Consider the following 193,129-nt stretch of genomic DNA (forward strand, 5'->3'; position numbering starts at 1 on the left):
CGGGGATGACGGCTTCCACCGCTGCCACCATCACCTCTGTGCCCGCACCGCCCTCAACGGCCCAGTCCAGGCCGGGCCGCAGGGGCGCGAAGTCCTGGAACGCCTTGGGGTCGGAGAACCACACGACCGCATCCCGGCGCGAGACGATCTCCGTCAGGAGGTTCAGCGCGGCATCGCCCTTGCCGGACCCGGTGCCGCCCGCGATCAGCGTGTGTGTGGAGTTGCGGCCCGCCTCCGGGTCGCCGGGCAGCCACATCACCAGCGCGGAGCCGTCGTCGTACCGGCCGATCACCAGCGGCTCAGCGATCGAACCCCCGAGGCTGGAAGGCCCGTGCCACTCCACCACCTCGGACAGCATGTCTTCGGGAACGATCACCAGGTCGCCGCGGCGGTGGGAGTCGGGGTCGGGGGTGTAGCGGATGGCGGAGGTCGGCAGGTCCAGGGCGGAGGCGATGTTGCCGAGCGCCTTGGCCATGTCGTCGTTGGTCTGCGCCCCCGCATCCAGCGCCACGGGGGCAGTGACCCGGTTGGGCTCCACCTTCGCCGCACCGATCTGCGCCCGGGCAAGCCCGATCTTCTCCAGCAGACCCCCGTCCGAACTCCCCGCCGGCCCTTCGAGGTTGTGGCGCAGGACGGTGCGGATGTTCCAGGACAAGGCCAGCGCCGGGCCGCCCATCAGGTACAGGTCGTCGACCGGCCCGGCGGTCGGCCCGGCCAGGCAGGCCGCGGTCAGCCACGCGGAGCCTGCGGCCACGGTGACAGCGGAGTGCAGGCGCCGTTGGTGGCTGGTGGACTTGCCCGCCCACCAGGTAGTCCCGGTCAGCGCCACCGAGGCGAGAGTGAGCCCCACCCCGGCGGCGGCGCTCTCGCCCCACTGCCAGTGCCCCAGCGCCCCAACCAGGCCGGTACCGGCCCAGCCGAGCCACGGCGGAAGGTGTGGCTTGGCCCGGTGCAGCAGATAGGCCCGGATGGTGCCGCCGCCGGGCTCACCCAGGAGACCGGGAGCGCCGTTGATGACCATGGCGTTGTCGGGGAAGTCGGCGTGCCGCACATGGCGGCCGTTGCTGTTCCTTGCCATGAGGCAGCCTCCTTACTGCTGAGCCCAGTTCATGACGGGCTGGACGGGCTTGCGGGCACGGTGACGGACGCGGTTGATCTCTTCCTCGAACTCCTGCTGGAACGTGGCGTAGCAGGCGGCGGCGTTCTTCGCGGCATCGCGCAGCGCGTCCGCGGAGCGCTGCATCTTGCGGGACACCTTCCGCGCCCGCACCCGCGAGCCGAACGCACGGCCCTCCGGGTCCGGCACCGCGGCCAGGACGCCTTTGATGATCTCGGCGCCCATGGCCACCTCGATGGACAGCGTCACCGCCGCCGCCCGCAGCGTGTTGCAGTAGTTCCGCACCTGTGCCGGAGAGGTGAACTCCGGTGAGGGCAGCACGGATTCGGCGTGTGAGCGGCCACCGCCGCTCCCGCCCCCGCGGGCGGCGTGCTTGGTGTTGTTCACGGTGACGTTGATCGGTGGGACGAACGAGCCGCCCAACGACCCGAGGAACCCTCCGGCGGCGGCGCCCGCGTTGGCGAACTTGTTGGACTTGTGGTCGGAGGCGGTGCGCCGTTGGTTGGTGAACGGCTGGCTCGCCTGCCGACGAGCGAAGTCGTCGACCTGCCCCGCCATGGAATTGCGTGCCATCTGGCTTCCCCTCTCGGATCAGTGCGTACGGCGGACGATGAGCCACGCGGACTGCGCCGCGATCAGAGTGATCAGCCACACCAGCGCCAGCGGACCGGCCAGCGGACCGAACCACGCAGCCAGCGCCACCCACGTGCCAGCGAGCGTGGCCAGCACGGCTAACGCGATACGCCAGACCAGCGCGGAGCGACGGGCGGGGTGGCGGGACTGGACGATGGCGAACCAGACGACCGGGCCCGCCGCGAGTGGCACGAGCACCGCCCCGGACCACCAGCCCAGAAGGTGCAGGAGCGCGGTCACCACCAGTGCCAGCACCGCGAACCCGGTCGGGGCGAGCGCGCCACGAAAGCGCCACAGCAGACGCCCAAGGAAGCCGAACGCCTCACGGGCCAGAGACGGGGCTTCGGGAACGACGATCACGAACGGCTGAGCCGAGCGGCGCCCGCGCCTAGGCGGGATATGCACGGCGTGGACACCCGCGGCACCACGGGTACGAGTACGACTGGACACAGCGAAACTCCCAGGTCGAAGGGTCAGGCGACGCGCTGTTCCTCGTGGTGGACACACAGCCCGCACACGCCATGCGAGCGTGGGATGCGGTAACCGGCATCGCGGCGGCAGGACGGACACCAGCGCTGCGCGGCGTTCGCCTTGGCCAGCGCCGCCCAGCGGGCCGCAGTCATAGGCCGGACGGGCTTGGCCCGGTCGATGCGGTACAGGTAGGCGACCAGCGGGCCGCGGTGGCGGCGCGGGCGTTCCATCTGTGCTGCGACGCCTTGCCCGCCGGGCCTCAGGCCCCGGGCGCGCAGTTGCCGGTAGGTGGCGTAGCCGTCCGGGGCCAGGTTCCAGTGGTAGACGGGCAGGGCGGCCATCACCGGCTCACGATCGCCAGGTCAGCACGGTCGGCGCGGTCGGGGTCGCGGTGTTCGGCGTAGCGGGTCGAGACCCAGCCGACCGACCAGCCGCACAGCTCCGCCGCCTGCCGCACCGACAGCCCAACCGCGTACGCCTCCGCCACGATCTCGCGGGCTTGCGGCTCGGACAGCTTGGACGCGGCAGGGCCACGCTCCAGCAGGGCGGCACGCTCCCGCTCGCTGCGCTCAGCGTGTTCACGGCGTTCACGCTCGGCCGCCGCAGCGCGCTCGCGCTCCTCGACTTTGGCCCGCTCCCTAGCCTGCTGTTCACGGCGCAGCCGCTCGTGCTCACGCTGTTCAAGCTCGCGTTCACGGCGTTCACGGATCTCCCGCTCGACTGCCGCCGCCCGCTCGCGCTCCTCGCGCTCCTCGCGGCGCTGACGCTCCTCGCGCTCGCCCTGCTCGCGGGCCAGGCGGGCTTCGTGTTCACGCTGTTCACGCGCCAACAACGCGGCGTGCTCGCGTTCCTCCCGCGCCTGTGCCCGGGCGTACTCAGCACGCTCACGGGCCGCCTGCTCCGCCCTCTCCCGGTCCGCCGCCCGCCGGGCTTCCACGGCGGCTTGGGCGGCGGTAAGGGCACGCCGGTAGGCGAGGCTGGTCTCCGCCGTGACGATCAAAAGCAGCGGCGCCACCGCGTGGACGGCCACCCCGACCAGGTCTTTCTTTAGCGCTGAGTCGGCCGTGTTCAGAGCCAGCGTCATCAGACCGGTCATCCACCGCAGGGTGATCGGCCAGCACCCGCCGCGCCCGCCCAACCGGGCCAGCACGTCATCAAGCCGGACCACGATGACCACCGCCGCATCCACCACCAACGGCAGAACCGGAGCCGTCCACGCCCACGCAGGCACCGTGTGGGCCGCCATCAGCGGGGTCACCGTGAGGATGGAGTAGAGCACCGCCCCACTCACGATCAGCCACGTCCCCACCGACAGCGCACGTTCCGCTGAACGGATATGAACGGTGTTCACGTGCCCACCGCCATGGGTGCTCGGGCGGGGTCGGCCGCGGGAATTGAGGAGTAGCCGACCAGCTCCACACGTGCCCCCGCGTACACGGTCGCGGCCTTCAGGACGGCGGTACGGCCACCGCTCTGAACGCGGTGAACGACCGCCTCCGGGGCGATGTTCAGCGCGTCCCGCCACGCCTCGAACGCGGCGAAGTCGTCGTACACGGACAGCGCCAGCACGTCCGGGAAGACCGTGCTCACCGAAGGACACGGCGCGGGCAAACGCGGGAAGTCGGCCGCCAGCAGCCGCAGTGCCTGAAGCGGCCTGGTCAGGTCCGACAGCGTCAGTACCGTCATGCCGCACCGCCAAGACCATCGGCGCGGTTGCCCAGGTCGCGGCGCGCGTTGAGGACGCGCCGCCTCGCCCGCCGGATACGGCGGGCGTCCAGCTCGTTCGGGGTGCGGTCGAGCGTGACGATCAGCGCGTCCAGCAGCTCAACCTCCGCCAGGATCAGCGGCAGCTCGTTCTCGATCGCGTTCAGCTCAGCCGTCGTCGGCTCGATGTACGAAGGAAGGGCGGTAACACCAGCCTGAAGTGCAATGATGTGCTTCATGAGTCGTGGTCTCCCTAGCAGGTGAGACGGCTCGAACAGCGGCCCCGGGTCTAGCCACCCGGGGCCGCACGCCGTTGAAGTCGGTAGATCCGGCTCCCCTCAACCCCGCCCGTACGACCGCCCCGCAGGGCGCCCGGACGGGCGGAGGAGGCAACCGGCCGCAGCACACGAAGCGCCGCGAAACGGATTGAAGATCTTTCGGCTCACTGTTGAGTTCTCAAGGAACTGACGCTTCCTTCAGTCCGTTTCACGGGACCTCCGGGCGCTGCGTTGCGCTCCGCGAATCGGAGGTGCTCCGATCTGGTGCGCACCAGCAGGTAAGCATCTGGTGCGCACCAGAGTCAAGAGGCTTCGCTGAGTCGAGCTGCGATTTCCCTTCGCGGTGCATCTCCAGAAGACCTGACTGGCGGGTGAGTCGGTAGCCAACAGGGCTTAACTCGCGGCCTGTTAACCCCTGTTGACCTGCGGCGACGTGAGGCATGCTGGGAGGGTCAGCGAGTGGACCTATCGCCGGGCGGTGGTCATGAGCACAGGACTTCGGGGCGCGCGAACAGCGCGAAGCTGGTCTCAGGAGCGACTGGTTCGTGAGATCGAGCAGTACGCCCGACGGCACGTCGCTGATGTCGCGTCGACCGCGAGTTTGCGGGTGTACGTATCCGAGTGGGAGAACGGTAAGCGCACCATCTCGGACCGCTACGCGACGATCCTGCGGCAGCTTCTCGGCGTCACGGACGCGGAGCTGCGAAACGTCCCGATCGCGCTCGCTCTGCCGACTGCCGACGGGTATGACGACCTACTGGCCAGGATCGACGCGGCAAGCAGCGTCAGCGTGTCCATGGTCGAGACGTTCAACAGTCAGACCGAACTACTTCGCACCATGGACCGGCAGATGGGTGCATCTAGTCTCGTCGACCAGATGTCTGGCCATTTGGCGGCCCTTGAAGACGCTCTGAACTTCGCGGTGCTCCCCGGTGCGCGCCAACCCGTAGCCCTCGCACTCGCAGGAGCGTCGACCCTCGCCGCATGGCAAGCAATTGACTCGGGTGCTGTTGAACGGGCATGGCGCCATTATGAGTTGGCGAAGCGGGCGGCGCGCGATGCCGAATCTCCTATGTACCTCGCCCACGCGATGGGGGAGCAAGCATACGTACTCTGCGAGGCTGGTCGGCCGTCGCTCGGCGTCGAATTGGTGCGTGATGCCCAACGCACTCTCGGCCAGGCGGGATCACCACGGCTTTGGGCATGGCTGCATTCAGCCGAAGCGGAGTTGTGTGCCCATGCCGGAATGCCTGACGACTGTGAACGTGCGCTTGATGCGGCCAGGGCCAGTATTCCGCCGGGTTCCGAAGTGCGCGACCCGGACATGGTGAGCATCTTCCTCAACAGCTCCCACCTTGCCCGATGGCGCGGCAACGTTCTTGCCCTGCTCGGGGATGACGATGCAGTGAGCAGCCTTTACGACGCTCTGAAGGTGGCCGACCCGTCCTTCGTGCGTGCGCGGGCAGGACTTCACGCTGACCTCGTGCAGGCTCATTTGGCACGAGCCGAATACGACGACGCGAATACCCACCTACGCGAGGCGCGGTTGCTGGCGAGCCGCACTGGTTCGGTGCGGCAACGCCGCCGTGTCGACCTGCTCAGTTCCCGGCTGTGAGTCCCTGCCGATTACGGCTCGCCAAGATGTGGAGCAGGGCCACGAGGGTGCCAGAGCCCATCAGCTCACCCCGTGCCATCAGCCCCGGAATGTCGGCCAGAGGTACCCACTCGATATGGCCTGCCTCTTCCAGATCCGTAGGCGAACCAACCTGTTCGGCTCCGTGACCCACGAAGATTTCGTGAGGCGAATCGACCATGCCGATCATGGGTTGATACGTGACGATGTGCTCAACGGACTTCGGTCGCCAACCCGTCTCTTCCACGACTTCCCGGAGTGCCGTGTCCGCAGCATCCTCGCCCTCGTCCACGATGCCGCCCGGAAGCTCCCATCCGAATTGCTGCGGGACAAAGCGATACCGCCACATCATTAGTACACGGTCCTCGTCGTCCACAACGGCCGTAATGGCGACGCGCTGGAGCTTCACCACGTGATGCTCGAAACGCTCCACGCCCGGCGGCTCCACGTCCCAAAGTTGGAGCTTGACCCACTGATTGTCGTAGACGTTGCGCTCGCCGTGGATTCGCCACGGCTCAAGCCCTTCGGGCGTCTGAATGCTCACGCCGCCCGGCACTCGGTACGAGCTTCGGCCGCGAACCTCCAAGGCTCCTTCGGATACGAGCCGGGCCAGCACTTGCCGCAGCGCGGTGCGACCGATTCCGAGTTCTTCCACGAGCGCGCGCTCTGAAGGCATCTTGTCGCCGGGGGCGTACTCGCCGGAAGCGAGCCGGGCACGAATCGTCTCGTAGACCTTCGCTGTCTTCGGTCCCATTCGCGGGGCACTCTCCATCCTGAAGTGGTGCGTACCAGCGTACTGGGCGTGAGACTTGCTCCCGTTGGTCACGCTTCAGACATGCTCCGATCTCGGTGCGCCAAACCGGCCCTCGATCGCTCCTGGCCCCGGACGCAGTGGGCCGTCTGTGGGCCGTCCAAGGGCGGCCCACGACGACCGGCAAGGACCAACAACGACCACGGTGGCCCCGGAGCGCAGACGCTCCGAGGCCACGGTTTTTCCAGCTAGACCCAGGTATCCAACCACATCCGGTTCCGCCAGGAATCGAGCGGAATCGACGTGCCGGTGTACAGCGGCCAGAAGTAGATGAAGTTCCAGACGATCAGCAGCACGAGCACGCCCGCGCCGATCGCGCCGATGGCCCGGCGCCGCTCGTCCGAGCCCGGTGGCCCGAGGATCGCGCCGATCATCATCGCCACCGCCAGGCACAGGAACGGCACGAAGACGACCGCGTAGAAGTAGAAGATCGTGCGGTCCTGGTAGAGCAGCCACGGCAGCCAGCCCGCCGCGATGCCGCAGACGATCGCGCCCGCCCGCCAGTCGCGCCGGAACACCCAGCGCCACAGCACGTACAGGATCGCGAAGCAGGCCGCCCACCACAGCAGCGGGGTGCCGAGCGCCAGCACCTCGCGGGCGCACTTGCCGCTGGTGTCCGAGGGGCAGCCGTCGGTGCCGGGCGAGGGGCTCTCGTAGAAGTACGAGACCGGGCGGCCAAGGACGATCCAGCTCCACGGGTTGGACTGGTAGGTGTGCTTGTCGTGCAGGTTGACGTGGAAGCTGTAGACCTCGGCCTCGTAGTGCCACAGGCTGCGCAGTGACTCCGGCATCCAGCTCATGTCGAACTGCGGCAGGCTCACCTTGCCCAGCAGCGGCAGCTTCACGTGGTCGGGGGAGAGACCGTCGCGGCCGTGCGCCCAGTCCCGGAAGTAGCCCTTGTCGGTGTAGAACCAGCCGGCCCAGGAGGCCAGATACGTGGCCAGGGCCACCGGGACCGTGGAGACGAACGCCGGGAGCACGTCCTTCCTGAGCACCGCGCGGTACGGGCGCACCGCGCCCGCCGTCCTGCGGGCGCCCGCGTCCCACAGCACCGCCATCACACAGAAGAAGACCAGGACGTACAGGCCGTTCCACTTGGTGCCGGCGGCCAGGCCCAGCATCACCCCGGCCGCGATCCGCCAGGGGCGCCGGCCCAGGCGCAGGCCCTCCGCGACGGCCGCGTCCGGGCGCAGGTCGCCGTCCTCGTTCTCGGGGAGCGCCGCCGCGAGCCGGGCCCGTGCCCGGTCCCGGTCGATCAGCAGGCAGCCGAAGGCCGCCAGCACGAAGAACATGACCACGAGGTCGAGCAGCGCCATCCGGCTCATCACGAAGTGCAGCCCGTCCACCGCGAGCAGCGCGCCCGCCAGACAGCCCAGGAACGTGGAGCGGAACAGCCGCCGCCCGATCCGGCAGAGCATCAGCACCGAGAGCGTGCCGAGCACCGCCATCACGAAGCGCCAGCCGAACGGGGTGAAGTCGAACCACTTCTCGCCGAGGCCGATCAGGTACTTGCCGACCGGCGGGTGCACCACGTACCCCGGGTCGGTGGGGATCGGCACCGACGACGGGTCCTTGATGATCGACTTGTCGACGTCCTTGGGCCAGGCGCCCTCGTAGCCGCGGTTGATCAGCGCCCAGGCGTCCTTGGCGTAGTACGTCTCGTCGAATATCACCGCGTCCGGGCTGCCCAGCTTCCAGAACCGCAGCACCCCCGCGACCAGCGTGACCAGCAGCGGCCCGCCCCACGCCGACCAGCGCACCAGGCGCTCGGCCGCCGGCGGGGAGACCTTCAGCACCGCCCAGAGCTGCCCGGACGGCCGGGTGTAGGGCGGCACCAGCCGGTCGCGCAGGCCGATTCTCGGCCGGGCGGCGTAGCCGAAGCGGCGCAGCCGGTCCTGCCAGCCGGGCGGCGGATCTCCGGCGTCATGGCCCTCTAGGGGGTGTGGCGCAGTACTGGTCACCGCGCCATCGTAGGGAAAGCGCCTGTGCGAGTCCCGTGGCCGGGCCAGAACCCGCCCGGGCGACCGGGAGGTCCCGGGGCTGGGAGGATGGCACGGTGACCGGAACACTCGTACTCGCAGGGACCCCCATCGGCGACATCGCGGACGCGCCGCCGCGGCTCGCCGCCGAGCTGGAGCGGGCCGACGTCGTCGCCGCCGAGGACACCAGGCGGCTGCGCGGCCTGACCCGGGCGCTCGGCATCCACACCTCGGGGCGGGTGGTCTCCTACTTCGAGGGCAACGAGTCCGCCCGGACGCCCGAGCTGGTCGAGGCGCTGGAGGGCGGCGCGCGCGTGCTGCTCGTGACCGACGCCGGGATGCCGTCGGTCTCCGACCCCGGCTACCGGCTCGTGGCGGCCGCCGTCGAGAAGGACATCAAGGTCACGGCCGTGCCCGGGCCCTCGGCGGTGCTCACCGCGCTCGCCCTGTCCGGGCTGCCCGTCGACCGCTTCTGCTTCGAGGGCTTCCTGCCGCGCAAGGCCGGCGAGCGCCTGGGACGGCTGCGCGAGGTCGCCGAGGAGCGCCGCACCCTCGTCTACTTCGAGGCCCCGCACCGCCTCGACGACACGCTGGCCGCGATGGCCGAGGTGTTCGGCGCCGAGCGCCGCGCCGCCGTCTGCCGCGAGCTGACCAAGACGTACGAGGAGGTCAAGCGCGGCAGCCTCAAGGACCTCGCCGAGTGGGCCGCCGACGGGGTGCGCGGCGAGATCACCGTGGTGGTGGAGGGCGCGGCCGAGAGCGGGCCCGCCGAGCTGGACGCCGAGGAGCTGGTGCGCCGGGTGCAGGTGCGCGAGGAGGCGGGGGAGCGGCGCAAGGAGGCGATCGCCGCCGTGGCCCTCGACGCGGGTCTGCCCAAACGCGAGGTGTTCGACGCGGTCGTGGCGGCAAAGAACGCGGCACGACAGGCACCCGAAGACGGCAAAGGACTATCGTAAAAAGTAAAGCGCAGGCCGCGCACCGGGGCTTTTTCCTAGGAAAGGCCAAATCGCCACCAACACTCGACAGCCCCTGATGCGTTTTGGCGGCGAAAGGCGTCCCATGGATCGGGGGACGCTTTCGCCCCCGCTCGCAAGGAGAGCGCTCGCAAGAGCTTGTCCAGCGGACAAGAGGAGCCGGCACATGAGTGAGATCGCTGAGACCACGGCGCACGAGGCATACGCCTTCGCGTGCATGAGGTGTGGGTATGGCTGGGAGCAGGCGTACGACATAGAGCACTACGTGGACGGCAAGGGGGAGCCGTTCGTGGTCTACAAGGCGAACGGGGAACGGGTGCCCTCACCGCTCTCCCACCCCACCTGTCTGAACTGCGGCGGGCACGTCGTGCGCACCCTGCGCGCCGGCCGGGTCTCCAGCGTGCAGCAGTTGCTGGCGCACCACTCGACCCACCAGGCGCCCGCCGGGCCCGTCGGGTCCGGGGGCGACCCGGAGCCGGAGCCCCCGGCGGCCGAGGCCGGAGCAGAGCCCCAGGCGGAGCACCACTGGCACCTGTCGGACCTCCTGCACCCCTTCCAGCACCACCACAAGAAGTGACGGGCCGGGGCCTTTCATAGGATCGGCCCCATGAGTGCCGCCAAGGATGCCCCGCCGCCGCTGCCCGAACCGCTCGGTGTGGCGGTGGCCGACTCCCACACCCACCTGGACATGCAGTCCACCACCGTGGAGGAGGCCCTGCTGAGGGCCGCGTCCGTCGGGGTGACGACGGTGGTCCAGGTGGGCTGCGACCTGAAGGGTTCGCAGTGGGCGGCGGACACGGCCGAGGCGCACGAGAACGTGCACGCCGCCGTCGCCCTGCACCCCAACGAGGCGCCCAGGATCGTCCTGGGCGACCCCGACGGCTGGTCGCGCCAGGGCGCGCGGCGGCCCGGCGGCGACGCCGCCCTCGACGACGCGCTCGCCGAGATCGACCGGCTCGCCGCACTGCCGCACGTCAAGGCCGTCGGCGAGACCGGCCTCGACTACTTCCGGACCGGGGCCGACGGCATGGCCGCCCAGGAACGCTCGTTCCGGGCGCACATCGAGATCGCCAAACGGCACGGCAAAGCGCTCGTCATCCACGATCGCGAGGCGCACGCGGATGTGCTGCGCATTCTGCGGGAAGAGGGCGCCCCGGACCGCACGGTCTTCCACTGCTATTCCGGTGACGCGGAAATGGCGGAACTCTGCGCGAAATCCGGGTACTTCATGTCCTTCGCCGGGAACATGACCTTCAAGAACGCCCAGCCGCTGCGCGACGCGCTCGCCGTCGCCCCGCTCGAACTGGTCCTGGTGGAGACGGACGCGCCCTTCCTCACCCCGGCGCCGTACCGCGGACGGCCCAATGCGCCGTATCTCATTCCGATCACGGTACGGGCCATGGCGGCGGTGAAGTCGATTCACGAGGACGTGCTGGCCGCGGCCATCGCGGAGAACACTGCGCGCGCTTTCGATTACTGACGGATAACGGCCGCGGTGCTCCGACTGGGCGAGTGCAGGGTAGCGTGACGACGCTCCGTAGTCGAATCGCTTTGGACGGTGACCGGCTCTCCGCTAATGTCCCGGCCTCGACGGGACGACCGGCCGGAACTCTGGAGCGCCGTGAGCAATACGCAGGGCAGTCACCGTGCCGCACGCGGCGGCCGCCGCGCGGCGACCAGAACCGCCGAGCCGCCGTACGCCGAGGGCGCGCCGCCCTCGTACGACACGTACGAGACGCAGCCCGCCGAGGTGCCGCGACCGAGGCAGGGCGCGGGCCAGGACGACGGCTCGCGGGCCGGGGCGCGGCGGGCCGCGCGGCGGCGCAGGAGCGGCGGGGCGCTGTTCGGGGCCGGGCCCGACGCCCTGCGCAAGATCATCCCGCAGGCGCTGGTGGTCGCCTTCCTCGCGGGCGGGACCACCGCGTTCCTCGCCAACGACAAGGCGGTGCGGCTCACCGTCGACGGGGCGCCGCGCACCCTGCACACCTTCGCGGACGACGTCGACGAGCTCCTCGCCGACCAGCACGTCAGCGTCGGCGACCACGACATCGTCGCGCCCGGCCGGCACGAGCGGCTGGCCGGCGGCGACGAGGTCGTCGTCCGCTACGGCCGCCCCGTCGCGCTCACCCTCGACGGCCAGCGCCGCCAGGTGTGGACCACCGCCCAGACGGTCGACGGGGCCCTGCGCCAGCTCGGGGTGCGGGCCGAGGGCGCGTATCTGTCGGCCTCCCGCTCCTCCGAGATCGGCCGCGCCGGGATGGGCCTGGACGTGCGCACCGAGCGCCAGGTCACCTTCCTCGCCGACGGCCGCGAGCGCACGATCCGCACCAACGCGGCCACCGTCGCCGAGGCCATCGAGGAGGCCGGGATCTCGCTGCGGGGCCAGGACACCACCTCGGTGCCGACCTCGGCCTTCCCCCGCGACGGCCAGACGATCACCGTCATGCGGATCACCGGCACCCGCGAGGTTCGCGAGGAGCCCATCCCGTACGAGGTGGAGAAGACCAAGGACGACTCGCTGTTCGCCGGGACCGAGGTCGTCGACCGGCCCGGGCAGCGGGGCTTCCGCAAGGTCACCTACGCGCTGCGGACCGTCAACGGCGTCAAGCAGAAGCCGAAGAAGGTGGCCGAGCACGTGGTGCGCCCGCCCGTCACCCAGACCGTCCGGGTCGGCACCAAGCCGCTGCCCACCTCCGTCGGCGGCGCCGACCACCTCGACTGGAACGGGCTCGCCCACTGCGAGTCCGGCGGGCGCCCCGGGGCGGTCGACCCGACCGGCAACTACGGCGGGCTCTACCAGTTCGACGGCCGGACCTGGCACGCGCTCGGCGGCAGCGGCCTGCCGCAGCACGCCAGCGCCTCCGAGCAGACGTTCCGGGCGAAGAAGCTCTACGTACAGCGGGGGTCGAGTCCGTGGCCGCACTGCGGCCGTAGGCTGTATCGGTGAGCACCACTGAGCCCGATGCCCTCCTCGGCCCCGCCGACATCCGTGAACTGGCCGCAGCGCTGGGCGTACGCCCCACCAAGCAGCGCGGTCAGAACTTCGTCATCGACGCCAATACGGTCCGCCGGATCGTACGGACGGCGGGGGTGCGGCCCGACGACGTCGTGGTGGAGGTCGGGCCCGGGCTCGGCTCCCTGACCCTGGCGCTGCTCGAAGCGGCGGACCGGGTGACGGCCGTCGAGATCGACGACGTGCTCGCGGGCGCGCTGCCCGCCACGATCGCGGCCCGGCTGCCCGCGAAGAAGGACCGCTTCGCGCTGGTCCACTCCGACGCGATGCTGGTCCAGGAGCTGCCCGGCCCGGCCCCGACCGCGCTGGTCGCGAACCTTCCGTACAACGTGGCCGTGCCCGTCCTCCTCCACATGCTGGACCGCTTCCCGACGATCGAGCGCACCCTGGTCATGGTCCAGGCGGAGGTCGCGGACCGGCTCGCGGCGAAGCCCGGCAACAAGGTGTACGGCGTGCCGTCGGTGAAGGCCAACTGGTACGCGGAGGTCAAGCGCGCCGGGTCCATCGGCCGCAACGTCTTCTGGCCCGCCCCGAACGTCGACTCCGGCCTGGTCTCGCTGGTGCGGCGCACCGAGCCGGTGAAGACCACCGCCACCAAGGCGGAGGTCTTCGCTGTGGTGGACGCGGCCTTCGCCCAGCGCCGCAAGACCCTGCGGGCCGCGCTCGCCGGCTGGGCCGGTTCGGCCGCGCTCGCCGAGGAGGCGCTGGTCGCGGCCGGGATCTCGCCGCAGGCGCGGGGCGAGGCGCTGACGGTGGAGGAGTTCGCGCGGATCGCGGAGGCGAAGAAGTGACGGCCGTTGCGGTCCGTGTCCCCGCCAAGGTCAACGTCCAGCTCGCGGTGGGCCCGGCCCGCCCCGACGGCTTCCACGACCTGGCCAACGTCTTCCTCGCGGTCGGCCTGTACGACGAGGTCACGGCGACGCGCGCCGACTCGTTGCGGATCACCTGCTCCGGCCCGGACGCGGACAAGGTCCCCCTGGACCGTACGAACCTGGCGGCGAGGGCGGCCGAGCTGCTCGCCGCGCGGTACGGCCTTGTCCCCGATGTCCACCTCCACATCGCCAAGGACATCCCGGTCGCGGGCGGTATGGCGGGCGGCAGCGCGGACGGCGCGGCGGCGCTGGTCGCGTGCGACGCGCTGTGGGGTACGGGGGCGTCGCGTGCGGAGCTGCTCGACATCTGCGCGGAGCTGGGCAGCGATGTTCCCTTCAGCCTGGTGGGGGGTGCGGCGCTCGGCACCGGCCGGGGAGAGAAGCTGACTCCGCTGGAGGTCGGCGGGACCTTCCACTGGGTCTTCGCGGCGGCCGACGGCGGTCTGTCGACCCCGGCGGTCTACCGCGAGTTCGACCGCCTCACGCGGGGGGCGGCGGCGCCGTCTGCATCCCCGGCGCTGCTGGCCGCGCTGCGCTCGGGCGACCCGTTCGAACTGGCCCCGGTCCTGACGAACGACCTCCAGGGGGCGGCGCTGTCCCTGCGGCCGTCGCTGACGGAGACGCTCGCCGTGGGCACGGCGGGGGGTGCGCTGGCGTCCCTGGTCTCGGGCTCGGGCCCCACCACGGCGTTCCTGGCGGAGGACGAGGCGTCGGCCCGGAAGCTCGCGGACGCGTTGACTGCGTCGGGCACGTGCCGCACGGCGAGGGTGGCGACGTCACCGGCACCCGGCGCAACGATCGTCACTGGCTAGGCCGCACCTACCCAGGGGCGCGGGGCTGTGACATTTGCGGCTCCGCCGCGTGGGCGCGCTCAGCCATGCACGGTCTGCACCTGAAAGATGTCGTTCTTCGACTGCGGCCCGTCGGGGGCTGGTCGCGCAGTTCCCCGCGCCCCTGGGGGCAAGGCACCACGTACCCTGGGGGACGATCCAAGCCCCCTGCTCAGGAGTGAAATGGCCGTCAACCTGGTCAATGTCGAGGCAGTCAGCAAGGTATACGGCACCCGTGCCCTGCTCGACGGCGTCTCCCTCGGCGTCTCCGAAGGGGACCGGATCGGTGTGGTCGGCCGTAACGGAGACGGCAAGACCACCCTCATCCGGATGCTCGCGCAGCTGGAGGAGGCGGACACCGGCCGCGTCACGCACGTGGGCGGGCTCCGGCTCGGCGTGCTCACGCAGCACGACTCGCTGGACCCGAAGGCGACCGTCCGCCACGAGGTGATCGGCGACCTCGCCGACCACGAGTGGGCGGGCAACGCCAAGATCCGTGACGTGCTCACGGGCCTCTTCGGCGGTCTCGACCTGCCCGGCTTCGAGAGCGGGCTCGACACCGTCATCGGCCCCCTCTCCGGCGGCGAGCGCCGCCGTATCGCCCTCGCCAAGATCCTCATCTCCGACCCGGACCTGATCATCCTGGACGAGCCCACCAACCACCTGGACGTGGAGGGCATCGCCTGGCTGGCCGCCCACCTCCAGGCCCGCCGCTCGGCGCTGGTGTGCGTCACCCACGACCGGTGGTTCCTGGACCAGGTCTGCACCCGGATGTGGGACGTCCAGCGGGGCAGCGTCTACGAGTACGAGGGCGGCTACTCGGACTACGTGTTCGCCCGCGCCGAGCGCGAGCGCATCGCCGCGACCGAGGAGGCCAAGCGGCAGAACCTGATGCGCAAGGAGCTGGCCTGGCTGCGGCGCGGCGCCCCCGCCCGCACCTCCAAGCCGCGCTACCGCATCGAGGCCGCCAACGAGCTCATCGCCGACGTGCCGCCGCCGCGCGACACCTCCGAGCTGATGAAGTTCGCCAACGCGCGGCTCGGCAAGACCGTCTTCGACCTGGAGGACGTGACCGTTCAGGCCGGGCCCAAGGTGCTGCTCAAGCACCTGACCTGGCAGCTCGGCCCGGGCGACCGGATCGGCCTGGTGGGCGTGAACGGCGCGGGCAAGACCTCGCTGCTGCGCGCCCTGGCCGAGGCGTCCCGTACCGACGGCGAGGCGCAGCCCGCGGGCGGGCAGATCAAGGTCGGCAAGACCGTGCGGCTCGCCTACCTCTCGCAGGACGTCACCGAACTCCCCGCCGAGCTGCGGGTGCTGGAGGCCGTCCAGCAGATCCGGGACCGGGTCGACCTCGGCAAGGGCCGGGAGATGACGGCCGGGCAGCTGTGCGAGCAGTTCGGGTTCGGCAAGGAGAAGCAGTGGACGCCGGTCGGCGACCTCTCCGGTGGTGAGCGGCGGCGGCTCCAGCTGCTGCGGCTGCTGATGGACGAGCCGAACGTGCTGTTCCTCGACGAGCCCACCAACGACCTCGACATCGAGACGCTGACCCAGCTGGAGGACCTGCTCGACGGCTGGCCCGGCTCGATGGTCGTCATCTCGCACGACCGGTTCTTCATCGAGCGCACCACCGACCGGGTGTGGGCGCTGCTCGGCGACGCGGCCCTGCGGATGCTGCCGCGCGGCATCGACGAGTACCTGGAGCGGCGCAAGCGGATGATCGAGGAGGCCGCCCCCGCCCCGGCGCAGGCCGCCGCCCGCCCGGCCGGCACGGCCTCGTCCGCCGACAGCCGCGCCGCCAAGAAGGAACTCCAGCGCATCGAGCGGCAGCTGAACAAGATCTCCGACCGGGAGACCAGCCTGCACGCACAAATCGCCGACAACGCGACCGACTTCGAGAAGGTCGCCAAGCTCGACGCGGAGCTGCGCGGCCTGATCGGCGAGCGCGACGAACTGGAGATGCGCTGGCTGGAACTGGCCGAGGAGGCCCAGTAACGGCTGGGACGCGTGGGACTGTCGAGGTCGCGTGACGAGTCGTAAAGAGCACGTGCAAACTCCATAACAGGCACATCACAGGCCGGTCCGCCCTTGGGAACAGGGGCGGACCGGCCCCCTGTTCGAGGGGTTGCGGGTGATAGAAAGAAGCCCCGCTCGACTGACGCAAACTGTGCGGGACCATGTCCGATTCCGCTCCGGAAACGCGGGGGAGTCCGTTCGGACAGCGGTCCGCACGAAGGGGGAAACACGCTGTGACCCAGCCGCCCAGCCAGCAGCCGCCGCAGGGGGGCTTCGGGGCACCCACGGACCCGCCCGCCGGAGCACCCACTCCGCCCGCCCAGCCGCCGCAGATGCCGCCGCCGCCCGCGGGCCCGCCGCCCGCGATGCCGCCCGCCCCGCCGCAGAGCGCGCCCGCGTACGGCTATCCGCAGGCCCCCGGCGCCCAGCCGGGCTACGGCTACCCGCAGGCCCCCGGCCAGCCGGGCCCGTACGCCCAGCAGCCCGGCCCCTACGGCCAGCAGGGTCCGTACGGCGGCTACCCGACGCAGCCCCAGTACCCGGGCGCCCCGATGCCGGAGCAGCCGGGCGGCGGGCGCAACCCCTTCAAGGGCAAGCCCGCGGTGATCGTGGCGGCGGCCGTGGCCGGTCTGCTGGTGATCGGCGGCGGTGTGTACTTCGCGACCAAGGGCGGCGACGACGACAAGAAGCCCGAGGCGAGCAAGAGCCAGAGCGCCCAGCCCACCGGCTCCGCGTCGACGGACACCGGCGACGGCAAGGGCGACGGCCGGGGCGGGTCGGACGACCTCAACGCGGGCCGCAAGGACGGCGAGGCGAAGGTCTGGCTCCAGGAGAACGCCACCCAGCTGACCCAGAACGGCGCCGAGCAGTCCGGCCCCTGGGTGATCGGCGACACCGTCGTCAAGGCGATGTACAAGGAGGTCACCGGCTATTCGGTGGCCGACGGCAAGCAGAAGTGGAGCGTGCCGCTGAGCGCTCCGCTGTGCGGCGCGCCGCACCAGACCACCGCCGACGGCAAGATCGTCCTCGGTGTGCAGGAGAACAACACCAAGAACGCCAAGTGCAACCAGCTCCAGCAGGTCGACCTCGCGGCCGGCAAGGCGGGCTGGAAGGTGGCGGTCCCGTCGGAGAACGCCTTCGACATCATGACCAGCTTCGACATGGCGATCAGCGGCAACACCGTGGCGGTGGCCCGGATGGGCGGCGTCAGCGGCTTCTCCGTGCTCGACGGCAAGAAGATCTTCGGCCAGGAGCGCAGCGGCAACTGCCGCGCGGACGCCTTCGCGGGCGGCCCCCGCCTGGTCGCGGCGGGCAGCTGCACGGTCGGCGGTGACACGCTCGGGATCGACCAGATCCAGGAGCTGGACGCGACGACCGGCAAGCCCAAGTGGACCAAGCAGTTCCCCAAGGGCTGGAAGGTCTCCCGGGTCTTCTCCGCCGACCCGCTGGTGGTCTATCTGACCAACAAGGAGAAGAAGCAGTACAACATCTCGACGTTCAAGCCGGACGGCTCGCTCCGCTCCGAGCTGAGCAGCAAGGACAGCTTCCAGCCTGAGTGCGGCTGGGCGATCATGGACCGCGACCTCCAGGGCTGCCTGGGCACCGCCGCCGACGCCAACACGCTCTACCTGCCGACCGAGCCCAAGCGCAGCACCGGCGAGAGCTACGGCCGCACCAACGAGGTCGTGGCGTTCGACCTCAACACCGGCAAGGAGAAGTGGCGTTCGAGCGCGGGCGGCGACCGCACGATGCTGCCGCTGAGCTCCGAGAACGGCAAGGTCCTCGCCTACATCGCGCCCACCACCGAGAAGGGCGGCGCGGTCGCGGAGATCGCGGCGGCCGGCGGCCAGCCGAAGGTCGTGCTGCAGAACCCGGCGTCCACCGCCTCCATCGAGAACGGCTTCTTCTCCAAGCACGTGGCCTACCGCGACGGCCGCCTCTTCATCCTCAACGGCCGGGTGTCCAGCCCCAAGGGCGACACCAAGGAGAAGGCCCTGATGGGGTTCGGCAACTGATGAACGCGCCCGCTCCCGCCCACTTCCCTTCCGCAGAGGTACGTACGCCATGAGCCAGCCCCCCCAGCCGCCCCAGCAGCCGCCGGGCGGGCCGACGCCGCCCCCGGCGGGTGGTTTCGGCGCCCCGCAGGAGCCCCCGGCCGGTGGTTTCGGCGCGCCCACCCCGCCCCCGGCGGGCGGCTTCGGCGCCCCGACGCCGCCGCCCCCGGCGATGCCGCCGACGCCTCCGGCCCAGCCGCCGACGGCCCCGACGGCCCCGGCGACCCCAGCGGCCCCGGCCTACGGCTACCCGCAGGCCACGCCGCCCGGGTACGGCTACCCGCAGACCCCAGCTCCCGGCCAGCCGGGCTACGGCTACCCGGGCCAGCCGCAGCAGGGCTACGGCTACCCCGGCCAGCCCGCCACCCAGCCCATGGCGCCGCAGGGCGCCCCGGGCGGCCCCGGCGGCGGCAAGAAGCTCAACACCCAGATGACGATCATCGTCTCGGCGGTCGTCGCGGTCGCGCTGATCGTCGGCGGCGGCATCTGGTACGCCAAGGGCAAGGACGGCGACAAGAAGGACGAGTCCAAGTCCGGCTCCACGCAGGGCGCCGACGGCGGCAAGCAGGGCGGTTCGACCGGGGGCGGCGGCAAGGAGCAGGCGCCCGCGAACACCGCCTCCAAGGTGCTCTTCCAGGTGCCGCAGCCCAAGGTCACCGACCTGGTCCACGTCGACGGCTCCTGGCTGACCGACAAGGTGTACGCCAAGTCGGGCGTCAACGAGGTCGTCGGCTACGACCCCGCCAAGGGCACCCAGCTGTGGAAGACCCCGCTGCCCGGCGCGGTCTGCGCGGCCACCCGGCACATCACCTCCGACAGCAAGACGGCGATCGTCTACGAGGGCGCCAAGGCCTCCGGCGAGAAGTACGCGCGCTGCACCGAGGTCGCCGTGCTCGACCTGACCACCGGCAAGCTGGCCTGGACGAACTCCGTCAAGGAGGGCGACCGCAAGACGATGTACGAGGAGGTGACCATCGGCGCCGGCACGGTCGCCACCGGTGGCACCTCCGGCGGCTCCGCCTGGGACCTGGCCACCGGCAAGCTGCTCTGGCAGCCGAAGATCACCACCGACCAGTGCAAGGACGCCGGCTACGGTGGCGGCGAGGCGCTGGTGGCGGTCCGCAAGTGCGGTGACTACGACAACCCCACGGTCACCGTGCAGCCGCTGAACCCGAAGACGGGCGCGCCGATCTCCTCGTACAAGATGCCGCCCGGCGTCCAGTACGCGCACATCGTCTCGACCAAGCCGCTGGTGGTGGCCGCGGACGTCGGTGACACCGCGGGCGACGGCAGCGGGATCTCGGACTTCTTCTCCCTCGACGACAAGACCGGCAAGCTGCTGGCCCGCATCCCGGCGCCGGGCGACAAGTACGCCGCCGACTGCGACTCCACCGACGTGGAGAAGTGCACCTCGGTCGCGGCGGGCGGCGGCAAGCTGTACGTGCCGACGGAGCAGCACGCGGGCAGCACCGGCGACGGCGGCCGCACCAACGAGATCATGGCGTTCGACCTGGCCACCGGGCAGCCCGTGCCCGGCAAGGCCGACGCGGGCGACGGCTCCTCGCTGTACCCGCTGCGGATGGACGGCAACAACGTCATCGCGTTCAAGAAGCCCCCGTACGACAAGGGCAGCCAGGTCGTGAGCGTCGACGGCGGCAGCTTCAAGCAGACGGTCCTGCTGCAGAACCCGGCGGACACCGCGGTGCGCGACGCGCTCTCGCAGTTCGGTCCGGAGTACGGCGAGATCCGCTACAACCAGGGCAAGCTCTTCATGTCGTCGACCTCGGTGATGAAGCCGAGCACGGTGACCAGCGAGACGAAGTACCTGCTGATCGGCCTCGGCACCGGCTGACGACGGCGGCGCCGTTCGTACGGCGTCAACTTCTCCCCACGGCGGCCCCGGTCGCGGAGCACCCCTCCGCGGCCGGGGCCCCCGCGTTCACCTGGGCGGACACGCTTGTTCGCCAAGTAGTCCTGAATGACGGGGATTTCGGCAATCCGGGCGTCTTCTCACCGGTAGGGGGCGCGCGACGTCGAACAAGCGTGTAGCTTGCCGGGTCAGGGAGGGCCGGGCCAGGGGAGTTGGCAACGTGCCCCGGGGGATGGGGGGTTGCTTCGATGGGCGTGCGGCTCATGGTGGTCGACGACCACCGCCTGCTCGCGGAGGCGCTCGCCTCGGCACTCAAGCTCCGCGGGCACCGGGTGCTCGCCGCGGCCGCGCCGGTCGCCGGGGCCGCCGAGCTGGTGGTGTCACGGGCGCCGGAGGTGTGTCTGCTCGGCACGGCCACGCCCGCCGAGCCGGGGGTGTTCGACCCGATCGTCAAGATCAAGCGCGAGCGGCCGCAGGTGGCCGTGGTGGTGCTCGGGCCGGTGCCCAGCCCGCGCGGGATCGCCGCCGCCTTCGCCGCGGGCGCGTCCGGTTACGTACGGCACGACGAGCGCATCGAGGGCGTGGAGCGCGCCATGGTCAAGGCGCGGTCCGGGGAGGCGGCGGTGGCGCCGCAGCTGCTCCAGGGCGCCTTCGCGGAGCTGCTCAACCCGGCCGCGCAGCCGGACGACGAGGGGCAGCGGCTACTCCAGATGCTGACCCCGCGCGAGGTCGAGGTGCTGGTCCGGGTCGCGGACGGCGAGGACACCCGGCTGATCGCCGCGGGCATGGGCATCGCCCCCTCCACCGCGCGCACCCACGTCCAGCGCGTCCTGATGAAGCTGGGCGTCGGCTCCCGCCTGGAGGCGGCGGCGCTGGCCGCCCGCACGGGCCTCCTGGACCGGGCGGTCCCCCCGGCGGGCTGAGCCGGACCCCTCCTCATGTGGTGCTGTGGGCGCGACCGCGTGGCGGTCGCGCCCACTCGTATGTCCGGCCGTCCTCCGCCGTGGTCTTCGTCGCGCCCATTGACTGATGGTGTTGGCTCGTGGTTCTTTATGTTCGGTTCTGTTTGATGGAGGTGCAGGTGAAGAAGACGTCGACCCGGCTCGCCGACGGCCGTGAGCTGCTCTACTACGACTCGCGGGACGACGTCGTACGGGACGAGGCGGACACCCGGCCGCTCGACCCCGTCTCCACCGCCTCGGAGATCCGCCGCGACCCCCTGCTCGGCGACTCGGTGGCCATCGCCTCCCACCGCCAGGGCCGCACCTATCACCCGCCCGCCGACGCGTGCCCCCTGTGCCCCTCGCGCGACGGACGGCAGAGCGAGATCCCGGCCGCCGACTACGACGTGGCCGTCTTCGAGAACCGCTTCCCCTCCCTCGCCGGGGACTCCGGCCGCTGCGAGGTCGTCTGCTTCACCCCCGACCACGACGCCTCCTTCGCCGACCTCACCGAGGAGCAGGCCGCCCTCGTCCTGGAGGCCTGGACCGACCGGACCGCGGAACTGGCCGAACTCCCGCAGGTGGAGCAGGTGTTCTGCTTCGAGAACCGCGGCGCCGAGATCGGCGTCACCCTCGGCCACCCGCACGGTCAGATCTACGGCTACCCCTTCACCACCCCCCGCACCGCCCTGATGCTCCGCTCGCTGGCCGAGCACCGCGAGCGCACCGGCGGCCGCAACCTCTTCGACGACGTGGTCGCGCGCGAGCTCGCCGAGCGCGTCCGGGTCGTCCTGGAGGGCGAGCACTGGGTCGCCTTCGTGCCGTACGCCGCGCACTGGCCGTACGAGGTGCACCTCCACCCGCGCCGCCGCGTCCCGGACCTGCGGGCCCTGGACGAGGCGGCGCGCACAGAGTTCCCACAGGTCTATCTGGAACTCTTGAGGCGCTTCGACCGGATCTTCGGGGACGCCGAACCGCCCACGCCGTACATCTCGGCCTGGCACCAGGCGCCGTTCTCCGGCGGTGCGGACCGGGACGAATTCGCGCTCCACCTAGAGCTTTTCACCATTCGCCGCACTTCCGGCAAGCTGAAGTTCCTCGCGGGTTCCGAATCCGGCATGAGTGTGTTCATCAACGACGTGCCGCCGGAGGCCGCGGCCCGGCGACTGCGAGAGGTAGCGAGTTCATGAGCGGGAAGTACCTGGTCACCGGCGGCGCCGGCTACGTCGGCAGCGTGGTCGCGCGCCACCTCCTGGAGGCGGGCCACACGGTGACCGTCCTCGACGACCTCTCCACGGGCTTCCGGGAGGCCGTCCCGGCGGGCGCCTACTTCATCGAGGGCCGCGTCCAGGACGCCGCCCGCTGGCTCGACGGCTCGTATGACGCCGTGCTGCACTTCGCCGCGTTCTCGCAGGTCGGCGAGTCGGTGGCGCGTCCCGAGAAGTACTGGTCGAACAACGTCGGCGGCACCATGGCGCTCCTTGACGCGATGCGCACGGCGGGCGTGCGCACGCTGGTGTTCTCCTCCACCGCCGCGACCTACGGCGAACCGGCCTCCGCGCTGCTCACCGAGGCCGACCCCACCGCCCCCACCAGCCCCTACGGCACCTCCAAGCTCGCCGTCGACCACATGATCACCGGCGAGGCCGCCGCCCACGGCCTGGCGGCCGTCTCGCTGCGGTACTTCAACGTGGCCGGGGCGTACGGCAGTTGCGGCGAGCGCCACGACCCCGAGTCGCACCTGATCCCGCTGCTGCTCCAGGTCGCCCTCGGCGAGCGGGAGTCGATCTCGGTGTTCGGGGACGACTACCCGACCCCGGACGGCACCTGCGTACGCGACTACATCCACGTGGCCGACCTCGCCGAGGCGCATCTGCTCGCCCTGGACGCGGCCACCGCGGGCGAGCACCTGATCTGCAACCTCGGCAACGGCAACGGCTTCTCCGTCCGCGAGGTCATCGAGACCGTACGGAAGGTCACCGGGCATCCGGTCCCCGAGGTCACCGCCGGGCGGCGGCCGGGCGACCCGGCGGTCCTGGTGGCCTCCGCCGCCCGCGCGCACGAGCGGCTCGGCTGGACGCCGTCGCGCGCGGACCTCGCGGGGATCGTCGCGGACGCCTGGGAGTTCGCCCGGCGGGAGCGCGCGGATGGCTGACGGCGCCCACCCCACCGATGCCGCCACTGTCGCGGCCGAGTTCCAGGAGCTGTACGGCAGGGCCTCCGAGGGGGTCTGGGAGGCGCCCGGGCGGGTCAACCTCATCGGGGAGTACACCGACTTCAACGACGGCTTCGTGATGCCGCTGGCGCTGCCGCGCACGGCGGTCGCGGCGGTCGCGCGGCGCACCGACGGGGTGCTGAGGCTGCACTCGGCGGACATGGACGGCGGGGTGGTCCGGCTCGACGCGGACGCCCTGGAGCCCCTCTCCGGCGGCGGCTGGGCGGCGTACCCGGCGGGCGTGGTCTGGGCGCTGCGGGCGGCCGGGCACCCGGTCACGGGCGCGGACATCCACCTGTCGTCGTCGGTGCCGACCGGCGCCGGGCTCTCCTCCTCGGCGGCCCTGGAGGTCGTGACCGCGCTCGCCCTGAACGACCTGTACGAACTCGGGGTCACCCGGCCCGAGTTGGCCCGCCTCGCCCAGCGCGCCGAGAACGCCTTCGTGGGCGTGCCCTGCGGCATCATGGACCAGACCGCGTCCGCCTGCTGCGCCGAGGGCCATGTCCTCCACCTGGACACCCGGGACCTCTCGCTGCGCCAGGTCCCCTTCGACCTCGCCGCGCACGGACTCGCGCTCCTCGTCGTGGACACCCGGGTGAAGCACGCGCTGGGAGACGGCGCGTACGCCGAGCGGCGCGCCGCCTGCGAGGCGGGTGCGCGGGCGCTCGGAGTGCGGACCCTGCGCGAGGTTCCGTACGCGCGCCTTGCGGACGCACTGGCCAGGCTCGACTCCGAAACCGTTCGCCGGTGCGTACGCCACGTGGTGAGCGACAACGAGCGGGTGGAGCGGGTCGCGGCGCACCTCGCGGCGGGCGATCCGCGCGCGGTAGGCCCGGTCCTGACCGAGGGACACGCCTCGCTCCGCGACGATCTGCGGGTCTCCTGCGCCGAGTTGGACCTGGTGGTGGCCGCGTCGGTGGCGGCCGGGGCGCTCGGTGCGCGGATGACCGGCGGCGGCTTCGGCGGGTCCGCGATCGTCCTGGTGGAGGCGGCGCTGGCGGACACGGTCACCAAGTCGGTCGAGGAGGCGTTCGCGGCGGCCGGGTACACCGCGCCCAGGACCTTCCCGGCGCTCCCGTCGGCGGGCGCGCGCCGCAGGAGCTGAGCGGCGGACCTGCGCGCGCCCCCGCTCACAGCCGCTTGGTCAGGATGAACTCCGTTACGCCCGGCGGGTACTCGGGCACCTCGCCCACCACCTCGTACCCCTGCTTGCGGTAGAAGCCGGGGGCCTGGAAGTCCCAGGTCTCCAGGCGCGACCAGGCGCAGGCGTGCTCGGTGCGGGCCGACTCCTCGGCGCGGGCGAGGAGTTCGCCACCCACGCCCGCGCCACGGTGGGCCGCGTCCACCCACAGCAGGTCCACATGGAGCCAGCTCGCCCAGACGCGCCCGGCCAGACCGCCCGCCAGTTCGCCCTTCGCGTCCAGCGCCCAGACGTGCAGCGGCACTTCCTTCTCGCCGGGACTGCCGCGCAGGGTGCGGAGCGCCGAAGAGCGTTCCGTATTGGTGTCCTTGAGCCGCTGGTGCAGCAGAATCCGTCGCGCCTTGTCCACTTCAGTCTCAAAACGAAACATGGGTCACACCCTAAACAGCCCGGCCAATCAGTTCTGCAAATTACCTTCCGCTTGCGGCCCACGGCCCTACTCTGAAGCACAGCACCGGTGGGGGCCGGTGTTGATCAGGGGGCGAGACAGTCGGGTACGACGCCCGGGGTGGGGTACCAGTCAGTCCACGGCGGCGGCCGCGCGACTGCCGTGCTCCCTCTTCCGGGCGCCGTGCCCTGACCGGTCCGTTCCCCGACGCATGGGGGTGTCTGTGGTTCGTATCCGGGTTCTCGTGGTGGATGACCACCGAATCTTCGCCGAGTCGCTGGCCGCCGCGCTGGCGGCCGAGCCCGATGTCGACGTCGCGGCGGCCGGCAGCGGCCCCGCCGCGCTGCGCTGTCTGGAGCGGGGGGCCGCCGAGGGGCGCCGCTTCGACGTGATGCTCGTCGACGCCGACCTCGGCGCGCTCGCCGGGGCGCCGGTGGCCCGCGCCGTGCCGGACGGCGGTGGTGCCGACGGCCTGGTGGACGGCATCTCGCTGGTCGCCGGGGTCCGTTCGGGCCAGCCCGCCGTGCGTACGGTGGTGCTCGCCGAGAAGGACGACCCGCGCCGCGCCGCGCTCGCCCTCCAGGCGGGGGCGTCCGGCTGGGTCGCCAAGGACTGCTCGCTGCAGCGGCTGCTCGCGGTGATCAGAGGGGTGCTGCGGGACGAGACGCATCTGCCGCCCGCGCTGCTCACCGGGGTGCTGCGCGAGCTCACGGCCGCCCGCAAGCACCGCACCGAGAGCGAGCGCCTGGTGGAGTCGCTGACCCCGCGCGAGCGCGAGGTGCTGCGGTGCATGGTCGCCGGGCTCGGCCGCAAGGCCGTCGCCGAGCGCCTCTTCCTCTCCCCGCACACGGTCCGCACCCATATGCAGAACGTGCTGGGCAAGCTCGGCGTGCACTCCACGCTGGCCGCCGTCGCGCTCGCGCGCCGGGCCGGGGTGGGGCCGGTCGACCTAGCCGGGGATGTTGTCGAACGGGGCGGTCAACTGGCGTAGCAGCCCGGCCAGTTCACCCCGCTGGGTGCGCGACAGCTGGGCCAGGATGGCCCGCTCCTGCTCCAGGAGCCCGGCCAGCGCCTGGTCCGCCCGGTCGCGCCCCTCGGGGGTGAGGCGGACCAGCACCCCGCGCCGGTCGCTGGGGTCGGGGAGCCGCTCGACCAGGCCCTTCTTGGCGAGCCGGTCGATCCTGTTGGTCATGGTGCCGGAGGTGACCAGCGTCTGGGTGAGCAGCTGCCCGGGAGAGAGCTGGTAGGGCGCGCCCGCGCGCCGCAGCGACGTCAGGACGTCGAACTCCCAGGGTTCCAGCTGGTGCTCGGAGAAGGCGAGTCTGCGCGCCCGGTCGAGGTGGCGCGCCAGCCTGCTGACGCGGCTGAGCACCTCCAGCGGCTCCACGTCGAGGTCCGGGCGCTCGCGGCGCCATGCTGAGACCAGTCGGTCGACCTCGTCCTCCATGACGATCAGTGTAGAGGGTCTGTCGACGTGAAGTCTCTTGACGTCAAGATATATAAACCCCCACCATTGGGCATGGAGGGGCCGGGACCTTGTTCCGCTTCGCCTGCCCGTACCTGCAAGGGGGCTCGAACATGCATTCCGATTTCGTCCCGGAGTCCGTCGAGACGGCGCCCCGGGAGTCCACCGACACGTCCGATCCGACGTCCGCCCCGCTGCCCGCTCCCCTCTGGGATCCGCAGCAGTACCTGCACCATTCCGGCCACCGCACCCGGCCGTTCCTCGATCTGCTGGCGAGGATCCCGGCCCTGCCGGGCCCCTCCGGCGCGGCCGCCGCCGACACGGCCGCCACCGGGGGAGCGCACGGCGCCCGGGGCGTGGGCGCCCCGCGCACCCCGGCCGTCCCGCCCGGGCCCGGGACCCGCCCGCCCGCCCGGATCGCGGACCTCGGCTGCGGTCCGGGGAACGTCACCACGCTGCTCGCCGACCGCTGGCCCGACGCCCGCGTCACCGGCTTCGACCTCTCGCCCGAGATGCTCGCCCAGGCCGACAAGGACCACGCGGGCACCACCCCGGGCGGCGGCTGGCTGGACTTCCGGCCCGCCGATCTCGCCCACTGGACGCCCGACGAGCCGTACGACCTGATCGTCTCCAACGCGGCCCTCCAGTGGGTTCCCAACCACCCGGAGTCGTTCGCCTGCTGGATCGACGGCCTCACCCCCGGCGGCACCCTCGCCTTCCAGGTCCCCGGCAACTTCACCTCGCCCAGCCACGCCCTGCTCGGCGAGCTCTGCGAGTCGCCGCGCTGGCGCGCCCGGCTGCGCGACCACGGGCGCCGCTACGTCCACATCCTCGAACCCGCCGACTACCTGCTGCGGCTGACCGACCTCGGCTGCGAGGCGGACGTCTGGGAGACGACGTACTCCCAGCTGCTGCACGGCGAGGACCCGGTCCTGGACTGGGTCAAGGGCACCGCCCTGCGCCCGGCCCTGACCGCGCTCGCCGACGACGAGGAGGCGACGGACGCCTTCCTCGCCGAATACCGCGACCTGCTGCGCCGCGCGTACCCGCCAGGTCCGCACGGCACGGTCTTCCCGTTCCGCCGGATCTTCGCGGTGGCGCGCAGGAAGGACCGCTGACGACGGTGCCCCGCACCCCAAAAGGGGCGCGGGGCACTGTCACGTCACGGCCTCGCTGTTCTTAGAACAGGTCGCGGTACGTGTTCCAGCCGTCGCCCAGCTTCACGCGGGACTTGAAGCCGCCGTAGCCGTTCGACTCGTAACGGAACGCCTCGCCGCGGGAGTTGGTGGCGATCAGGTCCGCCCGGCCGTCGCCGTTCAGGTCGCCGGGGGCCGCGATGCTCTTGAACTGCTGCCAGCCCGGGCCCACGTAGACGCGTGAGGTGAACGGCGAGGTGGAGACGCCGGTGCCCTGGTACAGGTACAGCTTGCCGTCGCCGGTGCGCGCGACGATGTCGGTCAGCCCGTCCCCGGTGAGGTCACCGGCGCCGACGATCCTGTCGTACGCGTTCCAGCCGCCGCCGATCTTGATGCGGGAGGAGAACTGGTAGCCGTTGCCGTAGCCCCGGTACAGGTAGAGCGTGCCGGAGCCGTCCCGGGCCAGCAGGTCGTTCTTGCCGTCGTTGTTCAGGTCGCCCGCGCCGACGAGGGTGTTGAAGCCGCCCCAGCCGCCGCCCGCGTCACTGAGGTTGACGCCGATGTAGAGGTGCCCGTCGTCCCACTGGAGCAGGTCGCCGTAGAGCCCGCCGCTGATCGAGGCCGCGAAGGCGAGGTGGCGGGAGTTGGCGAAGACGCCGTCGTCGCTGGCCCGGAAGCGCTGCGAGAGCTGGCCGTTGTACTCGGAGTAGTAGTGCCAGAGCGTGCCCCGGGTGTCGCGGCCGATGATGCCGTTCTTCACCGGGGTCGCGTTGGCGCCCGAGCCGCTGAACGCCTGGGTGTACTCCCAGCCGGTGCCCATCTTGGCGGGGCTCTGGAAGTTGCCCTTGCCGTCGGAGGCGTAGAAGTACAGCGTGCCGCCGGTGCTGCGGGCCGCGAGGTCGGCGTAGCCGTCGCCGTTGCCGTCGTCGACCGACAGGATCTGGTTGTACGCGTTCCAGCCGCCGCCGATCCGGACCCGCGACTTCAGCGGGGCGGCCGCGTCGCCGGTGCCCGCGTAGAAGTACAGGTCGCCGCCGGGGGTGCGGGCCACGACGTCGCCGAAGCCGTCGCCGTTCATGTCGTTGGCGCCGACCAGCTGGTCGTAGCCCTGCCAGCCGCCGCCGACCTTGATGCGCCCGGCGAACGGGTCACCGGAGGAGACGCCCTTGCCCGGGTACAGGTACAGGTCGCCGCCGGGCGTACGGGCCAGCACGTCGCCCTTGCCGTCGCCGGTCAGGTCGGCCGCGCCGACGACCTTGTTGTACGCGTTCCAGCCGCCGCCCGACCAGGTCGGGTAGGTGGAGCCGCTGCTCGTCACGTCGGCGTAGAGCGAGAGCGTGCCGTCCGGCTGCACGGTCAGCAGCTCGGGGGTGCCGTTCCCGTCCAGGTCGCCCGGCGTGATCAGGTCCTTGTAGGCGCCGAAGGAGTTCGCGTAGGCCGGGTTCTCCTTCTCGGTCCAGGTCTCCAGGTACGTCTGGTTGTCGACGCCCCGGTAGAGCAGGTCCGTGGAGCCGTCCTTGTTGAGGTCCAGGCGCGGCTTGGCGGCGGTGGCGGCCGCGACGGCCGACGAGCGGTGGACCCGCTGCGGGAGCGCGCCCGAGGGCTGGCCGGCGGACGGCTTGGCGGCCTCGACGGTCGCCTTCGGCGCCGCGGGCGCCTCGTCGGCCGACGCCGTGCCCGCGAGCAGCATGCCGGCCGAGAGCGCGAGGGCGGTGCAGGCCGCGAGGCGGCCGGGGCGCGAGGTGCGCACAGAAGACAAAATTCCCCCCAGGGAATATGCGGGTGGAACCGGGTCGAATTCATCGCGGCTCACGGATGCGCGGAGCACGCGGGCACATTCCTCGCGGGGCCCACGCGCAGCGCGTCGAAACAGACGTTGAGGCACGCGTGGCCGCTCACGAAGGAATGCCTAAATCCCCCCCGGGAATGTGCGTGAAGCCTACAGCTGATGCACGGGTGGTTGAAGTGGAAAATGGGCCACGAGGGAAACTCGCGACCCATTCGAGATCATTCGGGACCCACCACCGCGGCTCAGTTCTTGCGGTGCCCTATCAGCCGCGGTTTCTGCTCCAGGCCGTCGAGTCCGTGCCACGCCAGGTTCACCAGGTGCGCGGCCACTTCCGCCTTCTTGGGCTTGCGCACGTCCAGCCACCACTGGCCGGTCAGCGCGACCATCCCGACCAGCGCCTGCGCGTACAGCGGGGCGAGCTTGGGGTCGAAGCCGCGGGCCTTGAACTCCAGGCCGAGGATGTCCTCGACCTGGGTGGCGATGTCGGAGATCAGCGAGGCGAAGGTGCCCGTCGACTGGGCGACCGGCGAGTCCCGCACCAGGATGCGGAAGCCGTCCGTGTACTTCTCGATGTAGTCGAGCAGCGCGAACGCGGCCTGCTCCAGGAGCTCGCGCGGGTGCCCCGCCGTCAGGGCGCCCGTCACGCCGTCCAGGAGCGAGCGCATCTCGCGGTCGACCACCACCGCGTACAGCCCCTCCTTGCCGCCGAAGTGCTCGTAGACGACGGGCTTGGAGACGCCGGCCTTCGCCGCGATCTCCTCCACCGAGGTGCCCTCGAAGCCCTTCTCGGCGAAGAGCGTGCGGCCGATGTCCAGCAACTGCTCCCGGCGCTCCGCGCCCGTCATCCGGGTGCGTCGGGTCCGCCGGGGTCGTTCGGTGCCCGCAGAGCCGTTGCTGCTGGTCGTGCGGGTGGTGCTGGAGTCGGTCGCCACGTCCTCCATCATGCCGCCTCTGCGGCCTTCTCCTTACGGGCGCTCTCCTCGGCGGCCTTCTCGGCCCGCCGGGAGGGGGCGCCGGGCTCGCTGCGCTTGGCGTCCAGACGGGCCTCGGTGGGCCAGCGCACGTCGTACGCCCAGCCCAGCTGCTCGCACCAGCGGATGATCCGGGCGCTGGAGTCGATCTGGCCGCGCATCACGCCGTGCCGGGCCGAGGTCGGGTCGGCGTGGTGCAGGTTGTGCCAGGACTCGCCGCACGACAGGACCGCCAGCCACCACACGTTGCCGGAGCGGTCGCGGGACTTGAAGGGGCGCTTGCCGACCGCGTGGCAGATCGAGTTGATCGACCAGGTCACGTGGTGCAGCAGCGCGACCCGCACCAGCGAGCCCCAGAAGAACGCGGTGAACGCGCCCCACCAGGACATCGTCACCAGACCGCCCACGATCGGCGGGATGGCGAGGGAGAGGATCGTCCAGAAGACGAAGTCGCGCGAGATCCGGCGGATCGCCGGGTCCTTGATCAGGTCCGGCGCGTACTTCTCCTGCGAGGTCTGCTCCTCGTTGAACATCCACGCGATGTGGGCCCACCACAGGCCCTTCATCAGCGCGGGCAGCGTCTCGCCGAACCGCCACGGAGAGTGCGGGTCGCCGTCCGCGTCGGAGAACTTGTGGTGCTTGCGGTGGTCCGCCACCCAGCGCACCAGCGGGCCCTCCACGGCCATCGACCCGGCCACCGCCAGCGCGATCCGCAGCGGGCGCTTGGCCTTGAAGGAGCCGTGCGTGAAGTAGCGGTGGAAGCCGATGGTGACGCCGTGGCAGCCCAGGTAGTACATGAACACCATCAGGCCGAGGTCCAGCCAGCTCACGCCCCAGCCCCAGGCCAGCGGCACCGCGGCGAGCAGCGCCACGAACGGCACGACGATGAAGAGCAGCAGCGCGATCTGTTCGACGGACCGTTTGCTCTCGCCCCCGCGCGTCGCGGAGGAACCCGGCGGCTCGGTGGCCGGGTCGATGAGGTCGGGGCTTGTGGTCATGGGGTATCCCCCTGCGGGGTGAGAGAGGAAGACGAGAGGCCAGGCTACGCATCCGTAACCTACGGCGACGTAAGTATGGCAGTGCCGCGCCTCCGTACAAGAGGGCAGTGGACTGCGACGCGCGTACGGACACCTATCCTGGGTCTCGTCGGACAGCGCGGTCCGCAAGCCTCCAGTACCCCTCCAGACGTGCTCAAACACTGCAAGGAGCCGCACCTGTGAGCAGTGCCGACCAGACCCCCGCCGCCAGCCCCGAGCTGCGCGCCGACATCCGCCGACTGGGTGACCTCCTGGGCGAGGCGCTCGTCCGCCAGGAAGGGCCCGAGCTCCTGGAGCTCGTCGAGCGCGTGCGCGCCCTCACCCGTACGGACGGCGAGGCCGCCGCCGAGCTGCTCGGCGGCACCGAGGTGGAGACCGCCGCCAAGCTCGTACGGGCCTTCTCCATCTACTTCCACCTCGCCAACGTCACCGAGCAGGTGCACCGCGGCCGCGAGCTGCGCGCCCACCGGGCCGCCGAGGGCGGGCTGCTCGCCCGCACCGCCGACATGCTCAAGGACGCCGACCCCGAGCACCTGCGCGAGACGGTCAAGAACCTGAATGTGCGCCCGGTCTTCACCGCGCACCCCACCGAGGCGGCGCGCCGCTCGGTCCTCAACAAGCTGCGCCGGATCGCGGCCCTCCTGGAGACCCCGGTCACCGAGGCCGACCGGCGCCGCCACGACCTGCGGCTCGCCGAGAACATCGACCTCATCTGGCAGACCGACGAGCTGCGCGTGGTCCGCCCCGAGCCCGCCGACGAGGCGCGCAACGCCATCTACTACCTGGACGAGCTGCACGCCAACGCCGTCGGCGACGTCCTGGAGGACCTGGCGGCCGAGCTGGAGCGGGTCGGCGTCGAGCTGCCCGCCGGCACCCGCCCGCTCACCTTCGGCACCTGGATCGGCGGCGACCGCGACGGCAACCCCAACGTGACCCCGCAGGTCACCTGGGACGTGCTGATCCTCCAGCACGAGCACGGCATCAACGACGCGCTCGAAGTGATCGACTTCCTGCGCGGGCTGCTCTCCAACTCGATCCGGTACGCCGGGGCCACCGAGGAGCTCCTCGCCTCCCTCCAGGCCGACCTGGAGGCGCTGCCCGAGATCAGCCCCCGCTACAAGCGGCTCAACGCCGAGGAGCCCTACCGGCTCAAGGCGACCTGCGTCCGGCAGAAGCTCGTCAACACCAAGGAGCGGCTCGCCAAGGGCACCCCGCACCAGAGCGGCCGCGACTACCTCGGCACCTCCGAGCTGCTCGCCGACCTCACCCTGATCCAGACGTCGCTGCGCGCCCACCGCGGCGCGCTCTTCGCCGACGGCCGGATGGACCGGACGATCCGCACGCTGGCCGCCTTCGGCCTCCAGCTGGCCACCATGGACGTGCGCGAGCACGCGGACGCCCACCACCACGCGCTCGGCCAGCTCTTCGACCGGCTGGGCGAGGAGTCCTGGCGGTACGCGGACATGCCGCGCGAGTACCGGCAGAAGCTGCTCGCCAAGGAGCTCCGCTCGCGCCGCCCGCTGGCCCCCACGCCCGCGCCGCTGGACGAGGCCGGGCAGAAGACCCTGGGCGTCTTCGGCACGATCAAGGAGGCCTTCGAGCGGTTCGGCCCCGAGGTGATCGAGTCGTACATCATCTCGATGTGCCAGGGCGCCGACGACGTCTTCGCGGCGGCCGTGCTGGCCCGCGAGGCCGGGCTCGTCGACCTGCACGCGGGCTGGGCGAAGATCGGCATCGTGCCGCTCCTGGAGACCACCGACGAGCTGCGCGCCGCCGACGTCATCCTGGACGAGATGCTGGCCGACCCCTCGTACCGCCGGCTGGTGTCGCTGCGCGGCGACGTCCAGGAGGTCATGCTCGGCTACTCCGACTCCTCCAAGTTCGGCGGCATCACCACCAGCCAGTGGGAGATCCACCGCGCCCAGCGCAGGCTGCGCGACGTGGCCCACCGCTACGGCGTGCGGCTGCGGCTCTTCCACGGCCGCGGGGGCACCGTCGGCCGCGGCGGCGGCCCCTCGCACGACGCGATCCTGGCGCAGCCGTGGGGCACCCTCGAGGGCGAGATCAAGGTGACCGAGCAGGGTGAGGTCATCTCCGACAAGTACCTCATCCCGTCGCTGGCCAGGGAGAACCTGGAGCTGACGGTGGCGGCCACCCTCCAGGCGTCCGCCCTGCACACCGCCCCGCGCCAGTCCGACGAGGCGCTGGCGCGCTGGGACGCGGCGATGGACACGGTCTCCGACGCGGCCCACGCGGCCTACCGCAGGCTGGTGGAGGACCCGGACCTGCCCGCGTACTTCTTCGCCTCCACGCCCGTCGACCAGCTCGCCGAGCTGCACCTGGGCTCGCGCCCCTCGCGCCGCCCGGACTCCGGCGCGGGCCTGGACGGCCTGCGGGCCATCCCGTGGGTGTTCGGCTGGACGCAGTCGCGGCAGATCGTGCCCGGCTGGTTCGGCGTCGGCTCCGGCCTGAAGGCGCTGCGCGAGGCCGGTCTGGACACCGTCCTGGACGAGATGCACGAGCAGTGGCACTTCTTCCGGAACTTCATCTCGAACGTGGAGATGACGCTGGCCAAGACCGATCTGCGGATCGCCCGCCACTACGTCGACACGCTGGTGCCGGACGACCTCAAGCACGTCTTCGCCGACATCGAGGCGGAGCACGCGCTCACGGTGAGCGAGGTGCTGCGCATCACCGGCGGCGAGGAGCTGCTCGGCTCGCACCCGGTGCTCCAGCAGACCTTCGCGATCCGGGACGCCTACCTGGACCCGATCTCCTACCTCCAGGTGGCCCTGCTCGCCCGTCAGCGGGCCGAGGCGGAGCGCGGCGAGAGCCCCGACCCGCTGCTGGCCCGGGCGCTGCTGCTGACCGTCAACGGTGTCGCGGCGGGCCTGCGCAACACCGGCTGACCCCCCGCGCGGGACATGGCGAAGCCCCGGTGGCCGATCGGCCGCCGGGGCTTTCCCGTACGTCTGCGCGCTAGGAGTTGTACGTCGACTGCGCGCGCTCAAGACCCTCGATGACCAGCGCTTCGACGGCGTCGGCCGCGCGGTCCACGAAGTAGTCGAGCTCCTTGCGCTCGGTCGACGAGAAGTCCTTGAGGACGAAGTCCGCGACCTGCATCCGGCCGGGCGGGCGGCCGATGCCGAAGCGGACGCGGTGGTAGTCCGGGCCGAACGACTTGGTCATCGACTTGAGGCCGTTGTGGCCGTTGTCGCCGCCGCCGAGCTTCAGGCGGAGCACTCCGTAGTCGATGTCCAGCTCGTCGTGGACGGCGACGATGTTCTCCACCGGCACCTTGTAGAAGTCGCGCAGCTGGGTGACCGGGCCGCCCGACAGGTTCATGTACGACAGCGGCTTGGCCAGGATCACGCGGCGGTTCAGCGGTCCGGCCGGGCCGATGCGGCCCTCGACGACCTGGGCCCGCGCCTTGTGCGCCTTGAACTTGGCGCCCATGCGCTCCGCGAGCAGGTCCGCGACCATGAACCCGATGTTGTGCCGGTTGGCGGCGTACTCGGGGCCGGGGTTGCCGAGCCCCACGACCAGCCAGGGGGCGTTCGCTTCCGTGGTCATCTGTGCTGCGTCTCCTCGCGCGCCGACAGGAAAAAACGGGGTGGCGGGCCGCAGTGGCCCGCCACCCCGTCAGGCAGAGCGTACGGCTCAGGCCTCGGCGGAGGCGTCGCCCTCGGCGGCCTCGGCTGCCGGCTCCTCGGCCTGGGCGGCCAGGATCTGGATGACGACGGCCTCGGGGTCGGTGGCCAGCGTGGTGCCCTTGGGCAGCGCGACGTCCTTGGCGTGGATGGAGGCGCCGGCCTCCAGGCCCTCGATGGAGACGGTCACGGAGGTCGGGATGTGGGTGGCCTCGGCCTCGACGGAGAGCGTGTTCAGCACGTTCTCGACCAGGAAGCTGCCCGGGGCCAGGTCGCCCTCGGTCTCGACGGCGACCTCGACCGTGACCTTCTCGCCGCGGCGGACGAGCAGCAGGTCGACGTGGACCAGGTAGCCCTTGATGGCGTCGCGCTGGACGGCCTTCGGGATGGCCAGCTCGTTCTTGCCGTCGATGTCCAGGGAGAGCAGGACGTTCGGGGTACGCAGGGCGAGCAGCAGCTCGTGGCCCGGCAGGGTGACGTGGACCGGCTCGGTGCCGTGGCCGTAGACGACGGCCGGAACCTTGTTCTCACGGCGGATGCTGCGGGCGGCGCCCTTGCCGAAGCTGTTACGGACCTCGGCGGCAAGCTTGATCTCGGACATGCGCACTCCTCGTATAAGCAGATGGATAGCTGTGGCGGTCACCCGGCCACGACTGGCCTGCTACGAAGAGCGCGTCGATAACGGACCGCCGTACCTACGGGTACGGCCTCCCTCGCCGAGCAACTCGATGAGTCTACCCGGCGGGGAGGCCGTACCCAAAAGGATCTTCCGGAGCGGTGCTGCCTACTGCTCCTCGAAGAGGCTGGTGACCGAGCCGTCCTCGAAGACCTCGCGGACCGCGCGGGCGATCGACGGGGCGATGGAGAGGACGGTGACCTTGTCGAGCTCCAGGTCGGCCGGGTCGGGCAGGGTGTTCGTGAAGACGAACTCGCTGACCTTGGAGTTCTTCAGGCGGTCGGCGGCGGGGCCGGACAGGATGCCGTGCGTGGCCGTCACGATGACGTCCTCGGCGCCGTGCGCGAACAGGGCGTCGGCGGCGGCGCAGATGGTGCCACCGGTGTCGATCATGTCGTCGACCAGGACGCAGACGCGGCCCTTGACGTCACCGACGACCTCGTGGACGGTCACCTGGTTGGCGACGTCCTTGTCGCGGCGCTTGTGGACGATCGCCAGGGGAGCGTCCAGGCGGTCGCACCAGCGGTCGGCGACGCGCACGCGGCCGGCGTCCGGGGAGACGATCGTCAGCTTGGAGCGGTCGACCTTGGCGCCCACGTAGTCCGCGAGGACCGGCAGGGCGGTGAGGTGGTCGACCGGGCCGTCGAAGAAGCCCTGGATCTGGTCGGTGTGCAGGTCGACCGTGAGGATCCGGTCGGCGCCCGCGGTCTTCAGCAGGTCGGCGACCAGACGGGCCGAGATCGGCTCGCGGCCCTTGTGCTTCTTGTCCTGGCGGGCGTACCCGTAGGACGGCACGATGACCGTGATGGAGCGGGCCGACGCGCGCTTCAGCGCGTCGATCATGATCAGCTGCTCCATGATCCACTTGTTGATCGGAGCCGTGTGGCTCTGGATCAGGAAGCAGTCGGCGCCGCGCGCCGACTCCTGGAAGCGGACGTAGATCTCACCGTTGGCGAAGTCGAAGGCCTTCGTCGGCACGAGGCCGACACCCAGCTGGTGCGCGACCTCCTCGGCCAGCTCGGGGTGGGCGCGGCCGGAGAAGAGCATCAGCTTCTTCTCGCCGGTCGTCTTGATCCCGGTCACAGCACTGTCTCCTCAGAGGTGTCTTCTGCTGCTGAGCCCGCGCGGTCCCTTGGCGACGAGCCAGCCGAATCGTGTGCGTCTATCACGGTACGCCGTGACAGGCGCAGATGTTTCCGGTCAGTTTTCGCCAACGGCCTCTTCGGAGGCGGCCGCAGCCGCCTGCGCGGCGGCGCTGCCCGGCCGCTTGCGGGCCACCCAGCCCTCGATATTCCGCTGCTGGCCACGGGCGACGGCCAGCGAGCCGGCGGGCACGTCCTTGGTGATGACGGACCCGGCCGCGGTGTAGGCGCCGTCCCCCACTGTGACAGGAGCAACAAACATGTTGTCCGAGCCCGTCTTGCAGTGCGAGCCGATCGTGGTGTGGTGCTTGGCCTCGCCGTCGTAGTTCACGAAGACGCTCGCGGCGCCGATGTTCGAGTACTCGCCGATGGTCGCGTCGCCCACGTACGACAGGTGCGGGACCTTGGTGCCCTCGCCGATCGTCGCGTTCTTGGTCTCGACGTACGTGCCGATCTTGGCCTTCACGCCGAGGCGGGTGCCCGGGCGCAGATAGGCGTACGGGCCCACCGACGCGCCCTCGCCGACCTCGGAGTCGTACGCCACGGTGTTGTCCACGCGCGCGTCCGGGCCCACCTGGGTGTCGGTCAGCCGGGAGTTGGGGCCGACCTCGGCGCCGCGGCCCAGGTGCGTGCTGCCGAGCAGCTGGGTGCCGGGGTGCACCAGCGCGTCCTGCTCGAAGGTGACGGTGACGTCGACGAAGGTGGTGGCCGGGTCGACGACGGTGACGCCCGCGAGCATCGCGTGCTCGAGCAGGCGGTCGTTGAGCAGGCGGCGGGCCTCGGCGAGCTGGACGCGGTTGTTGATGCCGAGGATCTCGCGGTGGTCGCCGCCGACCGAGGCGCCGACGCGGTGCCCGGCCTCGCGCAGGATGCCGAGGACGTCGGTGAGGTACTCCTCGCCCTGGCTGTTGTCCGTGCGGACCTTGCCGAGCGCGTCCGCGAGCAGGGCGCCGTCGAAGGCGAAGACGCCGGAGTTGATCTCCTTGATGGCGCGCTGGGCCTCGGTGGCGTCCTTGTGCTCGACGATCGCGGTGACCGCGCCGGACTCGCCGTCGCGCACGATCCGGCCGTAGCCGGTGGAGTCGGGGACCTCGGCGGTGAGCACGGTCACGGCGTTGCCGTCCGCCTCGTGCGTACGGGTCAGCTCCGCCAGCGTGGCGCCGGTGAGCAGCGGGGTGTCGCCGCAGACCACCACGACGGTGCCCTCGATGGACTGGCCGAGCTCCTCCAGCGCCATCCGCACCGCGTGGCCGGTGCCGTTCTGCTCGTACTGGACGGCGGTGCGCACCGAGGCGTCGATCGCGCCGAGGTGCGCGGCGACCTGCTCACGGGCGTGGCCGACGACCACGACGAGGTGCTCGGGGTCGAGCTCGCGGGCGGCCGCGACGACGTGGCCGACGAGCGAGCGCCCGCAGATCTCGTGCAGGACCTTGGGGGTGGCCGACTTCATGCGGGTGCCCTCACCCGCGGCGAGGACGACGACGGCTGCCGGGCGATTGGCGCTCACGGGAATGCCCTTCGGCTTTGTGTGGTGGACATCCGCAGGATACCGGGGGGTCTGGGGGCCGAAATGCCAGGAGGGTCGGCGGCCGCGGAAGAGCTGCGGAAGAGAGAGGGGGAGCGGCGGGGAAAAACAACCGGGTCCCGACCTTTGTGGTCAGGACCCGAACTGCGCTGGCTCCCCCGCCAGGACTCGAACCCGGACATAAGGCACCAAAAGCCTCAGTGCTGCCAATTACACCACGGGGGATGGAAACCGGTTCGACCGGACATTGCGTCAGGTCACCGGATCGGCACCCCACACTATGCCGTACCGAGCCCCTTCCGTGCGACGGTGCCGATCACCGTGATCGCCGCGAGGTCGGCCGAAGTCGCCGGAAAATCGCTGGCGGGCGCCCGTAGGCTGGATGGCATGACCGCAACGGGGGCAGACCACGACTCCGCGGGGGCGACCTCCCGCGGCTGGTGGTGGTGGGAACGGCGGCGCAGTGCCGTCCTGGACATCGGACTGGGGCTGGCGTCCGCGTTCGAGTGCGCATTGGAAGGTGTGAAGTTCGCCGGGGACGCGGGGGTCCCCGTGCCGGCCGGGGTGCTGTTCGGCCTGGTGGCCGGGGCGATGCTGACCACGCGGCGGCGCTGGCCGGTCGCGGTCGTGCTGGTCTCGATCGCCGTGACCCCCGCCAACATGGGCTTCCTGCTCGGCATCGTCGGGCTCTACACGCTGGCCGCCTCCGAGGTGCCGCGCCGCATCACGGCCGCGCTGGCCGGAATGTGTCTGGCGGGCACGTTCATCGTCACGTTCGTACGGATGAACCAGAGCGTCGACGACGGCGCGTTCAGCGGCGGCCGGTCGCTGGTCCTGCTCTTCTCCGTCGTGATGTCGCTGGGCCTGACCGCCCCGCCGCTGCTCCTGGGGCTCTATATAGGGGCCCGGCGGCGGCTGATGGAGTCGCTGCGCGAGCGCGCCGACTCCCTGGAGCGGGAGCTCTCGCTGCTCGCGGACCACGCGGAGGAGCGCGCGGAGTGGGCGCGAACGGAGGAGCGCACCCGGATCGCCCGCGAGATGCACGACGTGGTCGCGCACCGGGTGTCCCTGATGGTGGTGCACGCCGCCGCGCTCCAGGCGGTGGCCCGCAAGGACCCCGAGAAGGCCGTCAAGAACGCGGTGCTCGTCGGGGACATGGGCCGCCAGGCGCTGACCGAGCTGCGCGAGATGCTGGGCGTGCTGCGCAGCGGGGAGGCGGTGCGGGCCGACGCCTCGGCTCTGGCGCCGGTCCCGCTGGCCGCCGTGGGCGCGGCCGCCGCGGCCGCCGCTGCCGCCGCGGAGGAGGGGCCGTGCCTGGCCGACATCGAGGCGCTGGTCGGCCAGTCCCGGGAGGCCGGGATGGTGGTCGAGCTGGCGGTCCACGGGGCGGTGCGGGCGTACGACGCGCTGGTGGAGCAGACCGCGTACCGGGTGGTGCAGGAGGCCCTCACGAACGTGCACAAGCACGCGGCGGGGGCGAAGGTGATGGTCCGCCTCGCGCACCGGGACGAGGAGGTCGCGATGCAGGTGGAAAACGGCCCGGCGGACGTCGCGAGCCCCGACGCGGGCCTTCCCAGCGGCGGCAACGGCCTGGTCGGGATGCGCGAGCGCGTCCTCGCCCTGGGCGGTGTGTTCGTTTCCGGCGTCACGGACGCGGGGGGATGGCGGGTGTCGGCGGTACTGCCGGATAGGGCGGGGTGAGGTTCGTGGGGGCTGAGGTCCGTTTCCGACTGCGGGCCGTCGCGGGCTGAGCGCGCAGTTCCCCGCGCCCCTTATCTGCCCGGTCTTCGTCTGCGGGTGGTGGTGGGTTGCTCGCGCAGTTCCCCGCGCCCCTGAGATGCGCCCCTTCGGGCCGCCCCAGGGGATTGCCGCGGAGCGGCATCTTCAGGGGCGCGGGGAACTGCGCGACCAGCCACCGACGGCCCGCAGGTGAAGCACTCCCAGACGCTCAGCGCGGCGACGTCAGGCGGATCGGCTGGGCGCCCGTCACCAGCGTGTGGAGGGCCACGTCCAGGTCGGAGCCCAGGTACCAGTCCCCCGTGTGGTCGACGCTGTACACCCGCCCCTCCGCGTCGATCGCGAGGACGGCCTGCTGATCGCCCTCCTCGCCCAGCGGCGAAAGCTCCGTCTCCAGCGCGCGGCCGAGGTCCGCGAACGTACGGGCCAGGTGCAGCCCCGCCACCGGGTCGAAGCGGACGACGGCGGGAGCGTTGTGGCGGCCGGGCCCCGGCGCCGTAAGACGCAGGCCGCCGAACTCGGCCCACGCCTCCACCGCCGCCGGGAACACGGTGTGCCGGTGCCCGGCGGGCGAGGTGTGCGAGCGCAGCACGTCGGCCCAGGCCTCGGCCTGCCTGATGTCCCAGCGACCGGGGTGCCACCCGGCGGCGCGCAGCGCGGCGTCGACGGGGACGGGGAAGCGGGTGGTGGACACGTCCGGCATCGCGTTCGGTTCAGCCCTTCTCGGCGGCGGGGTCGACCGCGCGCACGCCGAAATGGGCGAGCAGGGCGGTACAGGAACGGCAGGGCGGGGCGTAGCTGCCGTGCAGCGGGTCGCCGTCCTCGCGGATGCGGCGGGCCGTCACCTTGGCGTGCTTGAGCGCGCGCCGGGCCTCGCCCTGGGTCAGCGGCTTGCGGCCGCCCCGGCGCGACTTGCCCGCCCGGGCCGACTCCAGGGACGCGAGCTGGCGCGACAGCAGGATCGCCTCCGGGCAGCGCCCGGTGAACCGCTCGCGCTGCCCGCTGGTGAGGGTGTCGTGGAAGTCCTGTACCAGCGGGTGGAGCACCGGCGGCTGGTCGCCCTTGCCCGCCGTGCAGGTCAGCGTCTCGCCCCGGACCGAGAGCGCGGCGGCCACGGCAGGCAGGATCCCGTCGCGGCGGTGGCGCAGTACGGGCGCGGAGGCGACCGTGGTGCTCCACGTCAGACGCGGGTCCCCGGTGCGCGGGTCCCCCGTCCCCGCGGCCCCGGACCGGGGGTCCCCCGTCCGGGAGGCGTCCGCCGCCGTACCCGATATGTCGGTCGTTCCGTGCATGGTGCTCGCTGTCCCTCCCGTTGCCGGCACTGTGCGCAAGCCGGTGTCAACGCCCCCGTTAACGCCCCGTTGCGGGAACAGACTGCCAAATGTGCCCAGTGGTACGGAAGCTGGGGCTCTGATGTCACTACGTCCGTGTCGTCACCATCGCCGCACGGTGACCCGGTTGTGACACCTGGTCACGGTGGTACGGGGCCGGGTCCGGGGCAGGGACCCGGTATTGCCCCACCGCATAGTCTGGTCCTCACCAGCCAGACGCAGCAGCTCGCACGCAGGGGGCATCCGCCATGACGACAGGTCGGCTCGGGCACGCCGCGCCACCGAACGCGGCCTATGCCGGACAGGTCGTGAACTTCCCGGACCCGGTCCGCGCCTCCCGCCACCCCAGAGGGGTGCGGGTGGACGGCGACGGGCACCCGGACTTCTCCGCGTACGCGCGCGCCGCCGCCGAGATCGCGGAGCCGCCGGAGGGCTTCGGCGTGGACGAGCTGCGGCTGACCGACTACGTGTCGGCCAACGCGGCGCTCGCCGCCGACGGCCACGAGCTGTGGGACACCGTCCCCGCCGTCGCCACCCCGCACGGCTGGACCTGGCACCACGTGCCCGGCACCCGCCGCCTGGAGCTGGTCCCGGTCGAGGTGAAGGCGCTGCTGCGCCACCACGGCGGGCTGGCGACGGCCGGGGTCGACCAGGACAAGCGCGGCACCCGCCCGCTCCAGGAGACCCGCCCGGCGCACTTCGGCGTGCCCAAGCACCTGGTCTCGGTCTCCGAGGCCCAACTCCTGGGCGTGGAGGAGGACTTGGGGTACCGGCTGCCGGGTGCGTACCGGACGTTCCTGAAGGCGGCGGGCGGCTGCGCGCCGGTGGGCGCGGCGCTCGACGCGGAGCTGGGGCTCCTGGTGGACCAGCCGTTCTTCACGGTGCGCGACCAGGCGGCGGTCAACGACCTCGTCTACATCAACAAGTGCCTGCGCGACCACCTCACCAAGGACTACCTGGGCGTCGGCTTCGTCCAGGGCGGCATCCTCGCGGTGAAGGTGAAGGGCCAGGCCGTCGGCTCGGTCTGGTTCTGCGCGTACGACGACGCGCGCGACCAGGACGGCTGGAGCGTGCAGGAGCGCGTGGAGCGGCTGCTGCTGCCCTGCGGCGCCGACTTCGACGACTTCCTCCAGCGCCTGGCGGGCAACCCGCCGGAGCTGGAGACCGTGGCGAACCTGATGGTGGACGGCGGCTTCGCGCGCGCCGTGCCGGTGGGGGAGTGAGTGTGATGGTGACCTTCGCCCAGGCGCAGGAGCGCGCGGAAGAGTGGATCAACGGGGACGTGCCCGCGTACCAGCACCGCGAGGTGCGGGTGCGGGAGTTCGAGCTGGGCTTCGTGGTGTGGGCCGAGGACCGCGCCGAGGGCCCGTCCTCGGACGGCGGCCGCCAGCGGCTCGTCATCGCCCGGGACAGCGGAGAGGCCACGCTGTGGCCCGGTCTGCCGGTGGGTGAGGTCATCCGCCGGTACGAGGAGGAGTACGGCGTGCCGGACGAGCCCGAGGACGCGGTCCCCGCGCCCCCGCCCGAACGCATCGACCTCAACCAGACGTCGTTCCTGCTGACCCCACCGGAGTGGCTCCAGGAGGCGGCGGACCGGATGGGCATCCCGGACCGGCGACCGGGAGACACGGGTGCGGGGGCGCCTTCGGCGCCGGGTGCGGGTTCCGGGTCGGGCTCGGTGGGTGCCGGTTCCGTGCCGGGCCCGGCGGGTGCCGGGGTTGCCGCGGCGTCCGTGCCCGCGCAGTCCGGTCCGGCGTGGCCGGGTGCGCAGTCCGGGCCGGATGCGGTGGCGGCGGCTGCGTCCGGTCCTGCTTGGCCGGGTGCGTCCGGGTCGGACTCGGCAGCGGCTGCTCCGGCCGACTCGGCGCCCGAGGCCGGTCCCGCGTGGCCCGGCGCGACGCCTCCGCCCGCGCAGTCCGGTGGTGTCGCGTGGCCGACGCCGACCGCCGACGTGCCGTCGGGGGCGACCCCGTGGGCCGGTACGGACACGAACGCCGGGTCGGACGAAGGCTCCGTACCGCTGCCCGCGACGGTGTTCGCCCCGCCGCTGTCCGGCTCGGACGCCGACGACACCCCGCCGCCGAGGGCCCTGCCCGAGGCGAAGACGGCCCTGCTCCACGGCGGCAGCCAGCTTCCCCCGACGGCGATCGCCCCGGCGATCGACCCGCAGGCTCCGGCGCCGGGTGGTCCCGGCGCGCCGGTGGGCCCGGGTGGTCCTGGTGCCGCTGGTGGTCCGGGCTTGGCCGGGACCCCGGCGGGTCCGGGCGGTCCTGGTGTACCTGGCGCTCCGGCGGGCTCGGGTGGCCCGGGTCTGGCCGGAACTCCGTCCGGTCCCGGTGCACCGGTCGGTGCTGGCGGTCCCGGTGTACCGGGTGCTCCGGCGGGCTCCGGTGGACCTGGCGTGCCCGGCGCCCCGGGTGGTCCCGGTCTGGCCGGTGGTCCTGGCGTGCCCCCCGGTCCTGGTGCACCTGGCATTCCGGGTGCTCCGGTCGGCCCGAGTGCTCCCGGTGCTGCTGGTGGTCCCGGTCTGGCCGGAACCCCGGCGGGTCCCGGCGGTCTTGGCGTACCCCCCGGCCCCGGTGCACCCGGCGGTCCCGCCCAGCCCGGCACCCCTGGCGCGGCCCCCGGCCCCGCCGCACCCGTCACCCCGGGCGCGCCCGTCGGCCCCGCTGGTCCCGGCGCCCCCGGCGCTGCGGCCGACATCGCCGATGCCGCCACCAGTAAGGCCGCTCCGCCGCGTGCGGCCCGAGGGGGTACTCCGCCTCCGCCCGGGGAGCCCGGGGTTCCCGGGGCCCGGCCGGGTGGGGCGCCCGCTTACGTACCCACGCAGTTGGTTTCGCAGCTCGGGCCCGACGGGCCGCAGCCCGCGGGGCCGCCCACGCCGCCGCCTCCGGCCGGGGGCGGGGTGCACCACGCCGCGACGATGCTGGCCGACCCGAGTCAGCTCGGTGGGCCGCAGCCGCCCGCGCCTCCCGGTCCGCCCGGCGCCCCGGGTGCCGGGCGCGCGCCGCAGCCGCCCGGGCCTCCCGGTGCGCCCGGTGCGCCGCAGCCCCCCGGCCCGCCCGGCGCTCCGGGCGGGAGCAGCGGTGGTGGTGCGCACTACGCCGCCACCATGCTCGCCGACCCGAGCCAGCTCGGTCCCGGCGGTCGGCCCGGTGCGCCCCAGCCGCCCGGTCCGCCCGGCGCCCCGGGGCAGCCCGGTATGCCCGCCGCACCCGGGGCCCCCGGCCAGCCCGGCGCCCCCGGCGGTGGCGTGCACCACGCCGCCACCATGCTTGCCGGGCCCGCCCAGATGGGGCCCGGCGCGCCCCAGCCGCCGCAGCCGCCCGCGTACGGCTACCCGCAGCAGCCCACCGGTCTGCCGACCGTCGGACCGGGGTACCAGGCCGTGCTGCGGTACCGCGCCGCCGACGGGTCCGAGCAGCAGCTCATCCGGCGGTCCGCGCCCGGCATCCCGCACCCCGAGTGGCAGATCTTCCACGAGCTGCGCGGCATGAACGTGCCGCCGGACCACGTCCTGGAGCTGCACACCGAGCTGGCCTCGTGCGAGCTGCCCGGCGGCTACTGCGCCCGGATGATCCGGGAGACCTGGCCGCAGGTGCGGATCACCTCCGTCGCCCCGTACGGCACGGACCACGCCTCCCGCCGCCAGGGCGTCCAGCACCTGCTCACCCACCAGGGCGAGCTGGCGCAGGTCGCGGACGGCCCCGCCCGGCCGCAGCCGGTGCGCGCGCCGCTGCCGCAGGTGCAGCCCGCGCCGCCGCTCCCCCCGGAGGGCGTCGCGCACGAGCTCGCCGGCGCGTTCGGCCCGCAGGGCGTCTTCCGCTTCGACCAGCGGGCGGTGTCCCGCCAGGGCGTGCCCGAGGCCGTCGCGGTCACGCTGGTGTGGGCGGGGCTCCCGGCCGACTTCGGGCCGTTCTTCTGGGCCCAGGCGGTCCCCGGCCAGCCGGTCCCGACGCTCGCCGAACTCGCCGCCCAGCGGCAGGTGCAGCCCGCCCCGGACGCGGGTTCGTACCTGGTCATGGGCTCGGACTTCGGCCGTGCGATCTGCGTCCAGTACGGCACGGCGAACATCGTCGCGGTGCCGGTGGAGGCGGGCCCGGGCGGCCAGTCCGTACCGCCGCAGTTCGTGAACACCGGACTCCCCGAGTTCGTACGGTGCATGGCGCTGCTCGGCCGTATGTGGCGGCTGCGCTACGGGCTCAACCCCGAGCAGGCGGGCCGCTGGACGGTCGACTTCCAGGCCCAGCTCGCCGCGCTCGACCCGGCGGCGCTGGCGTCACCGGAGAGCTGGTGGTCGGTGCTGCTCGAACAGTTCTGGGACGGCCTCCTCTGAGAGCCGTACGTAAGTAGGTTGATACGACGAGGCGTTCGCCGCACCCATGCGGCGGGCGCCTCGTCGTCTTTTCGGTTCTGACGGAAGTTGACGCATCCTTGGCCGTTACGGATGGGCGGAGTGTCGCGTTATGACCACTTCGCTTCGATCCAGCAGGATGTGCCCGGACAAGCCGGAGAGGTCGGAGGACGTCAACGATGAGTGCAGCGCCCGAACCACCGCAGTCACCCCAGGGCTTCGCCGTCGTCCGCGGGGGCCGGGGCTACCGCCCGGACCAGGTCGACCGCCAGCTCTCCGTCCTCGGCGAGGAGCGCGACGCCGCGTGGGAGCGCGCGGCGCGGCTCACCGTCCTCGCCAAGCGGATGGAGGCGGAGGCGGCCAAGCTGCGCGACCGGGTCGCGGCGCTCGGCCCGCAGTCGTACGAGTCGCTCGGCCGCCGGGCCCAGGCGCTGCACGCCCTCGCGGTCGAGGAGGCCGACGCGGTACGGGCGGCCGCCCATGAGGAGGCGGCGGGCCTGCGCGACGCGGCGGACGCGGCGGGGCGCGCGGCGCGCGAAAGCGCCCGTGAGTACGGGGAGTCGGTCCGGGCGGAGGCCGACGCGCGGGCGCAGCAGCTGCTGCTGGCCGCGCGCGCGACGGCCGACGAGCATCTGAACGAGGCCCGTGCCGAGGCGGACGAGCGGCGGGCCGAGGCCTCGGACGCGCTGCGCGAGGTGCGCGAGCGGGCCGCCGCGACGCTGGCCGACCAGGCCCGCGAGCACGCCGAGCGCGTCGAGGCCCTCGACCGCGAGTTTGTCGCCCGCGAGGCCGCCTCGGCCGCCCACCACGCCGAGTCGACGGCCTCCGCCGAGTCCGCCCTGGCCGAGGCGGGCCGCGCCTGGACCGCCACCCAGGAATCCGCCCGCCACGACCAGGAGAACGCGGAGGCCCGCGCCGCCGAGGCCCTGGCGGCGGCGACCGTCCGGGCCGAGCGGATCGGGCGGGACACGGAGCGGGTGCTGCGGGAACATGCGGAGGCTCGGGAGGAGGTCGTTTCGCATATGGCGCATGTGCGGAGTGGTTTGGCGGGGTTGACGGGGAGGGCTGCGGCGGAGGGGTGAGGGGTGCGGCTGGGCTGCGGGGCTGTGACGTTTCCGGCTCCGCCGCGTGGGCGCGACCGGCTACGCGGCTGAGGCGTGTGTTGGCCCGCAGGGCCATTTGAGGGGCGCGGGTGACTGCGCGAGCAACCACGCACGGTCCGCAGACAAAGACCGGGCCCGATAAGGGGCGCGGGGAACTGCGCGACCAGCCACCCACGGTCCGCAGACGGGCGCGGCTCCGGCGGGAGCGGGGGGCAAGGCGGGTTGCGCAGCCCGGCGGAACGGGGGGTGCCGTGTGCCCACCCTCCCCCAAGCTCTTAAGGAGCAGGGGGGACCCCCAGCCCTTAGCGGCACGATTGCCCACAGCGGCGCGGGGGAGGAGCGGTGCGCGGGCCCGCAGCGGTGCGGGGAGGGGCGGCGCGCGGGCCCGCAGCGGTGGCGGCGCAGCTCAGTGGCGGGCGCCCGCCAAGATCCAGGCTTCCACCGCCTCGTAGCGGCGTCGCTGCCCATACACGTCCCGCCGGCTCAGCGCCGTCCCCAGCCAGCCCGCCGCGAAGCCGAAGGGGATGGAGACGATGCCTGTCGTGGTGAACGGGAACCAGTTGAAGTCGTACGTGGGGAAGACGGACTGGGGCGAGCCCGACACCAGCTTCGTGCCCGTCATCACCACCGCCGTGAACACCGTCCCCCCGATCAGCGTGCACAGCAGCCCCGCCCGGGTGTAGCGCCGCCAGAACAGACTCAGGATCAGGGCCGGGGCGAGCGCGGACGCGCCCAGGCAGAACGAGAGCGTGACCAGCGGCTGGAGGTTGTGGTTCTGGGCCGCCGCGGCCAGCGCGATCGCCGGGATCCCGACGGCGAGCGCGGCCACCCGCGCCGTGTTCGTCTCGGTGGCGTCCCGCACCCCCGCCCGCCCGCGCAGCCCGTGCGCGACCAGGTCGTGGGCGAGCGAGTTGGCGCACGCCAGCGTCATCCCGGAGATCGAGGCGAGCAGGGTCATGAAGATGGCCGTGGCGACCGCCGTGAAGAGCAGCGTGCCGAGCGTCGACGCGTGCGTACCGACGATCGCCTGGCTGGTCAGCAGCAAGGACGTCTTGCCCTGCGGATCCGCCTCGGTGATGGCCCGGCGGCCCACCACCGCCGCCGCGCCGAACCCGATCACGATCAGCGCGAGGGCGATCACCACGACCGCCGACACCGCCCAGGAGAGCGAGCGCCGCACCGCGCGGGCGCTGCGCGCGCTGTACATCCGCATGGTGATGTGCGGCAGACAGGCCGCGCCGATCACCACCGTCAGCTGCGAGCTGATCATGTCCAGCGAGTCGCCGCCGAACTGGAGCCCGGAGGAGAGGTACGCCGGGCCCGCGCCGCTGCCCTTTGCCGCCTCGCCGAGCAGCCGCCCGGGGTTCCACCCGTACCGGTGCAGGATCAGGGCCGCGACGGCGAGCGAGGAGACGGCGAGGACGACGGTCTTGACCGCCTGGATGAAGGCGGTGCCCTTCATGCCGCCGATCGCCGCGTAGCCGATCATCAGCAGACCGAGCATCACGATGCAGCCGGTCTTGAACTCGGCGGCGCCGAAGCCCAGCACGAACGCGATGAGATCGCCCGCGCCGGCCAGCTGCACCACCATCAGCGGCAGCAGCGCGGCCAGCGTGACCAGGCACGCGGTGACCCGGACGGCCGGGCCGGGTGCCCGCCGGGCGAACGCGTCGCCCATGGTGAACTTCCCCGCGTTGCGCAGGGGTTCGGCCAGCAGGAACATCAGCAGGACGAGCGAGAGCGCGGTACTCAGGGTGAGGACGAGACCGTCGTACCCGGTCAGCGCGATGACCCCGACCGTACTGAGCACGGTGGCGGCCGAGACGTAGTCCCCGGCGATGGCCAGGCCGTTGCGCAGCGGGGAGAGCGAGCGGTAGCCGGTGTAGAACTCGCCGAGGTCGTCGCGGTCGGGCGCGGTCATCACACAGAGCAGCAGGGTCACGCTGATCACCGCGATGAACGCGATCAGGGACATGGCGCGGGCGTCGGAGGCGAATCCGGTCATCGGCCGTCTCCGTCCGTGTACCGGCGGGAGTTCGCCGGGCGTTGTGCGGCCTGGTGGCGGATGGCGGCGGCGAGCGGGTCGACGGTCCGCTGGGCGGTCCACTCGTACACGCCTATCGCGGCCAGCGTCACCGGCAACTGGCAGAGCCCGAGCAGCAGTCCGGCGGTGAGCCCACCGGAGACGTGCCGGGCGAGCAGACCCGGGGCGTAGCCGGAGAGGACGAGGAAGAGGACGAAGTACCCGAGGGCGGTGAGGGTGGAGACGCGCCGCAACAGACGGTAGGCGGTGCGGAGTTGGGGGATGCCGGGGGATTGGCGGTGGTGCGGCATCGGCTGCTCCTTGCAGGGGGGACGGGGGAGCCGGAAGCGCTGGTGGGTGGCGGCGAACTTACCGGTCGGTATGCGGTGTGGGGAGCCCTTGGGGTGAAGTTTTCGGTACGGGACGATTGTTACCCTGGGTAACGAGCCCGAGGTTCGTCTGCGGGCCGGTGACGGGCTGGTCGCGCAGTTCCCCGCGCCCCTAAAAATGCCGCTGCGCGGCATCCCCTGGGCGCCTCGCATGGGCGCATCTCGCGCGACGATCCCCCTGGGCGTCCCGAAGGGGCGCATTTAGGGGCGCGGGGAACTGCGCGACCAGCCACCCACGGTCCGCAGCCCGGATGCCACGGATCCACCCACTTCAGCCCGTGTCCGCTTCATGCTCCCGCACGGGAAACCGGCGAGGTGCCAAGGCAAGCAGCACCACCAGCGCCAAACCCCCCGCCACCGCCGCCCCCACATACACATGCCCCACCGCCGTCGCGACCGCCCGCCGCAGGTAGTCCGCGCCCTCCGCCGACAGCCCGGCCGGATGCGCCAGAGCCCGGGAGACCGAGTCGAGGTCGTCCGGCAGGCCCGGCACCGGTGCCGAGGCCAGCCGGGCCGTGATCGTCGCGTTGGCGATCGCGCCGAACAGCGCGGCCCCCACCGACTGCCCCACCTGGCGGCAGAACAGGATCGACGCCGTGGCCGTACCCCGTTCCGCCCACCCCACAGACGACTGCACCGCGATGATCAGCGGCAACTGGAACAGGCCGAGCGCACCCCCCAGCGCCAGCATGATCAGCGCGGGCTGCCACGCCTGGCCGGGGTACGGCAGCAGCGGGAAGACCAGCAGGATGAGCGCCGCGAGCCCGATGCCGATCACCGCCGAGTCGCGGAAGCCGATCCGGGTGTAGACCCGGTTGGAGAGCGCGGCGGACACCGGCCAGCTCAGGGTCATCACGGACAGCACGAACCCGGCCGCCACCGGATCGAGCCCGAGCACCGACTGCGCGTACGTCGGCAGGAAGACCGTCGGCGCCACCATCAGCAGACCGAGCGCCCCCATCGCCAGATTGACCGCCGAGATGCTGCGCCGGCGCCACACCCACCCGGGGATGACCGGCTCGGCGGCCCGCCGCTCGACCACCACCGTGGCACCACAGAGCACCGCGCTCGCGGCGAACAGGCCGAGCGAGGGCGCGGAGAGCCAGCCCCAGGCCACCCCGCCCTGCACCAGCGCCGTGAGCAGCAGCGCGCCCGTCGCGAAGACGCACAGCGCCCCGGCCCAGTCGATCCGTACCGGCGCCGGGGACTTCTCCCGTACCGGCTCCACCAGATGGCGGCCGACCAGCCACAGCGCCAGCACCCCCACCGGCAGGTTGATGAGGAAGATCCAGCGCCAGTCGGCGTACGAGGCGAGGGCGCCGCCGAGCGCCGGTCCGGCCACCGCCGACACCGCCCAGACCGTCGACAACTTCGCCTGGATCTTGGGGCGTTCCTTCATCGGGTAGAGGTCGGCGGCCACGGTCTGGACCGTGCCCTGGAGGGCGCCGCCGCCCAGCCCCTGGAAGACCCGGAAGGCGATCAGCGCGGCCATGTTCCAGGCGGCCGCGCACAGCAGCGACCCGGCGAGGAAGAGCACGATGCCCGCGATCAGCACGGGCTTGCGGCCGAACGTGTCGGAGAGCTTCCCGTACACCGGCAGGGTGACCGTGACGGCGAGCATGTAGCCGGAGAAGAGCCAGGAGAAGACGGAGAAGCCGCCGAGGTCGCCGACGATCTGGGGGACGGCGGTGGAGACGACCGTGCCGTCGAGCGCGGCGAGCGCCATGCCCAGCATCAGGGCCGCGACGACCGGGCCGCGCCCCCGCGCGGGGACGGCGTCGGCCGCCGCGCCGGGTATCGCCGCCGTACTGCCGCCGGACCCGCCCCGAGTGCTCACCGCGTACGCCCCCTGCCCACCGCGCACTCCCCCAAGATCGGTTCATCCTGCATGTAGTTGACCGGGCTCCACCCTCTCATCCCGGCCCTGAGCGGCGACAGAGAGCGGTGGGGTGGAGAACCCCGAGACCCGACTCCGCCCAGGGGTGGAGAGCCCCTACGGGTAACTCCCTACTTCAGGGCAGGGGGCGTTCGTCCTGGCGGAGGACGAGAAGAGGGGGAGCGGTTCTTTAACGTGGTCCTACATCGAGCGGCTACGGGGGGCCGCAGGTGGGGGGTGGGGTTAGCCCCAGTAACAAGACACCGCCGGGCACCAGGGTGCCCGAGGGCCTCGATCGCCAGACTCATTACGTACGCACGACACGCATCGACGCACTGACTCGCAACGAGGAGAAGAACCGTGACAACGGCTGTGACCATTCCCAGGCACGGGGGTACTGGAGGGCAAGCGGCGGTCGCGGCTCGGGCGCGCCAGGTCGTCAAGGCGTACGGGTCGGGCGAGACCCGTGTCGTCGCCCTCGACCACGTCGACGTGGACATCGCCCGCGGGCAGTTCACCGCGATCATGGGCCCGTCGGGCTCCGGCAAGTCCACGCTGATGCACTGCCTGGCCGGGCTCGACACGGTGTCGGGCGGCCAGATCTATCTGGACGAGACCGAGATCACCGGCCTCAAGGACAAGAAGCTCACGCAGCTGCGCCGCGACCGGATCGGCTTCATATTCCAGGCGTTCAACCTGCTGCCGACGCTCAACGCGCTGGAGAACATCACGCTCCCGATGGACATCGCGGGCCGCAAGCCCGACAGGGAGTGGCTGGACCGCGTGGTCGAGACCGTCGGCCTCGCCGGGCGGCTCAAGCACCGCCCGACCCAGCTCTCCGGCGGCCAGCAGCAGCGCGTCGCGGTGGCCCGCGCCCTCGCGGCCCGGCCCGAGATCATCTTCGGTGACGAGCCGACCGGAAACCTGGACTCCCGCGCGGGCGCCGAGGTCCTCGGCTTCCTGCGCCGCTCGGTGGACGAGCTGGGCCAGACCATCGTGATGGTCACCCACGACCCGGTCGCCGCCTCCTACGCGGACCGGGTGCTCTACCTCGCGGACGGCCGGATCGTCGACGAGATGTTCCGCCCGACCGCCGACGCCGTGCTCGACCGCATGAAGGACTTCGACGCGCGGGGGCGGACGTCGTGACCGTGCTCAAGACCTCGATGCGCAACTTCTTCGCGCACAAGGGGCGGATGGCCCTCTCGGCCGTCGCGGTCCTGCTGTCGGTGGCGTTCGTGTGCGGCACGCTCGTCTTCACCGACACCATGAACACCACCTTCGACAAGCTCTTCGCCGCCACCTCGGCCGACGTCACCGTCAGCCCGAAGAACGCGAAGCCGGACGACCGGCCGCAGACCGGCAGGCCCGAGACGCTGCCCGCCTCGGCCCTGGAGCAGGCGCGCGGCGCCGCCGGGGTGAAGTCCGCCGAGGGCGGCGTCTCCAGCTCCAGCGTCACGGTCGTCAACCGCGAGAACGAGAACATGGGCTCCTCCAACGGAGGTCCCACCATCGCGGCCAACTGGACGTCCAACGACCTCAAGGCCATGGAGATCACCTCGGGCCACGCCCCGCGCGGGCCGACCGAGATGATGGTCGACGCCGACACCGCCGACAAGCACCACCTGAAGATCGGCGACGAGCTGCGCACCATCGCCGTCACCGGTGACTTCACGGCGAAGATCACGGGCATCACCTCCTTCAAGGTGACCAACCCGGGCGCGGCGATCGTCTACTTCGACACCGCCACCGCCCAGCGCGAACTGCTCGGCCGCACCGGCCTGTTCACCAACGTCTCGCTCACCGCCGCCGACGGCGTCAGCGACGAGCAGCTGAAGCAGAACGTCGCCGCCAAGCTCGGCGCCGGCACGTACAAGCTGGAGACGGCCGCCGAGGCCAAGGACTCCGGCCGCGACTCGGTCGGCTCCTTCCTCGACGTGATGAAGTACGCGATGCTCGGCTTCGCCGGGGTCGCCTTCCTCGTCGGCATCTTCCTGATCGTCAACACCTTCTCGATGCTGGTCGCCCAGCGCACCCGCGAGATCGGTCTGATGCGGGCCATCGGCTCCAGCCGCAAGCAGGTCAACCGCTCGGTCCTGGTCGAGGCGCTGCTGCTCGGCTTCTTCGGCTCCGTCCTCGGCGTCGGCGCGGGCGTCGGCCTGGCCGTCGGCCTGATGAAGATCATGGGCTCGATGGGCCTGGAGCTGTCCACCGACGACCTGACGGTCAAGTGGACGACCCCGGTGGTCGGCATGCTGCTCGGCATCGTCGTCACCGTCCTCGCCGCCTACCTCCCGGCCCGCCGGGCCGGGAAGATCTCCCCGATGGCCGCGCTCCGCGACGCCGGTACGCCGGCGGACGGCAAGGCGGGCCTGATCCGGGCGATCATCGGCCTGGTCCTGACCGGCGCCGGCGCCGCCTCGCTGTACGCGGCGGCCCACGCCGACAAGGCCAGCTCCGGCGCGGGCGTCCTCGCCCTCGGCGTGGTGCTCACGCTCATCGGCTTCGTGATCGTCGGCCCGCTGCTCGCGAGCGGTGTGGTGCGGGTGATCAGTGTCCTGGTGCTGCGGATGTTCGGCCCGGTGGGCCGGCTCGCCGAGCGCAACGCGCTGCGCAACCCGCGGCGTACGGGAGCGACCGGCGCGGCCCTGATGATCGGCCTGGCCCTGGTGGCCTGCCTCGCGGTGGTCGGCTCCTCGATGGTCGCCTCGGCCACCGACGAGCTGGACAAGTCGGTCGGCGCGGACTTCATCGTCCAGGCGGGCAACGGTCAGCCGATCGTCCCGCAGGCCGCCGACGCGCTGCGCAAGACGCCCGGCATCGCCCACGTCACCGACTACAAGTCGGTGGACGCGAAGATCACCACGCCGGACGGGAGGACCAGCAGCGAGGACCTCTCCGCGGCCAGCCCGACCTACGCCCAGGACCTGCGGCGCGAGACGGTCTCCGGCAAGCTCTCGGAGGCGTACGGCAAGGACGCGATGTCGGTCGGCGACAAGTTCGCCAAGGACCACGACGTGAAGGTGGGCTCCACCCTGACCGTCGCCTTCAAGGGCGGCCGCACGGCCCACCTCAAGGTCGCGGCGATCACCTCGGACGACACCAATGTCGACAAGGGCGCGAAGTACACCAACGTCACGACCGCCGAGCGCTATCTGCCCGCCGACCGGGTGCCGCAGAACATGATCATGTTCGCCAAGGCGGAGGACGGCAAGGCCAAGGAGGCGTACGCCTCGCTGAAGGCGGCCCTCAAGCCCTACCCGCAGTACAAGGTGCAGGACCAGACGGACTTCAAGAAGGACCTGAAGGACCAGATCGGCCAGCTCCTGAACATCGTGTACGGCCTGCTGGCCCTCGCGATCATCGTCGCGGTGCTCGGTGTGGTGAACACCCTGGCCCTGTCGGTGGTCGAGCGGACCCGGGAGATCGGCCTGATGCGCGCCATCGGCCTCTCGCGCCGCCAGCTGCGCCGGATGATCCGCCTGGAGTCGGTCGTGATCGCCCTCTTCGGCGCCCTGCTCGGCCTGGGGCTGGGCATGAGCTGGGGGACGACCGCGCAGAAGCTGCTGGCCCTGGAGGGCCTGGGCGTTCTGGAGATCCCGTGGCCGACGATCATCACGGTCTTCGTCGGGTCGGCGTTCGTGGGTCTGTTCGCCGCCCTGGTCCCGGCCTTCCGGGCGGGCCGCATGAACGTGCTCGGAGCTATCGCGAGCGAGTGAGCCGCCGTACGGGGGTCGGCGGGGCGGTCCCGGAGAGTTCTCCCGAACTCTCCGGGACCGCTTCATTTGTGACGGCCCGTCACGCCTGTCGCTTCAGCAGGACGTATCCGTACGCCACGCCCACCACCGCGTACCGGCTGCCCGGGTGGAGATCGCGGGCGTACTCCAGCGGGTTCCCGGCCCAGCCCGAGACGTTGTCGAGGGCGATGTACTCGGGGACGACCTGCCGGGTGTCGCCGACCCAGAACACCCGGCAGCGGGAGGTGAGCCGGGCGATCGGGCCGACGTCGGCCTCGACGGTCGCCCCGTCCGGGACGGTCGCCAGCATCCTTTCCCGCTCGGCCACTTCGGGGCTCTTGCGGTAGGTGGCGGACTGCGTGAGCGAGTACAGCGGCAGCGAGGTGGTCAGCGCGAGGGCGGCGGCGGCCGCGGCGGCGGGCAGCTGGCGGGCGTAGGAGCGCAGCCAGGGGCGCGGGCTGCGGCGGCCGGTGTCCACGGCGTCGGCAAGGGCGAGCGCGAGGACGGGCATCAGCACCGCGCTGTAGTGCCAGTCGGTGGACCAGTAGTGGTCGTCGGAGGAGAGGAACCGCCAGCCCAGGGTCGGCACGGCGGCCAGGAACAGCGGGGAGCGCACGGCGAGCAGCCCGGTGGGGAGCAGCAGCCACAGCAGGGTGCGCAGTTTGGTGCCGGAGGCGGTGAAGGGCCCGGCGCCGGTGGTCTTGCCCCAGTAGTCGTACGAGCCGGTCGCGTTGAAGGCCGGTATCACCGCGGTGAGGGTGACCACGACGGCCGCGATCCCGAACGCGGCGACGCCGAGCGCGTACGCGGCGGTGCGCGGCGAGCTCCGCCGGGCGCGCAGGGCGACGACCACGGCTATCGCGGCGAGGGTGAGACCGAGGTCCTCCTTGACCACGACGAGCGGCAGCGCCCAGCACAGGGCCGCCCGCCAGCGCCGGGCCAGTACGGCCTCCACGGCGAAGGCGATCAGCGGCACCGCGAAGCAGATCTCGTGGAAGTCGAAGTCGGCGGCCCGCTGGAGCCCCCAGGAGAGCCCGTAGGCGACGCCGACCGCGAGCCCCGCGCCCCGGCCGAGCAGCCGGGCGGCGCCCCGGGCGACCGGCACGGCCGAGAGCGCGAACAGCGCGGCCTGGGCGACGAGCAGGGTCACGGGCGTCGGGAAGAGCCGGTAGAAGGGGGCCAGCAGTGCGGTGACGGGGCTGAAGTGGTCCCCGAGGATGTTGGTGCCGGGCCCCTTGAGGTCGGCGACGGGGGTGCGCAGATGCGCGTACGCCCGCACGGCCTGCTCGAAGATCCCCAGGTCCCAGGAGAGCGTCTCCATCCGCCGGTAGCGGAGCACGGAGACGGTGGCGTACGCGGCGAAGAGCGCGGCGGCCAGCAGGTACGGGTCCAGGCGTGCGGGCACCCTGACGCGGCGCTTCGGTGGTATTCGCTCCGGTATGTGGTCTGGGTGGACCCGGCTTTCGGGCAGCGCGAGTAGAGCTCCGTGCACGGTGAGGTCCTCGGGTCAGCGGGTGCGGGTCGGGGTGGCGGTGCCCGTCGGGGGCGGGGCCTGGTTCCCGGTGGGTGTGGGCGAGCCGCCGTCGCCCGCCGGGGAGGAGGCGGGGGGCGAGCCGCTGGGCACGCTGCCACCGGGCGAGCCCGGTGGCATGCTCGGCGTCGCCGTCAGGGGCGGGGAGTCCGAGCCGGAGCCGCCGGGCGAGGGGGTCCCGATGTCGGACGGGCTGCGGGACGGCGTCCCCGAGCCGTACGACGGCGAACCCGACGGCGTCCCGGACGGGGTCGATGGGTTCGCCGGGACCGTCGTCGAGGAGTCGCCCTGGAGCCGCAGGGCCGCGACCGCGCCCGTACCGGCGACCAGGCAGACGACACAGGCGGCGGTCGCCGCGAGGGTGCGGCGGCGGCGCCGCAGCCCGCGCTCGGCGACCCGGGCGGGCGGCTCCGGCACGATGTGGCGCCCGCTCTCGGCGGCTGCCCGCTTCAGCGCCCGCGCCAGGGCCGGATCGCCCTCGCGGCCGTCGGGGGAGCCATGGGGGAATTCAGACACCCTGATCCTCCTCGGAGGTGAGGTGGGGCCGTAGCGCTGCGCGCGCCCGGGAGAGGTGCGTCTTCACCGTGCCGGTGGCCAGGCCGGTCTCGGCGGCCACCTGCTCGACGGTGAGATCGCAGACGTAGTGCAGGACGGTCACGCGCCGCTGGCGTTCGGAGAGCAGGCGCAGGGCGTCGACGAGGGCGACGGAGGACGGGTCGGGGCCGTGCGCGGCCTCGGGGCGGCCGCCGCCGTGCAGCTGCCAGGCCTCACCGGCCCGGCGGCGCCGGCGCCACCGGCTCACCGCGAGCCGCCAGGCGACGGTGCGGACCCAGGCCTCGGGCCCGGCCTCGCGCCGCAGTCGCGCGCGGCGGCCCCAGGCCCGTACGAACGCCTCCTGGACGACGTCCTGGGCCTCGTGGAGGTCGCCGGTCATCAGATAGACCTGGCCGACCAGATCCTTGACCGAGTGAGCGTAGAACTCCTCGAACTCGTCGTCGGTCAAGGCGGCTCCCGTCGGATGGACAGACCTGTCGGCGGACAGGTCTCACGGGATGTACGCCTGGCGGGAACCTTTCGGTTGACAGGTCGCCGCAATTTTTTTCGGACGGGGCTCAGAGCTTCTGCAGGCCCTGCTTCAGCCGCTTGCCGAGCGGCCGCTCCACGTACCGGTGCACCAGCCAGGAGAGCGCCAGCATCAGCGCGATCACGCCGCTGACCAGCGGGACCGGCTTCACGTGCGGGGAGAGCGAGCCGATGATCTCCCAGCCGATGTACTCGTGGAGCAGATACAGCGGATACGTCAGCGCGCCCGCGTACGGCAGCCAGCGCCACTGGATCCAGGAGAGCTTGCCCGTCGCGACCAGGCCCATGACCCCGAAGCAGGCCGCCATGACCACGATCACCGGCCAGTACGGCACCGGGTGCGCCAGCCGCTCCTGGGCGTGCTCCCAGGTGCTGTGCACGCCGGGCAGCGAGGCGGCCAGGCAGAACAGGACGATGCCGGTGAGCATCAGGTTCGGCCGGAACCGGTACATCAGATAGAACGCGACACCCGCGATGAAGCACCAGCTGTTGTCCGGCATGACGATCATCCGGAGCGTGCCGGAGTCCGACTGGTGGACGAGTGCGCTGGCCACGGCCCAGGCGCAGCAGAAGAAGAGGAGGCGCCGGTAGGTGAGCCCGCGCCAGGCGACTACTGCGAACAGCAAATAGAACCGCAGTTCGGCAAAGAGGGTCCAGTAGACGCTGTCGACGTTCTCGACGCCCATCGGCTCCTGGAACATCGTCAGGTTGGTGATGACGTCGGAGAGCGACAGCGGGCTCAGTCCGTGCGGATTCAGCGCCAGCACCAAGGTGGTCGCGATGACCGCGAACCAGTACGCCGGGTAGAGCCGCACCACGCGCGAGACGAAGAACGACTGGAGCGGCTTGCCCCAGCTGCTCATGCAGATCACGAAGCCGCTGATGAGGAAGAAGAGCTGGACACCGAGCCAGCCGTAGGCCGCGACCGGATAAGTGGCCGGAAATCTCGCCCGGGAGTCGCTTCCCGGCCAACGTCCGGTGAGCGCCATGTAGTGGAACATGACGACCGTGAGGGCCGCGAGGAGGCGCAGTCCGTCGAGTGCGTAGATGCGGCTCGGGCGGCTCCCCCCGGCGGTGGAGCCGGTCCGCTGCGGGGCGCCGGTGGTGGTGATCGCCGGCTCGGGCTGAAGGAGCGCTGTCCGCGCCTGGTCGGGCATGTCGAGCGGGTTCCCCTCGGGCACTGATTTCATGGCGTGGTCGCCGCGACGCCGCCGTCTTGCCAGGCGGTCGGCACGCCCGGGCGAGCCTATGGGGTTCCACAAGATTTGCAAAGGCTCACCCTTTGCTCAGGAGTACCGCCAAAGGGGTGATCCCGCCCACGCGCGCCCCCTGGCTTGCTTCACGCGCGGCTGTCACACAGACAAAAGGGGCGGCGCGCAGCGCCTCGGTGAGGGGCGGTGGTCGGGCGACGGGCGGGCGTACGCTGGGAACCCCCGGCCCGTGTGACGTGTCGGGCGGTTCGCGTTGCCCTCTCCCCGGGATGGAAGCCCTTCATGAGCCTGCACGGTCTGCTGGACGCGGTGGTACGAGACCCGGCGCTCGCCGAAGCGGTGAAGGCCGCCACCGACGGCCACCGAAACCACGTCGACCTGGTCGGCCCGCCCGCCGCGCGGCCCTTCGCGGTGGCCGCGCTGGCCCGCGAGACCGGGCGCCCGGTGCTCGCGGTGACCGCGACCGGCCGGGAGGCGGAGGACCTGGCGGCGGCGCTGCGCTCGCTGCTGCCCCCGGACGAGGTGGTGGAGTACCCCTCCTGGGAGACGCTGCCGCACGAGCGCCTCTCGCCCCGCAGCGACACGGTGGGCCGCCGGCTCGCCGTGCTGCGCCGCCTGGCGCACCCCCGCGACGACGACCCGGCGGCGGGCCTGGTCAGCGTGGTGGTCGCGCCGATCCGCTCGGTGCTCCAGCCCCAGGTCAAGGGGCTCGGGGACCTGGAACCGGTGGCGCTGCGCAGCGGGCAGTCGGCGGATCTGAACGAGATCGTTGAGGGCCTGGCGGCCGCCGCGTACTCACGGGTCGAGCTGGTCGAGAAGCGCGGCGAGTTCGCCGTGCGCGGCGGCATCCTGGACGTCTTCCCGCCGACCGAGGAGCACCCGCTCCGGGTCGAGTTCTGGGGCGACGACGTCGAGGAGATCCGGTACTTCAAGATCGCGGACCAGCGCTCGCTGGAGGTCGCCGAGCACGGGCTGTGGGCGCCGCCCTGCCGCGAGCTGCTGCTCACCGACGAGGTGCGCGGCCGGGCCGCCGCCCTCGCCGAGGCGCACCCGGAGCTGGGCGAACTGCTCGGCAAGATCGCGGAGGGCATCGCGGTCGAGGGCATGGAGTCGCTCGCGCCGGTCCTGGTCGACGAGATGGAGCTGCTGCTCGACGTGCTGCCGAAGGGCGCCATGGCGGTGGTCTGCGACCCCGAGCGGGTGCGCACCCGGGCGACCGACCTGGTGGCGACCAGCCAGGAGTTCCTCCAGGCCTCCTGGGCCGCCACCGCCGGCGGCGGGGACGCCCCGATCGACGTCGGCGCTGCCTCGCTGTGGGGCATCGCGGACGTCCGCGACCGGGCCCGCGAGCTCGGCATGATGTGGTGGTCCATCTCGCCGTTCGCGTCCGACGACGCCGACCTGGACACTGTGACATCAGCCGCTGACGCGGCGGGCACCCTCAAGCTCGGCATGCACGCGCCGGAGACCTACCGGGGCGACACCCAGCGCGCCCTCGCCGACACCAAGCAGTGGCTCGCGGACGGCTGGCGCGCGGTCTATGTGACGGAGGCCCACGGCCCGGCGTCCCGCACTGTGGAGGTCCTCGGCGGCGAGGGCATCGCCGCGCGGCTCGACGCCGAGCTGGGCGAGATCAGCCCCTCGGTGGTCCACGTCGCCTGCGGCGCCCTCGACCACGGCTTCGTCGACCCGGCCCTGCGGCTCGCCGTGCTCACCGAGACCGATCTGACCGGGCAGCGCACGGCCAGCAAGGAGATGGGCCGGATGCCGGCCCGCCGCCGCAAGACCATCGACCCGCTCACCCTCCAGGTCGGCGACTACATCGTGCACGAGCAGCACGGCGTCGGCCGCTATCTGGAGATGGTCCAGCGCACCGTCCAGGGCGCCACCCGCGAGTACCTGCTGGTGGAGTACGCGCCCGCCAAGCGCGGCCAGCCCGGCGACCGGCTCTACATCCCCACCGACCAGCTGGAGCAGGTCACCAAGTACGTCGGCGGCGAGGCCCCGACCCTGCACCGGCTCGGCGGCGCCGACTGGACCAAGACCAAGCAGAAGGCCAAGAAGGCGGTCAAGGAGATCGCCGCCGACCTGATCAAGCTGTACTCGGCGCGGATGGCCGCCCCCGGCCACGCCTTCGGCCCGGACACCCCCTGGCAGCGCGAACTGGAGGACGCGTTCCCGTACGCGGAGACGCCCGACCAGCTCTCCACCATCGCCGAGGTCAAGGAGGACATGGAGAAGACGGTCCCGATGGACCGGCTGGTCTGCGGCGACGTCGGCTACGGCAAGACGGAGATCGCGGTCCGCGCCGCCTTCAAGGCCGTCCAGGACGGCAAGCAGGTCGCGGTCCTGGTGCCCACCACGCTCCTGGTCCAGCAGCACTACGGCACGTTCACCGAGCGGTACGGGCAGTTCCCGGTGAACGTGAAGGCGCTGAGCCGCTTCCAGACGGACACCGAGGCGAAGGCGACCCTGGAGGGGCTCAAGGACGGCGCCGTCGACATCGTCATCGGCACCCACCGCCTCTTCTCCTCCGAGACCAAGTTCAAGGACCTCGGCCTGGTCATCGTCGACGAGGAGCAGCGCTTCGGCGTCGAGCACAAGGAGCAGCTGAAGAAGCTCCGCGCCAACGTCGACGTGCTGACCATGTCCGCGACGCCCATTCCCCGTACGTTGGAGATGGCGGTCACCGGCATCCGCGAGATGTCGACGATCACCACCCCGCCGGAGGAGCGCCACCCGGTGCTCACCTTCGTCGGGCCGTACGAGGAGAAGCAGATCGGCGCCGCGATCCGGCGCGAACTGCTGCGCGAGGGCCAGGTCTTCTACATCCACAACCGGGTCGAGTCCATCGACCGGGCGGCCGCCCGGCTGCGCGAGATCGTCCCCGAGGCGCGGATCGCCACCGCCCACGGCCAGATGGGCGAGAGCCAGCTGGAGCAGGTCGTCGTCGACTTCTGGGAGAAGAAGTTCGACGTGCTCGTCTCGACCACGATCGTCGAGTCCGGCATCGACATCTCCAACGCCAACACGCTGATCGTCGAGCGCGGCGACAACTTCGGCCTCTCCCAGCTCCACCAGCTGCGCGGCCGCGTCGGCCGGGGCCGCGAACGCGGGTACGCGTACTTCCTCTACCCGCCGGAGAAGCCGCTCACCGAGACCGCCCACGAGCGCCTGGCGACCATCGCCCAGCACACGGAGATGGGCGCGGGCATGTACGTGGCGATGAAGGACCTGGAGATCCGCGGCGCGGGCAACCTGCTCGGCGGCGAGCAGTCCGGCCACATCGCGGGCGTCGGCTTCGACCTGTACATCCGGATGGTCGGCGAGGCCGTGGCCGACTACCGGGCGGCCGTCGAGGGCGGGGCGGAGGAGGAGCCGCCGCTGGAGGTCAAGATCGAGCTGCCGGTCGACGCGCACGTCCCGCACGACTACGCGCCGGGCGAGCGGCTGCGCCTCCAGGCCTACCGGGCGATCGCCTCGGCCAACTCCGAGGACGACATCAGGGCGGTCCGCGAGGAGCTCACCGACCGGTACGGCAAGCTGCCCGAGCCGGTCGAGAACCTGCTCCTCGTGGCCGGGCTGCGGATGCTGGCGCGGGCCTGCGGGGTCGGCGAGATCGTGCTCCAGGGCGCCAACATCCGCTTCGCGCCGGTGGAGCTGCGCGAGTCCCAGGAGCTGCGCCTCAAGCGCCTCTACCCGCGTACGGTCGTCAAGGCGCCCACGCACCAGATCCTGGTGCCGCGCCCGACGACGGGCAAGATCGGCGGCAAGCCGGTGGTGGGGCGCGAACTGCTGGCGTGGACGGGCGAGTTCCTCACCACGATCCTGGGGTCCTGAGACTCTGGGGCTCCGAGGGAAATCTCCTGACAGAAGAGGGGACGGGTGGGCCGCGCCCACCCGTCCTCCCACCGGCCTGCGGCCTGGCGGCCCGCCGGGAAGCTCAGGCCGGGGGCTGCTCCTGCTCGGGCTGTTCCGAGGGCTGCTCGGACGTCTGCTGCTCGACGGGCTGCTGCCCGGCGGCCTCCTGCGCGGACGTATCGATGCCGAGCACTTCCTTCGCCTTGTCCTGCGCCTGGTCGACCTGACCGGCGAACCGGCCGCCGGTCCTCTCGTCGACCTCGTCGCCGACGGACTCGACGAGGTCCTCCGCCTTGTTCTGCGCCTGGTCCTTGAAACGGTCGAGGATCCCCATCCGCGGTCTCCTTCGTCGGGGGAGGCAGGGACGGTCACGACGCTACGCGCCGCCGCCCCGCCGTGGGCGGGCCGCCGCCGGTGGAGTGGGGCACGGCCGGGTGCGGTCCCCGCGCCGCCGTACGCGGGCGCCCGGCCCGGCCGCGGCTTTCCGCCTTCGAGCCCCTATGGCCACCGGGTGGCCGGGTAGAAGTCACTCGGTCCATAGGATCGCGGGGTCCCGCCAACTTCCTCCGAGGACGGCCCGTTGTGACGCGTACGTACCGAATCGCCCTTCCCGCCGCCGCGCTCGCGGCCGCGCTCGCCCTCACCGGATGCTCCGACAGCAAGACCGACGCCAAGAAGGCGAAGCCCGGCGCGCCCGCCGCACAGGGCAGTGCCCTCGCCGCCGTCGACACCCTCACCGTGAAGGGCCGGGCGGCCAAGACCGGCTATTCGCGCGACCAGTTCGGCAAGGGCTGGACCGACACCGACGCCAACGGCTGCGCCACCCGGGAGGACATCCTCAAACGGGACCTCACGGACGTGAAGTTCAAGGACAAGTGCGACGTCGCTTCGGGGACGCTGACCAAGGACGTGTACACGGGCGAGACCATCAAGTTCGTCCGGGGCAGCAGCAAGGTCGACATCGACCATGTGGTGGCCCTCTCGGACGCCTGGCAGAAGGGCGCCCAGCAGTGGGACAAGAAGAAGCGGGTGGCCTTCGCCAACGACCCGCTGAACCTGCTGGCCGTGGACGCGAGCGCCAACCGCCGCAAGAGCGACGGCGACGCGGCGACCTGGCTGCCGACGTTCGCGGCGGGCCGCTGCACGTACGTGGCGGACCAGGTGGCCGTCAAGAAGAAGTACGAGGTGTGGGTGACGGACGCCGAGAAGGAGGCGATGAAGAAGGTCCTCACCGAGTGCCCGCAGCAGAAGCTGCCCACGGGGTGAGGCCCGGCCGCTCCTCGGGCACGGCTGACGCTCAGCCCGTCTTCACCCAGTCCTGGCAGCCGCTGCTCTTGAAGTACGCGTCGCCCGCGCCGACCTTCACGATCGCCGTGCCCGTCACGTTCTCGTTGGCGGCGATGGCCTCGGTGCTGTGCGAGGCGTCCTTGGCGCGCTCCCAGTAGCACTGGTCGTCCTTGTTGCCCGTCGACTTGTAGGTGCCGGGCGCGATGTCGGTGCCCACCTTGAACATGCCCCCGTTGCCCTTGAGCGTGGTCTTCGGGGTGCCCTTGGCCGGGGCCTTCGGGTCGACGAGGTGCCAGTCCTGGCAGTCGCTGCTTTTGAAGATCTTGTCGCCGGCCAGCACGGTGACGTAACTGGCGCCCGTCACGTTGTCGTTGGCGATGATCGCGTCGGTGCTGCCCGAGGCGTCCTTGGCGCGCTCCCAGTAGCAGCCGTCCTTGTTCCCGCTGCTCACGTACGTACCGGGCTTGATGTCCGAGCCGACCTGGAAGCTGCCGTCGCCGAGGCCCTTCTCCTTCTTCGCCTCGGGCTGCTGCGAACCGCCCGTCTTCTTCTCCGCCTTCTTGGGCGACTCCTGGGAGACCGCGCTCGTCGGGGACTTGTCGTCCGAGCCGCCGCCCGCGCCGACCGCGCCGCCGACGGCGATCACCGCGACGACCGCGCCGACGCCCGTGAGGACCTTGTGGCGGGCGAACCAGTTGCGCTTGTGCTGAGACATGGCTGTGCCTTTCCGACGGGCCTCGGGGGCCGTGTGAACCGATGGGTCAATCACAACAGAGACTGTGAACCGAGTCAACATGGTTCACAGGGGTGGATCGGTTCACGCTCGTGTATGGAGTGCTCAGGTGGTGATCGCTATGCTGGGAGGCACAACAGACGAGGGGAGTCGGGCCCGTGCCGGACAACGCAGCAGAGGTGACCGCTGCCGGAATCGCCCGGCTCGCCGGGGTGGGCCGGGCGGCCGTCAGCAACTGGCGCCGTCGCCACGCCGACTTCCCCAAGCCCGTCGGCGGCACCGAGACCAGCCCCTCCTTCGCCCTCCCCGAGGTCGAGCAGTGGCTGCGCGACCAGGGGAAACTCGCCGAGGTCCCGCTGCGCGAGCGCGTCTGGCAGCAGCTGTCCGGCCACCCCGCCGGAGCCGTGACGGGCCTGGTCCACGCGGGCCGCGCGCTCCTTCTCGTACGGGACGACCCCGACGAATGGCGCAGGCTCGCCGCGCTCTCCGACGCCGCGATGGCCGAGCGGCTGCCCAAGGTGCTGGACGAGTCGGTTCACAGCGGCCCTGTGAACACCCCCGCCCCGGCCCCGGCCGACTTCGCCGCGTCCGTGCCGCTGCTGCGCGGGGTCGGGGAGCTCGCCGCCGAGCTGGGCGCCCGGCAGACCTTCGAGTTCCTGCTCGGGCGCCACCTCGACGCCAACCCGCGCCAGTACACGCTGACCCCGCCCGGACCCGCCGAGCTGATGGCCGCGCTGGCGCTCGGCCCGCAGGCCGCCTCGGTGCTCGACCCCGCCTGCGGCACCGGCACGCTGCTGCGCGCGGTCCCGCACGCGGAGGCGGTGTACGGGCAGGACGCCGACCCGGAGCTCGCCGCGCTGGCGGGGCTGCGGCTCGCCCTGCACGGCCCGGCCGAGGTGCGCACCGCCGCCGCCGACTCGCTGCGCGCCGACGCCTTCCCCGACCTCGCCGTCGACGCGGTGCTCTGCCACCCGCCGTTCAACGAGCGCAACTGGGGCCACGACGAGCTCGCCTACGACCCGCGCTGGGAGTACGGCCTGCCCGCCCGCACCGAGTCCGAACTCGCCTGGGTGCAGCACGCGCTGGCCCGGCTGCGCGAGGGCGGTACCGCCGTCCTGCTCATGCCCCCGGCCGCCGCGTCCCGCCGCTCCGGCCGCCGCATCCGCGCCGGGCTGCTGCGCCGGGGCGCCCTGCGGGCGGTGATCGCGCTGCCCGCCGGAGCAGCGCCGCCGTACGGCATCCCGCTCCAGCTGTGGGTGCTGCGCAGGCCGGGCGTGGGCAGCCACCCCGCGCCCGAGCTGCTGCTCGTGGACGCGGCCGGGCTGCCCGGCGGCGACGGGGGCGGCCGCGACAAGCTGCCCTGGCAGGCCGTGCAGAGCGCGGTCCTGGAGGCCTGGGCGCCGTTCGACCGGGACGGCACCGCCGAGGAGCGGCCCGGGGTCAGCCGCGCGGTCCCGGTCATCGAACTCCTCGACGACGACGTGGACCTGGCCCCCGCCCGGCATCTGCCGCCCCCGGCCGCGGCGGGCGGTGCCGACGCGCTCGAAGCCGTACGCGAGGAGCTCGGCGCGACGCTGCGGCGGACCGCCGAGCTGACCCCGCCGCCCGCCGGGCCCGCCCCGCACCCGGGCGCCCGGCTGCCGCTCACCACGGTCGGCGAACTCGCCCGCGCGGGTGCCCTGGTGCTGCGCTCCGGCGGCGCGGGCGCCTCGGCCCCGGGCGTGCCGGTGCTCACCGAGCAGGACGTGCTGAGCGGCACCGCCCCCTCCGGCGCCCTGCCCGACGGCCCCGCCGAGGAGCCGGTGCTGACCGAAGCCGGTGACGTGGTGGTGCCGGTGCTCGGCGGCGGCACGGTCGCGCGGGTGGTCGACGCGGCCACCGCCGGGGCGGCGCTGGGCCGCAACCTCCAGCTGCTGCGGCCCGCACCTGCCGCCCTCGACCCCTGGTTCCTCGCCGGGTTCCTGCGCGGCACCGCCAACAACCGCCAGGCCAGCAGCTACGCGACCACCGCGTCCCGGCTCGATGTGCGCAGGCTCCAGCTGCCCCGGCTGCCGCTGGCCGAACAGGCACGGTACGGCGAGCGGTTCCGCGCGCTCGCCGCGTTCGAGGACGCGCTGCGGCTCGCGGGACGGCTCGGCGAGCAGCTGGTGCAGGGGCTGCACGACGGCCTCACGGACGGTGTCGTAAGGCCGGAGCAGACCGGGGGTTGATCCGGACCGCCCGGTTCCACCCCCGCACCCCTGACCTGGGTGGACCCTGACCGGGCGTCACCTTTACGCTCTGGCCAGCGATGTACGTACCGCCCTGTCAGGAGCAGAGATGCCGAGCCCCGCGAGCGTGAAGGTGATCACCGTTCGGGTGGTCTTCTCCGTGCTGGTGGTGCTCACCCTCGGTCTGCTGGCGTGGACGGCGATGCTGCGGCTCGCCATCATGCGCCGCACCCGGCGCGACTGGCTGCTGTTCTGGGGCCAGTTGGCGGTCAACATCGGCTGTCTGTCGATGCTGCACACCCACTTCAAGGACACCTGGGCCTCGAACGTCGGGATGGCGCTCCTGCTGGTGCAGGCCCTCGTCGTGGTCGTCTACTACCTGGTCGTCGACATCCACTTCCACCAGCGGCGCGTCCCGGCGCCGCCCCCGTACCCCCCGGCGCCGCCGTCCCCGCGCATCCACCAGGTCCGCGCCGAACTCGACGAGCTCAGCTCCCTGCTGCGCCAGCAGGAGGGCCGGTGAGCGCCGGGCGCGTGGTCGGCGGGCGCTACGAGCTGGCGGCGCTGCTCGGCCAGGGCGGGATGGGCCAGGTCTGGACGGCGTACGACCAGCGCCTGGACCGCCGGGTCGCGGTGAAGCTGCTCCGCCCCGACGTGGTGGCGGGCGCGAGCGCCGCCGACGAGACCCGGCGCCGGTTCGTGCGCGAGTGCCGGGTGACCGCGCAGGTCGACCACCCGGGCCTGGTCACCGTGCACGACGCGGGCAGCGACGGCGACGACCTCTACCTCGTCATGCAGCACGTGGAGGGCGCCGACCTCGCCGACCACCTCGCCGAGCACGAGCCCTACCCCTGGCCGTGGGCGGTGGCGGTCGCGGCCCAGCTGTGCGCGGCCCTGTCGGCCGTGCACGCGGTGCCGATCGTCCACCGCGACCTCAAGCCGCGCAATGTGATGGTGCGCCCCGACGGCACGGTCACCGTCCTCGACCTCGGGGTCGCCTCCGTCCTCGACCACGACACCACGCGGCTGACCCGCACCGGCTCGCCGATCGGTTCCCCGGCGTACATGGCGCCCGAGCAGGCGATGGGCGGCGCGGTCGGCCCGTACACGGATCTGTACGCGCTCGGCGTGCTGCTCCACGAACTGCTCAGCGGAAACGTTCCGTTCGCCGGGTCCACCGCGCTCGGCGTGCTCCACCGCCACCTCTACGAGCCGCCGCTGCCGGTCCGCCAGGTCCGCCCGGAGGTGCCGGAGGCCCTGGAGGCGCTGGTGCTGCGGCTGCTCGCCAAGGACCCGGCGCACCGGCCCGGCTCCGCGCAGGAGGTGTACGAGGCGCTGGCTCCGCTGCTTCCGGTGCGCGGCACCCCGGCCGGGCACCCGCTCGACCCGACGCGCCCGTTCCTGCGCCCGCACGCCCCCTGGCCGGACCGCACGGCCACCCCGCCACCGGTCCAGGCCCAGCCGCCGGTTCCGCGGCAGGCACCCGACCCGCGCCTCGCACCCGCCCCGCCTCAGCCCGATGTCGCGGGCGCCGTCGACGAGGCCAAGCGGCTGCTCGGGGAGGGGCGGATCACCCAGGCCGTGGACATCCTCGGCGCGATCCTGCCCGCCGCCGCCGACCGGCACGGCGAGGGCTCCCCGGTGGTGCGGATCCTGCGCAAGCAGTACGCGGCGACGCTGATGGACGACGGCCAGTACCGCCGGGCGCTGCCCGAGCTGCGCCGGCTCGCCGAGGAGCGGGCCGCCGAGGCGGGCCCGGCCGACCCGCAGGCCCTCGCGTTCCGCCACGACGCCGCGCTCTGTCTGGAACAGCTCGGTGACGGCCCCGCCGCGCTGGCCGAGTACCGCGCGGTCCTGCCGTACTTCGAGAGTCCGTACGGCACCGGCGACCCGGCCCGCGCGGCCGAGATCCGGCGGCGTGTGGACCAACTGCTGCGTCTCGCGGCCGTCGCGGGACGTTCTTGACCAGCGCGTTCCCGCGTCACGCGGAGGCATCCCGGCGGACTTCTTCTGGCAAAAGTACGGGAAAGCGCTAAACGGGCAGACGGAACAACCCATTCCACTTAAGCAATGGGTTGCCCAAGCAGCTGCCAAGAACAGGTCTGCTGACTGTCATTTAGGCGCTCTTTACGGACAAGATCGGCGCGTTTCTGTCTTTGGCCGAACTGTGCCTATCTTCAGGGAGTCGCCCCGTGCGCCCGCGCCCCTTCCGCCGTTCCATACGGCGGCCCTCGTTGTACCGCCGCCGTCAAAGACGCGTGGCACTGCTGCTGCTCACCAGCATCGCGCTGATGCTGACCACCCAGCAGGCCGTGGCCGACGACGCCCATCTGGGCCGGATCTCGCTGCCCAGCCTGAGCTCGATTACCGCCTGGTTCAAGGACCCGCACTGGGGCTCGCTGCCCAAGCAGCAGGGCGGCACCGCCGCCGGGCACGGCCACCACGCCAGCGCCGCCGCCACCAAGGCGAACAAGGGCAAGGGCCACAAGCCGGGCAAGGGCCACGGCGAGCTCGACGCCTACCACCCGTACGCGAAGGCCACCAAGGGCGGCAAGAGCGGCTCGGCCCAGGGCTTCAACGCCAAGACGAGCCACCGCAATCCGGCCAAGTCGTCCCGTACCGCGACAGTCTTCGACAACGCGGACGGCTCGATGACCCGGCAGATCGCCATGACGCCGGTGAACTACAAGGACGAACAGGGCAAATGGCGGCCCATCGACGTCGATGTGAGAGCGGGGCCGGACAAGCGCTGGCACGAGTCCGCCAACTCCCTCGACGTCGACTTCGCCGCCAAGGCCGCCGACTCGGCGCTCGCCTCGTTCGCCACCGACGGCTCGCACGCCCTGAGCTACGGCCTCCAGGGCGCGGCCCCCGTCACCGGCACCGCGCACGGCTCCCGCGTCACCTACGCCAACGTGCTCCCCGGCACCGACCTGGAGCTCGCGCCCACCGCGACCGGGCTCAAGGAAGCGATCGTCCTGCACTCCGCGAAGGCCCAGAACACCTGGACCTTCCCCCTCGACCTCAAGGGTCTGACCGCGAGCCAGGCGAAGGACGGCTCCATCGACCTGGTGGACACCTCCGGCAAGACCGTCGAGCGCATCCCTTCCGCGTACGCCTACGACGCGAAGGTCGATCCGCGCTCCGGTGACCCGGCCACCACCCACTCCGTCACCTACCAGCTGGTCCGCCAGGGCGCGAAGACCGCGCTGAAGGTCACCCTGGACCCGCGCTGGCTGCACGACAGCGCGCGCGTCTTCCCGGTCACCGTCGACCCGACCGTCACCGACGGCTGGACCACCACCTACGCGGAGTCCGGCATCCCCGCCGGCGACCACTCGTCCGAGCAGACCGTCAAGGTCGGCTCCTACGACTCCGGTCCGCACTCGGCGGCCTCGTACGTCAACCACTGGTACAACACCTGGGACGGCACGCACGCCACGGTCACCTCGGCGACCCTGCACCTCTTCGACACCTGGGCCTCCACCTGCACCCCGGAGCGCTTCGACGTCGCGCTGGTCACCCAGGCCTGGAAGCCGAACACGGTGACGAGCTACCCCGGCCCGTCCTACGGCGCCTCCATCGGCAACGCGACCCCGAACGTGCCCAAGGCCTGCGCCAACACCGGCGCCGACCGGACCGTGGGCGACTGGGTGGACGTGCCGCTGACCACCAGCGCGATCCAGGGCTGGTTCAACGGCACCACCGCCGACAACGGCCTCGCCGTCTACGCGGCCACCAACGACAACCTGCACTGGAAGCAGTTCGGCTCGTTCAACGACCCGGCGCTCGGCCCATACATGTCGGTCACCTACACCGGCAACGCGGCCCCGCAGATCTACCAGCAGTACCCGAACAACAACGCCGTCGCGAACACCACCACGCCCGAGCTGACCGCCTGGGCCGGCGACGACGTCACCACCACCCCGCAGTACGACTTCCAGGTCTACGACAACACCAACACCAAGATCGCCGACTCGGGGCTGATCGCGGCCGGTGACTGGACGGTCCCGGCGGGCAAGCTCAAGTGGGGCCAGACGTACTACTGGACGGTCCAGGGGTACGACGGCTCGCTCTACACCCCGGCAGCCGACTGGTACGCGCTGCAGATCCAGGTGCCCCAGCCGGTGATCACCTCGGGGCTGTCGCAGAACAGCGGCAACCACGGCTTCGACGCGTCCAACGCCAACTACACCACCAGCGACACGGACGCCTCCATCTCCACCGTCGGCCCCAGCCTCGACGTGGAGCGGTTCTACAACTCCCGTGACCCGCGCTGGACCGGTTCCTTCGGCTCCGGCTGGTCGTCGATCCTCGACACCCGCGCCACCGAGCAGTACAACGCGGCGGGCGCCGTCACCGGCGCGGTCGTCTCCTACCCGAACGGCTCGCAGGTCGGGTACGGCAAGAACGGCGACGGCAGCTTCTCGGCCGGCTCCGGCCGCTTCTCCACGTTCAAGTCGGTCACCGGCGGCTACTCGCTGACCGACAAGGACGACACCGTCTACACCTTCACCCAGGCGCTCGGCTCCGGCGGCTACGGCCTCACCTCGGTGACCGACGCCAACGGCCGCGCCCTGAACCTCACCTGGTCCGGCGGCCGTGTCTCCAAGCTGGCCTCGGCCGTCTCCGGGCGCGCCCTGAACGTCACCTGGTCCACGCCGTCGGGCGCGGCCGCCGCGCACGTGGCGACCGTCGTCACCGACCCGGTCGTCGGCACCGACCAGTCGACCGCGCTGACCTGGACCTACGGCTACACCGGCGACCAGCTCGTCTCGGTCTGCTCGCCGTCGTCCACCACCGCCTGCACCAAGTACACCTACACCGCGGGCTCGCAGTACCAGAACGCCTCGCTCGACCTCGACCCGCGCGCCATGTGGCCGCTGTCGGACGCGTCGGGCACGGTCGCCAAGGACGCCGTCCTCGGCAACCAGAGCACCCTCGACGCCACGTACAAGAACGTCACGCTCGGCCAGGCGGGCCCGCCGAACGGCGGCACCGCCGCAGGGTTCAACGGGACCACCTCCGCCGTGGCGCTCCCCAACGACACCGGCAACAACACCGACTCGGGCGCCCTGTCGCTCTGGTTCAAGACCTCCGCCGGTCCCGGCGTGCTCTACTCGTACGCCTCGCAGCCCATCGACGCGGGCAACGCGGCGGGCTACTACACCCCGTCGATCTACGTCGGCAGCGACGGCAAGCTGAACGCCGAGTTCTGGTACAGCGGCGGCATCGCCCCGCTCACCACCTCCGCGGCGGTCACCGACGGCAAGTGGCACCACGTGGTGCTGTCCGCCGCGGGCAACTCGCAGACGCTGTTCCTCGACAACGCCAAGGTCGGCTCGCTCTCGGGCACCGTCTCCATCAAGAGCGGCACCGCGTTCGGCAAGAACCAGCCGTTCAACTACCTCGGCACCGGCTTCCTGGGCGGCAACTGGCCCGACCAGCCGCACCAGAGCAGCACCAGCAAGACCGGCTACGCCACCTACTTCAACGGCTCCATCGCGGGTGCCGCGTGGTACGACCGCCCGCTGGTCGCCGCCGACGTCAGCGCGCTCTACAACTACGGCACGCACGCCTCCAGCCTGCTGTCCTCGGTCACCCGCCCGTCCGGCAAGACGTACGCGGCGATGACCTACGACCCGGGCACGGCGGCGCTCACCCAGCTCACCGACGAGAACGGCGGCGTCTGGAAGCTCGGCGCCCCCACGGTCACCGGCTCCAGCCAGACCTACCGGGGAGCGGTCCTCGGCGGCGCGCCCGCCACGTACTTCCGCCTCGGTGAGGCGGCCGGCGCGAGCACCGCGGTCGACGAGACGCGCGGCGGCACCGGCACGTACAACAGCGTGACGCTGGGGGCCACCGGGCCGTTCAGCGACCAGAAGGCGGCCGCCTTCAACGGGACCGGCTCCTGGGTGCAGGTGCCGGACGTCCAGACCGGCAGCACCGCCGCCTCCGCCGAGCTGTGGTTCAGCACCACGCGCGGCGGCGCGGTCCTGATGAACGCGCAGAACGGGCCGATCGGGGGCACGGTCTCCTCGACCACCCCGCAGCTGTGGATCGGCACCGACAACAAGCTGTACGGCGGCTTCTACACCACCTCCGGCTCCGTCCAGATGGGCACCACCGGCACGGTGACCGACGGCAAGTGGCACCACGTGCTGCTCTCCGCCACGGGCAGCGGCCAGACGCTGTACCTTGACGGCACCCAGGCCGCCACCAAGACCGGCACGGCCGCGCTCACCACGGGCGGCCGCACCACCGACTACCTCGGCGCCGCCACCACCGGCTCCGGCTGGGCCGGTCTGCCCTACCCGGCGACCGTGTACTTCAACGGCTCGCTCGCCGAGGCCGCGACCTACCGCACCGCGCTGACCGCGCAGGACGCGGCGGCGCACTTCCAGGCCGCGAAGAACTCCACGGGCCTGCTGCCGGTGTCGACCGTCAAGGTCACCTCCCCGGCCGACGCCACCCTCACCTACCAGTACGACGTCAACCACAACAACCGGACGCTGACCGAGACCGACGGCCTCGGCAACACCACCAGCTTCGGCTACGACACCGGTGGCTTCGAGCACACCGTCACCGACCCCAACGGGGCGACGACGGTCACCGGCCACGACGTCCGCGGCAACACGGTCTCCACGACCACCTGCCAGAACCAGGCCGCCAACGCCTGTTCCACGGAGTACTTCAGCTACTTCCCGGACGACACCACCGAGCAGCTCACCACCGCCGACCCGCGCAACGACATCCTGCTCACCCGGCGCGACGGCCGCTCGGCCTCGGCGACGGACAACACGTATCTGACGTCCTTCGGCTACGACAGCGCGGGCAACCAGACCACCATCACCGGTCCGGCCGTGGCGGGCTTCCCCAACGGGCGCACCACCACGACCGTCTTCAGCGACGGCACCGCCACCTACCCGGCGACCGGCGGCGGCAACGTCCCCAAGGGCCTGCCGGTGCGCACGGTCAGCCCGGGCGGCGCGGTCAACTCCGTCGCCTACTTCAAGAACGGCGACGTGGCCTCCACCACGGACGCCGGCGGTCTGGTCACCTCGTACGCCTATGACGGCGTCGGCCAGGTCCTGAGCAAGAAGGTCGTCTCCGACACCTACCCGGCCGGGCTCACCACGACGTACACGTACGACGCGGACGGCCAGGTCGTGCAGGAGAAGGACCCGCAGCTCACCGACCGGGTCACCGGCGCGGTGCACGCGGCGGTCTCCAGCACCGTCTACGACGTCGACGGCAACATCACCTCGCAGTCGGTCGCGGACGGCAGCGGCGGGGACTACACCCGCACCGAGACGCAGACCTACGACGCGTACGACCACGTCGCCACCAAGAAGGACGCCAACGCCAACGCGGGCGCGGCCAACGGCAGCACGGTCACGTACACCTACGACAACCAGGGCAACAAGACCAAGGAGGTCACCTCCTCGGGCACCGAGACGCGCTACACGTACGACGACAACGGTCAGCTGCTGACCCAGGGCGTCATGTACACGGGCGACCCGGTGAACCCGCAGTCCCCGACGCTGCTCACCGAGTCCTCGCGGGCCTACGACCCGTCGGGCCGCCTCGCGTCGGTCACCGACGCCATGGGCTCGACGACCTCGTACACCTACACCGACAACGGTCTGACCTCGACGGTCACCAAGAAGAGCGCCGACGGCAGCAGCTCCAACGTCCTGCAGTCCAACTCCTACGACGCCGCGGGCAACCTGCTCTCCAGCGCCACCGACAACGGCGAGACCGTCACGACCAACACGGTCGACGCGGCCTCCCGCAACACCTCCACCACCCTCGACCCGGGCGGTGTGGCCCGGGTGACCAGCGTGTCGTACACGCCGGACGACGAGATCGCCACCGAGAACAGCCACGACTCCTCGGGCTGGGACCGCACGGTCACCAACGCGTACGACGCGATGGGCAACAAGATCGCCGAGACGCTGTACGGGGACGCCGCCGGGCACCCGACCGGCTGGTGGAAGCTCGACCAGTCCTCCGGCTCGACCGTCACCGACGCCTCCGGCTCCGGCAACACCGCCGCCGCCACCGGCGTGACCTGGAACGACTCCGCGGCCAACTTCGCGGGCAACGCGGGCCAGCAGATCGCCACCAACGGCCCGGTGCTGGACACCGCCGCCTCCTACACGGTCTCCGCGTGGGTGAACATGGCGTCGCTGCCGACCCACAACGCGACGGTCGTGGCCCAGGCGGGCACCACCAACAGCGCGTTCATGCTCCAGTACAACTACGCGCACACCAACGCGCCGCTGTGGTCCATGGAGCAGACCAGCACGGACGCGGCGGGGACCTCGTTCCCGGCCGCCTACTCCACGGCCAAGCCCGTCGCGGGCACCTGGACGCACGTCGTCGGCGTGTACAACGCCACCAACGGCGCCGTGCAGGTCTACGTCAACGGCACGCTCTCCGGCAGCGCCACCAACAGCGCGCCCTGGAGCGCGCACGGGCCGCTGATGATCGGCGCCGCGAAGTACGGCGGCGGCGTGGTCGACGCGCTGCCCGGCGGGGTCTCGAACGTGCAGGTCTACCAGCGCGCGTTCACCTCGACCGACGTCACCTCGCTGTACGGCAAGGGGCGCACCGGCGGCACCGCCGCCTCCTCGGACGAGCAGAAGACCACGTACACGTACGACCAGCGCGGTCTGCGCACGTCCATGACGGACGCCAACCAGAACACCACCACCTACGCCTACGACGAGGCCGGGAACCTGGCGGTCGCCACCGCCCCGGCCGTCCAGGCGGAGACGGACGGCACCAACCCGCTGACCGTGCGCCCCGTCACCACCAGCGGCTTCAACACCTTCGGTGAGGCCGTCGAGGAGCAGGGCCCCAACGGCGACGTGACCACCACGGCCTACGACGCCAACGGCAACAAGGTCATGGAGACCCTGCCGTCCTACACCCCGGCCGGGGGGACCACCCCGGTCACCGCTCCCGCCACCTGGACGTACGACAGCGAGGGCAACCAGACGTCGTCGACCAGCCCGGGCGGGCGCACCACCAGCTACCTCTACGACCAGCTGGGCCGGGTCGCCCAGGTCACCAGACCCGACGGCGCCACCGTGCACACCACGTACGACAACGCCGGCGAACCGCTCTCGGTGACCGACGGCACCGGTGCCACCACCCAGGCGACCTACGACTACCTGGGCCGCCAGCTCACCTCCACCACGCTGGAGCGGTTCCCGTCCACCCGGACGCTGACCAGCACCAACTCCTACGCGGTGACGGCGGGCAACCCGTACGGCACGCACATCTCGTCGTCGACGACGCCGGGCGGGGTCACCACCTCGTACGGCTACGACCGCGCGGGCGAGACCACGTCGGTCACGGACGGGGCGGGCAACACCACCCGGTTCACGTACGACTTCCAGGGCAACCAGCAGAAGACGATCCTGCCGGACAACACCTGGACGCAGACCGACTACAACGCGGCGGGCCAGCCGACCTACAACAAGCAGTACGACGCCTCGGACACCCTGCTCTCGCAGGCGTCCATCACCTACGACGCGGTGGGCAACGCGGTCAGCACGACCGACGCGCTGGGCCACACCTCCCGCTTCACCTACGACGCGGCGGGCACGGTCACCCAGGAGATCCAGCCGGTCTCCGACACCTCGTCGATCACCACCTCGTTCGGCTACGACCAGGCGGGCCACCGCACCCGGTTCACCGACGGGCGGGGCAACTCCTGGCGCTACACCTTCACGCCGTGGGGCCAGCAGGAGAAGGTGATCGAGCCGTCCACCGCGCAGTACACCTCGGCGGCGGACACCACCACCACCTTCAGCTACGACGCCGACGGCCGGATGGTCAAGGCGGTCAAGCCGGGCGGTACGTCGACGTCCCTGACGTACGACACCAACGACCAGGTCCTGACGATGGACGGGCAGGGCGCGGACGCCGCGACCGCCACCCGCTCCTTCAGCTACGACAAGTCGGGCCGGATCCTGTCGGCCGACACCGCCGAGGCGGGCATCACGGGCAACGCCGACCACCAGTCGGCCACCCATGAGGCGTTCGGCTACGACGACCGCGGCGACCTGCTCAACGCGTCCGGCTCCGCCGGTTCGTCCAGCTTCACCTACAACGCCGACTCGTCGCCGCTGACCCGCACCGACGCGGCCGGCACCACGACGTACGGCTACGACACCGCGGGCCGACTGTCCACCCTGGACGACGCGGCCACCGGCAACCGCCTCACGTACACCTACGGCAAGCTGAACGAGATCTCCCAGATCAAGTACGGCGCCACCGGCCAGACCCGCACCTACAGCTACGACAGCGCCCACCGGCTGACCGGCGACACCCTGATGCAGGGCGCCACCGGCCTCGCCTCCATCGGGTACGGCTACGACAAGAACGGCAACCTGACGTCGAAGACGACGACCGGGGTGCCGGGCGCGGCGAGCCACACGTACACCTACGACTACGCCAACCGGCTCAGCTCGTGGAACAACGGCTCCACGACGACCACCTACGGCTACGACGCCTCCGGAAACCGCACCCGGGTCGGCGCGGACGTCTACACCTATGACGCCCGCGACCAGCTGACCTCGGACGGCAACCACACCTACTCCTACTCGGCCCGGGGCACCATGACCCAGCAGGCCGGGTCGGACGGCACGGTGGCCTTCACCACCGACGCGTTCGGCGCCCAGATCACCGCGGGCACCCACGCGTACAACCTGGACGCGGCCGGGCGGAACATCACCGACACCGACACCGCGACCCAGGGCAGCCGCACCTTCCAGTACTCGGGCGCGAGCAACACCATCGCCTCCGACGGCAACTACACCTACACCTACGACCCGTCGGGCTCGCTGGTCGGCGTCGGCAACGGCCCCTCCGGCAGCGCGCTGGCCCTCACCGACCAGCACGACGACGTGATCGGCACCTTCACCGCCGGCGCGACCGCGCTGTCGGGCTCGGCGAGCTACGACCCGCTGGGCAGGGGCGTCGGCACCAACACCGTGCTCGGCCACCTCGGCTTCCAGTCCGGCTGGACCGAGCCCGGCTCGGGCGACGTGGGCACGGCCTCGCGCTGGTACAACCCGGCGACCGGCCAGTTCCGCAACAAGGACAGCATCTCGCTGAACCCGGTCCCGAACTCGGTGTCCGCGAACCCGTTCGCGTACGTCAACGACAACCCGCTCGCGGGCACGGACCAGTCCGGCAACTGCTCCTGGTACGACGTGGTGTGCGGCGCCAAGAAGGTGGCCCACAAGGCCGCGGCGGTCGTCCACCAGGTCGTGGCGCCGGTCTACCACGCCGCCGTCCAGGTGGTGCACCAGGTCGTCCAGGTCGCCAAGCACGTGGCGAAGAAGGTCGTCCACCAGGTCCGTGACGTGTACCGCAAGACGGTGCGCGTGGTGCGCCGCGTCTACCACTACGCGGTGCGCAAGGTGAAGCGGGTCTACCACGCGGCGGTCCATGCCGTTCATACGGCGTACCACAAGGTCACCAAGACGGTGAAGCGCGTGGTCCACGCCGCGAAGAAGGTCGCCAAGGCGGCCGTGCACACCGTCGCGAAGGCGGCCCGCACGGCCTACCACGCCACCGTGAAGGCGGCGAAGACCACGGCCACGTTCGTGAAGCACCACGCGGCCGCGATCACCTCGTTCGTGGTCTCCACGGCGGTCTTCATGGGCTGCGAGGCGGTCACCGCGGGCGTCGGCTCCATCGGCTGCGCGGCGGTCGCCGGAGCGGTCGGCTCCCTGGTCACCCAGGGCTTCGCCTGCGCCCAGAAGGGCGGCGACGCGTGCAGCCTCGGCGCCTTCGCGGGCTCGGCACTGGAGGGCGCGGCGTCCGGAGCACTGGGCGGCGTCCTCGGCAAGATCGGCGGCTCCCTGCTGGCGAAGGCGGCCCCCAAGGCGATGAAGGCCGTGGGCGGCCTGTTCGGGAAGGGGGCCGCGGCTGAGGAGACCGCGGCGAAGGACGCGACGGAGACGGCGGCGTCCAGGGCGCAGTCGGAAGGGGCCGGTGGGCGTAGCGGGAGCCGCTCGGGCTGCACGCGTCCCCACAGTTTCACCGGCAACACCCAGGTGCTGATGGCCAACGGCACCGCCAAGGCCATTGACAGGGTCGAGATCGGTGACACGATCACGAACTCTGTTCCGGGGGCCGCAGCCACCGAGGCGCACAAGGTCACCGGTGTCATCGTCACGAAGACGGACCACGACTTCGTGGACCTGACCATTCGTGCCACCAAGCGGGACGCCACCAAGTCGCTCGCGAAGAAGTCTGTCCGCAAGGCCGGGTTCGTTCTGGCGGCGTCGGCAGCGGTTCTCGGCGCCATGACGGCAACCCCGCAGAAGGCGGAGGCGGCCCCGGCCACCACCGCTTCGAGCGAGGTCGACGCCAAGGGCGACCACCTCACCACCACGTTCCACCACCCGTTCTACGACGCCACGCAGTCGGCGTTCGTGGAGGCGAAGGACCTCCACGAGGGCGACGTCCTCCAGACCCCGACCGGCACGGCCGAGGTCACGGACGTCCGTCTGTACCACGCGAACACGACGACGTACGACCTGACGATCGGCACCCTCCACACCTACTATGTGGAGGCTGGGGACACCCCGGTCCTCGTTCACAACTGCGATGTCGCCACCGAAGACGACGCACGTTTGGCCATGGACCGGGCGGAAGAGCTTCAGTCGGGACGTAAGGACTACTGGTTGGCCCACGAGAAGGGAACGACAGCGGCTATCGGAGTCTGGAACTCGCTTGAGAAGAAGCTGACCCTTCGGATTGGGATCAACGGTTCCGGCGGTATGCCGGAGAACTTTGTCCTGCGTGAGGGTGAAGAGTTCGTTCAGGCCGCGGGCCACGCCGAAGAAGGCATTTTGAACGGCCTCAAGGAGCATGAGCATGCGATCTTTGGGGCTGCTTCGAGAAACTTCTGCAACGCGACGTGTCACCCGATGATCCTCAACCCGGAAAACCTGAACGTGAACGCGGTAAAAATCGGCGGTGCGGGAATTCGTGGGCATATGCCCAAGAACTCACCCTTCACGCTGTTCTGGTCACCGAAGGGGTGAGTTGTCTGTGGCTAGATACCATGATGTGGTTCCTCTGCGAGACGCTTCAGGGGCTGTCCTGACAGCCTTCTGTGCGGCTGTGGCGGAGCGCATGCTCGACGTGTACGCAGGGATGGTCGAGGAAGACGAGTCGGATTGGGCGGAAGCCTCTCTGGCGACGGTCTGGGAGGTCGTGGCGGCTGAATCAGATTCAGACGCTTGTGCGGAGGCCCTGGAGGTCATGGAGGCGGAGTCTTCCGATGAGGAAGGCGATGTCGGATCTGCCTTCTACGCCGCGCGGATTCTCGACCTCCTTGGGTTGGCTCTGGAGTCCGCTCTGCGGCCGGACTTCACGAAGGCGGAGTTTGTGGCGAATACAGCAGAGACGCTGTTGGGTTCCCTGGACTTCACGCTTTCCGGAGAGCAGTCCGTCATCTACCGCCCGGGGGAGCAGGTTCCGCCACCAGGCCCACTGGTGTCTCGGGACGTTGCGGCCGATGCGGAATTCTTCGAGGTGCTTCGGGGAGCGGGGCTGAGGGTCGATGCCCCCGTTGTCCCGGCTGCCGTCGTCTCGGAAATCCGCCGAGCCTCGCGCGAGGCGGGTGAGGAGTACGCCCGAGCAGTACGGGGCGTCATCTCCGACCAAGGCTGACCGCCCTGGTGTACTCCACGCCGCGGTTCGGGTGCCGGGCATGCGTCCGGCGCCCGTCCGCGGGCATGGCCGTCAGGTGCCCCCGCTCGGTAGGCTCATGATCGGCCTCATGCCTCGGGAACCGTGGTTCGAGGTCCCCGAGGCGTAACGCACGTCAGCAGCAACAAGAGAGGAGGGAGCGTGCCCGGCACGCTCCCTCCTCTCTTGCGATCAGTTGAGGAATCGATGTGGCCCGTCACCGTCTGTCCAAGAAGCACCGCACCATAGCCATGGCCACCGGCGGCGTCCTGCTGCTCGCCGGGGGCGCGCTCACCGCCCAGGCCGCCTCCTCCGGGAGCGGGAGTGGGAGTGGGGCCGCCGCAGCCATGCCCGCTCGCCCCGTCTCCCTCTCCAAGCCCGCCACCTACACCGGCCGCGCCTTCGACACCTGCACCGCCCCCACCCTCGCCCAGATGAAGGCGTGGAAGACGGCATCGCCGTACGGCGGTGCCGCCGTCTACATCGGGGGGAAGAACCGCGGGTGCGCTCAGCCGCAGCTCACCCGTGACTGGGTGAAGTCCGTGAGCGTCGTCGGGTGGAAGCTCATCCCGCTGTACGTCGGTGCCCAGCCGCCCTGCAAGTCCGGGAGCAACCCGGAGCGGATGACCGCCGCCACCGCCGCCTCCCTGGGGGCGACGGACGGCGCGGACGCCGGAGCCAAGGCCTCAGCCCTCGCCATGCGGCCCGGCAGCCCGGTCTACCTCGACATGGAGGGGTTCGACCTCACGAACACCTCCTGCAAGGACACCGTGCTCACCTACACCCGCGCCTGGAACAAGGCCCTGCACGCCAAGGGCTACCGCACCGGCTACTACGGCTTCGCCTCCTCCAGCGCGGCCGCCGTCGCCGCCGTCTCGCCGGGCACCGACATGCCGGACGCGCTCTGGTACGCGGCGTACGACGACACGGAGTCGACCACCACGAACTACCCGTTCGGCACCAAGTGGTCGGGCCACCGCAGGGGCCACCAGTACGCCATCAACAAGAAGGAGACGTACGGCGGTGTGACCCTCACGGTCGACCGGAACGCCTGGGACGCCCCGGTCGCCGTAGTGGCCAAGTAAGCGACAGCGCAACGGCGGGTCAGGGGTGCTTCGGCTCCCCGGCCCGCCGTTTGCGTACCGCCAGCAGCGCCCCCGTCCCGATCAGGCCGGCGAGCCCCGCCGCCCCCGCCACCGAACCCGCCTTCAGGCCCGGCGGACGGAAGTCGCAGGAGACGGTGGAGGGGGAGTCGGACCCCTTCAACTGCACGGACACCAGACCCAGATACGACTCCGCCGGCTTCGCCGCGCCGCCGTTCACCGCGCACCTCCACCCCGCGATCCTCGGCATCGCGAACACCGCAGTCCCGGCCGCCCCGGCGGGCAGGACCGCCCGTACACCACTGTCGGTGACGTGGACGTCCGTCGCCCCAGTGGTACGCAGGTGCTCGACCGCCGCCGTCAGCGCCCCCCGGTCCAGACAGCCCAACTGCGCCTTCTTGTACGCGGGACGCAGTTCCACCCGCGACGACGGGCCCGTCGAGACGCCCAGCGGGGCAAGCGCCGCCCGCCGCTTCGGCGCGCCGCCCCGGAACTCCACCCACTTCCCGGCCGTGCCGAGCCGCGCCCAGCCCGTGTACTCCGGCGCCCACAGGAACGCCTCCTGCCCGGCCGCACACCCCTCGCCGACCGTGCGTGGCAGCGTGTACACCCGCGCCCCGAGCAGCGACTCCTGGTTCCGGAACGGGGAGTTGCCGTACACCGGGGCCGGGCCGCCGCCCCGCACCGTCACCAGCGGCGGCACCGGGGCGCGGGTGACCGTCGGCGCCTTGCCCTTGTCCGCCCGCACCCGCGCCCCGACCGCGAACACCGCGTCCGTCACCGGGTTGTCCAGGCTCTGCACGGACCGGCCCCGCGAGGTCCAGCCGCCGCCGAGCGCCGTCATGGTCTTGGTCAGGACGTCGGGCGTGAGGCTGCTGTAGTACGACGCGCCCTCGCCGCCGAGCAGCAGCGGGTCGTTGCCGGTGATCTGCCGCCTGCCGGGGTCCGTGCGGTACGCGGGCCAGCCGTCCGCCCCGGCCACCGCCGCCTCGCGCGCGTCGTGAGCCGAGCCCCACGCCGGATAGCTGTCGAGCCGGTGCAGCCGCTCCCGGTCGCCGTAGGCCACCGTCACCGCCGCCTGCGCGGTCTGCGCCCCGGCGAGCAGCAGCACCGCGGTCAGTGCCAGCGCCCGGCGGCCCCGCGCCCGCCCGGCGACCAGCAGCGCGCCGAGCGCGGCCGCGAGCCCGCCGAAGAACAAGGGGTACGACCAGGGCGAGACCAGTTCGCTGAAGGCGGCCCCGCCGGCTATGACCGCGAGCACCCCGCCCCCGCCCAGCAGCGCCCGCCGGTCCGGCAGGCCGTCCGCCACGCACAGCCAGGCGGCGATCACCAGGATCCCGCTCAGCACGAACGTCTGGCGGTACGGGCTGCCGTTCGGCGTCTGGAACGCGTGCCAGGCCAGATGCGTCGGCTTCCACTGGAAGGAGAGCGCCACCAGCAGCGCCAGCCCCGTCCACGCGTACCGCTCGCGGTCCGGCACCGCCCGGTTGAACGCCAGCGCCCCCGCCAGCAGCAGCGCGCCCGTGCCCAGGAACAGCGCCGGGCTGGAGAAGCTGTACGTCGCCGGGAGCCAGCGGGCCAGGAAGTCGCTCCACGGGACCGGATCGAACTCCTTGCTCCAGCCCGGATACGCGTGCTTGGTGCCCAGGAACACGGTGAAGAGGACGGGCGCCGAGAGCCCGATGCCGAGCGCCGACGTCCAGGCCGCGCGGGCCAGCGCCCACACCCGGGCCCGTACCTCCGTCTCCTCCAGGAACAGCCGCAGCAGCAGGACCAGGCCCGCCCCGATCGTGGCCATGTAGGCGGTGTAGAAGTTCGCCGTCCAGGCCAGCGCCACCACGACCGGGCCGATCAGCGCGTGCCTGCGGGTGCGGGCCCACTCGCCGACCAGGCAGAGCATCGGGAACGCGATCAGCCCGTCCAGCCACATCGTGTTGTACGTGGCCTCGATCACCGACCAGCCGCACAGCGCGTACGCCGCCCCCAGCACCCCGGCCGCCCAGCGCCGCCCGGGGGAGGGGCGCAGGGTGAGCAGCAGGACGGTCATCGCGACCGCCGCCGCGGCCATCTTCAGGACCGTGATCACGTACACCGCGAGGTCGATCTCGTCGCGCGGGAAGACCCCGACCAGCAGGGCGAACGGGCTGCCCAGATACGTACCGATGTCGGGCAGGAACGAAGTCCCGTACCCGGACTGCCAGTTGACCAGGGCGCCGCCGTGGGCGCGGCCGTGCAGCAGGTCCCACAGATGGGCGTGGAACGGGACGAACTGGTTGCCCAGGTCGTTGACGCTGCGGGTGTGCCGCCCGAAGGGGAAGGTCCGGGCGACGGCGTCGGCGGCGCACACCGCGACCACGGTGACCAGCGCGGCCAGGGCGGACGCGCGCGCGACGGGGCGGCCGGTCCCGGCGGCCACGGCCGGGGCGGCGGGGGGAAGCTGGACGGCTTCGAGAGTCGGCATGGGGATCCTCTGCTGTTCGCTGCCGTCGAATATGCCGGACCGCTGCACGTAAATCAGCGGCCCGGGGGTTCAGTTCACTTAATCGACGCCCGGTCGTCATTCGGTGAATCCGCCCCGGACGTCTGACCCGGCTGTTCTTCGTTGACTGCCACAGCCGTACTCCGTATCGACGGGGGAGAACCGTGCTCATCTCGATTGTCGTGCCCTGCTTCAACGAAGAGGAGATCATCGGCCGCTTCCATGATCAGGTGACCAAGGAAATCTCCCGGCTCGACGCGGAATTCGAACTCCTCTATGTCGACGACGGCAGCAAGGACCGCACGTTCCCGCTGCTCCAGGAGATCGCGGCCCGCGATCCGCGCGCCCGTTACGTCTCCTTCAGCCGCAACTTCGGCAAGGAGGCGGCGATGCTCGCCGGGCTGCGGCACGCCGCCGGGGACGCCGTGGTGATCATGGACGCCGACCTCCAGCACCCGCCGGAGCTCATCGGCCGCATGATGGACCTGCACGCCCAGGGGCACGACCAGGTGATCGCCCAGCGCACCCGCAAGGGCGACCGCGTCACGCGCACCCTCACCGCGCGCCTGTACTACCGCCTGATCAACCGCCTGGTCGATGTGGAACTGGTCGACGGCGTGGGAGACTTCCGCATGCTCTCGCGCAGGACGGTCGACGCGGTACTCGAACTCACCGAGTACAACCGCTTCTCCAAGGGGCTCTTCGCCTGGGTCGGATTCCCCACCGCCACGTTCGGTTACGAGAATGCGGTGCGTGAACAGGGGCGTTCCGCCTGGACGTTCGGAAAACTGCTGAACTACGGCATGGACGGGGTCATCTCGTTCAACAACAAGCCACTGCGGGCCGCCGTCTATCTGGGCATGCTGCTGCTCGGGATCGCCACGGCGTATTCCGCGTGGATCGTCGGTGTCGCGATGGTGAACGGCGTGGACACCCCCGGATATGTCACCCTGCTCGTCGTGGTCACCGCGCTGGCCGGAGTGCAGATGGTGATGGTGGGCGTGGTCGGCGAATACGTCGGCCGCATCTATTACGAGGTCAAGCGCCGTCCGCACTTCCTGGTGCAGGCGACGAACGTTTCCGGCCAGGAGGGCGGCACCGTGCCGCGCCAGCCGGAGCGGCAGAGCGGCACGGACCGGGAGTTCGCCCGCCGATGAAACCCGGAACCGCCGCCCAGATCGTCCGGTTCGCCCTGGTGGGCGTGGTGAACACGGGCACGTACTACGGCCTCTACCTGCTCTTCCTGCCCTGGGTGCCGTACGTCGTCGCCCACATCACGGCCTTCCTGCTGGCCATGGTCGGCTCGTTCTTCCTCACCTCGTACTTCACCTACCGCACCCGGCCCACCTGGCGGAAGTTCCTGCTCTTCCCGCTCACCAACGCGGCCAACTTCGTGATCACCACGACCGGGATGTACGTCCTGGTGGACCTGCTCGGCCTCAGCAGCACCTGGGCCCCGCTGATCGCCGCCGCGACGGCCATTCCGGTCACCTTCGTCCTCTCCCGGACGATCATGCTGCGCCCCGAGACCCCCGGCACGGCCGAATCGTTGGGCGAATCAGTGGCCCACGCCACTGAGACTGCCTAACATCGATCACCGCAAGGTCATCAGGTCGCTGCACTGTCGCACGATCCGCCGGGAGGCTCCTTTGCACCGCCGCCGTCGCACCGCACTCGCCCTCTCCGTCGCGCTCCTCGGCGCGGGCCCACTCCTCGCCGCCTGCGGCAGCGAGGCCCACCCGGGCGCCGCGGCCGTCGTGGGAGGCGACCGGATCCCGGTCTCCGCGCTCCAGGCCCAGGTCAAGGACGTCCGTACGGCGCAGCAGGCCTCGCCGCAGGCCGCCCAGCTGATCAAGAACACCGGCCAGCTCAGCCGCGCCAAGCTGCACGGCCTGATCTTCGACCGGGTGCTCGACCGGGCCGCCACCGACGCCGGGGTGAACGTCACCCGCAAGCAGCTCCAGGACGCCCGGGCCGCGATGGCCCAGCAGGCCGGCGGCGAGAAGGCGTTCGCCGACATGCTCCTCCAGCAGCGCGGCGTCGCCCCCGACCAGATCGACGACGCGGTGCGCGAGCAGGTCCAGCTGACCGCGCTGGCCGCCGCGACCGGCGCCGACCTGTCCACCCCGCAGGGCCAGGCGTCCGTCACCAAGACGCTCACCGAGGCGTCGAAGAAGCTCAAGATCGACGTCAATCCGCGGTACGGGACCTGGGACGACAAGGCGATCCAGCTCGCCGACACCAAGACGCCGTGGATCGCCCAGGTCACCAAGAACGGGCCCCAGGAAGGGGACGCGGTCACCGGCTGACCGGTCGGGGTAGGTTCGGGAGGTGACTCTCGAAGAACCCGGCCGCGTCGTCCTGCTCACCGCCAGCCACCGGGTGGCGCCCGGACTGCTGTCCTGGCCCGCCTGGCAGACGCTGCGCGCCGCCGACCGGGTGCTCTGCGCCGACCCCGGCCACCCGCAGCTGCCGTATCTGCGCGAGGCGGGCGTCGAGGTCGAGATCGCGGAGCCCGAGGCGCGGGAGCTGGTCGAGGCGTGCGCCGGTGGGCGCACCGTGGTCGTCCTCCCCTCCGGCGAGGGCGACCGGCGGCTCACCGACGGGCTGGCCCGGCTCGCGGGCTCCGGCAGGGTCGCCATGCCCGACCTGGAGCTGCTGCCGGGCTCCTACGACCTGCCGGGCGCCCGGCTGCTCGACCTCGTCCAGGTCATGGACCGGATCCGGCGCGAGTGCCCGTGGTCGTCCCAGCAGACCCACAAGGGGCTCGCGAAGTACGCCCTTGAGGAGGCGTACGAGCTGGTCGAGGCGGTGGAGGAGGGCGACCGCGACGAGCTGCGCGAGGAGCTCGGGGACGTACTGCTCCAGGTGGTCTTCCACGCCCGGATCGCGGAGGAGGACCCCGAGGAGCCGTTCTCGGTGGACGACGTGGCCGGAACGATCGTGGAGAAGCTGATCCACCGCCACCCGCACGTCTTCGGCGACGAGCACGCCGAGACCCCGGCGGAGGTCAAGGAGCACTGGCTGCGGCAGAAGGCGGCCGAGAAGCAGCGCGACTCGGTGACCGAGGGCATCCCGCTCGGCCAGCCCGCCCTGGCCCTGGCGGCCAAGCTCGCCTCCCGCGCCCGGATCGCCTCCCTGGACGTCCCCCTGCCGTCCGGCGAGGGCGTCGGCTACCGCCTGCTCGCCCTCGCGGCCGAGGCGGAGGCCGCCGGCACGGACCCGGAGGCGGCGCTGCGGGCGGCCGCGCGCGCGTACCGGGACGCGATCCGCACGGCGGAAGGGGCCTGACGGCGGTGCGGCATCCCACGCAGTCCGGCGGGTCCAACGGGACTCCCAGCCCGTCCGGCGATGACCTCGTGCTGCCCGCGAACGGGACTCTGTCCGGACAGGCCCCGGCCGCGTCCGCGCCCGGCTCCGCCCCGGTCGCTCCCGGTTCTTGCCCGGCCGGCGAGGCCCCGGCCCCGGCCCCCGAGATGTTCACCTGGGAGTTCGCCACCGACCCGTACCCCGCCTACGGGTGGCTGCGGGAGCACTCGCCCGTGCACTGGACCAAGCTGCCCAGCGGCGTCGAGGCGTGGCTCGTGACGCGGTACGCCGACGCCAAGCAGGCGCTCGCCGACCAGCGGCTCTCCAAGAACCCCGCGCACCACGACGAGCCCGCGCACGCCAAGGGCAAGACCGGCATTCCGGGTGAGCGCAAGGCCGATCTGATGACGCATCTGCTCAACATCGACCCGCCGGACCACACCCGGCTGCGGCGGCTGGTGTCGAAGGCGTTCACTCCCCGTACGGTCGCCGAATTCGCGCCCCGGGTGCAGGAGTTGACCGACCGGCTCATCGACGGGTTCGCGGAGCGCGGCGAGGCCGACCTCATCCACGAGTTCGCCTTCCCGCTGCCCATCTACGCCATCTGCGACCTGCTCGGCGTGCCGCGCGGGGACCAGGACGACTTCCGCGACTGGGCCGGGATGATGATCCGGCACGGCGGCGGCCCGCGCGGCGGCGTGGCCCGCTCGGTCAAGAAGATGCGCGGGTATCTGCTCGAACTCATCCACCGCAAGAGGGAGAACCCGGGCGACGACCTCATCTCGGGACTCATCCGCGCCAGCGACCACGGCGAGCACCTCACGGAGAACGAGGCCGCCGCGATGGCCTTCATCCTCCTGTTCGCCGGCTTCGAGACGACCGTGAACCTCATCGGCAACGGGGTCTACGCGCTGCTGCGCAACCCGGACCAGCGCGAGCGGCTCCAGGCCTCGCTCGCGGCCGGGGAGACGGACCTGCTGGACACCGGTGTCGAGGAACTGCTGCGCTACGACGGGCCCGTGGAGCTCGCGACCTGGCGGTTCGCCACCCGGCCGCTGACGATCGGGGGCCAGGACATCGCCGCCGGCGACCCGGTGCTCGTCGTCCTCGCCTCGGCCGACCGCGACCCCGGCCGGTTCCCCGACCCGGACGTGCTCGACCTCGGCCGCCGCGACAACCAGCACCTCGGCTACGGCCACGGCATTCACTACTGCCTGGGCGCCCCGCTCGCCCGGCTGGAGGCGAAGGCCGCGCTGGCCACCCTGTTGCGCCGCCTTCCTGACCTGCGGCTCGGGGCGGATCCTGCCGATTTGCGCTGGCGCGGCGGGCTCATCATGCGTGGACTGCGCACGCTTCCGGTCGAGTTCACCCCGACAGAAACTGACGGTTCGTCAAAACTGTGACTTTGGCGTTATCGCGGGTGCATCGACTTGTGACAAGCGTTCGAGTACGGCTACGTTCACCCCTCGACTCGGGAACCGGGTTCCACACCCGGCTCGTCAGTCACAGACGTAGTCACACGGAAGGCCACAGCATGCGCTCCGGGAACGGACGGCACCGCCGACCCCGCCAGGCTCCCGCACTCGTCGTCGCGGCGGGGGTGACCGGCTCGGCCCTCGCCCTTCCGCTCTTCGCGGCGAGCGGCGCGAACGCCGCCTCGGCGACCACGTGGGACCGCGTCGCGGAGTGCGAGAGCGGCGGCGCGTGGAGCGCCGACTTCGGCAACGGACTGTACGGCGGGCTCCAGCTCTCCCAGGAGACCTGGCAGGCCTACGGTGGTACGGCGTACGCCGAGCGGCCCGACCTGGCCAGCCGCTCGCAGCAGATAGCCGTCGCCGAGAAGGTGCTCGCGGCGAAGGGCCCCAAGGCCTTCACGAGCTGCTCGGCGGTCTCCGGGCTCACCTCGGGCGCCGGTGCGCCGGCCGTCGACCCGGGCGCCACGCCCTCGCCGTACGTCCCCTCCGAGGAGGGGGCCGCGACCCCGGACGCCACCACCCCGTCCGCGCCCGCCAAGCCGGCGCCGACGAAGCCGTCGGGCACGGTCTCCACCGTGCCCAAGCCGTCCGCGACGCCGTCGGCGCCGTCCACGGGCGCGAGCGGCTCTGGGAAGCCGACCGACCCCGCCACCGGCTCCACCGGCTCCACGGGCTCCGCCTCCGGCGGCAAGCACCGCGGCACGCCGGACCCGGCCGAGAGCGGCGCCCCCGCGACCACCGAGCCGGGCACCACGGACAGCGCGCATGAAGCGGGGCGGCACGCCTCGCGAGGTGACGCCGACTCACGTGAGGCGGGCGACGCGCTCACCAAGGGCGGCGACTACACCGTCCGCCCCGGCGACAACCTGTGGGACATCTCGCGCTCGCACAAGGTCGAGGGCGGCTGGTCCGCGCTCTACAAGGCGAACGAGAAGACCATCGGCACCGACCCGAACCTCATCCTGCCCGGTCAGAGCCTCGATCTGAGCCCGACCGAGAACCCGACAAAGACGGACAACCCGGCCCCGGCCAAGGGGTAGTTCAGGGGCCTATGTCCACTTCTGCGCAAGTGAGACATGGGTCTCTTTCCGTCAACTGGCGTGCCCCGTCGGTCCGGTACGGGCGATACGCCCCCGACCTGCGGAAACGGGTGTTGTGGAAGGGGTGCGGGGGGCGATTTCTCCCCGATGTGCCCCTTTGAACATCAGGGGTTGGTGTGTTTACGGTCGGAGCGCTCGTCACCACGGGCCCCTCCGACCGGAAACGCCGAATCCTGCCGTCGGTCGTGGGGAACAGTCGACGCTCGATGCGCCGTAGGCAGGAGCGGGGGACCCAAGGTAAGCGCCGGGCCCGGCCGTTGAGGGACGTACGCCACGCGGCGAGACGTACGAGACGGCCGACGGGACCGGCTTGGGGTGAAGACGCGCCTTTTCGGGGCGCGGCCGGGCCACTCACTCGCCCGAACCCGACAGCTCACCTCGCAGGCGTCGGTGAGGAGAACTCCATGCTGCTTTCCGGCAAGGGCAAGCACCGTCGCCCGTCCAAGGCCGTCCGCGTCGCCACGCTCGCCGGGGTCACCGGCGCGGCCGTCGCCGCCCCGCTGATGGCCGCGGGCTCCGCCTCCGCCGCCTCCGTCGCCACCTGGGACGCGGTCGCCCAGTGCGAGTCCGGCGGCAACTGGTCCATCAACACCGGCAACGGCTACTACGGCGGCCTGCAGTTCTCGCAGTCCTCCTGGGCCGCGGCGGGCGGCACGCAGTACGCCTCCCGCGCCGACCTGGCCACCAAGGGCCAGCAGATAGCCACCGCCGAGAAGCTGCTCGCGATGCAGGGGCCGGGTGCCTGGGCCTGCGCCGGTGCGGGCAACCTCTCCGCCGGTGGCGCGTCCCCGAACGTGGACACGTCCGGCTCCTCGGCCGCGCCGAAGAAGGCCGCGCCCAAGGCCACGACGAAGGCCGCCCCGGCCCCGAAGCGCGAGTCCGCGCCCGCGTCGCGCGGCGAGTCCCGTCCGGCGCCGGTCAAGACCGGCGACGGCGAGTACAAGGTGAAGGCGGGCGACACGCTCGGGTCCATCGCGGCGGCGCACGGCGTCAAGGGCGGCTGGCAGAAGCTGTTCGAGCTGAACAAGGACGTCGTGAAGGACGCGAACCTGATCTACGTGGACCAGCAGCTCCACCTGAGCTGAGCGCTCCGCGAGGGGGTGGGGAGCTGCGTTTCGCGGCTGCGGCTCGTCTGTGGCTGGTCGCGCAGTTCCCCGCGCCCCTAAGAATGCCGCTCCGCGGCAATCCCCTGGGCGCCCCGCAGGGGCGCTCTTGGGGGCGCGGGGAACTGCGCGACCAGCCCACCACCGGCCCGCAGTGATCCACGCACCCGCCCCCGCAGGGCCCGCAGTGATCCACTCCGCTGAAAGCTGAACCCCGATCCCCCCGCCCCCGCCAGGGGGATTGTTTTGTTCGGGAACATTTTGCCCCCCGTTTCGTCCCACGGGGCGGTCGGTCGGCTGGCCGATGCCCCGGAGGCGGTTAGGCTCAGGGGTGCCGGACCACGCGGCCCGGCGTATTCGCGTCACATCCCAGAAGGAGATGCTCGTGCCGTCCATCGACGTCGTCGTAGCCCGGGAAATCCTGGACTCCCGAGGCAACCCCACGGTCGAGGTCGAGGTCGGCCTCGACGACGGCAGCACCGGCCGTGCCGCCGTCCCCTCGGGTGCCTCCACCGGTGCCTTCGAGGCCATTGAGCTCCGCGACGGCGACCCCAGCCGTTACCAGGGCAAGGGCGTCGAGAAGGCCGTCCTCGCCGTGATCGAGCAGATCGGCCCGGAGCTCGTCGGCTACGACGCCACCGAGCAGCGCCTGATCGACCAGGCGATGTTCGACCTGGACGCCACGGACAACAAGGGCTCGCTCGGCGCCAACGCCATCCTCGGCGTCTCGCTCGCCGTCGCCCACGCCGCCTCCGAGGCCAGCGACCTGCCGCTGTTCCGCTACCTGGGCGGCCCGAACGCGCACCTGCTGCCCGTTCCGATGATGAACATCCTCAACGGTGGGTCGCACGCCGACTCCAACGTCGACATCCAGGAGTTCATGATCGCCCCGATCGGCGCGGAGTCCTTCTCCGAGGCGCTGCGCTGGGGTGCCGAGGTCTACCACACCCTCAAGGCCGTCCTGAAGCGCAAGGGCCTGTCCACCGGCCTCGGCGACGAGGGCGGCTTCGCCCCGAACCTGGAGTCCAACCGCGCCGCCCTGGACCTCATCCTCGAGGCCATCAAGGAGGCCGGTTACGCCCCGGGCAAGGACATCGCGCTCGCGCTCGACGTCGCCGCGTCCGAGTTCTACAAGGACGGCAAGTACGAGTTCGAGGGCCAGTCCCGCTCGGCCGCCGAGATGACCGAGTACTACGAGGAGCTCGTCTCCGCGTACCCGCTGGTCTCCATCGAGGACCCGCTGTACGAGGACGACTGGGCCGGCTGGAAGGTCATCACCGACAAGCTGGGCTCCAAGGTCCAGATCGTCGGCGACGACCTCTTCGTCACCAACCCGGAGCGCCTGGCCCGCGGCATCGAGGAGGGCTCCGCCAACGCCCTGCTCGTCAAGGTCAACCAGATCGGTTCGCTGACCGAGACCCTGGACGCCGTCGAGATGGCCCAGCGCAACGGCTTCAAGTGCATGATGTCCCACCGCTCCGGCGAGACCGAGGACGTCACCATCGCCGACCTCGCCGTCGCGGTGAACTGCGGCCAGATCAAGACCGGCGCCCCGGCCCGCTCGGACCGCGTCGCCAAGTACAACCAGCTGCTGCGCATCGAGGAGATCCTCGACGACGCGGCGGTGTACGCGGGCCGCAGCGCCTTCCCGCGCTTCAAGGGCTGACCGACTGGCCCCCGGCCAGCCAAGCAGTCCTGACATGGGCAGACCGCCCTGTCGTACGTACGTCCCCGTCCCCGGTCCCGTACCGTGTCCGGGGACGTTGTACGTACGTGAGGGGAGCGGGGCGACATGGCCAAGGGCAACCGGGACCGGTTCTCCACCGCGGCCCGGCTCAAGGTGCTCGGCGAGCAGACCGCGGCCCGGGTCTACCGCTCCCAGACCAGGCGCCAGGCGCGCCGCTCCCGGCTCACCGGGCGCGCCGCCCTGCTCGCCCTGGTGATGTGCTCGCTGGTGGTGGCCCTCGCGTACCCGATGCGCCAGTACGTGTCGCAGCGCGGCGACATCGCCGAGCAGCGCCGCAAGGAGCACGACGCGGCCACGCAGGTCGAGCGGCTGCGCGACGAGAAGGCGCGGCTCCAGGACGACGCGTACATCAAGCGGCTGGCCCGTGAGCACCTGCACATGCAGTTTCCGGGCGAGACCGGCTACACCGTGACCGACCCGTCGGCCGGCAAGGGCCGCCGCGACGGCAAGGCCGCCACCGGCCGCCCCTGGCACCAGAACCTGTGGGACGGCGTGGACAAGACCGACCGCCCCGGCGACTGACGCCACCGCCCGGTCCAGACAGCGACAGATCCAGACAGACAGAGACTGAGACAGACACCGCGATGGAAACGCCCCCGCCCCAGACGCCCAGCACCGAGCCGACCGCCGCGGACATCGCCGCCTTCCAGGAGCAGCTGGGCCGTCCGCCGCGCGGACTGCGCGCGATCGCGCACCGCTGCCCGTGCGGCAACCCGGACGTGGTCGAGACGGCCCCCCGGCTGCCCGACGGCACGCCGTTCCCGACGACGTACTACCTGAGCTGCCCGCGGGCCGCGTCGGCGATCGGCACGCTGGAGGCCAACGGGGTCATGAAGGAGATGACGGAGCGTCTGGCGACGGACCCCGAGCTGGCCGCGGCCTACCGCGCCGCCCACGAGGACTACATCGCCCGCCGCGACGCCATCGAGGTCCTGGAGGGCTTCCCGAGCGCGGGCGGCATGCCGGACCGCGTGAAGTGTCTGCACGTCCTGGTCGGCCACTCGCTGGCGGCCGGCCCCGGGGTGAACCCGCTGGGCGACGAGGCGATCGCGATGCTCCCCGAGTGGTGGGCGAAGGGCCCCTGCGTCACCCCGTGCGCAGAGGGGGAGGACGCCAAGTGACCCGGGTCGCCGCCATCGACTGCGGTACGAACTCGATCCGCCTCCTGGTCGCCGACTGCGACCCGGAGACGGGCGAACTCGTCGACCTGGACCGCCGGATGACGATCGTGCGCCTGGGCCAGGGCGTTGACCGCACCGGCCGCCTCGCCCCCGAGGCGCTTGAGCGCACCTTCGCGGCCTGCCGCGAGTACGCGGCGGTCATCAAGGAGTTCGGCGCCGAGCGCCTGCGCTTCGTCGCCACCTCCGCCTCCCGCGACGCCGAGAACCGCGACGAGTTCGTCCGGGGCGTCCTGGACATCCTGGGCGTCGAGCCCGAGGTGATCACCGGCGACCAGGAGGCCGAGTTCTCCTTCACCGGCGCCACGAAGGAGCTCCACGCCGACGGCGACTACCTGGTGGTCGACATCGGCGGCGGCTCCACGGAGTTCGTGGTCGGCTCGCGGCAGGTGCGCGCGGCCCGTTCCGTGGACGTCGGCTGCGTGCGGATGACCGAGCGCCACCACCCCGGCGACCCGGCCACCCCCGAGCAGATCGCGGCGATAAGGGCGGACGTCGAGGCGGCCCTCGACCTCGCCGAGCGGACGGTGCCGCTGCGCGAGCCCCGCACGCTGGTGGGCCTGGCCGGTTCGGTGACCACGGTCGCCGCGATCGCGCTGGACCTCAAGGCGTACGACTCGGCGGCGATCCACCACTCCCGTATCTCCTACGAGCAGGTCCGCGCGGTCACCGAGCGGCTGCTCGCCTCGACCCACGAGGAGCGCACGGCGATCCCGGTCCTGCACCCGGGCCGCATCGACGTGATCGCGGCGGGCGCGCTGGTCCTGCTGGCGGTCATGGAGCGCACCGGCGCCCGCGAGGTCGTGGTCAGCGAGCACGACATCCTCGACGGAATCGCCTGGTCGATCGCGTGAAAGGGGTCCCGGAGGGCCTTCCAGGGGCCCTCCGGACCGCCCTCCGCAAGAAAGTTCGTGAACTTCTTCACAAGGAAAACCCGTCAGTTGGCCCCGATCGAGGGCCCCGGGCCTCTCTTCTGCAGGTCCAGAGGCTCAACAGGGCGCGATCCAAGGGTCGGACCGTATGTTACGGGCGTGTGTCGCGGCCCGGTGGTCTAGCCCGCGGAACCGTGTGAGGGCCAGTTCAGGAGGGGTGAACAACGTTCTCCCCTACACCTTGGTTCCCTCCGCACACCATGACCTGGGTCACGTGGGCCGCGAAGTGTAGCAGAGGGTCCGTCGGACCTTGTGAAGGGGCGCACGAGCGGGGGTCCACAGGGGGGTGGATACTCGATGGCATGAGCACCACGGAGCGTCCCCGAATCCTCGTCGTAGGCGGTGGGTACGTAGGCCTGTACGCGGCACGGCGCATTCTCAAGAAGATGCGCTACGCCGAGGCGACCGTCACGGTCGTCGACCCGCGGTCGTACATGACGTACCAGCCCTTCCTCCCCGAAGCCGCCGCAGGCAGCATCTCCCCGCGCCACGTCGTCGTCCCGCTGCGACGCGTCGTGCGCGGAGCCGAGGTGCTCACCGGCCGTGTCACCAGCATCGACCAGGACCGCAAGGTCGCCACGGTCGCGCCGCTCGTCGGCGAGGCCTACGAGCTGCCCTTCGACTACCTGGTCGTCGCCCTCGGCGCGGTCTCCCGCACCTTCCCGATCCCCGGCCTCGCCGAGCAGGGCATCGGCATGAAGGGCGTCGAGGAGGCCATCGGACTGCGCAACCACGTCCTGGAGCAGCTGGACAAGGCCGACTCCACGACCGACGAGGACGTCCGCCGCAAGGCGCTGACCTTCGTCTTCGTGGGTGGCGGCTTCGCCGGTGCCGAGACGATCGGCGAGGTCGAGGACATGGCCCGCGACGCGGCCAAGTACTACACCAACGTGAAGCGCGAGGACATGCGCTTCATCCTGGTCGACGCCGCCGACAAGATCCTCCCCGAGGTCGGGCCGCAGCTCGGCAAGTGGGGCAAGGAGCACCTCGAGGGCCGCGGTGTCGAGATCTACCTCTCGACCTCCATGGACTCCTGCGTCGACGGCCACGTCGTGCTGAAGAACGGCCTCGAGGTCGACTCCAACACCATCGTGTGGACCGCGGGCGTCAAGCCCAACCCCGCGCTGGCCCGCTTCGGCCTGCCGCTCGGCCCGCGCGGCCACGTCGACACCGCCCCGACCCTCCAGGTCCAGGGCACCGACTACATCTGGGCCGCGGGCGACAACGCCCAGGTCCCGGACCTCGCCGCCCGCAAGGCCGGTGTCGAGAACGCCTGGTGCCCGCCGAACGCCCAGCACGCGCTGCGCCAGGCCAAGGTCCTCGGCGACAACGTGGTCTCCGGCATGCGGGGCTTCCCGCAGAAGGAGTACGCGCACGCCAACAAGGGTGCGGTGGCGGGCCTCGGCCTCCACAAGGGCGTCGCGATGATCGTCATGGGCAAGATGAAGATCAAGCTCAAGGGCCGTCTCGCCTGGTACATGCACCGTGGCTACCACGGTCTGGCCGTGCCCACCTGGAACCGCAAGATCCGCGTCTTCGCCGACTGGACCCTCGCGATGTTCCTGAAGCGCGAGGTCGTCTCGCTCGGCGCCATGGAGTCGCCGCGCGAGGAGTTCTACGAGGCCGCCAAGCCCGCTCCGGCCCCGGCCGCGAAGGACAAGGTCGAGGAGAAGGCCAAGGCCTCCTGACCTCGGTCACCCAGTAACACCCCGAAGGGGCCGTCCGCCATCCGTGGTGCGGACGGCCCCTTCGGCGTGCGTGCCCGTGCGCCCGTGGATGCCGTCACCTTCGCGCCGCCGATGTACGCCCGTGGCGCTGTAGCGGGAAGGCCGGTGCCCGGGGCACTGTTGTCCGGGGTGCTGGGCATGTGGGGGTCGACTTCACGGAGGTGTGCGCCATGGCCGACGTCGCGACGCGGCTGACCGCTCTCGCCGACGAGCTCCTGGGCGAGGCCCTTCCGGTCCGCATCCGCGCCTGGGACGGCAGCGAGGCCGGCCCGCCGGGCGCCCCGGTGGTCGTGCTGCACCACCGCCGCGCCCTGCGCCGACTGCTGTGGAAGCCGGGCGAACTGGGCCTGGCGCGCGCCTGGGTGGCCGGCGAGCTCGACATCGAGGGCGACCTCTATCTGGCCCTGGACCTGCTGTCCGGGCTGGTCTGGGAGCGCGCCGCGGAGCCGAAGGACCCGGTCCATCCCGTACGCGACCCGAGGCTGCGGGCCGCCGCCCGGGAGCTGCTGCGGCTCGCGGGCCCGCTGCCGCCGCCCGCCCCGCCCGCCGAGGAGCTGCGCCGCCGCACCGGCCGGCTGCACACCAGACGCCGCGACAAGCAGGCCGTCAGCCACCACTACGACGTGGGCAACGCCTTCTACGAGCTGGTGCTCGGCCCCTCGATGGTCTACTCGTGCGCGTACTGGGAGCGCCCCGACGCCACCCTGGAGGAGGCCCAGCGCGACAAGCTGGAGCTGATCTGCCGCAAGCTCGGCCTCAAGGAGGGGGGCCGGCTGCTCGACGTCGGCTGCGGCTGGGGCTCGCTGGCCCTGCACGCGGCCCGCCACCACGGCGCCCACGTCGTCGGCATCACGCTCAGCGCCGAACAGGCCGCCTACGCCCGCAAGCGCATCGCCGAGGAGGGCCTGGCCGACCGGATCGAGATCCGGGTGCAGGACTACCGGGACGTACGGGACGGTCCGTACGACGCCGTCTCCTCGATCGGGATGGCCGAACACGTCGGCTCGGTGCGCTACCGGGAGTACGCGGACGACCTGTACGCCCTGCTGAAGGACGGCGGCCGGCTGCTCAACCACCAGATCGCGCGCCGCCCCGAGGGGGACGAGGCGGCGTACCACGTGGACGAGTTCATCGACGCGTACGTCTTTCCCGACGGCGAACTGGCCCCGCTCGGGCGGACGCTGTCGACCCTGGAGGACGCGGGTTTCGAGGCACGCGACGTGGAGGCCATCCGCGAGCACTACGGCCTGACGCTGCGTCAGTGGGTACGCAACCTGGAGGCGGGCTGGGACCGCGCGGTACGCCTGACCACCCCCGGCCGGGCCCGCGTCTGGCGGCTCTACATGGCGGCCTCGGCCCTGTCCTTCGAGCGCAACAGGATCGGCGTCAACCAGATCCTGGCGGTGAGGACGCCGGAGGGCGGGGGGTCGGGGATGGGGCTGAGGACGCGGAGTTGGGGGAGTACGGCTTAACCAGCCCAAGGCGACCCGCAGCCGGAATGATACGTTCGGCAACCCGGGCGGCGTCCCGGAGTTCCAATTGTCATGCATATGCCACATATGGAGTACGCGTGCACCGCCACCGCAGAACCTGGCTCCTCGGCCTGACCGTTGCCCTGATGTCCGTCCTCGCCGCGCCGGGCGCGGCTTCAGCGGACACCGTCACCGTCACGAACGGCGCGATCTTCAACGACCCCTCCGGCCCCACCGCCGACCAGGACAAGATCCGCGACCACGTCGTCTCGCTGGTGAACGACGCCCCCGCGGGCAGCACCATCCAGATGTCGATGTACACCTTCACCGACGACGTCCTGCGCACCGCGCTGATCGCCGCGAAGGACCGCGGCGTCGCCGTGAAGCTGGTCGTCGACTACAAGTCGCACAACTTCAAGCCCGACGGCAGCGAGCTGACCAAGGGCGGCGAGTACGAGAACCTGGCCGCCGCGCTCGGCACCGACCGCACCAAGGCGTCCTGGATCCTGTCCTGCCCGCAGGGCCGCGCCTGCATCGCCAACCGCAAGCTGAACGCGGACGACGACGGCTCGATCAACCACAACAAGTTCTTCCTCTTCTCCCACACGGGAGGCGCGGACAACGTCGTGGTGCAGACCTCGGCCAACATGTCGGGCACCCAGCGCACCGACCTCTTCAACAACGCCGTCACCCTGGTCGACGCCGGTCTCTACGCCAACTACCAGGCGTACTTCGACGACCAGGTGACGGACGGCTCCTCGGGCACGAGCAACAACACCTACTACTCGACGCCGATCAGTTCGACCAACCCGAACTACAAGACGTACTTCTTCCCCCGCAAGGAGACGTCCGGCACCACCTACTCGACGGACCCGGCCACCGACACGGTCAAGCTGATCCTCGACAAGGTCACCTGCTCCGCCACCCAGCACTCCGAGGTGCGGATGGCGGCCAACCTCTTCTACCGCGACCAGATCGCCACCAAGCTGGCCTCGATGGTGGACGCGGGCTGCAAGGTGTACCTCGCGGCCGACGCCAACCCCAACGGCGGCGGCACGGGCGTCCCGTCGATGGGCAAGACCGTCGAGTCGATCCTGTACGGGCAGCTCACCGCGCGCGTCGAGTGCTGGGAGACCCCGCCCGCCGGGCACACCACCAACATCGGCATCCACTCCAAGTACCTGCTGGTGAACGGCACGTACGAGGGCGTCGCCAACGAGAAGGTCGTCTGGACCGGCAGCCACAACTACTCGTGGCAGGCTCTGCGCTCCAACGACGAGACGATCCTGAAGATCAACGACGACGCGGTCTACGACCAGTTCAAGGCGAACCACGACACGCTGATGTCGTACTGCGCGGGCAGCTGACCCGTACAAGCACGAAGGGCCGGACCCCACGAGGGGATCCGGCCCTTCAGGCATTCCGGACCGACTACTCCGTCTTGATCGCCGTCAGCATGTTCAGCCGCGCCGCGCTGCGGGCCGGCCACATCGCGGCCAGTACGCCCACCAGGCCCGCGAGGGCGAGGAACAGGGCGATCCGGTCCCACGGGACGACCAGCGCGTACGCCGGGATCGAGCCCTTGATGGTCTCGCCGATCGCCCAGGCCAGGAAGGTGCCGAGGCCGGTGCCGATGACCGCGCCGAAGACCGAGATGACGACGGCCTCCAGACGGATCATGCGCTTGACCCGGGAGCGGTCCAGGCCGATCGCCCGCAGCATCCCGATCTCCTGCTGGCGCTCGAAGACCGACATGGCCAGCGTGTTGATGACACCGAGGACCGCGATCAGCAGCGCCATCGCGAGCAGCCCGTACATGATGTTCAGCAGCGTGTTGATCATGCCGCCGAAGGTGTCGCGGATGTCCTGCTGGTCCATGAAGCTGATCGCCGGGTTGTCGCCGAGCGCGTTGACCAGCGCCTGCTCATTGGCCTTGGTGGCGCCGCCGGACATCTTCACGAAGACCGACTCGATGTGCGGCCGACTCTCGTGCGGGTCGAGGAGCGAGGTCGCCGCGAGCACCGGCGCCAGGAACTCCTGCTTCTTGAAGACCGCGCCGACCGTGAGGGACGCCTTCTTCTTGTCGTCGAACTCGGCCGGCAGCCGCGAGCCCGGCTTCCAGCCGTGCTTCTTCGCCGTCTCGTCGTCGACCGCGAGCTGCCCCTGGCCGAGCGTGGCCAGCGAGCCGGAGACCGTCTCGACGTTCAGCACCTTCTCGACGTCGCCCGGCGTGACACCGGCGACCGAGCGGTAGTCGCCGTCGAGCTTCAGGTACGAGGCCTGCTTGGGCGAGGCCGCGACGACGCCCGGGGCCTTGCGCAGCTCCGGCACGACCGACTTGTCCAGGCGGTCGCCGCTGGCCATCGCGACCATGTAGTCGGCCTTGATGTTGTCCGTGGTCGTCTTGTCGACGGCCTTGCCGACCGTGATGCCGAGCACCGACAGGGCGGTGACCAGGGTCAGGCCGATGGCGAGCGCGGAGGCGGTGGCGCCGGTGCGGCGCGGGTTGCGGACCGCGTTCTGGCTGGCCAGCTTGCCGGAGACGCCGAACGCGCGGGTCAGCAGCGGGCGCATCACGCCGATCACCGGCCGCGAGAGCAGCGGGATCAGGATGATGATGCCGACCAGCGCGAGGAACGCGCCGAAGCCGATCATGGTCTTGCCGTCCCGCCCGGCGCCCGCGCCGGCCAGGATCGCGCCGAAGCCGCCCAGGGCGATGATCGCGCCGATGGTGTTCCGTACGACCAGCGACTTGGTGGTCGCGGCGGCGTGCACGCTGTTCATCGCGGCGACCGGCGGGATCTTCGCGGCGCGCCAGGCGGGCAGCAGCGCGGCGATCAGGGTGACGAGCACACCGACGGCGAGCGCGGCGATCACCGGGGTGGAGGAGACGATCAGCGAACCGGCCGGCAGCTTCACGCCGAACGAGTCCATCGCGGAGCGCAGCCCCACCGCGAGCCCGAGGCCGAGCCCGAAGCCGACCGCCGAGGCGACCGTGCCGACGACCAGCGCCTCGGTGAGCACCGAGCGCCTCACCTGGGCGCGGGAGGCGCCGACGGCCCGCATCAGGGCCAGCTCCTTGGTGCGCTGGGCGACCAGCATGGTGAAGGTGTTGGAGATCAGGAAGATGCCGACGAACAGCGCGATGGCGGCGAAGGCGAGCAGCGTCTGGCTGAGCGCGCTCAGCCCCTTCTCGATGTCGTCCGCCTCCTGCGCGGCGAGCGCCTGGCCGGTGCGGGCGGTGGCGTGCTCGGGCAGCAGCGGCAGGACCTGGTCGAGGAGCTTCTGGGCGTCGGTGCCGGGCTTCGCGGAGACGTTGACCTTCTGGAAGAACCCGGGCTTGAGGTAGAGCTGCTGGGCGACCTTGGTGTCGAACAGGACGAGGCTGCCGCCCGCGTTGACCCCGCCGTCCTCGGTGGTGAAGACGCCCGAGAGCGTGTACGTCTTCACCGGCCCGTTGGTGGCGACGCGGATCCGGTCGCCGACCTTGTACCCGCCCTTGTCGGCGGTGTCCTCGTCGAGCGCGATCTGCGCGTCGAGGACCGGCCCGGTGCCGTTGGTGAAGGTGTACGCCGGGTCCTTGCCGTCCTTGCCGGGGGAGAAGTTCCCGCCCTTGTTGGCCCAGCCCTGGCCGATCAGCTTGCCCTTCTTGTCGGCCACTCCGGCGAACCCGTCGACGCGCCCGTTGACCGAGGTGACCCCGTCCAGGGCCTCGATCTTGCGCACGGTCTGCTTCCCGATGCCCGGGTCCTGCTTGTCGTCGTCCCGGCTGCCGAAGGACTCGGCGGCCACGGCCACGTTGTCGTAGCTCTTGGCCGACTGGTTCTTGAAGGCGCTCTTGAGGGTGTCGGTGAAGACGAGGGTGCCGGAGACGAAGGCCACGCCGAGCATCACGGCGAGCACGGTCATCAGCAGCCTGGCCTTGTGCGCGAGCACGTTGCGCAGGGCGGTTTTGAACATGGGCTTTCTCAGTCCTGGAGGGGTTCGAACAGGGGGCGAGCGGGGCCGGTGGCCCGCGGGTTCAGCTCGTACGCCCCTTGGCGTCGAACTCCTTCATGCGGTCGAGGACGCCGTCGGCGCTCGGGTGGAGCATCTCGTCGACGACACGGCCGTCGGCCAGGAAGATCACGCGGTCCGCGTAGGAGGCGGCGACCGGGTCGTGGGTGACCATGACCACGGTCTGGCCGAGCTCGCGCACCGAGTTGCGCAGGAAGCCCAGGACCTCGGCGCCCGAGCGCGAGTCCAGGTTTCCGGTCGGCTCGTCACCGAAGATGATCTCGGGCTGGGAGGCCAGCGCGCGGGCCACGGCCACGCGCTGCTGCTGGCCGCCGGAGAGCTGGGTGGGCCGGTGCGAGAGGCGCCCGGAGAGCCCCACCATGTCGATGACCTGGTCCAGCCACTGCTTGTTGGGCTTGCGGCCGGCGATGTCCATCGGCAGCGTGATGTTCTCGGCCGCGGTCAGTGTCGGCAGCAGGTTGAACGCCTGGAAGATGAAGCCGATCTTGTCCCGGCGCAGCTGGGTGAGCTGCTTGTCCTTGAGCGAGCCGAGCTCGGTCTCGCCTATGCGGACCGACCCGGAGCTGAACGAGTCGAGCCCGGCCACGCAGTGCATCAGCGTGGACTTGCCGGAGCCCGACGGGCCCATGATCGCGGTGAACTCGCCCTGGCGGAAGTCGACCGTGACCCGGTCGAGCGCGACCACCTGGGTCTCGCCCGCGCCGTAGACCTTCGACAGCTCGGTGGCGCGGGCGGCCACCGCGGTGGCGCGGTGTGCGGTGGGGATGGTGGTCAACGGAGGACTCCTGTCGGAAGCCGGAACTGGGGACTCCTCCATCCTCGATGCCGCCGACCCCCCGGAACGTCAGTCCCTGTGCCCGTTCCCCGGCCGTCTTGAGTCTTATACGAGCCCCACTCGCCTCCTCCTCCGGTATGACACGACCCCCGAGGCGCCCCCGGCCGCCCCTGGTCGGCCCCGGTCGCACGGGCGGTCCGGGAGCGGGAGTCGAATTCGCGTCAATCCGCTACGCACAGTCCGGCTGACCGGTATGCCTGCCAACCGCCTCCGGCATGTGCCGCAGCCGTTTCGGGCCCCGCTGACACACCCTCAAGCGCCAATAAAATAAGACAACATCAGCCGCCGTTCCGCCGTATGAGCGAGCCGTCCCGGATAGGCTCTTCGGGCGAACGTAGGAACCGCGCGACCAGCCCGGATGGTGGAATGCAGACACGGCGAGCTTAAACCTCGCTGGCCCTAGGGCCGTGCCGGTTCAAGTCCGGCTCCGGGCACCTCTCGCTCCCTCGGGGGAGGGGTGGAAGAACCGATAATTCGGTGCGCAAAACGACTGCGGAACGCGCTGGGAACGGCCACGGAACCGTGGCCGAACGAGCGGCGCGGCGGGATTACCGGCGAATGAGTGACGCGTGGGTAAACACTTCCCGCGCCCTCCCGCCCCACACCTCGGCCCCCGTCCCGACGGCACCAGGCCGCCCGCTCACCCCGCCGGCGCCCGTCCGGCCACCTCCCGTGGCACTCTTGTGACCGCGGACCCCCTGGTGTACGTCTCGCCCGGCGAGGAAAGATCCTCCCAGAGCACTAGGGTGATTGTTTTGCTTTCCCATTACCCTTGACGTCAAGGCCGCGCACGGCGGCCATGGAGGAGTGAGATGAGGAGCAGCAACCCGGTCTTCTCGCGACGGGGGTTCAGCCGCGACAACGGCTACGCGGGCTTCAACACCGCGCCGCAGGCCGGGGGAAACCCGTACGCGCAGGCACCGACGAACCCGTACGCGACGAATCCGTACGCGACGAACCCCTACGCCCAGCAGGACACGCAGTACGGCGCCCCCCAGGCCCCGGCCCGCGGCAACGTGATGACGATGGACGACGTCGTCTCGCGCACCGCGATCACGCTGGGCGTGGTGGCCGCGGGCGCGGCCCTCGCCTGGGCCCTGCTGCCGGTCAGCTCGACCAGCTACGGGCTGGCGGTCGGTGCCGCCCTGGTGGCGTTCGTCCTCGCGATGATCCAGTCGTTCAAGGCCAAGCCGGTCCCGGCGCTGATCATCGGCTATGCCGCGTTCGAGGGCGTCTTCCTCGGCGTGATCAGCGAGATGTTCAACGAGCGCTGGTCGGGCGCGCCCTTCCAGGCGGTCCTGGGCACGCTGGCGGTCTCCGGCGCGACGCTGTTCGCGTACAAGCAGCGCTGGATCCGCGTGACCGCGCGGTACGCGCGCATCGGTATGACCATCGCGATCGCCTTCGTCCTGGTGACGATGGTGAACCTGCTGGTGGTCGCCTTCGGCGGCGCCGACGGCGGCGGCCTGCGCAGCTTCGGCCCGCTCGGCTTCGCGGTCGGCGTGCTGGCCATCCTGATCGGCTGCTTCTTCCTGACGCTGGACTTCAAGCAGATCGAGGACGGCATCACGTACGGCGCCCCGCGCGAGGAGTCGTGGCTGGCGGCGTTCGGCCTGACGATGTCGCTGGTCTGGATCTACCTGGAGATGCTGCGTCTGGTGGCGATCCTCCAGGGCGACGACTGACGCCCGTAGCGCAGTGACGAGGGGCCCGTCCGGCAGCAGCCGGGCGGGCCCCTCGGCGTTCTGCCCCGCCGGGGGTCGGATCGGCGGGGCGGAACACAGAGGCCGTACGGGCTTCCCTTCCTGGAGTCCTGGAGCCCTAAAGCAGGCGGCGCGCGGCCCGCCTCAGGTCGTACTCATGGATGATCGCTTTGGCGTGGCCGTAGGCGAGGTCGTGCTCGCTCCGGAGCCAGCTGACCTTCTCCTCGAACCGTACGAGGGAAGGGCCTTCGTCTACGGTGCGGAGCCAGTCGGATACTTCACGACCGGTGCAATGGGGGATGCGGGAGAGCAGGTTGCGATGGGTTTCTTCGGAGAACAGTTGGGACATCGGCGCCTCCGGACGCATTGCCTGGGGGTCCCCTGCCCGGGCGGAGCCCGGGAAGCCGGGGAGGGTCCTTCACGTCACCGTGCCTGAGCGTTCGCGTATTGGCAACAGTCCCGGGGCGGCGCGTAGGGTCGCGGCGTGCTAGATGTCACCCCGCTCCTCGCCGCCGTGGACCGCTTCGCCGACCGCCTCCGCGCGGCCCCCGAAAGCCGCCTGCGCCGCGGCGCCGCGACCGAAGCCCTGTCCCTGGCCAGGGAATTGTCGACCCGCGCCCAACGCGCCGAGACCCCCGACACCCCTCCACGCGAGATGCCGGACGCGGGCGCGTTCGCGGTGGCCGACCAAGTGGCGGTGGCGGGCCGCGATTTGGCCGAGGCGCTTCGGACGGGGGCGGCGCCGGCCGACGGGCTGGAGGAGGCGGTGGGGCTGGTGGAGGGGGCTGTGGGGCGGGCGTTCGGGTAGGGGAGGGTGACGGCCTCCGCAGGACGTCGCAAGTCTCCGCAGGTCTCGCAACCGGGAACGGGACGGGCACGCGGTGAAGGACTCGACCCCGCTGAGCGACCGCTTAGAAAAGAGGCCCGCATCACACGCGCCTCCCGATGACCAATTCCGTACGTACGGGTAACTTCCCAGAGAGTCCCCGAGGTCTCGAAGAAGCCCGCCCCGCCGCCCCCATGGAGCCCTTGATGCCCGAAGCCGTGATCGTTTCGACTGCTCGTTCCCCCATCGGCCGCGCCTTCAAGGGCTCGCTGAAGGATCTGCGGCCGGACGACCTCACCGCCACCATCATCCAGGCCGCGCTCGCCAAGATCCCCGAGCTCGACCCGCGCGACATCGACGACCTGATGCTCGGCTGCGGCCTCCCCGGCGGCGAGCAGGGCCACAACCTGGGCCGCATCGTGGCCGTGCAGATGGGCATGGACCACCTGCCGGGCTGCACGATCACCCGCTACTGCTCCTCCTCGCTCCAGACCTCCCGCATGGCGCTGCACGCCATCAAGGCGGGCGAGGGCGACGTCTTCATCTCGGCGGGCGTCGAGATGGTGTCCCGCAGCGTGAAGGGGTCGAGCGACGGCCTCCCGGACACCCACAACCCGTTCTTCGCCGAGGCCGAGGCCCGTACCGCCGAGGTCGCCCAGAGCGAGGGCGCCTCCTGGCACGACCCGCGCGAGGACGGCCTGGTCCCCGACGCGTACATCGCGATGGGCCAGACCGCCGAGAACCTGGCGCGCGCCAAGGGCGTCACGCGCGCGGACATGGACGAGTTCGGCGTACGGTCGCAGAACCTCGCCGAGGAAGCCATCAAGAACGGCTTCTGGGAGCGCGAGATCACTCCGGTGACGACCCCGGACGGCACGGTCGTCTCGAAGGACGACGGCCCGCGCGCCGGCGTCACCGTGGAGGGCGTCCAGGGCCTCAAGCCCGTCTTCCGCCCCGACGGCCTGGTCACGGCCGGCAACTGCTGCCCGCTGAACGACGGCGCCGCCGCGCTGGTCATCATGAGCGACACCAAGGCGCGCGAGCTGGGCCTGACCCCGCTCGCCCGGATCGTGTCCACCGGCGTCACCGGCCTCTCCCCCGAGATCATGGGCCTCGGCCCGGTGGAGGCGTCGAAGCAGGCCCTCAAGCGCGCGGGCCTGACCGTCGGCGACATCGACCTGTTCGAGATCAACGAGGCCTTCGCCGCCCAGGTGATCCCGAGCTACCGCGACCTGGAGATCCCGCTCGACAAGCTGAACGTCAACGGCGGCGCCATCGCCGTCGGCCACCCCTTCGGCATGACGGGCGCCCGCATCACCGGCACGCTCATCAACTCCCTCCAGTTCCACGACAAGCAGTTCGGTCTGGAGACGATGTGCGTGGGCGGCGGCCAGGGCATGGCCATGGTCATCGAGCGGCTGAGCTGACTAGGACCTACGCTGCGGCGGGGGGCATCGGCGATGCCCCGGCGGGGTGACCCCTTCCGGCATCGCCTTCAACCCCGCCGCGTCCGCTTCGTGACCGAATCTCCCCCAGGATGTGACGTACATCCCGGGGGAGATGCGTTCCCGCAGGTCACAGGGTTTTCAGGGGTCGCGGGGATAAACACCAGGCACAAAGACCTGTCCGTTTCGTGACGTAATGCACTGACAAGGGGAGCGGGCGCCCGACAAGCTGATGTAGGAAGTCGGGGAATCGTTTGAATCCGGGAGTAAGTCAGTGAGCGCCATGTCTCTTGCCCTGCTGCTGACCACGGCCGCTGCCACGGCCGTGGGCGCCGCTGCCCTGCACGCCGCCCACGGGCTGCGCAAGCAGGTCGTGGCGCTGCGCGCCGACCTCGCGGCCACGAACGCCGGCCGGTCCGCCACCGTGCCCCACCAGGCGCGCGGCGCGGAGGCCCCGCTCGCCGAGATACGCGCGGCGGTCGCCGAGGCGCTCGCCGAGGAGCGCGAGCGCGAGCTCGCCGAGGCGCGCGCGTTCTGGGCCGCGCAGGAGGCGCGGGACGCGGCGGACGCCCCGTCGCTCCTGGGTGGCCTCACGGGCCTCGGGGACGACGCCTCCCTGTTCCTCCCCCGGCAGGCCGACTTCGTCGGTCTGGAGGGCGTGGAGCTGGGCGCCGAGCCGTACGAGGAGTTCCCCGAAGACTCCCCGGAGCTCGCCGCGGCCCGCCGCCGCCACCCCTCGCACCCCGACTTCGTCCCGGTCCAGACGCCGGTCGTGGCCGACCACGAGTCCACGGTCGCGCGCCTGGAGGAGCTGGCCGAGGCCCGCACGGCCCTCGCGGACGTACGCCCCGGCCCGCTCGGCACCCTCGACGTCTACGTCTTCACCGACGGCACCACCCTGTGCATGACCCCCGGCCACCGCGAAACCTCCGAACGCCTCGCCGAGGCCCTGCGCGACGGCGACACCCCGGTGCTGCTCGGCGGCTCGGGCATCTCGGGCGCGTACGCCCTGACGTTCTCGTGCGGCGAGGAGAGCGTGTACATCCTGGCGGACCGGGTCATCGCTTCGCTGTAGGCGTCTGCGAGACGGCCGTCAGGCACCGAGCGGGACCAGCGTGACGAGCCGCGCCCGCTCGTACAGAGCGCGAGCGTGCTGGTTCTTGAGGTAGGGCCGGATGCGCTCGTACATCGTCGTGACGCGTTGGTCGCACTGCCCGGATTGAACGTGGGGGTAGATCTCCACGACCTGCCCCCACGTGTCGCAGGCCGCCTCCAGGTGGCCCAGCTCCAGCTGGCGTTCGGCCATCATGGACAGATAGCGCACGCGGTTGCGGCGGAACGTGTGGTGCCGGAGCTTGTCGGACTCCTCCAGCGCCGCGATGGAACCCTTCACGTCTCCGAGCTCGTACCTGACCTGGCCCACGTGGTACGCGAGGGAAGACGGGTTGTACGACGCGAACGTGGTGGCCCGTGACTCGGCCTTGTCCATCGCCGCCTCGGCCTCACGCAAGTAGGTCAGCGCGGCGTGACGGTCACCGATCTGCGCTGCGGCGTGGGCCTGTTGGCCCGCGAGGAAGGCCCGCATCCGTGGACCCGCCTGGGGAGAGGCCGCCGCTGCCGAGTCCGCGAGCCGCATGGCCGTCCGGCCGTGCCCCAGATCTACCGCCTGCACGCTCATTCCGCGCAGCGTGGTGCAGTACGTCAGGTGGTCCTTCGCCGCACTGGCGAGCTCCAGGGCCTTGAGGTAGTAGCCCTGTGCCAGTCCGTGGAGCCCCTCGTCGACGGCCATGTAGCCGGTCAGGTAGCAAAGGTCCGAGGCGGCTGACCGCATCGCGTCCTTCACCGCCTCGGGGCCGTCGGCACGCAGGCCGGGTGCCACGATGTTGACCAGGAAGGCGGCGGCCATCGGACGCGCGTACCGCCCGCCGAACTCGTCGTCCAGGTCGGATACGCGCTCGGTCATCGCCACGACCATGTCGACGTCGGTCATGCCGATGTGCTTGATCTTCCCTGTCTGGATCGCTTCGGCACGGCTCACCACGTCCGGCCAGCCGGGGACCGCGAGCGCGACGGAGAAGAGCCCGACTCCGAGGACGCTGCGGCGTGACGGGTCCATGTCGTCCTTCCCCAGTTCGATCAGCCCATCCACCGTATCCGGCAGCGAGTCGGGCTGACCGGCTGAAGCCGCGAATCCGGCGTCGGCGGGGGTCACTGGACGATGGAGGCGACGGGAGAACGCCTCAAGGATGATCCTCCGTACGTCGCCCCGGGGAGTCGTCCCGCCCAGCCAGTGATGGACGGCGGAGGCGTTGTACCGCAAGGCCGTACCGGTTTCCCCGCCCACCTGGTTCACGGCCCTGGCGCACTGACTGAGGGTCCAGCCGCTCTCCGCGAACAGGCGTTGCAGATGCTGGTTCGGCTCGCTCGCCATGATCTCTCAACTCCCGGCGCCCGTAAGCCCGTTAAACGATTTAAAACCGCCGCACTAGCGCAACGGTACCGCTGTGCGTGGTCGTGCGGTTGCGTAGAGGCAGGAGACACCATCGGGGAACGGAGCTGCCGATCATGAACGCAAGACGCGATGCCCGCGCCTGTGGGGAGACGGGGAATGGCTGACGTCGAGTACCAGTGCAGGGTCACGGTCGCCTCGGAGGGCGCCGAGGCGCGCGAGGAAAGGGCGCTCGGTGCGGCACGCACCCCTTCCCTGCTCCTGGCCACCTCGTGGCTGCGCGCTCAGGCGTCGCTGCTCGTCTGGCGGCTGGAGCGGGATTCACCGGCCTCCGCTCAGCTCGCGGCGTGGCGGGACGACGACAACAGGCAGTGGCTGGTGGCCGGGTCTCTCGTAGCCGGTGAGAGCGTCCGCTTCCGGGTCGACCACGAAGAGGTGACGTACGAGCTGTCCGCGAAGCGTGTGATCAGGGCGAAGCAAAGTGCCGTGCATCCCCACGAGCGAAAGGGAAAGCAGTGACCGTTCTCACTGAGCCGGGGGCAGCCGGTGAACTGAAGCCGAGCGCCCGGCATCTGATCTCGGACGAGGGCTTCGGCGCGGCCGTTCGTGTCGTGCGACGCGCCAACGTCGATGTGGACGAGGCCATGGCGGGGCGAATCGTCGACGAAGCCCTGAAGTTCGTGGCCGCGGCGGCGGCCAACCGGACCCCTGGGCTCGCTCTTCGGCCCGCGCGCATCGTCGACGAGGGGTGGCACGCCCTCATCCAGGACACGCGGACGTACAAACAGCTGGCCGACGAGCTCGGGGCGTTCGTCCACTACGTGCCCGAGACGCCGGCGACGAAGAGGCATGACGACGTCGCCGTGATGCGGACGCTGAATGCCGTGCAGCGGGCCGGGTTCGCCCCGGACCTGTACCTGTGGTGCAAGGAGGCGCAGGGGGCGGTTCTGGTCTCCGCCGACTGCATGCACAGCGAGTGCACCGAGGGCGGATCGGGGTGTTCGGCCCCCGAAGGCGGCTGAGGGGGACGGCGATACGACGCTCGACCCTTAGAGTGAACTACGGTCAGCCAGGAAGGAATCGCAGTGAGTGACGAGCGTGCGGACCGGCCCAGGCGCGTGTGGAACGACCCGCGCTATCGCGACATGCTGGAGCGCTGGGAGGGGCATCGGACGGAACGGCGGCCGGGGAGGCGTCCCCGTCGGTTCTGTCGGCATGGCCGGGGAGTGACCCTCAGGGTCGACCTCACCACGCGCAAGCCCTTCGACGTCGGCTGCGCCGCCTGCAACTCGCAAGGCTGAGCAGGCGAGGGGGCGCCCCACCCCGAAAGGTGCGGCGCCCCCCCAACCCGGTGGAACTACTTCGCCAGGAACGCCAGCAGGTCCTGGCGGCTCACCACGCCCGTCGGCTTGCCCTCGACCAGGACGATGGCCGCGTCCGCCTCGCCCAGGACCGACATCAGCTCCGAGACCGGCTCGCCCGAGCCGACCTGCGGCAGGGGCGGGCTCATGTGCTTCTCCAGGGGGTCGGAGAGCGAGGCGCGCTGGGCGAAGAGGGCCGACAGGAGCTCCTTCTCCACCACCGAGCCGATGACCTCCGCGGCCATCACGTCGGGGTGGCCCGCGCCGGGCTTGACGATCGGCATCTGCGACACGCCGTACTCGCGCAGCACCTCGATCGCCTCCCCGACCGTCTCCTCGGGGTGCATGTGGACGAGGGACGGCATCGCGCCCTCCTTGTCGGCGAGGACGTCGCCGATGCGGGCGGACGGGCCCGCCTCCTCCAGGAAGCCGTGCCCGGCCATCCACTCGTCGGAGAAGATCTTGGAGAGGTAGCCGCGGCCGGAGTCGGGCAGCAGGACGACGACCACGTCGTCCGGACCCAGGCCCTCCGCCACCCGCAGCGCCGCCACGACCGCCATGCCGCAGGAGCCGCCCACCAGGAGCCCCTCCTCCTTGGCGAGGCGGCGGGTCATCTGGAACGAGTCCTTGTCCGAGACCGCGACGATCTCGTCCGTGACCTGACGGTCGTACGCCGTCGGCCAGAAGTCCTCGCCCACGCCCTCGACCAGGTACGGACGGCCGGAGCCGCCGCTGTAGACCGAGCCCTCGGGGTCCGCGCCGACGACGCGCACGGAGCCGCCGGAGACCTCCTTGAGGTACTTGCCGGTGCCGGAGATCGTGCCGCCGGTGCCGACGCCCGCCACGAAGTGCGTGATCTTCCCGTCGGTCTGCTCCCACAGCTCGGGACCGGTGGTCTCGTAGTGCGAGCGGGGGTTGTTCGGGTTGCTGTACTGGTCCGGCTTCCAGGCACCGGGCGTCTCGCGCACCAGCCGGTCCGAGACGTTGTAGTACGAGTCCGGGTGCTCCGGGTCGACCGCCGTCGGGCAGACGACGACCTCGGCCCCGTACGCACGCAGGACGTTGATCTTGTCGAGCGACACCTTGTCCGGGCAGACGAAGATGCACTTGTAGCCCTTCTGCTGGGCCACGATCGCAAGACCGACACCCGTGTTGCCCGAGGTGGGCTCCACGATCGTGCCGCCCGGCTTGAGCGCACCGCTCTGCTCCGCCGCTTCGATCATGCGCACGGCGATCCGGTCCTTGACCGACCCGCCCGGGTTGAAGTACTCGACCTTGGCCAGGACGGTCGCCTGGATGCCCGCGGTCACACTGTTGAGCTTCACCAGCGGGGTATTGCCGACGAGGCTGATCATCGAGTCGTGGAATTGCACCGTTGTCTCCGGGGTCTCCGTGATGGTGCCGCCAGCGTATGCGCAGAGCGAGCGCCCGTTCACCTCACGGCGGGATTGAGCGACACCTGTCACCGGGCAGGTAGCTGATGTACGGCTCCAAGGAGGTGGCGGTGGCTGGGAGTGTGTCGACCGTGTCGGCCGGGGTTTCGGCCGGTTCGAGGGCGAGGGTGGCCCGCCGGATCGCGGCGGGCGCGGCGTTCGGCGGGGGCGGGATCGGGCTGCTCGCCACGGCCGCGGTCGGCGTGCTGCTCGCCGAGGCGGCGCTGGCCAAACGGTCGGTGGGCGGCGGCACCGCCCCGCACCCGCCGAGCGCCGACGGACTGTACGGAGTGGCGTTCGCCAACGGCACGCCCCCGCTGCGCATGGGCGTCCTGGGGGACTCCACGGCCGCCGGGCAGGGCGTGCGGCGGGCCGGGCAGACCCCGGGCGCGCTGCTCGCCTCGGGGCTGGCGGCGGTGGCCGAGCAGATGGTCACGCTGCGGAACGTGGCGCAGCCGGGCGCCCAGTCGGACGACCTGGACCGCCAGGTCTCGCTGCTGCTCGGGGACCCGGCCCGGATCCCCGACGTCTGCGTGATCATGATCGGGGCGAACGACGTCACCCACCGGATGCCGCCCACCACCTCCGTACGCCATCTGGCGGGCGCGGTGCGGCGGCTGCGGACGGCGGGCGCCGAGGTGGTCGTGGGGACCTGCCCCGACCTCGGCTCGGTCGAGCCGGTCTACCAGCCGCTGCGCTGGCTGGCCCGCCGGGTCTCGCGCCAGCTCGCGGCCGCGCAGACGATCGTGGTGGTCGAGCAGGGCGGGCGGACGGTCTCGCTGGGCCATCTGCTGGGCCCCGAGTTCGAGGCGAACCCGCGCGAGCTGTTCGGGCCGGACAACTACCACCCGTCGGCCGAGGGGTACGCGACGGCCGCGATGGCCGTGCTGCCCACGCTCTGCGCCTCGCTCGGGCTGTGGCCGGACGCCGACCGGCTGGACGCGGACCGCGACGAGGACATCCTGCCGGTCGCCAAGGCGGCGGCCGAGGCGGCGGCGGAGCCCGGCACCGAGGTCAGCGGGGCGCGCGCGCCCTGGGCGCTGCTCAAGCACCGCCGCCGGCGGCGGCTGACCGCCACCGAGCCGTCCACCGCGCACCCGGCGCATCCGGCCCACCCCTGACGCCCGTATGCCCGTATGCCCGTACGCCCGACCGCCGTACGCCCCGCGTCAGTTGACGGTCCGTCGCGTTGGTCGCGGAATTGGTACGAGCGCGACATGTCCGCGCAGCACCGGCTTAACACGAGTGCGGCACATTGGTGGATGTCGGCGGGGGAGACCCGGCCGGCACCACCAGCGGCGTCAAGGACCTCCGGAGCGGCTCCCGGACCTCCCGACGCCCAGGACGCGGCGACCGGCCCTGACCCGGGACCGTGTCCCGCGCGGGGACCGCCGTCGTCCCGCCCCCCGGGCGACCGGGGGTGCGGCGGTCCCCGCGCTCAGTCTTCTCAGTCCTCGTCGCCCCGGTGGCGGCGCGGCCACGGCCACGGGCGGGCGGCGTGCACGGCGTTCACGCCGAAGATGCCGAGCCAGGTGACGAAGAGGCCGCTCAGCCCCGCGTTCACGGCGCCGATCGCGGACAGCGGGATGGCGAGGACCAGCGAGATCATGCCGAACCCGAACCGCTCGCCGAAGCCCAGGTCGGGGCTCTGGCCGGACGGGCGGCCGCCGCGGGCCACCACCATCTGCTGTTCGGCGAGCTGGCGCCGCACCCGGCGGTCGATCGCCGGGTCCAGGCGCTGCTCCACCTTCTCCAGGAAGGAGTCGACGAGCGCGGGCTCGTACTCCTCGCCGAGCTCCCTGCGGGCGTGCAGGGTGGCGTCGAGTTCTTTTCTCAGGTCGGCGTCGCGGGCTTCCATGCTTCCCCACGGTACGGAGCGGGCGGCGCGGGCGCAGTGGGGATAGCCCCCGTACTTGCCCGTCTGCATATGGTCATGCAGAGTGCTGGGCGACTGAATATCGTGGAGTTCCGGGCGTGCCGGGCTCCGGGCGTGACGAAGGGGGGACGGCATGAGCGACGGGCCTGCCGCACGGCTGCAACAGCTCTTCGAGGGGCGTCGGCTGACGCCGACCCAGCGGCGGATCGCCCACTCCATGGTGCGCAGGGCCGCCGACGTGCCGTTCCTGTCGAGCGTGGAGCTGGCCGAGCTGGCCGGGGTGAGCCAGCCGTCGGTGACGCGATTCGCGGTCGCGCTGGGCTTCGACGGGTACCCGGCGCTGCGCCGCCATCTGCGCGAGGTGGTGCCCGCGGCCGCGCCCGAGGAGGGCGAGGACGAGTACAACGAGTACCAGCAGGCGGTCCAGGCCGAGATCGAGAACCTGCGGCATCTGGCGGGCCTGCTCGCGGATCCGGCGCCGGTCGAGGAGGCGGGGCGGCTGCTCGCCGCGTCCCGGCCGCTGCCGGTGCTCGGTCTGCGCGCGGCCTCCTCGCAGGCGCGCGGCTTCGCGTACTTCGCGGCCAAGGTCCACCCCGATGTACGGCTGCTCGACGAGGGCGGCTCGATGCTGGTGGACCGCATCGACGCGGCGCGCCGGGCCGGGGCGTCGGCGCTGCTGTGCTTCGCGCTGCCGCGGCATCCTCGGGAGGTGGTGGACGCGCTGGCGTACGCGCGGTCCGTGGGGCTCAGGGTGGTCACGGTCGCCGACTCCGCGTTCGCGCCGGTGGCGCGCCACAGTGACCTGCTGATCCCGGCCGCCGTCGGCACGGGCCTCGCCTTCGACACGGCCTGTGCCCCGATGCTCCTTGGCCGTGTGCTCCTGGAGGCCATGTGCGACGACCTGCCGGACGCGCAGGCCCGCCTGGAGGAGTTCGACGCGGGGGCCGCGGGGCGCGGCTTGTTCGTGGAGTAGGCCGTGCCCCCCGGGGCCGCTGTTCGCCTGCGGCCCGTGGGTGGCTGAGCGCGCAGTTCCCCGCGCCCCTTATCGGGCCGGTTGTTTGTCTGCGGGCCGTCCCCAACTGGTCGCGCAGTTCCCCGCGCCCCTAGGTAGTAGGCCGCAGCTGGAGAACTCGGCTCAGCCACAGGCTTTTAGGGGCGCGGGGAACTGCGCGAGCAACCGGCCACGGTCCGCAGACGAACGAGGGTTTTCAGGGGCGCGGGGAACTGCGCGACCAGCCACCCACCAGGCCGCAGGCGAAAGCGCGTCCTGGCCGCTCGCTAGAGCAGCGCATCCGGGGTCGCACCCCCCGACTCCGTCACGATCTCCGTGAGGGACTGCGGCTCGCGGACCACCGCGAAGCGGACGCCCGACGGCGACGCGGTGAAGCCGTAGACGCCCGGCCTGGCGAGGCTGTTGTACGCGTAGTGGTGGGCGAAGTAGTACGCCCCGGTGTCCAGCACCGCCGCGTAATCCCCCTGCTCAAGCCGCGGCAGCAACCGCGCCTCCGCCAGCAGGTCGCCCGCGAAGCAGGCCGGACCGGCCACGTCCTGAAGGACGGGCGGGCCGGGCTTGGGGCGGCCCTTCGGGCCGTACGCGGCGATCCGCAGCGGCCAGGAGGCGGGCGCGTACACCGTACGGGCCGCGATCTGGACGCCCGCGTGGGTGACCGCGATGGGTCGCCCCCCGGACGTCTTCGCGTACTCCACCCGCGCCAGCACCGTCCCGTGCTTGGCGAGCAGCGAGCGGCCGAACTCGGTCACCAGCGCGTACGAGCCGTCGAAGAGGCCGGGGACCTCGGCCAGGAGCAGCCGCGCGTACTCCTCGTACGTCGGGCTCTCCTCGTCGGAGGCGAAGTTCACCGGCAGCCCGCCGCCGAGGTCGACCGTGTCGATCTGGCGGCGGCCCACGCGCGCGTTGACCTCCTCGGCCAGCTCGTACGCCGTCCGCACGCCCTCCGCCATCAGCGCGAGCGGCACGCCCTGGGAGCCCGCGTGGGTGTGCAGCCGGGTGAGCCAGGGGCGGGCCGCGTACGCCTCCACGATCCACTCCCGGGCCCCCTCGTCCCGCAGCCCCACCCCGAACTTCGAGGTCCGCGTCGCCGTCGAGAGCGCGCCGATGGACCCCGCGCCCAGCTGCGGGTTGATCCGCAGGCCCAGCGGCGAGGCGGTCGCGGCGGAGGCGACCAGCGCGTCGAGGCGGGCCAGCTCCTGCGGGTTGTCGGCGTTGACGGCGATCCCCAGGGCGAGGGCCTCGCGCAGCTCGGCGGGGGTCTTGGCGGGGGAGTCCAGGACGGTGAGGGCGGGCCCGATCCCGGCCGCGCGGGCCAGCGCCAGCTCGCCGGGGCTGGCGACCTCCGCACCCAGCCCCTCGCTCGCCAGCAGCCGCAGCACGGGCACCAGCGGGCACGCCTTGACGGCGAAGGCGTGCAGCACGGGCGCGTCGGTCACGGCCGCGAAGGCCGAGGTCAGCGCGGCCGCGCCGAGCCGGATGCCGGTGACGTCGAGGAGGGCGGCGAGCGGGGCGTCCGGACCGACGAGCCCCTGCTCCACGGCCGCCCGCACCGCCTGGTCGCGGCGCTCCGCCGCCGGTGTGTCGGTCATGGGATCAAGCCAAGCACCGGCGGTGCGGCGGCGCAGGGATACGCCCCGAATCCGCGCTCCTCCTCCGCCTTCCCCCCACCCGGTCTATTGACTAGTTCTATTCAGACGGCCAGGATGTGAATATCTGAGTCACGTCGTGAGGAGGCCTCGCCATGTCAGGACCCCGCCCCGTACGGGCACCGCGCGGTACGGAACTGAGCGCCCTGGGATGGCAGCAGGAAGCCGCCCTCCGGATGCTCCAGAACAACCTCGACCCCGAGGTCGCCGAGCACCCCGACAAGCTCGTCGTCTACGGCGGCACCGGCAAGGCCGCGCGCGACTGGCGCTCCTTCGACGCGATGGTGCGCACCCTGCGGACCCTCAAGCAGGACGAGACGATGCTCGTCCAGTCCGGCCGCCCGGTCGGCGTGATGCAGACCCACGAGTGGGCCCCGCGCGTCCTGATCGCCAACTCCAACCTGGTGGGCGACTGGGCGAACTGGGAGGAGTTCCGCCGCCTTGAGGCCCTCGGCCTCACCATGTACGGCCAGATGACGGCCGGTTCGTGGATCTACATCGGCACCCAGGGCATCCTCCAGGGCACCTACGAGACCTTCTCGGCCGTCGCGGCGAAGAAGTTCAACGGCACGCTCGCCGGGACGATCACGCTGACCGCCGGGCTCGGCGGCATGGGCGGCGCGCAGCCGCTCGCCGTGACGATGAACGACGGCGTCGCGATCTGTATCGACGTCGACCCGCGCGCCATCGAGCGCCGCATCGAGCACCGCTACCTGGACGTCAAGGCCGACAACCTGCGGCACGCGCTGGAGCTGGCGGTCGAGGCGCGCGACGCCCGTCGCCCGCTCTCCATCGGCCTGCTCGGCAACGCGGCGGAGCTGCTGCCGCAGATGCTGGCCGAGGGCGCGCCGATCGACATCGTGACCGACCAGACGTCGGCCCACGACCCCCTCGCCTACCTCCCCGTCGGCGTCGACTTCGACGACATGGCCTCGTACGCGGCGAAGGACCCGGCGGGCTTCACCACCCGCGCCCGTGAGTCCATGGCCAAGCACGTCGAGGCGATGGTCGGCTTCATGGACGCGGGCGCCGAGGTCTTCGACTACGGCAACTCGATCCGCGGCGAGGCCCAGCTGGCCGGGTACGACCGGGCGTTCGCCTTCCCCGGCTTCGTCCCCGCGTACATCCGCCCGCTGTTCTGCGAGGGCAAGGGCCCCTTCCGGTGGGCCGCGCTGTCCGGCGAGGCCTCCGACATCGCCAAGACGGACAAGGCGATCCTGGACCTGTTCCCGGAGAACGAGTCCCTGCACCGCTGGATCAAGATGGCGGGCGAGCGCGTCCACTTCCAGGGCCTGCCCGCGCGCATCTGCTGGCTCGGCTACGGCGAGCGCGACAAGGCGGGCGAGCGCTTCAACGACATGGTGGCGTCCGGCGAGCTGGCGGCCCCGCTGGCGATCGGCCGCGACCACCTCGACTGCGGCTCGGTGGCGTCCCCGTACCGCGAGACCGAGGCGATGCTCGACGGCTCGGACGCGATCGCGGACTGGCCGCTCCTGAACGCCATGGTCAACGTCGCCTCCGGCGCGTCCTGGGTCTCCCTGCACCACGGCGGCGGCGTCGGCATGGGCCGCTCCATCCACGCGGGCCAGGTGACGGTGGCGGACGGGACGGCGCTGGCGGGCGAGAAGATCCGCCGCGTCCTGACGAACGACCCCGGGATGGGAGTCATCCGCCACGTCGACGCGGGCTACGACATCGCGGAGTCGGTCGCGGACGAGCGGGGCGTGCGGGTCCCGATGCGGGAGTCGGAGTGACCGAGGACGCCTCGGCGGAGGGTGAGGGGGCTGGGGCCGCAGGCCCCGCCCCTCAGGGGCGCGGGGAACTGCGCGACCAGCCCACCACGGTCCGCGGACAAACGACAGCCGCCCGGCCAGGGCTTTCGGGAAGGGGCGGGGTGGGGGAGACTCCCTCGTTCCACGAGATGTGGCGCGACCTCGCCCCCATCGGGCGGGACGCCGACACCCGCGGCTACCGCCGGTTCGCCTGGACCGGCGCCGACGCCGAGTGCCGCGCCTGGTTCCGCGCACAGGCCGAAGCCCGAGGGCTCACCTACGAGCTCGACCGGAACGGGAACCAGTGGGCCTGGGCCGGCGACCCGACCGCCGGCGACGCCGTGGTCACGGGCTCCCACCTGGACTCCGTCCCCGACGGCGGCGCCTTCGACGGCCCCCTCGGCGTCGTATCGTCGTTCGCCGCCCTGGACGAACTGAGCAGGCGCGGCGCCGTACCGACCCGCCCCCTCGCCATCGTCAACTTCGGCGACGAGGAGGGCGCCCGCTTCGGCCTCGCCTGCGTCGGCTCGCGGCTCGCCGCCGGGCAGCTGACCGTCGAGGCCGCGCACCGGCTGCGCGACGGCGACGGGATCAGCCTCCCGCAGGCGATGGAGGCGGCGGGCTACGACCCGGACGCCATCGGCCCCGACCCCGAACGCCTCGCCCGTATCGGCGCGTTCGTCGAGCTGCACGTGGAACAGGGCCGCGCCCTCGACCTCAGCGGCGACGCCGTCGGCATCGCCTCGGCGATCTGGCCGCACGGCCGCTGGCGGTTCGACTTCGCCGGGGAGGCCAACCACGCGGGCACCACCCGCCTGGTGGACCGGCGCGACCCGATGCTCACGTACGCCGAAACCGTCCTCGCCGCCCGCCGCGAGGCCGAACTCGCGGGCGCGGTCGCCACCTTCGGCAAGATCTCCTGCGAGCCCAACGGCGTCAACGCCATCCCGTCGCTGGTGCGCGGCTGGCTGGACTCGCGCGCCGCCGACCAGGCGACCCTCGACACCGTCGTCACGGCGATCGAGCGCGCCGCCCGGGACCGCGCCGAGCGGGACGGCGTGGACCTCACCGTCGTACGGGAGTCGTTCACGCCCGTCGTCGAGTTCGGGCACGCCCTGCGCGACGAGCTCGCGAAGATCCTCGGCGGGCACACCCCCGTCCTCGGCACCGGCGCCGGACACGACGCCGGAATCCTCTCCGGGACGGTCCCGACCGCCATGCTGTTCGTACGCAACCCCACCGGCGTCTCGCACTCCCCGGCCGAGTTCGCCGGCGAGGACGACTGCGTGGCCGGGGTGCTCGCACTCGCCGACGTACTGGAGGGTCTGGCGTGCAGGTGACGTCGTACTGGCTGGAGCACGCCTGGCTCGACCCCGTGGTGGAGCCCGGCGTGCTGGTGGAGGTGGCGGACGGCCGGATCTCCGCCGTCCGCACGGGAGTCGAGGCGCCGCCCCCCGGCGCCGTCGCCCTGCGCGGCCTCACCCTGCCGGGCCTGGCCAACGCCCACTCGCACGCCTTCCACCGGGCCCTGCGCGGCACGGTCCAGGTCGGCTCGGGCACGTTCTGGACCTGGCGCGAGACGATGTACGCGGTCGCCGCGCGGCTCACGCCCGAGTCGTACTACGCGCTGGCGCGGGCCGTGTACGCGGAGATGGCGCTGGCCGGGGTCACGGCGGTGGGCGAGTTCCACTACCTCCACCACGCGCCCGGCGGCACGCCGTACGCCGATCCGAACGCGATGGGCGAGGCGCTGATCGCGGCCGCCGCGGACGCCGGGATCCGGATCACACTGCTCGACACGGCGTATCTGTCCTCCGGCTTCGGCGAGCCTCCGAACACGCACCAGCTGCGGTTCTCCGACGGCACGGCGCGGGCGTGGGCCGAGCGGGTGTCGCTGCTGAAGCCGCGCGACGGGGTACGGATCGGAGCGGCGATCCACTCCGTACGGGCCGTTCCGGCGGACCAGTTGCGGGACGTCGCGGCGTGGGCCGAGGAGCGGGAGGCGCCGCTGCACGTCCACCTCTCCGAGCAGATCGCCGAGAACGAGGCGTGCCTGGCCGCGCACGGCCGCACCCCGACGCGGCTGCTCGCGGACCACGGGGTGCTGGGCGCGCGGACGACGGGCGTCCACAACACCCACCTCACCGACGAGGACATCGCGCTGCTCGGCGGGTCCGGGACGGGCACCTGCATGTGCCCGACGACAGAACGGGACCTGGCGGACGGCATCGGCCCCGCCGTGGCCCTCCAGCGCGCCGGATCCCCGCTCTCGCTGGGCAGCGACAGCCACGCCGTGATCGACCTCCTGGAGGAGGCGCGGGCGATGGAGCTGAACGAGCGGCTGCGGACGCGGACGCGGGGGCACTGGACTGCGGCCGCGCTGCTGCGGGCGGCGTCGGCGGACGGGCACGCGGCCCTGGGCTGGGCCGACGCGGGCCGCATCGCTTCGGGCGCGCTCGCCGACCTGGTGACGCTGGACCTGTCGTCGCCCCGCACGGCGGGTGCGGTGCCGCGTCTTGGCGCGGAGACGGCGGTGTTCGCGGGGTCTGCGGCGGATGTACGGCATGTGGTGGTCGGGGGGCGTGCGGTGGTGCGGGACGGGGTGCACGTGTCGGTCCCGGACGCGGGGGCGGCCTTGACGGAGGCGATCACGTCCCTACGGGATTAGCCCCCACGGGTGCCGTTCGTCTGCGGGCCGTCCCCAACTGGTCGCGCAGTTCCCCGCGCCCCTTGGATGCCGCTGCGCGGCAGTCCCAGGGCGCCCCGTAGGGGCGTTTCAGGGGCGCGGGGAACTGCGCGAGCAACCCAGTACGGTCCGCAGCCAACGAACCCGGCCGCCCGCCCGAGGGCTTTCGGGAAGGGGCGGGTGGGGGACAAGAACGCCGACCACCGGACAGGAGCAGCACATGACCACCACCCTCGTCACCAACATCTCCACCCTCGTCACCAACGACCCCACCCTCGGCCCCACCCCCCTCGGCCTCATCGAAGACGCCGCAGTCGTGATCGAGAACGACACCATCGCCTGGGTAGGGCGGAGCAGCGACGCCCCCGCCGCCGACACCACCCACGACGCGAACGCCCGCGCCGCGATCCCCGGCTTCGTCGACTCCCACTCCCACCTCGTCTTCGCGGGCGACCGCACCCAGGAGTTCAACGCCCGGATGTCGGGGCAGGCGTACAAGGCGGGCGGGATCCGGACCACCGTCGCCGCCACCCGCGCCGCCACCGACGCCGAGCTGGGCGCGAACGTCGCCCGGTACATCGGCGAGGCCCTGCGCCAGGGGACGACGACGTTCGAGACCAAGTCCGGGTACGGGCTCACCGTCGAGGACGAGGCCCGCGCCCTGCGCATCGCGGCCGAGCACACGGACGAAGTCACCTACCTCGGGGCACACATCGTGGCCCCTGAGTACGCCGACGACCCCGCCGCCTACGTCGCGCTCGTCACCGGTGAGATGCTCGACGCCTGCGCCCCGTACGCCCGTTGGGTCGACGTCTTCTGCGAGAAGGGCGCGTTCGACGGGGACCAGGCCCGCGCGATCCTCCTCGCGGGCAAGGCGAAGGGCCTCATCCCCCGCGTCCACGCCAACCAGCTCTCGTACGGCCCCGGCGTCCAGCTCGCCGTCGAGCTCGACGCGGCCAGCGCCGACCACTGCACCCACCTCACCGACGCCGACGTCGACGCGCTGGCGAACGGAAACACGGTCGCGACCCTGCTGCCCGGCGCCGAGTTCTCCACGCGCGCGCAGTGGCCCGACGCCCGGCGGCTGCTCGACGCGGGGGTGACCGTCGCGCTGTCCACGGACTGCAACCCGGGGTCCTCGTTCACGTCCTCGATGCCGTTCTGCGTGGCGCTGGCCGTACGGGACATGAAGATGACCCCGGACGAGGCCGTCTGGGCCGCCACGGCCGGGGGCGCGGCCGCGCTGCGCCGCAGCGACGTCGGCCGGATCGCGCCGGGCGCCCGCGCCGACCTCGCGCTGCTCGACGCCCCGAGCCACGTCCACCTCGCCTACCGGCCCGGTGTGCCGCTGATCAGCGACGTCTGGCGTCAGGGCATCAAGTGCCGGTAGGCCCTGGGGTGGGCGTCCAGGTACGCGGCGAACGACTGCGCCGGGTGGCCGGTCAGCCGGGGCACGGTGTCGGCGACCGTCGCCATCTCCCCGGCGGCGATCGCCTCGTACGAACTCACCCAGCCGGTGACCTCCCACTCCTCGGCGCCGTACCCGGCCCGTGAGGCGAAGGCCTCCTCGCGGGTCTCGGGCAGATAGGTGATCTCCCGGCCGGTGACCCGGCTGAGCTCGGCGGCGACGTCGGCGAGGGTGAGGGGTGCGGGCCCGGTGACGTCGTAAGTGACGCCGTCGTGGCCCTCCCCCACCAGCACCGCCGTGGCCACGTCCGCGATGTCGTCGTGCGCCACGCCCGAGACCCGGCCGTCCCCGGCGGGGCCCCGGATCACCCCGTCCGGTCCCGCCATCGCGGCGAGCCCGGACAGGTAGAGGCTGTCCCGCAGGAACGTGTACGCCAGGCCCGTGCCCCGGATGTACTGCTCGGTGTGCCAGTGGTCGCGGGCGAAGGTGAACGTGGCGTCGGGGGCGGCGCCGAGGAACGAGACGTACACGATGCGGCGTACGCCGGCGGCGACGGCGGCGTCCACGGCGGTGATGTGGTCCTGTACGCGGCCGGGGCTCTCGTGAGCCGACACCATCAGCATGTCCTCGGCCCCGGCGAGCGCGCCCCGCATGGCGTCCAGGTCCCCGAAAGCAGCACCCGAGGCCTTGACGGCCCCGACCAGCTCAGGCAACCGCTCAGCCCGCCGCCCAACCAGCCGCGTCGCGACCCCCTTCTCGGCAAGCCGCCGGGCTACACGCCCACCGATGGCTCCACTGGCGCCGGTCACGGCGATGACGGGGTGAGACACGGGACCTCCTGGGGGAGCGCGGGACGAGGGCACGACGCGGCTACCTGCCCACCTGCCTGCCCTACCTATCCACCTACCTAGCTGTGGGCAATCGTGCCGCTGGGGCGGCACGGGTGGGCACAGCGGCACGCGGCGCACGCCGCCAAGTGCAACCCGCCCGGCCCCAGCCCGTTCCCGCGGCGCCGGTCGTGGTGGGGGGAGTGCTCACCCGCGCACGCGGGTCGCCGCTGTGCCCACCCGTGCCGCCCCTAGCGGCACGCATGCCCACAGCGGCGTGGGGGGGAGGAGGGGGGAGGGGCTACGCCCGGTCCAGGCCGTTCCCCAGTGCTCGCGTCTCCCAACCCCCCGCAACCAGCTCCCCCGCCGCACACCCCGGCTTCCGCCGGGCCTGGTCGTGGAACAGGGATACGAACTTGGACGCGAAGCCCAGTCGGGGGTACGCGGCCACCAGCTCCGCCTGGAAGGCGGGGGAGAACGCCGAAAGCCCCGTACCGGACACGTCCGCGCTCGTCCCCACCTGCAGCAGCCGGCTCTCCACGTCCACCTCCGGCGACACGTCGTCCCGCATGTGCAGCACGATCAGCTCGGCCGCCCGGTCGCGGCGCGCGTCGGGCCAGCCGAGGCCCGCCGTGAAGACGCGGGCCAGATGGCCACCCGCCTCCTCGAACGGCAGGGTGTGGCTGTCGAAGGGCGGCATGAGGGACAGGTCGTGCAGGAGCGAGGAGACGAAGAACAGCTCCCGGTCGTAGTCGAGGCCCCGCTCCTCCGCCCACGCCGCACCGAAGAAGTACGACCGCACCGAGTGGTGGTACAGCGCCTCGTCCGCGTACTCCGCGCAGACCAGCCGCGCCGCCTCCGCCGCGTGCCCCTCGGGCACCTTGATCCCCGCGACCTCGGTCAACATCCGCGTCCCCACCCTTCGTCGAGCTTCATCGAGCTTCATCGAGTCAAGCGACGATCCCAATCGATCATGCCCAGCCTAGAGTGGCCGGATGAAGACCATCGGACTGATCGGCGGAATGAGCTGGGAATCCAGCGCGGAGTACTACCGGCTCCTCAACGAGCTCGTACGCGAACGGCTCGGCGGACTGCACTCCGCCCGCTGCGTCCTGCACTCCGTCGACTTCGCCGAGATCGAGGAGTTCCAGCGCGCGGGGGAGTGGGAGCGGGCGGGCGACGTCCTGGCGGCGGCCGCCAAGGGCCTGGAGGCGGCAGGCGCCGACCTCGTGCTGATCTGCACCAACACCATGCACAAGGTGGCCGACCAGGTCACCGCCGCCGTCTCCGTACCGCTGCTGCACCTGGGCGACGCGACCGCCGGGGCCGTACGGGCCCGGGGCATCCGCCGTATCGGCCTCCTCGGCACCGCCTTCACCATGGAGCAGGACTTCTACCGGGACCGGCTCCGCTCGCACGGCCTTGAGGTCATCACCCCGGACGCCGACGACCGCGCCCTCGTCCACCGCGTCATCTACGAGGAGCTGTGCCTGGGCGTGGTCCGGGACGAGTCGCGGGCCGCGTACCAGGAGGTCATCACCCGGCTCGTCGCCGAAGGGGCCGAAGGCGTCATCCTCGGCTGCACCGAGATCGAGCTGCTGATCCGTCAGGAACACAGCCCCGTACCGGTGTTCCCCACCACCCGCCTCCACGCGGAAGCGGCCGTCACCGCCGCGCTCGCCGACTAGGGCGACTACCGGGCGACTTTCACCGTACGGTTACAAGACGGCCGACCCGCTACCCTCCCGACATTTCCCCCGGTACCGTCCTTGGCACATGCTCACGGGGAGACCGGGGGGTCGAGTTGAGCAGTGGACGTGGTGGCCGGATCCGGGTGGTCAGACCCGGGGAGCTGAACGCCGGGGAGCTGGATCTCTGGCGGGAGATACGGGCTAAGTCGGGCGCGCCCGCGAACCCGTTCATGGAGCCCGAGTTCACCCTCGCCGTCGCCCATGTGCGGCCCTCGGCGCGGGTCGCGGTGGTCCGTGAGGGGGGTGAACCCGCCGCCTTCTTCCCCTTCGAGAAGGGGCGGTTCGGACGCGGGCGGGCCATCGGGTTCGGGGTGTCCGACTGTCAGGGGATCGTCGCTCGGCCCGAACTCGACTTGCAGGCCCACGAGTTGCTTCGGGCCTGCTCCCTCTCCGCCTGGGAGTTCGACAATCTGGAGGCCGGGCAGGAGCTGTTCGTCCGGGGCGCGGCCGACTCGTACCCCTCCTTCGTCGTCGACGTCGGCGCGGGGTACGAGGCGTACGAGAGCGGGCTGCGCGAGCGCTCGCCCAAGTTCTTCCGCACCACCGCCGCCAAGGAGCGCAAGCTGGGGCGGCAGGCGGGCGAGGTGCGGTTCGTCTTCGACGAGCGGGATCCGGCGGCGCTGCGGCAGCTCATGGCGTGGAAGTCCGCGCAGTACCGCCGCACCGGCCGCCGCGACCGGTTCGCGCAGGAGTGGATCAGCACCCTGGTGCGCTACCTCGCGCACACCGGCGCGCCCGGCTGCTCCGGCGTCCTGTCCGTCCTCTATGCGGCTGACCGCCCGGTCGCCGCCCACTTCGGGCTGCGCTCGCGGACGGTCCTGTCGTGCTGGTTCCCTTCGTACGACCCGGAGTTCGCCAAGTACTCGCCCGGGCTCGTCCTGCATCTGCGGATGGCCGGGGCGGCGGCGGCCGCCGGGATCGGGGTGCTCGACCTGGGGCGGGGGGCCGCCGAGTACAAGGACGGGCTGAAGACCGGGGAGATCCCGGTGTACGAGGGCGCGGCGGTGCGGCCGGGGGCCGGGGCCGCACTGCACTGGCTGGGCCGTGAGCCGTCCCGCCGCGCGCACGGGTTCGTCCGGGAGCGGCCCGCGCTCGCCGCCTTCGCCCAGCGCACGCTGAAGCAGGCGGGCCGCCTGCGCGGTGGGCGCTAGACCCGCCGCACCACCCTGAAGATCACGGGGGAGTCGCCATGTCACGTCGTACGGCACACGCACACGCATACAGAGCCCACGCGCCGCTCATGCCCGAGGCCGAGGCGCTTGTCCGGGAGCAGGGGGTCCAGGGCGGCATCGGCGTCGGGGAGCTGGACCTCGACGGGCTCGACGGCGGGGTGCTCTCACTGGCCCCCGCGCCCGGCGGGCCGCCCGTCGGGGAGGGGGAGGTCTACGTCCTCGTCCGGTTCCGGGGCCGCCCGGTCGGCACCGTGATCGGCCGGGTGAGACCCGGTGAGGACGCCGCCGAGGTGCTGGCCGCCGCCGCCCGCAAGCAGCTCGCCGGGCATGTGCCGCCGGACGGGCGGCCCGCGACGCCGGTGCGGTTGCCGCGCGCCAGCGTCGTCGTCGCCACCCGCGAGCGGGCCGGGCAGCTCGCCCGCGCGCTGGACTCGCTGCTCGCCCAGGACCACCCGGACTACGAGATCGTGGTTGTCGACAACAACCCGCTGACCGCCCAGACCCGCGAGCTCGTCGAGGGAAGCTACGCGGCGCAAGGCGTGCGCTATGTCCGCGAGCCCGTGCCCGGCCTCGCCGCCGCGCACAACCGGGGCGTGGCCGTGGCAGAGGGAACGATTCTGGCGTTCACCGACGACGACGTGGTCGCCGACCCGCGCTGGCTGAGCGCGCTCGCCGCGCCCTTCGCCGCCGACCCGGGCCTGGGCTGCACGACCGGGCTGATACTGCCCGCCCGGCTGCGCACACCCGCGCAGATCCTCCTGGAGAGCCACGGCGGGTTCACCAAGGGGTTCGCGCCGCGCTGCTTCGACCCGGCCCGGCCGCCCGCCGACGAGCCGCTGTTCCCGTTCACGGCGGGCCGGTTCGGCTCCGGCGCCAACATGGCCTTCCGGGCCGACGCCCTGCGCGCCGTCGGCGGCTTCGACCCGGCGACCGGCACCGGGACCCCGGCCCGGGGCGGCGACGACCTGTACGCGTTCGCGCGCGTGGTCGTCGCCGGGCACCGGCTCGGCTACACGCCCGAGGCGCTGGTCTGGCACCACCACCGCGAGACCTGGCAGGACCTGGAGAACCAGGCGTACGGGTACGGCGCCGGGCTCACCGCCTACCTCACCGCGCTCCTGGTGCGCCGCCCCGCCCTGCTGCCCGCGCTGCTCGCCCGGCTGCCGCGCGGCCTCGCCCACGCCCGCGCCATCAGCGCCCACCGGGACGCGGGCGCGCAGTCGGTGCCGGGCGAGCACGGCGCCCAGGACTACCCGTGGCCGCGCGGCCTCTCCCGCCTTGAGCGCCGGGGCATGCTGTACGGCCCGGTCGGCTATCTGCGGGCCCGGCGCCGGGTGCGCGGGCTGCGGCGGCCCTGGGAGGCGACGCGATGACGCACCCCGTGCCGGTCCTCCTGTACCACGCCGTCATGGACGACCCGCCCGCCTGGATCGCCGAATTCACCGTGACGCCACGGCAGTTCACCGCGCACCTCGACGCGGTCGTGGCGAGCGGGCGCACCCCGGTCACCGTCGGCGCCCTCGCCGACCACTTCGCCGGGCGGGCGCCGCTGCCGCCGAGGCCCGTCGCGCTCACCTTCGACGACGGGTTCGCCGATCTGCCCGGGCCCACCGCCGACGCGCTCGCCGCGCGCGGGCTGCCCGCGACCGCGTACCTCACCACCGGCGCCATCGCCCCGAGCGGCCGTTCGCTGCTGCCCCCGGCGCCGATGATGACGCTTGACCAGGCGAAGCTCCTGGAGGAGTACGGAATGGAGGTCGGCGGCCACACCGTCTCGCACCCCCAGCTCGACACGCTCACCGCGAAGGCCCTGCGGCGCGAACTCGCCGACTCCAAGGCGGTGTTGGAGGACGCGCTCGGCCACGAGGTCACCCATCTCGCGTACCCGCACGGCTACAACAGCGGCGCCGTGCGCCGGGCCGCCCGCGCCGCCGGGTACGAGAGCGCCGTCGCGGTGCGGCACGCGCTGAGCTCGGACGTCGACGACGCGTACCGCATCGCCCGTCTGATCGTCCGGCGCGGCCACACCGCGGCCGACGTCGAGGCCTGGATGCGCGGCGCCGGGGCCCGGGTGGCGCCCTACCGGGACTCGGCGGCGACGGTGGGCTGGCGGCTCTACCGCAGGGCGCGGGCGGCTGTGCGCGGCCCGGTCTTCGCGGGGTGAGCGGCCCGGCGCGAACGCCCGGACCGGGACCGTACGACAGCATCACAAAGGCGAAGCAGCTTCCTATACTTCGCTGAAGGGACAGCCAGGGGACGGCGGCGTGACGGCCGCGCACCACATTCGTGGGGGGAGTCGCACTGTGCAGCAACGCGTGCCCGCGCCGGCGACCGGAAGCAGCGAGCTGCCACCGGAGAGCGGCGCAAGCGAGGAAGGGGAGTCCGAGCGCGTCTCGAAGCGCGGGCTCCCTGATCTGATCGAAGCTCAGATCCTGTTCACGTGGCTGCCGTTGGTGCTCGCGACCGCCCTGTGGCTGTACGCGCTGCCGCACATCGACTACCGCCACATGGGCGACTGGGGCCTGCTCGACCAGCTGCCCGCCGCCTTCTTCCTCTCCCTCGTCGTCCTCACCGCCGGGTTCGTGGTCAGCCTGCGCCGGGCGGGCACCGCGCCCTGGTGGCCCGGCCTCTACAGCGTCGCCCTGCTCTTCGCCCTCAAGGCGCCCACCGCGATCCTCTACGACTCGGTCCGCTACCCGTGGGCCTCCAAGCACGACGCCGTCGTCACGCACCTGCTGGTCAACCAGGAGCTGCGGCCGGGTACCCCGCTCTCGGGCAACATGGCCGCCTACGACCAGTGGCCCGGCTTCTTCACCCTCAACTCGGCGCTGGTGCGCGCCTTCGGCGTGCAGACCACCCAGTCGTACCTGAACTGGGCGGCCCTCTTCTACGGCGTGATCCTCATCCCCGTCCTGGTGCTGGTCTACCGCACCTTCGCCGAGGACTGGCGGCTGGTGTGGACCGGCGTGTGGATCTTCGAGGTCGCCAACTGGGTGGGCCAGGACTACTTCTCGCCGCAGGGCCTGGCGCTGATCCTGCACCTGTCCGTGCTCGCCGTGGTGCTGCGCCACTTCGTGCGCCCCGGCTCGGCCGGGGACCTGCGCTCGCGGGCGCACCTGGACCCGGCGGCCGCGTCCGTGCCGCCGCCGACGACGGCCCGCCAGCGGGCGGTCTGCGTGGTGATCCTCGCCCCGCTGATCGCCGCCATCAACTTCACCCACCAGCTCACTCCGGTGATGCTGTGCGTCTCCCTGTTCGCGCTCAACCTCACCCGCCGCTACCGCAACCCCGGTCTGCTCGTCGTCACCGGTCTGATCATGCTGGTCTGGGACCTCACGATGGGCCGCCCGCTGTTCGTGGAGACCCTGGACTCGCTCAAGGAGTCCGCGGGCAACCTCCTCAACAACTCACGGGCGGGGTACGCGGGCGAGCTCACCGGGCCCGGTCCCGTCCTCCAGGGCCGGGCGGACATCGTGATGGTCCTGGCGGTGGCCGCGCTCGCCGCCTTCGCCGTGCTGACCCGGCGCAAACTGCTCAAGAGCGCGCTGCCGCTGCTGCTGGTCTCGATCGCGCCCGTACCGATGTTCGCGATCAACGACTACGGCGGCGAAATGCTCTTCCGGGTCTATCTGTTCGGGCTGCCGGGCGCCGCGTTCTTCGCGGCGGCCGCGCTGGTGCCGGCGCCGGGCGGGGCCAGGGAGCCGGGGTACTTCGGCGTCGCACCCGTGGTGCGGCGGCGGATCTCGGCGGTGGCGCTGCCCGCCGTGCTGCTCGCCCTGGTCGCCGGGTTCCTGCCCGCGTACTACGGCAAGGAGCGGATGTACTACACCCCGCCCGCCGAGACGGCGCTGGTCACCAAGGTGATCGACGCGGCGCCGCGCGACTCGCTGATCCTCGCGGCGACCGGCTCCTTCCCGATGGCGCTGCACCGCTACGACCAGCTGGAGCACTGGTTCTTCGTGGAGCAGGCGCTGCCGGACAACATCCGGATGCTGAAGGATCCGGCGGGGTTCCTGGAGCCGGGGTTGCCCAAGGACGGCAGACCGGCGTTCGTGCTGCTGACGCATACGCAGGATGTGTATACGGCGGGGGAGGGGCTGTTGCCCGCGGGCGGCTTCGCGGAGCTGACGTCCAAACTGTCGGCGTCACCGCGCTTCCGAGTGATCGACCGCAACGAGTACGGAACGGTCCTGCGCTACCAGCCCCCCACGACTCCTCTCCGCTGATCCGATCGGAGTGAATCCGCCATGCCCCTCACCCGGAACCGCATCCGTATAGCCATGGCGCTGTCCGGCTGGGTGGCGCTGGGCGCGACCCAGTTGCCCGCCGCCACCCCGGCGCGCTGGATCCCGGTGCTCCTGTTCGTCTGCTTCGGCCCCGGTTTCGCGCTGCTCTACCCCCAGCCCGACATGCTGCGCCCCGGCGCCCGCCTGGAGGCCCTGGCCCTCGCGGCCCCGCTCAGCCTGTCCCTGGGCGCGCTGGTGTCGACGAGCCTGTTCCTGGTGAAGGGCTTCTCGTCGACGGCGTTCCTGGTGTCCCTGGCTGCCTTTGCGACGGCGGCGTCGGCGTTCCCGGGCTTGCCGCTGCCGGCGGCGACGCGGGGGGCGGTGGAGCGCCCGCGACGGCGCTAGCTTCGGCCCGGTGCGCGTCTGCGGGCCGGTGGGTGGCTGGTCGCGCAGTTCCCCGCGCCCCTGAGATCGCCCCTCCGGGGCGCCCAGGGGATTGCCGCGCAGCGGCACCTCTAGGGGCGCGGGGAACGGCGCGAGCAACCCACCACAACCCGCAGATCCAGAGGGGTTAGGGGCGCGGGGAACTGCGCGACCAGCCACCCACCACCCGCAGACAAACACCGGGCCGAAAAAGGGGCGCGGGGAACTGCGCGACCAGCTCACCACCGGCCCGCGGACGAAGTCAGGCCCACACGCGCCGCAGCAGCGCCCCGCCCGCCGCCAGGCAAAGCGCTACAAACACCGGCACCGCCACCCCGGCGAACGCCGCCTGCCCCGCCCACCCCGCGACCGCCAGCACCCACACCACCACAGCCGTCACCCGCCAATGCGTACCCAGCGCAATCAGTGTCACCGCCGCGAGTGCCAGGCACAGGACCTGGAGCGCGGTCGGGAGCACCCGCTCCACCCCGGTGGGCGACGAAAGGCCCGTCACCGATGTCAGCAGGCGCGTCAGCGCCGCGTGCCACGGGCCCGTCAGCCGGTCCGGCTGCACCCCGAGGATCAGCGGCGCGGTGTGCAGCGCGGCCACCGTCACGCCGAGTCCGGCGGCGAGCAGGGCGGGCCGGGCCCGGTAGAGCGAGACCGCCGCGCTGCACACCACGATCAGGAGCACCCCGGCGGTGAGCGAGACGGGCGGCAGCGCGGAGATGAGCCCGGTGCCGTCGACGTGGTCCGACACCGCGTTCCTCGCGTCCTCGGCCCGCGACAACGGCACCCAGAACAGCCCCGCCGCCAGCCCGAGCAGCAGCCACAGCACGGCCGTGAGCAGCGGCTCGTCGTCGGGCTCGGGCTCGCCGGGCCGCACGGCCCGCAGGTGCAGCGTGGTCGCGGTCGCCCCACCCGGCCCGCTCCCGGACGCGCCGGCGGGCACGTACACCGGAATGCCCAGCGCCGGCGTCCCTGTCTCCAGCCCGCCGCTGAGGTACGCGGTCTGGGTCGTCCACCGCGTCCCGTACCCCTTCGCCTCCTCCGCCCGCGCCAGCGCCGCGTCGCGGGCCCAGCTCGTGCCGTACTCCTCGGGACCGCGCCGGGGCCCCCGGGGCGTACGGACGGTGGCGCGTCCGGCGAGGGCCGCGCGCAGCCCGGGCGCCGAGACGAGCGCCATGCCGCACATCGAGACGAGCACGGCCCAGCCCGCGCCCTCGATGCCGGTGGTGCCGAGCAGGACCGCCGCGCTGCCCAGGACCAGGGTGCACATCGCGCCCTGGAGCAGGGCGAGGACGCCGGTGCGGCCCTGGACGCGCAGCACCCCGATGTAGAGCTCGACGGCGACCCGGGGCAGGGCCGCCGCGGCGAGCAGCCGGAGCACCAGCGTGCCGTGCTCGGCGTAGTCCGCGCCGAACGGGGCGAGGATCTGCCGGGCGAAGACGATCAGCAGCACGACGACCGGGACGAGCAGCAGCGCCATCCGCCGCAGCGCCCCCCGTACGCCGTCGGCGAGCCGGTCCGGGCTGTGCGAGGCGTGCGCGGTGAGCGAGGAGGCCATGTTGATGGCCATGAACTCCATGGTCCCGCCGACTGTGTACGCGATATAGAAGAATCCGTTCTGCGCGGCGTCGAAGCGGACCGCGACCATCACCGGCAGCAGATTGATCATCGCCAGCGAGAACAGCGCGCCGACCGAGTCGCCCGCCAGGAAGCGCCCGATCTCGCGCATCCGCGGCACCGGCCGGTCGCGGTCGGCGGCCGCCTGGGCCGGGATCAGCCTGCGGAAGATCAGCCAGCCCAGCGGCAGGATCGACAGGACCATCGCCGCCGCCCAGGACAGGAAGACGCCCAGGGTGAACGCGGCGAAGCCGGCCAGCAGGAGCAGCTTGCCCAGCGAGAACACCGCGTTGCCGACCGGCACCCAGATCGCCTTGCGCAGCCCGGTGAGCACCCCGTCCTGGAGGGTCAGCACCGCCCAGGCGACCGAGGCGAGCACGAAGACCGCCCCGGCGGCGGGTCCGCCGAGCGGTTCGTACGAGGCCCCCCACAGCGGCAGCGTGAACAGGAAGCCGGTGCTCGCCACCGCCACCACCACGGTGCTCGCCACATACGCCCGCACCACCAGCGGCCCGGTCGCCCGGCCCGCGCGCGGCACGTACCGCACCACCGCGCCGATCATGGTGGTGGCGGTGATCGAGGCGAGCAGCCGCATCGCGGCGATGGCGGCGGAGCCCTGGCCGACCGCCTCCTCGGTGTAGTAGCGGGCCGCGACCAGCCAGAAGCCGAGGCCGAGTGCGGCGGAGACGGCCGTGGAGAGCATCAGCGCGTAGGCGTTGCGGAACATGGAGTCACCGCCGCCGTCGGGCGGCGCACCGCCGGACTCGGCCCCGATCTGCCCCGCGGCCACCGGCTCCCCGCCCCCGTCGACGGCCCGGCGCGCGTCGGAGGTGGTGTCAGACACCGGCGGGCCCGCCTCTCGCGGGCCGGGCCCCCGACTCCTGGAGGACCCGCAGCGACAGCTCGGCCTTGAGCGGGTCGACGGGCAGGGCGTGCCGCGCGAACCAGCGCCCGGCCGCGGGGGCGGGCGAGGGGTCGGCGAAGGCGGCGCCCGCGTAGTCGTCGAGCGGCGGGTCGTAGAGGTAGCCGACGTTCACCCGCGCCTCGGCGAGCGCCGCCCGGGCCGCGTCCCGGTCCTCGACCAGCAGCGGCACCCGGAACAGCGGCTGTACGGGACCGGGCCCCGGCCGCGCCCACTCGCTGGCCAGCAGCCGCTCGGCCCCGGCCCGGTGCCGGGCGAGCACCGCGTCCAGGCGGCCCAGCTTCCGTTCGATCCGGGCGCGTCTGAGGCCGCCCGCGCCGGTGCGGTAGTCGTGCATGTCCACCCGTACCCAGGAGTGGAAGTCGCCCAGGGAGGGCGCGGCCGCCACGGCCCGGCCCAGCTCGTCGGGTCTGAGCGGCATCCGGATGTCCTCGCGCTCCTGGCGGCCGAGCATCCGCAGCACCGCCCAGGCGGCGGGCGCGAGCCGCAGGCCTCGGACCGCCGCCTCCGCGTACGGCCGGGCCCAGTAGGCGAGTTCGGCCGTGCGCCGGGGCGGGTCGAGGAGTTCGTCGCGGGCCTTGGCCAGGGCCTCGCGCAGACCCGGGTCGGCGACCGCGAGGAAGCCGCCCGCCTTGGCGGCGGTGTGCTTGGAGAGGGAGAAGACGGCCGCGTCGCCGAAGGTGCCGACCGCCCGCCCCGCCACCTCGCTCCCGATGGCGTGCGCCGCGTCCTCGATCAGCGGGATGCCCAACCGGTCGCACCGGGCGCGCAGTTCGGGCGCCGGGTCCGGGTTCCCGTACAGATTGGTGGTGAGGACCGCCGACAGGCCGGACCAGGTCTCCTCGGGCACGGCGGCGACGTCGATCGAGCCGTCGAGCGGGTCGAGGGGCGCCTGCACGGGCCGCAGCCCGGCCGCGAGCACCACGAAGAAGATGACGTCGTCGTTGACCGGCGACATCAGGACCCGGCCGCCGGGCGCGCACCAGTGCCGCAGCGCCACGTACAGCGCGAGCCGGCAGGACGGCAGGTACAGGCACTCGCGCCCCAGCCGGTCCCGCATGGTCGCTTCGAGCGTCGAGCACGACGTGGTCTCGTACGGCATGAGTCCCCCCAGACCCCCCGGCTTGCCCCGCGCTCAATGTGACCCACGCCGCACTGTTCGTCAACAACGCCGAGGGCCCGTCCCCATAAGGAACGGGCCCTCGCACAGGCGTGCCTCACCGCGCGCTTCACTCTTCGAGCGTCAGCCCCTTGCGCAGCCGCGACAGGGTGCGCGCGAGCAGGCGGGAGACGTGCATCTGGGAGATGCCCAGCTCCTCGCCGATCTCGGACTGCGTCATGTTGGCGACGAAGCGCAGCGACAGGATCTTCCGGTCCCGGGGCGGGAGTTCGGCGATCAGCGGCTTGAGCGACTCGATGTACTCGACGCCTTCGAGGTCGTGGTCCTCGTAGCCGATCCGGTCCGAGAGCGCGCCCTCGGTGTCGTCCTCCTCGGGCTGGGCGTCCAGCGAGCTCGCGGTGTACGCGTTGCTCGCGGCCATCCCCTCGACGACCTCGTCCTTGGTGATGCCCAGGCGCTCGGCGAGCTCGCCCACCGTCGGTGCGCGGTCGAGTTGCTGGGCGAGTTCGTCGCCCGCCTTGGCCAGGTCGAGGCGGAGCTCCTGGAGGCGCCGGGGCACCCGGACCGACCAGGAGGTGTCGCGGAAGAAGCGCTTGATCTCGCCGACGATGGTCGGCATGGCGAAGGTCGGGAACTCCACGCCTCTGTCGTGCTCGAACCGGTCGATCGCCTTGATCAGGCCGATGGTGCCGACCTGGATGATGTCCTCCATCGGCTCGCTGCGCGAGCGGAAGCGGGAGGCGGCGAACTTGACCAGCGCCAGGTTCAGTTCGACGAGCGTGTTGCGTACGTAGGAGTACGCGTGGGTGCCCTCTTCGAGGGAGTCGAGCCGGGCGAAGAGCGTCTTCGACAGGGCCCGCGCGTCCAGCGGCGCGATGTCTTCGTAGGGAGGGATCTCCGGGAGATCGTCGAGTCCCTCGATCGGAGTGTGCGGTACGTGCGTTGCCGACGTCTCCATGGATTCGTCGAGCCGGGGTGACATGGGGTCTCCTCCATCGTTCTCGGCATATGGCTGCCGATGCCCATACGTGGCGAATCGGTGTGCGGCGCCTCCATGGCCGGTCGCGGTGAAAATCTGTCTCTACTACCCCTACCCGCTTTCGTCGTACCGCCGCAAGGTCGCATTGTCCGTATATGCCCGGTTCGGGGCGGTGTTCGACTTCCGGGGCGCGTAGGGAAGGCGTAGTGTTCTCGGGGAGTCCGCGTGTACGGAGCCGTGTTCGGTGACGTATGCGGAGAGGTGCGTCACTTGTGACGGGGAGCACAGTTTCCGCACTGAAACGGACGCGAACCACTGCCGCACCGGTCACGGTGCGGCACGGCGACATCACGGCGAAGAGGGACGGGCATGGACCGCGGCACGGTCGGCAGCGCGAATCGGGGCCGGCTCAAGGTCGGCGTCCGCTCGCACGGCCGCAGCGAGATCTTCACGCCTGTCGGCGAGCTGGACCACCACACGGCCGACCTCCTCAGCGAACCGCTGGAGGCCGCGGTCGAGGCGGGCCGCAGCAGGCTCGTCGTCGACTGCGCCCAGCTGGAGTTCTGCGACTCCACCGGGCTGAACGTGCTGCTGGGCGCCCGGCTGAAGGCCGAGGCGGTCGGCGGCGGGGTCCATCTGGCGGGCATGCTCCCCGTGGTGGCCCGCGTCTTCGAGATCACCGGAGCGGAAGCGGTCTTCACCGTGCATGATTCGCTCGAAGCCGCACTGGAAGACTGACCCCGCTCCGGCGGGGCAGGAGACCAGACTCAAGACGTTGGCGAACCAGGCGTTCGGTGAATCGGTGAGGTGAAGCGCTGATGAGCACCACCCGGCAGCATCAGCCGGGCGACCGCGGCCCCGAGCCGGACGGAGCTCCGGCCGCGGCCTCGCGCGTCCTCGCCCTGTACGGAGCCAGTGGGATCGTGCCGCTGGCGCGCGACTTCACCCGGCAGGCCCTGCACGAGTGGGGCTGGCTCCCGGCCGCCACCGCCGACCGGCGCGCGGCCGCCGAGGACGTCCTGCTCGTGGTCTCCGAGCTGGTCACCAACGCCTGTCTGCATGCCGAGGGCCCCGAGCAGCTCCGTGTCGCCTGCACCTCCAAGGTGCTGCGCCTGGAGGTCACCGACCGCGGCTCCGGCCAGCCAGCGCCCCGCACCCCGCACCGCGCCGGACGGCCCGGCGGCCACGGCATGTTCATCGTCCAGCGGCTCTGTCTGGACTGGGGCGTCGTCCGTACGCCCGGAGTGCCCGGCAAGACGGTCTGGGCGGAGCTCGCCGCGCCCGCGTAGGGCGCCCCCGCACCCGTCGGACGGTCGCCCAGGGCACTCGTGTCACTCGCGTCCGTCATCCCTTGCGTTGTGTGTCTTCCCTCTCCAAGGTCCCCGGCGTACCTTGACGCCCAATCTGATGTGCCGTCAGTAACTTGAACGGCCTCGGGAACGAGGGAAATTCGAGGTGTCGTACGTGTCGTACCAGAAGCGGACAGCACTCGCCCTTGCGGCTGCCCTTGCGGGCCCGGTGGTGCTGATGGCCGCCCCGGCCGCCCACGCCGACGTCGTGGACGTCAACTACAAGTGCGAGACGCCGATCGGCCCGAAGGCCGCGGTGTCGCCCATCGACATCAAGGCCGTCAAGAGCGGCACCGCCTACAAGCTGACCATGTCGTTCCAGAAGGGCGTCTCCTCCAGCCCGGTGGCGCTGGGCGCCGGGGCGATGAACCCGAGCGCGGTCATCAAGCTGGGCGGCCCGGACAAGGGCACGGTGGCGGTGTCCGGAGCGGCCAACACGGCCGAGATCCCGGCCAACACCCCGATCAAGATCAGCGACTTGAGCGGTACGTACACCCCCAGGGCGTCCGGCAAGGTCACCTTCACCGCCTCGATCCTCACCATCAAGGCGCTGGGCACCACCACGACCTGCACCCCGGGCAACAGCCCCGGCCCCTCCCTCGCGCTCGACGTCACCGGCACCGGCGGATCGGCGCCCGAGTCGCTGCCCAAGACCGGCCCGCTCGACTCGGCCGTGGCCCTCGGCACGCTCGGCGGCACGGTCCTGCTCAGCGGCGCGGCCGGGGTGCTGTGGCTGACCAGGCGCGGCGCCCGGGCGCACGGCTGACCGGGGCACGGGGGCGCGGGGCGCGCTCCCAGCCGTAAGTCGCGTCAGGCCGTAAGCCGCACACCGCAAGCCGCACGTCGTCACGCCGCACCGCCCGACGGGGAGCCGCCGATGCCGCCACGACCGATCCGCCTGGCCGTGCTCGCCGCGGCCCTGGCCCTGACCGCCCTGTCCGCCCCCGCCGCGCACGCCGCCGACGGGGAGTGGACCGCCGCGCCCGCGTCCGGCGGGGGTTCGCGGCCGAGCGGCGACGGCAGACCGTACTTCTATCTGGAGGGCGCGCCCGGCTCCGTCCTGGAGGACCGGCTCTCGCTCACCAACCCCACCGCGCGCCCGCTGACCCTGCGACTGCGCGGGGCCGCCGCGTACAACACCGCCACCGGCGCCTTCGCGGTGCGCCCCGGCGCCGATCCGTGGCTGGCGCTCGCCTCGGCCGAGGTGCGGATCCCGCCGGGCACCCGGGCCGACGTGCCGTTCGCGGTCACCGTCCCGGCGGGCGCCGCGCCCGGCGACCACCCGGCGGCGCTCGTCGCGTCCGGCGGCGGCCGGGAGGTGGGGGTACGGGTCCAGGTGCGGGTCGCGGGCCCGATCCTTCCCGCGCTCACGGTCGAGGACGTACGGGTCGACAAGGGCCGCTCTTTGATCCGGTACGCCCTGGTCAACCGGGGCAACACCACGCTCGCCCCGAGCCTGGCGGTGTACGCCGACGGGCTCTTCGGGCAGCCGCTGCGGCGCCCGGCCCGGCCGCTGCCGGTGGAGCTGCTGCCCGGTCAGCGCGTCGAGCTCACCGAGCCCTGGCGGAGCCCGCCCGCCCTCGACCGCGTCGAGGTGCGGCTGACGGCGACGGCGGCCGGGGCCGCCCGGAGCGAGGCGACGGCCTCGGCGTTGTTCGTGCCGTGGGGCCCGGTGGCGGGCACGGGGTGCGTGGCGGCGGGGGCGGGCGCGGCGCTGTGGATACGGAGGCGGCGGCGCCGGGCGGACCCGGGCGGCCCCGAAGTCGCCGAGCCCGTAAGCGAGTGGGAGATGACGGGAGCAGCATCGTGAAGCCGCGGACGAGAGGGGCGGCGCTGGTCGCGGCCGTCCTGCTGATGCTCCTGGCGGCGTGGGCGCCGCCCGCGGCCGCCGACGACCCGAAGCCCGTGGTGACGCTCTCCAAACCGGAGGCGGCCAAGGGGACCGAGATCACCGCCAATGGCACCGGCTGGCGGCCCGGCACGCTTCTGATGCTGCTGGTCTGCGGTCAGTCCAGCCCCGGCCAGGGCGTGATCGGCGGCACCAACTCCTGCGCCAACGCCGACGGGCGCGCGGTGACCACCGACGCCAAGGGCGCCTTCAGCAAGCCGCTGCCGGTGGCCGCACCGCCCAAGCCCTGCCCCTGTGTGGTGCACGTAGCCACGGTGACCGGTGAACAGGCCGTGGTGGACGCCGAGTTGAAGATCACCGGCCATCCGGTGGCGCCGCTGCCCGAGCAGTCCGGCACCGGGCGCCTGAGCGTCCTGACCGCGCCCCGGCTCGACGGGAGCAGCGGGATCCTCACCTGGTTCGGGGCGCCGCCCTCGCGCACGCTCGTCGTCACCGTCGGCAACCTCGGCTCGGCCCCGGTCAAGGACCCGGTCTTCCAGGTGGGCACCTCGCACGGCGTGTTCGCGCCGCAGTGGGAGGACCGGCAGTGGAAGGGCACGGTCGCGCCCGGCGGCAAGGCCGAGGTCAGGCTGGGCTTCGAGCTGTCGGCGGGCGCGCACGGCGACTACCAGGTCTCCGTGAAGTACGGGCAGAAGGTCCTCGCCACCCAGCCGTGGGGGGTGGGCCGCCCGTGGGGCGTCACGCTCTTCTGGATCCTGCTGTGCCTGGTCGTCCCGGCTGCGGTGTTCCGCATCGGCATGGCGGTGGTGGACAAGGTCCGCCCGAGCGGGGCGGGGCACGCACGGCGGGGGCGCGGGGGCCGGCCCCGTTGGCCCGTGCGCGGGCCCGCCGCCGAACCCGCCCCGCCGTCGGCGGCGAACGGCACCACGGCCACGGCGGCCACCACGACGACCACGGCCCTGCCGTGGTTCACCCCCGACTCCGCACCGACCGAGAACCGTCCGAACACCCCCACGACGAAGGGAAATCCGTGACCACGCAACGGAGGATGAGCGCGGCCGGAGTCGCGCTGATGCTCGGCGGCGCGGGAATCATTCTGGCCGCCGGGCCCGCCCGGGCGGCAGAGGTCTCGTACGCCACCGAGTGCATCCCGCCACCCATCTCCGGCCTGCCGCCCGTCGAGGGCACCACCAAGGTGCAGATCACCGCGCCCGCCGAGGCGAAGGTGGGCGACGAGGTCGAAGTGGTGTGGAAGACCGTCCAGGCCGCGTCCAAGAACCCCGATGTGCTCGACCTGGGGAAGGACACCGTGAAGCCGACCGGCACCGTCAAGGTGGCCGGTGCGCAGAGCGCCGACCTGGCGGTGGAGGGGCCGCGGCAGAACCCGCCGATCCCCAAGAACAGCCCGATGGTCCTGCCCGACATGAAGGCCAGGCTGAAGCTGACCAAGGCGGGCGAGGTCACGCTGACGCCGGACAAGTACACCATCAACGTCAGCAAGCCGATCTCGACCGACACCAAGTGCTCCCCGAAGGAGAAGGTCGGCGCCGGGGCGACGATCAAGGTGACGGACGGCGGGGGGACGTCGGGCGGGACCACCACGTCGGGCGGGACCACCACGTCCGGCGGGACCACCACGTCCGGCGGCACGACCGGGAGCGGTGGGACGACCACGTCCGGTGGGACGACTTCTGGCGGTACGACGACGTCCGGCGGTACCACCGGGAGCGGCGGCACCACCACATCCGGTGGGACGACGGGCGGCACCACGACCACGGGCGGGACCACCGCCGGTGGCACCACCGGGGGCGGCGGCCAGACCGACTTCCCCGGCAAGGAAGTCGCCGTCACCTTCGCCTGCAAGGCCCCCGGCCCGGCCAGCATCAACTCCAAGGTGACGGTCGGCGCCAAGAAGAACGGCGGGAGCTACGACCTCACGGTCAAGACCGCCAAGGGCGTCATGAACAGCCCGGCCCCGCTCCCCGCGGGCGCGCTGAAGCCCTCCATGCAGATCACCGTCGGCGGCGCCGACAAGGGCTCGGTGACGGTGACGGGACCGCCCAACTCCGGCCCCCTGAACACCGGCGACCCGGTCAGCCTCTCCGACATGACCGGCACCTACAAACCGGGCGCGAGCGGCAAGTCGACGCTCAGCCCCGGCACCCTGACGATCGACGTCACCCTGGCCGGCCAGAAGATCACCATCCCCTGCACGGTCAAGGGCACGGCCCCCGTGTCCCTGGAGCTCGACACCACGGCCCAGCAGGGCGGCGCGGCCGGCGGCACCAGCGTCTCCGGCGGCTCCACCGGCGCGAGCGGCAGCAGCTCCGGCGGCCTCGCCCAGACCGGCGCGAACGACCACGGCGCCCTGCGCGCCCTCGGCCTCATCGCCGGGACCGCGGTCCTGCTCGGCGGGGCGGTCTTCACCTTCACCCCCTGGCGACGACTGCGCGGTACGCGCTGAGACAAGGAGCGGTACGGACAAGGGAACGGCCCGGTACGCGCGATGCGTACCGGGCCGTTCCCGTGGAGTGCGGGGTGCGTCAGCGGACGCTGCCCATGTGCTCCTTGACCTTCTTGCGGTACATGAAGACCGCCACACCCGCGAGGGCGGCGAGGGTGGCCTCGATCGCGACGGCGCCGGTGCCGTTGAGGTTGACGCCGAACAGGGCGTCGTTCGAGAGCAGGCCGGTGATGGAGTCACCGGCGGTGACCGCGAGGAACCACACGCCCATCATCTGGCTGGCGTACTTGGCCGGTGCCATCTTCGTCGTCACCGACAGGCCGACCGGCGACAGGCAGAGCTCACCCACGGTCTGGATGAAGTAGATGCCCACCAGCCACATCGGGCTGACCGCGGTGCCGTTCGCCGCCATGCCGAGCGGGATCAGGAAGAAGAAGAACGAGACCCCGATGAGCACCAGGCCCATCGTGAACTTCACGATGCTGCTCGGCTCCTTGCCCTGACGGTTCAGCCACATCCAGATCCAGGCGAAGACCGGCGCCGCCGTCATGACGAACAGCGGGTTCAGCGACTGGTACCAGGAGGTCGGGAAGTCGAAGCCGAGCATTGAGTGGGAGGCCTTGCCCTCACCGAACGCCTGGACGGTGGACGCGCCCTGGTCGTAGATCATCCAGAACACGGCGGCCGCGACGAAGAACCAGATGTAGCCGGTCATCTTCGACTGCTCGGTGGCCGAGAGGTCCTTGTCGCGCTTGATCCGCAGCAGCACGGCGGCCGGGACGACCAGACCGATGATCGTGAGCGGGATCATCGCCCAGTTCAGGGTGAAGTGGCCGGTGAAGCCGACGACCGCGTAGAAGGTGGTGGCGATGGCCACCCAGATGAGGCCCTTGCGCAGCAAGGCCGTGCGCTCCTCGGCCACCAGCGGCTTGGGAACGACGTTGCTCTTTGGGCTCAGGTTGCGGGTGCCCATGAGGAAGGCGGCGAGACCGATGGCCATGCCGACCGCGGCCATGCTGAAGCCGAGGTGCCAGTTGACCTTCTGGCCGACGGTGCCGATGGCCAGCGGCGCGAAGAAGGCACCGGCGTTGATGCCCATGTAGAAGATCGTGAAGCCGCCGTCGCGGCGCGGGTCGTCCGGGCCGTCGTACAGGTGGCCCACCATCGTGGAGATGTTGGCCTTGAGCAGACCGGAACCGGCCGCGACCAGCGCGAGGCCCGCGAAGAACGGGGCCTGACCGCCGGGCAGCGCCAGCGTGATGTGGCCGGCCATGATCGTGACGGCCGCGATGGCCACCGTCTTGCGGGGGCCCCAGACGCGGTCGCCGAGCCAGCCGCCGGGCATGGCGAGCAGGTACACCATCGCCGAGTAGACGGAGACGATGACCGTGGTGGTGGCCACGTCCATGGCCAGACCGCCGCCCATGCTCCCTTCTCCGGCGCCGGGGCCGCCGGAGAGCAGGTAGACGGTCAGCAGTGCCTTCATGCCGTAGTAGGAGAAGCGCTCCCACATCTCGGTCATGAAGAGAGTGGCCAGGCCGCGGGGGTGGCCGAAGAAGGTCTTCTCGGAGCCGGTGGTGCTGGCCGAGTCCTTCGTCAGGCTGGACGCCATGGTCGATCCTTGCTTGCTCGGGACGCGCGCTTCGTGAGCGGTGATCGCGCCCGGTGGGGGGTGGCCGGCACCGGCAGGGGAGCCGCCCCGCCCCTACGCCCGAGGGGATTCGCATCCGTGGTGACGGAGGCGAGAGGACGGACCCACCGGGATCCACGCCCGGGGCGCACCATCGCGCCCGGGGCCCGGCCCATAGGTCATTCACTGTCTTCGGAACCGGAATAAAGAATTCCGGTCCTTGTGCAGAAAAGAGACCCTTGGCGCGCCAAGCAGGCCAAAGGTCCCCGTGTTAGTGCTAAAGGCGTTGAGACACCATACGACACCACACAGCCGCATATGGAAGGACTTGAGAGATGGATCACAGGCGTCGCTGGAACCATCCGCGCACATTCGAAGGTGGTTAACAGGATCGCATCCCAGAGCCGCAGGGGCGGACGACCAAAAGACGATCAAGGAACGGCCGTCGGACGATCAAGAGGCGATCAGGGGACGATCAAGAACGGGCGCGGTCCCCAACCCCGGCCGGTCCCTGACGGGTTCCACGGACAGCCCGTCCCGGTCGCGGACTACCATCACCCCCATGACCCGTGTACTGCTCGCCGAGGACGACGCGTCCATCTCGGAGCCGCTGGCCCGCGCACTGCGTCGGGAGGGTTACGAGGTCGAGGTCCGCGAGGACGGCCCGACCGCCCTCGACGCCGGACTCCAGGGAGGCGCCGACCTGGTCGTGCTCGACCTGGGGCTGCCCGGAATGGACGGTCTGGAGGTGGCCCGCAGGCTCCGCTCCGAGGGCCACACCGTCCCGATCCTGGTGCTGACCGCCCGCGCCGACGAGGTGGACACCGTGGTCGGCCTCGACGCCGGCGCCGACGACTACGTCACCAAGCCGTTCCGGCTCGCCGAGCTGCTGGCCCGGGTGCGGGCCCTGCTGCGGCGCGGCGCCACCGAGCCGGCCCCCCAGCCCGCCACCCACGGCGTGCGGATCGACGTCGAGTCGCACCGCGCCTGGATGGGCGACGAGGAGCTCCAGCTCACCGCCAAGGAGTTCGACCTGCTGCGGGTGCTGGTGCGCGACGCGGGCCGGGTCGTCACCCGCGACCAGCTGATGCGCGAGGTCTGGGACACCACCTGGTGGTCCTCGACCAAGACGCTCGACATGCACATCTCCTGGCTGCGCAAGAAGCTCGGCGACGACGCCGCCAACCCGCGCTACATCGCCACCGTGCGCGGCGTCGGCTTCCGCTTCGAGAAGAGCTAGCCGACGCCCCGCGCCCGTACGTCCTGGGACACTGAGCCATGCGCCGCCGACTGATCAACTCCACGCTCGCCGTGGTGCTCGTGGTGATCGCCGTCTTCGGCGTCTCCCTCGTCATCGTCGAGACCAGGACGATCAGCAGCAGCGCCCAGGAGAGCGTGAACTCCGAGGCGCTGCGGCTGGTGAGCGTCATCGACAGCCGGATGCTCGCGGGCGAGACGGTCGGCGCCCAGTCGCTGGCCGGCGTCGGCCCCGACCGCTACGCCCGCATCGACATCCCCGGCCGCGCCCCCATCGAGCTCGGCACCCGCCCCGGCGGCTCGCTCATCCGCGGCTCCGCCAAGGGCGAGCGCGGCGAGTCCGTCGTGGTCGAGGAGTCCCGCTCCACGGTCACCCGGGAGGTCGGGCGCACCCTGCTGATCATCGGCGCGGTGGCGCTGCTCGCCATCGTCTCCGCGGTGCTCCTCGCCGTACGCCAGGCCAACAAGCTGGCCTCCCCGCTCACCGATCTGGCCGAGACCGCGGAGCGGCTCGGCTCCGGCGACCCGCGCCCGCGCCACAAGCGGTACGGGGTGCACGAGCTGGACCGGGTCGCCGACGTCCTGGACTCCTCCGCCGAGCGGATCGGGCGGATGCTCACCGCCGAGCGCCGGCTCGCCGCCGACGCCTCCCACCAGCTGCGCACCCCGCTCACCGCGCTCTCGATGCGCCTGGAGGAGATCGCGCTCACCGACGACCTGGACACGGTCAAGGAGGAGGCGACGATCGCGCTCACCCAGGTCGAGCGGCTCACCGACGTGGTGGAGCGCCTCCTCACCAACTCCCGCGACCCCCGGATCGGCTCGGCCGTCGTCTTCGACCTCGACGAGGTGGTCAAGCAGCAGCTGGAGGAGTGGCGCCCGGCCTACCGCAGCGCGGGCCGCGCGATCGTCCGCTCCGGCAAGCAGGGGCTGCGGGCGGTGGGCACCCCGGGGGCGGTCGCCCAGGTGCTCGCGGCGCTGATCGAGAACTCGCTGATGCACGGCGGCGGCACGGTCGCGGTGCGCACCCGGGTCACCGGCAACCAGACCGTGGTCGAGGTCACCGACGAGGGGCCCGGCGTACCGTCCGACCTCGGGGCGCGGATCTTCGAGCGGACCATCAGCGGCCGCAACTCCACCGGCATCGGCCTGGCGGTCGCCCGCGACCTGGCGGAGGCGGACGGCGGCCGCCTGGAGATGCTCCAGCAGCAGCCCGCCGTCTTCGCGCTGTTCCTGAGCCGGGTGGCGCGCGGCCCGCGCGAGCCGGAGCAGACGATCAGATGACCGGTTTACGCCCCTGATTCACTGGGCTCGAAGGATTCACGAGCCGGAATTGTTGCGGGCGTACGGCTGCGGGGCGTCGCCGAGAAAGGATTCGGCGGTCTGCACGGCCTCCCGGGCGGGCAGCGCCCGGAACACCCAGGTGCGGTACGACCAGAACCGGAAGACCGTGCCGAGGCCGAGGCCCACCACGTTCTTGGCGACGTTGTCGGCGACCGTCGAGGTGTAGCCGAAGCCGTAGTGCGAGAGCGCCAGCACACCGTTCTCGATCACCAGGCCGATACCGCTGAACAGCAGGAACAGCATCAGCTCCCGGCTGCGCCGACCGCTGTCGGTGTCCCGGTAGGTCCAGTAGCGGTTGCCGACGTAGTTGGTGGCGATGGCGACGGCGGTGGCGATGACGCCGGAGCGCACGACCGCGAGGTGGGCCACGTGCATGCACAGGTTGAAGACGATCGCGTTGACGACGAATCCGATGGCGCCGACGGCACCGAACTTCGCGATCTCCCGGGCGAGCAGCTGCAGCCGCGTACGCAATGCGCCCCGTTCACTCATGGTGATCGCCCAGCCCCGTTCGGTTCGGTGTCGTACTCGCTGTCGGTGTCGACGGTCGTACGCCAACCCGGCCATGCTAACCAGCGCCTCTGGGCATTGCTCGTGGACGCCCGCAAATCCCGGCCACACCCGGCTCCGGCGGGGGCCCCGGGGACGGCGGATACCCTGGGGGTGTGACGTTCCCGGTAGTCGGCATGGTCGGCGGCGGTCAGCTCGCCCGTATGACCCACGAGGCGGGCATCCCCCTCGGCATCAGATTCAAGTTGCTCAGTGACACCCCCCAGGACTCGGCGGCCCAGGTGGTGAGCGATGTCGTCATCGGCGACTATCGCGACCTGGACACGCTGCGTGCCTTCGCGCGCGGCTGTGACGTGATCACGTTCGATCACGAGCACGTGCCCACCGAACACCTGCGGGCCCTGGAAGCGGACGGCATCCCCGTCCGCCCGGGGCCCGACGCGTTGGTGCACGCCCAGGACAAGGGGGTGATGCGCGCCAAGCTCGACGAGATCGGCGCGCCCTGCCCCCGCCACCGGCTGGTGGCGGACCCGGCCGACGTGTCGCGGTTCGCGGCGGAGGGCGAGGGCTACCCCGTCATCCTCAAGACGGTCCGGGGCGGCTACGACGGCAAGGGCGTGTGGTTCGTCCGCTCCGAGTCGGACGCGGCCGACGCCTTCAAGGCGGGCGTGGACGTGCTCGCCGAGGAGAAGGTCGACTTCGTATGGGAGCTCGCGGCCAACGTGGTCCGCTCCCCGCACGGCCAGGCCGTGGCCTACCCGGTCGTCGAGTCGGTGCAGGTCGACGGCGTCTGCGACACCGTGATCGCGCCCGCGCCCGACCTCGCCGAGGAGCTGGCGGGCGAGGCCCAGCAGCTGGCGCTGCGCATCGCGGACGAGCTGGGTGTGGTCGGCCACCTCGCGGTCGAGCTCTTCGAGACCCGCGACGGCCGCATCCTCGTGAACGAGCTCGCCATGCGCCCGCACAACTCCGGCCACTGGACCCAGGACGGCGCGATCACCTCGCAGTTCGCCAACCACGTCCGGGCCGTCCTCGACCTTCCGCTGGGCGACCCGCGCCCGAGGTCGACGTGGACGGTCATGTGCAACGTGCTCGGCGGCGACTACCCGGACATGTACTACGCGTATCTGCACTGCATGGCCCGCGACCCCCAGCTCAAGATCCATATGTACGGCAAGGACGTGAAGCCCGGCCGTAAGGTCGGCCACGTCAACACCTACGGCGACGACCTCGCTGACGTGCGCGAGCGCGCCCGTCACGCGGCCGACTACCTCAGAGGAACGATCACCGAATGAGCAGCGCGTCCCCCGTCATTGGCATCGTCATGGGCTCGGACTCCGACTGGCCGGTCATGGAGGCCGCCGCCCAGGCCCTGCACGAGTTCGAGATCGCGTACGAGGTCGACGTGGTCTCCGCGCACCGGATGCCGCACGAGATGATCGCGTACGGCGAGCAGGCGGCGGACCGCGGCCTGAAGGCGATCATCGCGGGCGCGGGCGGCGCGGCCCATCTGCCCGGCATGCTCGCCTCGGTCACCCCGCTGCCCGTGATCGGCGTCCCGGTGCCGCTGAAGTACCTGGACGGCATGGACTCCCTGCTGTCCATCGTGCAGATGCCGGCCGGGGTGCCGGTGGCGACGGTGTCGGTGGGCGGGGCGCGCAACGCGGGCCTGCTGGCCGCCCGTATCCTGGCCGCCCACGACCCCGAACTCCTCGTGCGCATGCGGGAGTTCCAGCAGGAGCTGAACGACCAGGCGACCGAGAAGGGCAGGCGGCTGCGCGCCAAGGTGGAGTCCTCGGCTTCTTTCGGCTTCGGAAAGTGAGCACGGTGGACCACCTCGCGCGAGCCCGTACGCTGCTGGCCCAGCACCCCGTCGTCGACGGCCACAACGACCTGCCCTGGGCGCTGCGCAAGCAGGTCCGCTACGACCTCGCGCGCCGCGATGTCGGGCAGGACCAGACCGGGCACCTGCACACCGACATCCCCCGGCTGCGGGCGGGCGGGGTCGGCGCGCAGTTCTGGTCGGTGTACGTGCGCACCGACCTGGCGGGCGACGAGGCGGTCAGCGCGACCCTTGAGCAGATCGACTGCGTCGACCAGCTGATCGCGCGCTACCCCGGGGACCTGGCGGCGGCGCTCACGGCGGACGGCATGGAGAAGGCGCGGGCGGCGGGCCGCATCGCGTCGCTCAAGGGCGCCGAGGGCGGTCACTCCATCAACAACTCCCTCGCCACGCTGCGGGCGTTGTACGCGCTGGGCGTCCGCTACATGACGCTGACGCACAACGACAACACCGCGTGGGCGGACTCGGCGACGGACGCGCCGGGGGTCGGGGGGCTTTCCCCGTTCGGCCACGAGGTGGTCCGCGAGATGAACCGGCTCGGCATGCTCGTCGACCTCTCGCACGTGGCGGCGACGACGATGCGGGACGCGGTGTCGACGTCGACCGCGCCGGTGATCTTCTCGCACTCCTCGGCGCGGGCGGTGTGCGACCACCCGCGCAACGTGCCGGACGACGTCCTGGCGCTCCTCCCGTCCAACGGGGGAGTGGCCATGGTGACCTTCGTGCCGAAGTTCATCCTGCCCGCGGCGGTGGAGTGGACGGCGGCGGCGGACGAGAACCTGCGGGTGCACGGGCTGCACGCGCTGGACACCTCGCCCGAGGCGATGGCGCTGCACGCGGCCTTCGAGGCGGCGCATCCTCGGCCGGTCGCGACGGTGGTGACGGTGGCGGACCACCTCGACCACATGCGGGCGGTCGCCGGGATCGACCACGTCGGCATCGGCGGCGACTACGACGGCACGGCGTTCACCCCGTCCGGTCTCGACGACGTCTCCGGCTACCCCAACCTGATCGCCGAGCTCCTCAGCCGCGGCTGGTCGGAGGGGGACGTGGCGAAGCTGACGTGGGGGAACGCGGTGCGGGTGCTGCGGGATGCGGAGGCTGTGGGGCGGGAGGAGAGGTCCCGCCGGGGCCCGTCGAACGCGACGCGGGAGTCCCTGGACGGTTAGACCCCCCACCCCGCTTTTTCTCTAAACCCTCCGGGGGATTCGCGTTCGTCTGCGGGCCGTCCCCAACTGGTCGCGCAGTTCCCCGCGCCCCTTAGATGCCGCTGACGCGGCAATCCCCTGGGCGCCCCGAAGGGGCGCATTTAGGGGCGCGGGGAACTGCGCGACCAGCCCGCCGCCGGGTCGCAGGTGAAAAGGGGGTTCGGGGACGGGGCCTACCCCGAACGCCCCGTCCGTCGTGACCTCTCGGCGTCGCCGTGTGATCGTGGCCGTACGCCCGATGCCGAACCGGGAGACCGTCATGGCAGATCTGCAGGACGAGGCCGACGTCGCCACCGCCGGGATAGGCGCGCCGGACCGCCCCACCCGGAAACGCGGCTCGCAGGACGAGGTCGTCGCCCCCGGCGACACCCTCGACCCCGACGTGCGCGCCCGCATCCACGCCCTCCTGCGCGCCCACCCCGTCGCCGACGGCTACAACACCCTCGCCCAGGTGCTGGTGAACACCCCGTGGCACGACGTCGAGCTCGGGGAGAGTTCGCTCGACACCGACATCCCGCGGCTGCGGCACGGCGGCGTCGGCGCGCAGTTCTGGTCGCTGATGGTCGCCGCCGACTGCCCGGACCCCGTCAGTGCCACGCTCGAACGCGTCGACCGGCTCCGTACGCTCGTCGACGCCTGCCCGGAGGGGCTGCGGCTGGCGCAGGCCGTAGGGGACCTCGCCGACGCCCGTAACCACGGCCGTATCGCGTCGCTGTTCGGGCCGGTCGCCGCCCACGCGCTCGGCGACTCGCTGGGCACGGTCCGGGCGTACCACGCCCTGGGCGTCCGCGCGGTCGCCCTCACCGCCACCGCGAGCTGGACCCGCGCGGGCCTCACCCGCTTCGGGCAGGAGGTCGTACGGGAGCTCAACCGGCTCGGCATGGTCATCGACCTGTCCGGCGCCGCCCCCGAGACCGTCCGCCAGACCCTCGGGGCCGCCAAGGCCCCGCTGATCTTCACCCGCTCGGCCGCCCGGGCCCTCACCGACCACCCGCTCAACGTCACCGACGAGGTGGTCGGCGGGCTTCCCGAGAACGGGGGAGTGTGTCTGGTGAGTTTCTCCCCGGCTCAGGTCGCGCGGGCTGGGAGGGCCGCCTCTGTGCAGGACGTCGCCGATCACGTCGAGCATCTGCGCGGTGTCCTCGGGCCCGACCACATCGGCCTCTCCGGCGGGTACGGCCTCACCGCGGGCGCCCCGCGCACCGTAGGTCTGGAGGACGCCTCCTGCTACCCCGTACTGCTCGCCGAGCTCATCGGACGCGGCTGGGACGACACCGAGCTCGCCGCGCTGACCTGGGGGAACTTCGCCCGGGTCATCCGCGACGTCGACTTCGCCGCCCGCGCGGCCCAGCCCCGCAGGGGGCCCTCGACCGCCACCATCGAGGACCTGGACCCGGCGTAGGAGCCCGCTAGGCCCTCGGGCGGCCCATCGCCCGGAACGTCCAGCCCGCCTCGCGCCACTTCACCGCGTCCAGCGCGTTCCGACCGTCCAGGACGATCCGGGCCCCGGCCACCTCGCCCAGCGCGGCCGGGTCGAGGTCGCGGAACTCGCGCCACTCGGTGAGGTGGAGCACCACGTCCGCGCCCCGGACCGCGTCCAGCGCGGTGTCCGCGTAACCCAGCGTGGGGAAGAGGCGGCGGGCGTTGTCCATGCCCTTGGGGTCGTAGACGGTGACCTGGCCGCCCTGGAGGTGGATCTGCCCGGCCACGTTCAGGGCGGGCGAGTCGCGTACGTCGTCGGAGTCCGGCTTGAAGGTCGCGCCGAGCACCGCGACCCGCTTGCCGAGGAAGGAGCCGCCGCCGAGCGCCTCCCGCGCCATCTCGACCATCTGGCCGCGGCGGCGCATGTTGATGGAGTCGATCTCGCGCAGGAAGGTGAGCGCCTGGTCGGCGCCGAGCTCACCGGCCCGGGCCATGAACGCGCGGATGTCCTTCGGCAGACAGCCGCCGCCGAAGCCGATCCCGGCCCGCAGGAACTTCTTCCCGATCCGCTCGTCGTGCCCGATGGCCTCGGCCAGCTTCACGACGTCACCGTCGGCGGCCTCGCACACCTCGGCCATGGCGTTGATGAACGAGATCTTGGTGGCCAGGAAGGAGTTCGCCGAGGTCTTCACCAGCTCGGCGGTCGGGAAGTCGGTCACCACGAACGGGGAGCCCTCGCCGACCGGCGTCGCGTACACCTCGCGCAGCAGCTTCTCGGCCCGCTCGCTCTCCACACCGACCACGATCCGGTCGGGGTGCAGGGTGTCGTTCACGGCGAAGCCCTCGCGCAGGAACTCGGGGTTCCAGGCCAGCTGCACGCCCTCCGGCAGCCCCGCCGCGAGCCGGGCCGCGGACCCGACCGGCACGGTCGACTTCCCGACCACCAGCGCGCCCTCGCGCAGATGCGGGGCGAGCGAGGCGAAGGCGGCGTCGACGTACGACATGTCGCAGGCGTACTCGCCGTGCTTCTGCGGGGTGTTCACACAGACGAAGTGCACATCGCCGAAGGCGCCGACCTCCTCCCAGGAGGTGGTGAAGCGCAGCCGCCCGCTGGACCCCTCGATCCCGGCGACATGCCGGCCCAGCAGCTCTTCGAGCCCCGGCTCGTACATCGGCACGCGCCCCTGCGCCAGCATCTCGATCTTCTCGGGGACGACGTCGAGGCCCAGCACCTCGAATCCCAGCTCCGCCATGGCCGCGGCGTGGGTGGCCCCGAGGTATCCGGTGCCGATCACAGTGATCTTGAGGGCCATGCGGTGCTCCTGGGAGGTACGGGCTTGAGGGCGCTGCCCGAGCATAGTCGGGGCCGTACGGGGCCCGTGATCCGCACTGATCCCAAGCGGTCGCGGCCTGTCGTCAAACTCACGTATGCCCCGGGCCGTACGCCCCACTAAAATTGAGGTTACTTAACGGTAGTTAGCGCCCTTGGGGAGTGAGTCACCTTGGCCGGAACGGCTGATTTCGACCTGTACCGCCCGTCCGAAGAACACGACATGCTCCGCGACGCGATCCGCTCGCTCTCCGAGGCGAAGATCGCGCCGTTCGCGGCCGAGGTCGACGAGGAGGCCCGCTTCCCGCAGGAGGCGCTGGACGCCCTGGTCGCGAACGACCTGCACGCCGTGCACGTCCCCGAGGAGTACGGCGGCGCCGGCGCCGACGCGCTCGCCACCGTCATCGTGATCGAGGAGGTGGCCCGCGTCTGCGCGTCCTCCTCCCTCATCCCGGCCGTGAACAAGCTCGGCTCGCTCCCGGTGATCCTCTCCGGCTCCGAGGAGCTGAAGAAGAAGTACCTGGGCCCGCTGGCCAAGGGCGACGCGATGTTCTCGTACTGCCTCTCGGAGCCCGACGCGGGCTCGGACGCGGCGGGCATGAAGACCCGCGCGGTCCGCGACGGCGACTTCTGGGTCCTCAACGGCGTGAAGCGCTGGATCACCAACGCGGGCGTCTCCGACTACTACACGGTCATGGCCGTCACCGACCCGGAGAAGCGCTCGAAGGGCATCTCCGCCTTCGTCGTCGAGAAGTCGGACGAGGGCGTCTCCTTCGGCGCCCCGGAGAAGAAGCTCGGCATCAAGGGCTCCCCGACCCGCGAGGTCTACCTCGACAACGTGCGCATCCCCGCGGACCGCATGATCGGCGAGGAGGGCACCGGCTTCGCCACGGCGATGAAGACCCTGGACCACACCCGCATCACCATCGCGGCCCAGGCCCTCGGCATCGCCCAGGGCGCCCTCGACTACGCCAAGGGCTACGTCAAGGAGCGCAAGCAGTTCGGCAAGCCGATCGCCGAGTTCCAGGGCATCCAGTTCATGCTCGCCGACATGGCGATGAAGATCTCCGCCGCCCGCGCCCTCACCTACCAGGCCGCGGCGGCCTCGGAGCGCGGCGACGCGGACCTGACCTACCTGGGCGCGGCGGCGAAGTGCTTCGCCTCGGACGTCGCCATGGAGGCCACCACGGACGCCGTCCAGCTCCTCGGCGGCTACGGCTACACCCGCGACTACCCGGTCGAGCGCATGATGCGCGACGCGAAGATCACGCAGATCTACGAGGGTACGAACCAGGTCCAGCGCATCGTCATGGCGCGCAACCTGCCGTAACGGCGAACGAGTCGGGCCCGCATCCGTGGAGTCACGGATGCGGGCCCGAGGCGTGTCCGGGGCTGTGCTCAGCCGTCGGTACGGCGGCGGCGCACGGCCGCGACCGCACCCGCCCCGACCACCAGGGCCGCGCCGCCCGCGAGGGCGAGCTGCGGGGTGGCGGAGGAGGACCCGGTGGCGGCGAGCTGCCCGGAGCTGGTGGTGTTCACCGGGGTGGTGGAGGTGCCGCCCTGCGGCTTGCTGTCCGGGGTGCTCTTCCCCTGCGTGCCGGGCTTGGTACCGGCGGCGAGGATCTCGAACGGGTACTTGTCCAGCGGCGGCTGGGAGCCGTCGCAGGGCTTCTCCCCGTTCAGAGCCGCGACGAAGGCGAAGCCCTGGCCCGCCGGGGTCTTGGCGTCGAGCTTCAGCCGGAGCTTCACGTCGGCGTGCGCACCGGCCGCCAGGTTCTCGACCACACCCGCGCGGTGCAGGCTGTCGACGTCCTTCCAGCCGCCGGACTTGGCGGTGGACCACTGGAGGTGCAGCAGGCCGGGCGCCACCTTGTGGTTGCCCTTGTCGGCGGCCCAGACGTAGGTGAACGGCCGCAGCCTGGCGATGGCCTTGTCCGTGCCGTTGGTGATCCGCAGCGAGAACTCGGCGCTGGTGCCGGCGGCGAGCTGCGACGGCAGACCGGTGAGGACCGAGCTGACGAGCAGGCTGCCGGGCTCGCAGGAGGGGTTCTCGGCCGCCTTCTTGGCGTCGGCGAGCGCCTGGTCGGCGCTCTCCTTGGAGGCGCGCGTGGTCCGCACCGCCTCCGAGGCCGTGTGGAGCGCCTTGAACGCGGCGACCTCCGCGTCCTTCGCCTCCTCGGCGGCCGCCTTGGACTTCTCGACGGCGGTCTTCTCGACGGCGGCCGCCGCCTCGGCGTCCTTCTTGGCTTCGGCGAGCGCCTTCTGGGCGGCGGCCCGGTCCGCGGCCGTCGCGTCGGCGGGCAGCTTGTCGAGGATGAACTGCGCGTCCGAGAGGGCCTTGTCGGCGACGGCCTTCGCGGCGGTCGCGGCGCCCGCCTCCTTGTCGGCGGCCTTCGCCTTCACGTGGAGCGGCGAGCTGTCGGAGGTCGCCGCGGCCACGGCCTGCTTGGCGCTCTCCTCGGCGGCGAGAGCCTCCTCGTACGCCTTCTTCGCCGCGGCCGCCGCCTTCTCCAGCTCCGCGACGGTCGGCTTCTTCTGCTGCGTCTGCGACGGCGGCTGCGCGTCGGCGAACGCCGACCCGGCCGACAGCATCACGACGGGCGCGGTCACGGCGGCGGCGACGGCCGTCGCCAGAGCACGGCGAATGTTCACTACGGCCCTTCGGGTACGTAAGGAAGAATCACGAATGCCGGTGATCGTATGACCGGAACAAGGGGCGCAGTAGTGGTTTCTTTACGTCAAAAGCCCCGCCCGGCCCGCCAGTTGGGCGGGCAAAGCGGGGCAAGGGCGGGCAGTTGTGCAGGTCCCTGTGGTTTTTCTGTGAGTCTTGTCGCGCTCCGGCGAGGTGTCAGCGGGACGAAGTCACCGTGACCTTCTGGTCGTTGTTCAGCTCGTTCACCAGCTGCTTGACCTTGCCGCTGTCCCACACCAGGGACGTCTGCGGGCCGTTGCCGGAGATCGGCATGTTCATCGAGGTGCCGCCGCCGCTGGTGACGCCCTTCATCGCCCAGAACATGTCGCCCAGGTCGAACAGGCTCATGTCCTTGTCGACGATCAGCGTGTCCAGGCCCGCGCCCATCACCGGGTACAGCTTGAACGGGTTGAGCACGGTCGACGGGGTCGCCGTCTGGCTGGCCAGGGCGGACAGGAAGCGCTGCTGGTTCTTGGTGCGCTCCAGGTCGCCGGCCGCGTAGCCGTGGCGGTTGCGGACGAAGGCGAGGGCCTGCTGGCCGTCGAGGGTCTGCTTGCCCTTCTTGAAGTCGGCGCCCGAGTCCTTGTCCTTGATGTCCTGCGGGATGTCGATCTCCACGCCGCCGACCGCGTCCACGATGTTCGCGAAGCCCGCGAAGCCGATCTCGGCGTAGTGGTCGATGTGCAGCCCGGTGTTGGCCTCGACCGTGCGCACAAGCAGCTCGGGGCCGTCCATCGCGTACGCCGCGTTCAGCTTGTTGTGGCCCTTGGCCGGGAACAGCTTGCCGGACTGGGAGCCCTTGAAGCTGGGGATCTGCACCCACGAGTCGCGCGGCAGCGAGATCATCGTGTTCCCGTTGTCACCGGTGTGCAGGATCATCATCGAGTCGGTCCGCTTGCCCTCGGCGGAGCCGGTGTGCAGCTTCTTCTTCTGGTCCTTGGAGAGCCCGTCGCGGGAGTCCGAACCGACGATGAGGTAGTTGGTGCCCTTGCCGTCGGCGGGGCGGTCGATGACCTTCGACAGGTCCACGTCGCGGTGCATCTTGCCGTCGGCCCAGAAGTACGTGCCCACCGAGACGCCGACGACCGCGACCACCAGGACCGCCGAGCCGATCAGGATGCGGCGCTTCCAGTTCGGCCGGGGCCTGGCGGGGGCGCCTGCCGCGCCCGGGCCGCCGCCGGGTCCGCCCGGACCCCGGCCGCCGGGGCCGCCGGGGCCGCGCCCGGACGGGGTGCCGTAGACCTGGCCGTCGCTGTAGCCGCTGTCGTACGCGCCGGGTGCGGGCACACCGTTGCCGTACTGCTGCTGTCCGTAGCCGGCGCCGTCGTCGTACGAGGGCTGCTGCGGCGGGACCGGGCGCTGCGGGCGCACCGGGGTGGAGCCCACCGGCCGCTGCACGTGGCGCATCACGCGCGGGCCGTCCGGCTGCGCGGCGGAGCTGCCGCGGCCGTAGCGCTCGCCGCGGTCGTCGTCGGACCATCCGTCGTTCATGCGGTCAAGCATGCACGGGTCCCCCGCGTGTCTGACAGGCCGGGTGGGGGTCTGGGCCCGGGCTGTTGCACAGCTGATGCAATGTGCGCGCAATGAGGACACGCCCGGCCGCGCATAAGCTGGGCGGTATGACTGATCTTCCGGGCAAGCCGACCTCGGCGTCCCGTACCACCCTGAGCCACATCATGACCGCCCATGACACCAACCTGCTGGGTACGGTGCACGGCGGCGTGATCATGAAGCTGGTGGACGACGCCGCGGGGGCGGTCGCGGGACGCCACTCCGGGGGCCCGGCGGTCACGGCGTCCATGGACGAGATGGCGTTCCTGCTGCCGGTCAGGGTCGGGGACCTGGTCCATGTGAAGGCCCAGGTCAACTGGACCGGCCGGTCCTCGATGGAGGTCGGCGTACGGGTCCTGGCCGAGCGCTGGAACGAGTCCACGCCGGCGCAGCAGGTCGGCTCGGCGTACCTGGTCTTCGCGGCGGTCGACGCGGACGGCAAGCCGCGGCCGGTCCCGCCGGTGCTCCCGGAGACGGAGCGCGACGAACGCCGCTACCAGGAGGCCCAAATCCGCCGCACCCACCGCTTGGCGCGGCGCCGGGCGATCTTGGAGCTCAGGGAGAAGCGCGCGGCCGAGGGCTTGGACGACTAGCCGTCCCCCCCCGGGGCCGCTCCCCCCCCCGCCACGGCGAGGCACCCCTAAGGACACACCACCTGGTCCCCCCGTACCGTCTCGAACTCCCCCGCCCCCTCCGCCACCTCCCCCCGCACCGGTGTCACCCCCCGGAAGTCCGTCCCCGCCGTCACCCGTAGCGTGGCGCCGAGGCCTTTGACCGGGTGGAGTTCCGCGCCGGGGAGGGCCGCTGCCAGGGAGCGGGCCGAGCGGTCCCAGCGCGGGTCGTATTCGACCAGCGTGCGCGGCAGGTCCCGCGCGCCGCCCGCCATCGGCGTCCCCGTCGTCCTAAAGCCCGTCGCCCGCAGCGCGTCGTCCACCCGGCGCCCCAGCCCGTCCGTACGCGTGCCGTTGTAGACCTGCACCCGGATCCGGTCCGGCGCCACCTCGACCATCGCCCCGGGCGCGTGCCCCTTCCCGTCCTGCGCCCCGCGCACCTGCGCCAGCGGCGCGTCCTCGCGCAGCGCCGCGAACAGCTTGCGCGACTTCGCCGGGTCCCACTTCACCGTCGACCCGATCCCCTTCACCGGGAAGCTCATCTGCCCGATCGGCACGGTCGCGAACTCCGACGACGCCGGCGAGAAGCCCCGCATCGTCCGGCCGAGCGACAGGATCTCCTCCGCCCCGAACCCCTGGTCCGCCCGGACCGACGACAGCAGCGTCGAGGCGACCTCGCGGAAGCGCACCGGGTTCATCAGCACCCCCGACCCCGTCGCCTTGTGGATCAGCGCCGCCATGAACCGCTGCTGGCGCTGCATCCGGCCGAGGTCCGCCGACCCGTCGGTGTGCCGGGAGCGTACGTACTGGAGCGCCTGTCCGCCGTCGAGCTCGTGCGTGCCCGCCGCGAGGTCGAGACCGGTGTAGGAGTCCTTCATCGGGCGGGCCGTGCAGATCTGCACCCCGCCGAGCACGTCCACCGTCTTCATGAAGCTGGTGAAGTCGACCTCCAGGTAGTGGTCCATCTTCAGCCCGGTCATGTGCTCCACCGTGCGCACGGTCAGCGCCGGCCCGCCCTCCGCGTACGCCGCGTTGATCTTCACGGGGTGCTGGTTGTGGTGCGCGCCGGTGTTCTGGTCGGTGTGCTCGGGGATCTCCGCGTAGCTGTCGCGCGGCAGGCTCACCACGCTCGCCCGGTTCCGGTCCGCCGAGACGTGCACGATCATCATCGTGTCGGTGCAGTGGCAGGGCGCCCCGCCCAGGCGGTACTTCTCCTTCTCCTCCGGCGTGATCGTCTCCCGGCCGTCCGTGCCGACGAGCAGGATGTTGGTGCCGTGCCCCGCCTGCGGCCGGTTCTTCATGTCCTTGAAGGGATCCACCCGCCCGATCCCGCCGTCCAGACTGGTCACCACGGCGTGCCCGACCCCGCCCGCGCCCAGCACGAGGACCGAGAGGGTCGTCGCCATCCGCATGCCCCAGCGGGGCCGCTCGTCCTGCTGTCTGCTGCGGGGCCGGTCGGTACGGGGGGAACGGGAGCGGGGGGGCGTGGGCACGGGGACCTCCGCGGGCGAAAGGGGGATAGTGAGCACCGTAGGCCCATACGATCTGCGACAACCGGCGCCGCCCCGGCCGCGCGCAACGCTGTCCCCCGTTCGCGGTAACGTGACCCACGATGAACGCCACGCACCCCGCTGTTTCCGTGATCATGCCGGTCCTCAATGAGGAGCGGCATCTGCGCAACTCGGTCCGCCACATCCTGGAACAGGAGTACGACGGCGAGATGGAGGTGGTGATCGCGCTCGGCCCGTCCACGGACCGCACGAACGAGATCGCCGCCGAGCTGGTACGTGAGGATCCCAGGGTCCACACCGTGCCCAATCCCACCGGGCGTACGCCGGCGGCCCTGAACGCGGCCATCAAGGCCTCCCGTCACCCGATCGTGGTACGGGTCGACGGCCACGGCATGCTCTCCCCGAACTACATCGCCACCGCCGTCCGCCTCCTGGAGGAGACCGGCGCGCAGAACGTCGGCGGCATCATGCACGCCGAGGGCGAGAACGCCTGGGAGGACGCGGTCGCGGCCGCCATGACGTCGAAGATCGGCGTCGGCAACGCGGCCTTCCACACCGGCGGCGCGGCGGGCCCGGCCGAGACGGTCTACCTGGGCGTCTTCCGGCGCGAGGCCCTCGAGCAACAGGGCGGCTACAACGAGGAGTTCATCCGCGCCCAGGACTGGGAGCTGAACTTCCGCATCCGCGAGGCCGGCGGCCTCATCTGGTTCTCGCCCGAGCTGCGGGTCCAGTACCGCCCGCGCCCGAGCGTGCGCGCCCTGGCCAAGCAGTACAAGGACTACGGCCGCTGGCGCCATGTCGTCGCCCGCTACCACGAGGGCTCCATCAACCTGCGCTACCTCGCCCCGCCGACCGCCGTCTGCGCGATCGCGGCGGGCGTCGTGGTGGGCGCGGTGCTCACCCCGGTGGGCTTCGTGATCCCGGCCGGCTACCTCGCGGCGATCGCGGCGGGCTCGCTCCCGGCGGGCAAGGGGCTGCCGCTCAAGGCGCGCCTGCAGATCCCGGTGGCGCTCGCCACCATGCACATGTCCTGGGGCTACGGCTTCCTGACCAGCCCGAAGGCGCTCGCCAAGAAGGTCATCGCGAGCCGCCGCCCGGCGGTCAAGGTCTGATCAGCAGGTACGAAGACACGTACGAAGAAGGGGGGCGCCCGGTGCTGTGAAGCACCGGGCGCCCCCTTTTCGTATGCCCGTGGGTCGTGCGCGGGACCCGCGACTACCAGCGGTAGGGCGCGTACACGTCCATGCAGTCCGAGCTGTTGGCGCCGTTGATGTTCTCCGTGTCCTTCAGCGGGTCGCTGTCCTGGGCGGCCTTCTTCGGGTACGTGGCACCGGTGCGCCAGTCCGCGCCGACCGTGAGGGTCAGCGTCGAGACGTCGGCGGACACCTTCACGGCGCTGGAGGGCAGCTCCATCGCGGCCGCCACCGACATCGCGTCGGCCTTGCCCTGCGCGCCCGCGCTCTTCGGGTACGTGAGCGTGGTGGCCGGGGCCGAGCCGCGGGTGTCGGAGGCCTTCGCCTTGTAGAAGCCCTTGTTCTTCAGGGTGTCGGCGACCGTGGTCGCGCGCTTCTGGGTGGGCGCCATGCCGTTTACACCGGTGCCGTTGACGACGCTGAGCACGAGCGAGCCGGCCGGGGTGGCCGCCGGGCCCTTGGTCTCCGGCTTGGCCGGGCCGTCGTCCTTCTTGTCGAGCGGCTTGTCCTCGCGCAGCATCGACCACAGGGTGTCGGCGGCGCCCGGCTGCGGCAGCACGTGCTCCCTGTTCTTGGGGTCCTCGATCCGGGGCATGGTCAGCATGTTCAGCCGGTCCATCGGCACGCTCTTGAGCTCCATGCCGAGGTCGTAGAGCTTCTTGACCGTGCCGAGCTCGCGGGAGACCTGGAGCGACTTGGTGGCCGTCTCGGCCAGGTTCATGATCCGGCCGGTGTTGGTGAAAGCATTCTGCTTCTTCAGCTCGCGCATCACCGAGTTCATGTACATGTGCTGGGCCTTGGACCGGCCCAGGTCGCTGTAGAAGGCGTGCCGGGTACGCAGCCACTGGAGCGCCTGCTCGCCCTTGACCTTGTGGGTGCCCGCGGTGAGCCGCAGGTGCGAGCCGCCGGGCACCCTGGGCTTGGGCCCGTCGTACACGTTCTGCTTGACGCACACGTCGGCGCCGCCGACCGCGTCCGCCATCGCCACCACACCCGAGAAGTCGACCATCATCCAGTGGTCGATGTAGACGCCGGTGAGCTTCTCCCAGGTGTCCAGGACGCAGCCCGCGCCGCCCCGGGCCAGCGCCTCGTTGATGAGGGTGTTGGTGGCCGGTTCCGTCTTCTTGGTCTTCGGGTTCACACACGACGGGATGTCGACGCGGGTGTCGCGCGGAATGGAGACCACCGAGGCGCTCTTGCGGTCCGCGGAGACGTGCATCAGCATCTGCACATCGGCCCGCGGCGGGTCGTTCGCGGTGTCCCGGGCGCCGCCGAGCTTGACGTTCTCGTCGCCCGCGCGGCTGTCGGAGCCGATCAGCAGGACGTTGAGCGGGGTCTGGCCGTCGGCGTTGGCCGCGGACTTCTTGGCGTTGGAGCCGCCCGCGCTGCGGTCGCCCTTGCGGATGTTGCCGTTGAGGTGCTGGTAGTACAGGTAACCGGCGCCGGCCGTGCCGAGTATGAGCAGGGCGAGCGTCGAGGCGACCCAGCGCAGTACGCGTCTCTTGCCCTTCTTCTTCACGCGTTTGCGCGGACCGCCGCGCCGGTGCCCGCCGCCGTCGGCGGCCGCGGCCTTCTCGGGTGCGCCCTTGCCGTCGTCCGGCCCGTCGCCCGAGGAGCGCGGGGCGGGCGGCTTGCCGCCGCCCCCCTCCTCGCCGTACAGCGACTCGTCCCAGCCGAGTTGATCGGCGTCTTGGACGCGCCGCGGCCGCGTTCCCTCCCCGCGCACGCTGTTCTGCCCCACCCCAATACCCCCTGTCTCAGGTGGTCCCAGCGCCCGGTAAGGGCCGGAGACCTGTTGTCACTTGGCACACGTCGGTCGCGTACGCATCAGTTGCGTACACGCGTCACTTGGCGCACACCGACTTGTCCGCTTCCACTTTCTGAATTCCTTCGGGCGCCTTGGCCGGAGCGGCGATCGGGATCCCGGCGCCCTTGAAGTCCGCGCCGAGGGTCAGCACCATCGGCGTCCTACCGACCGCGTCCTGCGTTCCGGGCTTCAGCGCGCTGGCGGGAAGACCCATCAGATCGGCGAGTTTACGGGCCTGGTCCGCCTGGTTGGGCGCGTAGGCCAGCGTGGTGTTCGCCAGCTTCGCCGGGGCGTTGCCGCCGTTGTCCGACTTCAGCACGCCCTTGGTGTTCTGCAGCCACAGCAGCGTCTGGGAGGCGGAGCCCGCCACCGCGCCGCCGTTGAGCACCTGGACGCGCACGGCGGACGCCTGGGCGCGGGTGCCCTTGAGGAGCGCCGCCTGGGCGTCCTTGGCCTCGCTCTCCTTCTTCTTCACCTCGGTGAAGGACACGTCCGAGCGCATCATGCTGAACACCTGCGGCGCCTTGACCGGGTCGATGACCACGGTCTTGTGCACCTTGCCGTCCGCCGGGTTGTCGATGACCGGCACGGTCGTGAACGTGACGTTCTTCAGATCGACCTTGCTGAGGTCCTGCGCCAGGCTGGTCAGCTTCTTGATCGACCCTATGCCCGAGTCGACGGTGAGCGCCTTGGTCGCCGCGTTCGCCAGCCCGTACATCTTGGTCGGGCTGCTCAGCGTCGAGTCGGACTTCATCTTCCGCATCATCGAACTGAGGAACTGCTGCTGCTGCTTGATCCGGTCGAGGTCGCTCTCGTTGCCGAAGCTGTGCCGGGTCCGTACGAACGCGAGGGCCTGCTCACCCTTGATCGTGGACTTGCCGGCCGGGAGCTTGAGGTGCGACTTGGGGTCGTTCACCGGCTTGGTCAGGCACACCTGGACGCCGCCGACGGCCGTCGACAGCTCCTTGACCGCGTTGAAGTCGGCCATCATGAAGTGGTCGACGCTGAGCCCGGTGAGCGCCTTGACCGTACGCATCGTGCAGCCCGGGTCGCGGCCGTCCTGGCCGAGGCTGGTGTTGAAGCGCACGTTCGCCTCGGACCGCACCGTCCTGGTGGTGCCGTCCTTCTGCTTGGTCGGGCACTCCGGGATGTTGGTGACCAGGTCGCGCGGGATGGACAGGGCGGTCGCGTTGGAGCGGTCCTTGGAGACGTGGAAGAGGATGTTGGTGTCGGCGTGGCCCTCGCTGCCCTTGTCGCCGTACCCCTCGTTGCCCTTGCCGGTGCGCTTGTCCGTACCGATGATCAGGATGTTGACCGGACCGTCGGAGGTGGCGTGCTTGCTGCCCGCGTCACCGACGTCGACGGTGTTCAGGTTGTTGTTGAAGTGCTGGTAGAGCAGATAGGCGCCGGTCGAGCCCGCGATCAGGACGAAGCCGAGCACACCGCCCGTCCACATCAGGACCTTCTTCTTGCGGGACGCCTTGGGCTTGCGCTTGCGCCGGCCGGGCGCCGTCGGGGGCGCCTCCTGGGCGTTGCCCGCACGGCGGTTGTCGCGCTGACCGGGGACGTCGCGGCGGGACGGGCCGCCTCTGCCGGGGGCGGTGGTTCTGCGCGGGGGAGTGCCTGCCGACGGGGACGACTGCGGTCCGGAGGGATTCAGTCGCAATTCGTAATTGCCCGTCTGCGGGTTGAGTACCCACTGGTCTGCCGGGTCGACTTCTTCTGCCCGCCCACGGCTCTGCGCATCCACGGTTGCCTTAGTCCTCCGTCGGTGCCACTCGAGTCACTTCCCCCAAAGCGCTCAGTCATTCGATCCTGCAGTGCGTGGCCTCGGGTGGCACAAGCACCGGGTCGCGTCACACTATCTGCCCAGTTGAGCGAAGAGCGACGGCCGTGACAAATTCCACGCCGCTTACAACCGGGCAATCCACCCAATCCGCATCGCTGTCTGTTCTCCGTTGACACACGCTTTACCCGCACATGCCCACGGCGGCATTCGAACCCGGGTACGTAGGCGCCGGGCTCGGGGAAACGGGATCATCAGGCTTGTCGTCCGACGCCGAGCCGTCCGCTCCTTCGGGCGTCCCCGTCCGCGCATTCCCGTCCCCCTTCTCCGTCTCCGTGCTCCCGGCCGGTGCCACCTGGAGCGGCCGGTCGTCCCTGAGCTGCTGGAACAGCACCCGCGCGGCCGGCTGGACCAGCTCGTCGCGGTTGCTGTCGTATGTGTACGGCCTGCGCGGCACGGTCAGGAACTGCACCTTGTCGGTCGGGATTCCACGCATCCCGCGCACCAGGTCGTAGAGGTCCTTCAGGGAATTCAGCCCCGGGTCGGTGGTCAGCGACTTCGTCATCGCGTCCAGCACCGGATAGAGCCGGGTCGGATTGAGCAGCACGCCGTTGCTCTGCACCTTGCGCACCAGCGAGCCGAGGAACTGCTGCTGGCGGTCCATGCGCTCGGTGTCGCTGCCGTCGCCGAAGCCGTGCCGGGCCCGGACGAACCCCAGCGCCTGCTCGCCGTGGAGCGTCTGGCGGCCCGCCGGGAGCTTCAGATGCGCCTGCCGGTCGTCCACCGGCTGCTTGAGGCAGACCTCGACGCCGTCGACCGCGTCCACCATGTCCTTGAAGCCGCTGAAGTCGACGACCATGTGGTGGTCGACCCGGATCCCGGTGAGCTTCTCCACCGTACGGATGGTGCAGGCGGCGCCGCCGACCTCGAACGCCTCGTTGAACTGGGCGAATCGGGCCTTGGTGCGGGTGCCGTCCTGCTTGAGGCAGTCCGGGACGTCCGCCATCAGGTCGCGCGGCAGCGAGACGGCGGTCGCGGACTTCCGGTCCGCCGCCAGGTGCAGCAGGATCGTGGTGTCCGAGCGCTGGCTGCCGCCGTCGTCGCGGCCGTATCTGCTGTTGCTGCCCGCGCGCGAGTCCGAGCCGATGAGCAGCAGGTTCTGCGCGTTGTCCGCGCCGGGCGGCGGGCGCTCCTTCTCGTAGCGCTCCAGCTCGGCGGCGGCCGTGGTGTCGGTGCGGATGTTGTTGTCGAGCTTCTTGTAGAACCACCAGCCGGTGCCGGCGGCGGCGAGCACGAGGAACGACACGCCGAGGGCGGTCCAACGCAGCCAGTGGCGACGAGTGTTGCTCCCGTCGGGCGCGTCGGGCTCGCCTTCGGCGGTCGGGGTCGCGGTCGCGTCGGGCTGCTTGCCGGGCGCGTCGGCTTCGGCCGGTGCGGCTTCCGTCGGCCCAGTCGGTTCCGGCGGTGTCGGCGTGTCCGGTCGTGGCTCGTCCTCGGCCCGGTGGTCGGGCGCGGGGGGCGGGCTGTCGGTCACGTCGGCGTCCATCCTTCACAGGTCGGCGGCGGGCGAAAAGCCGCCGGGGCACCCCGGTAGACGGTCGTCGCGCGCGCTTGGTTGTGTGGCGTACCGCCGATCATCCACCGGAGTGGCACCCGGAGCCCCAGGGACTCGGCCCGCTGTGGGCCACAAGGGTGGCGCCGGGGCGATGGTCGTACCGGGTGCGCGCCGCCCGTCACACCGCCCGGTGCGTGACCCGCTCGCTCTCGATCCGCTTCTCGAGCCCGCCGTCGGCCAGTTGGCCGAGATTGCGGCAGAGCACCACCGAGCCGCCGGACGCCAGCGGCGCGTAGAGCCCGCGCGCCAGCCCCTCCCAGCTGTCGTACGGGAGCGCCGACAGCAGCCGCGAGCCGGGCTCCAGGCCCAGGGTCTCGGCGTCGGCGCGGGCGCGCTCCACCAGGTCGGCCGCGGTCAGCTCGGCGCCGCCTACCGTGAGCGCGGGCTCCTCGGGGTCGACGGGCGCGAACGGCGCGAACCGGTCGCCCTGGCTCGGCACCTCGACCGCGTAGTCCTGGAACCCGGCGGGCGGCTGCGGGAAGCGGCCGCCGAGCGGGCGCAGCGCGAGCGCCACCCGCTCGCCGGAGCAGGCGCGGGCCGCGTCCAGCGCGTCCGGCCCGGCCACCACGAGGTCCGCGCCCGCCGGGTCGCCGCCGACCTCGGCGACCACGCCGACCGAGTGGCAGGCGAGCAGCCAGACGGCGCTCTGCCAGTGCGCGGGCAGCAGCAGCGCGAGCCGGTCGCCGGGCGCGGCGGCGAGGTCGCCCTGGAGCAGATTGGCGGTCTTGGCCACCCAATTGGCGAAGGTGGCCACCGAGAGTTCCACGCGTTCGCCGGTGGCGTCGTCGTAGAAGGTGACCAGGGGGCGGGCCGGGTCCGCGGCGAGCGCGGATCGCAGCAGGTCGGCGGGGGTGCGGTCGCTGGCGTTCACGCGGCAAGCGTACGGGTGGGGGCGCCGCTCGCGCCCGGGGAGAGCGGCGTCCGCGTACACCGGTTCGGCCGACGGTCCGTCAGTTCTGAGATGGACAGACTTGTATGCTTATGTCCACGATCGTCAGCATGCGTGCACTCCTTGCATCCTCGATCTCGGTCGCGTGCGCCACCGCACTCGCCCTGCCGCTCGCGGCCTCCGCCGCCGCGTCCCCCTCCGTGTCCTCGGCGGCCCGTTCCTCCTCCTCGTCCTCCGCCGTGGAACTCGCGGGCTCCACCCAGTCGCTGCCGCTCGCCCCGCTGGGAGCGACCGACCGGACGCTCGGGGCCGCCCGCGCCCAGGGGCTGCCGGAGCGGAACACCGAACCCTTCTCCCTGCTCGGCGTGGTCTGGGACGACGCGAAGGCCGAACTCCACGGCAGCGTCCAGGTCCGCACCCGGGCCGCAGGCGCCCGCACCTGGTCCGGCTGGCAGGACGTCGACACCCACAACGAGGAGCACGCCCCCGACCCGGGTACCGCCGAGTACGACGCCGCGCGCGTCCACGGCTCCACCGCCCCGCTGTGGGTGGGCCATTCGGACGGCGTCGAGGTGCGCGTACGGCCGGAGGCGGCCGGGGAGGGCCGGGCGACGCCGGGCGCGCTGCCCCGGGGCCTGCACATCGACCTGGTCGACCCGGGCGCGGACCCGGACGGGGTGGGGGCGGCGGACGAGGCGGAGCAGGGGGACGGGGTTGAGGACCGGGCCCTGGCGTCCGGCGCGCGAGCGGGCGCGGCGGCGGCCCGTCCCTACATCGGCCCGCGCCCGCGCATCATCACGCGCCACGGCTGGGGCGCCGACGAGCAATTGCGCGATCCCGGTTACGTCTACACCGGCAAGCTCAAGGCCGCCTTCGTGCACCACACGGCGTCCGGCAACAACTACAGCTGCTCGCAGGCGGCCTCCGTGCTGCGCAGCATCTACCGCTACCACGTCCGCAGCAGCGGCTGGCGCGACATCGGCTACAACTTCGCCGTCGACAAGTGCGGCAACATCTACGAAGGCCGTGCGGGGGGTGTGGCCAAGCCGGTCCTGGGGGCGCACACTCTCGGTTTCAACACCAACTCCATGGGCGTCGCGGTCATCGGCACGTACACCTCGACCAACCCGTCCGCCGCCGCCCTCGACGCGATCGCCCGTCTGACGGCCTGGAAGCTCGGTCTGTACGGGGTGAATCCGAAGGGCACCACGCATCTCACGTCGGCCGGCGGGAACCTTTACCGGAAGGGGCGAAGCGTCAGTCTCAACGTCATCTCCGGACATCGGGACGGCTTCGCCACCGAGTGCCCGGGAGCGCGCCTCTACAAGAAGCTCGGCAAGGCCCGGTCGTCCTCGGCCCGGCTCCAGGGCCGGCGCTGACCGGGACGGGGGCGTACGGATCGGGCGCGAACCGTCTGCATAAACTGGCCGGCCGTAGTTGAACCACCGATTCCGCCCGGCCCCAGCAGGAAGCAGAGACGACAGGTGACTGAAGCGATCCTCCTGGTCGGCGGCAAGGGCACCAGGCTGCGCCCGCTCACGGTGCACACGCCCAAGCCGATGATCCCGGCGGCGGGCGTCCCGTTCCTCACCCACCAGCTCGCCCGCGCGCGGGCGGCGGGCGTGGAGCACATCGTGCTGGCGACGTCCTACCTGGCCGAGGTCTTCGAGCCGTACTTCGGCGACGGCTCGGAGCTCGGGCTGCACCTGGAGTACGTGACGGAGGTGGAGCCGCTGGGCACCGGCGGCGCGATCAGGAACGTGGCGTCGCGGCTGCGCTCGGGGCCGGACGACCCGGTGCTGATCTTCAACGGCGACATCCTGACGGGCCTGGACATCAGGGCCCTGGTCGACACGCACGCGTCCTCGGGCGCGGACGTCTCCCTGCATCTGACGCGGGTGCCGGACCCGAGGGCGTTCGGCCTGGTGCCCACGGACGCGGACGGCCGGGTCCAGGCCTTCCTGGAGAAGCCCCAGACGCCCGAGGAGATCGTCACCGACCAGATCAACGCGGGGGCGTACGTCTTCCGCCGCTCGGTGATCGACGAGATCCCGACGGGCCGCCCGGTATCGGTGGAACGGGAGACCTTCCCGGGCCTCCTGTCCTCCGGCGCCCACCTCCAGGGCATGGTCGACTCCACCTACTGGCTGGACCTGGGCACCCCGCAGGCCTTCGTCCGGGGCTCGGCCGACCTGGTCCAGGGCCGGGCCCCGTCCCCGGCGGTCCCGGGCCGCTGCGGCGACCGCCTCGTCCTGCCCGGTGCCACGGTGGCCCCGGACGCGAAGCTCACCGGCGGCACGGTGGTCGGCGAACGCGCCGTGATCGGCGCGGGCGCCCGCATCTCCGGCACCACGGTCCTCGCGGACGCGGTGATCGAGCCGGGCGCGGTGATCACGGACTCCCTGATCGGCGCGGGCGCGGTGATCGGGGCGCGCTGCGTGCTGGCCGGGGCGGTGGTGGGCGACGGAGCGCAAGTGGGCCCGGACAACGAGCTGCGGGACGGGGTACGGGTGTGGTGCGACGCGGTTATTCCGGGGGCGTCGCTCCGCTTCTCCTCGGACGAGTAAGCCCCACCCCACCCCGCCCCTTCCCTAAACCCTCCGGGGGTGGGGAGGGGCGAGGGCGGCCTACGGCCCCTGCACCCCGCTTCGCGTTCGTCTGCGGACCGTGGGTGGCTGGTCGCGCAGTTCCCGCCCCTAGAAGCACCCCTTCGGGGCGCACCCGGGATTGCCGCGCAGCAGCATCTAAGGGGCGCGGGGAACTGCGCGACCAGCCCGCCACGGTCCGCAGGTGACGAACCCGGCCGCCCGCCAGAGGGCTTTCGGGAAGGGGCGGGGTGGGGGACAGGACCAGTAGTCTCGAAGCGTGGCAGGCCGCTTCAACCCCCGCACCCCCACCCGCACCACCGTGCGCGGCGGCCACCTCCACGTACCCACCCCCACCCAGCCACCACCGGCCAAGGGAACCCGCCACTACACACCCCCCACCCCCCTGGACCTGGGCCTCACCCTGGGCCCCCTGCGAAGGGGCCCCGCAGACCCCACCTTCCGCACCACAAGATCCGGCGAGGTATGGCGAGCCTCCCGCACCCCCGAAGGCCCCGGCACCCTCCGAGTCACCCTCCGCGACGGAAGGGCGGAAGCCGAGGCCTGGGGCGACGGCGCCGAGTGGCTGCTGACGCACCTGCCCGCGCTCCTCGGAGACGCGGACGAGCCGACGGCGTTCACCCCCCGGCACCGCCTCGTCGCCGAGTCCGCCCGCCAACGCCCAGGCCTGCGCCTGACCCGGACCGGCCTGGTCCTGGAGTCGCTGATCCCGTCGATCCTGGAGCAGAAGGTCACCGCGGACGAGGCCTACCGCGCCTGGCGCCTACTGGTGCGCAAGTACGGCGAGCCCGCCCCGGGCCCGACGGGCATGCCCGACCACATGTATGTCATGCCCGACCCGAAGACCTGGGCCCTGATCCCGTCCTGGGAGTGGCACCGCGCGGGCGTGGACGTCAAGCGCTCCTCGACGATCCTGCGCGCCGTACGCGTGGCCCGCCGCTTGGAGGAAGCCACCAGCCTGCCCCCGGAGGACGCCGCGGCCCGGCTCCACCTGGTCCCCGGCATCGGCCCCTGGACCAGCGCCGAGACCTTGCAGCGCGCGATGGGCGCCCCCGACCTGGTCACGGTCGGGGACCTCCATCTGCCGGGCATCGTCGGATACGCCCTGGCCGGCGACCGCACCGCCGACGACGCCGCGATGCTGGAGCTCCTCGCCCCGTACGCGGGCCAGCGCCACCGCGCCACCCGCCTGATCCTCCTCACCGGCCTGACCCCACCCCGCCGAGCCCCCCGGATGTCACCGCGCAACATAGGCGCCCTGTAGAGAACGCCCCCTCAGGGGCGCGGGGAACTGCGCGCTCAGCCCAAGACGACCGGCAGCCGAGCGACAACCCGACGCACCCCGAACGCCTCGCGGCGACACACGCGCCAACCACCACCCCCCCAGGGGCGCGGGGAGCTGTGCGCTCAGCCCAAGACGGCCCGCAGTCGACCGACAACCCGACGCACCCCGAACGCGCGCCCCACCCCCGCACCGTCACCGCACCGCGACAAACGCGTCAGCCACCCGCCCCGCCCGCTCCTTCGGTGCCTCGGCCGGGCGCCCGACCGCCACCGCGCCCATCGGGTCCCAGCTGTCGGGCAGGTCGAGGACCTCCCGTACGACATCGCGGCAGAACATCGTGGACGACACCCACGCCGAGCCGAGCCGCTCGCCCGCCAGCGCCACCAGGAAGTTCTGCACGCCCGCGCCCGTGGCGACCACGAACATCTCGCGCTCGGCCGCGTCCCGGCGCGGGTCGCCGTAGCTGTGCGAGCCGTCCATCACCAGGCACGGCACCACCAAGTACGGCGCGTCGCGCAGGACTTGGCCCCGGCGCACCCGCTTGGCGATGAACTCGTCCGACTTCCCGTCGCGCCGCAGGTCCGCTATCCACGCGTCCCGCATCGCGTCGAGCAGCCGCACCCGCGACTCCTTGGACTCCAGCAGCACGAACCGCCAGGGCGTGGTGTGGTGCGGCGCCGGAGCCGTGACGGCGGCGGCCACCGCGCGGCGCACCGCGCCCGGGTCCACCGGGTCGTCGGTGAACGCGCGGACCGTACGCCGCTGGGTCACCGCCGTCCGGATCGCCTCCGAGGTGCCGAGCCGGAACATGTCGTCGGCCGCGCCCCGCACCAGCGCCCGGCCGCCGCCCCCGGCGTCCGCGGAGACCAGGTGTCCCAGGCCGCTGACCACCGCGACCGGGAAGCCGGTGGCCTTGCCCTTGACCAGGTCGCCCGCGGCGGCCAGCTCGTCGGCGCTGGCCACGACCGTCGCGTTGAGCTCGTTGCCGTGCGTGTCGGTGCCGCCGCGCAGGTCGTCCAGGACGCGCACGCCCGCGGCGCCGATCGCCACGTCGGTGAGCCCGGCCCGCCACGGCCGCCCGAAGGTGTCCGTGACCAGCACGCCCACCTCGACGCCGAGAGTGTCCCGGATCCCGGACCGGATCGCCTCGGCCGAGGCGTCGGGGTCCTCGGGCAGCAACAGCACGGTCCCGGCGGGGGTGTTGGAGGCGTCCACCCCGGCGGCGGCCATGATCAGGCCCTGCCGGTTCTCGACGATGCGCAGGGCGCCGCGCCGGGCCACCACCCGTACCGTCTCGGCGTCGATCGCCGCCTCCCGGTCGGCCGCCTCGACGATCCGCCCCTCCGCCTTGGAGACGATCTTCGAGGTGACCAGCAGGACGTCGCCGTCGGCGAGGTCGGGCGCGGCCCCCGCGATGAGCTTCGCGAGGTCGTCCCCGGTCCGCACCTCCGGTATGCCGCCGACGGCCCGTACCCGGTACGAGGGCGGGGTGTTCGCGGAGTCGGTGCTCATGCGCGCACCTCCTCGGCCAGCGTCAGCGCCTCGCGGGCCATCGCCGCCGTCGCGTCGAGGTCTGTCATCATCAGCGGGACCGCGCGGCAGCGGATGCCCGCCGCCTCGACCCGGTCCACGGCGGCCTCGTCGGCCGTGTCGACCAGCCAGCCGTCGAGCAGCCCCGACCCGTAGTGCTCGGCGACCGCCGCGGCCGTCGACTCGACGCCGACGGCGGCCAGCACCTTGTCCGCCATGCCCCGCACCGGCGCGTCCCCGACGATCGGGGAGAGCCCGACCACCGGAACGCCCGCCTCCGCGATCGCCTCGCGAATGCCGGGCACGGCCAGGATGGTGCCGACGCTGACGACGGGGTTGGACGGCGGGAAGAGGATCACGTCGGCGGCCGCGATGGCCTCCAGGACGCCGGGCGCGGGCTTGGCCTGGTCGGCCCCGACCGGCACCACGGCCGTCGCCGCCACGGACGCCCGCAGCTTCACCCAGTACTCCTGGAAGTGGATGACCTTCCGCTCCCCGTCCGACTCGATCGCGACATGCGTCTCGACCCGGTCGTCGGACATCGGGATCAGCCGGACGCCCGGCTGCCAGCGGGCGCAGAGCGCCTCCGTCACCGCGCTCAGCGGATAGCCCGCGCCGAGCATCTGCGTACGGACGATGTGGGTCGCGAAGTCGCGGTCGCCCAGGCCGAACCACTCGGGTCCCACCCCGTACGCCGCGAGCTCCTCCTTGACGTGGAAGGACTCGTCGGTCCTGCCCCAGCCCTGCTCCTCGTTGATGCCACCGCCCAGGGTGTACATCACCGTGTCGAGGTCGGGGCAGACCTTCAGCCCGAACAGATGGATGTCGTCACCGGTGTTGCCGACCACCGTGATGTCCGCGTCCGGCGCGGCCTGCTTGAGGCCGCGAAGGAAACGGGCACCGCCGATGCCGCCGGCCAGAACCACAATGCGCATGTACAGAGTGTGTCAGGCGGGTACGACATCCGTGGCGGCGGCTGTGGACTGGCTGGCGTGCATGGGCATGTCGGTCAGGCCCGGGTAGTAGATGTGCAGGCTGACGGCCGGTTCCAGCGAGTCGTTGACGACCTCGTGGACGTATCCGGGCGCGAAGACGCGCTGCGATCCGGTGTCGAGGCGGCGGGTGCCGCGCTCGGTGCGCTCGGTCAACTCGCCCTGGAGCACGGTCAGTACGCCCGAGGAGGCGCCGTGGTCGTGCAGCCCGCTGCGCTGGCCGGGCACCCAGGACAGCAGCCAGACCTCGTAGCCGGGCCCGGTGCGCAGCCGGTGGTACCAGCGGCTGGTGGCGTCGTACTGGACGAGCGGCTCCCACTGGGCGGGGTCGGCCGCCAGCGAGCGGGCCAGGCCGACGAAGTCGGCGACGGTGCTGGGGTGCTCGCGGGCGGGCTGGAGGAGGTGCAGGACCTCGAGGATGTCGCCGGCGATCTGAAGGTCGCTGTCGCTGTTCATGGATGCGGTGGTTCCTCGGCAGAAACTCAGGAAGCTGTGCGGGGGTGTCGCAAGGGCATATGCGCGCGGGGGCCCGAAGGGGCGGCAAGGACGCGGAGAAGGCTGGAGCGCTACGGCATCAACAGCTGGAACAGCAACAGCGCGCCTGGACAGCACTGCGGAACCCACGGACGTGGGTCGCGAAGAGCGCTGTGGTCGCTGGCATGCAACCAAAGGTGACCAAGAAGAGCCCGGCTGTCAACTCAATACCCGGTTTGGCCGTAATGTTTCACCTCATCCGGTTACTGAGCACGGAGAAAGGTTTGTGCACAGACGCCGCCGGAGATGTGGCGCTGCAACCGTGCGCGCAAACGCCGTTGTGTCCTCGTGACCGGACTGTGATCCCAGTCGCTTCCACCGCTCGGACGCAACAAGATCGATATTCGGCTCGTCTTCCCTGGGCAGGTGAGGGAAGGGTGATTGGGCCATTGGCATGTGTCATGGTTTTTGCCGATTTGAACACTTTCCGTATAGCCTTGGTTCCGCAGAGTGAATACGGGGCCCAATAGCAGATCTCGGCTTGACTGGCCCGGATCCGCACACTTGTAATTTCACTCGTGTCGTTCGCCCGAAATCGGTAGCGGCAGCATCACGGGGCAGCAAAGACAGACGAGGGGTGCACATGACCGAGGTGTTCCAGGAGCTGCTGGTCGACGATGTGGACGAGGAACTCGGCTGGCAGGAGCGCGCGCTGTGCGCCCAGACCGACCCCGAGTCCTTCTTTCCCGAGAAGGGCGGCTCCACCCGGGAGGCCAAGAAGGTCTGCCTCGCCTGTGAAGTCCGCTCCGAGTGCCTCGAATACGCCCTCGCGAATGACGAACGATTCGGCATCTGGGGCGGACTGTCCGAGCGTGAACGCCGCCGCCTGAAGAAGGCGGCGGTCTAGTTTTTTCGGGGCCTTTGCCCCCTCCGGACCCCCTACGGGCCCCGTCCGGACGCCCTCCGGCTCCATCCGGCCCCCGCAGGCGGCGGACTGCCGTGTTCCCCAGCCATTAGTGTGGGGCGCTGCCAGTCAGCACAGCAGCCTCCGGGGCCCCCAACCCCCGGACCCCGGCCGGAGGGGCCCGTACCTCGATGTCCGTGCACAGCCAGTCGACGGCCCCGTACTCCGAGGCCGCGACCCCCGAGTTCCCCAGACACGTCGTCACCGCCGTGCTCGTCTCGCACGACGGCGCGCGCTGGCTGCCCGACGCCCTCGCCGGCCTGCTCGGCCAGGAACGCCCCGTACAGAGCGCGTACGCGGCCGACACCGGCAGCGCCGACGACTCCGCCCGCCTGGTCACCGAGGCCCTCGGCGACGAGCGCGTCCTGCACCTCGCCCGCCGCACCGGCTTCGGCGCCGCCGTCGACGAGGCCGTCCGCGCCGCGCCGGTGCTCGGCCCGGAGGAACTGCCGTATCTGAAGCGCCCCAGCGGCTGGGACCCCGTCTCGCGCAGCTGGCGTGACGACACCTACGACCTGCCCGACCTGCCGCACGGCGAGCCCGTCCAGTGGCTCTGGCTGCTGCACGACGACTGCGCCCCCGAGCCCGACGCCCTCGCCGAACTGCTGCGCGTCGCCGACTCCGACGCCTACGCCGCGATCGTCGGCCCCAAGCTCCGCGGCTGGTACGACCGCAAGCAGCTGCTCGAAGTGGGCGTCTCCATCGCCCGCAGCGGCCGCCGCTGGACCGGCCTGGACCGCCGCGAGCAGGACCAGGGCCAGCACGACCAGGTCCGCCCGGTCCTGTCGGTGTCCTCCGCCGGCATGCTGATCCGCCGCGACGTGTGGGAGGAGCTCGGCGGCTTCGACCGTCGGCTGCCGCTGATGCGCGACGACGTCGACCTGTGCTGGCGCGCGCACGCCGCCGGGCACTCCGTCCTCGTCGCCCCCGAAGCCGTCGTACGGCACGCCGAGGCCGCCGCCCGCGAGCGCCGCACCGTCGACTGCGCGGGCCGCTCCGCCGTCGACCCGCACCGGGTCGACAAGGCGGGTGCCGTCTACACGATGCTCGTCAACTCGCGCCCCGCCGCACTGCCCTACGTCTTCCTGCGCATCGTCGTCGGCACCGTGCTGCGCACCCTCGCCTACCTGCTGGGCAAGGCGCCCGGCCAGGCCGTCGACGAGATCATGGGTCTGTCCGCGACCCTGCTGCGGCCCGGCCGGATCCTCGCCGGACGCCGCAGGCGCGGCAAGAGCGGCGTGGAGGCGAGCGAGCTGCGGCCGCTCTTCCCGCCGCCCGGCGCCACCGTCCGCGCCACCGTCGAGCAGGTCGCCTCCAGCCTCGGCGCGGGGACCGAGGACACCGGCGGCTCCCGGCACGGCGCCGTCGAGTCCGGCCCCGGCGGCGACGACGCCGACTTCCTGGAGATCGAGCAGTTCGCGCGGCTGAAGAAGATCGCCCGCAAGCCCGCGCCCGTCCTGTTCGCCCTGCTCCTGGTGATCTCGCTGGCCGCCTGCCGCGAACTCCTCGGCGGCGGCGCCCTGTCCGGCGGCGCCCTGCTGCCCGCGCCCTCGGGCGTCGGCGACCTGTGGGGCCGCTACGCGGACGCCTGGCACCCCGTCGGCACCGGCGGCACCCAGACCGCCCCGCCCTACCTCGCGGCCATCGCCGCCCTCTCCGCCCTCTGCTTCGGCTCCACCGGCTTCGCCCTCACCCTCCTCCTGGTCTGCTCGGTCCCGCTGGCCGGACTCACCGCCTACTTCGCCTCGCGCCCGCTCGTCGAGTCGCGCCTGCTGCGCGCCTGGGCGGCCGTCGCCTACGCCTTCCTGCCCGCGGCCACCGGCGCCCTCGCCACCGGCCGCCTGGGCACCGCCGTCCTCGCCGTGCTCCTGCCGCTGATCGCCCGCGCGGGCATCACCGCCGCCGGTTTCCGCGGCGAGGGCCGCGGCAGCTGGCGCGCCACCTGGACGTACGCGCTGCTGCTCACCGTCGCCATGGCGTTCACCCCCGTCGTCTGGCCCCTCGCCGTGCTCCTCGGAGCCGTCGTCCTGGTGCTGCGCCGCGACGACATCACCGCCCACGGACTGCGCTTCCTCGCCGCCGTCGGCACCCCCCTCCTGATCCTCGCCCCCTGGTCGCTGACCCTGCTCACCGGCCCGTCCGGCTTCTTCCGCGAGGCCGGTCTGGAGTACGGCAAGGGCTCGGCCTCCGCACTCGACCTGCTCGGCGCCGACCCCGGCGGCCCCAAGACGGTCGGCGGACTGCTCCTGGTCGGCTTCGTGCTGGCTGCGCTCGCCGCACTGCTGCGCGGCGAGCGGGAGTTCGCGATCCGCACCGCCTGGGCCGTCGCCCTCACCGGCTTCCTCTTCGCCGCCCTCTCCAACAACAAGGGCTGGGCGGGCCCGGCCACCCTCGTCTACGGCCTCGCCCTGATCGCCGCCACCGTCCTCGGCGCCGAAGGCGCCAAGGAGCGCGTCGCCGCCCACGGCTTCGGCTGGCGCCAGCCGGTCGCCGCGCTGATCGCCCTGGCCGCCGCGGCCGCTCCGCTGATCGCGGCGGGCGGCTGGATGCTGAGCGGCGCCGACGGCCCGCTGGAGCGCCGCGACCCGGTCCAGGTGCCCGCGTTCGTCGCGGAGGAGAGCGGCACCCGCGACCAGGCCCGCACCCTCGTCCTGGACGGCACCTCGGCCGCCAAGGTCTCCTACACCCTGGTCCGCGGCTCCGGCGGCCGCCTCGGCGACGCCGAACTCGCCGCCTCCGGCGGCAGCGACCCGCGCCTGGACAAGGTCGTCGCCAACCTGGTCGCCGGCTCCGGCGCCGACCAGTCCTCCCAGCTCAGCGGCTTCGCCGTGCGCTACGTACTGGTACGCGACGGAGCGCCCCGCGCCTTCGGCCGGGTCCTGGACACCACCCCCGGCCTCAGCAGGCTGAGCCAGCTCGACGGCAGCGCCCTGTGGCGCGTCGACCGGCAGGTCGCCCGCGCCGTCATCGTGCCGCCCGCTGCCCCCGCGGGCGCCCAGTCGGGCGCCGAGCCGGTGGCCGTCGCCGCCGACCAGGTCGACGTCCACACCAAGATCCCGGCCGGTCCGGTGGACCGCGTCCTGCGGCTCGCCGACCGGGCCGCGCCCGGCTGGACCGCGACCCTCGACGGCAAGCCGCTGAAGAAGACCACCGTCGACGGCTGGGCCCAGGGCTTCCAACTCCCCGCCGACGGCGGCCGCCTGGACATCACCTACGACGCCCCCTTCACCCACACCGCGTGGATCTGGGCCCAGTCACTGCTCGCCCTGGTGCTCGTCGTGCTCGCCCTGCCGGGCCGGCGCCGCCGGATCGACGACGACCTGCCCGAGGAGGAGCAGCCGGTGCTGCCCCCGGCCCGGGACGGCGAGGGCCGCCGGGCCCGCCGCCTGCGCGCCCAGGCGGAGGCCGAGGCGGCCGGCGCCGAGCCGTCCGCGGAGCCCGGGGACCCGGCCGGGCAGGACTTCCCGCCCCCGCCGGCCACCGCGCCCCCGGCCCCCGAGCACGACCCGTACGCCACCGCCCAGTACGCCGAGGTGCCCCAGCAGCAGTCCTACGGACAGTGGGACCAGTCGGCGTACACCAACGCCGAGTACCCGCAGCAGCAGTACGACCCGTACCAGCAGCAGTACCAGCAGTACGACCCGTACCAACAGCAGCAGTACCCGCCGCAGGAGCCCGCGTACGACCCCTACGGCTATGGCTACGGCGGGGAGCCGGGCGCCCCGGACCAGGGGCAGGGCGCGGACGGCCGCATCCCCGGCCAGAGCCATGACGGCCAGGGCCACGACACCGAGCAGCCGCACCGCCCCGACGGGAGCCACCAGTGAACCGCAGCACCCTCTCCCTGATCGCGGCCGCCGTCGCCCTCGCCGCCGTCACCGGCTTCGCGGCGGTCACCGCGCCGGGCGGCGACTCGGCGAAGGCCGACGCGAAGGGGCCGGCACGGCTGCCCGTGGAGCGCTCCAGCCTGCTGTGCCCGGCGCCCAGCCTGTCCGACCTGGCGGAGACCACGTACACCGCGTACACCCCGAAGGGCGGTGACGCGGGCGCCAAGGCGGGCGCGGCCGGCAGCGCCGTGCTGAAGCCCGCCGTCACCCCGCTCACCGACGGCACCCCCGCCAAGTCCACCGACAAGTCGGACAAGGACAAGAAGGGCAAGAAGGGGAAGACCCCCGAGAAGCCCGACCCCAACAAGGCGGTCATCACCCTCAAGGAGCCCGGCAAGCCCGCGTCGGCCACGGCGGACGGCTCCGACGCACCCGCGCTCGCCGGGTCCGCCGACGGCCCGCTGGCGCCCGGCTGGGCGGCGCAGCAGACCACGGTGGTCTCGGCGGGCGACTCGCGCGCGGTGCTCGGCACCCGCTGCACCGAACCCGACACCGACTTCTGGTTCCCCGGCGCCTCCACCGCCAAGACCCGTCAGGACTACGTCCATCTGACGAACCCCGACGACACCGCGGCGGTCGCCGACATCGAGCTGTTCGGCAAGGACGGCGCCATCAAGTCGGAGGTGGGGGAGGGCATTACGGTCCCCGCGAAATCCAGCGTCCCTGTTCTGTTGTCAACGTTGACCTCGGCGGCGACCGATGACCTGACCGTTCACGTCACGACCCGCTCCGGACGGGTCGGGGCGGTCGTGCAGGCATCGGACGCGAAGGCGGGCGCGGACTGGCTGGCCGCGTCGGCCGACCCGGCGGCGAGCCAGGTCATCCCGGGCATCCCGGGCGACGCCACCGACGTACGCCTCGTGGTGTATGCCAAGGGCGCCGACGACGCCGATCTCAAGGTGCGCCTCGCCGGTGCGAGCGGCAGCTTCACCCCTGCTGGTCTGGACACCGTCCACGTGAAGTCGGGGATGACGGCGTCCTTCGATCTGAAGAACGTTACGAGGGGTGAGGCGGGTTCCCTGTTGCTCGCCCCGACTTCGGATGGCGGAAAAACGCCCATCGTGGCGGCGCTGCGCGTAGTGCGCGGCACGGGTGACAAGCAGGAGACCGCATACATTCCGGCCACCGCGGCGGTCGGTGACCGGTCCACGGCCGCCGACAACCGGGCCAAGGGCTCGACGCTGGCGTTCACCGCGCCGACCGCCGCCGCGACGGTCAAGGTCACCGCGTCGCCCGGCACCGAGGGCGGCGAGCCGCAGACCAAGACGTACACCGTGAAGGCGGGCACCACGCTGGCGGTGGAGCCGCCCATCCCGTCCGGGCTCAAGGGCTCGTACGCGCTGACGGTCGAGACCCAGCCGGGCAGCGGCCCCCTCTACGCCTCCCGGACTTTGGCGCTGCCGCAGGACGGCATCCCGATGTTCACCGTGCAGACGCTCCCCGACGACAAGGGGACGGTGGCGGTCCCGGCGGCGCAGCAGGACCTGTCGGTACTGGACGACTGAGAACGGATCAGGTTCGGTCCGATCAGGTTCGGTCCTGTCCGTATCAGCCCTGTTCAGCCCTGTTCAGTCCTGCCCGTAGCGGGGATCGACCGACTCCGGTGCGAGGCCGAGGAGTTCGGCGACCTGCTCGACCACGACCTCGTGGACGAGCAGGGCCCGCTCGTCCCGGCTCTTGGTGCGGATCTCGACGGGCCGCCGGTAGACGACGATCCGCGCGGGCGAGCCCTTGGAGGCGGGCAGCGCGCGCCCCAGCGGCACGGCCTCGTCGCTCCACCCGTCCTCGTCGGACTCGGGCAGCGGCACGTCCGAGACGAGGAAGTCGACGTCGGCCAGCTGCGGCCAGCGCCGCTCCAGCCGCTCCACCGAGTCCCGCACCAGATCGCGGAAGCTCTCCGCGCGGCTCGCCGAGAGCGGCACCTGGGGCGGCGCCACTGGTCCGCGCATGCCCCTGCCGTGCCGGTCGCGGCGGCGCGGCCGCGGGCCGGTCGGTACGGAGTCGGGGCCGGTGCCGATGCCGGAACTGGAACTGTCCATCACTGACGCAGCGTAGCCCTCCGGAGCGCCGCGCGATCGCGGCGGCGGCCCGTTCCGCGGCATGTCGCGGGATGACCGTTTCCCTCTCGCTTGAGAGCGATTACCGGCCCATACGAGACAGTGGTTTTTGCGACGTTTGACCGGAAGATTCTCAAGTACGGAACGTGAACAGCCCCGTCACGGACCGTGCGGCCCTCTTCCCGTGCAGGTCAGCCCAGTTGCTCACGGGGCCGCTGTGCCCGAGCTCACACCGCGACACGGTGGAGTGACCCGGTGGAGAGTCGTCGCGGCCCGCTCAAGAGTGCGGTACCGTCCAACGTCGTGAGCCCTGTACGTCGCTGTTCGCGCACTGCGTGCGGCCGCCCTGCCGTCGCGACACTGACGTACGTCTACGCGGACTCGACCGCAGTCCTCGGCCCGCTCGCCACCTACGCCGAGCCCCACTGCTACGACCTGTGCGCCGAGCACAGCGAGCGCCTCACCGCGCCCCGCGGCTGGGAGGTCGTCCGCCTCACCGACGCGTCCGCTCCGGGCCGCCCCAGCGGCGACGACCTGGAAGCGCTTGCCAACGCGGTACGGGAAGCGGCCCGCCCCCACGACCGCGCCGCCGAGGCCGGCGGCGCCCGCGCGGCCGACCCCATGGAGGTGGCCCGCCGAGGCCACCTCCGGGTACTGCGCTCCCCGGAGCCCTGAGGGACCGAGCGCTCCGGAACTCTTCACGAGCACCGCGCGCTCCACAGCCCCCGCGCCGTCCCCGGGCATCACGTTGTCCACAGGCACCGCGGCCCCGACAGCCCCAGCCGGTAGCCTCGGTCCAGGGGGCCGCATGTCTCCGCAGGTGACTTCAGAAGGGTTGGGCCGTGGCTGCTGATCTGTCGCAGATCGTGAAGGCGTACGACGTCCGCGGGGTGGTGCCGGATCAGTGGGACGAGTCCCTGGCAGAGCTGTTCGGGGCGGCATTCGTGCAGGTGGTGGGCGCCGACGCGATCGTGGTCGGGCACGACATGCGCCCCTCCTCGCCCGGCCTGTCGGCGGCGTTCGCGCGCGGCGCGGCCCGCCAGGGCGCGGACGTCACGCTGATCGGCCTGTGCTCCACGGACCAGCTGTACTACGCGTCGGGGAAGCTGAACATGCCCGGCGCCATGTTCACGGCGTCCCACAACCCGGCCCAGTACAACGGCATCAAGCTCTGTCGCGCGGGCGCCGCCCCGGTCGGCCAGGACACCGGCCTCGCCGACATCCGCGCCCTGGTCGAGGCCTGGTCGGAGTCGGGCGCTCCGGAAGCGGCGGCGACGATCGGCACGCTCGACGAGCAAGACACGCTCGCGGACTACGCCGCCCACCTCAAGTCCCTGGTCGACGTCTCCGGCATCCGCCCCCTCAAGGTCGTCGTGGACGCGGGCAACGGGATGGGCGGCCACACCGTCCCCACCGTCTTCGACGGTCTGCCGCTGACGCTGGTGCCGATGTACTTCGAGCTCGACGGCACCTTCCCCAACCACGAGGCCAACCCCCTCGACCCGGCCAACATCGTCGACCTCCAGGAGCGCGTCCGCGCCGAGGGCGCCGACCTGGGCATCGCCTTCGACGGCGACGCCGACCGCTGCTTCGTGGTGGACGAGCGCGGCGAGGGCGTCTCCCCGTCCGCCGTGACCGCACTGGTGGCGGCCCGTGAGCTGGCCAAGCACCCGGGCGGCACGGTCATCCACAACCTGATCACGTCCTGGTCGGTCCCGGAGGTCGTCCGCGAGAACGGCGGCACCCCCGTCCGCACCCGGGTCGGCCACTCGTTCATCAAGGAGGAGATGGCGCGCTCGGGCGCGATCTTCGGCGGCGAGCACTCCGCGCACTACTACTTCAAGGACTTCTGGAACGCCGACACCGGCATGCTGGCGGCCCTGCACGTCCTGGCCGCCCTGGGCACCCAGGGGGCCCCGCTCTCCCGTCTGCTGGCGGCGTACGACCGCTACGCGGGCTCGGGCGAGATCAACTCGACGGTGACCGACCAGACCGCCCGCACGGAGGCGGTCCGCGCGGCCTTCGCGACGCGGCAGGGCGTCACCATGGACGAGCTGGACGGCCTCACCGTCGCCACGGCCGACTGGTGGTTCAACCTGCGCCCCTCCAACACCGAGCCCCTCCTGCGGCTGAACGTCGAGGCGCGCGACGAACCGACGATGGCGAAGCTGCGGGACGAGGTCCTGGCGCTGGTACGGGCGTAGTCCCGCACCACACGGCCGGGGCCCGGCATCGGAGGCCCCGCGGACCGGTGCCGGGCGTCCGCCGCCACCGGTCCGGCCGTGCCACCCGGGAAGCCCGCACCGCACCCCGGCGGTAGGGTGACAAGGCCTGATCCAGGCACCCGATCCACGTACACGAAGACGACGAAGACGTTCCGGAAGGACCCCCATGCCGCTCGAAGCCGGCCTCCTCGACATCCTCGCCTGCCCCGCGTGCCACGCCCCGCTCAAGGACGCCACGGCCGAGGAGACGCCCGAGCTGGTCTGCACCGGCGCGGACTGCGGCCTCGCGTACCCGGTCCGCGACGGCATCCCGGTGCTCCTCGTGGACGAGGCCCGCCGCCCGGCGTAACCCCGCCCCGCGCGGACCCCGTCCCGCGGAGCCCGCCCGGCGCACAGCCGGGAACCCGAGTGACCCGGAACCCCGATCGCCCCGGAGGCCGCCGCACATGCTCGATGAGTCGCTGCTCGACGCGCCGGAAGCCCTGGCCCGCGCGGACCGCCGCGGTCTGCTGCGCGGAGCCGCCGAAGCCGGCGCCCGCGTCCGTACCGCCGCCCGGCACGCCGTCGAGGCGGGCATCGCGGAGCTGCAGCCCGAGGGCCGCCCCCGGGCCGTGCTCGTCGCGGGCCCCGGCACCGCGGCCGAGGGCGTGGCCGACCTGGTCACGGCGCTGGCCGGAGCCTCCGCGCCGGTCGCCCGGCTCGTCTCGACCGGGGTGGCCGCCGCGGCGGGCGCCCTGCGCTGGAACCTCCCAGGCTGGGCGGGCTCGGTCGACCTCCTGCTCATCACCACCACGGACGGCAGCGAGCCCGGCCTGGCGCTCCTGGCGGAGCAGGCCTACCGCCGGGGCTGCACGGTCGTGGCCGTCGCCCCGAAGGGCTCCCCGCTCTCCGAGGCCGTCGACGGGGTGCACGGCTTGGTGGTGCCGCTGGCGACGGCCCCGCACGAGCTGTACGAGGACGGGACGACCCCGGCCGCCTCCCCGAGCGCGCTGTGGGCGCTGTTCACCCCCATCCTGGCCCTGCTCGACCGGCTGGGCCTGATCGCCGCTCCTCCGGAGACGCTGGAGAAGATCGCCGACCGCCTCGACCGCACCGCGGAACGCTGCGGCCCGGCCATCGCCACCTACAGCAACCCGGCGAAGACCCTCGCGACGGAGCTCGCCGACTCGCTCCCCCTCGTCTGGACGGAGGGCGAGGGCGCCGCCCCGGCGGGCCGCCGCTTCGCGACCGTACTGGCCGAGCTCGCGGGCCGCCCCGCCCTCGCGGGCGAGCTGCCGGAGACGCTGGCGTCGCACGGCATCCTGCTCGCGGGCTCGCTCGGGGAAGGCGCCGACCCGGACGACTTCTTCCGCGACCGGGTGGACGAGCCCGCGGCGCTGCACGCCCGGGTCGTCCTGCTGCGCGACCGCCCGGCGGGCGGCCTCTCCGCCGCCCCGGCCGCGCGCGAACTCGCCCTGAGCCACGAGGCGCAGATCAGCGAACTGGAGCCGGAGGAGGGCACGGAGCTGGAGTGCCTGGCGGAACTCCTCGCCCTCACGGACTTCGCGACCGCCTACCTCGCCCTCGCATCGACGCCGCCCCCGACGTAGGGCACCGCCGGTGCGGCCCGATGCCGAAGCGGCCGGTGGCCGAGGACATCAGCGACGACATCACCGAGGACTCCGGTGCCCGATGGACGACACCTGCGACAGTTGCTGCGGCGGCCGGAGCACGCGGCGACCGAACCCGTACGAGACCACGCGAAAGAGACCACGCGAACCATGGACCGTCTCGCCAACACCGTGCGCCCCTATGCCTGGGGCTCCACGACGCTGATCCCGGAACTGCTCGGCACCGCCCCCACCGGCGAGCCGCAGGCCGAGATGTGGATGGGTGCGCATCCGGGCGCCCCGTCCCGTATCGACCGGGGTGCGGGCGGGACTCCGCTCTCCGACGTCATCGCAGCGGACCCGACGGCGGAGCTCGGTGACGCGGCCGTCGCGAAATTCGGCCCCCGTCTTCCTTTTCTTCTCAAATTGCTGGCGGCAGGCGCCCCCCTCTCGCTTCAGGTGCATCCCAATCTCGCCCAGGCGCAGCGGGGTTACGCGGACGAGGAAAGCGCGGGCGTTCCGCTCGGCGCCCCGCATCGCAATTACAAGGACGCCAATCACAAGCCCGAACTGATCTGTGCCCTGACAACGTTCGAAGGCCTGTGCGGGTTCCGGGCTCCGGAAGAATCCGCGGAACTTCTCGCCGCGCTCGACGTGGACTCCCTCAAGCCGTACGTGGACCTTCTGCACGCCCACCCCGAGGACGCCGCGCTGCGCGAGGTCCTCACGGCCGTACTGACCGCCGATCCGCAGGAGATGGCGGCGACGGTGACCGAGGCCGCGGCCGCCTGCGAGCGCCTCGGCGGCGACGCCTACCGCGCCTACGCCTCGCTCGCCCACCACTACCCGGGCGACCCCGGCGTCATCGCGGCCATGCTGCTCAACTACGTCCAACTCCAGCCCGGCGAGGCCCTGTTCCTCGGCGCCGGCGTCCCGCACGCGTATCTGAGCGGCATGGGCGTGGAGATCATGGCCAACTCGGACAACGTGCTGCGCTGCGGTCTGACCCCCAAGCACGTAGACGTCCCCGAACTCCTCCGGATCGTCCGTTTCGAGGCCAACGACCCGGGCGTGCTGCGCCCCGAGGCGTCGGAGACGGGCGAAGAGCTCTACGACACCCCGATCGACGAGTTCCGCCTGTCCCGTTTCGTACGCGCGGAGGGCGCTGCACCGACAGACCTGACGGCTGGGACCCCGCAGATCGTCCTGTGCACTGCGGGTGCGGTGGAGCTCGGTGACCTGCGGCTCGCCCCGGGCCAGGCGGGCTTCGTCCGGGCGGGCGAAAAGGCCGAACTGTCCGGAACGGGCACTGCTTTTCGCGCCACCGTCGTGGCCTGATGCAACAATGTGCGGCCGTATGGCGGCACCCGGGCGGCCGCGACACCGACGAAGGGAACACGTGCACGTATGAGTGCGTCAGGCGGAACCAAGGCGATCGTGGCGGCGCTCGGCGCCAACCTCGCGATCGCGGCAGCCAAGTTCGTGGCGTTCCTCTTCAGCGGTTCGTCGTCGATGCTCGCGGAGAGCGTCCACTCGCTGGCCGACTCGGGCAACCAGGGCCTGCTGCTGCTCGGCGGCAAGAAGGCACAGCGTGAGGCGACGCCCCAACACCCCTTCGGGTACGGCCGGGAGCGCTACATCTACGCCTTCCTGGTCTCGATCGTGCTGTTCTCGGTGGGTGGCATGTTCGCCCTCTACGAGGGCTACGAGAAGGTCAAGCACCCGCACGAGATCGAGGCCTGGTACTGGCCCGTCGGCGTCCTGGTCTTCGCGATCATCGCCGAGGGCTTCTCCTTCCGCACGGCCATCAAGGAGTCGAACGAGACGCGGGGCTCGCTCTCCTGGTCGCAGTTCGTGCGCCGGGCGAAGGCCCCCGAGCTTCCCGTGGTCCTCCTCGAGGACGCGGGCGCCCTGATCGGACTCGTCCTCGCCCTCGGCGGCGTGGGCCTCGCGCTGGGCACCGGCGACGGTGTCTGGGACGGCATCGGCACCCTGTGCATCGGCGCGCTGCTGATCCTGATCGCCCTCATCCTGGCCGTCGAGACGAAGTCGCTCCTCCTGGGCGAGGCCGCTGGTACGGAGGAGGTGGCGAAGATCCGTACGGCGATCGTCGACGGCGACACGGTCACCTCCGTCATCCACATGCGTACGCTTCACCTGGGCCCGGAGGAGCTGCTGGTCGCGGCCAAGATCGCGGTCCAGCACGACGACACGGCGGCAGAGGTCGCCCACGCCATCAACGCGGCCGAGGCGCGCGTCCGCGAGGCGGTTCCGATCGCCCGGGTGATCTACCTGGAGCCGGACATCTACAGCGCGGCGGAAGCCGCGGCGGGCCCGGACCCGGCGGCTACGCCGGGCGGGACGGGGCACTGAGCACGGAGTGCTGATTACGGGGCTGAGCGAGCGGCTTTGTTACCTGCGAAGCAGGTGAGGGGCTGAGGCTCTGAGGGGCGAGTGTGGGCGGGGCGGGAGAGAAATCCCGCCCCGCCCACACGTCTACTGGACCTCGCCCAGCACCGCGAGTACGGCCGCCTCATCCGGCGCGTCCGCCAGCCGAGCCCGGAACTCCGTGTCCATGAGCTTGCGCGAGAGCAGCGACAGGATCCGCAGGTGCTCGTCCCCGGCCGCCGCCTCCGGCACCGAGATCATGAAGATCAGCTTGGCCTTCGTCCCGTCCAGGGCGCCCCATTCGATCCCCTCGGCGGACCGGGCGAACCCCACGGTCGGCGCCGCCACCGCATCCGTCTTGGCATGCGGAATCGCGATCTCCTCACCGAGCCCGGTCGTGCCCTGCGCCTCACGCGCCAACGCGACCCGTACGAGCTCGTCGACGTCCCGTACGTTGCCGGTACGGGCCAGCAGCTCGGCCATCTCCCGGATCGCGGCCTCCTTCTCGCCCGCCGCCAGGGCGACCTTCACGGTGTCCTGGGTGAGGTAGCCGGAGAGGACTTCGCGGGAGTCGCCGGAGTTTTCGGGGGTGTGGGATCGGCTGGAACTCCTGGAGCCGCCGGGGCGTTCATCAGGAGACCCGCCGACACCGCCCGTGCCGGATCCGCCCCCAGCACGGTCCGGAGTCGTGGCGGCGACAGAGGCTGCCACCGGAGCCACCCCGACCGGAACGCGGTCGTCGGCCATCACCGCACCTGAGGCCGGTGCCATCCCCACACCCGCAACGCTCACGGCCATGCGCCGCCGATCCTTGATACCGATCAGCCCATTGGTGGTCACCGCCGTCACCACCGTGCCCACCGCCACCGCCAGGAAGAACATCGGTACGCCACCGACGGCCCCGAGCACCGCCACGATCGGGCCGCCGTGCGGCACCGCGTCCTTCACGCTCGCCAGCCCCGCGACCGCACCCGCGACCGCGCCGCCCAGCATGTTCGCCGGGATGACCTGTGCCGGCCGGGCCGCCGCGAACGGAATGGCGCCCTCCGAAATTCCGAACATGCCCATGAACAGCGCGGCCATACCGGTCTCGCGCTCCTGCTCGGAGTAGTACTTGCGCCGCAGCAGCGTCGCGAGCCCCTGCCCCAGCGGCATGACGGGAATGGCCGCCGCGCACATGCCCATCACGCTCTGGTTCCCGGTCGCGATCAGTCCCGCGCCGAACAGGAACGCCGTCTTGTTGACCGGCCCGCCCATGTCGAACGCGATCATCAGCCCGAGAATCGCGCCCAGCAGGATCGCACTTGTCCCGGTCATCCCGCCGAGCCAGTCGGTGAGGTGCGTGAACACCCAGGAGATCGGCTTCCCGATCACATAGATGAAGAACAGCCCGAGCGCCGTTGTCGCCACGATCGGGATCACGATGATCGGCATGATCGGCTGGACGAACTTCGGAACCCTGGCCTTCTTGATCCACAGGACCAGGTACCCGGCGAGGAAGCCGGTCACGATCGCCCCGATGAAACCCGCCCCGGCCTTCGAGTCGTACAGCGAACCGGTGTTGGCTATCCAGCCGCCGATCATGCCCGGCACCAGCGCGGGCCGATCCCCGATGGCGTACGCGATGTAGCCGGACAGGATCGGCACCATCAGCGTGAACCCGATGACCCCGATCTGGTTGACGTGCATCCAGAACGAGCCGTCCGGGATCACCAGACCGCCCTTGGCGTCGGTGTGCCCGCCCAGCGCCAGCGAGATCGCGATGAGCAGCCCGCCCACCACCACGAACGGGATCATGTACGAGACACCGTTCATCAGCGCCTTGTACGTGACGCTCCGCTCCTTGCCGCCCCCGGCACCCGGCGCCACGGCACCCCCGGCCCCGCCTCCGTCGCCGCCCGAATGCACCGGCGCGCTGTGGACCTGCTCGATCAGCCGTTCCGGATGGCGGATGCCCTCCGCCACGCCGACGACCAGCACGTTCTTCCCCACGAACCGACTGAGGTCGACGTCCTTGTCGGCCGCGATGATGATGCCGTCGGCGCCTCTGACATCGTTGTCAGAGAGAACATTTTCAGCCCCTATGGAGCCTTGCGTCTCCACCTTCATCTCGACGCCGAGGGCCTCCGCCGCCTGTGCCAGCTTCTCGGCCGCCATATAGGTGTGGGCGATGCCGGTCGGGCACGCGGTCACCGCGAGCAGCTTCACCTTCCGCCGCTCGTTCGCCGGACTCGTCACGTGGCTCTCCTAACGCTTCCCGCATCGCGCTCCGTCGCGCAGACGCTTCGGGCGGGTGTCCCCGTTCCCCCTGCATCCTGCACCAGGCGCCGACCGCATCAGAAGTCCCGAAAGGCCCTCTTTGGTAAGGCTCTCGACCCTGAACTTCGCCACCTCGCCATCCGGGACGGGCTGGGGGCGGCTGGGCCGATCGGTGTAGATTCGTGACCAGAGCCAGACGTCGCTGCTGATGGCGGTCGGTCGGTACGCCACGCGCACCGGCCGAGGGAGAGAGGGCCTCCGACGGACTGCGCTGTGAGCGCGACGGGCACCGCTTGGTGCCCACGGACACTCCGGTGTCCACCCGGACATCGCGATGTCCGCCCGGGCACCCGCTGGTGTCCGCGTGGCCGTCGCCGTGCCCAGGCGTGCCCGCAGACCTTCCGTACCCACCCTCGACCCACTCACGAGGAGCAGCTCGCCATGACGACTGTCGACGCCGGCCAGGACTTCAAGGTCGCCGACCTCTCCCTCGCCGCCTTCGGGCGCAAGGAGATCACCCTCGCCGAGCACGAGATGCCCGGCCTGATGTCGATCCGCAAGGAGTACGCCGCCACCCAGCCGCTCGCCGGCGCCCGGGTCACCGGCTCCCTGCACATGACGGTGCAGACCGCCGTCCTGATCGAGACCCTCGTCGCCCTCGGCGCCGAGGTCCGCTGGGCCTCCTGCAACATCTTCTCCACCCAGGACCACGCCGCCGCCGCCATCGCGGTCGGCCCGAACGGCACCCCCGAGAACCCCCAGGGCGTCCCGGTCTTCGCCTGGAAGGGCGAGACCCTCGAGGAGTACTGGTGGTGCACGGAGCAGGCCCTCACGTGGCCGAACTCCCCGACCGGCGGCCCGAACATGATCCTGGACGACGGCGGTGACGCCACGCTCCTGGTCCACAAGGGCGTCGAGTTCGAGAAGGCCGGCGCGGCCCCGGACCCGTCCACCGCGGACAGCGAGGAGTACGGCTACATCCTCACCCTGCTGAACCGCACCCTCTCCGAGAACCCGCAGAAGTGGACCCAGCTGGCGTCCGAGATCCGCGGTGTCACCGAGGAGACCACGACCGGTGTCCACCGTCTGTACGAGATGCACCGCGACGGCACCCTCCTCTTCCCGGCGATCAACGTCAACGACGCGGTCACCAAGTCGAAGTTCGACAACAAGTACGGCTGCCGCCACTCCCTGATCGACGGCATCAACCGCGCCACCGACGTCCTCATCGGCGGCAAGACCGCCGTCGTCTGCGGCTACGGCGACGTCGGCAAGGGCTGCGCGGAGTCCCTGCGCGGCCAGGGCGCCCGAGTGATCATCACCGAGATCGACCCGATCTGCGCCCTGCAGGCGGCGATGGACGGCTACCAGGTCACCACGCTCGACGAGGTGGTCGACAAGGCCGACATCTTCGTCACCACGACGGGCAACAAGGACATCATCATGGCCGCGGACATGGCCAAGATGAAGCACCAGGCGATCGTCGGCAACATCGGCCACTTCGACAACGAGATCGACATGGCCGGCCTGGCCAAGATCCCCGGCGTCGTCAAGGACGAGGTCAAGCCGCAGGTCCACACCTGGACGTTCCCCGACGGCAAGGTCCTCATCGTCCTCTCCGAGGGCCGCCTGCTGAACCTGGGCAACGCGACTGGCCACCCGTCGTTCGTGATGTCCAACTCGTTCGCGGACCAGACCCTGGCCCAGATCGAGCTGTTCACCAAGCCCGAGGAGTACCCGACCGACGTCTACGTGCTGCCCAAGCACCTCGACGAGAAGGTCGCCCGCCTCCACCTCGACTCGCTCGGCGTGAAGCTCACGACGCTCCGCCCCGAGCAGGCCGCGTACATCGGCGTCGAGGTCGAGGGCCCGTTCAAGCCGGACCACTACCGCTACTGATTCCGTAACGGACGGACTCGACCGACCGACTCGGCTGACGGACTCGACTGATCGGCTCAGCCTGCGGACCCACCAGCCGCGGTAACGAGAACGTCGCACCGAGAGTCGTACCGAGAGCAGTGGTACAAGGCAGGCCCCCGGACCCCCGTGCCGGGGGCCTGCCCCGTACCCCGCTCAGTACAACGGTCCACCCCTACGCCCCCGAGGACCACAGGACCCCATGCCCCGCGGCCGGTATTCGCTTCACGATCCGCACGATCACACCCCCCTCGGCGAAGAACACTTCCACTGCGCGCCCGGCCCCTCCGGCTGGCGCTACGTCTCCCAGACCACCACCCCCTCCGGCGACCCCGCCGGCTCCGTCGACCTCGCCCTCGACGACCTTGGCCGCCCCATCCGCCTCGAACTGCACGCCGGCAACTGGCAGGTGCGCGGTGCCGCCCTCGACGGCGTCACCTGGGTCCGCACCGACCCCACCGGCACTCATGCCACCGAAGGCAACGTCCCCGCCCACGCCTTCACCGGCACGTCCCCGGCATTCCTCATCGCCACGTCACGTCTGCTCCGCCTCACCCCCGGTTCCCCCGCGACCCGCGTACGCCTCGTCGCCTTCACCGACCCGGTCCTCGCCCCCCGCACCCTCGACCAGTCCTGGGCCTTGGTGAACAGTGAAGCGCACGCCACTGACAACGGCCCCCTGACCGTGGACGAGTACCAGGTCAGCGCCCTGGACACGGGTGAACAGCACGTCGTGCACATCGCCGGTGACGTGGTCCTCGCGGCTCCCGGAATCGAGCTCGAATCCCTCGAAAGCCCGCCGTCGGCCTGGGCACCCTAGGCAGTTCGGAAGTGGACGCGTCGGCCAGTCGGGCTGGGTGTCCCCGAAGTACCCGGTGGGTGGTTCAGGCAGGCGGCGCGAAGCCCGTGGCAGGCGGCGAATCCGGCTCGGACCCAGTCGTGGGCGCCGAGGGGGCGGAGGCTGTACGCGGGGGAGCGGCGGTCCAGCAAGGCGCGGCAGGGATGCCCGCCTTGTCGAGGGGGCCCGGTACGGCAGACCCCGCCGCCGGCGTCCCGCCCATCGCCGTAGCGGAAGCACTCACTCCAGCGGCGCCACCGCCACCCCAACTCGCGTGCGCCGCCCCGAACGCCCGCCGCGCGTCCCGCGACTGCCGCTCGGCCATGACCGCCGCCAGATACGCGGCCGGAGGCACGCCCTCCGGCGCAGGCGCCCCCGTCCGCGCCACCAGGTCGTCCGCCAGCCGGGTCGCCATCGTCCAGCTCACCTGTGCGTCGAGCTGCCCCATCCGCGTCAGGTACTGCCGTATCGCCAGCCACAGCGCGTCCGGCACCGCCGACAGATCGAGCCCGGCGAAACGTCCCATCAGCCAGGGCGGCGGAGGCGGTATGGACGCGGCCCGCCCGGCGGGCACCCTTTCCCGTACGACCAGGGTCCCTGCGAACACGTCCCCGATCCGCCGCCCGCGCTCCGAAACCAGCGACGCGATGCAGGCGACGACCCCGAAGGTCAGCAGGATCTCCACGACTCCCATGGCCCCGCGCACGAGCGCGTGCCGGAAGCGGATCGGCCCGCCGTCGTCGCGCACCACCCGCAGGCCGCACGCGGCCTTCCCCAAGGAGCGCCCGTGCGTCAGCGTCTCGACCGCTATGGGCGCTCCGACGAGTACGAGGACGAACAGGGCGACGGCTATCGCCGCCTGCGCGGCATCGTCGAGCGACGCGGTCGCCAGCAACAGTGCGAAAGACACGATCAAGTAGGCGGCCCAGGCCACCACCATGTCGATGAGGAGAGCGAGCGCGCGACTGGGCAGTCGAGCGGGCCGCAGCCCCAGCACGACGGCATCCCCCGTGACCAGCGCACTCACCGTTGTCCACCCTTCACCGACGCCGCCGAAGCGACGCTTCTTTACAGAGGTCGCCGAAGCGGCGACCTTCCCCGACCCTCGAAAACCTCAGTCTGCCAAGCTGGCCTGCAGCGCGCCGCAGTAGTACGGACCGTACGCACCCAGTGCCTGGAGCAGTAGCCGACCATGGACCTCGACGTCTTCGTCACCGCCCACCATCCCGAGTGGGACCGACTCGACCAGCTGCTGCGCCGCGGCCGCCGCCTGACCGGCGCCGAGGCCGACGAACTCGTCGCCCTCTACCAGCGCACCTCGACACACCTCTCGCAAATACAGTCCTCGACGCCGGACCCGCAGCTCACGGCCCGTCTCACCCAGCTCGTCGCACGTGCCCGCGCCACGGTGACCGGCACCCGCCGCGCCTCCTGGCGCGACGCCGCGCGCTTCCTCACCGCCGGATTCCCGGCAGCCGTCTATCGCGCGCGTAGATGGTGGATTCCGGCGGCCCTGCTCTCGACCGCCCTGGCCGCGATCATCGGTTGGTGGATCGGCACCCACCCCGAGGTCCAGTCGTCGATCGCCGCTCCGGAGACGCTCAGGGACATGACGCGCCCTGGTGGTGAGTACGAGACGTACTACTCAAGCCACCCCGCGGCCTCCTTCGCGGCCCAGGTCTGGACGAACAACGCGCAGGCAGCCGCGATGTGCCTGGTCCTGGGCGCCTTCCTGGGCCTCCCGGTCCTCTGGGTCCTGTTCTCCAACATGCTGAACCTGGGCGTGGGCATCGGCCTCATGTCCTCGGCCGGCCGCCTGGACACCTTCCTCGGCCTGGTCCTCCCACACGGCCTTCTCGAACTCACCGCCGTCTTCGTAGCGGCGGGTACAGGGCTACGCCTTGGTTGGACGGTGATCGACCCCGGCCCGCGCACGCGCCGCGACGCACTCGCCGAGGAAGGCCGCGCGGCCCTGGGTATGGCCATCGGCCTGGCCTTGGTCCTCTTCGTCTCCGGCCTGATCGAAGGCTTCGTCACGCCGTCGGGCCTCCCCACCTGGGCCCGCATCGCCATCGGTATCGGCGCCGAGCTGGCATTTCTCGTGTACGTCTACGTGCTCGGCGGCCGAGCGGTCCGCGAGGGCGAGACGGGCGACGTCGACGAACCGGACCGTAGCGCGGCCCAGCCCACTGCCGCCTGATGTGCGTACGACCCCTCTGACCTGGTACTGTCCTCTTCGCCCACAAAAACCGTTGACACGGTTGGCGTGGGGAGGTAGATTCAAACGGTTGCGCCGGACTGGACAAGTTCGGGCGCACTAGCTAGTATCTCTCTCGCTCTCACCGGGAATTGAATTCTCGAAGAGTCATCTCTGATTTGATTCGAAACACGAAGCCGATTAGCTCGGCCGAAATGCTTCTGATAGAGTCGGAATCGCCGGAAAGGGAAACGCGAAAGCGGAAACCTGGAAAGCGCCGAGGAAGTCGGACACGAAAGAGTCTGATAGAGTCGGAAACGAAGGAAGCGCCCGGAGGGCCC

Annotated in this window: 150 protein-coding genes, 2 tRNA genes, 1 pseudogene and 1 riboswitch (1 of these 154 only partly in view); of the genes and pseudogenes, 94 read left to right on the forward strand and 59 right to left on the reverse strand. The window is 71.8% G+C overall.

Going from position 1 to position 193,129, the window contains the following annotated elements; genetic code table 11:
- From traB to IE252_RS06295, 7 genes are all read right to left on the reverse strand, one after another.
- A protein-coding gene (gene traB, locus IE252_RS06265) for a plasmid transfer protein TraB (RefSeq protein WP_229848055.1) crosses the window boundary here: on the reverse strand, positions 1-1,021 show its 5' portion. It extends 998 nt beyond the left edge of the window; 1,021 of the gene's 2,019 nt are visible here — the first part of the coding sequence; the start codon lies at positions 1,019-1,021; its stop codon lies off the left edge, out of view.
- A gap of 69 nt (positions 1,022-1,090) precedes the next feature.
- Positions 1,091-1,690 (reverse strand): plasmid transfer protein TraA, encoded by a 600-nt coding sequence (gene traA / locus IE252_RS06270; protein ID WP_229848022.1) that lies wholly within the window; start codon positions 1,688-1,690, stop codon positions 1,091-1,093.
- A gap of 18 nt (positions 1,691-1,708) precedes the next feature.
- Complete coding sequence (locus tag IE252_RS06275; RefSeq protein WP_373298509.1) at positions 1,709-2,155, reverse strand: hypothetical protein; 447 nt, start codon at positions 2,153-2,155, stop codon at positions 1,709-1,711.
- A 68-nt stretch (positions 2,156-2,223) separates the two neighbouring features.
- The gene (locus IE252_RS06280; RefSeq protein ID WP_190088425.1) at positions 2,224-2,562 is read right to left on the reverse strand and encodes an RRQRL motif-containing zinc-binding protein; all 339 of its coding nucleotides are present in this window, start codon (positions 2,560-2,562) and stop codon (positions 2,224-2,226) included.
- Positions 2,562-3,572 (reverse strand): DUF2637 domain-containing protein, encoded by a 1,011-nt coding sequence (locus IE252_RS06285; RefSeq protein ID WP_190088269.1) that lies wholly within the window; start codon positions 3,570-3,572, stop codon positions 2,562-2,564. Before IE252_RS06285 ends, IE252_RS06280 begins: the two co-directional genes overlap by 1 nt.
- On the reverse strand, positions 3,569-3,907 hold the full coding sequence (locus tag IE252_RS06290; RefSeq protein ID WP_190088270.1) for a hypothetical protein: 339 nt from the start codon (positions 3,905-3,907) through the stop codon (positions 3,569-3,571). The genes IE252_RS06285 and IE252_RS06290 overlap by 4 nt, the downstream gene beginning before the upstream one ends.
- Positions 3,904-4,164 carry a DUF6284 family protein gene (locus IE252_RS06295; RefSeq protein ID WP_190088271.1) on the reverse strand — a complete coding sequence of 87 codons (261 nt, stop codon included), beginning with the start codon at positions 4,162-4,164 and terminating at the stop codon, positions 3,904-3,906. The genes IE252_RS06290 and IE252_RS06295 overlap by 4 nt, the downstream gene beginning before the upstream one ends.
- A 523-nt stretch (positions 4,165-4,687) precedes the next feature.
- On the opposite strand from IE252_RS06295, the gene IE252_RS06300 reads away from it, so the two are divergent.
- Positions 4,688-5,818 (forward strand): helix-turn-helix domain-containing protein, encoded by a 1,131-nt coding sequence (locus tag IE252_RS06300; RefSeq protein WP_229848023.1) that lies wholly within the window; start codon positions 4,688-4,690, stop codon positions 5,816-5,818.
- Here the strand turns inward: IE252_RS06300 and IE252_RS06305 are convergent.
- Entirely contained in the window at positions 5,802-6,590 is a 789-nt protein-coding gene (locus IE252_RS06305) for a GntR family transcriptional regulator (RefSeq protein ID WP_190088272.1), read from the reverse strand. The two genes, IE252_RS06300 and IE252_RS06305, sit on opposite strands and share 17 nt — an antisense overlap.
- Before the next feature lie 245 nt (positions 6,591-6,835).
- Positions 6,836-8,608, reverse strand: coding sequence for a dolichyl-phosphate-mannose--protein mannosyltransferase (locus tag IE252_RS06310; RefSeq protein WP_190088273.1), 1,773 nt, complete (start codon positions 8,606-8,608; stop codon positions 6,836-6,838).
- Between the two features lie 95 nt (positions 8,609-8,703).
- Here IE252_RS06310 and rsmI point away from each other — a divergent pair, with 95 nt between their 5' ends.
- The 13 genes from rsmI to galK all read left to right on the forward strand — a co-directional run bounded on the left by rsmI (position 8,704) and on the right by galK (position 24,513).
- Positions 8,704-9,582 (forward strand): 16S rRNA (cytidine(1402)-2'-O)-methyltransferase, encoded by an 879-nt coding sequence (rsmI, locus tag IE252_RS06315; protein WP_190088274.1) that lies wholly within the window; start codon positions 8,704-8,706, stop codon positions 9,580-9,582.
- A 184-nt stretch (positions 9,583-9,766) separates the two neighbouring features.
- A complete protein-coding gene (locus tag IE252_RS06320) occupies positions 9,767-10,177 on the forward strand; it encodes a hypothetical protein (protein ID WP_190088275.1) in 411 nt (136 codons plus the stop codon).
- 30 nt (positions 10,178-10,207) lie between these two features.
- Positions 10,208-11,080, forward strand: a complete 873-nt coding sequence (locus IE252_RS06325; protein ID WP_190088276.1) for a TatD family hydrolase — start codon at positions 10,208-10,210, stop codon at positions 11,078-11,080.
- Positions 11,081-11,176: 96 nt separating this feature from the next.
- On the forward strand, positions 11,177-12,547 hold the full coding sequence (locus tag IE252_RS06330) for a resuscitation-promoting factor (protein ID WP_190088277.1): 1,371 nt from the start codon (positions 11,177-11,179) through the stop codon (positions 12,545-12,547).
- Positions 12,544-13,404 carry a 16S rRNA (adenine(1518)-N(6)/adenine(1519)-N(6))-dimethyltransferase RsmA gene (rsmA, locus tag IE252_RS06335; protein WP_190088278.1) on the forward strand — a complete coding sequence of 287 codons (861 nt, stop codon included), beginning with the start codon at positions 12,544-12,546 and terminating at the stop codon, positions 13,402-13,404. Before IE252_RS06330 ends, rsmA begins: the two co-directional genes overlap by 4 nt.
- The gene (locus IE252_RS06340) at positions 13,401-14,297 is read left to right on the forward strand and encodes a 4-(cytidine 5'-diphospho)-2-C-methyl-D-erythritol kinase (RefSeq protein WP_190088279.1); all 897 of its coding nucleotides are present in this window, start codon (positions 13,401-13,403) and stop codon (positions 14,295-14,297) included. Before rsmA ends, IE252_RS06340 begins: the two co-directional genes overlap by 4 nt.
- 201 nt (positions 14,298-14,498) lie before the next feature.
- Entirely contained in the window at positions 14,499-16,307 is a 1,809-nt protein-coding gene (locus IE252_RS06345; protein WP_190088280.1) for an ABC-F family ATP-binding cassette domain-containing protein, read from the forward strand.
- 254 nt (positions 16,308-16,561) lie between these two features.
- The gene (locus IE252_RS06350) at positions 16,562-18,343 is read left to right on the forward strand and encodes an outer membrane protein assembly factor BamB family protein (RefSeq protein WP_190088281.1); all 1,782 of its coding nucleotides are present in this window, start codon (positions 16,562-16,564) and stop codon (positions 18,341-18,343) included.
- A gap of 49 nt (positions 18,344-18,392) precedes the next feature.
- Positions 18,393-20,234: an outer membrane protein assembly factor BamB family protein gene (locus IE252_RS06355; protein ID WP_190088282.1), complete on the forward strand. Its 1,842-nt coding sequence runs from the start codon at positions 18,393-18,395 to the stop codon at positions 20,232-20,234.
- Positions 20,235-20,500: 266 nt separating this feature from the next.
- Positions 20,501-21,175 carry a helix-turn-helix transcriptional regulator gene (locus IE252_RS06360; protein WP_067160004.1) on the forward strand — a complete coding sequence of 225 codons (675 nt, stop codon included), beginning with the start codon at positions 20,501-20,503 and terminating at the stop codon, positions 21,173-21,175.
- Positions 21,176-21,333: 158 nt separating this feature from the next.
- Positions 21,334-22,383, forward strand: coding sequence for a galactose-1-phosphate uridylyltransferase (gene galT / locus IE252_RS06365; RefSeq protein WP_190088283.1), 1,050 nt, complete (start codon positions 21,334-21,336; stop codon positions 22,381-22,383).
- Positions 22,380-23,348, forward strand: coding sequence for a UDP-glucose 4-epimerase GalE (gene galE, locus IE252_RS06370; protein ID WP_190088284.1), 969 nt, complete (start codon positions 22,380-22,382; stop codon positions 23,346-23,348). The genes galT and galE overlap by 4 nt, the downstream gene beginning before the upstream one ends.
- Positions 23,341-24,513, forward strand: coding sequence for a galactokinase (gene galK, locus IE252_RS06375; RefSeq protein WP_190088285.1), 1,173 nt, complete (start codon positions 23,341-23,343; stop codon positions 24,511-24,513). Before galE ends, galK begins: the two co-directional genes overlap by 8 nt.
- A gap of 25 nt (positions 24,514-24,538) precedes the next feature.
- On the opposite strand, the gene IE252_RS06380 is transcribed toward galK, so the two are convergent.
- Positions 24,539-24,979: a GNAT family N-acetyltransferase gene (locus IE252_RS06380; protein ID WP_190088286.1), complete on the reverse strand. Its 441-nt coding sequence runs from the start codon at positions 24,977-24,979 to the stop codon at positions 24,539-24,541.
- Between the two features lie 241 nt (positions 24,980-25,220).
- Here IE252_RS06380 and IE252_RS06385 point away from each other — a divergent pair, with 241 nt between their 5' ends.
- Positions 25,221-25,988, forward strand: coding sequence for a LuxR C-terminal-related transcriptional regulator (locus tag IE252_RS06385; protein WP_229848025.1), 768 nt, complete (start codon positions 25,221-25,223; stop codon positions 25,986-25,988).
- Here the strand turns inward: IE252_RS06385 and IE252_RS43915 are convergent.
- Positions 25,947-26,444 (reverse strand): MarR family winged helix-turn-helix transcriptional regulator, encoded by a 498-nt coding sequence (locus tag IE252_RS43915; protein ID WP_101388686.1) that lies wholly within the window; start codon positions 26,442-26,444, stop codon positions 25,947-25,949. The genes IE252_RS06385 and IE252_RS43915 overlap by 42 nt on opposite strands.
- Before the next feature lie 131 nt (positions 26,445-26,575).
- On the opposite strand from IE252_RS43915, the gene IE252_RS06395 reads away from it, so the two are divergent.
- Positions 26,576-27,580 (forward strand): methyltransferase domain-containing protein, encoded by a 1,005-nt coding sequence (locus IE252_RS06395; RefSeq protein ID WP_229848026.1) that lies wholly within the window; start codon positions 26,576-26,578, stop codon positions 27,578-27,580.
- Positions 27,581-27,641: 61 nt separating this feature from the next.
- Here IE252_RS06395 and IE252_RS06400 read toward each other — a convergent pair whose 3' ends face one another.
- From IE252_RS06400 to IE252_RS06410, 3 genes are all read right to left on the reverse strand, one after another.
- Entirely contained in the window at positions 27,642-29,348 is a 1,707-nt protein-coding gene (locus tag IE252_RS06400) for an FG-GAP repeat domain-containing protein (protein WP_308434516.1), read from the reverse strand.
- Between the two features lie 281 nt (positions 29,349-29,629).
- A complete protein-coding gene (locus IE252_RS06405) occupies positions 29,630-30,328 on the reverse strand; it encodes a TetR/AcrR family transcriptional regulator (RefSeq protein ID WP_067159980.1) in 699 nt (232 codons plus the stop codon).
- Positions 30,328-31,356 (reverse strand): acyl-CoA desaturase, encoded by a 1,029-nt coding sequence (locus IE252_RS06410; protein ID WP_190088288.1) that lies wholly within the window; start codon positions 31,354-31,356, stop codon positions 30,328-30,330. Before IE252_RS06410 ends, IE252_RS06405 begins: the two co-directional genes overlap by 1 nt.
- 218 nt (positions 31,357-31,574) lie before the next feature.
- Here IE252_RS06410 and ppc point away from each other — a divergent pair, with 218 nt between their 5' ends.
- On the forward strand, positions 31,575-34,304 hold the full coding sequence (ppc, locus tag IE252_RS06415) for a phosphoenolpyruvate carboxylase (protein ID WP_190088289.1): 2,730 nt from the start codon (positions 31,575-31,577) through the stop codon (positions 34,302-34,304).
- A gap of 70 nt (positions 34,305-34,374) precedes the next feature.
- Here the strand turns inward: ppc and pth are convergent, their stop codons facing one another.
- From pth to IE252_RS06440, 5 genes are all read right to left on the reverse strand, one after another.
- Positions 34,375-34,968 (reverse strand): aminoacyl-tRNA hydrolase, encoded by a 594-nt coding sequence (gene pth, locus IE252_RS06420; protein ID WP_190088290.1) that lies wholly within the window; start codon positions 34,966-34,968, stop codon positions 34,375-34,377.
- An 87-nt stretch (positions 34,969-35,055) separates the two neighbouring features.
- On the reverse strand, positions 35,056-35,646 hold the full coding sequence (locus IE252_RS06425) for a 50S ribosomal protein L25/general stress protein Ctc (protein WP_190088291.1): 591 nt from the start codon (positions 35,644-35,646) through the stop codon (positions 35,056-35,058).
- A 183-nt stretch (positions 35,647-35,829) separates the two neighbouring features.
- A complete protein-coding gene (locus IE252_RS06430; protein WP_101388680.1) occupies positions 35,830-36,804 on the reverse strand; it encodes a ribose-phosphate diphosphokinase in 975 nt (324 codons plus the stop codon).
- Positions 36,805-36,921: 117 nt separating this feature from the next.
- On the reverse strand, positions 36,922-38,370 hold the full coding sequence (glmU, locus tag IE252_RS06435) for a bifunctional UDP-N-acetylglucosamine diphosphorylase/glucosamine-1-phosphate N-acetyltransferase GlmU (protein ID WP_190088292.1): 1,449 nt from the start codon (positions 38,368-38,370) through the stop codon (positions 36,922-36,924).
- A 168-nt stretch (positions 38,371-38,538) separates the two neighbouring features.
- Positions 38,539-38,613, reverse strand: a tRNA-Gln gene (locus IE252_RS06440).
- A gap of 162 nt (positions 38,614-38,775) precedes the next feature.
- Here IE252_RS06440 and IE252_RS06445 point away from each other — a divergent pair.
- Positions 38,776-40,089 (forward strand): sensor histidine kinase, encoded by a 1,314-nt coding sequence (locus tag IE252_RS06445; RefSeq protein WP_190088293.1) that lies wholly within the window; start codon positions 38,776-38,778, stop codon positions 40,087-40,089.
- A 247-nt stretch (positions 40,090-40,336) separates the two neighbouring features.
- On the opposite strand, the gene IE252_RS06450 is transcribed toward IE252_RS06445, so the two are convergent.
- Both IE252_RS06450 and IE252_RS06455 read right to left on the reverse strand, forming a co-directional pair.
- Positions 40,337-40,828 carry an SUKH-3 domain-containing protein gene (locus IE252_RS06450; protein ID WP_190088294.1) on the reverse strand — a complete coding sequence of 164 codons (492 nt, stop codon included), beginning with the start codon at positions 40,826-40,828 and terminating at the stop codon, positions 40,337-40,339.
- Positions 40,829-40,838: 10 nt separating this feature from the next.
- Positions 40,839-41,417 (reverse strand): YwqJ-related putative deaminase, encoded by a 579-nt coding sequence (locus IE252_RS06455; RefSeq protein WP_190088295.1) that lies wholly within the window; start codon positions 41,415-41,417, stop codon positions 40,839-40,841.
- A 287-nt stretch (positions 41,418-41,704) separates the two neighbouring features.
- Here IE252_RS06455 and IE252_RS06460 point away from each other — a divergent pair, with 287 nt between their 5' ends.
- The 3 genes from IE252_RS06460 to IE252_RS06470 all read left to right on the forward strand — a co-directional run bounded on the left by IE252_RS06460 (position 41,705) and on the right by IE252_RS06470 (position 46,892).
- Positions 41,705-42,679: an SMI1/KNR4 family protein gene (locus tag IE252_RS06460; RefSeq protein ID WP_190088296.1), complete on the forward strand. Its 975-nt coding sequence runs from the start codon at positions 41,705-41,707 to the stop codon at positions 42,677-42,679.
- A 5-nt stretch (positions 42,680-42,684) separates the two neighbouring features.
- Positions 42,685-45,792: an SUKH-4 family immunity protein gene (locus IE252_RS06465; protein WP_190088297.1), complete on the forward strand. Its 3,108-nt coding sequence runs from the start codon at positions 42,685-42,687 to the stop codon at positions 45,790-45,792.
- A 197-nt stretch (positions 45,793-45,989) separates the two neighbouring features.
- Positions 45,990-46,892 (forward strand): coiled-coil domain-containing protein, encoded by a 903-nt coding sequence (locus IE252_RS06470; RefSeq protein WP_190088298.1) that lies wholly within the window; start codon positions 45,990-45,992, stop codon positions 46,890-46,892.
- Between the two features lie 427 nt (positions 46,893-47,319).
- Here the strand turns inward: IE252_RS06470 and IE252_RS06475 are convergent, their stop codons facing one another.
- The 3 genes from IE252_RS06475 to IE252_RS06485 all read right to left on the reverse strand — a co-directional run bounded on the left by IE252_RS06475 (position 47,320) and on the right by IE252_RS06485 (position 51,162).
- Entirely contained in the window at positions 47,320-48,918 is a 1,599-nt protein-coding gene (locus IE252_RS06475; protein WP_190088299.1) for a sodium/solute symporter, read from the reverse strand.
- Complete coding sequence (locus IE252_RS06480) at positions 48,915-49,247, reverse strand: DUF485 domain-containing protein (RefSeq protein ID WP_190088300.1); 333 nt, start codon at positions 49,245-49,247, stop codon at positions 48,915-48,917. The genes IE252_RS06475 and IE252_RS06480 overlap by 4 nt, the downstream gene beginning before the upstream one ends.
- A 349-nt stretch (positions 49,248-49,596) precedes the next feature.
- Positions 49,597-51,162 carry an MFS transporter gene (locus IE252_RS06485; RefSeq protein ID WP_373298510.1) on the reverse strand — a complete coding sequence of 522 codons (1,566 nt, stop codon included), beginning with the start codon at positions 51,160-51,162 and terminating at the stop codon, positions 49,597-49,599.
- Between the two features lie 399 nt (positions 51,163-51,561).
- Here IE252_RS06485 and IE252_RS06490 point away from each other — a divergent pair, with 399 nt between their 5' ends.
- Positions 51,562-52,350, forward strand: a complete 789-nt coding sequence (locus tag IE252_RS06490) for an ABC transporter ATP-binding protein (protein WP_190088301.1) — start codon at positions 51,562-51,564, stop codon at positions 52,348-52,350.
- On the forward strand, positions 52,347-54,920 hold the full coding sequence (locus IE252_RS06495) for an ABC transporter permease (protein ID WP_190088302.1): 2,574 nt from the start codon (positions 52,347-52,349) through the stop codon (positions 54,918-54,920). The genes IE252_RS06490 and IE252_RS06495 overlap by 4 nt, the downstream gene beginning before the upstream one ends.
- Positions 54,921-54,999: 79 nt before the next feature.
- Here IE252_RS06495 and IE252_RS06500 read toward each other — a convergent pair whose 3' ends face one another.
- The 4 genes from IE252_RS06500 to IE252_RS06515 all read right to left on the reverse strand — a co-directional run bounded on the left by IE252_RS06500 (position 55,000) and on the right by IE252_RS06515 (position 58,742).
- A complete protein-coding gene (locus IE252_RS06500; RefSeq protein WP_229848059.1) occupies positions 55,000-56,379 on the reverse strand; it encodes a DUF2079 domain-containing protein in 1,380 nt (459 codons plus the stop codon).
- Between the two features lie 66 nt (positions 56,380-56,445).
- Positions 56,446-56,985, reverse strand: a complete 540-nt coding sequence (locus tag IE252_RS06505) for a hypothetical protein (protein WP_190088303.1) — start codon at positions 56,983-56,985, stop codon at positions 56,446-56,448.
- Positions 56,978-57,472: a SigE family RNA polymerase sigma factor gene (locus IE252_RS06510; RefSeq protein ID WP_190088304.1), complete on the reverse strand. Its 495-nt coding sequence runs from the start codon at positions 57,470-57,472 to the stop codon at positions 56,978-56,980. The genes IE252_RS06505 and IE252_RS06510 overlap by 8 nt, the downstream gene beginning before the upstream one ends.
- A gap of 109 nt (positions 57,473-57,581) precedes the next feature.
- Positions 57,582-58,742, reverse strand: coding sequence for an acyltransferase family protein (locus IE252_RS06515; RefSeq protein WP_229848027.1), 1,161 nt, complete (start codon positions 58,740-58,742; stop codon positions 57,582-57,584).
- A gap of 303 nt (positions 58,743-59,045) precedes the next feature.
- Here IE252_RS06515 and mfd point away from each other — a divergent pair, with 303 nt between their 5' ends.
- On the forward strand, positions 59,046-62,603 hold the full coding sequence (mfd, locus tag IE252_RS06520) for a transcription-repair coupling factor (protein WP_190088305.1): 3,558 nt from the start codon (positions 59,046-59,048) through the stop codon (positions 62,601-62,603).
- 103 nt (positions 62,604-62,706) lie between these two features.
- Here mfd and IE252_RS06525 read toward each other — a convergent pair whose 3' ends face one another.
- Positions 62,707-62,958 carry an antitoxin gene (locus tag IE252_RS06525; RefSeq protein WP_190088306.1) on the reverse strand — a complete coding sequence of 84 codons (252 nt, stop codon included), beginning with the start codon at positions 62,956-62,958 and terminating at the stop codon, positions 62,707-62,709.
- Positions 62,959-63,206: 248 nt separating this feature from the next.
- Here IE252_RS06525 and IE252_RS06530 point away from each other — a divergent pair, with 248 nt between their 5' ends.
- The gene (locus IE252_RS06530; RefSeq protein WP_229848029.1) at positions 63,207-63,890 is read left to right on the forward strand and encodes an HNH endonuclease family protein; all 684 of its coding nucleotides are present in this window, start codon (positions 63,207-63,209) and stop codon (positions 63,888-63,890) included.
- A gap of 31 nt (positions 63,891-63,921) precedes the next feature.
- On the opposite strand, the gene IE252_RS06535 is transcribed toward IE252_RS06530, so the two are convergent.
- On the reverse strand, positions 63,922-64,626 hold the full coding sequence (locus IE252_RS06535) for an Rv1352/Rv1906c domain-containing protein (RefSeq protein WP_190088307.1): 705 nt from the start codon (positions 64,624-64,626) through the stop codon (positions 63,922-63,924).
- 176 nt (positions 64,627-64,802) lie between these two features.
- On the opposite strand from IE252_RS06535, the gene IE252_RS06540 reads away from it, so the two are divergent.
- The 6 genes and pseudogenes from IE252_RS06540 (at position 64,803) to IE252_RS06565 (ending at position 81,664) form a co-directional block, all read left to right on the forward strand.
- Positions 64,803-66,854, forward strand: coding sequence for an N-6 DNA methylase (locus IE252_RS06540; protein WP_190088308.1), 2,052 nt, complete (start codon positions 64,803-64,805; stop codon positions 66,852-66,854).
- Between the two features lie 109 nt (positions 66,855-66,963).
- Positions 66,964-67,377 (forward strand): hypothetical protein, encoded by a 414-nt coding sequence (locus tag IE252_RS06545; protein WP_190088309.1) that lies wholly within the window; start codon positions 66,964-66,966, stop codon positions 67,375-67,377.
- Positions 67,374-68,789: pseudogene (locus tag IE252_RS06550) on the forward strand (serine/threonine-protein kinase); the annotation flags it as partial. The gene IE252_RS06545 and the pseudogene IE252_RS06550, both read left to right, overlap by 4 nt.
- Before the next feature lie 323 nt (positions 68,790-69,112).
- On the forward strand, positions 69,113-79,930 hold the full coding sequence (locus IE252_RS43920; RefSeq protein ID WP_190088310.1) for a LamG-like jellyroll fold domain-containing protein: 10,818 nt from the start codon (positions 69,113-69,115) through the stop codon (positions 79,928-79,930).
- A 91-nt stretch (positions 79,931-80,021) separates the two neighbouring features.
- Entirely contained in the window at positions 80,022-80,561 is a 540-nt protein-coding gene (locus IE252_RS06560) for a hypothetical protein (RefSeq protein WP_190088311.1), read from the forward strand.
- Between the two features lie 227 nt (positions 80,562-80,788).
- Positions 80,789-81,664: a glycoside hydrolase domain-containing protein gene (locus tag IE252_RS06565; protein ID WP_229848031.1), complete on the forward strand. Its 876-nt coding sequence runs from the start codon at positions 80,789-80,791 to the stop codon at positions 81,662-81,664.
- A gap of 19 nt (positions 81,665-81,683) precedes the next feature.
- Here IE252_RS06565 and IE252_RS06570 read toward each other — a convergent pair whose 3' ends face one another.
- Positions 81,684-84,143, reverse strand: a complete 2,460-nt coding sequence (locus IE252_RS06570) for a YfhO family protein (protein ID WP_190088312.1) — start codon at positions 84,141-84,143, stop codon at positions 81,684-81,686.
- A 182-nt stretch (positions 84,144-84,325) separates the two neighbouring features.
- On the opposite strand from IE252_RS06570, the gene IE252_RS06575 reads away from it, so the two are divergent.
- From IE252_RS06575 to IE252_RS06640, 14 genes are all read left to right on the forward strand, one after another.
- A complete protein-coding gene (locus tag IE252_RS06575) occupies positions 84,326-85,318 on the forward strand; it encodes a glycosyltransferase family 2 protein (RefSeq protein WP_190088313.1) in 993 nt (330 codons plus the stop codon).
- Positions 85,315-85,749 (forward strand): GtrA family protein, encoded by a 435-nt coding sequence (locus tag IE252_RS06580; RefSeq protein ID WP_101388654.1) that lies wholly within the window; start codon positions 85,315-85,317, stop codon positions 85,747-85,749. Before IE252_RS06575 ends, IE252_RS06580 begins: the two co-directional genes overlap by 4 nt.
- A 61-nt stretch (positions 85,750-85,810) precedes the next feature.
- Positions 85,811-86,470, forward strand: coding sequence for a SurA N-terminal domain-containing protein (locus IE252_RS06585; protein ID WP_190088314.1), 660 nt, complete (start codon positions 85,811-85,813; stop codon positions 86,468-86,470).
- A gap of 22 nt (positions 86,471-86,492) precedes the next feature.
- Positions 86,493-87,452 carry a nucleoside triphosphate pyrophosphohydrolase gene (locus IE252_RS06590; RefSeq protein WP_190088315.1) on the forward strand — a complete coding sequence of 320 codons (960 nt, stop codon included), beginning with the start codon at positions 86,493-86,495 and terminating at the stop codon, positions 87,450-87,452.
- 185 nt (positions 87,453-87,637) lie between these two features.
- On the forward strand, positions 87,638-88,873 hold the full coding sequence (locus tag IE252_RS06595) for a cytochrome P450 family protein (RefSeq protein ID WP_190088435.1): 1,236 nt from the start codon (positions 87,638-87,640) through the stop codon (positions 88,871-88,873).
- Positions 88,874-89,004: 131 nt separating this feature from the next.
- Entirely contained in the window at positions 89,005-89,985 is a 981-nt protein-coding gene (locus tag IE252_RS06600) for a LysM peptidoglycan-binding domain-containing protein (protein WP_190088316.1), read from the forward strand.
- 259 nt (positions 89,986-90,244) lie between these two features.
- Positions 90,245-90,447: riboswitch (cyclic di-AMP (ydaO/yuaA leader) on the forward strand.
- Positions 90,448-90,449: 2 nt separating this feature from the next.
- Positions 90,450-91,130: a LysM peptidoglycan-binding domain-containing protein gene (locus IE252_RS06605; protein WP_190088317.1), complete on the forward strand. Its 681-nt coding sequence runs from the start codon at positions 90,450-90,452 to the stop codon at positions 91,128-91,130.
- A gap of 397 nt (positions 91,131-91,527) precedes the next feature.
- Positions 91,528-92,814: a phosphopyruvate hydratase gene (eno, locus tag IE252_RS06610; RefSeq protein ID WP_190088318.1), complete on the forward strand. Its 1,287-nt coding sequence runs from the start codon at positions 91,528-91,530 to the stop codon at positions 92,812-92,814.
- Positions 92,815-92,940: 126 nt separating this feature from the next.
- Positions 92,941-93,417 (forward strand): FtsB family cell division protein, encoded by a 477-nt coding sequence (locus IE252_RS06615; RefSeq protein ID WP_190088319.1) that lies wholly within the window; start codon positions 92,941-92,943, stop codon positions 93,415-93,417.
- A 62-nt stretch (positions 93,418-93,479) separates the two neighbouring features.
- The gene (locus IE252_RS06620; RefSeq protein WP_190088320.1) at positions 93,480-94,016 is read left to right on the forward strand and encodes a DUF501 domain-containing protein; all 537 of its coding nucleotides are present in this window, start codon (positions 93,480-93,482) and stop codon (positions 94,014-94,016) included.
- Positions 94,013-94,927, forward strand: a complete 915-nt coding sequence (locus IE252_RS06625; RefSeq protein WP_190088321.1) for a Ppx/GppA phosphatase family protein — start codon at positions 94,013-94,015, stop codon at positions 94,925-94,927. The genes IE252_RS06620 and IE252_RS06625 overlap by 4 nt, the downstream gene beginning before the upstream one ends.
- A gap of 380 nt (positions 94,928-95,307) precedes the next feature.
- Entirely contained in the window at positions 95,308-96,693 is a 1,386-nt protein-coding gene (locus IE252_RS06630; RefSeq protein WP_101388644.1) for an NAD(P)/FAD-dependent oxidoreductase, read from the forward strand.
- 209 nt (positions 96,694-96,902) lie between these two features.
- Positions 96,903-98,204 carry an SAM-dependent methyltransferase gene (locus IE252_RS06635; RefSeq protein ID WP_190088322.1) on the forward strand — a complete coding sequence of 434 codons (1,302 nt, stop codon included), beginning with the start codon at positions 96,903-96,905 and terminating at the stop codon, positions 98,202-98,204.
- A 98-nt stretch (positions 98,205-98,302) separates the two neighbouring features.
- Positions 98,303-99,571, forward strand: a complete 1,269-nt coding sequence (locus tag IE252_RS06640; protein ID WP_229848033.1) for a phospholipase D-like domain-containing protein — start codon at positions 98,303-98,305, stop codon at positions 99,569-99,571.
- 64 nt (positions 99,572-99,635) lie between these two features.
- On the opposite strand, the gene IE252_RS06645 is transcribed toward IE252_RS06640, so the two are convergent.
- Both IE252_RS06645 and IE252_RS06650 read right to left on the reverse strand, forming a co-directional pair.
- On the reverse strand, positions 99,636-102,164 hold the full coding sequence (locus IE252_RS06645) for an ABC transporter permease (protein ID WP_190088324.1): 2,529 nt from the start codon (positions 102,162-102,164) through the stop codon (positions 99,636-99,638).
- A 61-nt stretch (positions 102,165-102,225) separates the two neighbouring features.
- Entirely contained in the window at positions 102,226-102,996 is a 771-nt protein-coding gene (locus IE252_RS06650) for an ABC transporter ATP-binding protein (protein ID WP_190088325.1), read from the reverse strand.
- Positions 102,997-103,408: 412 nt separating this feature from the next.
- Here IE252_RS06650 and IE252_RS06655 point away from each other — a divergent pair.
- Positions 103,409-103,490 (forward strand) — tRNA-Leu (locus tag IE252_RS06655).
- Positions 103,491-103,868: 378 nt separating this feature from the next.
- Positions 103,869-104,741 (forward strand): Bax inhibitor-1/YccA family protein, encoded by an 873-nt coding sequence (locus IE252_RS06660; protein ID WP_190088326.1) that lies wholly within the window; start codon positions 103,869-103,871, stop codon positions 104,739-104,741.
- Positions 104,742-104,877: 136 nt separating this feature from the next.
- Here the strand turns inward: IE252_RS06660 and IE252_RS06665 are convergent, their stop codons facing one another.
- On the reverse strand, positions 104,878-105,108 hold the full coding sequence (locus IE252_RS06665) for a DUF4287 domain-containing protein (protein WP_101388640.1): 231 nt from the start codon (positions 105,106-105,108) through the stop codon (positions 104,878-104,880).
- A 135-nt stretch (positions 105,109-105,243) separates the two neighbouring features.
- Between IE252_RS06665 and IE252_RS06670 the strand changes: the two genes are divergently transcribed.
- The 3 genes from IE252_RS06670 to IE252_RS06680 all read left to right on the forward strand — a co-directional run bounded on the left by IE252_RS06670 (position 105,244) and on the right by IE252_RS06680 (position 108,105).
- The gene (locus tag IE252_RS06670) at positions 105,244-105,567 is read left to right on the forward strand and encodes a hypothetical protein (RefSeq protein ID WP_190088327.1); all 324 of its coding nucleotides are present in this window, start codon (positions 105,244-105,246) and stop codon (positions 105,565-105,567) included.
- Positions 105,568-105,791: 224 nt separating this feature from the next.
- Entirely contained in the window at positions 105,792-107,012 is a 1,221-nt protein-coding gene (locus IE252_RS06675) for an acetyl-CoA C-acetyltransferase (protein ID WP_101388636.1), read from the forward strand.
- 301 nt (positions 107,013-107,313) lie between these two features.
- On the forward strand, positions 107,314-108,105 hold the full coding sequence (locus tag IE252_RS06680; RefSeq protein ID WP_190088436.1) for a hypothetical protein: 792 nt from the start codon (positions 107,314-107,316) through the stop codon (positions 108,103-108,105).
- 18 nt (positions 108,106-108,123) lie between these two features.
- Here the strand turns inward: IE252_RS06680 and IE252_RS06685 are convergent, their stop codons facing one another.
- Positions 108,124-109,461, reverse strand: a complete 1,338-nt coding sequence (locus IE252_RS06685; RefSeq protein WP_373298511.1) for a tetratricopeptide repeat protein — start codon at positions 109,459-109,461, stop codon at positions 108,124-108,126.
- 177 nt (positions 109,462-109,638) lie between these two features.
- On the opposite strand from IE252_RS06685, the gene IE252_RS06690 reads away from it, so the two are divergent.
- Both IE252_RS06690 and IE252_RS06695 read left to right on the forward strand, forming a co-directional pair.
- Positions 109,639-109,998, forward strand: coding sequence for a hypothetical protein (locus IE252_RS06690; RefSeq protein WP_190088328.1), 360 nt, complete (start codon positions 109,639-109,641; stop codon positions 109,996-109,998).
- Complete coding sequence (locus tag IE252_RS06695) at positions 109,995-110,501, forward strand: glycine-rich domain-containing protein (protein WP_190088329.1); 507 nt, start codon at positions 109,995-109,997, stop codon at positions 110,499-110,501. The genes IE252_RS06690 and IE252_RS06695 overlap by 4 nt, the downstream gene beginning before the upstream one ends.
- A gap of 335 nt (positions 110,502-110,836) precedes the next feature.
- On the opposite strand, the gene IE252_RS06700 is transcribed toward IE252_RS06695, so the two are convergent.
- Complete coding sequence (locus IE252_RS06700; RefSeq protein ID WP_190088330.1) at positions 110,837-112,213, reverse strand: cystathionine beta-synthase; 1,377 nt, start codon at positions 112,211-112,213, stop codon at positions 110,837-110,839.
- A gap of 188 nt (positions 112,214-112,401) precedes the next feature.
- On the opposite strand from IE252_RS06700, the gene IE252_RS06705 reads away from it, so the two are divergent.
- Entirely contained in the window at positions 112,402-113,394 is a 993-nt protein-coding gene (locus IE252_RS06705; protein WP_190088438.1) for an SGNH/GDSL hydrolase family protein, read from the forward strand.
- Positions 113,395-113,720: 326 nt separating this feature from the next.
- Here IE252_RS06705 and IE252_RS06710 read toward each other — a convergent pair whose 3' ends face one another.
- Positions 113,721-114,131 carry a hypothetical protein gene (locus IE252_RS06710; RefSeq protein WP_190088331.1) on the reverse strand — a complete coding sequence of 137 codons (411 nt, stop codon included), beginning with the start codon at positions 114,129-114,131 and terminating at the stop codon, positions 113,721-113,723.
- Between the two features lie 151 nt (positions 114,132-114,282).
- On the opposite strand from IE252_RS06710, the gene IE252_RS06715 reads away from it, so the two are divergent.
- Positions 114,283-115,122, forward strand: a complete 840-nt coding sequence (locus IE252_RS06715; protein ID WP_190088332.1) for a MurR/RpiR family transcriptional regulator — start codon at positions 114,283-114,285, stop codon at positions 115,120-115,122.
- A 305-nt stretch (positions 115,123-115,427) separates the two neighbouring features.
- Here the strand turns inward: IE252_RS06715 and IE252_RS06720 are convergent, their stop codons facing one another.
- Positions 115,428-116,750, reverse strand: a complete 1,323-nt coding sequence (locus IE252_RS06720) for a type III PLP-dependent enzyme domain-containing protein (protein ID WP_190088333.1) — start codon at positions 116,748-116,750, stop codon at positions 115,428-115,430.
- Positions 116,751-116,902: 152 nt separating this feature from the next.
- On the opposite strand from IE252_RS06720, the gene hutU reads away from it, so the two are divergent.
- The 4 genes from hutU to hutI all read left to right on the forward strand — a co-directional run bounded on the left by hutU (position 116,903) and on the right by hutI (position 122,655).
- Positions 116,903-118,561, forward strand: coding sequence for a urocanate hydratase (hutU, locus tag IE252_RS06725; RefSeq protein ID WP_190088334.1), 1,659 nt, complete (start codon positions 116,903-116,905; stop codon positions 118,559-118,561).
- A 167-nt stretch (positions 118,562-118,728) separates the two neighbouring features.
- The gene (locus tag IE252_RS06730) at positions 118,729-119,919 is read left to right on the forward strand and encodes an allantoate amidohydrolase (RefSeq protein ID WP_190088439.1); all 1,191 of its coding nucleotides are present in this window, start codon (positions 118,729-118,731) and stop codon (positions 119,917-119,919) included.
- Positions 119,910-121,247 carry a formimidoylglutamate deiminase gene (locus IE252_RS06735; RefSeq protein WP_190088335.1) on the forward strand — a complete coding sequence of 446 codons (1,338 nt, stop codon included), beginning with the start codon at positions 119,910-119,912 and terminating at the stop codon, positions 121,245-121,247. The genes IE252_RS06730 and IE252_RS06735 overlap by 10 nt, the downstream gene beginning before the upstream one ends.
- Positions 121,248-121,485: 238 nt before the next feature.
- Positions 121,486-122,655: an imidazolonepropionase gene (gene hutI / locus IE252_RS06740; protein WP_190088336.1), complete on the forward strand. Its 1,170-nt coding sequence runs from the start codon at positions 121,486-121,488 to the stop codon at positions 122,653-122,655.
- Here the strand turns inward: hutI and IE252_RS06745 are convergent.
- Both IE252_RS06745 and IE252_RS06750 read right to left on the reverse strand, forming a co-directional pair.
- Positions 122,634-123,503 (reverse strand): SDR family oxidoreductase, encoded by an 870-nt coding sequence (locus IE252_RS06745; protein ID WP_190088337.1) that lies wholly within the window; start codon positions 123,501-123,503, stop codon positions 122,634-122,636. The genes hutI and IE252_RS06745 overlap by 22 nt on opposite strands.
- A gap of 298 nt (positions 123,504-123,801) precedes the next feature.
- Positions 123,802-124,407, reverse strand: a complete 606-nt coding sequence (locus IE252_RS06750; protein ID WP_190088338.1) for an HD domain-containing protein — start codon at positions 124,405-124,407, stop codon at positions 123,802-123,804.
- Between the two features lie 88 nt (positions 124,408-124,495).
- On the opposite strand from IE252_RS06750, the gene IE252_RS06755 reads away from it, so the two are divergent.
- The 6 genes from IE252_RS06755 to IE252_RS06780 all read left to right on the forward strand — a co-directional run bounded on the left by IE252_RS06755 (position 124,496) and on the right by IE252_RS06780 (position 131,054).
- The gene (locus tag IE252_RS06755) at positions 124,496-125,188 is read left to right on the forward strand and encodes an aspartate/glutamate racemase family protein (protein ID WP_190088339.1); all 693 of its coding nucleotides are present in this window, start codon (positions 124,496-124,498) and stop codon (positions 125,186-125,188) included.
- Between the two features lie 116 nt (positions 125,189-125,304).
- Positions 125,305-126,402 (forward strand): GNAT family N-acetyltransferase, encoded by a 1,098-nt coding sequence (locus IE252_RS06760; protein WP_190088340.1) that lies wholly within the window; start codon positions 125,305-125,307, stop codon positions 126,400-126,402.
- Positions 126,403-126,491: 89 nt separating this feature from the next.
- Positions 126,492-127,796: a glycosyltransferase family 2 protein gene (locus IE252_RS06765; protein ID WP_190088341.1), complete on the forward strand. Its 1,305-nt coding sequence runs from the start codon at positions 126,492-126,494 to the stop codon at positions 127,794-127,796.
- Complete coding sequence (locus tag IE252_RS06770; protein WP_229848035.1) at positions 127,793-128,587, forward strand: polysaccharide deacetylase family protein; 795 nt, start codon at positions 127,793-127,795, stop codon at positions 128,585-128,587. The genes IE252_RS06765 and IE252_RS06770 overlap by 4 nt, the downstream gene beginning before the upstream one ends.
- Before the next feature lie 139 nt (positions 128,588-128,726).
- Positions 128,727-130,649, forward strand: coding sequence for a hypothetical protein (locus IE252_RS06775; RefSeq protein ID WP_190088342.1), 1,923 nt, complete (start codon positions 128,727-128,729; stop codon positions 130,647-130,649).
- A gap of 21 nt (positions 130,650-130,670) precedes the next feature.
- A complete protein-coding gene (locus tag IE252_RS06780) occupies positions 130,671-131,054 on the forward strand; it encodes a hypothetical protein (RefSeq protein ID WP_190088343.1) in 384 nt (127 codons plus the stop codon).
- Positions 131,055-131,334: 280 nt separating this feature from the next.
- Here IE252_RS06780 and IE252_RS06785 read toward each other — a convergent pair whose 3' ends face one another.
- The 3 genes from IE252_RS06785 to IE252_RS06795 all read right to left on the reverse strand — a co-directional run bounded on the left by IE252_RS06785 (position 131,335) and on the right by IE252_RS06795 (position 135,722).
- Entirely contained in the window at positions 131,335-133,425 is a 2,091-nt protein-coding gene (locus IE252_RS06785) for a lipopolysaccharide biosynthesis protein (protein WP_373298515.1), read from the reverse strand.
- 109 nt (positions 133,426-133,534) lie between these two features.
- Positions 133,535-134,680 carry a DegT/DnrJ/EryC1/StrS family aminotransferase gene (locus tag IE252_RS06790; RefSeq protein WP_190088441.1) on the reverse strand — a complete coding sequence of 382 codons (1,146 nt, stop codon included), beginning with the start codon at positions 134,678-134,680 and terminating at the stop codon, positions 133,535-133,537.
- A 169-nt stretch (positions 134,681-134,849) separates the two neighbouring features.
- The gene (locus IE252_RS06795) at positions 134,850-135,722 is read right to left on the reverse strand and encodes an RNA polymerase sigma factor SigF (protein ID WP_190088344.1); all 873 of its coding nucleotides are present in this window, start codon (positions 135,720-135,722) and stop codon (positions 134,850-134,852) included.
- A 366-nt stretch (positions 135,723-136,088) separates the two neighbouring features.
- Between IE252_RS06795 and IE252_RS06800 the strand changes: the two genes are divergently transcribed.
- The 6 genes from IE252_RS06800 (at position 136,089) to IE252_RS06825 (ending at position 141,381) form a co-directional block, all read left to right on the forward strand.
- Complete coding sequence (locus tag IE252_RS06800; protein ID WP_190088345.1) at positions 136,089-136,457, forward strand: STAS domain-containing protein; 369 nt, start codon at positions 136,089-136,091, stop codon at positions 136,455-136,457.
- 80 nt (positions 136,458-136,537) lie between these two features.
- Entirely contained in the window at positions 136,538-137,008 is a 471-nt protein-coding gene (locus IE252_RS06805) for an ATP-binding protein (protein ID WP_190088346.1), read from the forward strand.
- A 175-nt stretch (positions 137,009-137,183) separates the two neighbouring features.
- Positions 137,184-137,834, forward strand: coding sequence for a peptidase (locus IE252_RS06810; protein ID WP_190088347.1), 651 nt, complete (start codon positions 137,184-137,186; stop codon positions 137,832-137,834).
- A 111-nt stretch (positions 137,835-137,945) separates the two neighbouring features.
- Positions 137,946-138,878 (forward strand): COG1470 family protein, encoded by a 933-nt coding sequence (locus tag IE252_RS06815; RefSeq protein WP_190088348.1) that lies wholly within the window; start codon positions 137,946-137,948, stop codon positions 138,876-138,878.
- A 44-nt stretch (positions 138,879-138,922) separates the two neighbouring features.
- Complete coding sequence (locus tag IE252_RS06820; protein WP_229848065.1) at positions 138,923-139,951, forward strand: hypothetical protein; 1,029 nt, start codon at positions 138,923-138,925, stop codon at positions 139,949-139,951.
- A gap of 14 nt (positions 139,952-139,965) precedes the next feature.
- Complete coding sequence (locus IE252_RS06825) at positions 139,966-141,381, forward strand: hypothetical protein (protein ID WP_190088442.1); 1,416 nt, start codon at positions 139,966-139,968, stop codon at positions 141,379-141,381.
- A 79-nt stretch (positions 141,382-141,460) separates the two neighbouring features.
- On the opposite strand, the gene IE252_RS06830 is transcribed toward IE252_RS06825, so the two are convergent.
- Entirely contained in the window at positions 141,461-142,993 is a 1,533-nt protein-coding gene (locus IE252_RS06830; protein ID WP_190088350.1) for a peptide MFS transporter, read from the reverse strand.
- A 580-nt stretch (positions 142,994-143,573) separates the two neighbouring features.
- Between IE252_RS06830 and IE252_RS06835 the strand changes: the two genes are divergently transcribed.
- Both IE252_RS06835 and IE252_RS06840 read left to right on the forward strand, forming a co-directional pair.
- Positions 143,574-144,251, forward strand: coding sequence for a response regulator transcription factor (locus IE252_RS06835; protein WP_100574199.1), 678 nt, complete (start codon positions 143,574-143,576; stop codon positions 144,249-144,251).
- 38 nt (positions 144,252-144,289) lie between these two features.
- Positions 144,290-145,552, forward strand: a complete 1,263-nt coding sequence (locus IE252_RS06840) for a sensor histidine kinase (protein ID WP_190088351.1) — start codon at positions 144,290-144,292, stop codon at positions 145,550-145,552.
- A 36-nt stretch (positions 145,553-145,588) separates the two neighbouring features.
- On the opposite strand, the gene IE252_RS06845 is transcribed toward IE252_RS06840, so the two are convergent.
- The gene (locus tag IE252_RS06845; protein WP_190088352.1) at positions 145,589-146,104 is read right to left on the reverse strand and encodes a GtrA family protein; all 516 of its coding nucleotides are present in this window, start codon (positions 146,102-146,104) and stop codon (positions 145,589-145,591) included.
- A gap of 173 nt (positions 146,105-146,277) precedes the next feature.
- Between IE252_RS06845 and IE252_RS06850 the strand changes: the two genes are divergently transcribed.
- From IE252_RS06850 to IE252_RS06865, 4 genes are all read left to right on the forward strand, one after another.
- A complete protein-coding gene (locus IE252_RS06850) occupies positions 146,278-147,417 on the forward strand; it encodes a 5-(carboxyamino)imidazole ribonucleotide synthase (RefSeq protein ID WP_190088353.1) in 1,140 nt (379 codons plus the stop codon).
- Positions 147,414-147,944: a 5-(carboxyamino)imidazole ribonucleotide mutase gene (purE, locus tag IE252_RS06855; RefSeq protein ID WP_190088354.1), complete on the forward strand. Its 531-nt coding sequence runs from the start codon at positions 147,414-147,416 to the stop codon at positions 147,942-147,944. Before IE252_RS06850 ends, purE begins: the two co-directional genes overlap by 4 nt.
- A 5-nt stretch (positions 147,945-147,949) precedes the next feature.
- Positions 147,950-149,134, forward strand: a complete 1,185-nt coding sequence (locus IE252_RS06860; protein WP_190088443.1) for a dipeptidase — start codon at positions 147,950-147,952, stop codon at positions 149,132-149,134.
- 298 nt (positions 149,135-149,432) lie between these two features.
- On the forward strand, positions 149,433-150,575 hold the full coding sequence (locus IE252_RS06865; protein ID WP_190088355.1) for a dipeptidase: 1,143 nt from the start codon (positions 149,433-149,435) through the stop codon (positions 150,573-150,575).
- Between the two features lie 7 nt (positions 150,576-150,582).
- On the opposite strand, the gene IE252_RS06870 is transcribed toward IE252_RS06865, so the two are convergent.
- Positions 150,583-151,908: a UDP-glucose dehydrogenase family protein gene (locus IE252_RS06870; protein WP_190088356.1), complete on the reverse strand. Its 1,326-nt coding sequence runs from the start codon at positions 151,906-151,908 to the stop codon at positions 150,583-150,585.
- A 189-nt stretch (positions 151,909-152,097) separates the two neighbouring features.
- Between IE252_RS06870 and IE252_RS06875 the strand changes: the two genes are divergently transcribed.
- The gene (locus tag IE252_RS06875) at positions 152,098-153,255 is read left to right on the forward strand and encodes an acyl-CoA dehydrogenase (protein ID WP_266980326.1); all 1,158 of its coding nucleotides are present in this window, start codon (positions 152,098-152,100) and stop codon (positions 153,253-153,255) included.
- 68 nt (positions 153,256-153,323) lie between these two features.
- On the opposite strand, the gene IE252_RS06880 is transcribed toward IE252_RS06875, so the two are convergent.
- Positions 153,324-154,577 (reverse strand): LAETG motif-containing sortase-dependent surface protein, encoded by a 1,254-nt coding sequence (locus IE252_RS06880; protein WP_190088357.1) that lies wholly within the window; start codon positions 154,575-154,577, stop codon positions 153,324-153,326.
- 196 nt (positions 154,578-154,773) lie between these two features.
- Entirely contained in the window at positions 154,774-156,108 is a 1,335-nt protein-coding gene (locus IE252_RS06885) for an LCP family protein (protein WP_190088358.1), read from the reverse strand.
- 128 nt (positions 156,109-156,236) lie between these two features.
- On the opposite strand from IE252_RS06885, the gene IE252_RS06890 reads away from it, so the two are divergent.
- Positions 156,237-156,761, forward strand: coding sequence for an acyl-CoA thioesterase (locus IE252_RS06890; RefSeq protein WP_190088359.1), 525 nt, complete (start codon positions 156,237-156,239; stop codon positions 156,759-156,761).
- Positions 156,762-156,808: 47 nt separating this feature from the next.
- On the opposite strand, the gene IE252_RS06895 is transcribed toward IE252_RS06890, so the two are convergent.
- Positions 156,809-158,272 (reverse strand): LCP family protein, encoded by a 1,464-nt coding sequence (locus IE252_RS06895; RefSeq protein WP_444545947.1) that lies wholly within the window; start codon positions 158,270-158,272, stop codon positions 156,809-156,811.
- 119 nt (positions 158,273-158,391) lie between these two features.
- Here IE252_RS06895 and IE252_RS06900 point away from each other — a divergent pair, with 119 nt between their 5' ends.
- Positions 158,392-159,402: a glycosyltransferase family 2 protein gene (locus tag IE252_RS06900; protein ID WP_190088360.1), complete on the forward strand. Its 1,011-nt coding sequence runs from the start codon at positions 158,392-158,394 to the stop codon at positions 159,400-159,402.
- A 103-nt stretch (positions 159,403-159,505) separates the two neighbouring features.
- Here IE252_RS06900 and IE252_RS06905 read toward each other — a convergent pair whose 3' ends face one another.
- The 4 genes from IE252_RS06905 to IE252_RS06920 form a co-directional block, all read right to left on the reverse strand.
- Complete coding sequence (locus tag IE252_RS06905) at positions 159,506-161,224, reverse strand: LCP family protein (RefSeq protein ID WP_190088361.1); 1,719 nt, start codon at positions 161,222-161,224, stop codon at positions 159,506-159,508.
- A 103-nt stretch (positions 161,225-161,327) separates the two neighbouring features.
- A complete protein-coding gene (locus IE252_RS06910; RefSeq protein WP_190088362.1) occupies positions 161,328-163,040 on the reverse strand; it encodes an LCP family protein in 1,713 nt (570 codons plus the stop codon).
- A 220-nt stretch (positions 163,041-163,260) separates the two neighbouring features.
- The gene (locus IE252_RS06915; protein WP_190088363.1) at positions 163,261-164,622 is read right to left on the reverse strand and encodes an LCP family protein; all 1,362 of its coding nucleotides are present in this window, start codon (positions 164,620-164,622) and stop codon (positions 163,261-163,263) included.
- 187 nt (positions 164,623-164,809) lie between these two features.
- Positions 164,810-165,562 carry a TIGR03089 family protein gene (locus IE252_RS06920; RefSeq protein WP_190088364.1) on the reverse strand — a complete coding sequence of 251 codons (753 nt, stop codon included), beginning with the start codon at positions 165,560-165,562 and terminating at the stop codon, positions 164,810-164,812.
- A 128-nt stretch (positions 165,563-165,690) separates the two neighbouring features.
- On the opposite strand from IE252_RS06920, the gene IE252_RS06925 reads away from it, so the two are divergent.
- The 3 genes from IE252_RS06925 (at position 165,691) to IE252_RS06935 (ending at position 169,450) form a co-directional block, all read left to right on the forward strand.
- Complete coding sequence (locus tag IE252_RS06925) at positions 165,691-166,959, forward strand: peptidoglycan recognition protein family protein (protein ID WP_190088365.1); 1,269 nt, start codon at positions 165,691-165,693, stop codon at positions 166,957-166,959.
- Positions 166,960-167,064: 105 nt separating this feature from the next.
- Positions 167,065-168,147, forward strand: coding sequence for a mannose-1-phosphate guanylyltransferase (gene manB, locus IE252_RS06930; RefSeq protein ID WP_190088366.1), 1,083 nt, complete (start codon positions 167,065-167,067; stop codon positions 168,145-168,147).
- A gap of 298 nt (positions 168,148-168,445) precedes the next feature.
- Positions 168,446-169,450 (forward strand): DNA-3-methyladenine glycosylase family protein, encoded by a 1,005-nt coding sequence (locus IE252_RS06935; RefSeq protein ID WP_190088367.1) that lies wholly within the window; start codon positions 168,446-168,448, stop codon positions 169,448-169,450.
- Positions 169,451-169,663: 213 nt separating this feature from the next.
- On the opposite strand, the gene IE252_RS06940 is transcribed toward IE252_RS06935, so the two are convergent.
- The 3 genes from IE252_RS06940 to IE252_RS06950 are packed head-to-tail and all read right to left on the reverse strand — an operon-like array spanning position 169,664 to position 172,449.
- Positions 169,664-170,983, reverse strand: a complete 1,320-nt coding sequence (locus IE252_RS06940) for a coenzyme F420-0:L-glutamate ligase (protein WP_190088368.1) — start codon at positions 170,981-170,983, stop codon at positions 169,664-169,666.
- A complete protein-coding gene (gene cofD, locus IE252_RS06945; RefSeq protein WP_190088369.1) occupies positions 170,980-171,936 on the reverse strand; it encodes a 2-phospho-L-lactate transferase in 957 nt (318 codons plus the stop codon). Before cofD ends, IE252_RS06940 begins: the two co-directional genes overlap by 4 nt.
- Before the next feature lie 12 nt (positions 171,937-171,948).
- Entirely contained in the window at positions 171,949-172,449 is a 501-nt protein-coding gene (locus tag IE252_RS06950) for a cysteine dioxygenase (RefSeq protein WP_190088370.1), read from the reverse strand.
- A 661-nt stretch (positions 172,450-173,110) separates the two neighbouring features.
- Here IE252_RS06950 and IE252_RS06955 point away from each other — a divergent pair.
- The 3 genes from IE252_RS06955 (at position 173,111) to IE252_RS06965 (ending at position 178,823) form a co-directional block, all read left to right on the forward strand.
- Complete coding sequence (locus tag IE252_RS06955; RefSeq protein WP_067159810.1) at positions 173,111-173,374, forward strand: WhiB family transcriptional regulator; 264 nt, start codon at positions 173,111-173,113, stop codon at positions 173,372-173,374.
- Positions 173,375-173,562: 188 nt separating this feature from the next.
- Positions 173,563-177,258, forward strand: coding sequence for a glycosyltransferase family 2 protein (locus IE252_RS06960; RefSeq protein ID WP_190088371.1), 3,696 nt, complete (start codon positions 173,563-173,565; stop codon positions 177,256-177,258).
- On the forward strand, positions 177,255-178,823 hold the full coding sequence (locus IE252_RS06965) for a DUF5719 family protein (protein ID WP_190088372.1): 1,569 nt from the start codon (positions 177,255-177,257) through the stop codon (positions 178,821-178,823). Before IE252_RS06960 ends, IE252_RS06965 begins: the two co-directional genes overlap by 4 nt.
- A gap of 63 nt (positions 178,824-178,886) precedes the next feature.
- Here IE252_RS06965 and IE252_RS06970 read toward each other — a convergent pair whose 3' ends face one another.
- Entirely contained in the window at positions 178,887-179,357 is a 471-nt protein-coding gene (locus IE252_RS06970; RefSeq protein ID WP_180357183.1) for a metallopeptidase family protein, read from the reverse strand.
- Between the two features lie 273 nt (positions 179,358-179,630).
- Between IE252_RS06970 and IE252_RS06975 the strand changes: the two genes are divergently transcribed.
- The 6 genes from IE252_RS06975 (at position 179,631) to IE252_RS07000 (ending at position 185,562) form a co-directional block, all read left to right on the forward strand.
- A complete protein-coding gene (locus tag IE252_RS06975) occupies positions 179,631-180,050 on the forward strand; it encodes a DUF3499 domain-containing protein (protein ID WP_190088374.1) in 420 nt (139 codons plus the stop codon).
- A 167-nt stretch (positions 180,051-180,217) separates the two neighbouring features.
- Positions 180,218-181,579 (forward strand): phosphomannomutase/phosphoglucomutase, encoded by a 1,362-nt coding sequence (locus IE252_RS06980; protein ID WP_190088375.1) that lies wholly within the window; start codon positions 180,218-180,220, stop codon positions 181,577-181,579.
- 187 nt (positions 181,580-181,766) lie between these two features.
- On the forward strand, positions 181,767-181,949 hold the full coding sequence (locus tag IE252_RS06985) for a Trm112 family protein (protein ID WP_067159781.1): 183 nt from the start codon (positions 181,767-181,769) through the stop codon (positions 181,947-181,949).
- A 97-nt stretch (positions 181,950-182,046) separates the two neighbouring features.
- Complete coding sequence (locus IE252_RS06990) at positions 182,047-183,189, forward strand: SIS domain-containing protein (RefSeq protein WP_190088376.1); 1,143 nt, start codon at positions 182,047-182,049, stop codon at positions 183,187-183,189.
- A gap of 171 nt (positions 183,190-183,360) precedes the next feature.
- The gene (gene manA / locus IE252_RS06995; RefSeq protein WP_190088377.1) at positions 183,361-184,527 is read left to right on the forward strand and encodes a mannose-6-phosphate isomerase, class I; all 1,167 of its coding nucleotides are present in this window, start codon (positions 183,361-183,363) and stop codon (positions 184,525-184,527) included.
- A 69-nt stretch (positions 184,528-184,596) separates the two neighbouring features.
- Positions 184,597-185,562: a cation diffusion facilitator family transporter gene (locus IE252_RS07000; protein ID WP_190088378.1), complete on the forward strand. Its 966-nt coding sequence runs from the start codon at positions 184,597-184,599 to the stop codon at positions 185,560-185,562.
- Positions 185,563-185,685: 123 nt separating this feature from the next.
- Here IE252_RS07000 and IE252_RS07005 read toward each other — a convergent pair whose 3' ends face one another.
- Positions 185,686-187,770: a fructose-specific PTS transporter subunit EIIC gene (locus IE252_RS07005; RefSeq protein WP_308434518.1), complete on the reverse strand. Its 2,085-nt coding sequence runs from the start codon at positions 187,768-187,770 to the stop codon at positions 185,686-185,688.
- A 507-nt stretch (positions 187,771-188,277) separates the two neighbouring features.
- Here IE252_RS07005 and ahcY point away from each other — a divergent pair.
- Both ahcY and IE252_RS07015 read left to right on the forward strand, forming a co-directional pair.
- On the forward strand, positions 188,278-189,735 hold the full coding sequence (gene ahcY, locus IE252_RS07010; RefSeq protein WP_190088379.1) for an adenosylhomocysteinase: 1,458 nt from the start codon (positions 188,278-188,280) through the stop codon (positions 189,733-189,735).
- A 220-nt stretch (positions 189,736-189,955) separates the two neighbouring features.
- Entirely contained in the window at positions 189,956-190,573 is a 618-nt protein-coding gene (locus IE252_RS07015) for a hypothetical protein (protein ID WP_190088380.1), read from the forward strand.
- Positions 190,574-190,637: 64 nt separating this feature from the next.
- On the opposite strand, the gene IE252_RS07020 is transcribed toward IE252_RS07015, so the two are convergent.
- Complete coding sequence (locus IE252_RS07020) at positions 190,638-191,618, reverse strand: RDD family protein (RefSeq protein ID WP_190088381.1); 981 nt, start codon at positions 191,616-191,618, stop codon at positions 190,638-190,640.
- A 165-nt stretch (positions 191,619-191,783) separates the two neighbouring features.
- On the opposite strand from IE252_RS07020, the gene IE252_RS07025 reads away from it, so the two are divergent.
- On the forward strand, positions 191,784-192,791 hold the full coding sequence (locus tag IE252_RS07025; RefSeq protein ID WP_190088382.1) for a stage II sporulation protein M: 1,008 nt from the start codon (positions 191,784-191,786) through the stop codon (positions 192,789-192,791).
- The last annotated feature ends 338 nt before the right edge of the window (positions 192,792-193,129 follow it).

The sequence above is a fragment of the Streptomyces melanogenes genome (genome assembly GCF_014649795.1).
Taxonomy (GTDB): domain Bacteria; phylum Actinomycetota; class Actinomycetes; order Streptomycetales; family Streptomycetaceae; genus Streptomyces; species Streptomyces noboritoensis.

Bases quoted from the DNA above. Each gene is read 5' to 3' on its own strand.
- IE252_RS06290 (WP_190088270.1), bottom strand. From the start codon at position 3,907: ATGACGGTACTGACGCTGTCGGACCTGACCAGGCCGCTTCAGGCACTG.
- IE252_RS06330 (WP_190088277.1), top strand. From the start codon at position 11,177: ATGTCCCGGCCTCGACGGGACGACCGGCCGGAACTCTGGAGCGCCGTG.
- IE252_RS06545 (WP_190088309.1), top strand. From the start codon at position 66,964: ATGCCGAGCCCCGCGAGCGTGAAGGTGATCACCGTTCGGGTGGTCTTC.
- IE252_RS06525 (WP_190088306.1), bottom strand. From the start codon at position 62,958: ATGGGGATCCTCGACCGTTTCAAGGACCAGGCGCAGAACAAGGCGGAG.
- IE252_RS06280 (WP_190088425.1), bottom strand. From the start codon at position 2,562: ATGGCCGCCCTGCCCGTCTACCACTGGAACCTGGCCCCGGACGGCTAC.
- IE252_RS06580 (WP_101388654.1), top strand. From the start codon at position 85,315: ATGAAACCCGGAACCGCCGCCCAGATCGTCCGGTTCGCCCTGGTGGGC.
- IE252_RS06425 (WP_190088291.1), bottom strand. From the start codon at position 35,646: ATGTCCGAGATCAAGCTTGCCGCCGAGGTCCGTAACAGCTTCGGCAAG.
- IE252_RS06890 (WP_190088359.1), top strand. From the start codon at position 156,237: ATGACTGATCTTCCGGGCAAGCCGACCTCGGCGTCCCGTACCACCCTG.
- IE252_RS06345 (WP_190088280.1), top strand. From the start codon at position 14,499: ATGGCCGTCAACCTGGTCAATGTCGAGGCAGTCAGCAAGGTATACGGC.
- IE252_RS06645 (WP_190088324.1), bottom strand. From the start codon at position 102,164: ATGTTCAAAACCGCCCTGCGCAACGTGCTCGCGCACAAGGCCAGGCTG.
- IE252_RS07000 (WP_190088378.1), top strand. From the start codon at position 184,597: ATGAGTGCGTCAGGCGGAACCAAGGCGATCGTGGCGGCGCTCGGCGCC.
- IE252_RS06915 (WP_190088363.1), bottom strand. From the start codon at position 164,622: ATGGACGCCGACGTGACCGACAGCCCGCCCCCCGCGCCCGACCACCGG.
- IE252_RS06770 (WP_229848035.1), top strand. From the start codon at position 127,793: ATGACGCACCCCGTGCCGGTCCTCCTGTACCACGCCGTCATGGACGAC.
- galE (WP_190088284.1), top strand. From the start codon at position 22,380: ATGAGCGGGAAGTACCTGGTCACCGGCGGCGCCGGCTACGTCGGCAGC.
- IE252_RS06720 (WP_190088333.1), bottom strand. From the start codon at position 116,750: ATGACCGACACACCGGCGGCGGAGCGCCGCGACCAGGCGGTGCGGGCG.
- IE252_RS06665 (WP_101388640.1), bottom strand. From the start codon at position 105,108: ATGTCCCAACTGTTCTCCGAAGAAACCCATCGCAACCTGCTCTCCCGC.
- mfd (WP_190088305.1), top strand. From the start codon at position 59,046: ATGAGCCTGCACGGTCTGCTGGACGCGGTGGTACGAGACCCGGCGCTC.
- traA (WP_229848022.1), bottom strand. From the start codon at position 1,690: ATGGCACGCAATTCCATGGCGGGGCAGGTCGACGACTTCGCTCGTCGG.
- IE252_RS06955 (WP_067159810.1), top strand. From the start codon at position 173,111: ATGACCGAGGTGTTCCAGGAGCTGCTGGTCGACGATGTGGACGAGGAA.
- IE252_RS06305 (WP_190088272.1), bottom strand. From the start codon at position 6,590: ATGGGACCGAAGACAGCGAAGGTCTACGAGACGATTCGTGCCCGGCTC.
- IE252_RS06660 (WP_190088326.1), top strand. From the start codon at position 103,869: ATGAGGAGCAGCAACCCGGTCTTCTCGCGACGGGGGTTCAGCCGCGAC.
- IE252_RS06800 (WP_190088345.1), top strand. From the start codon at position 136,089: ATGGACCGCGGCACGGTCGGCAGCGCGAATCGGGGCCGGCTCAAGGTC.
- IE252_RS06675 (WP_101388636.1), top strand. From the start codon at position 105,792: ATGCCCGAAGCCGTGATCGTTTCGACTGCTCGTTCCCCCATCGGCCGC.
- pth (WP_190088290.1), bottom strand. From the start codon at position 34,968: ATGACCACGGAAGCGAACGCCCCCTGGCTGGTCGTGGGGCTCGGCAAC.
- IE252_RS06405 (WP_067159980.1), bottom strand. From the start codon at position 30,328: ATGGAGGACGTGGCGACCGACTCCAGCACCACCCGCACGACCAGCAGC.
- IE252_RS06780 (WP_190088343.1), top strand. From the start codon at position 130,671: ATGCCCCTCACCCGGAACCGCATCCGTATAGCCATGGCGCTGTCCGGC.
- IE252_RS06950 (WP_190088370.1), bottom strand. From the start codon at position 172,449: ATGAACAGCGACAGCGACCTTCAGATCGCCGGCGACATCCTCGAGGTC.
- cofD (WP_190088369.1), bottom strand. From the start codon at position 171,936: ATGCGCATTGTGGTTCTGGCCGGCGGCATCGGCGGTGCCCGTTTCCTT.
- IE252_RS06840 (WP_190088351.1), top strand. From the start codon at position 144,290: ATGCGCCGCCGACTGATCAACTCCACGCTCGCCGTGGTGCTCGTGGTG.
- IE252_RS06355 (WP_190088282.1), top strand. From the start codon at position 18,393: ATGAGCCAGCCCCCCCAGCCGCCCCAGCAGCCGCCGGGCGGGCCGACG.
- purE (WP_190088354.1), top strand. From the start codon at position 147,414: ATGAGCAGCGCGTCCCCCGTCATTGGCATCGTCATGGGCTCGGACTCC.
- IE252_RS06635 (WP_190088322.1), top strand. From the start codon at position 96,903: ATGGCCGACGTCGCGACGCGGCTGACCGCTCTCGCCGACGAGCTCCTG.
- IE252_RS06360 (WP_067160004.1), top strand. From the start codon at position 20,501: ATGGGCGTGCGGCTCATGGTGGTCGACGACCACCGCCTGCTCGCGGAG.
- IE252_RS06595 (WP_190088435.1), top strand. From the start codon at position 87,638: ATGTTCACCTGGGAGTTCGCCACCGACCCGTACCCCGCCTACGGGTGG.
- IE252_RS06715 (WP_190088332.1), top strand. From the start codon at position 114,283: ATGAGCGACGGGCCTGCCGCACGGCTGCAACAGCTCTTCGAGGGGCGT.
- IE252_RS06615 (WP_190088319.1), top strand. From the start codon at position 92,941: ATGGCCAAGGGCAACCGGGACCGGTTCTCCACCGCGGCCCGGCTCAAG.
- IE252_RS06620 (WP_190088320.1), top strand. From the start codon at position 93,480: ATGGAAACGCCCCCGCCCCAGACGCCCAGCACCGAGCCGACCGCCGCG.
- IE252_RS06460 (WP_190088296.1), top strand. From the start codon at position 41,705: ATGACGACAGGTCGGCTCGGGCACGCCGCGCCACCGAACGCGGCCTAT.
- IE252_RS06815 (WP_190088348.1), top strand. From the start codon at position 137,946: ATGCCGCCACGACCGATCCGCCTGGCCGTGCTCGCCGCGGCCCTGGCC.
- IE252_RS06680 (WP_190088436.1), top strand. From the start codon at position 107,314: ATGTCTCTTGCCCTGCTGCTGACCACGGCCGCTGCCACGGCCGTGGGC.
- IE252_RS06570 (WP_190088312.1), bottom strand. From the start codon at position 84,143: ATGCCGACTCTCGAAGCCGTCCAGCTTCCCCCCGCCGCCCCGGCCGTG.
- IE252_RS06710 (WP_190088331.1), bottom strand. From the start codon at position 114,131: ATGGAAGCCCGCGACGCCGACCTGAGAAAAGAACTCGACGCCACCCTG.
- IE252_RS06795 (WP_190088344.1), bottom strand. From the start codon at position 135,722: ATGTCACCCCGGCTCGACGAATCCATGGAGACGTCGGCAACGCACGTA.
- IE252_RS06475 (WP_190088299.1), bottom strand. From the start codon at position 48,918: ATGACCGGATTCGCCTCCGACGCCCGCGCCATGTCCCTGATCGCGTTC.
- galK (WP_190088285.1), top strand. From the start codon at position 23,341: ATGGCTGACGGCGCCCACCCCACCGATGCCGCCACTGTCGCGGCCGAG.
- IE252_RS06605 (WP_190088317.1), top strand. From the start codon at position 90,450: ATGCTGCTTTCCGGCAAGGGCAAGCACCGTCGCCCGTCCAAGGCCGTC.
- hutU (WP_190088334.1), top strand. From the start codon at position 116,903: ATGTCAGGACCCCGCCCCGTACGGGCACCGCGCGGTACGGAACTGAGC.
- IE252_RS06690 (WP_190088328.1), top strand. From the start codon at position 109,639: ATGGCTGACGTCGAGTACCAGTGCAGGGTCACGGTCGCCTCGGAGGGC.
- IE252_RS06820 (WP_229848065.1), top strand. From the start codon at position 138,923: ATGCTCCTGGCGGCGTGGGCGCCGCCCGCGGCCGCCGACGACCCGAAG.
- IE252_RS06410 (WP_190088288.1), bottom strand. From the start codon at position 31,356: ATGACCACAAGCCCCGACCTCATCGACCCGGCCACCGAGCCGCCGGGT.
- IE252_RS06985 (WP_067159781.1), top strand. From the start codon at position 181,767: ATGCCGCTCGAAGCCGGCCTCCTCGACATCCTCGCCTGCCCCGCGTGC.
- IE252_RS06295 (WP_190088271.1), bottom strand. From the start codon at position 4,164: ATGAAGCACATCATTGCACTTCAGGCTGGTGTTACCGCCCTTCCTTCG.
- IE252_RS06535 (WP_190088307.1), bottom strand. From the start codon at position 64,626: ATGTCTCAGCACAAGCGCAACTGGTTCGCCCGCCACAAGGTCCTCACG.
- eno (WP_190088318.1), top strand. From the start codon at position 91,528: ATGCTCGTGCCGTCCATCGACGTCGTCGTAGCCCGGGAAATCCTGGAC.
- IE252_RS06750 (WP_190088338.1), bottom strand. From the start codon at position 124,407: ATGTTGACCGAGGTCGCGGGGATCAAGGTGCCCGAGGGGCACGCGGCG.
- IE252_RS06730 (WP_190088439.1), top strand. From the start codon at position 118,729: ATGTGGCGCGACCTCGCCCCCATCGGGCGGGACGCCGACACCCGCGGC.
- IE252_RS06885 (WP_190088358.1), bottom strand. From the start codon at position 156,108: ATGAACGACGGATGGTCCGACGACGACCGCGGCGAGCGCTACGGCCGC.
- IE252_RS06445 (WP_190088293.1), top strand. From the start codon at position 38,776: ATGACCGCAACGGGGGCAGACCACGACTCCGCGGGGGCGACCTCCCGC.
- IE252_RS06765 (WP_190088341.1), top strand. From the start codon at position 126,492: ATGCCCGAGGCCGAGGCGCTTGTCCGGGAGCAGGGGGTCCAGGGCGGC.
- IE252_RS06515 (WP_229848027.1), bottom strand. From the start codon at position 58,742: ATGAAATCAGTGCCCGAGGGGAACCCGCTCGACATGCCCGACCAGGCG.
- ahcY (WP_190088379.1), top strand. From the start codon at position 188,278: ATGACGACTGTCGACGCCGGCCAGGACTTCAAGGTCGCCGACCTCTCC.
- IE252_RS06685 (WP_373298511.1), bottom strand. From the start codon at position 109,461: ATGGCGAGCGAGCCGAACCAGCATCTGCAACGCCTGTTCGCGGAGAGC.
- IE252_RS06870 (WP_190088356.1), bottom strand. From the start codon at position 151,908: ATGGCCCTCAAGATCACTGTGATCGGCACCGGATACCTCGGGGCCACC.
- IE252_RS06755 (WP_190088339.1), top strand. From the start codon at position 124,496: ATGAAGACCATCGGACTGATCGGCGGAATGAGCTGGGAATCCAGCGCG.
- IE252_RS06925 (WP_190088365.1), top strand. From the start codon at position 165,691: ATGCGTGCACTCCTTGCATCCTCGATCTCGGTCGCGTGCGCCACCGCA.
- IE252_RS06480 (WP_190088300.1), bottom strand. From the start codon at position 49,247: ATGCCGCACCACCGCCAATCCCCCGGCATCCCCCAACTCCGCACCGCC.
- IE252_RS06825 (WP_190088442.1), top strand. From the start codon at position 139,966: ATGAGCGCGGCCGGAGTCGCGCTGATGCTCGGCGGCGCGGGAATCATT.
- IE252_RS06900 (WP_190088360.1), top strand. From the start codon at position 158,392: ATGAACGCCACGCACCCCGCTGTTTCCGTGATCATGCCGGTCCTCAAT.
- IE252_RS06845 (WP_190088352.1), bottom strand. From the start codon at position 146,104: ATGAGTGAACGGGGCGCATTGCGTACGCGGCTGCAGCTGCTCGCCCGG.
- IE252_RS07025 (WP_190088382.1), top strand. From the start codon at position 191,784: ATGGACCTCGACGTCTTCGTCACCGCCCACCATCCCGAGTGGGACCGA.
- IE252_RS06630 (WP_101388644.1), top strand. From the start codon at position 95,308: ATGAGCACCACGGAGCGTCCCCGAATCCTCGTCGTAGGCGGTGGGTAC.
- manA (WP_190088377.1), top strand. From the start codon at position 183,361: ATGGACCGTCTCGCCAACACCGTGCGCCCCTATGCCTGGGGCTCCACG.
- IE252_RS06560 (WP_190088311.1), top strand. From the start codon at position 80,022: ATGCTCGACGTGTACGCAGGGATGGTCGAGGAAGACGAGTCGGATTGG.
- IE252_RS06940 (WP_190088368.1), bottom strand. From the start codon at position 170,983: ATGAGCACCGACTCCGCGAACACCCCGCCCTCGTACCGGGTACGGGCC.
- hutI (WP_190088336.1), top strand. From the start codon at position 121,486: ATGACCACCACCCTCGTCACCAACATCTCCACCCTCGTCACCAACGAC.
- IE252_RS06865 (WP_190088355.1), top strand. From the start codon at position 149,433: ATGGCAGATCTGCAGGACGAGGCCGACGTCGCCACCGCCGGGATAGGC.
- IE252_RS06960 (WP_190088371.1), top strand. From the start codon at position 173,563: ATGTCCGTGCACAGCCAGTCGACGGCCCCGTACTCCGAGGCCGCGACC.
- IE252_RS06450 (WP_190088294.1), bottom strand. From the start codon at position 40,828: ATGCCGGACGTGTCCACCACCCGCTTCCCCGTCCCCGTCGACGCCGCG.
- IE252_RS06325 (WP_190088276.1), top strand. From the start codon at position 10,208: ATGAGTGCCGCCAAGGATGCCCCGCCGCCGCTGCCCGAACCGCTCGGT.
- IE252_RS06395 (WP_229848026.1), top strand. From the start codon at position 26,576: ATGCATTCCGATTTCGTCCCGGAGTCCGTCGAGACGGCGCCCCGGGAG.
- IE252_RS06600 (WP_190088316.1), top strand. From the start codon at position 89,005: ATGCGCTCCGGGAACGGACGGCACCGCCGACCCCGCCAGGCTCCCGCA.
- IE252_RS43915 (WP_101388686.1), bottom strand. From the start codon at position 26,444: ATGGAGGACGAGGTCGACCGACTGGTCTCAGCATGGCGCCGCGAGCGC.
- IE252_RS06470 (WP_190088298.1), top strand. From the start codon at position 45,990: ATGAGTGCAGCGCCCGAACCACCGCAGTCACCCCAGGGCTTCGCCGTC.
- IE252_RS06990 (WP_190088376.1), top strand. From the start codon at position 182,047: ATGCTCGATGAGTCGCTGCTCGACGCGCCGGAAGCCCTGGCCCGCGCG.
- IE252_RS06835 (WP_100574199.1), top strand. From the start codon at position 143,574: ATGACCCGTGTACTGCTCGCCGAGGACGACGCGTCCATCTCGGAGCCG.
- IE252_RS06805 (WP_190088346.1), top strand. From the start codon at position 136,538: ATGAGCACCACCCGGCAGCATCAGCCGGGCGACCGCGGCCCCGAGCCG.
- IE252_RS06300 (WP_229848023.1), top strand. From the start codon at position 4,688: ATGAGCACAGGACTTCGGGGCGCGCGAACAGCGCGAAGCTGGTCTCAG.
- IE252_RS07015 (WP_190088380.1), top strand. From the start codon at position 189,956: ATGCCCCGCGGCCGGTATTCGCTTCACGATCCGCACGATCACACCCCC.
- IE252_RS06465 (WP_190088297.1), top strand. From the start codon at position 42,685: ATGGTGACCTTCGCCCAGGCGCAGGAGCGCGCGGAAGAGTGGATCAAC.
- IE252_RS06970 (WP_180357183.1), bottom strand. From the start codon at position 179,357: ATGGACAGTTCCAGTTCCGGCATCGGCACCGGCCCCGACTCCGTACCG.
- IE252_RS06455 (WP_190088295.1), bottom strand. From the start codon at position 41,417: ATGCACGGAACGACCGACATATCGGGTACGGCGGCGGACGCCTCCCGG.
- IE252_RS06380 (WP_190088286.1), bottom strand. From the start codon at position 24,979: ATGTTTCGTTTTGAGACTGAAGTGGACAAGGCGCGACGGATTCTGCTG.
- IE252_RS06830 (WP_190088350.1), bottom strand. From the start codon at position 142,993: ATGGCGTCCAGCCTGACGAAGGACTCGGCCAGCACCACCGGCTCCGAG.
- IE252_RS06785 (WP_373298515.1), bottom strand. From the start codon at position 133,425: ATGTTCCGCAACGCCTACGCGCTGATGCTCTCCACGGCCGTCTCCGCC.
- IE252_RS06320 (WP_190088275.1), top strand. From the start codon at position 9,767: ATGAGTGAGATCGCTGAGACCACGGCGCACGAGGCATACGCCTTCGCG.
- IE252_RS06790 (WP_190088441.1), bottom strand. From the start codon at position 134,680: ATGCGGGACCGGCTGGGGCGCGAGTGCCTGTACCTGCCGTCCTGCCGG.